The organism is Nocardia sp. IFM 10818 (assembly GCF_054655275.1).
The window spans coordinates 5,049,309-5,271,841 of sequence record NZ_BAAHJH010000001.1; the positions used below are offsets into that span (position 1 = coordinate 5,049,309).

Genomic DNA, 222,533 nt, shown 5'->3' on the forward strand with positions numbered 1-222,533 from the left:
CGGACACGCCGTCCTCGACAGCATCCGCGCGGTGCGCAATGCCCTGCCCGACGAGTTCGGCGACAGTCGATTCGGCATGATCGGCTATTCCGGCGGGGCGATCGCCACCCATGGCGCGGTCAAGCTGATGCCGGAGTACGCGCCCGAACTCGCCGATGTGGTGGTGGGCGCCGCCCTGGGCGGCGTGCCCGCCGATTTCGAGCTGCTGGCCGGGAGCATGAACGGAAATCTCGCGTCGGGGGTGTTCCTGGCCGCCACCTTCGCCATCGGCCGGGAGCGGCCGGAGATCCTGGATCGGATGAACGCGCTCGCGCAATGGATAGCCCTGATCATGAAGGATCAGTGCATCGATGTCTTCGCGCTCACCGGCATCTTCATGGTGCCCATCGATCTCGCCGCCGATTTCCCGAACCCGTTGCACAGCGCACTGGCACAGGACATCTTCCGGGTCACGCGCATGGAGGGGAAGAGATCGCCGGTGCCGCTGTTCATCTACAACGGCGCGCAGGAGTTCTGGATACCGGCCGAGGGGGCGCGGAACTTCTATCGCGAGCAGTGCGCGATGGGCGCGAACGCGGTGTACCGAGATGTGTTCGGCGAGCACGTGATCGCGGCGCTCACCGGCTTTCCGGAGGCCGTGCTGTGGCTGGACGAGCGCTTACGCGGGGTGCCCGCTATCAGCGAATGCTGAAGGCCCCCAACCGATAACGCACCGAATGCGCGGGGCATCGAATGACCCGGCCCCCGCCGTCGCGAGGGCCGCGATCCGCTCGATCACATCGGGTAGAGGTTGTGCTTGCGCGGATTCGGCTTGCGCACAGCGCCTTTGTCGCGCAGCAGGCGCAGGGCCTTGCGGATCTCCAGGCGCGTCGCCGACGGCTCGATGACCGCATCGATGTACCCGCGCTCGGCCGCCGTCCACGGCGTCGCCACGGTCGCGTTGTAGAAGTCGATCATCTGCTGCTTGACCGTCTCGCGCTGCTCCGGCGGCGCCGCGGCCAGCTGCTTGCGGCCCACGATGGAGATCATCGACTCCGCGCCCATGACCGCCAGCCGCGCCGTCGGCCAGGCCAGGCTGACATCGGCGCCCAGCTGCTTGCAGCCCATGACCGCATAGCCGCCGCCGAACGCCTTGCGGGTCACCACGGTCACCACCGGCACCGTGGCCTCGATGAGCGCGCGGAACATGCGGCCGCCGCGCTTGATGACGTGATTGCGCTCCTCGTCCACGCCGGGCAACACGCCCGGGGTGTCGACGACATAGACCAGCGGCACGTGGAACGCATCGCACAGCCGGATGAAGTGCGCCGCCTTGTCCGAGCAGGCCGCGTCCAGCGCGCCGCCCAGGGCCATCGGCTGATTGGCGATCACGCCGACCGGCGCGCCGTCGACCCGGGCGAAACCGGTGATGAGGTTCTGCGCGGTCTTCTCGCTGATCTCGTGGAAGGCGCCGTCGTCGAAGATGCGCAGCAGGATCTCGTGCATGTCGTAGCCGACCTTGTCCGAGTCCGGAATGATCTTGTCCAGCTGGCGATCGGACTCGGTGAGCTCGGGCTCCAGGCCCGGATTGACGATCGGCGGCTGCTCCAGGCAGCTGGTCGGCAGGTAGCTCAGGTAGTTGCGGACCCAGTCGAAGGCGTCCTGCTCGGTCTTGGCGACGTGGTGCACGGTGCCGTTCTGCTCCAGCGCCCGCGCACCGCCCAGTTCCTCGGCGGTGACCTCGGAGCCGGTGACGGCCTTGATGACCTCGGGACCGGTGACGAACATGTACGACTCTTCGGTCGCCACCAGGACATCCATATTGATGGGCCCGTACACCGAGCCCGCCGCGCACTTGCCGAGCATGACGGCCACCATGGGCACGTAGCCGGACAGGTCCTCCTGCAGCTTGCACATGAGCGCGTACCAGGCCAGCGAGGCGACGCCGTCCTGAATGCGGGCGCCGCCGGAGTCGTTGATGCACACCACCGGGCAGGCATTGTTGTAGGCGAAGTCCATGACCGCGCGCACCTTGCGGCCGAACATCTCCGACACCGAGCCGCCGTACACGGTCTGGTCGTGCGAGATCACCACGACCGGGCGGCCGTCGATGGTGCCGCGGCCGGTGACCACGCCGTCGCCGTAGAAGGCATTGGGCACGCCGGGCTGGCGCATGAGCGAGCCCATCTCCACGAAGCTCTTCGGGTCCAGCAGCATGTGCACCCGTTCCCGGGCGCTGGGGATGCCTTTCGCCGCGCGTTTCTGGATGCCGCGCTCACCAGCAGGTTCCTCGGCGATTTCCAGGAGCTTGCGCAGTTCCGCCAGCTTTTCCGCTGTACCCGTCATTACTTCGGTCTTGCCTTTCCGCCTACGAATTGGTGCCGGATCGCGGCCCGACCATGCACGCTACCGTGCACTGCCCACAACGAACCAGTGAACGCCTCGGTAACCTGTGCCGCCCACCACAGTCGAACGCCCGGCACAGACGGAGATACACTGCCGCCCGTGAGCTCACCGATGACTGTGCGCGCAGGGTCGCCCGAGGTGATCCGACCGGACTTGGACACATTCGGCTTCTCCGAGTGGCGGAGAACGGCGATCGTGGGTGCGGTGCTGGGCGGATCGGTCACCCGCAGCGTACTGCGGGGCGGGCTGCGACCGGCCAAACGGCGGCGGGCCGTGGCCGAGGGCGTGGTGGACGGCTTCGAGACGCTGGGCCCGATGTTCGTGAAGCTGGGGCAGCTGATCGCCTCGTCGCCGAAGGCGTTCCCCAAGGAACTGGCCGATGCCTGCCTGCGCTGCCTCGACGACGTGCCGCCGTTCCCGGCGACCGACGCGCGCGCCATTGTCGAGGCCGATCTCGGCAAGCCGATCTCCGAGCTGTTCCGCTCCTTCGACGACGAACCGCTGTCGGCGGCCTCGATCGCGCAGGTGCACGCGTGCGTGCTGGCCGACGGCCGGCCCGCGGTGGTGAAGGTGCAGCGGCCCGAGATCGCGCGGCGCATGATCGTGGACCTGCGCTCGGCCATGAAGCTGGCGCGGGCGCTGGAGAAGCGCTCGGAGAACGCGCGCGTGGCCAATGCCCAGGCGGTGGTGCGCGACCTGTACGAGGCGACCGTGGCCGAGCTCAACTTCCTCATCGAGGCCGACAACCAGTCGCGGGCCCGGCAGAACCTGGTCGCCTTCGGTGACAACACCAATGTCGCCATCCCCGAGGTGTATTGGGAGTACTGCGCGCCCCGGGTGCTGTGCATGGAACGCATGCGCGGCATGCCGCTGGACCGCTTCGACGATATCCGCGACGTGCATCCCGAACCCGAGATGCTCATCCGCCGCCTGGTCAAGGCGTGGATGGAAAGCGTTGCGGTGCACGGCCTCTTCCACGGCGACGTGCACGCCGGCAATCTCTGGCTGCTCGACGACGGCCGCGTCGCCATGCTCGATTTCGGCATTGTCGGCCGAATGGAAACCGAGTGGCGCGAGTTCGTCCGCTCGCTGTTCTACGCCAGCTCCATCGACGGCGATTTCCGCCCCGTCGCCCGCGCCCTGCGCAAGCTCGACCTGGTCTCCGACGACAATGGCGACGACGCCACCATCGGCCGCCAGCTCGCCGTGGCCCTGGGCCCGGTCCTCTCCGGCAGCCTCGACAAACTCGACCTCGGCGTGGTCGCCGCCCGCCTCCTGGAATTCGGCAAACGCCGCGGCGCCTCCGGCCCCGAACAACTCATGCTCATGGGCAAACAACTCGGCTACTTCGAGCGCTATGCCGTCGCTCTGGCCCCCGGCTGGAAACTCGGCAAGGACCTCTACCTCTTCCGCAACATCTTCCCCACCGAGGTAGCCGCCAAACTCACCGAAACCGGCGCCGAACTCCCCGCCGACTAGCCCACGGCCAGCCGTCCGCACGGGCCTCCGTCCGGACGGCCGGATCAGTCCTTCAGTGCTTGTTCACGCAGCCAGGCCAGGGTTTTGGCGAGGATGCGGGAGACGTGCATCTGGGAGATGCCCAGTTCTTCGGCGATCTGGGTTTGGGTTTTGGATTCGAAGAAGCGCATGACCAGGATGTGTTTTTCCCGGTCGGGGAGGTCCGCGATCAGGGGCTTGACGGCGAGAAATTCGTCGACCCGATCGTAGCGGGGTTCCACGCTGCCGAGAACTTCCATGAGGGAGAGCGGGGTGTTCTCGCTGTCGTCGCCGGCCACGGCGTCCAGCGAGGCCATTTGGTAGGCGTTGCCGGCTATGAGGGCCTGGGTCACCTCGACGAGGTCGACGTCCATCTCCTCGGCGATCTCGCGGGCGCGGGGTAGCCGGCCCAGGCGCTGCGCGAGGCGTTCGATGGTGGCGCCGATGCCGAGTTGGATTTCCTTGGTGCGCCGGGGAACTCGCACGGCCCAGGTGTTGTCGCGGAAGTGGCGGCGGACCTCGCCCATGATGGTGGGGACCGCGAAGGAGAGAAAGGAGGAGCCGCGGGTCACGTCGAAGCGGTCGACGGCTTGCACCAGGCCGATATCGGCGACCTGCAGCAGATCCTCGAAACTTTCGCCGCGGCCGGAGAAGCGCCGGGCGATATGGTCGGCCAGCGGCATGCAGCGGCCGATGAGACGTTCGCGCAGGGCCTCGCGCCGCGGATCGGCCGGATCGAGCTCGGCCAATTCCTTGAACAGCGGTTCTATATTGTCGTAACTGTCGCCTCGACTGCGCGAACGCCGGGGCTTGCGCTCATCCGTCATCGCTTTCACCCCGTGTCCGGCTGAATTCGACCACCGTGGGATATCCCCCGGATGCTGGATCGAAGGAGCCGGTGTGCGCGGTCAGCGATTCGGTGAGAGTCTGCAGCACGTGCCAGCCGAATCCGTCCTCGTCCAGCGTTTCACCATCGGCGGCGAGAGCCGTGACACGCACGCGCATCCGCTGTTCGTCGAAGTCGAAATCACAGTCCAGACAACTGCCGGGCACGGCGCCGACAATGAGGGCGGTCGCCACCTCGTCCAGCGCCACCCGCACATCGGTCACCTCGTCGAGCGCGAAATCGGCTATCAGGGCCACTGTTTCGGCCAGAGCGCGCAGCATGGTCAACTGGCCCAGATCAGCCGGTATTCGAATACCGATAGCGCTCGTATCGGTCTTCTCCCGGGACATCCACTCGGTCATGCGCAACTCCGCCAGTCCGTCGCCGAGTCGCGGAGACGGAATACGCCACGCCCGGCCATTGTCCGATCCATTCCTATTTCGCATGTCATTGGTCGCGGTACCCCCGCCGATCACGCCCAAACACGCGTCGGACCAGATTATTACGGCTGCGGCCGCTGATGCACCGTCAGGAGCAGATGATCGAACCGGGTCCGCAGCTCCACCGCCGCACCGCCCATGGCGGTGATCTCGGCGACGAGCTGGCTCGCCAATACCCGCAGTTTGGTATTGGTCTCCTGCGAGCGCCAGGTCAGCACCCGGAACGCCTGCTCGGAGTTGATGCCGTAGACGAGCATGAGCGCGCCCTTGGCCTGTTCGATCACCGCGCGTGCCCGGTACAGCTCGGGTAACGCATCGTCGAGGGTCTCCTGCCGGTGCTCGGCGAGGGTATCGGTCACATCGATGTAGTAGCCGGATGTCCCGACCACTCTGTTCTTCTCGTCAACCATGTGGTCACCCACCACAATGACGTGGCGCACCACTCCGCCTGTGTCGACGATGCGGTGCCGGCTGGAGAACGGTTCGCCGTTCTCCACGGCCCGTGCAAGGGAGGTGGCCACCTGGGCGCGGTCCTCGGGATGCTTGTGCTCGAGAAGCAGTTCCGTGGTGGGGTGCACTGTTCCGGGTGCGTAGCCGTGCATGGCCGCCACTTCGTCGGACCATTCCCACCGCTTGTCGGCGAACCAGAACCGGAAAGCGCCCACACTCTGCGGGCGTCCGGTTCCGATCACCTGCTCCAGCGCGTCGGCATCGCTCGAGGAGAGCTCTCCACCTGTCGTCACCTCACGATTATCCGCTGTCGAAAGGATTTCGAGCAGCGGATCGGTGGGGCCGAGATCGACCCGGCCCCACCCGACCTCTGTCGGCGACTACGCCTCCAACGCATCCTGAACCGACGAGTAGTACTGGAACAACGGCCGCAGGCCCGTCACTTCGAGAACTCGTTCGACTTCCCGGCGGCAGGCGACCACACGCAGATCGACCCCGGCCAGGGCTGCCAGCTCCTTGGCGGAGGCCAGCGCCGAAGCGCTGCCGATGCTCAGGAAGCGGGTCAGGCGCAGGTCGACGACCACGGCCCGGAAACTGGCTGCCACCGCCCGCTCCAGCGCTGCGGAGAATTCCGGTAGGACGGCTGCGTCCAGCTCACCTTCCACACGCACCACGAAGCATGTGGGCTCCCGGCTGCCGACCGGCGGCGGGTGCCGGTCACGGTCACTCGGTTCGGATCCATTCAGGTGAAAGGCGGCGGCGCCGACGCCACGCTGTAGAACGGCAATAGCGGACATGACTAAACCTCTCGAAGAGGGAGTTTCCGGCTTTTGCGCTGGAGTCCGCCGCCGCTGAGGGTCGAACGCCGTGAGAATCGGCAGTACCACGTGCTCCACGCCCACTGTCGCGACGGGACCGTGCGCTAACCGGGTCGGCTGTAGTCTCAACCTGATCACATTGTTCCACGTACCGGCAGATCTGTCACAAACACCACGTAAGACGATGCGACGCTTGGTCTTCGAACCGGCGTACCGGCTCGTTCAGAAGCGCGCGGCGACCGCGATGTCCAATTGCGCGCTGCTGATCTGCCGCCCGGCATTGGACACCGAGGTCACCATGGCGGTTGCGAAGGATCCGCGCCGGTCGAACAGCGTGGCCACGCCCACCGCGATACCTTGTTCGCTCAGATGACCGTCGGCCTCCACGCCGATCTCCGGACCCTCGGGCATACGCGCCAGGGCGAGGGTCATATCGGTATTGATGAATCCGATGCCGGCATCGCCCCAATTGGTCATCATGCTGGTCGCCTCGCCGACCAGGGCGGCGCGCACGAACGGCGACAGCTCCTCCCCCGTCACCACGCGAATCGGGTTCTGCCAGGTGCGTTTCCGGCTGCTGTTGTCATGATCGGTCGGCCGCGGCGACCAGCCCTCGGCGCTGCCGTCGCTGTCGAAGAGCGGCGGCCGCAATTCCGTCCAGGGCGGCGCGACCGCCGGCGACGGCGGCTGCGGTTCGCGATCGCGCCGCCACAGCTGCCCCGGCGGCTGTTCGGAGGGCCGCAGCAGCACCGCCGAGGCGCGCGCGGCCACCGTCCCACCCTGCACGACGCTCACATCGGCGACGCGGATCCGATTCCCGTCGCGCACCCGCACGGTCGGGGTGCTGGTATGCCGGAAGCGCGCCGCGCTGAACATGTCCACGGTCAGCCGCACCGGCACGAATCCCTCGGTGGCGTGCTCGAGTTCGAGCTGCCGCGCCATCAGACCGCACAGCGCGGGCCCGACCACCTGCTCGGACGACCACTGACTGGCCGCGGTCGCCGTCGGCTCGAAACCGCCGTCCACCACATCGAAATACGCCGGCATGTCCGCCACGGTCCACGGCTCCGTTCGGTCCAGGTTGATCGATCCACTGATCCCAGACCTAACACACCGCGAGAACGGGTATCAATATCGGGTCTTGCGAGCGGACGGTGGCATTTCCCACACCCGGGGCTACAGCTGCCCCTTCCCCCAGGTCCAGTCGCTGACGATCGGCAGGTCGACGCCGGTGCGCTCGGCGTGCGCGGAGTTCTCGTCGAGCATGCCGAGCAGCCGGTCGCGCAGCCGGTCGAACCGTCCCGCGACCCGCGGCACGTGTTCCAGAACGGCGATCGCCAACTGGTACCGGTCGATGCCGTTGAGCGCGCACATCTGGAACGGCGTCGTGGTGGTGCCCTTGTCGCGGAACCCGCGGACGTGCAGGCGCTGGTGCCCGGGCCGGCGGTAGGTGAGCTGATGGATCAGCCAGGGGTAGCCGTGGAAGGCGAAGATCACCGGCTTGGTGCCGGTGAAGATTTCGCGGTAGTCCTGGTCCGGCAGGCCGTGCGGGTGCCGGTCGGGCGAGGCCAGGCGGGCCAGATCGACCACATTGACCACCCGCACCGCCAGGTCCGGGGTGAGCTCGCGCAGCAGCGCGGCCGCGGCCAGGGCCTCCTGGGTGGGCACGTCCCCCGCGCAGGCCAGCACCGCGTCGGTGCCGCTGAGCGTGTCGTTGCTCGCCCAGCCCCAGACGCCGAGCCCGCGCGCGCAATGTTCCGCGGCCGCGCGATCGTCCAGGTATTGCAGGGCGGACTGCTTGCCCGCCACCACGGCATTGACCCGCCCGCGCGTGCCCAGGCAGTGCCGGAAGACGTGCAGCAGGCAGTTGGCGTCCGGCGGCAGATACACCCGGCTCACCTCGGGGCGCTTGCTCAGCACGTGATCGATGAACCCGGGATCCTGGTGCGAGGCCCCATTGTGATCCTGCCGCCACACATGCGATGTGATGAGGTAGTTGAGGCTGGGAATGGTTGCCCGCCAGGGGTATTCGGCGGCGCCGACGAGCCATTTGGCGTGCTGCACCACCATGGAGTCGACAATGTGGGCGAACGCCTCGTAGCTGGAGAACACGCCGTGCCGGCCGGTGAGCAGATAGCCTTCCAGCCAGCCCTGGCACAGATGTTCGGACAGCACCTCGAAAACCCGTCCGTCACAGGACAATCGGTCGTCACCGGGCCGGCGTACCTCCTGCCAGCGGCGGCCGGTCGCCTCCAGGATCGGATCCAGGCGGTTGGAGGTGTGCTCGTCGGGGGCGAAGAAGAGTAGATCCTGCGGATTCGCCACCAGCGTGTCACGCAGGAACTTACCCAGAACGCGAGTCGATTCCTCGTGCGTCACAGCGGGTTCGGAGATCGAGAGCGTATATCCGCGCACATCCGGCAGGCGCAGATCGACGCTGTCGCGCCCATGGGCCACCGGATTGGCGCTCATTCGCAGCTCGCCGTCGGGATGCAGGTCGCGCACCCGCGGCACGGGCGCGCCGGAGTCGTCGAAGAGCTCCTCCGGCCGGTATGACCGCAGCCATTTCTCCAGCAGCGCACGGTGTTCCGCATTCTCCCGCACTCCGCTCAACGGCACCTGATGCGACCGCCAGGTGTTCTCGATGGGTACGCCGTCGGCCGCCCGCGGCCCGGTCCAGCCCTTGGGGGTGGACAGGATGATCATCGGCAGCCGCGGCCGCCGCTGTTCGCCCCGGATCTCCGCGATCCGCCGCATGGCATGATCCAGTGCGACCGCGTACTTTTCGTGCACCTCGAACGGTTCGCACCCGGATACCAGCAGCGGCTCCCACCCGTATCCGGTCAGCATGGCGATCAGATCCTCGACCGGGATCCGGGACAGCAGGGTCGGATTGGCGATCTTGTATCCGTTCAGGTGCAGGATCGGCAGCACCGCGCCGTCGGTGCGCGGGTCCAGGAACGACGGGGCGTGCCAGCTGGCGGCCAGCGGACCGGTCTCCGCCTCACCGTCGCCGATCAGGCACGCCACCACCAGTTCCGGGTTGTCCAGCGCCGCGCCGGTGGCGTGCGCCAGCGCATAGCCCAGCTCGCCGCCCTCGTGGATGGAGCCGGGCAGATACGGTGCGGCGTGGCTGGGGACGCCGCCGGGAAAGGAGAACTGCCGGAACAGCTCTCGCATGCCCGCCCGATCGGCGCTCACCTCGGGGTGAAACTCGCTGTAGGCGCCTTCCAGCCAGGCGGCCGCGTTCAAACCGGCGGCGCCGTGCCCGGGTCCGCAGACCAGCAGCACCGGTGTGCCTTCGCGCATGATCACGCGATTGAGGTGGGCGTAGGTGAGGGTGATGCCGGGCACCGTCCCCCAGTGCCCGAGCAGCCGCGCCTTCAGGTGCGCGGGCCGCAGCGGTTCGGTCAGCAGCGGGTTGTCCAGCAGATAGATCTGGCCCGCGGACAGATAGTTGGCGGCGCGCCACCAGGCGTCCAGCGCGCCCAATCCCGGTGCGGCGCCGCGTTCGAAGGCGAGGGCGGAGGTCATGGCCGGCTCCGGGTCTCAGCCGTCGGCGCTCTGCCGCCGCCAGTCGCGGATGGCATCGCGGACGCGGTCGAACAGGGCCAGCGGCGGTCCCGCCACCACATTCGCCAGGGCGGATTCACCGGTCCCGGGATGCGGGCGGGTCGGGGCCACCGACTCGGCGATGCGCACCGCCGTGGCGAGACTGGTGCGCTCGGCCGGTGAGGCGTGCTGCAGCAGCATGCCGAACTCCTCCTTCTCCTCCATCTCGGCGTGCTCGATCACCTGCTCGGCGAACTCGCGGAACTTGCGGTCGAAATCGATGTGCTCCGCGCCGAGGTCGTAGAGCTCGGCCAGCGCCGCCTTGGCCTGCTCCTCTTCCCGCAGCCGGGCGTCGATGACCGCATCGGCGACAGACAGCTGCCGCGAGGCCGGGTGCACCACTTCCTCCTCGGCGCTCTCGTGCACCGCCAGCAGCCGGACGAGATCCTCGAACGGCTCTTGTTTGGCCGCTCCGGGCGAAATGTTCACCTGCTCGATGAGCGAGCGAATCTGATTGTGCTGCGCCATCAATAGTTCGACGACGTCCTGCTCTGGTGCTGTAGACATGGAATTGCTTCCTCCCGCATGGGGTGATTGCCCGGCGAGAGTCTCGCCGGGCAATCCATTGCTCGAGGGGTTGTCAGTCGTCCTGACCCCGCTGATACGCCTTCTGGCGCTGTTCCTGGGTTGCCGCCTCGGCACGTTCCTTCTCGGCCTGAGCCTCTCGCTTGGCAGCATCGCGCTGGCTTTCGGCGCGATCCTGCTGCACGCGACCCTCGTCGCGCAGATCCTCATTTCCGAAAACAGTGCCGGCGGCTTCCTTGGCCTTGCCCTTGGCGCCTTCCACTGTGCCTTCGAAGCCCTCGCGGAAACCGCTCTTCTCGCGCTCGGACAAGAGATTCACCTCCATGGTGTCGGTGTTTTGCCTGACAGTCCGGCGATACCCGGCAGCACCTCCCTGAAACACGCGTGGTCCGAATCTCATTGTGGCCCTAGGGAATCCGACGTTTCGGTACGTTGCTTCCACGGGTGCGCGACCCAGACGAGCACGAACAGCACCGCGAAGCAGACCCCCGCGATCACACCCGCCGTGGCGCCGGCGACCACGTGGAAAATCAGCACCGCCACGCAGATGAGCGCGACCCCGAGCAGCGTCAGGCCCGCAATGGCGAACCGGTGCGCGGCGAGCACCACATCATCGAGACGATGCCGGCGGAACAGAATTCGATGCGCCGATACCGGGCCCACCAGGAATACGGTCGCGCCGATACAGGCCGCGACCGTCACCAGATACAGCACCCGCAGCGCATCGGACAATGTCTCGAAACGCGGCTGGAACGGCAGGATCAACAGGAAACCGGTGAGCAACTGCACTCCGGTCTGTACCACCCGGGTTTCCTGAATCAGGCTGGCCCAATTGCGGTCCAGGCGTTCGGCCTCGGTTTCGTTCCGGGCGTGCGAGCCACCGGGTGCGCCGGGCAGCTCGCCTGTCTTCGGGTTCATACGGCGGCTCTTCCCTTCATACGGTGGCCTTACCCGTGTTTCACCCGGCCATGCCAGGCAATCCGGACCGTATGACGTCATTCTGGATGCACGATTTCCATCCGCCCGCCCGGCCGCCGGCGCAACCGGGCCTGCGCTTCGACACCGTGGTGGTCGGCGGCGGGCTCACCGGTCTGGTGACCGCGCTGCTGCTGGCCGAACAGGGCGCCCAGGTGGCGGTGGTGGAGGCCGTCCGCCTGGGCTCGGTCACCACCGGCAACACCACCGGCAAGGTCAGCCTGTTGCAGGGCACCCGCGCCTCGCACATCCTGCGGCGGCATTCCGAGCCGGTGCTGCGCGACTACGTGCGGGCCAATCTCGACGGCCAGCAGTGGCTGCTGCGCTACTGCGCCGAGCACGATGTCGGCGTCCAGCGCGCACCGGCGCTGACCTTCGCACAGAGCGAAGCGGCGGTGCCGACGCTGCGGGCCGAGCTCGATGCCACCCGGGCGGCCGGGCTGCCCACCCGCTTCGTCGACGATCTGGCGGTCCCGTTCCCGCAATTCGGCGCGGTCCGGCTCGATGATCAGGCGCAGGTGCACGCCATCGAGCTGGTGGCGGCGCTGGCGCGCGATCTGGACGCGCGCGGGGTGCCGATCTTCGAGGGCACCCGGGTGCGCGGGATGCGGCAGTCGGGCGCGGACCGGATCCTGCTGACCTCGCACGGAGATCTCCACGCGCGCACCGTGATTCTCGCGACCGGCACCCCCGTGCTGGACCGCGGCGGCTTCTTCGCCCGGCTCACCGCGCAGCGCTCCTACGCCGCGGTGTTCGAGGTCCCCGGGCCGTTCCCGCGCGAAATGCTCATCAGCGCCGACGAGCCGACCCGCTCGCTGCGGTACGTGCCCTCGCCGCGCGGGGATCTGCTGCTGGTCGGCGGTTACGGCCACGAGGTCGGCCGCGATCACGCCGGGCAGCACGCCGAGGACCTGGTGGCCTGGACCCAGCGCACCTTCCCGGGCGCGCAACCGCTGTTCCAATGGTCCGCGCAGGACTACTACCCGGTGGGCGAGCTGCCGTACGCGGGACCGCTGCTGCCGTGGCAGCACAATGTCTTCGTCGCCACCGGCTACGCCAAGTGGGGCCTGACCAATGCGGTCGCCGCGGCCCATGTCCTCGTCGGCGCGATCATCGGCAAGCAACCGGACTGGGCGCCGGTCTTCGCCACCTGGAACGCCCGCGAGCTCGGCTCCCCCACGGCCTTCCTGCGCACCAATGGCCCGGTGGCACTGCACATGTCGGCCGGATGGCTGGGCTTCGCCGTGCGCGACGCCTTCCGCGGCCCCGGTGCGCCCGCCGAGGGCGAGGGCCGCGTGGAACGGCACGGCCTGGAGCCGACGGCGGTGTGCACGGTCGGCGGCCGCACCCGCGCGGTCTCGGCGGTCTGCCCGCATCTGGGCGGCGTCCTGCGGTGGAACCGCGCCGAGCAGTCCTGGGACTGCCCGCTGCACGGTTCCCGCTTCGGCTACGACGGCACCCTGCTGGAGGGCCCGGCCACGCGCTCGCTGCGGGCCGAACCGGGCAGCGGCACGGCCGATGAACGCGGTTAGGCCATCCGATCACGGGTACGCCTCCAGCATGGTCCGCACCATCGACCGCCTGCTGGACACGCTGACCCGCGTCGTGAACACCCTGCTGGACAATGAGATTCCCTTCGCGGTCGGCGGCGGCTGCGCGGTCTACGCGCGCGGCGGCCCGGCCTCCGACCACGATGTGGACATCTTCATCAAACCCGCCGACGCGCAGCGCGCCCGCGCCGTGCTGGCGCAGGCGGGCCTGCGGCCGGTGGATCCGGCCGAGGACTGGCTGACCAAGGTCTACGACGGCGACACCCTGGTGGACCTGATCTTCCGGCCCAACTACCGCGCCGTCACCGACGATATGCTCGCCCGCGCCGGCTGGCTGCGCATCGGGCCCACCGCGGCGCCGGTCATCAGCGGCACCGACCTCATGGTGGACAAGCTGATGGTGCTCGACCCGCACCGCCTGGACTTCACCCGGCTGCTCGACATCGCGCGCGGACTGCGCGAGCAGGTGGACTGGGCGCAGGTGCGCACCGAGACCGAGATGTCGCCGTACGCGCGGGCCTTTCTGGGCCTGCTCGACGATCTGGGCATCAGCGAGGACAGGAGCGAGGATATGAAACGCGATCCCGCCGAACGAACCGAGGAGATCCTGCCGCAGTATCTGGTGGCCAATCTGCGCCGGGCCTTCGCCGAGGACCCGCGCACCGCCGAGCTCGGTGTGCAGGTGACGATTCGCGGCGATGTGGTGGTGCTCAGCGGCGAGGTCGCCAGCGCCGCGCGGCGCGATCAGCTGGCGGCCATGGTGCGCGAGCACGCCCCGAAACTGCGGGTGCACAACGATGTCCGGGTGGTGGCGCCCGCCGCGCCGGGCAATCGTGAGGAATTGAGCTGAGGCCGCATGGACGTGGAAAGCCCTGTGGCAACTAAAGATACCGACCGGAGAGTCCGGATAGCCGCTGTCGGCGATGTGCACCTGGGGGCCGACGCCGCCGGATCGCTGCGGCCCGCGCTGGCGGAGCTGCCCGGCTGCGCCGATGTGCTGCTGCTGGCCGGGGACCTCACCCGGCACGGCACCCTCGACGAAGCACGGGTGGTGGCCGCGGAATTCAGCGACGTGGGCGTGCCGGTAATCGCCGTATTGGGCAATCACGATCATCACAGCGATGCCGCCGACAAAATATCGGCGGTGCTCACCGAGCACGGCATCACCGTGCTGGAGGGCTCCGCCACCACCATCGCCGTCAATGGGCTGACCCTCGGCGTCGCCGGCACCAAGGGTTTCGGCGGCGGTTTCGCCGGCAAATGCGCGAGCGTTTTCGGCGAACGCCAGATGCGCGAATTCGCCTCGCACACGGTGGACCTGGCGACGTCGCTGTACGACGCCCTGGCGGGCCTGCTCTCGGATGTGACGGTCGCGCTCACCCATTACTCCCCCGTCAGCGACACCCTGCACGGCGAGCCCCGCGAGATCTACCCCTTCCTGGGCTCCTACCTGCTCGGCGAGGCCATCGACGGCTGCGCGGTCGATCTCGCCGTGCACGGCCACGCCCACCACGGCGAGGAACGCGGCACCACACCCGGCGGTATTCGGGTGCGAAATGTGGCACAACCGGTAATACGTTCGGCCTTCGCGGTTTACGAGCTGCATCCCGATTCTTGATTGGCGTGTTCCGGTCCGGGTATTCGACTGTTATCGGCTCCCTCGAATGGGAGCGCTGCGAGACAGGAAAGGACAAGCGATGATGCCTGCCGTGCCACAGAATTCATCCGGCATGCTCGGCTTTCCGCATCGCGATCGGTCCCGCGATTACCAACCCGATTACACCCGAACCACCCGGCCGCACGCCGGCGAGACCATCGAGGATTCCCGCAATTGGCCGGGACTGCTGCTGTCCGCCGCCGGCATCGTGGCCATCGCCCTGACGCTGACCGCGGCCGGCTACGGCTTCGCGGGCTGGGCCGGCCTGGGCACTCTGGCCAGTACGGCGCTGCTCGGCCTCGGCATCTCGCTGATGGTCGCCGAGCACCGGCGGGTCGCCACCGAGCGTGAGCGAACAGCCGACACCGAGCGTGAGCGAACAGCCGACACCGAGCGCAAGCGGGCGTCCGAGGCCGATGGCCGATGACGTACTGCCCCCGGAGGAAGAATCATGAGTACTCGCCGAACTACCGTGCCCGTTCTGCTCGCCGCCGGGCTACTCGGCGCCGCCGCGGCGTGCTCCAACAGCACCGAACCGACCAGTCCTGGAACGACTCTCACCGACGGGACGGCGGTGATCACGACCCCGGGCGGGCCGACGATCTCCCTGAACGCCGCCCGACAACTGTGCGACATGATGCGCCCGGAGATCTCCACCTGGAGTGAGCAGGGACCGCAGCTGGGCAAGGTGGCCTTCAACGGCACCGTGCACAACTGGGCGCTGCGCAACAACGGCATCAATGCCGCCATCCTGCAGGATCGGGCCGTGGTGGACACCGCGACCCTCACCGCATGCCCGGACGTGCGTCAGGAAGCGTTGCAGGTGCTGCGAATCGGCTCTCTGGCCGAGGGCCTGGCCGGGTTCTAGGTGATCGTGATGCGTACTCCCCTCTTCCGCGCCGCGGCGGCCGGCTGCGCCGCCGCGGCGACCGCTCTGTTCCTCACCGCCGGCTGCGGCGAGGCCGAGAAAATCGTCAACAAGGGTGGCGACACCCCGTGCAGTGAATTCGTCGCACAGGACTCCGAAAAGCAGCGCGTAACCGCCCGCAAATTCCTGGAACAGGAGCAGGACTCGACCGCCGAGCCCAGCGCCGACACCGTCGACGCGGCGATCGCCGCGATCACGCTCATGTGTGAAGTGCAGGCCAATCGCGATACGCCGATCAAGAAGGCGGATCTCACCGGGATTTTCGTTCCGAAATAGCATTCCCTAACCTCGTCCGGCGGCCTCGCGGGACCCTGCCGAACATCGTTCGAAGCCCCTCCGCGCAAACTCACAGCATCCCGAAAACCATGCTGTACCTGGGCATTCGAGGTTGCAGATGCACTTGCATCTGCGCGGAGCACGGTCATAGACTCGGGGGGCAAGGCACCATTGGGACAACCAGAGAGCCGTGCGGTGAATCATCGGCGATTCCTCGCCAAGGGTTAGCCGTCGGACTGGCGTCAGGGGCGTTCGAATGAACCAGCCAATCAATCTCAGCCGACTCGGGTTTGCCGACAGAAACCAGCCGGTACAAACCTATTCGCGGGAGACGGCAACCGATTTCGTGATCCGCCAGGTCGAATCCACTGGAGCGGCCACTCGGTACGATTTCGATATCGAAAGAATCGTCACAACCGCACACGCCATGGTCAATGACTGGGATCTGCACACCATGCAGCCGGAGGCGTTCTGGCGAATCGCCTCCAGCTTCATCCGGCAATAGGTAGCGGCCGGAGCCACCGGGGCCGCCGTCAGAGTGCGGCGGCCACCTCGGCGAGCAGTTTCCGGGACCGTTCCGGCGGTTCTGCCTGCACACTCAGCTGATCCATCACCTGGCGGTAGAGCTCCAGATCCTGGCGGCGGTCCAGATACAGGGCACTGGTCAGCTGTTCCAGGTACACGATGTCGGGCAGTTCCGGCTCGGCGAACCGCAGCATGGTGAACGAACTTCCCGCTGCCGCATGGCCTCCCGCCGCATAGGGCAGCACCTGAATGGTGACATTGGGCAGCTGGGACACCTCGATCAAGTACTCGATCTGCGCACGCTGCACGCTTGCCCCACCCACCGGCCGATGCAGTACCGCCTCGTCCAGCACCGCCCAGAAGCTCGGCGCCCCTTGGCGTGTCAGCAGTTCCTGACGCCGCCGGCGCAGCGAAACGCGCCGCTCGCTGTCCTGGTCGTGACCCAGGGCAACGATCGAACGCGCATAGTCGGTGGTCTGGAGCAGACCCGGGACCAGCTGGCCCTCAAAGGTTCTGATCGACTTCGCCGCGTGCTCGAGTCCTAGATAGGTCTCGAACCACTGCGGGAGCAGATCGCTGTAACGATGCCACCAGCCCGGCTGATTGGCCTTGCGTACCAGATCGAGGAAAAGTTCGCGCTCGCCGGGATCCGTGACCTTATAGAGGTCCAGCAGATCCCGGACATCGCGCTCCTTGAATCCGGTACGCCCGAGTTCCAGGCGACTGATCTTGGCATGGGAACCGCGAATGTGTTCACCCGCTTGTTCCCTCGTAATATTGTTTGCTTCCCTCAGTTTCCGTAGCTGCCCGCCCACGGCGATCCGCAGGGCGGTCGGACCACGGTCGATAACGGTGGGATCCACCCGGCCGTGGGGAACGGGTACTGCGATCATGGGGTCCACTCCGATGCTCGGGTTTGCCGGCAGTGGGCCACGACCGCAATGTCAGGTGAACCACCGCGCCGATTGCCAATGCTACCGCTCAGCGCGCGAGGTCGTCGAACTCTCCGCTCTTCGCGCCGCGCAGGAATGCATCGATCTCGGGGCGGGTGTAAACCAACACCGAACCTTGGGGGTCCCGGGAGTTCCGCATGGCCACCAGGCCGTTGGCGAGTTCCGCGACTTCGACGCAGTTACCACTGGGATTGCTGAAAGTGCTCTTGCGCCAAGACAGTTCCGAGCGATCTATCCGGGTTGCTGATGTGTCCGTCATTTCAGACTCCTTGCCAGTACCGCCCGCAGACGGTGGTCCAGTACTTGCAAATGTTCGACCAGATGTACTTACAGTTGCAACCGCAACCTGAACGATAGCACGCGGATAGCTCCGCATCGATCCCCGCAAATGCGCTGACTCTTTGCAACACAACAGGTTTGCGGCGCGTACGCGCACTGTCGGTGCGAAGTTGCGAATGCATTCAGACATTACAGACCGGTAAGTCTGATTACTGGCGATCAGGGTGGGAAACAGCCATCCACCGGGTCAACGCCCGGCGAATCTTATACTGTCACTGGACATATCAGTCGAAACATGCCACGCATACCGTCGTCGAGGAGCTGCGATGTCCGAAACGAACAATCCGCTCATCCGCACCGACATCCCGCACTCCGCGCGGATCTGGAACTACTGGATGGGCGGGAAGGACAATTACGAGATCGACCGCACGATCGGCGATGCCAGCCTCGCCATCGATCCCGATATCGCCACCATGGCGGTGGAGTCGCGCAAGTTCCTGATCCGGGCCGTGCGAATGCTGGCCGGCGAACGCGGTATCCGTCAGTTCCTGGACGTCGGGACGGGTCTGCCCACCATGCAGAACACCCATGAGGTTGCCCACGAACTGGCCCCGGAGTCAAGGGTCGTTTACGTGGATAATGATCCGCTGGTGCTCGCGCATGCCCGCGCTCTGCTCACCAGCGGGAGCGACGAAGGTGTCACCACCTATATACAGCGCGACTTCCACAATCCGGAGGAAATTGTCTCCGATGCCCGGAATGTCCTGGACTTTGCGCGGCCCGTGGCCGTGATGTTCATGGGCGTGCTGGGCCATGCGCACAGCTATTCCGACGCCGTGCGCATCATCCGCACGATCATGGACGCGGTGCCATCGGGCAGCTACCTGGTTTTCTGGGATGGCACCACCGACAGCGACGCCTATGTAAAGCTGTGCCAGGAGTACACCAAGTCCGGCGGGGTGCCCTATGAACCGCGGCCCAAGGAGCAACTCGCGACCGCCTTCGACGGCCTGGAACTGGTCGATCCCGGCTTCGGCCCGATCGTGCACTGGCGAGCGGAGCTGGCCAAGCCCGGCACGCTTCCCGATATCGCGGCCTACGGTGGCGTGGCGCGGAAACCCTGACGCCACAACAACACCGAAACGGGCGAATAGCCTCTCGACACGAGGATTGGACGTGCAGATGCACTTGCATCTGCACGATCTGCACTTCTAAACTCAGTGCACCATCCTCCCCATCGGCCAGAGGCATCCAATGACACAGATGCTCGCCCCTTGTACTGATATCTCCGGTGATTGCGACGTGGACCCCCGCGTTCTCACCTATCGCCAGGCCCGCGCCATCCTGCGCGCCCATGATCAGCATTTCGCCTGCCGGCAGTATCTAGCGGCGGTGGCGTACCTGTCGGCGGACAACGACGTCGACTGATTTCGGATGCCCTTGCGCCACACGGCCGATGGCGGGTACTCCGGATATGGAACTGCCGTCCCGTGGAAGAGCGCCGAGATGTACCTTTCAGCTGCGCACGATCTGATCGCTCAATACGATCTCCTGGCCCAGGTTTTCAATCCGACGCCGGAGACCCCGCCCGTGGCGGACAAGTTGATGCGACTGGTCCGCTACTTCACCTGGTTCGTCCTCTTATCCGGCACCCTGGCCATCATCTACGCCGGTGGCCGCTTCGCTTGGGAGAAGTGGTCCGGTTCGGCGCTTCAAGCGCCCAAACAGGTGGCTGGTGCGCTCGTCGGCGGTGTGATCGCCACGAGCGCCGGCACCATCATGAATGCCGTCATCAGCTGACGGATGTTGTCTGAGACGTCGGCCCGCGGGCCGGACGCCCACCGTCCCGGTGATTCACGCCGTGGCGGCGTGCGGCGCCTGCTCCTCGGCGAGCCCGTCGACGCCGACCAATTCCTCGAAGCGCGCCACTACCTTCTGGTGGTACATGCCGAAGAGATCCTCGAACAGCGCGAGCTGCGCCTGGCTGGGCCCGCCCTCGGATTCCCAGACCGCCACCAGCGCCCGCCACACCAGCACGTGCAGATCCGGTGAGACCGCGAAATAGGCCTGCACCGCCTCGGGGACCTCGAGCACCATCTCGCCGATGGAATTGAGCACGGCGCGCTGCACCGAGTGCTTCAGCTCGGTCAGCAGCTTGCGCAACAGCTCGAGTTCGATGCGCAGCATCCGGTAGGGATCCGGATCCGCGCCGCGCGCAACGATTTCCAGTTCGTCGATGGCGGCCTTGAGTTCGGCCGGGTCGATGCCGCGCTCGCCGCCGGTGTAGGCGAGCAGCGCCTCCAGCGCGATACCGCGCTCCTCGTCCACGATATTGGCGAACATGTCCGCGGCGACCTCCGGCGTCGGCATGGACAGCCGGAAGAGGCGGCGGTACACGTCCACCCCGCCCTCGGCCCGCACATCGCGAATGACGAACCCCTTGCCGCGGTGGGCGTCGACGAAGCCGTAGGACTCCAGCCGGCCCAGAATCAACTGCGCCGTCGCACGATTGAGGTCGAATTCGTCGGCCACCTGTCGGACGGACGGCATCAAACCACCGGGCGCGTATTGCCCGGATGCCACGCGGCGCGCCAATTCATCGGCAACGTCGGCGACGACCGTCCGGTCTCCCATCGTGCACCTCTCTGCTTTTCGTCTACGTCCCAGACAGTGTATGTGCTGATTCGGTCAATCGCACAAGTGTTGTGCGGGTTATCTAGTGCGTCAATAGTTCCGACACAGTGACGAATCGATATCCGCGCGCTTGCAACCCGATGATGATGCGCGGAACGGCCGCCACCGACGCGGCGCCGGACTCGTACATGCCGTGCAGCAGGATGATCGATCCGGGGCGCGCCTGCGCCAGCGTCTCGTCGACGATCTCGTCGGTACCGGCCTGCTTCCCGGAATCGGGCTCCACATCCCACATGACCGTGGTGCGATCGTGCCGGGAGAGATACCACGGCAGGGTGATCAGCTTCTTGCCGAACGGCGGGCGGAAGGTGATCGGTCCCGAATATCCGGTCTTGGCGATTTCGGCGTCCGTGCGCTCGATCTCCGCGCGCACGGTCCCGGGGCCGGTGAAGATCATGCGCTGATGGCTGTAGCTGTGATTGCCGATCTCGTGGCCCGCCCGCGCGATCGCCGCGCCCTGCTCCGGATTGGCCGCCAACTCCTCGCCGATCAGATAGAAGGTGGCGGGGACGCCGCCGTCCGCCAGGGCCTTCAGCAGCAGCGGCGTCTGCGCGGTCGGGCCGTCGTCGAAGGTGAGCGCGACGACCTTGTCGGCGGTGTCCACGCGCGGCACGATGCGTCCGGCGACCTGATAGGTGCGCGAATTCATGAGCACATAGAGCCCGGCCCAGAGCAGGACGAGCACCGCCAGCACGAGCGCGCCCCAGATGAACACCTTGCGTTTCATGTATTTTTCGTTCCTTTCGTACGACCCGACCGCGGTAAGACCGCCGACGGCTCGAAAAGGAATCGGTCTCTACGCGTCATCCCCGCTCGTCCCGGCTCGCCGCAGCTCCCCCGCCCAGCGGTCGGACCATTGCCACAGTGGTTCGAGCGCCAATCCGAGTTGTTTGCCCGAGAGAGTCAGCTCGTAGGACTTGTCCGGCTTCTTGGCTACCACACCCGCGTCCTGCAGGCGCTGCAAACGCACCGACAGCATGCTCGACGAGCAGTTGCCCATGCGGCGGCGCAATTCCAGAAAGCCCAGCGGGCCCGGTTCCAGTTCCCAGATCACGCGCAGCATCCACCGCTGGCCGAGCAGGTCCATGGCGGTGAGCACGGCGGCGTGCGAGTCGTCGGCGCGGCTGTTGGACGGCGGGGGCTGACTTGCGCTTCTCATTTCGAACCAACATAGTGGTTCTAAATCAGAAGCACTCGAGCGGGCTGGAGGTCTGTGGTGGCGGTGACGGATTCCGCGGTGGCGGCGACGGCGGCACGCGGCCGGCGAATCGTATTGGTGACCGGCGCGTCTCGCGGGATCGGCGCCGATACCGCGCGGGTGCTGGCGGCCCGGGGAGACCATGTGGTGATCAACTACCGGGAGAAGCGCAAGCGCGCGGAAACCCTTGCGGCGGGGATCATTACCGCGGGCGGCAGCGCCTCGGTGGCCGGGGCGGACATCTCCGACGCGGACAGCGCCGCCGGGCTGATCGACGGCGTGGTGCGCGAATTCGGACGGCTGGATGTGCTGGTGCTCAATGCCTCCGGCGGGCTGGAGCGCGAGGCCGCGCCGGACTACGCCATGCGGCTCAATCGCGACGCGCAGACCGGGCTGGCCCGGCTGGCGCTGCCGCATATCCCGGCGGGCGGGCGGATCGTGTTCGTCACCAGCCATCAGGCGCACTTCTCCCCCGCCCGGGCGGTGCCCGCGGGCTATGAGCTCATCGCGGCGAGCAAGCGCGCCGGTGAGGATGCGCTGCGCGCCATGATTCCCGAATTCTCCGCGCACGGAATCGATTTCACGGTGGTCTCCGGCGACATGATCGACGGGACCATTATCGTGCGACTGCTGGAGCGCCGCGACCCCGAGGCCGTGACCGCGCGCCGCGATCAGGGCGAGCTGCCGACGGTCGAGGAGTTCGCCACCGCCGTCGCCGACGCCACCACGGTGGCCGGCGAGCCGGGGCATACCGTCTATGTCGGCGGTCAGGACTATCTCGCGGGTGCGAAGATCTGATTCCGCTGGTCACCCCCGGGACCGGCATGACAGCATCGAGGCATGCCGCACTGGGTTCAAGTCCTCCCCGCCTTCCTGCTCGCCTGCCTGGTCCTGGCCGCGATTCCCGGCCCCGCGACCGCGCTGTTCCTGCAGCGTTCGGTGCGCGACGGGCGGACGGCCGGACTGGCGGCGGTCGCCGGCAACGAGATCGGCGTCTTCGGGTGGACCCTCGCCGGTGGCGCCGGATTGTCGGCCCTGCTGGTGGCCAATCAAGTGCTCAACAAGACGGTCCACATCATCGGGGCGCTGGTGCTGATCTGGCTCGGCATCCAGGCCTGGCGCGGCAGCCGCCGCGATGACGGCTTCGGGGCGGCCATGACCTCGGCGCTCCCCCGTGGCCGCACGCCGGGGGCGGCATTCCGCGCCTCGCTCATCTCGATCGCGGCCAACCCGAAGGCAGCCGTGTTCGGATTGACCATCCTGCCGCAGTTCCTACCCGGCGAGGGCCCGGTGCTGGCGACGGTCGTGATTCTCGCGGTGATCCAGCTGGTGATCGACACCGCCTGGTGCGTGGGCATCGTGCTCGCGGCCGACCGGGCCGGGAAGTGGCTGCGGCGCACCGGCATTCGCCAGCGCATCGAGCGTGCACTGGCCGCGGTGCTTGTCGCCCTGGGCTTCGGGCTGGCCGCCGAGGCACGGTAGGCCGACCCGCCCGGCGTCCGGGCGATCACGGCGAGCCGCGCGGAAAGCCGCTGGTTAGCGGCCGTCCAGGTGGGAAACTCCGCGACAAGGAGGTGTTGACCATGGTCGACGACGTCGAGAAGCGCTGGCGCGATCCGCGGTTGTTCCGGCAGGCCGTGAAATACGTGGTCGCCGTGCTGGTGGTGACCGCGGTCGCCGCCGGGCTGGCGGTGGTGTGGGCCTCGTCCCGGCAGGCCTGCCTCGATGCCGAGTCCATGCTGTGCGATACGTCGTCGCGGCTGGTGGTCGGGATGATTCCGGGCGGCATCCTGCTGCTGGACGGGCTCGGGGCGTTCGTGATCACCGTCCGGGAGTGGCGGGCCGGGCACGCGTGGCCCATCTGGCAGGGGGCCGGATGGTTCCTGCTGGTGCTGATGGTGGTGTATCTGTCCGTAGCCGGAGGCGTGTGACCGCGGCCGGAGGCATCTGATCGCGGCCGGAGGCATCTGATCGCGCCGGGGCCGAATGAGCGGCGGGCGGGTCAGACCGGGCAGCGGACGCTGTCGGCGGTCTTGTCGTGCTGATCGAAGGGCGTGCCGCGAATGCCGACGCGGGCCGCGAGGTAGCGGGCCACCTTGGTATTGCGGTCCCACATGGGGTCGATATGGCGGGCGCGGCGCGCCATGCGCAGGCGCGCGCCAGGGAGATGGTCGTCGATGCGGCGCAGGCGCACGGCGGTGGTCGCCGCCAGGCCGGTCAGCGCCGACCACGGCTGGATCGGGACCGACCGCAGCGGGGTATCGGCCAGCAGGGTGCGGACCAGCGGCTCGCTGCTGTAGTACGACAGCGCGCCGAGCAGCGGTGCGGTAGCGGCGATGTGGAGACGACCGGTCAGGGTCGAGTCGGTGAAGCGGCGGGTCGCCGCGCCGGCCATGGTCGCCGTCCACTGCGGCGCCACACCGGCGGTGGCGACCATGTAGTCGGCCATTTCCATGCCCTCGGCGGCCGAGCGCGGAATGAGTTCCTCCGCGACCCCGAAGACGTAGGCGATATAGGACCAGTAGTGCATGACCGCGTCGAGTTGCCCGGTGCCGCACCGGCGGCCGTGCACATGGTCGAAGCACATCGGCGACAGGCCGAAGGTGACGGCCGCGCCCATGGTGGTGGCATTGGAGATGGGGTTGCCGTGCGCGGCGAAGTGCTCGTCGCCGAATCTGCGGCGCAGCATGGCGCGGACCTGGGCGTGCATGAGCCGCACGCGCACGGTGTCGTGGAAGATCGGCGACCGGCGTTCCAGGGCGCGGGGCGCGGTGACACTGCGGAACCACACCGAGGATTCCAGGCCGCGCCGGTAGGGATCCTTGACGAATCGGCCGGTGGCCCCGACCGCCGAGGCCACTTCGGCTCCGACGAAGGTGCCCATGAAGTCCTGTACCCCCATGGCCATCTTCCCGGCGAGGGAGACGTTGATCCACAGCCGGCGGCCGCGCTCCCACAGGTCCGGATCGTACCAAGAAGGCGGATTGTCCAGGCGGGCAAAGAGATTCACCAGCTCCGGCAGCGGCTCGTCCACGCTGTCGATGCCGTGTTCCAGGGCCTGGTTCAGCATGCGGCGTCCGCCCGCGGAGCCGAGCCGGCCGAAGGCGGCGACGAGCTCGTCCATGGGTTCGTCGCCCTGCCACAGGTGGTCGGCCATGAGCCGCGTGCGCGGTGTGTCCACGGGTTCGGGGCGGACGTCGATCCACGGTCCCAGCATGGCCTTGCGCGGCGCGAACCAGAGTTCCGACGCGACCGCGCGCGGGGGCGGCGGGCGCAGCGGCATACCCGGCCGGTAGTAGTAATCGTAGGGATGCCCACCGGTGGCGGGACGGGTTTCGGCGCTCGGAAGCATTGTGCTAGGACCCTGTCAGCTGGCGGAATCGGGTGAGGGCGTCACGGCCGGCATCGGCATGGACGGGGCAGTAGTGCTTGGGATCGTCGCGGTGTTCCGGTGCGGGCCACAGCAATTCGGGCGCTTCCGGCGGCGGCATCCAGTCGGGTCGTTTCCCGGCCACCCGGCGGCGGGCGGCGCGAATGCGCGGGAAGGCGTATTTCACCCCGTCCGGCGTCACCCGGTTGGCCGCCGAGATGGCGCGGCACAGCCGGTCGAATATCCACTGATCGCGCTCGGTCCAGGTGAATCCCATGGTGCGGCGAATGGCCGGATCGCACAGCCCGATGGTCACGAACTTGTAGAACCGGGCGCCGGACGGGCGAAGCACACGCTCCCACACGGGTTTCGGCAGATGGCGCAGTACCGGGAACGGCGGCACCGGGGCCTCGTCGGCGAGATGGAAGATATCCCACGCCGCCTGGGTGGGCTCGAGGGTGTCGCGGCACATATCGCGCCAGTAGCGCCGGAACTCCGGCCAGCTCTGCGGCACCACGCGCATGGGCATGCCGTACATCTCGTACCACTGGTACTGCTCACGCCAGAGTTGTTCGCGCTCTTCGGCGGTGAGCCCGCCCATGAACAGCTCTGCCGTCCGCAGGGTCTCCATGAAGAACACCGCGTGCGCCCAGTAGAAGGTGCCCGGGTCCAGGGCGTGGTATCGGCGGCCCCGGGCGTCGACGCCCTTGATGGTGCGGTGATAGCCCACGATCTCGCGGGCGGTCTCCCGGGCGCGCGGGCCGTCGAACACCACCCCGGTGATCGGATATCCCGAGCGGATGACCCGCTGATAGAACTCGTCCTTGATCTCGGAGTGGAATTCCACGCCCGCGCCCAGGCCCGGATGCATGTTCTGGACCATGCCCATGAACAGTCCGCTCGGGACGAAGTAGAGGGAACCGAAGATCTTCCAGGTCAACGAGTCCGGGCCGAGGGGTCGCGGTTCCGGGCGCGGCTCCCGCACCCGATTCGTCTCGCGCCCCATTGCGCTTTCTGCCACCATGGCCCCAGGCTGACACGAATAATTACTCGCGTTCAATTCGCATTTCTCGATCACAGCGGAACCGACATGCCACCGAAACGACAAGCCCCGAAAACCCCTGGCCAGGCCCGGAGAACGCCCGCCGAGCCGCGCCGCGCACCGCAGCAGGAGCGGTCGCGGGCCATGGTGGCGCGCATTGTGGACGCCGGGCAGGAGGTGCTCATCGCGCACGGCTACGACGGCGCATCGACCAATCGCATTGCCGCGGCGGCGGGTATCAGCCCGGGCTCGCTGTACCAGTACTTCCCGAACAAGGACGCCGTGGTGGCGGCGGTGATCGAGCGCTACACCGGCGAGGTCGCCGACCGGGTTCGCGCGCGCGTGCTGGCCAATCTGGCGAGAAGACCCGAAGTCGCTGTGCCGGAGACCATTTCCGAACTGCTCGACGCGCTCGGGAATCATCGGGAGCTGTTGCGCGCCGTGGTCGAGCAAACACCGCGGCTGTCCACCGGCGCGACCGTGTTCGCATTCGAGCAGCAGATCGGGGAACTGGCGCGGGCGGCGCTGACCATGCGGGCCCGGGAGGTTCCGGCGGAGGTGGATTCCGACGCCGCCGCCTGGATGCTGGTGCGGGCGGTCGAGCATCTGACCATCCGCTATCTGCTCGACGATCCGCCCATAACCCGGGAGCGGTTCCTGGCCGATATCACCCGGCTGGTGCTCAACTATTTCCGCTGAAAGCGGTGCGAGCGGAATGCGAGCAAGTCATCCGACTGGTCACGCGGTCGACGGCACCGGGGCCGCGGGCAGTTTCAGCAGCAGTTCCACCGCGCGTGCCGCGCTCTGGGCCGCGCTCTCCATCGTGGCCGACCAATCCGTGCTGGTCCAATCGCCCGCGAGCACCAGGGTGGGCACCGAGGTGCGCTGTGCGGGCCGCAGTCCGGCGGTGCCGACGACCTGGGAGAAGGTGGCGCGCGGCATCGGAACCACTTGGGCGTGCAGGACTTCGGCGTCCCGGGCCGCCGGGTAGTAGCGGCGCAGCAGGGCCATCTGCTCGGCCACCACCTCATCGTGCGGTTTGTGGATCTGCTCGTAGGCGCCGCTGGTGGTCAGGCAGTACAGCCAACCGTGCTCGGTGGAGCGGCCGTGCATGCGCTGCCGGTCGAAGACCTCGTCGATGACGCCCTGGCCGCCGATGAGCGCCTCGAATTCGCTCTTGGTGCCCAGCGGCCGGTCCAGGTAGAGGTTGGTGCTGACGATCGGCGTATAGCCGAGTTTGTCGGCGGCGGAATAGATTTCGTCGTGTTCGGGCAGCTGGTCCAGGAGTCCGCCGATAGTGGAGTTGGGCACCGCGCACACCACGGCGTCGGCGGGCACCACATCGCCGTCGGCCATGAGCACCCCGGTCACCGCTCCCTCCTCGATCAGGATGCGGCGGGCCACCGCGCGGTGTTCGACCCGAACTCCGTAGCGCCGGAACACTTCTTGCGCGCCGGTGACGAACAGCGTGTCGAGATCCACGGTGGGATAGCCGATGGTGGCGGGCCGCCGATGTTTGATGCCCAAGCGGATTCCGGTGGCCATCACATCGGCGAAGACCTTCGCCGATTCCTGCTGCACCGGTTCGGCGGCAATGCCCAGCGCCAGCCAGTCCCACAGCGCCTCGCGCGCGGTGGCGGGCATGCCCAGGCGCTGAAACCATTGCTCGGTACTGATATCGGCGAGATCGGCGGGCTGGTTGAGGCATTCCCAGCCCATGCGCACGGTGGCCAGCGCGGCGCGGATGCGGTCGGCGGGACTCGCGTCCGGGTGGGCGCCGAACAGGGTGCGCAGGGCCGGTAATCCCTTGGTGCCCATGGTGGTGTGCCGTCCGCCGGGCCAGCGCAGCACGCCCTCGTTCGGGAATTTCACGTACCGGCGGGTGCCGACGCTCTCCAGATAGCGGAACAGGTGGTCGTAGCCGCTGGCGATGACGTGCTGACCGTTGTCGGGCACATCGCGCAGTTTCGGGACCTCCAGCGCGTGGGTGCGCCCGCCGAGGCGGCCGCGCCGTTCCAGCAGGGTGACCTGCTTTCCGGCCTCGGCCAGCCACACCGCGGAGGCCAACCCGGCCAAGCCGCCTCCGATCACCACATACCGACGCGGATCGTTCATGAGCGCTCCCGAGAACCGAAACCTACACCAGGCAAGGTAGTCCCGGCGCGGTGGTTTCGAAGCGGAATGACAACCGCGACAAGGAGGCTGGTCCGCACTGCTGCTGGTGTGCCCATCGGCATCGTGACCTTCCCGCCGCCGGTGCCGCCGGTGCTCGAGGCGATCTCGCGTGCGGAAGCGGCGGGGATCGGCGTGGCCTGGGTGCCGTCCCGGCCGGTGGGGCCGGACGGGCTCGGCGTCGTCACCGCGGCGGCCGCGCGCACCAGCACCATCGCGCTGGGCGGCGGGATCTCGATCACCTATCCCACGCATCCGCTGGCGCGGGCGAACGAGGCGCTGGTCGCGCATCGGGTCGCGGCCGCCGATGGCCCGGTGACCGCTACCCCGCGCGGCGCTGAGCGGCGGGCGCGTTCTGCTCGTGCTTGCGCGCCAGCAGCGGATAGCCCGCGCACACCAGCGCACCCCACACCACTCCGACCACGACCGCCGAGCGGCCCGCTTCGGTGAAGAACAGCAGCACCACGACGAGCGCCAGGAAGGCCAGCGCCAATACGGTGGTCACCGGCGCGCCCGGCAGGCGGTAATCGCTGGCGGGCAGCAGACCGCGCCGCACGCGCGAGCGATACATCACGTGGCAGACCAGGATCATGCCCCACACGAAGATGATGCCGATGGTCGACACGGAGGTGATGTAGGCGAACGCCTTGTCCGGCGAGAAGTAGTTCACCGCCACGCCGATCACCATGACCGCCGCGGACACCGCGATACCGGTGGCCGGAACCGACCGGTTGCTCAGCGCGCCCAGCCGCGCCGGCGCCTCCTCGCGCTGCGCCAGGCTGCGCAGCATGCGGCCGGTGGAGTAGATGCCCGAGTTGCAGGACGACAGGGCCGCGGTCAGCAGCACGAAATTGATGATGCCCGCCGCGCCCGGAATGCCGATCTGCTGGAACACCTCCACGAACGGGCTCTTGCCCGCCTGGAAGTTGCGCCAGTTCGACACCGACATGATGACGAGGAGCGCGCCCACGTAGAACAGGCCGATGCGGAACGGCAGGGTGTTGATGGCCTTGCGCAGGGTCTGCTTGGGGTCGCGGGCCTCGCCCGCGGTGACGCCCACCAGTTCGACGCCGACATAGGCGAACATGACGATCTGCAGCACCAGCAGCGCCTGCCACACGCCGTTCGGGAAGACGCCGCCGTCGTTCCACAGATTGGTGACCGTCGGATCGGCGGCATGCCCGAAGTGGAAGACGAGCACGCCGATGCCGATGACGATCATGAAGAGAATGGCGGTGACCTTGATGGCGGAGAACCAGAACTCGCCCTCGCCGAACAGCTTCACCGACACCAGGTTCGCCACGAACATGATGCTCAGCACCACCAGCGCGGTCACCCACTGCGGGATGTCGAACCAGTACTGCACGTACTTGCCGGCCACGGTGATCTCGGCCATGCAGGTCGCGACCCAGACCGCCCAATAGGTCCACCCCGTGGCGAAGCCTGCGAACCGGCCCAGGAACTCGTTCGCGTATTCGGCGAAGCTGCCGGTGACCGGGCGATAGGTGAGCAGTTCGCCCAGCGCCCGCATGATCACGAAGATGGCCAGGCCGGCCGCCAGGTAGGCGAGGATGAGCGCGGGGCCCGCCTGTTCGATGGCGCCGCCCGCGCCGTAGAACAGACCGGTGCCAATGGCGCCGCCGATGGCGATCATCTGAATGGTGCGCGGCGAGAGTCCGCGCGAGTACCCCTCGTCCCCCACATCGGGTGCGGTGGCCGCCACTTGCCTGTCAGAGGCTGTCAATGGTGTTCCTTCCACATGCGTGCGGCCGCCGCGCCCCGCCATCGTGCGCACGAGAAGCGAACGGCCGCGCCGAGCTTGCCGACGGGTTGCCGAGCTCGGGCCAACGGCGTGTCAGGTTACCGGAGGGGTCGCCCGGGGCACCGCATCAGCGCCGCACTTCGCGCACCGGCGCACCCCCGGGCGGGAGCTGATCATCGGTGCCCTCGATGAGTTCGACACCGGTCACGACCTCGGTCTCGATGCGGATGACGTGGTCGGCGGGCATGGTTATCCAGGGTTCCAGCAACGTCTCGTAGCGCCGCACCTGTTCGCGATCGGTCACCACCCGGGCGACGCCGGTGATGATGACACTCCAGCCACGCCTGGTGTTCTCGTCGAAATCGTCGGCCTCGTAGGCGACCACCTGGCCGTCGCCGCGCAGCAGGCTGGCGCCCAGATGCGCCCGCACCACCACGGCATCGGCTTCGACGATATGGTTCACCGGCCGGATAACCGGAACTCCTCGGCGCGAGAATGCGATTCGACCATATTGCGCGCTCGCCAGCCGCTTCAGTGAATCGGCAGCAGAGAGCTCGCGCAGCTTTCTTTGCCCTTCGCCGCCCATATTTCCGATTGTGATCCATTGCCTCCGAATACGCCAATTGTGTTGCCGCAACGAGGATTCGCCAGGGTCGCCCAGCGGTGCGCCGGCTACCGTCAGCGCACCGGCGGTACCTGCACCTGCGCTGGGGTCTTGTCCGTGCGCAACCCCTTCCAGCTGGGCATGCGCAGGCGTTCGCCGGAGTATTCGCGGAATTCGACGTCGCCGACCAGGATCGGCTCCACCCAGCGCCAGCCCGCGGCCGCGGCCTCCGGCGGCGGCCGGTCGAAAGGACTTGTCGAGACTCCTATTTCGTCGAGCGTGGCGCGAATGGCGCGGCGGGCGGCCTGGGTGAAGCCGGTGCCGACATTGCCGATGTAGACGAAGCGGCCGGAGGAGTCGTAGGCGCCCAGCACCAGCGACCCGAACGTGGCCTGGAATCCGCCCGCACCGGGGGTCCAGCCGGCGACCACCACCTCGGTGTTGTTGCGCAGCGGCGTCTTGATCCAGGTCGGGGAACGCCGGCCCGGCAGGTAGGCCGAGTCGACGCGTTTGGAGACGATGCCCTCCAGCCGGTGCTCGCGGGCGACCACGAGCAACTTTCCGGCATCCACTCCGACCCAGTGCGGCGGCGCGGACAGCGGTGCGGGCAGCGGCAACTCGGCGAGTCGTTCGCGGCGCGCCAGATACGGCTGCGCCATGAGGTCGCGGCCATCCGCGACGAGCAGATCGAAGGCGAACAGCTGCACCGGAACCTCGGCGATCAACTGCTCCCCCGGCCGGGCCACGTGCATGCGCCGCTGCAACCGGCCGAAGGACGGCGCGCCGTCGGGCTCCTGGGCCACGATCTCGCCGTCGAGGATGAGAGAACCGCTGCCCGGCAAGGCTTTCAGGGCGGCGGCGAGCTCCGGGTAGGAGCCGCTCACCTCGCGGCCGGTGCGGCTGTAGAGCCGGCAGGCGGCGGCCTCGCGCACCACGATGACGCGGACGCCGTCCCACTTCATCTCCACCGCCCATCCGGGCCCGTCCGGCGGCGCTCCGCCGACGGCGAGCATGGGCGGCGGGACACCGAGCGGGAATCCGGCCACGGTGGGCCGCTACCCGCGCCGACAATCGGGCAATGGGGACATGCCCCAGAGTTTGCCGATCGATTGCCGTTGTGCGGCTGCGACCCGCCGGACGCGCTGGAGTCGTTACCTGCGCAAACGTGGTCGGCCGACAGGGATGAGTCAGCTGGCGGAGATGCCCTGCTCGCGGATGACGTCGAGGGTCTCACCGTAGGTGAGGCTGGAGTCCACGGTGATGGACTCCGTGGACTGGTCCACGCTCACCCCGTGCACGGCGTCCATGCCGAGCAGCGCCCGCTCGGCCAGATCGGCCTCGGAGGCGAAGTTCGGCAGGTGAAAGGTGTAGGTGCTCATGGCTGGCGCATAGCCGCACCGGCGCGCCCGAAACCCGCAGGCGACCTGCCGGACAACTCGCCGTCCTGCGGGTTTGACGATCGAGCCGGCGGGAATCGCCACAACATGTTCACCATCATCGGGCTCATCGCCCTCCTCGGCGCCGTCACCGTGGGGGTGGCCGGAATCCAGGCCAACAGTGGAGAAGGCCACACGGTCACGAACGGTTTCACGGTGTTCGATCACACCTACACGGGCTCGTCCGGACTGCTGTTCGCCTACGGCATCCTGGTCGGAGCCATCGGTACCTGCGGGCTCATCATGCTGCTCGCGGGATTGTGGACCACGTCTCGGCGTGGTGTTCTCGCCCGCCGCGAACTGCGCCAATCCAAGCGCGAAATGATCGCGGCGCGACGCGAACTGAGCAAGCCGCCACCCGCGGCGAAGAAGCCGGCAGCCCCCGCGGCGGAACCCTCGGGGTCGAAGGCCGTGTGGTCGGTCAACCGGTTCCTGCACAAGCCCGGCAGTAAGCCGCCGGCCCAACCCATCTCGAAATAGGTAGTCCCATGGTCATTTTAGGTTTGATCCTGATCGTCGCCGGCTGGCTGCTCGGCATCTCCATTCTGGTCACCATCGGCATCATCGTGCTGATCGTCGGCATCGCGTTCTGGGTGCTCGGCTACGCCGGCCGTCCTGTCGGCGGCCGACGACATTATTACTAGTACCGATAACCACCCCGCGACCGCCGCGGGCCGCGTCCGATAGCTTGGCACCATGACGGTGACAGTGCTGGTTCCGGATGACGACGGCCTCGCGGCGGTTTCGCACCTGGACGGCGCGCGGGCCCTGCGCTTCACCCTCGGCGAGCCGCTGCCCGCCGGGGCCGATGCGGCCGAAGTGCTGGTGCCCGGCTTCCTGGTCGGGCCGGAGGCGGTCCAGATGGCCTGGCAGCTGCCGAAACTGCGGCTGGTGCAACTGCTGACCGCCGGCGCCGAATCCTGGACCGGCAGGCTGCCCGAGGGCGTCGCGCTGTCCATCGCGCGCGGGGCGCACGGGGCCAGCACCGCGGAGTGGGCCCTCACCGGATTGCTCACCGTGTACCGGGAATTCACCGAATTCGCGGCGGCCCAGCGCGAGCACCGCTGGACCCAGCATCAGACCGACACCCTGCACGGCAAGCGGATCCTCATCGTGGGCGCGGGCAATCTGGCCGAGGAGCTCCAGCGCATGCTCGCCCCCTTCGACACCACGGTCGCGGTGGTCGGCACGCACGCCCGCGAGGGCGTGCACGGCGTGGACGAACTACCCCGGCTGCTGGGCGATTTCGACGCCGTCGTGCTCATGGTGCCGGTCACCTCCGCCACCACCGGCATGGTGGACGCCGCCTTCCTCGCGCACATGACCGACGGCGCCATCCTGGTCAATGCCGCCCGCGGGCCCATCGTGCGAACCGACGCCCTGCTGTCCGAACTCCAGAACCGAAGGCTGCGAGCGGTTCTCGATGTCACCGATCCCGAACCCCTACCCCCCGGCCACCCCCTCTGGGACGCACCCGGTCTGCTCCTCACCCCCCACGTCGGCGGCAGCAGCCGCGGCAGCCGCGAACGCGGCTGGGCCATCGCCACCGCCGAAATCGCCCGCTACCTCGACGGTGCGGCGCCACACAATCTGGTGCACGGCGAATACTGATCTCCCCCACCGGATCTCACCCTACAGCGAGTCCTTCCCGATGGTGCGATCGTTGAGTTCCCGCCATTCCCGATCCCAGCGCGCATTGCGCCGAGCATCCAGCACCGCCCCCGTAATCCACACCGACGCCGCGGCCGCACACCAGCTTTCCACCAAGATCGCCAACCCGGTCCCGATCCCCTCGGCCGCCGCCGCCCCCGGCTTGGCCGGCTCCGTAGCCGGCTCCCCATCCGCCCCCACCCACAGCGCCACGGTGCTCCCGACCTCCTGCGGCCCAGGAATCTCGACAGTGGCAGTCCCACTGCGCCCATCATGATTCCACTCCACCGCGGCCTCATACCGATCCCGATGCGCCCCACTCCGCCCCGGATCCACCAGCAACCGCGGCTCCCCCGTCACCGTCGCCCTGATCTCCACCTTCCCCACATCCTCCACCGCAATCCGATCAGCGGCATTGGTATAACTAACGGTCCCGAACGCCCCCGCCACCGGCACAGCAACAATCACCACAACCACAGCCAAGGCCCGCAATACGATCTCGAACCGATCCGAGACACGCATCAACGGACTGGGATTCCACGGCCGCACCCGCCACAGGCGCACCGCCCAAGCAGACTCAGACACCTGGACCGCCTCTCTCCACGGCGTCCACCGTCACCACGTACATCGCTAGCAGTACCCACTCTGATACGCCTTGAACATAGGAAAAGTCAAGGTCAGCGCATTGCGACACGGCTACGCAGCGGTCAAATTCCACTTGTGCTCCAACGTTGAGGGTCGCAACGACTCCAGGGCCTCCGAATTGTCGACCGCCGGCCGGATGTAAAAGCGTGCCCCGACTGGGATTTGGTCGGTCCGATCATTCAGGCGGTGTCGAAAGCTGCCGAGGAACCCCGGTCGGTTCGACATGATCGTGTGGGGACCAGGAGAAGCGGCAGAAGCCGGCCAAGGAGAAGGACGCCGCGCGGATCCTGACGGGGCGCGGGGTGATGGAGGCTGTGCTGGCGGGGCGGCCCGGGGAGGACGACGTGCTTCCGGCGACACGGTATTCCGACAAGTGGAACCCGGATCCCAAGGTACGGAAGCGATTCGACGACTCAACACCCGGTTCGAGAACGAGGAGATCGAAGGACGTCGCGGCCCGCAGACGTCACGTGCACGGCCGAGTAGTCAGCCGGCCGCGGGCCGCGGCAGAGCTCGAGCATGGCGCTTACGCGATCCCGCTCATATTGTTGGTTCCCTACAAGATTCGGGATAGGAGCGGGATGTCGGAGGTTGTGCACCTGACAGCCGTTGATTCCGCGGGCGCGCTCTGGCCGGTCGTGCTTCGTCTGGGTGAGCCATCGGCGGCGCGGGTGGAGTTGGTGGGTCATGGCACGTTCGGGTCGGTTGAGGATGACTATCTGAGCTGCCTGCTCGCTGTCCGTGAGTATCTGGAAGAGCGGGGTTGGTTGTTGTGCTGCCAGGGCGCGCGACCGGATGTGTGGCCGTCGGGCATGGTGCGGCAATTCGACAATGGCCGGCGAGCATACGTTCTCGACCGTGATCGGCGCGGTGCGGAGTTCGAGGTGGTGGACATCTTCGCTCCCGCACCAGCCGACATGGTCGTGAGTGTGGTGGAGCAGGGCAAGGCGGTGTTCGCGTTCCATGGCTTGCCCTGGCGAGGAGCCGGCAGTGGGTTCCGCAGTATCGCGGGATCGAGGTGGTCGGCCAGGAACACCAGCGGCCATGCGGCTCGTTAGACGCGACGTCCCACTCCGGCCGGTCTCGACCATGATCGCGCTCGCCGGCACCTGCGCGGCGATAGGTGCGGTCGAAATGAGGACAGCGCAATGGCATTCGGACCGAACCAACGCCTGCAGCCGCCGCCACTGCACGCCGACGACCGACACCAACGCAATGGGGCATCGCGCACTCGAACCGACCTGCCGGCAATGGCGGCGACAGAAACGACCACGCGGTTGATACCCCGTTCCAGCCGCGAGTAGCGACACATCTGGTGAGGCGGACGGCGGGCCGGTTCGGGGCGGCGACGTGGATCGGTCAGTGGTGGATGTCGGTGGCGAGTGCCGGCCAGAGGGTGGCGGTCATCTTGTCGGCGAGGCCGCTGCGGGCGGCGGCATCGTCGCCGCGCAGGAACGCGCCGAAGTAGGCGCCGAAGACCATGGTGGCGATGGTGCGGGTGTCGATGCCGGGGCGGACCGCGCCGCGGTCGATCAGGTGGCGCAGGACGTGTTCGACTTGGGAGACGCGGGGTTCGACGGCGCGTTCGACGACATGGGCGAGCAGTTCGGGGACGCGGTCGGCTTCGCTGATGAATCCGCCCTGCAGGACGATGGCGTCGGGGTTGAAGTAGCAGGGGTCGACGCGGCGGATGGCCTCGGTGAAGGCTTCCCGAGGTGTGAGGTCGTCGAACGGGAACTCCGGCGTGGCCGCGGTCTGGGCGCGGAATCCGTAGTCGAGGGCATCGATGACGAGCTCGAGCTTGCCGGGCCAGCGCCGGTAGAGGGTGGGGCGGGTGACCCCGGCATCGGCGGCGATATCGCCCAGCGCCATGCGGGTATAGCCGTCGGTGACCAGGCGGCGCCGGGTGGCGAGGATGATCGCCTCGTCCACGGCCGGATCGCGGGGGCGGCCGCCGCGGGGTCCGGACTTGCGGGCCTGCGGGTGCTCGGTGGATTCGGTGCGCGGCGGTGTCATGGCCTCCCCATTCGATATTGCGTTACACGTCCAGACTGTAACCCTTGTCTTATCGTGCTCAGGCGGTACAGCCGATATCGAGGCGGCAGGCGGGGAACCGCGCGGATTCCGGCGCCGCCGTCGGTGAAGCAGGCGCGTTCGAGGGCTTCGTCCATTGCGGCGTGAGCGGCCGGTCCGCCGTCGCCCCCGGCCCACCATATGAAGCGATGCGCGTCGAAGGTGTTCACCGCCAGGGCCCGGTCCAGCCGCATCACCAGGCCTTCCGCGGCGGCGATCTCGGCTGCGGCGGCGTGCTCGGGTCAGCGGGTGCCCTGGTAAGCCTGCTCGATCACGTCGGTGACCGTGTCGGGGTGGCTGATCATGACCGCGTGCGAGGAATCGACCTCGCTGATGTGGGCGCCGGCGCGTTCGGCCATGAAGCGCTCCAGGCTCGGTGCGATGGCGTGGTCCTTGGTGGCGACGAGCGCCCAGGACGGGAGGGTCTTCCAGGCGGCCGCGGTGGCGGGCTCGCCGAAGGCGTCGGCGGCGACGGGGCGCTGGGAGATCGCCAGGAATGCGGCGGTGGAGGCGTCGACGTCGGCGGCGAAGGCGGTGGCGAACCGAGCCTGATCGAGCCACACTTCGGTGCCGGTGGAGCCGTCGGGACGGGTGTACTGGAAGACCTGTTGCGGCAGCGGCGGCACCGACGCATCCGCGTGCGCCTCGAGCAGCCCGCCCAATGCCTCACCCTCGTCGGGGATGAAAGCCGCTACGTACACAAGGGCTTTCACCTCGGCGACGGCGGCGGCCGCGTTGGTGATGACGGCTCCGGCGTAGGAGTGGCCGACCAGGATCTTCGGGCCCTCGATACCGGCGAGCAGACCCTGCAGGTAGGCGGTGTCGTAGGCGAGGCCACGCAACGGGTTGGGCACCGCGATCACGGGGAAGCCGCGCCGGTGCAGGCGCGCCGAGACCGCGGCCCACCCCGAAGCGTCGGCGAACGCGCCGTGGACCAGCACCACCGTCGGCTTCGGCTGCCCCTCGTCGTCGCGGTCGCGGGCATGTGCGCCGGGGACCAGGGCGTGCAGAGCCGCCTCGATCGAGGCGATGGCGGTGGCGGCGCGACCGGTGTGCTTGCTCATGATTTCTTCTCCTTCTCAACGGGATTCGTGGTTTCGCCCCGCCTGCCGGGCGGGAGAACCTCTCCTTTTCGTTACAGTGAGTGACTGTAACGTAACTACAAGCTTTCGCCAACTCGGATCGTCGGCGGTTGCGTCAGCGCAAGGCCAGGCCGAGGAGGGCGGGGTCGGCGGCGCGGGCGCGCAGCTCCTTCGCCGGGTCCGCGACCAGGCGCCGGGTTCGCATATCGAGCAGGCCGCTGACGCTGGTCACCTCGGCGACGAGGGTTCCGTCGGGCTTGCGCAGAACATGCTCGACACGATGGGTTTTGCCCGATCCCCACACGAACGCGCAGGACACGTCGACCTCGTCCTCACCGCGCAGTTCCGCGTGAAAGCGCAGCGTGGTTTCGAGGTTGACCGGCCCGAGACCGTCGGCCAGCAGACGGTCGGGCGACAGCCCCGCGGCCTGACCGCAGGCGAAGCGGGACTGCTCGGTGTATTGCAGGTAGACCGTGCTGGCCACGTGATGGTTGGTGTCGAGCTCATAGCTGCGAACGGTGAAGCGCATCGTGAACGGAGCGGCACTCACAGGTCGGGTCCTCCGGGATTCATCGGGATTGGTGTCGGAAAGCCAGCCTGCCGCCGCCGCGACACCGGTACCAAGACGCTGATGGCACTGGTGCCGGCAGCACCTGGCAGACGCATCGCGGGATGGCCGATGATGAGGGGCGTGACCGCCCCCTCCTCCCCCCGCCGCACCGAACTGGCCGCGTTCCTGCGCAGCCGTCGCGATCGCCTCTCCCCCACCCAGGTCGGCATCGCGCCCGGACTACGCCGACGCACACCAGGATTGCGACGCGAAGAGGTCGCCGGGCTCGCCGGGGTCTCGATCACCTGGTACACCTGGCTCGAACAGGGACGCCCCATCAATGTCGGCGCCCAAATCCTCGACGCCATCGCCGCCACCCTGCGCCTCGACGCCGCCGAACGCCACCACCTCTACCGCCTGGCCGAGGTCCCGATCCCCGCCGTCGTCACCACCGCCGAAACCATCACCCCCACTCTGCAGGCCATCCTCGACGCCATCACCGAGTACCCGGCCGCGGCGATCAACACCCGCTGGGACCTGCTGGGCTGCAATAGATCCGCGGCCGCACTGTGGCCCCGGCTCACCGCCCCCGGCAGCTCCCGCAACGTCCTGTGGGAACTGTTCACCACCCCCGCGGACCGTCGCTGCTTCGTCAACCGCGACGCCGGCCTGCCCCACATGGTCGCCTCCTTCCGCGCCGACTTCGCCAACCACCTCGACGACCCGGCCTGGACCGACCTGATCCGCGCACTCGCCACCGCGAGTCCGGAATTCACGCGACTGTGGGCCAGCCACGACGTCGCCGCCCCACCGACCCAGACCATGACCTACCGCCACGCCACCGTCGGTGACCTGTCGCTGACCCTGACACGCATGGAACTGCCCGCCACCCCCGAAACCATCATCACCGTCTGGACCCCCGTCGACGACGACAGCCGCCACCGCATGAACCGGCTCCGCACCCACCCCGAAACCCCGGCCCTCGCCCCCACCCGCTGACCAGCACCCCGGACAGCCGCGGGAGTATGGACACGGCCCGCGTGCCGCTCCGCACCGGCGGGAGCCATCGCGGAAGTGAGCGGCCACCACGGGGATCCAGCCACGTACCGGCATCCGGTAGGCATGGGTTGCTGGGCCGGAAAGGGCCGAAAAGGCGCGTGCGCTCAAACCACCTCGCAGAGTGGTCCATCGAATCCGTTTCCAGCCGAATGGAATAGGTCGTTCAGCCGATGTCGGTGAACTTGCTCGGCCGGAGCATGGGAACTGCATTTCCGCTTCCGAAGAAGGATCGATATGAACACTGATGACCGGACCGACCAGGCCGAGCGACTCACCGGCGAAGGCAAGATCTACAGCTGCCGCAGCGGTGAGCTGTTCCTCACGACGATCGACGACAAGGGCAAACGCACCACTGTGTCATTGGGGCGCGGTCCGCACACCGACGGGAACGCCACCATTTCCTGCGTCGGCAATCGCGTCAGGACGGTCATCAACTCCTAGATCTTGCCGTTGGAGATCGCCGAGCGAGGTGATGAGGGGGCACCTGCCCGGCGACCGGACCCGCGATCGACCGGTGGTCGGTCGGGCGCGGGAGTCGTTGAACCACTTCGTGAGATCGCGGCTCGGAGGTGATGCGGAGTGGTTCCGGACCGGACCGGGTAGGGCTACCGGCGGCACCAAGCGGCGCGGGGCGGGCAGACGGTCCAGCCGTTGCCGCCGGGTCGCGGCTTGCGGGTCCACTTCGGCGGCGGGTTGCCGGAGCCGCCGTCGGTGGTCTCGGGGTCGCGCGGGGGGCGTTCGGCGCGGAGTTCACCGATAGGGCCGGCGGGCGCGGCGGTGGCGGTGCCGGAAGCGAGAAGCGGTGCGAGACAAACTGTTGTGGCGAGCACGGCGGCGGCGATACCGGTGCGCACGGGTGTCGGTTGCATGATGTTCCTTCGATCAGGGGGTCGCCTGGATGGCGAGCGGTTCTTGTTCGATCTCCACGCATGAGTGGCGGTGGTATCCGAGGTGACGGCCGAGGTCGGCGAAGAAGCGGTCGACGTCGAGGACCGCCTCGGGCGGGTGGACGCCCGGCGTTCGCGCGGTGCCGTCGATGACCTGGGACATGGCGAGCGCCAAGGGGATTCCGGTGGCGCGGGCCATGTCGTCGGTGAACGCGGGCGCACCCGGTGGCGACTCGTCGCGCCGCGCCGCGGACGCAGCCGGCAGATTGCTCACCCCGGGGCTGGCGTCCATCCCGGCCCGCCCAACACCAGAACTCTCACCTCAACTCCTATCACCCATGCACCTATCGTTTTGAATACGATCAATTCTATCACGATAGTTTAGGCCGGCGCGAGATTCGGCACGGAAGCACCACGAAATGAACCGACGACTCCCCGCAAGCAGTCGGCACGTTCACGCCGAGATCCGAATACGTTGAGGCGTAGGTGAATTCACCGCTGGAACCGGGTCCTGCGGCGTGATGTCGCGGCGACTACCGGGTGCGCGAACCCACGGCAGGAGCCGACCCGTTGATGGCCTCCCGCACGGCTTCGGAGTACACCTGGAAAAGCCGTGGGGATGCGAGCACCTCGAACTTCTCGAGTTCTGCCCAGCATTCCGCCACGACGGCGCGCGCCTGCGCGCCGATCCACGGCCGCGGCAGCAGCTCCGGCGGCAGCAGCGGATCCGGATCCATCGCCCGGGTGAACTCCGCGGCTATCTCGATCTCGATCGTCACGAGTTCGGTGTCGGAGAGCGCGCCGGTTCGCAGTGCACGCAACCGGCTTTCGGCGACCGCGTGCAGTCGCATATGCCCGGCCGCGAGCCGGTCCAGCGGCCACAATCGCGCAGCGAGGGCGTGCGGCGAGTCGAGTTCGCCGATCCGCAGATCCCGCGTCGTCATGGTCGAGATGTATTCACCGACACCGAGTTCGGCGGCCACGGCGGCGATCCGCTCCTCCCAGGCATTCGCGCAGACGTAGAGGCCGCCCTGAACCGCCGCACCACCCAGGTGAACGATGCTGTCGCGCATGGCGTCCCGCGCGGATCGCGCCGTTTCGGGCACCGCGAAGGCCACCAGATGCCACACCCCATCCCACGGCGCCGTCCCGCGATCCTGCGCGAACATGTAGCGGATGAACTCCAGATCGGGTGCGATGGCCGCGCGCGTACGGTCGGACGCGTACAGCACGGCCTTGCGGCCGCGCCCCTCCTGCGTGAACTGTCCCTCGGCGACCAGCCGTTTGATACACAGCCGCACCTGCTGATCACTCATCCCGAGCGTGTTCGCCACCGCGTACAACTCGCCCGCGTCGATCGTGGAGTCCTCGCGGATCATGCTCTCCACGAGCGTGCGCGTCGGAATCTCGACGGCAGCGTCCCGCTCGGCGCCCACACTCACCCCTTCGGATCGATCGCAGCCGGATCAGCAGTTTCTTTCGGTCATCCTACGATCGATTCGCAGACAATCGTTCACGCCCCGTCGCGATGCCCGCGGACGACCGGAGCGAGCGCGCTCAGTGCCGGCGGATCCGGGCGCCGCAATCTCTTTCGATACGGATCGAGGCGCAGGTCGTCACCAGCCGGTGCACACGTTCGAGATCCCGGAAGAAGAGCTCCGGATCGATGATCGCGCCGGCCAGGTGCACGCCGGGCCGCCGAACGGCATCGTCGAGTAGTTGATAGAGACCCAGCGCCAGTGATGTTCCGGTGGCCGTCGCAGTGTCGATCGTCAGCAGGGAGTCCTCGAGCGGTATGGACAGTCGTGCCAGCACAGCCTCTCCACGCTCCGGGTTCGCCCCGGCGGCGACGCCGAAGAACGGCGGCGGCGTTGTCGACGACTCGAAGACGACCGAAGCCGGGGATGCCTGGACGCCACGCATCGAAGAAGTCACCAACCGGCCGTCCTCACGCGATAGGACCGTCCCACCGATCCGCCCCGTCCGCAATGCGTGGGCACCGGTGGAGGCCACGAAAACGTCTCGCACGCAACCCAGCTCACGCGCAGCGGTCAACGCGAGCAGACTGCCGATCCCCAGCCTCGCACCCATCCCGGCGATCGCGCACACACCGGCCGCCCGCGCTTCGACCTCGAGTTCGCCCCTGCGCAGAGTCGATTCCCACTCGTCGCAGGCGTCGAGGTAGTGGGTCCCGGTCTCGATCGCGGCCCGCAGTACCGTGAGACCACATTCGCGATGCGGCCCAACAGTGTCGAGCACAACGTCCGCCGCCCGCAGCGCACCGAGCAGGTGGTCCCGATCGGTGAGCTCCACCCCGTGCGCACAGATGGGCCGGCGGCGGTCGGCGATTCGATCGGCCACACGTTCGGCTGTACCGAGGTCCGGATCCGCGATCACGATCTCAGCGACACCGGGCAAGTCCGCTGCGGTCGACACCGCCGCTTCGCCGGCCGCCGCTCCCCCCAGAACAAGCACCCGCACAACACTCTCCGTTCAGTACGACATCGTCGGATGCGGCCGGCTTTCGCGGCCATGGGCGTTCAGTGAGCCGGCGGGACTTCGCCGAGGCTGCCGTAGACGTCCTTGCCCTGCGCTCGGGCTCGAGCGACCATCTCATCGGCCCCCATCGAAGCCCCGCCGATGCGCAGGACCGCGTCGCATCGGGTCAGCAGTTGCTCGGCGATCGGATGGAAGATCTCCTCGAAAACAGGGTCTCCGAGGTGAGCGCTCCCCGCGATCTCGAGCAGCGGCAGGGCCAGGGCCTCACCGGTGACAGGCAGGTGCCCGGCCCGGAACAGGGCCAGCGCGGCCCGGTTCATCGCGTGAAGGTTTGCGGCGATCCTTGACGGGTCGTCGCCGGTGCCGGACCGGTATGGTCCCGCCACGAGAATCATCAGTGTGCGCGGCTCGGTCGTCATGGGAACCTCCTGGAGGGATAGCGCGATTCGACTTGGCAGATGTGATGGGCCGCGTCCTCGCCGGCGCGGATGGCGCCGTCCATGTATCCGTTCCAGATGCGGGATTGTTCGGCCCCGGCGAAGAGGATTGGGCCGTGCCGGTCTGCGAGGGTGGGTCCGATGCGGGTGATCAGACCCGGCGGCACGGTGGGCATGCAGCCGGCAGTGAACTGCTCCGCACGCCAATCCTGTTCGATGTAGTCGAGCGGGCGTTGCGCTTTGGGTCCGAAATAGCTTGTCAAGCAGTCGATTACCGCGCTGCGGCGAGTTTCCGGGTCGGAGAGTCGGTCCGGCGTCGCGGCGTTCCGGCCGGTGCCGTCGGCGACAAAGGCGGTGAGGATGCCGAGGCGGGCATCCGGTGGCGAATTGTCGACCGTCACCGGCGCCGGGCCCAGGTCGCCGAGAGCCTGGCCGCTGAGGCCCGCGGCGCGCCAGAACGGCCGCGGATAGACGGCGTGCGCCTTCATCCCGGCGTGAGCGCCGATAGCGGCGGTCGCTTCGGCGAGTCCATATGGCAGAGATGGCTGGAACGCGATCGAGCGACGGTCCGCAGGGCTCAACGCAACGATCACGTACCGGGTTGTCACCACCTGCTCGCCGGAGTAGACGGCCGCGCCCTCCGCGGTGGCATCGATACGGGTCACCGGGCGCGCGAGTTCGACGGTGTCGCCGAGATCGGCGGCCATCCGCGCGGCGAGCAGTTGCGATCCGCCGGCGAAGCGCAGTTCCTGTGCGCCGCCGGTCATGTCGAGGAGCCGGTCGAGCCCTCCCGCCGATCGGATGCGGATCAGAACCGAGAGAAGTGAAATGTCCGCGGGGTTGCCGCCGAAGGTCAATCCACTGATCACGTCGAGCAGATGACGGGCGCCGGTGGTGCGCAGCTGCCGGCGCAGGAACTCGTCGAGGGTTCGGCCGTCGAGTTCGGCGGCGCCGTCGGCGGCCCAGGGGCGATCGAGATCGATTCGGCGAGACATCGACTCCAAACGCATCAGCGCTCTGGCCAGGTCCAGCCCGATCAGCGGGAACGGATACGGCACCCCGAATCGGTAGGTGCGCCGCTTGCCGCGGAGAATCATCACCGAACGCCCGAGGTCATAGCTGGCGAATGTCGGAACGCCGAGCTCGCGCCCCAACGCCAGCACTCGATCCTGGCCAGGACCCACCCACTGCCCGCCGCCTTCGACGACGGTGTCGGCGTCGACGCGCTGATTCAGCACACGCCCGCCCACCCGGTTCGCCGCCTCGAACACCGCGATCCGGCGAATCCCGTTCTGCCACAGCCGACGTGCGGCCGCCAAGCCGGACAGGCCGGCGCCGACCACGACGACATCCCGGTCGAAGACCTCATCCATGGCAAGACCGAGGCAACAGCCCTGCGCTGCCGGGCAGACAACCCACACGAGTCCTCCTACGATCGAAAATCAACCGTTCACATTCGATACGATCGAATGTATCATGAACGAACAGATGTTGCGGGAGGAAACGCATGTGGGTTCGCCACACCCCCGATCGACACGGAAACCATTTCGCCGCAAGGAATCTCAACGACCCTGGACACCTCGTCGCCCTGGAAGCGCTGCGCGGCCTCGGCAACCACGCCCGCACGGCACCGGACGCGCCCGTGCCGCACCTCGCGAAATAGCGCACACCCCATGGCATCTCGATGGGTCTTCGCCGAACCGCGTAATACGGAAGTCTTCACGACTCGGAGCATCGTCCTCGGCGAGGATTGGATCGCCTACGTCTTCCATGACGCCGACGACGGCGGATGGCAATTCCTGGGCTCCGACCCCACCGCACCGACCGCCGACGATGTCGTGACGATCCACCTCGCGGAGATGGCCGACCGCGACCGTTCAGTGAGGTCCCTCGCCGACCTGCCGCTCGGCTGGTGCGCCTGGCGCAACGCCCCGTCAGCCTCGTGGCGCCGAGCCCCTCAGACCAAAGGCGGCAGAGCACCGAGTTCATCTGTCTCGCGGTGACGCACGGGTACGCGGTCAGCGTCCAGTGTCGCTCAACGCTGCATTGCCGAAACACCGCTTGCTGGGAGGTCTTTGGGCGGGCGATGCTGAGTGAACATCCGAACAGGCTCGAAAGGCTGTCCATGCGCAAGATCATCGAATCCACCTTCGTCACCACCGACGGAGTTGTCGGCGAGCCACATCAGTGGGGTGCGCCGTACTGGGATGATGAGCACAGCGAGTACGGGACCCGGCTGCTGTTCGCCGCCGATGCGCTGTTGCTCGGCCGCGACACCTACGAGGGATTCGCGCAGGTGTGGCCCACTCGCCCCGCTGAAGATCCCTACACGGCTCGCATCAACGCCATGCCCAAGTACGTCGCGTCCCGCACCCTCGCACAGCAGGACACGACATGGAATGCCACTGTCCTGCAAGGGAATATCGTCGACGCCGTGCGCGCCGTCAAGGCGCAGGACGGTGGTGACATCCTCAAGTTCGGCACCGGCTCGCTGTCACACACACTGCTCGAGGCCAAACTGGTCGATGAATACCACTTCTGGGTCTTCCCGGCCATCGCAGGCGCCGGCGATCGGCTGTTCGACGGCTACGCCGAACTCACCCATCTCCAATTGCTCGGGACGACCGTCTTCAAATCCGGCATCGTCGTGCACCGCCTCGCCCCGCACTGAATGCCGATGAATCGCCGGGCGGTTCGCACCCGGATGGGATCCAGCCCTCGCCCCCTCCGGTCCCGCCCCGTAACGGCCCGGCGGCTAGCTCGGCCGATACGGCAGACTCAGCAACAGTCGATCGAACCGCGCCCGCGTGTCGGCATCAACCGCCGGAAGCCACTCCAGTTGCGCGACCAGCACGACGGCGAACGCCCGTAGGTCGACTCCCGTGGCCTGCGCCCGCCACGCCAGCACCCGTGCCGCCTGCTCGGCCGACACGCCGTAGACGCACATCGTCATGCCCAGGGCCTGCTCGATCACCGCCGCGGACGCCATCGGCTCCGGCAATCCGACGTCCGCGTTCATGCCCCGGCCCTACCCGCCGCAGGCGAGCAGCCGCAACGGCAACCCGGGCAAATGGGCAGAATTCCCGAATTCGAGGGCCGGTCGGCACGATTCCCCGGCTTGTGACCCCAGGAGCGCGCCGACACGGGGGGCGGATAACCTCCGCTGGTGAGGGGAGGACACCTCGGACTGCTTCGCGATTCAGAGCTCGAAGATGAATTCGCTTGCGCTGGCCTGTTTATGGCTTATGCCGGGCGGGAAGGCGGCACCGGGATCCAGTTCGACTGCACTGGTGGTGGGGTTCCAGCGGAAGTAGCAGGAACCGGTGGGGTTGTAGATGTAGGTTTCCTGGTCGCGCACGTAGAGTGCGGTGGTGACCGAGCGGCCGTCCTCGAAGGCGAGGGCGATGGGCAGGAAGTCGGGGTCGTTCTGGGCGAGCCATCGCTCGCTGAGTCCCGGGTCGGCGCCGGCGGTGTTCACCTTCATCGCGTAGGTGCGGTCGGGGCGCGTCGCGTTCACGAAGCGGGCGGCGATGAACCGGGTGCTGCGGTACGTGACAGTGAAGACCGACAGGCCATGGATGGCGCTGATATCGGGCTGATCGGTGTCCCATTCAGCGTAGGCGCCACCGAAGCCGTAGTGCTGCCAGGCCATTACTTTGGCGGTCGCGCCCACTCGGACGGAGAGGAATCTGTCGTTGAGTTGCCCGGGGACTTCCACTACGCCGTCGTTCGTGCTGTAGGGAAAAGAATCCCCCTGAAAATCGCGCTGTGTGAAGAAGATTGCTTCATTGGATTGCGGAGTGGTCATCTCCGTACCTTCCATTGTGACTACCGAGCATTCGGTATCGGAAAGGCGCCCCGGTCGGCGCTGACCGCGCTGACGCTGCCGATTCAGTGTCCGATCGCTGTTCCTCGTCCGGGAGAGTCGAAAGTCCTCGGCCAGCGGGGATCCTGTCCGCTCAGTCGGCTCGGGGCGGCTTCAGCGGTGGGAGCCGATGCAGGACATCGGTCATGCCTTCCAGGGGATGGCCTTGTTGCAGGGTGGTCACGGCTCGGGTGAGTTGGATGCACGCATCGTCGACCGCGCGGCGGGCGTGGTCGCGCTGTGCTGTGAGGGTCGCGTGGAGCAGGGCGGTGAGGGCGACCGAACCGTTGAATGCCTGCAGCACAACCATTTTAGTGGTGAGGTCGAGGTCGGCGAACGCGGGGAGATTGCCGGAGGCCGCGTAGGAGGCGACCGTGGAGGAAATCAAGGCGCACGGTACGGTGCCGGCCAGGTGGAAGCGCAGTCCGGCCCAGATGAGGAAGGGAAAAGCGAGGAACAGCATGTTCGCGGCGACGGCGGTCGCGGCGAGCACGACCGCGAGCGTGCCCGCGAACAGAGCGATGGCCTCGGCGATCCGCAATGGCTCCAGCGTCCGGGGTTTCGCGCCCGAACCCAGGAGCAGGATGAGCGGTGCGACCGTGAGCACGCCCATCGCGTCGCCGGTCCACCAGACGAACCAGGTCGGCAACCAGTGCTCCGGTGACAGCGCACCCGCGACCAGCAAGGTCGTGCTGCCGACTGTTGCACTGACCAGCATTCCGGTGAGTGCGCCGAGGAACACCAATGCCAGCACATCGGTGATCCGGTCGAATCCACGGCGAAATCCGACCCGTCGGAGCAAGAGATACGCCACGAGCGGGGCCGCCGTATTCCCGGCCGCGATCACCAGAATGGCCGGAAGCTGCGGCCCGAGACCGAGGTTGACCGCGAACGCGCCGAGGGTGATACCCGGCCATACCCGCGGGCCCCGTAACAGCAGGCACGCGAGAGCGATTCCGGTCGGCGGCCAGAACGGTGTCACCTGGTGCTCGACCAGCGCCATCCGCAACCCGACTTGCGCGGAGGTGAAGTACGCGACGGCGACGGCGACGATCCACAGCACGAGAACGACGTGGCCGCGAACCCGGCCCACCGGCAGCTGAGGGCGCATCGTCTAGCCCTCCGCGGCGAGCGGGGCCGACCAGCGCAAGGTGGTTCCGCCGCGGACATTCCCGCTGGCATCGAAGTGGCCGCCGCACTCGCGGGCCCGGACGGCCAGGTTGGCCAGTCCGCTGCGGCGGCGGACGGAGGTGTCGAGGCCGACCCCGTCGTCGGCGACCTCGAGGGTGACCTCGTCGGCGACGGTGAGGCCGACGGTGACGGTGCGGGCGGAGGCATGGCGCACCACATTGCTGAGTGCTTCACGCAGAACGACTTCCACGGTCTCGGCGAGCGCGTCGGGCAGGACGGAGATCGGGCCGGAAAGGTGGATCGTGGTGTGCAGGGCGGTCTCGGTGGTCATGTCGGCGACGACGTCGTGCAGGCGGGTGTGGAACGTCGGCGCCCCCGGTCTCGTGTCGTGCAGGTTGAAGATCGTCTGACGGATGTCGTTGACGATGGCCTGGAGATCGTCGATCGTGCGGGTGAGCCGGTCCCGGATGGGCGCGGAGCGGGCGCGCTGGAGAGTGCCCTGCAAGTCCATGCCGGTGGCGAAGAGTCGCTGAATCACCTGGTCGTGCAGGTCGCGGGCAATGCGTTCGCGGTCGGTGAGCACGTCGAGTTCCCGCATTCGCCGCTGATTGTCGGCCAGTTGCCAAGCCATCGCGGCCTGATCGGCGAAGACGGCCATCATCGCGAGCGCGGAGTCGTCGAAGTCGGCCGCATCGGGCGGGCGGAGCACCGCGAGCACGCCGATCACCGAATTGCGGGCGCGCAGTGGCAGCAGCAGCACCGGGCCGAAGCAGGACAGGGCATGTCGCAGCGGGCGATAGGCCAGCCTCTCGACCGTCGCTACGCAACCGGTCCGGAACACCCGGCCGATGTGCGAACCGTCGAGCGGGATGCGCTGCGACAGAAAGGACTCCGCGTTGTGGCCGGAGCCGGCCGCGACGATCAGCTCGCGCACGTCGTCGTCCGGAACATCCGGGTCCTCCGGGAGCGCGATGAACGCGCACGCCGCTCGGGTGAGTGTGAGCGCGCGCTGGGCGACGAGGCTGAGGATCTCCGAGGGTTCTCCGCAACCCAGCAGTTCGGTCGCCGCGTCGCGGGTGGATTCCAGCCAGCGCTGGCGAATTCGTGCATCTCGGTAGAGCCGAGCGTTCTCGATCGCGATGCCCGCGGCCGCCGCCAGAGCGCGGACCACGAGTTCGTCGTCCTCGGTGAACTCCCGGCCGTCGGTCTTCTCGGTCAGGTAGAGGTTGCCGAATACCTCGTCGCGCACCTTCACCGGAACGCCGAGAAAGGTCTTCATCGGCGGATGATTCGCCGGGAAGCCGACCGATGCCGCATGAACCGAAAGGTCGCTCAAGCGAAGCGGTTTCGGCTGCGCGATGAGCAGCCCGAGCACCCCCTCACCGTGCGGCAGCTCGCCGATCAGCTCGCGGGTGCGATCGTCGATGCCCTCGTAGACGAATTCGGCGAGATTGTTGCCCAGCTCGCGTGTCTCACGGACGCCGAGCGCGCCATACCGGGCATCGACCAGTTCGATGGCTGTATGCACGATCGAGCGGAGTGTGTCGTCGAGGTCCAAGCCCGCCGAGATCACCAGCATGGCCTCCAGCAGCCGGTCCATTCGACTCTGCATGCCGGCGAGCTGGCCGATTCGCTCCTGCACTTCACCCAGCAACGCCCGCAAACGCAACTGAGACGGCGCGTCGGCCCAGGGATCATGGCCGCCGCGGGCGCCCGGCTCACGTGGCATGGCCGCCATTGTGCACGGAGCCAGGTCGTGCCGGAGGCGGTATTCAGCGTCATTGACAAGACCGCCGCGTGTCGGTTGCGCCGGTGATGCACCGATCGAGCGCAACAGCGCTCGGGCGTCGATTCGGGCCACGGCGGGACTTTCGGCTCTGTCGACGCCATTCATGCGGTGGTGCTATTGGTGCGCCCACTGCGAGTCACGAGGAAGAACGGGGTAGCGAACGTGAGTACGTGCGAGGGACTGCGAACTTCCCGGGCCCGGACCGAGGTGATCACATGCGGCGCGGTCCCGGCGGCCACGGCGGCGCGAGCGGAGTGGCTGATCGAGCGAGTGCTGCGCCGGCACGATCTCGACGCCGACGCGCGGGTGCGGCTGACCCGGTCGCGGGCGGCGAACGACGAACTCGTCGTGCAGGTGAATCTCGATACTGCTCGCACGCCGATCCGGACGCAGATCAGCGGTCCCACCGGCTTCGCCTTGACCTTCGCCGCGGAGCGGTTGGACCGCCGCATACACCGGATGACGACCGCCGAGGGCCCGCGGAACTGGCCCGATCCCAGTCGCGCTCCGTTGGCCGCGGTCTCTGCCGACCGGCCCGTCGTGCGGCGTAAGGCCGGCTACCCGCTGCCCCGCGACATCGCCGATGCCATCGCCTTGATGGAGGAGATGGACTTCGACGCCTGCCTGTTCACCGACGCGATGGCGGGTGAGGACGCGATGGTGTACTGGTCGGGGCCGCTGGGTGTGCGATTGGTCCGGCAGCGGCGGATGACTGCGCCGAAACAGGCGAAGCTGTTGCGGCTCACCGTGAACCCGCATCCCACGGGCGTTCTCACCGAGCCGCACGCGGTGGCCCGGCTGTGTGGTTACGGGCTGCCGTTCCTGTTCTTCACCGATGCGCACGACGGGCGCGGCCGCCTGCTCTATCGGCGATACGACGGCGACCTCGGGATGGTCGTCGCCTGTGATGGATGAGATCGATCCTGGGCCGACGGCCCACCGGACACGGATTCGGGGGGTAGCCGTACCCGGTAGGCCGCCGTGGCGGGTCGGTACCGTGGCATCCACATCCGGGTGGCGGGCGATACGCGTGAGCGATCCGGGATCGCCGTGCGATCGTCGGCGCCTCCGCGCGACGCGCGGTCGCGGGACGGGGCGCAGGGACCGGACCGATTGGCTCGCTCGTCGATCGAAGTCGCTCGACACGATACGTCCGCAGACCCCTGGTGCGATGTTCCGACTGGCGGTAACCGACGGATTCAGTATGCGCGCGAACGGATTCGCGGTAGTAGGGGCGAGTGACCTCGCCGCTGCGGGACTTTGGTCCTCGAACCGTGGGGACAACACCGCCCAGCCGGGCGGATCCACGATCTCGATTCCGAAGCAGCGGACGCGTCACGATGCGTCACAGTGCGTGTCGGCGCCGCGTCGATTGCGGCGATGTGCCGGTGATCTGCACCTTCTCGATGAGGCCGTCGACAGCGGCGAGTGAGGACCACGGATCGGTGTGGACGAGGCCGGGGTACTGCTCGGACCACGCGACGTAGGCTGCGTCCGGCGCGGACCAACGAACGTGGATGGCATACAGGTGTATTCGCTGGTCACTATCGTCCATCGGTTCCCCTGAGCGATGGGTGCGGGACTGTCGACAATCCATTCTTGCAGAAAAGGGGGCTGGCATAATACTGACAGAAGTCCTTGAACGGCAAGGTCTTTCAGACCTCGGTGTCACGCGCATCCAACCCGGTCGGGGCAGGGACTCAACGATGGTCGACTGTTCGCAGGGTGCTGCGGTGGGTGGCCGCGGAGGTGCCGAACCAGCGGTGGCAGGCGCGAGTGAAGACGCTCTGCTCGCTGTAGCCGAGCAGGGTGGCCAGTTGGCCGAGGGGAATGTCGGTGTCGCGCAGGTAGTGTTCGGCCTCGTCTCGGCGGATTTCGTCGACGAGGGCGGTAAAGGTGGTGCCCTCGACGGTGAGGCGGCGTTGCAGGGTGCGGGGGTGCAGGCACAGGTGGGCGGCGATGAGGTCGCGGTCGACGGTGCCGGTGGGCAGGAGTTTGCGGATGAGGACTCGGACCGGGCCGGTGGTGGTGCCGTCAGCCGGTGGGGTGAGGGTGTCGAGGTAGGCTTCGACGACAGCACGGACGGCGGCGTCGGAGGCCAGCGGACGAGCGAGGTCTTCGGGGCGCAGCAGGAAGCCGCTGAACGGTTGGGCGAAATGTACTGGGCAGCCGAAGTATCGGAGATAGTCGGGCTCGGGTGCCACGGGATCGTGCGGCAGATGAACCGAGACCGGGCTGTAGGCCTGCCCGGCGATGAGCCGGGTCATGCGCAGGGCTACGCCGAGGGCGAGTTCGATCACCTGCCGATGCGGGGGCAGGTGATCGAGGAGAATGCGGTACTCGAAACGCACCAGGGCCTGCCCGTCGGGCTGCTCCAGGGAGGCGGCGATCGCGGGGCTGTAGACGGGCAGGTAGCGGTGTAGCGCCCGGAACGCTTCGCCGGTGGTCGGTGCAGTGCGCGCGGCTGCGGCGAGTGGGCCGAGAATCTCGATGCCCTGCTGTAGTGCCAGCCGCCGACCGAAGTCGAGGGTCCCGGTGGCTGCGGCGGCGGCTTCGATCGCGGTGACGACGGCGCGAAAGCTGAGCAACGACTCGTGGTCACCGACCGCCGCGCGCGGGATCGCCACCGCTTCCAACAGCGCGCCCGGGTCCGCGCCGAGCTCGGCCACCAGCTCCGGATAGCCCTGCAAGGCGGTGCCGCGGATCAGCGCGGTGTCTTCGTGGGTCAAAAAGGCGTCTCCTCGAGTCAAGCCGAGCGGCGTGCACCGCCCACATTATGTAGCTACGCATTCGCCGTCTGTCGAATGCGGAAGCAGGACGCCCGCGCATATGGGGCGGACTGTCGTGACATCCCTGAAATTTCACGCCCGAGCGCAGCGAGTGGCTACGCTCACGAGGAGTTTGCCACCTATTGGCTCACTCGCGCTGTACTCGGCAATACCCTCAACCAGGAGGATGCGGTGGTCAGCAGTTCGAAGTCCCGGCGTGTCCGGGCAGCCATAGCGATGGGTCTGGTGGGCGCGGTCGCCTTGGCCTCGGTCGCTTGTTCGTCGGATTCCTCGACGGATTCCTCGACACCCGGCTCGTCGGCGGCGCCAACGGCCGATGATCTGGCGGCACTGGCCTACACCTACACCTACCCGCTGGTGTCGGTGGAGGTGACGCGACGGCAGTCCACGAACTATCCCGCACCGGATCCATCGATCGGCGCGGCCCCGATGAATCAGCTCGCCCCGCTGCACTTCTTGCCCGACGCGAAGTTCACCGGCGTGGTGCGCCCCAATGTCGACACCCTCTACACGTCGATGTTCTTCGACGTCTCCGCCGAGCCGTTGATCGTCAGCGTGCCCGATATGGGCGGGCGGTATCACCTGTTCCCGATCCTGGACGCGTGGACCAATGTCGACGCCTCCGCCGGACCACGCACCCTCGGTGACGTGCACGGTTACCAGTTCGCCCTGGTCGGGCCGACCTTCCACGGCACGCTGCCCGAGGGCGTGCACGAATACGAGCTGCCGACCGATTCCGGGTGGATGATCGGCCGCATCCAGGTCAACGGCCCCGACGACGTGCCGAACGTGATCGCGCTCCAGAATCAGATGACCGCGATCCCGCTCAGCGCCTACGGCACCGCCTACACCCCGCCGACCAATACCGACCTGCACCCGGACTGGCCCAAGGACCAGGCAGTCGGCAAATACATCCACGACCTGACCCCGCAGCAGTACTGGGATCTGTACTACACCAGCCTGTCCCACACCCAGACCCGCCCGGACGACAAGGCCACGCTCGACCAACTGGCCACGATCGGATGGTCTCCGGACACGAAGCTCGACCTGAGCTCGCTGCCCGAGTCCGAGCGCGCCCGCTGGGAACAGGCGTGGCCGAAGGCGCTGTCGAAGATCGAAGCCGATCTGGGCAACAAGGAGGTCAACGGATGGAAGATCGCACGCAGCGACATCGGTGACTACGGCACCGATTACGCCGCTCGCGCGCTGGTGGCCTACGGCGGACTCGGCGCGAACCTGCCCCAGGACGCCATCTACCCGGCCACCCGCGTGGACGACGAGAACACCCAGCTCATCGCCGACCACGCCTACGTGCTGCACTTCGCCGCCGACCAGATCCCGCCGGTCAAAGGCTTCTGGTCCCTGACCATGTACAACGAGCAGGGCTTCTTCGTCGACAACCCGATCAACCGCTACGCCGTACGCGGCGAACGCCTGGCCAAGAACCCGGACGGATCGGTCGACATCTACATCCAGCGCGAAAACCCCGGCCCGGAAAGGGAATCCAACTGGCTGCCCACTCCGGCCTCGGGCGACTTCAACCTGATGCTGCGCACCTACTGGCCCGACCAGACCATCGTGGACGGCACCTGGAACCCACCCGCTGTCACCCGAACCAACTGAACGCCACAAGCCCCCGGGCAGACACAGCGGGCGAAGGGACAGCGGGGCCGGCTGCCTCATCTCTCGATCGAGCGCAGCCTCCACCAGGTCAGTGCGAGGCCGACGCCCAGCAGACCGCTCATCACGAGGACCGCGGTGGCGTCCCAGCCCCGCCCCAGCCATGGACCGCGCAGGACCGCCCCGGCATAGGTCAGCGGAATGATTTCGCTGAGGCCGGACATTGCGCCGGGCATCACTTCCCGGGGCGGGCCGGCGCCACCGAGCAGCAGAAAAACGAAGAACATCAGAACCCCCAGACCTTGCGCGGCACGGGCGGTCGGCAGCATCACGCCGACGCAGGCTCCCAGCACCGCGAAAGCGACGGTGATCAAGACGAACCCGGCCAGCACGCCGAGCCAATCGTGCGGCAGCGCACCGTGATACCCGACAGTCGACAGCGCGGTCAGCAGGATCGCCCCGACGGCACCGGTCACCACTGCAATGATCACGTGCGCGCCGATCAATGTCGTCGGCGTCAGTGCCGACGCGCGAAACCGGAGCAGTATCCCCCGTTCCCGGTAGCCGGCCAGGTGTACCGGCACCGACAGGACGCCGACCGTCGCGACAACCAAGGCGACATAGGCGGGCGCGTAGAAGTCGACGGCGCCGACCCCTTCGTAGACGTCCGGATTCGGCTGGTTGCCGAACAGGCCGTTGAGGATGTACAGCATGATCAGCGGCAACACGAGCACGAAAACCACCGTGATCGGTTCCCTGCCGAACAGCTTGAGTTCGACCCAGGTGATCTCCCGTAGAGCTCGCATGCGCTCAACTCCTTCGTGCCGCGTCGAGATGTCCGGCGGTGGTGCCGGTCAGCGTCAGATAGGCATCCTCGAGCGAGGGCAGTGCTATTCGGAGGTCGAGGGGTTCCTCGCCGTGGCTCACCAATGCGTGTGCCACCCGGGCGGCCAACGGTCCCGACCCCGTGACTTCGACCCGATCGCGGGAGCGCTGCACCCGGGCGACACCCGCCACCTGCCGCAGATAATCGAGATCATCGGGAGCGCGCGCGGTGAATCGCACTGTGCTGCTGTGAGTTTGGCCAGCCACCAGCTCCGCCGGAGTGCCGGCGGCCACCACTCGCCCAGCCGTCAGCACAACGACCCGATCGCACAAGCGGGCCGCCTCGTCCATGAAATGCGTGACCAGCAGCACCGCGGTACCCCGTTCCCGCACCGCCTCGACCAGCTCCCAGGCCACTCGCCGAGCGGCCGGATCCAATCCGGTGGTCATTTCGTCGAGGATGACCACGCGCGGATCATTGACCAATGCCAGGGCGACGAACAACCGTTGCCGCTGCCCTCCGGACAGGTCCCCGAACGCGGTGGTGCGCCGGGACCGCAGCCCCCACTCGTCCAGCAGCAGTTCCCAGGGCGGCCCGTGCGGGGACAGGGACGAGAACAGTCGCAGCGCCTCCCACACCTTGATTCGATCCGGCAGCGCGGAGTCCTGCAACTGACTGCCGACCAGCCGCCGCACCTTCGCCGGTTCCCGTCTCGGATCGGCGCCGAATATCTCGATCTCGCCTCGATCGGCTCGGCGCAGGCCCAGCACACATTCGACCGTGGTGGTCTTTCCGGAGCCGTTCGGTCCGAGCAGGCCGAGGATCTCGCCCTTGCCGACCTCGAAGGACACATCGTTCACGGCCACCGTGTCGCCGTACTGTTTGCGCAGGCCGCGTACCCGCACCGCGGTACCCATTTCGGTTCACCTCAACCGCGAGAAGCACTGATGTCCCGATATCGAGAGTCGTTCATTCGTCATGCTGCGCACAGGGCCGCGGTACCGCAAAGCCGAGGACCAACGCCCCTTTCCACGGCAAACCCGACGCCGTCGACCTCGAAGCAGGGATTGTTCCGCAATCCACGCGGCGCCCGTGAGTGTGCTTACGCCGTTGCGGAGCGCTCCGACGTATCCTGACTACAGTGGTCAGGAGCGGTTATGGCCTGGTGGAAAGACGATCCGGATCTGGTGCGGTACTACCGCGAGCAGGACCGCAAGTACGCCGAGCGGCGCGCCGAGATCGATATCGCATTGATCCGCGGCCGATCCGACATCGACGCGGTCAACCGCCGGATCACCGCGGCCGAGGATGCCGAACAGGCCCGGTGGCGTGCGCGAAACCGCCGGTTCGCCGAGAACCTCCGTGACTCCGCCGAGCGCACGTTCGACGACTGCGATCATTTCGAGGAGTCGGCCTGCCGACGCTGGGCCGACGGGATCCATCGGATCTTCCGCACAGCAGCCGACGATCACGCCGAAATCCATGCTCTGCTCGACGATTTCCGCGGCGCCGCAGCCGCGCTCCAGCGTGGTCTGCGCGGTATCGCCGACCTGCTGGGCCTGGAGTTGCCGCCGGACGCCGTACCAGTTCGGGCTCCGTTGACCGAACTGCTGCGAGAGTTCGGTCTCCCGGATCTGCGCAGAACGCTGTCCCACCAGCTGGCGACATCCACCATTGATGTGAGCGAATTGCGCTTCCGCATCCTCGCCTGCGCCCATCTGCGCGCACGAACCCGCCATGAGTGGCTGGCCGAACTGCGGCCGCCGCCACACCGTCCGGGCTGGACCATTCCGCCGTGGGCGATCGATGAGTTGCCCACCGACACGGTATTCGACTTGCGCCGACGGGTGGCGCTGGAGGCTCGCCATGCCGCCCTCGACGCCGGTTTGATCACCAGTTCCTTGGAGCTCCTGGCGACCTATGCCCACTGAGCGTTCAATTCGACGTTGTCGAGACTTTCACCCGTTGATCGATCCATGGATCAACCTCCGCGAGGACAACTGATCTTGGCAGCCAGGGTCTTCGGCCACCATTCGGCCGGCAGGTCGCTGCCGCGGTCGCCCGACTTGACGCAGGGCGCTGAGATCCGCGGCTCGGGACGATATCGGTGCCGACATCGCGAGCCATCGAATACGACATCCTGTGCCAATTCGACGAAATACTGTGGGGGACAGCCTATTTGATGACCATTTCGGCGGCTTCTATGCTGGTATGGAAGGAATCTCGACCGTGATGCACGCTCAGAGAAGGGAACCGAGACCATGCAGCGCCCGCGCCAGCGGATCCGACTGTCCTCGATCCAGGTGTCCTGGTCGGAATCCGACGCCGCGTTCGTGGCGCGCTCCGACCAGTTTCCCGGGATCGCCCACAGTGACCCCCATTCGTCGCTGGCAGCGGTCGACGGCCTGCTCGAGACAGTCGAACGCCCCGGCACGGCGAGCGGATGCGGCGGGCAGGGCGGACCGCAATCACTGCGGTCCCGACCCACACCGGCGGGAAATGCGCAATCCCGGTGGGCGCCGCCCGCCGACGAGTAGCAGGCTTCCGACACGGTAATCGTGGTGCTGATTCATGGGTCTCGGTGTGCAGCCGACCGAACACCACACCCTTGTAGGCGCCGGACAGCACCCAGCCAGGCGCTGCGGGTGCGTCTATGGCTCGCCATCCTGTTCACCCCCGGATCGGGCGAGGTCGTGAAGGCAGCCCGTCGACGACGCGCGCACCCGAAGCAGTGCTCCTGACGGCCACCGAACCAATAGAACTCGCAGCAGACCCTTCTCCTCGATCGACGAGGTGATCCGAGCGGCGCTGTGGCCCGAGAGCGATCGGCACGCGGACCTCGCGGCTGTCGCGAAGATAGGTCGATCGGCCGATCCGGGCGTCACCGTGGCGCGCACACCATTGGTTCGTGACGCGATTGCTACGACGAGCACTGGTCGTGCTGGGGTGTGCGGTTATTGCCTTGCTGTGTAACCCTATTGCCGCGCCGGCGCATCCGATGCCGGGCACCAAGGTTCTGCTCGATGTGGGCGAGACGGCGATCGAGGCCGAATTGCTGATACCCGCGGCCAATCTCGCCGAGGCCAGCGGTATCGATGTCAACGTGCGCCCGCGCCTGTCGGCCGAGGACTCCGCTGGACTGGCGCGCTATGTGGGCGACCATCTACGGCCCACCACACCGGACGGTGTGCCGTGGACCGTGCAGATCGGCGACGTGCACCTGAACTACGCGGATCGAACGGCCATCGGCTCGTACAAGGAACTGGTCGTCCAAGCAGTGCTGACCCCGCCGCCGGGGGCCGACATGCGCCGATTCGTCTTGGGCTACGACGCGGTCATCCACAAGGTCAGCACGCACATCGCCCTCGTCGCGGTCCGTCAGGACTGGCGCGCCGGGCAGGTCGACGTCGGCAACGACGCCAGGCAAGTCGGCGTCATCCGCATGGACGCCGAAACTCTCACCGTGCCACCCCTTTCGGTGGATCTCAGCGAGGCCGGCGCGTGGCGGGGATTCGCCGGGATGGTGAAACTCGGCGGCCATCACATCCTCGAAGGCACCGACCACCTCCTGTTTCTGTTCACTCTGCTGCTGCCGGCCGTGCTGATCGCCAAGAACGGCCGCTGGTACCCGGACAATCGCCCGCGCCGCGCGGTGCGCCACATCCTCGCTGTCACAGTCGCATTCACCGCGGGGCACTCCGTCGCGCTGGCGGTCAGCGCGCTGACTCGGCTGGAGATCCCGGCCGTCCCGGTCGAAATACTCATCGCCGCAACAATTCTGGTGGGCGGTGCACACGCCGTCCGACCGCTGTTCCCGGGCCGGGAAGCCGCCGTCGCCGGGACCTTCGGGCTCATCCACGGTATGGCGTTCTCGTTCACGTTGGCCGAACTCGACTTGTCCACCGGCCAATTGGCGCTCAGCCTGCTCGGATTCAACCTCGGCATCGAAGCCGTTCAGCTGCTGCTGGTCGCACTCGCCCTGCCACCGCTGCTGGTACTGGCCGCCACCCGGGCACAGCCGGTCCTCCGCACCGGCGGCGCCCTCCTGGTGATCACCGCAGCCCTCGGCTGGGCCTTCGATCGACTCGGCTTCGCCAACCCGATCGCCCGCGCCGCGGACCAGGCCGGCACCCTGCTGCTCCCGATCATCGTCACCGCAGCCGCTGCCGCCGTCGTGGTGCTGGCTGCCCGGGCACTGCGACGACGGACACCCGCTCGGCAATTGTCGCGTCACGCCGATCCGATCTCGACACCGCGACGCGAAGCGTGAGCCTCGTCGGCGATTGTCGAAATCCGGTGGAGTTCCAGACATTTCGTGCACAACGGTCACGATATCGGGTTCAACCCGGCCGGTACCGGATGCCCCAGCCCTGGTCGATGACCCATCGTTACCACGGGGATCGGTGGCGGTGTGGCGGCCGGGGCCCCGCCGGGCTGTCGTGCCGGGCCGGGTCGCTCTCGCGGGTCAGGGCGAAGGTGGCCACGCCGATATCGCGGACGAGCGCATCGAGATCGTCGGCGATCGCGGTCAGCGCCGCAGCCAGCCCGCCGGCGTCCGGTGGTGAGGTGCCGGCGCGGTCGTAGGCGGCGTGCAGATGATGCAGGCGCAGCCCCAGACCGAAGAGCCGATCGAGCAGTGCCTCGGCGGCGTCGATGAATTCGGCGACGGCGGCGGAGATCTCAGGGGTGAGCGGAGGTCCGGCGAGCTCGGCCTCCGACGGTCGCGAACGGTCCTCGAGCCGCGCTTCGGGACTCGAGGGGAGATCGGACATGGTTCTACGTCGCCTCCTACGCGCCGGGGCGGCCATTGCCCTCGCTGCCACCGCGAAACCGGGTCGGGGGATCGGAGTGCGGGTCGGCGCACAGGTTCAGCGCACCGGTGGAGGCCACCGTCATCGCGCCCCCGTCGCGCACCAGGGTGATCCCCGCCAGGGGTCCGCCAGGCAGCGTCCCGGAGGCGACGTCGACGATGTCGCGCAATGATTCCTCGACATCGCAGGTGGACAACAACAGCGCGGCCAGCTCCGTCAGGCACAGCGCCGGCTCCTCGGCCATCGATGATCACCCCTCGGGTGAACCGTTTTTCTCCCGTTTCCGCACGCACCCCGCACCCTGCGCGACTGCCGGGTCACCGTGCGCCGGGGAATACCGCCCGGTGTCGCCCGGCTGCCGAGCCGATCACTCCGATGGGACCGGCAGCAGCGGTGCATTCACACGCGATGGCATCGTGCTGCTCACTGGTGTTCCACCCGAGCGGGAAGTGAAACACGATTTCACCGAATCCGCGCTATTGATGTGTCCACCACACGTCGTACCGAGAACTTCGACCGCACAGCAGAATTGGCCGTCAACCCCAGCACGGGACCGCCTGCGGCGACGATACTGGAGGGGTGGACGACACGGTGACCACAGGGAAGTCACCATAGCGCTAGGCCCAGGGAGACGGTGAATGTACGAGGTAAGCCTGGAGCAGCGTCAGTTCATGCTCAGCATGGCGGTGAACTCCGAGATCTCTCAGGGCGGCCGAGTAGTCGCACCTTTCGCCTTTCATGTGCCGGTGGTGGCCCTGTGACCTACCGGCATCCGCCGCAGCAGCCCTACCCGTATCCGGTCCAGCCGATTCCGCCGAAGAAGAAGACGCCGGTGTGGGTTTGGGTTGTCGCCGCGTTCGGCGCCCTGTTTTTCATCGGCATTATCGGCAGCGCAGTCGGTGGTGGGGAGAAGGCCACCGGCTCAGCTACCACGTCTCGGGCACCCGCCACCACCCGAACCCCGGCTCTCGCTCTCGTTCCAGCCACTAGTGCGTCCGCACCGGTGCAGGATCTGACCGTCCCCGCGGTGGCAGGCAAGAACGGCGAGAAGACAACGACCAACCGCCCGTCCGTGCCCGCCCAAGCGGTCCAGACAACCGCAGCACGCGACACGACCACAACACCAGCGTTTGCCCCCGGGCAGGCCAGGTCGCCACTCTGCAAAGCCGTTCCGGACCAATATCTGTCCGTGATCAATGCGTCGTTCAATCAATCGACCTACCAGCTCGGCAACCCGTGGTCGATCCAGGACGGCGACCGCTGGTGGATCGGCGGCCACATCATGGACGGCGACCGACGGGTGTCCAGCGCTGATGTGTGGGTGGCCGACGGGCCGCTGCTGGTGTCGTTGTCCGGTGGAGCGCGGCGGAACTCGACCTTGCTCGATGGGCGCGATCTGCTGAGCCTCAGCGCGGGCGACGAAGAAGGCATCGCTGTCCAGAACTGTGTTACTGCGCGGTGAAGCGATAGAAGCGACCCGACCGACCGCGCCGAATCGGCAGGACGATCGCGCTAGTCGGAGAGTTTGGTCGCCATGCCGGGGAGGCGGTCGACCATGGCTACTACGTAGTCGGCGATTAGTTCTATGAGGATTGGGCGTTCGACTTTCAGGCCGCCGTCGAGCCAGACCAGGGTCAGTTCGGCGGCGCCGCCGGTGATGAGTTGGGCCAGGGCGGTTATGGCGGTGTCTTTGCCTTCGGGGATGTCGAGGAGGAGGCGGGTTTGTTCGATGATGAGTTCGGCTACTTCGCGCATGCCGGCGAAGCGGCGGCGCATGAGGGCTTCGCTGCCGTAGGCCTGGGCGAAGGCTATGTTGGCGCGGCGCGGGTCGTCGGTGACGGAGATGATGAGGGCGGCTACGCCCGCTCGGAGTTTTTGTTCGGCGCCGCCGGGGGTGGCGGTCATGGTAAGGCGGGTTTGGGTCAGGGCTTCCTGTTGGACTTCGGTGAGGAGGGCGCCTGCCAGGGCGTCGAGGTCGGGGAAGGATTCGTAGAAGAAGCGGGGGCCCACGCGGGCTTGTTCGCAGACGCCGCGGACGGTGAGGGCGGACAGGCCTTGGGAGCCGACTATGTCCAGGGCGGCGTCGAGGAGGCGGCGGCGGCGTTGTTCCCGGCGTTCGTCGGTGGTGGTTCCGCGATAGGTTCCGCTGAATTCCCGGGTCACTCAGCCAGCTTCGCATAGATGTCCGGAAACGACCATTTACGGAAACCGTTGTTTCCGATACCGTGGGAGGAGGTATCCCGGAGGGCGAACCGATGATGAATCTCCTTGTGCCCAGCGATCTTCCGGTGCGCGGAACGCTGCGGGCCCATCATGTGCGGGCGCTGCTCAATCTGCGGGCGCGCAGCGCGGCGGCGCGGATCTCGCGGGCGTATCCGTCGGCGCCGCGGGCGCTGGCCGAACCGCCCGCGGGGAGTGGATTGCGGCCTGTGATGGGGGATGCCGGGTTGCCGGGTATCGGACATCTGCTGAGTTCGCTCGGGGATTCGCTGGACTTCTCGCGGGAGCGGTTCGAGCGGTTCGGGGCGGTCAGCTGGTTCGGGATCTTCGGGCGGCCGGTGGTCGGGATCGGCAGTCCGGATGCGGCGGAGGTGGTGCTGCTGGATCGCAAGCACGTGTTCTCCGCGCAGCGCGGGTACGAGTACCTCATCGGGCCGTTCTTCCACGGCGGAGTCCTGTTGCGCGACTTCGACGAACACCTGCATCACCGGCGGATCTTGCAGCAGGCGTTCGGGCGGCCGAGCCTCGTCGGATACCTGGATCTCACCACGCCGCATCTGGACACCGGGATGGCCGCCTGGGAGCCGGGCCGCGACTTCCGGCTCTACGACCACGCGAAACAGCTCCTGCTGGAACAGGCCACGGTGGTGTTCGCCGGCGCTCGCCTCGGCCCCGAGGGCACCCGCCTCGGCCATGCCTTCGAGGACGCGGTGCGCGGCGGGCAGGCGATGATCCGCGCGAAGGTGCCCGGCGGCGTCTGGTCGCGCGGCCTGCGCGGGCGGCGCATCCTCGAGGAGTATTTCCGCCGGGAACTGCCCCGCAAGCGCGCCGGCGATGACGCCGACCTGTTCAGCGTGCTGTGCCGGGCCGCGGCCCGCGAGGACGACTTCACCGACGCGGACATCATCTCGCACATGATCTTCGTGATGATGGCCGCGCACGACACCAGCACCATCGCCATCTCCATGCTGGTCTACGAACTGGCCCGCCATCCGGAATGGCAGGAGCGACTGCGCGCCGAATCCCTTGCCCTGGAATCGGATTCCCTCACCTACGACGACCTGGCCCGGCTGCCGAGCCTGGACCTGGCATTCCGCGAGACCCTGCGCCTGCACGCGCCGGTGGGCCAGGAGGTGCGGGAAACCATCGCCGACACCGACATCCTCGGCTACTACATCCCGCGGGGCACGCTGATCATGATCGGCGCCGTCCCCCTCATGCGCAACGAGAACTACTGGTCCGACCCGGATGTCTTCGATCCGGAACGCTTCAATGCCGAACGCCACGAGGACAATTCGCACCGCTACGCCTGGTCGCCCTTCGGCGGCGGTGCGCACAAGTGCATCGGCATGTATTTCGGCGGCATGACCGTCAAGTCGGTGCTGCACCGCATGCTGCGGCACTACCGCTGGTCCGTCTCGCCCGGCTATCGGGTCCCGCTGACCTCCGGCACCGGCCCGCTGCCCGCCGACGGCCTGCCCATCCACCTGGAACGCCGCTAACGCACGTCCCGCGGAATCCCGAGTTCGATATCCAGATAACTCAATTCGGGATCCCGCCGCCGCCCGTTGCGGAACGCCCGGAACACCAGGTCCTGTGGATGCACCACCGCGAACACGTCCCGGAAGGTCGCCACCGTCCGCCGCGGCGCCCCGTGCAGGCACGGGTTGTACCCGGCGCGCGCCACCGGCCCCTCCCAGATGAGCGCGGCCCCGCCCGGCACACTGTGCGGCGCGAAGCTCCAGCCGAGATCGCGCATGCGCCTGTCGAATTCGCCCGCGCCCAGCCCGGCCACATCCCAGCCGCTGGCCTCGTTGAACAGCTGCCGCCCGTGCAGGAACTGCACGAAACACGGGTCCGGCCCCGGATGCGGGGTGCTGAGATTGATCACCCCGTCCCACGGCAGCGTGGTCAGCGCCCACGCCAGCCTATCCTCGAAATCCGCCCAGTCCGAACAGGATACGGGCGCCCCGCGCTCACTCGGCCGATCGGCCGTCAGCCCGAAGGTCCCGGTCTCCGGCACATCCAGACTCCACGCCGCGATGCGCAGCCGGTCCGGATGCATATCCAGCCCCTCGCGCAGCACCGTCACCACCGAGTCCGCCACCCGCTTGCGCGCATCGATTCCGGCGCCCTGCGCCCACCCGGTGCTCCATTCCCGCGCCAGCCCCGGCTGCTCCCGCACCCGCCGCACCGCCTGCCACTGCGGATCCGGTGCGGCCCCATCCGATTCCGCGGGCAGCGGCACCGGATCCCAGATCCCCTCCGGCTGCGCCTTCAGCACCGATAGCAGCGTCTCGGCATCGGCGGCGTCATCCGGCACCGCCAGCACGATCTCCACATCGCTGCCCTGCTGCGCGAAGTGCACATGCCGCCCGATCCCCGCATCGCGCACCTGTATGAACCGCGGGTTCCATTCCAGCCCCGAATCCGCGTTCTCCGCGCCGTCCTCCAGAAAGAACGGCATCCACTGAAGCAGGACATCCCATCCCTGCACACCCATCTACGCCTCCCTCCAGGCAATCGCCAACCTACCGGGCGGTCTTCGGCCCCGCCGGGGTATGGGTATCGGATGGCCACCCCGGCGTGGTAGAACCTGTTCTAGTTTTCGACGAAGGACCAACGCGCATGAACTGGTACACCGGTAATACCGGCTACGACACCGTCCTGACGATCGCCTTCGGGTTCGCGGCGTTCGTGCTGGTGGGCGGGCTGTTCGGGCAGAGCCCGTACGGCCGGTTCGCCACTACCGAGCTGGGGCTCAATCTGAATCCGAAGCTCGGGTGGTGGCTGATGGAGATTCCGGCCACGGTGGTGTTCGCCATCGCGTACCTGAGCGGCCCGAATCGGTTCGAGCCGACATCGCTGGCGCTGGCGGCCATCTGGATTCTGCACTACGGCAACCGCGGCTGGTTCTTCCCCCTCTCGATTCGCCAAGTGCCCGGCAAGACCAGCAGTTTCAATATTTCGGTGCTCGGCATGGGCATGTTCGTGACGGCCGTGCACGGGTATCTCAACGGCGCGCTGTTCAGCCATGACTACCTGGGGCAGTACGGGACCGGGTGGCTGACCGATCCGCGATTCCTCATCGGCCTGGCGGTGTACCTGGGCGGGTTCGCGCTGCTGGTCAACTCCGAGTGGATCGTTCGCAATCTGCGCGACAAGAACAATCCGGGCGCAACGGAATACAAGATCCCGTTCGGCGGCGGCTTCCGATTCGTCACCAGCCCCACCTATCTCGGCGAGCTGGTGGCCTGGGCCGGGTTCGCCATTCTCACCTGGGCGCTGCCCGGCGTGGTCATTTTCCTCATCACCTTCGGCAATCTGGTGCCGCGCGCCTTCGCCACCCACGCCTGGTACCGGGAGAAGTTCGCCGACTACCCGGCGGAGCGGAAAGCCTTGGTGCCGTATGTGATCTAACGGCCCTGCCGCAGCGCCTTGTCGCGATACATGGCGCTGTCCACGGCGTGCATGAGTTCGTCGATGGCCGTCGAGTCCACATCCACCAGCGCGGTGCCGATACTGGCGCCGACGGTGACCGACAATCCGGCCACATCGAACGGTCGCAGCAGCGCCGCCAGGATATCGTCGGCCACGGTGGTCAATTCCTCGTGGTTGGAACAGTTCTCGACCAGCACGATGAATTCGTCGCCGCCCAGCCGGGCCGCCACCGCCTTGCCCGGCAGCACCGCGCGCAGCCGCTGCGCCACGTCACGCAGCACCTGGTCCCCGGCGGTGTGGCCGCGCTGATCGTTGATCTCCTTGAACCCGTCCAGATCCAGATAGCAGACGCCGATGCGCCCGCTGGCCGCGGCGAGCCGGTCGAAGAACAGCAGGCGGTTGGGCAGACCGGTGAGCGAATCGTGGTGCGCGTCGTGCCAGAGCTGATCGGCCAGTTGCTTGCGCTCGGTGACATCGACGGTGACGCCGACCAGGAACCGCGGCCGCCCGTCGCTGTCGCGCACGACGGACATGGACAGGTCGACGACGGCGGTGCCGCCGTCGGGGCGGGTGTGCTCGGTCTCGGTGCGGAAGCTCGCGATCTGCCCGGAGAGCAGGCGCTGGAATTTGTCGAAGGCGTCGCCGATATTGGCCGGGCCCAGAATATCGGCCACCGAACGGCCGGGCATGGCCTCGGCGGGCACGCCCAGGGTCTCGGCCATGGCGCGGTTCACGTCCACCACCCGGCCGGTGCTGATGTCCACCGTGCCGATGCCGACCGAGGCGCCCGCGAAGATCGCCTGGAACCGGGCCTCGGACAGCTGCCGCCGCGCCTCGGCCTCCCGCGCGGCGGTGAGCGCGGCGGCCAGGGTGGTCTCCTGTTCGGCCAGCGCGGCATTGCGCAGGCCGGCGGTGAATTCGGCGGCGAATTCCGCGGCCACCTCGATGGCGCGGTCGCGGACCGGCTCGTAGTCCGGGCAGTCGCGATCGGGGCAGACGGCGCGCACCAGGTCCTTGCAGAGCACCAGCAGTGAGCGATGCACGGCGCGGGAGTCCCGGTAATTGGCCGCGACCAGCGCCGCCGCGGCCTCCCGCGCCACCGAGACGTCCTCGGTGCCCCGCACCGCCGCCATCAAGCGCGCGGTGTACCCCTCCAGCAGTTCTTCCACCTCGGACCTGGTGAGCGTGGGTGCGACCGCGCCGTCGAGCATGCCGGCCCAGCGGATCGCCAGTTCGTGCGCCGTTCCCACCACGACTCCCCTGCCCCGGATCGCCCGCGCCGCTCAGGCTTTCCGGCCGACGCCCGCGAGGCCCAGGGAGCGGCCCGGAGTCTCGTGCTGATCTCGGTCGGATTCGGGTCGCCACTGCGGCAGTTCGACCACGCCGGGCTCGATCAGCTCCCAGCCGTCGAAGAAGCCGGTGATCGCTTCGCGGGAGCGGAAGTGAATGCCGATCTTGTTTTCGTCCGCGGCATTGGCGCCGAGTTTGGCGGCGTCCTCCGGGCGGGTGGCGGAGGTCAGATGCGAGAGGGCGAGGTAGCTGCCCGCGGGCACCGCGGCGCGCACGGCGGCCACCTGCTCACCGGGTTGATCGGCATCGCCGAGCAGGTGCAGGACCGCGATCATGAGCACACCGACCGGTTGGGAGAAATCGATAATGCCGGTGGCCTGGGCCTGATCGAGCAGATCCGCGGGCTTGCGCAGATCCGCCTCGATGGCCGCGGCCCGGTCGTTGTCCAGCAGGATCGCCCGAGCGTGCGCGACGGCCACCGGATCGATATCGGCGTAGAGCACCCGACAGGCGGGATCGATCTCCTGCGCGACCTGGTGCACATTGCCCGCGGTCGGGATGCCCGAACCGATGTCCAGGAATTGCCGCACGCCCGAATCCACCAGGAAGCGCACGGCCCGGCGCAGGAAGGCCCGGTTGCTCAATGCCACCCGCGGCAGGTCCGGTACCAGCATTTTGCCCATCTCGGCGGCTTTGCGGTCGATCTCGAAGTTGTGCGAACCGCCCAGCAGCGCGTCGTACATGCGAGCCGGGCTCGCCTGCGTCATATCCACGCCTTCCGGGGCCCATGCCGGTCTTTCCATGTCGAACCCTCCTGCGATCTCGATCGAAACCCGGCCGGTCGATCCCGTGTTCCCGATCACCCGGACGGTGTAAAGCGAATGTTAGCCCCCGTTCTCGAGAAATCTCGCGTCGGTGCCAATCTCCTTGTGACGTGCGAAGTTCCTTACGCCCCGGTCGCCGGCGCACACGTGCTCTGCGTGATCCCCGGCACGCACACCCCGGTGACGTCCGCCAGCAGCAGCCGCCCGCCCAGCAGCAGCGAGCACACCGCGATCGCACCGAACAGCAGCACCCACAGCAGTCCCGGAATGCGGGTCAGCCGGGCCAGCTGATCGGCGTCGGAATTCGGCTCGTGCCGCCGGTTGCGCTGCAGTTCCAGCACCGGGCGCACCGCGGCGAGCAGCAGGAACCAGGCCGCCAGATAGGCCAGCCCGGCCTGGGTGAGATCGGTGCCGAACCACGACACCGCGAAGACGACGCCGCCGATCACGAACATGCTGAGAACGCCGTAGAGATTGCGCACCTTCACCAGCAGGATGAGCAGCAAGGCGATGGTCAGCCACAGCATGAGCGTGATCCGGTGCGCGCCCAGCAAGGCGGCATAGGCCAGCCCCAGCAGCGCCGGCGCCGGATAGCCGGCCGCGCTGGTGAGAATCATGCCCAGCCCGTAGGGCTTTCCGCTGGAAACGGTGAGTCCGGAAGTGTCGGAATGCAATCGGATGCTGTTGAGCCGCCGCCCGGTGAGCAGCGCCGTGAACGCGTGCCCGCCTTCGTGCGCCAGGGTCACCACATTGCGCAGAATCCGCCAGGTGGGCCGGAACGCCACCAGTAGCAGCGCGATCACGCCGGTTCCGATCACCAATTCCACCGGGGGCGGGGTCTGCGTGGTGGTCAGCCGATCGATGATCGAACTGCCGCGTTCGACGAACTCTGCGGTGTCCATCGCCGAACCTTAGCGAACCGTCGTGTTCCGGGCTGTTCGAGGCGGCGCAGGGCGGACAGGGCGGCATTGTGGCCGCCCATGCCGTGCGCGCCCGCGCCGGGTGGGGTCGACGCCGAGCAGATGAACATGCCGGGGACGCCGGTGTAGTACGGGTCGGGCGCGATACGCGGGCGGGTCAGCAGTTGCGGTGGGGATGCCGCACCGCCTATGACATCGCCGCCGACGAAGTTCGGGTTGGCCGCCGCCAGATCCGTGGTGCTGGTCACCGAGGTCGCGATGATGCGGTCGCGGAATCCGGGGGCGAAGCGCTCGATGTGATCGATGATGGCGCTGGTGGCATCACCGGTGAAGCCGTGCGGCACATGGGCGTAGGCGTATACGGGGTGGAGGTCGCCACGGGAGCGAGCTGGATCGGCGAGGTACTGCTGGCCGAGAATGATGAACGGGCGAGCCGGCATGCGTCCGGCATTGGTATCGCGTTCGGTCGCCACCATATCGGCGAAAGAGCCTGCGACGTGGACGGTTCCGGCGCGGTGGCAACCCTCGTTGGTCCAGGGGATGCCGCCCTCGACGGCCAGGTCCAGCTTGAAGGCCCCCGGACCGTAGGAATAGCGCCGATAGGCGCGCTGAACTCGGTTCGGCATCCGGTCGCCGAGGATGCGGGCGACCGCATGAGGTCCGAGATTGAACAGCGTGAGGTCAGCGGGCGGCAGATCCGCAGCCGACTCGATGCGCACCCCCGTCTCGATACGTCCGCCGAGTGAGATCAGAAGTGACGCCAAGGCATCGGTAATGGCCTGCGAACCACCCTGCGCCACGGGCCAGCCGTAGCGCTGATTCACGGCCACGAACATCATGCCGAGCGCCGCCGAGGTCGGGCGGGTCAAGGGCCGGAAAGAGTGGGCGCAGGCGCCGCCGAAGAGCGCCTTCGCCTCCTCGGTCCGCCACAGCCGGGCGAGCAGCGCCGCCGAGGCCAGTGACGGTATACCCAAGCGCGCCAGGCTGATCGGATGGCGAGGCACATGCGCGGGCGGTTGAAAGATCTCGCCGATGATGTCGTCGATGTTCGAGGAAATCTTGCCGTACAAGCGGTTCCAGCGTTGCTCGTCGACGCCGAACCCCGCCGCGGTCTGCGCGACCGAGCGAACCAGCACTCCCGCCGAACCGCCATCGAGCGGGTGCGCGAGGTCGATCGGGGCATAGCGCCACGTGAGACCATGCTTTTCGAGATCAAGGCCGTGCAGGAACGGCGACGCCGCAGCGAACGGATGAACCGCCGAGCAGTGATCGTGCAGCAGCCCGGGCACGGTGTACTCCCCGCTGCGAGTACCGCCCGCAATGCTGTCGGCCGCCTCCAGCACCGTCACATCGACCCCGCGCTCGGCCAGGGTCACCGCGGCCGCGAGCCCATTGGGCCCCGCGCCCACCACGATCGCGGTAGTCATCGCTCCCCCTCGTCCACTCATCCAGCGTAGCCACCGCCGGGGCGCATCGAACCGTCCGCGCGTGCGTCATCGATTACGTCATCCGGCTCACGCGGCGCCTACTCGACCACGCCTGACGTCGCAGGCATGGGAAGCCACATTCCCGCTCGGAGGCGAGTTCACGAGGTGAAGTTGAACAACCCACTGTTCATCGAGGGCGGGTCTACGTCGACGCCGGCGAGACCGGGATCATCCGCTCGGTCTCAACCCACGCGGGCCCGAAGGTATGCGTAGTCCGCCCTGACCATGGACCCGACCGCCGAGCCACCCACCACCGACGTAACCCCAGCCTGACCTGGACATGCGATCACCGGGAACTGATGGCGGCATCGGCCGAGAAGCCCCCGCCACCAGTTCCCGGTGATCATTTGACCAGGGGTGCGAGCACTCGTCGGACGCGCAGCACACCGGTCAGCATCGGCAGCACGAACTCGCCGTTGGCGGTTTCCGGTGTGCTTGCGAGGAAAGCACGGATTCGGGTGAGCGTGGCCACCCGCACGTAGTCGGACAGGACCAGCACTCCCGCACGCGTCGCAAGGGTCGCGACGAGGGAGTCGGCGGTGCGGCGCTGACCGTGCGCGAACTCGGCCCGCTCGGGCGAGCCGAACCGAGCGTACCCGCAGGCGGGGAAATGGGACGGGCAACTGCTGCAATGAGATTGCCGGTTGCGATGACCATTGTTGCGGGATCTCGGGGGCGCCGGTACGCTGGGCGGCGGATCTAGTTGGTGATCTGCTCAGGCGGTCACCGTGTGGATGTAGGTGAGTAGCTCCCTCCCACACATTCCAAAACCCATTTGGTTGACGTTCTCGGTGTGACGTCGCCGGTCTGGGATCCATCGCAGCCGATGCTGCATTCGCGGCGCTTCGCCGTATCCGAACGACTACATACATCCACTCTGATGAGAGGGAAAACCATGACAGACAACATGATTGATGTGGGTGATGGGCGGGTGCCGGTGACCGGCATCCTCGATATCACCGACAACCACGCGACCGTGCGGGTCGATGGCTATCAGGCCGGCCCGGACGATGTTCACGTGTCCGCTCGGCTCATCCGCGAATGCGGGTTGCGGCGCGGGGACATTGTCACCGGTGTGGCCGGGACCAGGCGGGACGGGGTCAAGCTGGCGCCATTGCTGGCAGTCGAGACCGTCAACGGGTTGACGACCGAGTGGGCGAAGGGGCGCCCGCGGTTCGGCGATCTGGTGCCCATCTATCCGAATGAGCGGCTCCGGCTGGAGAGCGAACCGCATGAACTGACGACTCGGATCGCCGATCTGGTGACGCCGATCGGGAAGGGGCAGCGGGCGCTGGTGGTCGCGCCGCCGAAGGCGGGGAAAACCTCTGTGCTGCAGGCTTTCGCGCACGGGATTGCCAAGAATCACCCGGAGTGCCAGATCATGCTGGTGCTCGTCGGCGAACGGCCCGAGGAGGTCACCGACCTGTCCCGGGGCGTGCCCGCCGATATCGCGGCGGCCACGTTCGATCAGCCGCCGCGGGAGCAGATCGCGGTCGCCGAACTGGCGATCGAGCATGCCAAGCGGCTGGTGGAAATGGGCCGCGACGTGGTGGTGCTGCTCGATTCGCTGACCCGGCTGGCGCGCGCGTACAACATGGCCGCACCTTCCTCCGGGCGAGTGCTGTCCGGCGGCGTGGATGCGGGAGCGCTGGCGCCGCCGAAGAAGTTCCTGGGCGCCGCCCGGAATATGGAGAACGGCGGTTCGCTCACGATTATCGCCAGTGCGCTGGTGGAGACCGGGTCGCTGGCCGACACCGTCATCTTCGAGGAGTACAAGGGCACCGGGAATTGCGAGCTCAAGCTCGATCGGCGGAGTGCGGATCGGCGGCTGTTCCCCGCCGTCGACGTCGCCCAGTCCAGCACGCGCCGGGATGATCTGCTGTTCACCCCGGACGAATTGGCGGCGACCGCGGCCATGCGCCGCACATTGACCGAACGCGATCCGCAGCAAGCCCTCGAACTGCTGCTGACCGGGCTACGTCAGACCCAGACCAATGCCGAGTTCCTGACCCAGATTCGGTCGGCCGGGAACGGCGGACGCGGTACCGCGTGACCGGGGACGGTCCCGCGGGGCCAACACGCCAGGGCTCAGACCGATCGGTATCGGCACGAGGCTGTGGTGGAATCGGGTGCTCGTTCGCGCTCGATGACCGGCATCGCACCGATAGGAGACGAATTGGCCCGGATCGGAATCCGATTGCTCGCGGTGCTGGCGGTGGCCGGGGTGACGGCCTGTTCGGAACCGCCGCAGCGGCCCGAACCCGGTATCGAGCCGGTGACGGTGGGGGCGACCGCCGCGGGCTTGATCCTCGACGGGAAACCTTGGTGGCCTTCGGGCTTCGATGCACCGCAACTGGCGACCAACTTCGCGATCAATTTCGGGTGCGGGGCCGAGGTGGAGCTGGATGCGTATTTCGGGGCGCTGCCGAAGAACGCGTTGACGCGGTTCAATCTGTTTCAGGCCTTCGCGGTGGACAAAACCACCGGGGAACTCAATTTCACCGCGGTCGACGCGGTGTTCCAGGCCGCCGAGCGGCATCGGCAACTGGTGCTGCCGGTGCTGTCCGCACAGGACGGCGGATGCAGTGACGAACGGTTCAAGCAGCGGCAGTGGTACGTGGACGGGTGGAAACGGTTCACGCCGGTGCGGGGGCGAACCGTCATGAGCTATCGGGATTGGGTGCGGACCGCGGTGTCGCGCTGGCACGACAGTCCGGTGCTGGCGGGGTGGGAGTTGATGGGGGAACCGGAGGCGAGCGAGTGCGCGGGCCGCGATTGCACGCTGCGGGCGCGGACCTGTCCGGCGGACGCGGCGCAGGTACTGCGGCGGTTCTTCGACGAGGCGGGCGCGATCGTGCGACAGCTGGATCCGGGACGGTTGATCTTCTCCGGGTTCACCGGTGGCGGGCAGTGCGGGACCGCGGGCGCGGACTACCGGTTCGTCGGCGCCTCGCCGCACGTGGATGTGCTGGACTACCACGACTATTCGAAGGACCCCGCCGCATTGCCCGGCGAAGGGCCCGACGGCCTGGCGGTGCGGTTCCAGCAGGCCCGCGACCTCGGGAAGCCATTGCTGCTGGCGGAGGTCGGCGCGGAGGCCGGGTCGTGCCGCACCGTACAGGCGCGCCGCGACGATATGGCGGTCAAGCTGACCACGGTGCGGGAGGCGGGTGCGGCCGGGGCGCTGTTCTGGGCCTTCGTCCCGGATCCGCGCCCGGACGAGTGCACCCTGGACATCGGCCCGCGCGATCCGCTGTGGACGCTGGTGGCCGAGCGGATCACCGTCGGCCCGTAGCCGCGCCGGTCATTCCGCGCCCAGCACCCGGTAGATCCGCCAGTCGGGCTGCCCCGCACCGGCATTGGGCATCTCGAGCCACAGCGTCGCGATGCCCGCGCCGTTCTCGTAGATGGTCGGATAGCGCCGGTTCACCGCGTCCGAGACGCCGCGACCGGAATTCGGCACGGTGAGAATGTATTTCACGCCGCGTTCGGCGGGCCGGTTGAGCACTCGCACGAAGTCGCGGTCGGAGGGCACCACGAACTGCTCCGGATGCCGCGAGGCCGCCGCGACGGCGAAACCGTAGACGGTGTCCATCAGGACCGCGCCGCGCGGCAGATGCATGGCGTCGAGATAGTCGGCCATGGTGCGCCCGGTGGAGAAGGTGGCGGCAATGCGGCGCTGATCGGCGTTGTAAGCGGAGGCATCGTCGGGGTCAGGGAAGAGCACCTCCTCGAGGGCGTACTCCTGGACCGCCATGGGCTGGCTCGTCATGCCCCACGCGGTCAGCGGCACCGAGGTGACGAGCAGGCACAGCGCACCGGCCATGGCCGCCTCCGGCAACCCGAACACCGGCCGCGAGGCGTGCCGGCCGGGCGGGAAAGCCCGTGCCGGAGCGGCGGTTACGGCATGACGGCCGGGCCTGCGGCTGGGCGGGAACCCGCGTGCGGCGACGATCTGCATGGCCAGCACCGCCGCCAGCGGAACAGCGGCGATGTAGAACCGCAGGAAGGCGAACGTGGAACCGGAGGCGTAGCTGAGCGCCTGGAAGCCGAGCACCGCGCCGAACAGCAGCAACGGCACCAGCACCTGCCCATCGCGCCGCCGCCACGCCAGCGCGGCGACGATCGGTGTCAGCACCGGCAGCGCCGGACCCAGAATCAGCGTCGCACCGAATGAATACTCCGCTGCGGCAAGGAGTTCCGACTCCCCCGCGCCGCCCTCCTGCGCCAGGATCGAGGCATTGCCGTACTGGGAGGTGAACTGCTGGAACGCCTGCCCGGTGATCAGCCAGCTGGTCAGCGCCCAGACGAAGAAGGCGACCGCCCCCGGCGCGCCCACGAGCACCAGATCCATGAGCGCCGCGTGCCTGCGATGCGGCTGCCCCGCGGCGCGCCGATGGGTGACCGCGAACACCAGCGCCCCGGCGGCCACCGCGGGCGCGATCGCGTCGTAGCGGGTCAGATACGCCAGGCCGAAGGCGACGCCGCAGGCGGTGAGATCGTGCACGTCATCGGTGCGCATCCAGCGAATGAGCCGCCGCGCGGCCCAGCACAGGAAGAACAGGAACGGCGCCTCGCTCATGCCGTTGGCGGCGTAGAAGACGATCATGGGGTTGAGCGCGAAGGTCGCGGTCACACCCCAGCTCATCCAGCCGGGCAGGCCGCGGTCGGTGCCGATGCCCAGGATCATGAGCACCGCACCGGCCATGAACAGCGCGGACATGAATGCCCCCGACAATCCCCAATGGGTGATCCACGGAAGCAGCGGCGACACGGCGACGAACGGCAGTTGCGCCAGCGAGGTCAGCGGGGTGAAGACGAAGCCGATGGCCGACAGGTGCGGATCGCGGCTGAACAACGCCGCCTCCGTGGCCTGCACTCGCGCGAGCGCATCGCCCATCACGAATCCGTGTCCCACACTGAGGAATACGGCCGCCAGGCAATAGCACAGCGCGGCGATCAGGAAGACGCACCAGAGCGTCCGGCGCGACGGGCGCCGGATGTCCTCCGCGACCGGCGGATCGACCGGCACGGGCGCACGCACGAGGGTCTCGGTCAACTCGTCGCCTCCGAGGTGTCGGCGGTCGTTCCCAGACCGTGAAAGGTCTTCTCCCAGTACGAGGGATTGCGAATGAGCTGATAGCACCCCTTCACCGAGGCGACGGCCATCATGATCCAGTACAGCGGCGAGAGCAGGCACGCCCAGATCAGGTCCGGGCGATTGTTCTCCCGGCAGGCGATGAGGTTCATGTAGATGGTCGCCGCATTGCCGATGATCAAGGCGATGAGCGAGGGGAAATAGACCACCGACGGGAACAACTGCCCGATCACGCTGGGCTGTCCCAGAATCCACGCGATGGAGATGGACCAGAACACCAGATTCAGGCAGGCGATGACCGGCGTGCCCGCCAGGAACAGGGTGAATCGAATGAAGCTCACCGGCCCGATCGCCCGGTACAGCTGGATGGGGCGGCGCGCGTGCACGAGCCAGGATTGCAGATACCCCTTGTACCAGCGCGACCGCTGCCGCACCCAGTTGATGGGGTCGGGATTGGCCTCCTCCAGGGTGGTGGAGTCGAGCACGCCGGTCGAATAGCCGTGCACCGCAAGCCGGACGCCCAGATCGGCGTCCTCGGTCACGTTGTAGGGATCCCACGCGCCGAGATCCTCGAGAATGGTGCGCTTGAAGTGATTCGAGGTGCCGCCCAAGGGAATCGGCGCCGCACTGCGCATCAGGCCCGGCAGCAGGTAACCGAACCACAGCCCGTAGTCCATGGTGAACCAGGAGGTGAGCAGATTCTGCCGGGCGTTGTGGAAGGAGAGCTTGGCCTGAACACAGGCCGTCGACTCCGGAAGATCGCTGAAAGCCGCCACCACCCTGCGCAATTGCAGCGGATCGGGGATGTCCTCGGCGTCGTAGATGGTGACGATCTCACCGGTGGCCAGGTGCATGCCGTAATTGCACGCCTTGGGTTTGGTGCGCGGCTGCGCCTCGGGCACCAGAACCATTGTCACGTAGTCGATCTCGCCGCCGATACCGGCCCGCCGGGCGGCTTCGATGGTCGGCTCGTCGTCCTCTTCGAGCAGCAGCAGCACTTGCATCTTGTCGCGCGGATAGTTCAGCCCGCCCAGCGCGCCCAGCAGATCCCCGACCACCTCCGGCTCACCGTAGGCGGGCACCAGGATGGTGTAGGCGGGCAGCTGATCATCGGTCAACGCCAGCGCGCGTTCATCGTCCACCGTCATGATGGCGTCGCGCGGCAGACCGCGTTTGAAGATCAGGACCCGGTCGAGCATGCCCGCCAGATACACCAGCGTGCACAGCGCGACCAGTGCCGTGAGGGTCGCCATGGGCGCGAACACCGCGCACCCCACGATGAGCAGCACCACCGCGATCGCCGAATTCCGTTGCCACGGTAGGAAAGCCACCGACGCCGAGGCCATGGGATCGTTCTCCCGCAACCCATGCACCGCGTAGTGCAGCGCTCGCGCCGAGTCCGGATCACGGCTCGCGGTATCGTCGCGCTCGGTATCGCTCATGGCTGCCCGGTCCCCGCCCGCACCATCTCCCGTGCGAGCTCGATGAGCAGCGGCCCGTCCTTGTGGGCGGTATCGGTATCGACCGCGGTGGAATCGGGATCGGAGTCCAGCACCACCGCATTCCCGCGGAAGAAGATGTTCAGCACGCTGTCGAACACATCGAAGGCGACCGGCTTGGGCTGCGGGAACTCGGCGTCGATCAGGTGGTTGTCCGCCGCGATGAGGCTGATCCGCTCGGCGCCGAATTCGTCACGCCAGTTCCAGCTCAGCCACGTCCAGCTCAGCAACCGCTGGTCGTCGAGCACCGTGTTCATGCGGGCAACCACGCCATTACCCAGGTCGACCCAGGTAGCCGGGCTGATGCGGGGCTGGTCGAGTTCGTAGAGCACGAACTCCGGAAGCCGGTCGATATCGAATCCCCGCGGAGCCGAGGTGATGTCGACCATTACCCGGCGGCGCCGGAGTTCCTTGTCCCATTCCGGTTTCCGGTTCTCGGATCGAACGAACTTCCGCGTCAGCTCCGCCTTACTGCCGAAATAGCGTTTGACCCATGGGTATTCGCGATCGGCGAGCAGTGTCCAGCCCGGCGGCACGGTGTGCTGGCGGGCCAGGTTCAGGCCGGGGACGAGCGGGAAGGTGCGGTTGTAGCCCTCGGGGACCGGCAGCAACGCGACGGCCGCCGCGACCACCGCCACCATGGCAACCCCGCCCCGGATCTCATTGGTGGTGAGCGGGCTGATCGGACCGGGAAGGGGTTTGAGCGAACCGCCGCGCCGCACCTGGATGTACATCACCAAGCACATGGCGAAGCACGCGATCAATGACGGAACCGTCTGATAGACGATGAACGACGACCCCGGCCACCACCGCTCGATCACGGCGAGCACCAGCCCGCCGATCACCAATGCCCCTACCCCGCCGATCAGCGCGCGCGTGCGGGTACGGCCCACCCCGATGGCCGCGGCGAAGGCCGCCAACGGCAGCATCGCGATGCCGGCCTGGAGTGCGTCGCCTCCCAGCAGAGCGCGTACCAGTCGGTACGGCACCGGGAAGAATGCCAGGAGCAACAGCCAACTCGGCCAGAATCGCCAGGTCGGGCGCAGCCCGAACACCAGCACCGAGGCGCCGAACAGAAACAGCCAGGCGGCCAGCAGATCCAGGTGCAGCATGTCGTAGAAGTAGCGATAGCGCGGCATCAGCAGCCCCTGTACCGCGGCGGCCGCGCCCAGTAGCAGCCCGCCGACGATCACGTCGGTCTCCCGGTCGTGAATCGGCAACTGCTGACCGCGCCGCAGGATGATGCCGAGCGCGGCCAGCACGGCGAGCGCGATCAAGACGAAGACATAGCCGATGCTGGAGCCCTCGCGAGTCTCCTGGATGAGCCGAAACCAGGTGTCCCAGAATGCGACCGCGGTGGCGACGACGATCAGCGTCAGCCGCAGCGCGATGCGGACCATCGTGCCGCGGGTGTGCTCGCGGGCCGCTGTGCCGGACATGTCAGCTCTTGCGGCGGCGCATCAGCAGCAGGGCGCCGGCCAGCACGGCCAGCAGCGCGACCACCGCGCCCGCGATGGTCAGCGTGCGGGCGAGCGAGATGGACGGCGGCGGTTGCGGTCCGGTGTCGGTCCCGAGCGCGGCGTCCGGGTCGAAGAACTCCGGTTCGCGGTCACCGGCCTGGAACAGCGCGTCACCGTGCAGTTCCTGCCAGCGCTCGAGGTCGGCCTGCAACCAGCCCAGGACGCGGTCCAGATGCCCGGGGGAAGCCGTGGAGGCGGCGACGACCACCGTGCGGCCGCCGCTCCAGGTGGTCTGCACCGCACCCACGGGGACGGTGGGATCGATCCGGACGGTGGCCGAATCGCCCTCGACGCCGTTCGCGGTCAAGGTCTGGTCATCGTTGTTCGGATCCAGTGGCAGCGTAATCGATTTCAGCCCCTGCCCATTCGCGGAGATGAGGACCGCGGGGACCGAGCTGCGCACCGCCTTGTCGAATTCGACGATCTCGGGCCGCAACGGCATGACCGAAAGTCGTTGCAGACCGGTGAGAATGGTGGCCGCACGCACGGTGTCCGCGAAGCCGGGATCGCGCAGGCCGACCTGCACCTGCGGCTGCAAAGCCTGCGGCAGCGCCTCGAAACCGCCCGGAATGGCCGGGGCCGCAGGGCGACTGGTGACCTCGGTGTCCGGGTGCAGGGCGAGCGAGACCGGGCGCTCCAGGCCGCAGCCCTCGGTGACGCCGGTCTGCCGCAGGGTCACGCCGATCGTGGTGAACCGGGTGAGCAGCTTATCGGGAATCGATACCCAGCGATCGATGGTGCCGGACGCGTCGACCGGCCAGCCGTCGATATAGGCGCCGTTTGCCTCCACCACGATCGCGCCGCTCATCATGGATTCCGGCAGCGGGGTGTAGTTGCCCAGCAACCGAATTCGCACATCACGCACCGGATGCCCGATCCGGGACTGGTCGACGCCGAACTCGACCCGCACCCCGCCGATCGAGGTCGCGCTGAGCTGGGTCTGACCGAGTTCGGACAGGGTGACGCTGTCCGGGGACACGATCGGGGCCTGCGGCAGCGAAACCGCCGCCGCGCCTGTGGAAACGGCGATCTTCGACAGATCGCTCACCAGCAGGCGGGTCTGATCCGGCAACGCCTTGGCGTCACCGGTCAGGCGCAGCACCGGTTCCGGGCCGGGATTATCCAAACGCAGTCCGGCATCGGAGGATTCGCGGATCACCACCTGCCGTTCCAGGAACCCGGGCGGATGGTCGGGCGCCCGGCCGTCCGCCCCGAGCCGGCGGATGTCGACCGCCACCGGCTGGCGGCCGTACCGCGCGATCACCGCCGTGCCCAGCGTGAGGGCGGCATTGCTCTCCACGGTGCTGGGCTGATCGGGCAGGTACATGGTCAGCTTGCCGAGCACCGGCGGCAGGAAGTCCGCGACGGTCGTGGGCTGGATCTCCTCGCCGGAGTAGACCACCGAGACGTCGGCGAGGGTCAGCGGTACGCCCCACCAGTCGGTGACGCACCAGCCCGGTTCCGGCACCAGTGACGAAGTCAGGGTGACCGCCACCGCGTTCTGCTTCACCTGCGCACCCGCCAGGGACAGCCGGATGGGGGCGGGCGCGCCGAGCGGCAGATCGATGCGATCCACGAATCGCCCGCCCGAGGAGACCTCGATGGTGCCGCGGGCGACGTGCGGCGGCAGCTGGGCGGTGCCGAGGATCGCGGTGGGCGCGAGGCCCGGCAGGATCGGCAGCACCAGCGAGACCTGATGCTGCCCGCCCGGGAAGGTCAGCGATGTGCCCATGCCCAGCGCCGGCAGGGACAGCGGCACGTCACCCGGGGCCGCGGTCACCGCGGCAGGCAGCACGGCGACCGGTGCGACGGTCACCGCGCAGGCCGCGAGCACGCGGACGGCAGCCGAACGCCAGCGAGACGAGGTCATGCGGCGGATGCTATAGCCAACACGCATGACAAAGCCTGCGACATGCGGGCTGCTGCGTAATCCGGTACGCGGATCAACCCGCCGGCGCCGTCGCCGCGCCGATGTCGGCGGCGCGGATCTCCTCGACCACGAGCTTGGCGGTTTCGGCGCAGGCGGTGGTGCCGCCGGTGGCGTACTCCTTCACGGCGTCGCCGACATTCCAGAGATTGGGAATGGGGGTGGTGTGCGGCAGGTCGTAACCGGCGACGGCGCGCTGCGGCGGCCAGTCGTCGCGGGCCACGGCGATGGACAGGATGCGGGCGCGGTCGAAGCCGGGGATCTCGGCGCGCAGATCCTGGAGTATCAGCGCGGTTTCGGCCTCCGCGTCGAAATCGCCGACCGAGGGTTTGGGGACGCCCACGCCCACATACAGGTGCCAGCCCCGCGGCGCCATCTCCGGGCAGGCGTCGGTGAAATTCGCGACGTAGCACAGCCGCCGGGTGCGGGCGAAGCTCAACAGCCCCGGGGCCGAGATCAGCGGTTCGCGGCTGGCGAAATTCACCGAGATCATGGCGCAGGGCAGATCGCCCTGCAGGACCTTCCCGACGTAATCGGCCGGGAAATGCTCGGGTCCGACCACATCCAGCGTCGCCGACGGGCCGATATCGCTGATCGCGAAAGCACAAGTGACATCGATGGTTTCGCCGTGGCGCTCGATGCGAGCCCCGGTGACGCGGCCGTCCCGGACACACAGCTCGCGCACCTCGCTGTCGAGCCAGACCGCGCCGCCATTGCGCTCCACCACCGCGGCCAGCGACTCCCACAGGCCGATGGTTCCGCGCGGGCAGAACCCGATCCGCTTGAACGCGGACTTGCGGGTGAAATAGGTCAGGAAGACGCGTGCGGGCAGTTCCTCCGAACCGACCGCGAAGACCGTTCCGCACATATTCCGGAATATGCCTTGCACCGCATCATTTTTCGTATACCTGCGCACCCAGTCCGCGGTGGAGATCTCCCGGCTCTCGTCCACGGTGGTCTTCAGCAGCTTGGCCCCTTGACGGATCAGCTGGGACATCAAGAGCCCCCAGCCGCCCCCGGTGACGTCCACATCGCGGCCCGCGATGCGATACAGAATCGGCGGATCCACCGCGCGGACTTCGAATTTCGCGCCGACCTCGGCGAAGGTGTCCTCGGTGACGCCCCCGATCTCGATGGCGGACGCGCCCTTGTTCACGATGAAACCGTCGAGTTCGTCGGTGGAGGCGCGACCACCGACCCGGTCCAGACGTTCGGCCACCAGGGTGCGATAGCCGTGGTGCGACAGCCGCGCGGCGGCGCACAGGCCCCCCGCTCCGGCTCCGACAACCAATGCGTCCCAATTGTTCTCGCTCATGGCGAGGCTCCTCGGAGATGCGCTCAGCCCACGGGGTTCGCCCCGGGCTCAGCGTCGGACATATCGGTAATGCGGTTCCAATTCTCCCGCACTTCCTCGATTGTCGGCACCTCCGGATACAGCACCGGTTTGCCCGCGAACAGCTGTACGCGCTGCACCGTGCCGCCGCCGACGATGAGCACCATGCCGGTGTCCTCGCACTCCTCGCTCAGCAGGAAGCCCACCACGGGAGCCACATGCGCGGGCGGGAGATTCTGCAGCAGATCGGCCGGGGCCTCGGCGGTCATGCGGGTGGCGGCCAGCGGAGCGACGGCATTGACCGTGATGTCGTACTCGCGCCCCTCGATGGCGAGGGTGTTCATGAGGCCGACCAGCCCGAGTTTGGCTGCGCCGTAGTTGGCTTGGCCGAAGGTGCCGTACAGGCCGGTGGTGGAGGTGGCCATGACCACGCGGCCGTAACCCTGCTCCCGGAAGTGGCCCCATGCGGCATGTGTGACGTGGTAGGCGCCGAACAGGTGCACCCGCACCACGGCATCCCAGTTCTCCTCGGTCATCTTGGCGAAGCTGCCGTCGCGCAGGATGCCGGCATTGTTGACGATGCCGTGCACCGCACCGAATTCGGCGAGGGCGGTGGCGACGACCGCGGCCGCGCCCGCGGCGGTGGCGACGCTGTCGTAGTTGGCGACGGCTCTGCCGCCCATGGCCCGGATCTCGCCGACCACGCTGTCGGCCATGGCGGTGCCGGAACCCGTTCCGTCGCGGTTGCTTCCGAGATCGTTGACGACGACGAGGGCGCCTTCGGCGGCCAGCAGCCGCGCGTATTCGCGGCCCAGTCCCCCGCCCGCGCCGGTGACGATGACGACTCGATCGGCTACACCAGGCATGATTCTCCTTGCGGACCTTCGAAACTCCGCATTCCATTCGCCAGGGTCGCGGTCGCCTTTGCCCGCTCGGTTCAACCGTACTCGCGTTATCGATGCAGCTCGACGCCCAATTCAGGGTATGTCCGAGGGCGATCGCAGCGGGGCGTTCGCTCAGCAGCGAACGCCGGTGACGGCAAAGCGCTCCACCTCCTCGATATGCCCGCCGGTGGCGACCGCGATGGTGAGCGTGCCCGGGCACGACGCGCTGAAGTCGATGGTCCCGGACCACGGTGTGTCGGTGCCGCCGGCCGGGATCATGCCGGTCTCACCGATCGGGGCCGGCTGCGCGAGCTGCCGGATCTGGATGTCGAGGCTCTCGTCCACCCCGGTGATGCGGCCGCCGACCGTCACCGGGGAGGTGATCCGGGCGCCGTACTTCGGGGCGGTCAGCGTGAGGGCGCTGTCCTCGGTGCCGACGATCTCCCACGGGGCATCGGCGCCGGCGCCCAGGCGCACCAGATGCAGTTTCGCGGCGGGGAAGGCGTCGCCGCCCGGTTCGGCCGGATCGTCGTAACCGACCGTCACCCAGGCTTGTTCACCCTTGGTCTCCACCTGCACGACGCGGTCGATATTCGCGTAGCCGAGGTAGTCGCGGGCGAAGCCCAGCGCGGTGGCGGCGGGATCGAGATGCCAGGGTTGATGGCCGCCCTCGCGATAGGACTGCTGCCAGGCGGCGGCTCCGGCGGCATCGGCGAAGGGCCAGAGCGGTTGATAGGCGAAGGTGTTCGGCACGGCACCGCCGGGGGTGGTGGTCAGCGGGAGGTCCGAGGCCGTTGCGGGGGCGCCCGGTCCGCTGACGGTGATCGTGGTCGCCGGAGTCGACGGGGCCGAGTCCGTATTGTTGCCGTCGTCCCTGGTCACCACGGCATATCCGAGGGCAGCGACGGCGAGCACCACCGCCGTGGCGGCTGCTCCCAGCGCGAAGGCCGCGGCATTGCGGCGTCCGGGCGGATCCGAATTCTTGTTCATGTTTCAGAATGCCTCGCCCAGGCCCTGTCGCGCTCGTCCGAAAAGCACTGCCGCGCTCGTCCAAGGACTGGCCGGTCGATATGTTGGGGAAGTGACGCCGTTTCTCCACCGGATCCACCCCGAACTCGCGGACTCGCTGCCGCATCTCGCGCTGGGGAAGAGCCCGACGCCGGTGCGGCGGCTGAGCTCGCTCGACAGCGCCGGGGCCGAGCTGTGGGTCAAGGACGACAGCGCGTTCGGCGAGGGCGGCTGGGGCGGGAACAAGGTCCGCAAACTGGAGTGGTTGCTGCCGGACGCGCTGCGGCGCGGGCGGACCACCATCGTGACCGTCGGCGGCCTGGGCACCAATTGGGGTTTGGCGACGGCCCTGTACGGGCGCGAGCAGGGCCTGAAAACCGTGCTGGCGCTGGTGGATCAGCCCGAGGACGAACACGTGCGCGCACAGTTGGAGCGGCTGCGCGCCTCGGGCGCGCGACTGTATTTCACGCATACCAAGGCGCGGACCATCTTGCGCGCGCCGCTGATTCTGGCGCGGCACAGTGCACGGGGACGCCTGCCGTACTTCCTGCCCGCGGGCGGATCCTCGCCGATCGGGGCGCTCGGCTATGTGGAAGCGGCATTGGAGATCGCGGACCAGGTGCGGGCGGGAGAGCTGCCCGAGCCAGCGCATATCGTCACGCCGGTGGGCTCGGGCGGCACGGTGGCCGGGCTGTCGCTGGGACTGCGGCTGGCCGGACTGCCGACGCGGGTGGTCGGGGTGGTCGTGAACGACACCCTGCGCCTGGACGAGCCCGCAGTGAGCAGGCTGGCCGATCGCGCCGCACGGCTGCTGCGGGAGCGGGGCGCCCGACTGCCCGAGAACATCTCCCGCACCGGCAATCTCGAGATCGTGACCGAGTATCTGGGTCCCGGGTACGGTTATCCGACGCCGGAAGCCCTTACGGCGCAGAAACTCTCAGCGGATCTGGAGCATCTGACCCTGGAACCGGTCTACACCGCCAAGGCCATGGCCGCGCTGCTGGATCTGAATGCGCAGGGGCACTTCAGCAATGGGCCGGTGGTGTATCTCAACACCAACGGCCCACGCTGAGCCGAGCCCGGCATCAGGCGCCGGCCGGTGCGGCGAGCGCGGCGGCCAGGAACTCCTCCCAGGTGCGCTCGCCCACCGCGCGGTCCAGGGCGAGGTTGCCGCCCTCCTTGTAGGCGCGCGCCGCCTTGCCCGGGGTCTTCACGGTGATGATCGGCCGGTGCTTGCCGGTGGCGTCGAGGTAGCTGCGCACCAGTTCCTTCATGGTGTAGACCTTGGGCCCGGCGATGTCCGCCACCAGCCCGGCCGGCTCGCCGAGGGTCAGCTCCACCAGTCGCTGGGCGACCTCGGCCGAATCGATGGGCTGGAAACGGAAGTCGAAGGCGGGGACGATCGGCAGCTTGCCCACCGCCGCCACCATGGTGAACAGCAGATCGTGGAACTGGCTGGCGCGCAGCGTGGTCCACGGCAGGCCCGAATTCTCCACCACCAGTTCGGCTTCCCGCTTGGCGGCCATGTACGCCATGAGCGCGCGATCCACCGCGCTCTCCACCGGCACGCGGTCCGCGCCGACGACCGAGATGTACACCAGGTGCGGGCGGGCGCCCGCGGCCCGGATGCCCTCGACCAGGGTGCGCGCCTTGTCGCCGTCGCCCTTGGGGCTGCCCGCCAGGTGCAGGACGGTGTCGGCACCGGCGACCGCGGCCGCGATGCCCTCGCCGGTCGTCAGGTCGCCCGCCACGTATTCGATGCCGTCCGCACCGGTGCGCGCGGTGCGGCTCAGCACTCGCACCCGCACGCCCGCGGCGAGCAGCAGCGGGGTGACGTGCTTGCCCAGGGTGCCCGTTCCACCGGTGACCAGAACCGTCTTCGTCATGATGGCCATCTCCTTCAGCCGAGACCGTGGCGCCTGTTCGCGACGCTCTTGCCCTGATGACGACGCGCCCCGCGCGGGTGTGACACGGTGTGGCCGGGCACACAGCCGGGTGGCGCTCGTACCCTGGGCGCATGTCGGATGCATCGGCGGCCGCCGTCTCTCGAGGCCAGCTCGACCAGCTGCTCGATCTGCTCTCCGGCCGCCGCGTGGCGGTCCTGACCGGTGCGGGCATCTCCACCGACAGCGGTATTCCCGACTACCGCGGGCCGGACACACCGCCGCGCAATCCCATGACCTATCAGCAGTTCGTCGGTGATCCGGTGTTCCGCCAACGCTATTGGGCCCGCAATCACGTCGGCTGGCGCTATATGGATGCCGCTCGCCCCAATCCGGGTCACCGCGCCCTGGCCCGTCTGGAACGCGCCGGGGTGGTCACGGGGCTGATCACGCAGAACGTGGATCTGCTGCACACGAAGGCCGGTCAGCGCTCGGTCATCGACCTGCACGGCGTCTACGCCCGGGTGCGCTGCCTGGGCTGTGACGCCCTGATCTCGCGCATGACCCTGGCCGACCGCCTCGAAGCCGCCAATCCGGGCTTCGCCGAGGCCGCCCGCATCACCGGCCTGGAAGTCGCCCCCGACGCCGACGCCGTCCTCACCGACACCGAGTCCTTCCGCATGGTCGACTGCGCCCGCTGCGGCGGCATGCTCAAGCCCGATATCGTCTACTTCGGCGAAACCGTCCCCAAGGATCGAGTCGCCGACTCCTACGCCCTCGTCGACGCCGCCGACGCCCTGCTCGTGGCCGGCTCCTCCCTCACCGTCATGTCCGGCCTGCGCTTCGCCCGCCACGCCGCCAAAACCGGCCGCCCCGTGGTGATCCTGAACCGCGGCCGCACCCGCGGCGACGAACTGGCCGCACGGACCATCGACGCCGGCTGCTCTCCCGCCCTCACCGCACTCGCCGACGCCCTGGCGCCGGCTCCACCGTCGCCAGATAGTGCGCAACTGGTTCGAGTGTGACCAGCCCGGTCCCCGCACCCGCGAGTTCGCCTGCGGCAGGCAGCAATCGGTCGTGCACGCGCGCCATGAGGTCCCGCTCACCGAGCTCGACGGCTGCCCGCGCGACCAGGCACAGCCGCAGTTCCAGCAGCAGATCCGGCGGCGCGTCCGGTAGCGCGCGCAAGGCTGCCCGGGCCTCCTCGCGGCGGCCCTCCTCCAGCAGGAGCAGCGGCCGCACCCACGGCTCGTGAGGTCCCCAGTCGGTACCCGGCTCCGATCCGATCGGCTGCCCGTGCCGCAACCGCACACAGAGCAGCGCCAGCGGCAGCAGCCCGCGACCGAGCCCGGGCATCGCCGCGAGCGGAACTGCGGCCGCCGCCGACCGATAAGCGGCCTCGGCTTCCGCGCCCGGCATCGACAGGGAATCCCGCATTACCGCATACCAGCGAGTGAAGACCGATACCAGCGGCAGACCGTAGTGGTCGGCCACAGCGTCCACCACTGCGGCGTGCTCATCGGCGGCATCGAAATCCGCTGTGGCGCTGAGGGCTTGCAGCAGAATGAGATGACCGAGGACTTCGAATGTGACCAGACCGTGTGCCCGTGACAAATCCACCAGGTCGGCGCCGATGCGGGCGCGCTCTCCGGCAAGCCCCGCACGGTAGAAGCTCTGCATGTAGCGAGCGTTCAGAGTGAAGGCGAGCAGTGCCGGGTTATCCGCCTGCCGCGCAATCTCTTCGGCCTCCGCAGCAGCGGCCCGCCCCCGTTCTGCGTCGGTCGCACGAAGCTCCAGCGCAATGGTCGTCAGCAACCGGCAACGCAACTCCGAATCGGCATCCGCATCCGCCAATTCCCGCAGCGCGCGTTCCGCAGCATCGACCACGCGCCGCGCCGACTCCGGATCGTCGTGCTCGGTCCACACGGTCGGCACATCGAAGGCCGCGATCACCCGGGCCGTCAGTCTCGAATCACCGAATTCCTCCGCCGCTCCGATGGTTTCCTCCCACCGCTCACGCGCCTCGGCCAAGCGCCCGGTCACCGCCAACGCCCGCACCAGCCCCGTACTGGCCTCCAGCCGATCGCGCACCTCCCCGATCCGCTCATAAGCGGCGACCGCATCGCCCCACCACCGCGCCGCCTCCCGCGGCGCGAACACCCGCTCCGCCGCAAGCGCCGCCAACCGCGCATACTTCGCGGCCCGCGCCGCCGTACCCCGCGTCCCCGCCCGCACGAAATGGTGGGCCAGCACGGCGACATCACTACCGCCCGCCTGCTCCAGCAGCTCCCCGACTGCGCCGTGCCAAGCCGCCCGGCGCGGCCCGGAAATCTCGCCGTACACGACCTCCCGCACCACAACATGCACGAAAGCCACATCGGGGCTGCTGGTTTCACCCAGAAACCCTGCACCCAGCGCGGCTTCCACACCCGCGAGCACTCGCTCCTCGTCACCCGCCAATCGCACCAGCAGTTCCCGATCGAACTCCACTCCGATCACCGAAGCCTGCTGCAGAACCGTCCGGTCCGCCTCCGTCAGCCGCCCGAGCCGATGCCGCACGACATCGCGTACCCCTGCGGGAACCGCCTGCAACGCCGTTTCCCCTTCATCACGGATCAATCGCGCCAGTTCCCTTGTGAAGAAGGGGTTCCCGTCCCCACGCCGATAAATGCCGCGCACCACCCCCGCCCCGATCGCCGCCCCCGCGATCTCGCGGACGATCCCCCCGGTCTCCGCCTCGCTCAACCCGCCCAACGAGATGCGCACCGGTTCCGTTCGCGCCATCCGCGCCAGCGCCGCAACGAGTTCCACCCCTACCTCGGTGCCCCGATACGCACCCACCACCAGCACCGGCCCGGCCACCGGCGCACTCACCAGCTCCGTCACCAACTCGAGCGTTTCCTCCCCCGCCCAATGCAGGTCATCGAACACCAGCAATACCGGCCCACCCCGCGCCACCGAACCCAGGTAATCAACAGCCGCCCGCCGTTCCATGAACCGCGCCACCGCCGGATCACGACCGGCGGCCCCGTCCACCCCGTCCACTCGATCATCACTGCTGCCGAGCACCCTATGGGCCGCCCCATGATCATCCCCGCGTGCTCGCGCCGCCGCCGCGCGACCCGGCATGAGATCGGGCCGCGGCACAACCCCGCCATGATCCGCGCCCGCGAGCTGCTCGCGGATCCGCGTCCAGGGCCAATTCGGCGGCGCACCTCCGTCAGCCGGGCTCGCCCCCCACGCGACCGTCCACCCCCGCCCGGCCAACTCCCCCGACAATTTCCCGACAAGCGCCGTCTTCCCTGCCCCCTCTTCGCCCGCCACGAGCACGATCCGCGAACTCCCCTGCGCAACCGCCTCTTCCGCCGCCCGACGCAGCCCCGCAAGTTCACTCTCTCGCCCGACGAACCCGCCCACCGGCACTGGAGCGCCTTGCCCTGTCGCGGGATGCACAGGAGGGCCCGAATTCCCCTCCGGCCGTGCGTTATCCGAGCCGTTCCGAGAGGAATAGCCCGGCAGGACCGAATTGCCCGACCGCGCCTTACCGCCTTCCGCCGCAGCGGTCCCGGCCGTGCCCACCCGCTCAGCGTCTTCGGGCTCGCCGCGAACGGATTCAACCCCCGCGCCGCCACCGGATGACGCATCGCCGCGGGGCATTGCGGTCGCAGCGGATTCGTCACCCGTAGATAGCTTCCCGCTCGGCGTCGGTGTCGCCGCGGATCCGGCGACCCGACCGGATGACTCGTCCCACCCGTGCTCGGGCGGCGAGGTGGCCGGCGGCGGAGTCAAGTGCGGGGCGTGGGCGAGCACGGCGGCTTCCAGGTCGCGCAGGTGCGGGCTGGGGTCTACCCCCAGCTCGGTGCGGAGGTTGTCGCGGATCGCGCGAAGGGCGGCGAGGGCCTCCGCTTGGCGGCCGGAGCGGTAGAGGGCCAAAGCTTTGGTTTGCCAGGCTTGTTCGCGCAGCGGATTGTCCCGGAGGTGGGAGTCCAGGGCCGCTACCGCCTCGGCGGGGCGGCCCAGTTCGAGGAGGGCTCGGGCACGCTGTTCTATTGCGAGAAGGCACAATTCATCGAGACGCGCGATTTCGCCTCGGGCCCAGTGCTGATCGGCGAACTCGGCATAGGCGGGGCCCTGCCAGAGGGCCAGGGCCGCGTCCAGGTCATGGAGAGCTTCGGCGTAGCGGCCGGTGGTGGAAGCGGTGGTCGCGGTGTGGAGCAGGGATTCGAAGCGGCCCGCGTCGACCTGATTCGAGTCGATGCGGAGAGCGTAGCCGGGGGCGGCGGTGATCAGGGTGCGGGCGGGCCGGCGGGGTGGCCGGTCCGGTTCCAGGGAGCGGCGGAGATCGGCGATGAAGGTTTGGAGGGCGCCGGGCGCGTTGTGGGGTGGACGCTCCCAGAGGTCGTCGATGAGTTGGGTGGTCGGGACCACTCGGCCGTGGGCGATGAGGAGACGGGCCAGGACGGCGCGGTGGCGCGGGCCTTTCAGGGGTACCCGGCCGCGCTCGTCCTCGGCCCGGAGCGGGCCGAGGACGCTGAGGGTCAGCATGGGGACGGATATCCGATCACGGTGATCGACTCTATCGCTGAGTCGCTGCTGATCGATTGCTCAGTGGACCGGACGAGGCTGGTCGTGTCCCTGAGAGCACTTGGAAGGATTCCTATGACCACGCGTATCCCCGGCTTCGACTACCAGCGCGTCACCGTTGCCGACGGTGTGACGCTCAATGTCGCCGTCGCCGGTTCGGGCAGTCCGATCGTCTTGTTGCACGGTTTCCCGCAGACCCATCTGATGTGGCGGCATGTGGCCGCCGATCTAGCGGCCGACCACACTGTGCTGACGCCGGATCTGCGCGGCTACGGTGACAGCGACAAGCCGGTCGCCGTCGACGGCGAGACCTATTCCAAGCGCACCATGGGCAATGACATCGTGGCGCTGGCAAAGGCTTTCGGGTTCGACCGGTTCGCGTTGGCCGGGCACGACCGGGGCGCGCTGGTGGCCATTCGGGCCGGGCTCGACCATCCGGAGGTGATCACGCATCTGGCCAGCCTGGATGGAATGCCCACCATCGAGACCTGGGACGTGCTGCACGGGGTCGATGGCGCGATCGCCTTCCACCTGTACCTCATGGCCCAGCCGGAGGGGCTGCCCGAGCAGCTCATCGCCGGCAGTCCCGACGCGTTCTTCGGGCACTTCCTCGATATCTGGGGGAAGAATCCGCAGGCTGTTCCGGCCGAGGTCCGCGCGGCGTATCTGGCCGCGTCGCGGGAGGCGGTCCCGTCCATCGTGGCCGACTTCCGGGCCTCGGCCAATGCCGATATCGCGCACGATCTGGCGGACCGGGAAGCCGGGAACACACTGCGGATGCCGGTGACCGTGTTGCAACAGGATTGGGGCTCCGCGCTCGGGTTCGATGCCGCGGGTCTCTGGCGGAAGTGGGCTCCGGACCTGGATCACAGACTGCTCACCTGCGGTCACTTCATGGCCGAGGAAGCGCCGACCGATGTTGTGCGCGCCCTCCGCGACCTACTGCGTCGCTGATTCGCTCCGCGTGTTCATCGGTTCCTCGCCCTAGGGACGATGGCGAGCGTGACGAATCCGTTCGTGGCGGGAGCCGTCCCGCTGTTCACTCGCCGAGGCGCAGGACGGTCTCTCATTGTCACGGCGGACGTCGTCGTTCTGCTGATCGCACTGCCGTCGAGTAGCCGACCACGGCCCAGCCGTCTGTCACCGGGCCGGTTCCGGTTGGGCCGCCATAGCGGACAGTTCGCGGTCTACGGCTGCGTCGTGGGCGGCCGCGGCTTCCTCGGCCTTCTTCGGGCTCCAGTAGCCGGACATGAAGAAGACGAAGGGGAGGAAGGCGATTTGGGCTATGAGGCAGATCCACCACCAGGTCTTCCATTGGTCGGCGGAGTCCTCGCGGGCCTGGACTACCTCTTCGCCGTGGGCGGAGAGGTAGTCGCGGTCCTCGGCGGGGATGTTGCTGACCGCTTGAAGTTCGGCGGTGGCCTTGGTGAGCGGTGCGCTCACCTGGGAGGCGACGGCCAGTTCATTGACCGGAACCTGTTGTGCCGCTTGCAGTCGAGCCGCGGCCTGATCGGCGGGGATATTGAATTTCCGCGCGATCTGGCCGATGGCGGTGGCGAGGGCTTCCTGGTCGTTGGGGTTGACGACGACCTTGGTGAGCACGCTGGTGTCGACCGCTTGCAGGGTCGCGAGTTCTTGCGGGAAGCGGGAATTCAGGCTCACGGCGGTCCGGATGTCGGCCTCGGCGGCGCCGCTCAGCTTGGTCAGGGCTGCGACCTGGGCGTCCTGGTCGTTGGGGTTCTCGCCCAGTTTCGCCATGGTCTCGGTACCCACCTTCTGGATGGTGGCGATCTCCGCGTGGTATTTGCTCGAGATCTCTTGCAGCCTGGGCCCGTAGTTCACCAGCGTGCCCGCCGCGGTGACCACGATGAGCAGGCCGAACAGCACGAAGGTGACCACCGTGCGCAGGGTGCCGCCCCATACCGCGAGCCCGACCGCCGTCGCCGCCGGATTGCGTTCCTCGACGGTTTCGGTGAAGCTGGCCATCCAGCAGGAGTACGCGATGCCGGTGCCGATGGCGATGAAGCTCAACACGATTGCGAACGTGTAGTAGTCGGTCCCCGGCCGGTCGGTGTAGCCGAGGAAGATGTACACCCCGATGATGCTCAGCACCGCGCCGAAGATCATGAACGGTTTGCGCACCTTCAGGTAGTCGGAGACGATTCCGGTCAGTACCAGCGCCGCGGCATTGGAGATCCAGTACCAGTTGCCCATGGCATTGGCCTGCGCCGCGGTGAATCCGAAGTTGGTCGCCATGTACACCGGCAGGAACGACACGATGGTGTAGAAGAACGCCAGGAAGATCGAAATGGCGAAGGCCGAGCCGATGATATTGAACTTCAGCATCTGCTTCCACTGATGCCGTTCCAGCGCGGTCACATCCAGCCCGCGCGCCCGCGCCTCCACCAGCGCCTTGTCGCGCAGCGACACCATGATCTGGTCGCGCAGGGCGGGACTGAGCTCGCGCAGCCCGAGCAGCCCGAGAATCGAGATGACCACGCAGATGACGCCGCACAACCGGTAGTGGTACTGCCAATCGGGATGGTCGGCCAGAGTCGCCGAGGAGATCTCGGTGGTCACCAGCGCGCCGAGCACCGGGCCCAACGTCCAGAACCCCATGGCCGAGGCGCGGCCCAGCTGCGGTGAGAAGTCACGCACGATGGCGGGCGTCGCCACCAGCACCGCGCCCTCCACAATGCTGATCAGGCAATAGACCACCAGGAATGCTTCCTTGGTGGTGGTCTGCGGCACCGCGAACAGCGTGAGCAGCGAGACGATGACCGTGCCGTAGGCGACGATATTGGCCCGCCCGTACCGGTCCAGCAGCCCGGCCGCCACCGACGCCGCCGCGCCGAAGGCCGACCCGGCGATGAAGATGCCGACGAAGTACCGGAAGGTCAGGTCGAAGTAGGCGATGAGTTCATTGCCCACCGCGCCGGCGACGAACAGCTGGTAGTACTGGGCGATCGAGACGACCACCACGATGAACAGGTACCAGGACCGCGCCGGAGTCTCCGGATAGTGCGGGAGCTTGCGCCGCCACAGCCCCGTGAGCAGTGTGGGCGCTGCATCGGAGGGACGGACGGCTGCCGAGGTGGAACTCATGATCGAGACGCCTTTCTGCCCACGGCATCTCGCGTGACCGGTAGGCCTACAACGCCACGATCAGCCGGGTGAGAACAGGGTAGCGGTCATGAGTGATTCAGATCACTGCTATCGAAGATCGAAAACTGAGCAGATTGTAACGGTCTCGCTGGGCGGGACTACCCGTTGCCATCCCGGAAGTACAGAATATTGGACCCGTGCTGGGCCAGCGGCCCGGCCTCGGCGGCCTGCCGGATGCCGCTGGCCGGGAGTCCGGTGAGCTTGGCGAACATGGGCGTATTGCCGAAGGCGGCGCGCACCTGGGTCTCGGAGGCGTAGTCCGCGCCGTATTCGGCGAGGGCCTTGAAGTCCAGCGGTGCGAGCGGCTTCTCCAGGGGGATCTGCCCGGCCGGCAGGCCCAGCGCCGCGTAGTGGGTGGCCGAACCGCCTTCGTACCAGCACAGTTCGTAGGACATGTTCTCGGTGGTGGTCACGCTGACCACCGGCCATTCCTGGGAAAGCCGCAGCGCCAGTGGGTGTTTGCCGATCGGGGCGACCTCCCAGTTCAGGCTCTTCACCGAAACCCAGTGCTCGGAGACCTTTTCGACGAGGACCACGTCCTCACCGAGCCGTTCGGCGGTATTGGCCTCGGGATCCGGCGTGCTCCAGTGCTTTTCGTCGACGCCAAGATAGGCCGAACTGGGCACCGGCTCCGCGCCGTCGGCCACGTAGGCGGCGAGCACGGCCGCGCGCACCAGGGTGACGGCATTGCGCGAGGAGCTGCGCACGCACAGCGCGCCGAAGGAGTTGTTGATCTCCACCGGTTTCGACGGCTGATCGGGCATGGCCCCGGCGGCCAGGGGCTTGAGGCCGACGAGGGCCAGCTGCCAGTTGATCTCCTCGATGGTCGAGAGATCGCCGGAGGTCTGATACAGGATCTGCTGCTGCGTCAGATAACCCGCGCGTTCGAGGGTCTGCACCTCGAGTTTGGCCAGCGCCGTGGTGGTCTTGCTGGTGAGCCCCAGATCCTCGATCTTGATCTCGCGCAGCCGCTGCGTCATGGCCGGTGAGGTGACCGCCGCATACCGCTCCCGGTACATGGCGACCGCCTGCTTGCGCTGCCGCCCGACCATGAGGGTGCGCAGCAGCGTATTCAGGCTGGAGAGATACCGATTGGCCTGTTCCGGATCGGCGGCGAACAGCGCGGCGCGAATGCGCACGGCGTCCTCGCTCGCGGCGACGGCGGCCTTGGGATCGAGCCGGATCAGCCATACGCCGCATTTGGCCAGCCCCTGCGCGCACACCGCCGCGGCATTGGGATAGGTGTGCGCCACATGCCGATACGCCTGGCACGCATTGCGAATGGTCGAGGTCGCCAGCTCGCGATGCCCGATGGTGCGCGCCGCCTGCTCGAACAGCCGCAGCGCCTCCTGCACCTCATTGGCGAAGACGGCGTCCACATGCCCGGCGGTCAGCCAGCGCAGCCGCAACAGCACCGCTTCCTGCGCCGGCTCCAGCGCCGAGGGCGACCGATCCCGTTGCGAAGGATCCTCTTTGGTGGCCATGAGCGCCTTGGCGAGCTCACACAATGAGCCGGCCAGCCGCAGCTCCGCCTCGGCCGAACGATCCCGCGCGGCCCCGCGATCCTCCACCACCTGGCGCTCGATGGCGCTGAGATCCATTGCGACCTTCAAACTCCCGCTACACCCGACCACGTCCGGCTCCGATCGACCGTCCGCGTGTTTGCGCCGAGTCTGCCACATAATCGCCGCCCGGGTCACCCATCTGCCGGTATGCCTGGTTTTGCACGGCGCGGCGAGATCAGGCCACACCGGTCCGGTCCCGCACCGCGCCGACCGCCGCGTCGCGCGGCTCGGCGGCGAGAATCTCCTCGAGAATCGAGCGGGCCGCCCGCCGCTCGTCGATCTCCCGGTTCATCCGCTCGAGCTCGGCGCGCAGATCCCGCGCCATCGCATCACAGGTCGGCGCGAGGTACCGCCCGGACTCCACCATGCACGGCAGCACCTCGGCGATGATGCGCGTGGGCAATCCGGCCGCGAGCAGAATGCGAACGCGCCGAACCGATTCCACATCCGATTCGGTGAATTCCCGGTACCCGCTGGCGCGCCGGGCCGGCCGCAGCAGCCCCTGCTCCTCGTAATAGCGCAGCGCGCGCGTGCGCATTCCGGTGCGGCGTGCGAGTTCTCCGATGCGCATGTGATCTCCGCCTCTCATGGTTGACCTTCACGCCGACGTGAGACTCTAGCGTCGTCGGCATGACGGAAAACACAGTGCGGCCCCACGATTCATTCCCCACGCTCCAGGGCCGGAAGGCGGTGGTCACCGGCGGCACGCACGGCATGGGCCGCGCCATAGCGGAAACCTTGCTGGCGGGCGGCGCCGAAGTGTTGCTCACCGGACGGAATGCGGAACGGGTCCAGCGAGCGCGGGCCGAACTGGATTCGCCCGCAGCCCATGTGGTGCGCTCCGACGCGGCCGTGCGCGCCGATATCGACGCCCTGGGCGCGACGGCCGAACAGCGACTCGGGCACATCGACTATCTGTTCGTGAACCACGGCATCGCCGAATTCCAGACTCTGGACGAGGCGACCGAAGACCATTGGGACCGCATCTTCGCCATCAATGCCAAGGGTGCGTTCTTCACCGTGCAGCGCCTGGCCCCGCTGATCCGCGACGGCGGCGGGATCGTGTTCACCACGGTCTCCAACGACCGGATCTTCCCGGGCCTGAGCGCCTACTCGGCGGCCAAGGAGGCCGTGCGCGCGTTCGCCAGGGTCCTGGCCGCCGAATTGCTCCCCCGCGATATCCGCGTCAATGCCGTCGCCCCGGGCTTCATCCTGACCCCGAGCATGGGGGTCGCCGAGCTCACCGAGCAGGAGCGCGCGGAGTTCATCCGCCAAGGCGAGTCCACGACCCCGATGGGGCGGCCCGGCACCATGCGGGAGGTCGCCGACGCGGCGATCTACCTCGCGGCCACGGCGACCTTCACCACCGGTGTCGAGCTCGCGGTGGACGGCGGATTCGCGCAGGGAATCGGAGGTTAGCCGAATCCGTCACAGGAGGGATTCGCCCGGGGCGATTCCGGGTATTCCGCCACAGCGAGCCGTGGAGTCGTACGAAGCCGGGAGGCCGACGATGATGTCGAACGATCGAACAGAATTCCACTCGGCACGCGCCGAGGTGAGCGCTGTACCCAGGAAGCGGACACGGCGGTATCGGTCACCGTCGGGTCATTCCTTCTTCGACGAGCAGGTCGCACGGCTGCGCCAGGAGGCGCTGGCGGCCTTGCGCGAGACCGCTCATCCATAACCGGATCGCTCAGCTGGGCGGACGGGTGTAGCGGAGCTGGTCCGGTTTGGCGGCGTCGTGGGCTTCGCGGCCCGAGAGGTGTTCGGGCACGCCGACCTCCCACCAGGCTCCGGCCTCGGTCCACGCCGACGGCTGGGTGCGGACCACGACCACGGCGGGACGGCGTTCCATGGTGGTGGCGGTGCGCGCGCGGGCATAGGCCTCGCGGAACTGCTTCAGGTCGGTGGCGGTGAACGCCAGGCAGCCCATCGCATAGGCGTGCATGGCGAAGTCCACGCGCGGCGGCGGCGCCGAATGATTGGTGCGGCAGTTGGCGTAGAAGTTGTTGTACGGCGCGGCGCCCTGACCTTCTTGCAGGCGGGCGATGACGGCGTACCCGTCGTTGTCGCAGACCACCGCGACCATGGGATGGCCGGCGAAGGCGGCGGAGAACAGCTCGGAATTGAGCATGAGGTAGGAGCCGTCACCGAGCATGGTGGTCACCAGGCCGTGCGAATGAGCCATGGACGCGCCCCAGGCGCCGGCGAGTTCGTATCCCATGCAGGAGAACCCGTATTCGACATCCATGGTGGGCTGACCGCCGGTCGCGCGCCAGCCGCCGATCAGCTCGCCGGGTAGCCCGCCGGAGGCGGTCATGACGTAGTCGGTGGGTCCGCTGAGCTCGTTGACGACGCCGACGAGCTGGGCATAGGTGGGTGCGCCGATGGTCGGCGCGCGCAGCTTGTCGATATGGGCGTCCCAGTCCGCGCGCACCGCGAGGGAGCGAGTGGTCCATTCGGAGGGCACCACCCAGTCGGTCAGCTGGGGTGCGAGGTCGTCGAGCGTCGCGGCGGCATCGCCGACCACGGCGAGCGCGCCGTGCTTCACGGCGTCGAAGCGCGCGGCATTGATGTGCACGAGCCGGACGTCCGGGGAGAACACCGTCCACGACGCGGTGGTGAAATCCTGCAGTCGGGTGCCGACGGCCAGCACCACATCCGCCTGGGCGGCGAGGGCATTGGCCGAGGCCGCGCCGGTGATGCCGAGCGGTCCGGCGTACAGCGGGTGGTCGTGCGGCACGAGGGTGCGCCCGGCGGTGGTCTCGGTGACCGGAATGCCGTGCCGCTGCGCGAATTCCAGTGCCTTCTCACCCGCTCCCGAGTAACGGACTCCCCCGCCGAGCAGCAGCAGGGGTTGCTGCGCCCGCCGCAGCACCGCCGCCGCCTCGGCGACGCTGTCGCGATCGGGTCGCGGCCGCGGGATCCGGTGCACGACGGGCCAGAACAGCTCCTCGGGAAAGTCGTAGGTCTCGGCCTGCACATCCTGCGGCAGCGCCAGGGTGACCGGCCCGACGTCCGCCGGATCGGTGAGCACCCGCGCCACCTGCGGCAGGGTGGCCAGCAGTTGTTCGGGCCGGGTGATCCGATCGAAGTAGCGGCTCACCGCCCGGAAGGCGTCGTTGACGGTGGCGGTGGGATCGCCGAAATGCTCCACCTGCTGCAGCACCGGATCGGGGGCCCGGCTGACGAAGGTGTCGCCGGGTAGCAGCAGCAGCGGCAGCCGATTGGCATGCGCCACACCGGCGGCCGTCACCATGTTCAGCGCCCCCGGCCCGATGGACGAGGTCGCCACGCCCACTTGCCGCCGGTTGGCGGCCTTGGCCAGGCCGACCGCCGCCAGCGCCATGCCCTCCTCGGTGTGACCGCGCCACACCGGAATCACATCGCGGCGCTCCTCGAGCGCACTGCCCAGTCCCAGCACGTTCCCGTGCCCGAAAATGGCGAAAACCGCGGGGAACAACGGAACTTCGCCCCCGTCGAGGGTCTCCGAGCGCTGGGCCACCAGCCAGGCCACCAAGGCTTGCGCGGTCGTGAGTCTCATAACAATCGTCCTTCATGAGAGGTGACCGGGCAGCGCGGGTCCAGCGGCTCGTCCGCCCAGCGTGATCGCACCCAGCCGTGCGCCGGGTCGTCGCAGAAGGCCATCGACCGCTCGGGCGCGGGACCGGCCAGCACGTTCAGGTAGTACATGGGATATCCGGGAGCGGCAATGCACGGGCCGTGATACCCGTGCGGGATCAGGAACACATCGCCGTCGCGCACCGCGACGTTCTCATCCAGTGTGCCATCGGCGGTATAGGTGCGATGCATTCCGAAACCGCTGGGCGACGGGGTGATTCCGTCCTGCCCGGCGATGCGGAAGTAGTAGATCTCCTCGTTGACGACCTCGCAGTCGCTCGTCTCGTCGTGCTTGTGCGGTGGATAGGAGGACCAGTTGCCGTCGGGAGTGATGAGCTCGCAGGCATTGAGCTTGTCCGCGTGGTCCCACACCCCGGGCACCCCGAAGTTGGTGACCTGCCGCGTGGCCTGCCCGGCGCCCCGCACCTCGACCGGAACCTGCTCGGCGGGACCATATTTCGGAGTCAACCGCCGCGTGCACCGCGCCATGGGCAGCGCGACCTCGATGCCGTCCGAGGTGTGCAACTCCAGATCGGAATCACGTGGCGCATAGGCGAAGTCGGTGACCCGGGTGAAGACCGATTCCCGCCCTTGCAGTTCGAACACCTCGCCGTCGACGCGCACGGTGCACGATCCGGCCAGCGGCAGCACGAACGCCTCGAAATCGCCGGTGCGCACGGTCCGCGTCTCGCCCGCGGCCAGGTGCAGGACGAGCAGCCCGGTGTAGGTCCAGCCCGCCTCCCCCGGGGTGAGCACCACAGGATCGTTTCCGCTGCCGAGCGTTCCGTGCGGCCGGTGCAGCTTGCTCATGCCGATTCCCTCTCCTCGCTCATCTCGCCGCCGCCAGCACGCGCGCGGCGGCGTCGACCGCGCCCGCGACATCACCGTCCGGCGGATACAGCAGGGTGCGGCCGACGACGAGGCCGCGCACCACCTCGTGCCCCAGCGCCGAACCCCAGGAGGCGAGGTCGGCCGCCGGATCGCCGGAGGGCGCGCCGCCGAGCACGAGCACCGGCAGCGTCGTGGCGTCGAGCGCCGAAGTGTCCTGCGGGGCCGGGATTTTCAGCCAGGTGTAGGCGGAGGTGACGCCGAGTCCCGAGGCCACGGTCATGGCCCGTTGCAGGGCGGCGGCGTCCTTGTGCATGACCAGCGCGCCGGTCTCGTCACGCCCGTAGGGCAGCGGTTCGACCATGGCCATCAGGTTGTGCTCGGCCAGTTCGGAGACGGCGCGGGCGCAGGCCTCCAGGGTGGGAATGGTGCCCGGATCCGAATCCACCAGGCGCAGCAGCATTTTGCCGCCGTCGAGCCGGTATTTGACCAGGGATTCCGCATCGTAACCGGTGAAGCGGTCGTCGATCTCCCAGTCCGCCCCGGCCAGCCCGCCCCGGTTCATCGACCCGATGACGATCTTGTCGTGCACGGCGTCGAGCAGCAGCAGTTCCTCCACGATGTCCGGGGACCCGAGCACGCCGTCCACCGCCGGATTGGCCAGCGCGATGAGCAGCCGCTCCAGCAGCGTGCGCCGATCGGCCATGGCGGTGCGGTCCGCGCCCACGCCCAGCGCTCCGCGCGCCGGATGGTCGGCGGCGACCAGGAACAGGGTGCCGTTGTCCGACAGCAGGTTCGGGCGCCGGCGGCGGTCGGCGTACGCACGCTGGATGGCCTCCGGATCGGTGGCGCGGGTGCGCAGCAGCTCGTTCCAGCGGTCGTCGGTCAGGTGCACAGCAGCTCCTCGATTTCGGCGGCGGTGGGCATGGCGTCGGCACAGGCCAGGCGGGAGGCGACCAGGGCGCCGGCGGCATTGGCGAAGGCGGCGATGCGGTGCGGGTCCCAGCCGGCGAGCAGGCCGTGGGCCAGCGCGCCGCCGAAGCCGTCGCCCGCACCGAGCCCGCAGACCACCTCGACCGGGCACGGCGGCACCGTCCAGCGTTCGGCCTCGGTGGCGATGAGCACGCCCTCCGCGCCGCGTTTGACGACCGCCAGCCGCACCCCGCGCGCCAGCAGCCGGTCGGCGGCCTCGTCCGGGTCGGCGGTGCCCACCGCGACCTGGACCTCGGTGCGATTGCCCACCACCACGGTCACGTGGTCGAGCATCCAGCCGATCTCGGCGCGGGCGGTCTCCGCATCCGGCCAGAACATGGGCCGATAGTCGAGGTCGAGCACGGTGTGCCCGCGCCGGGCGCGCCGGCGCAGCACCTCCCGCTGGGTGGTGCGGCCGGGCTCGGCGCTCACGCCGGTCCCGGTCACCCACAGCAGCGGCACGGAATCGACGACATCCCAGGGGATCTCGTCCTCGGTGAGGGTGAGATCCGGTGCGATGGGCGCGCGATAGAACAGCAGCGGCGGATCCGCGGGCGGTTTCAATTCGCAGAACACCACCGGTGTCAGCAGTTCCGGCGCGGTGCCGACATAGTCCGCCGAAACCCCGAACTCCCGCAGGGCCGTTCGCACGAAGTCGCCGAAGCCGTCGGGGCCGACCTTGGTGAGCACCGCCGAGCGGCGGCCCAGCCGGGCCGCCGCCACCGCCACATTGGTGGCCGTGCCACCGAGGAACTTGGCGAAGGTCTCGACCTCGGCCAGCGCTACCCCGCTCTGCTGCGGGTACAGGTCGACCCCGACCCGCCCCACGGTGAGCACGTCCAGCGTCGTCACGGCTGCACCACCCGCTCCAATTCGTGTTGCAACGCTTCGAGTTCGGCCCCGCCGGCCATCTGCCGGGTGAGCTCGGGCAGGTCGATCTCGGACTTCTCGTAGCTGCCGAGCTGGGCGCCGCGTTTGAGCAGCAGGAACCGATCGCCCACCGGATAGGCGTGGTGCGGATTGTGGGTGATGAGCACGACGCCCAGCCCGCGATCCCGGGCCTGCACCACATAGCGCAGCACCACGCCCGCTTGCTTGACACCCAGTGCGGCCGTGGGCTCGTCGAGGATCAGCACCTTCGCCCCGTAGTGCACGGCCCGGGCGATGGCCACGCACTGCCGCTGCCCGCCGGAGAGGGTGCCGACCGGCTGTTCCAGGTCGCGGATCTCGATTCCCATATCCGCCAGGGCTTTTCCGGTGATCTCCTTGGCCTCGCGCCGGTCCAGGAGCTCGATCGGCCCGAACTTGCGGACCGGTTCGGATCCGAGCACGAAATTGCGCCACACGCTCATGAGCGGCACCACGGCCAGATCCTGGTACACGGTGGCGATGCCCTGATCCAAAGCCTCGCGCGGCGAGGAGAACCGCATGGCCGTACCATTGATCTTCAGCTCGCCGCTGTCGTGCTGGTGCACCCCGGCCAGGATCTTGATGAGCGTCGACTTGCCCGCGCCATTGTCACCGAGCACGCAGGTGACCTCGCCGGCCTTCACCACCGTGGACACATCGCGCAGCGCCATGACGCCGCCGTAGGTCTTTCCGATGTCGACGGTTTCGATCAGAGGATCGGCAGTCATCGGCGTACTCTTTCCGCTCGCTTCTTGAATTCGTTGTTGACCAGTACGGCCGACAGCAGCAGCACGCCGAGGAACAGCATGAACCAGTCGCTGTCCCAGCCCGCGAAGACAATGCCCTGCCGGGCCATGCCGAAGATGAGCGCGCCCAGCGCCGCGCCGACCACCGAGCCGAAGCCGCCGGTGAGCAGGCAGCCGCCGATCACCGCGGCGATGATGTACTGGAACTCCAGTCCCACACCCTGATTGGCCTGCACGCTGGAGAAGCGCAGCAGATTGCAGGCGCCCACCACCCAGCCCGCGAAGGCCGTGCCCATGAACAGCAGGATCTTGGTCCGCACGGCCGGGACGCCCACCGCCCGCGCGCTCGGCAGCGAACCGCCGACCGCGAAGGTCCAGTTGCCGAATCGGGTGCGCACCAGAATGAGCGCGGCCAGCGCGGTCAGCACGATCCACCACACCACCGACGCCTGAATGCGGGCGTCGCCGATATTGGTGGTGGAGGCGAACACCCAGCCCGCGGACTCGTAGCCGTCCGCGCTGCGCATGCCCGACACCTGCACGGTGCCCGTAACCAGCCGGGTCACACCGAGATTCAGGCCCTGCAGCGCGAGGAAGGTGCCGAGGGTGACGATGAAGCTCGGCAGCCCGGTCCGCATGACCACCCAGCCGTTGAGCGCGCCGACGGTCAGCGCGAACAGCAGCGAGACACCCAGCGCGAACCACACGTTCCAGCCCGAATGCACCGCCAGCAGGGCCGTGATCAGGGCCGTGGACGCGGTCATGACGCCGGCGGACAGGTCGAATTCGCCGCCGATCATGAGCATGGCGACCGCCACGGCCATGATGCCGAGCGTGGAGGCGTCGTCGAGCCAGTTGGACACGCCCAGCGCGCTGAGGAAGCTGTCGGTGATGAGGGAGAAGAAGACGAACACCGCCAGCGCGCCCAGCAGCGCGCCGAGTTCGGGCCGCACGATCAGCCGGTTCAGCAGCGTCCCTTCCGGCGGCGCGACCGTGGTCTCGGAAGGCTTTGCGAGAAGACTCATTTCAATTCACTCCCGACCGTGATCACCGGGTACCCTGGTCGACCAGGGCGGCGATGGCATCGACATTGCTCTTGTCCACGAAGGCGGGACCCGTCTGCACCGGCCGGCCGCCGCCGACCGTATTGAGGTTCGACTTGTACAGCTTCAGCAGCACTATTGGCAGATAGCCCTGCTCGTACTGCTGCTGATCGACCGCGAACAGCAGGTTCCCGCCCCGGATCGCGGTCACCACATCGCTATTGAGATCGAAGGTGGCGACCGCGGCGTTCGACCGCGACTCCCGCACCGCGTCCACGGCCCGCGCGGCGATCTGCGAATTCAGCGTCAGCACCGCGTCGACGGCGCGATCGGTCTCCAGCGCGCCCTTGATGCGGGCCTGCGCATCGGTCGGGTTGTTGATGTCGACCTGCAACCGCACCACATTCCCGAAACCCTGGGTCGCGCCGTCACAGCGCTCCTCCTGGCCGATATTGCCCGCCTCGTGAATCACGCAGAGCAGCTTGGCCTTTCCCTCGTCCTTCAACCGCTTGCCCGCGGCCTCACCGGCGAGCTTCTCGCTCTGCCCGACATGGCCGATAGCGCCGAAGGCGACGCTCTGTCCCTCACCGGAGTTGATGGTCACCACGGGAATGCCCGCGGCCACCGCCTTTTCGACCGAGGTGCGCAGCGCGTCCGGATTCGCCATGGACACGACCAGGCCGTCGACGCCCTGCGCCACCGCATTGTCGATGAGTTTGGCCTGCTGGCCGGGATCGCCGGAGGAGTTGTACTCCACGCGTACGCCCAGATCCTCCCCGGCTGCCTCCGCACCGTTCTTGACCACATTCCAGAAGGCGTCACCGGCCGAACCGTGTGTCACCACGGCCACCGATTTCAATTCGCCGACATCGACGGGCGCCTTCTGATTCCCGGCCGTATCGGCCCCGGGTCCGCTGCAGGCGGCGAGCAGGGCCGCCGCGGCCAGCCACGGCGTCAGCCGCCGCCACCGCTGCCGGCGCGAGTGTGTGGGTTCGGACATCTTCGTCATCACCTCTTCACTAAATCCGCGCGGAGGCGAGTTCGGAACCGATTCGGGCCAGGTGTCGCAAACTGCGTGTCGTATTGCCGGTCGGCCCGGCCGCGGTCTCCCCCGCGCGCAGCGCCGTGTCCTGCTCGAGCACGTACCAGCCGCGGTATCCGGCCGCGTGCACCGTGCGCACCAGGGCCTCGATGTCCACGTCGCCGTCGCCCAGCGGCACGTACAGCCCGCGCCGCACCGCCTCGCTGTATTCCATTCGGCCGGAACGCACTTCGTCGGCCAGGGCCAGGCGCACATCCTTGAGGTGGATGTGCCCGATGCGGTCGGCGTACTTGCGGGCCAACTCGACCGGATCGGTGCCGCCGATGGCCAGATGCCCGGTGTCCAGGCACAGGTCCAGATCCGAGCCCAGCAGGAAGCGGGCGACCTCGGCTTTGGTCTCGACATGGGTGCCCACGTGCGGGTGCACGGTGGTGCGCAGGCCGTGCTCGGCGGCGATATCGCGCACGGTGGCGGCGGTGTCGAGCAGGGTCCGCCACTCGTGATCGGTGAGCGGTTCGCGCTGGTCGTATCCGTCCGCGCCGGTGGCGGCCGCCACTACGAGCACCTCGGCCCCGGCGGCGGCGAACAGCCGCGCGGTCTCCCGGGCGGTGCGCAGGGCCCGGCCCGGATCGCGATGCAGGGCCAGCGCGAGGAATCCGCCGATGGCGGTGAGGCCGTGCGCGCCGAGCGCGGCCCGTAGTTCGAGCGGATCGCTCGGTAGGTATCCGGGCGGCCCGAATTCGGTCGCGGCAATGCCGAGCCCCGCCATCTCGGCGAGCACGACCTCGGGTTCGAGGACATGCCCCCAGCCGGGAACTTCGCAGACTCCCCAGGAGATCGGCGCGGCGGCAATACGCAGTGGATGCAGCGGTTCGGTCATCGGCACTTCCCAGACCTGTCATAAGCCATCGAATGATGTGCTCTCGCAATTGGAGCGCTCCAACAATGTAACCTGGATCACTGGCGTGTCAAGAGCCCGGCGCACATCGAAAAACAGTGTGTCACCTCGAAAAACATCGAAACGACCAGTAAAGCCCACGAAAATCTATGTCTGGAAAATCTGATTAGAGCGCTCTATTGCCCGCATCTCGCCGAGGCGGTACGGTCCGATCAGACCGACTCGAATCACCCGGAGGAACCATGCCCCGACCGACCATGGAGGATGTGGCCGCCCGCGCGGGCGTCTCGCGTGCTCTCGTCTCGTTGGTCATGCGCAACTCCCCCAAGGTCAGCGATCACCGCCGCCGCGCGGTGCTCCAGGCGGCCGAAGACCTCGGCTACCAACCGCATTTCATGGCCCGCTCGCTGGCCAGCCGCACCTCCAACATTGTCGGCGTCATGGTGTCCGACCTGCGCAACGCCTTCTTCGCCGATGTGGTGGAGGGCATGGACGCCGCCGCGCAGGAGGCGGGGCTGGAACTCATCCTGAATACCGGCTGCCGCAGCGCGAATCGGGAACGGACGGCCCTGGCGAGCCTGCTGGCCTTCCGTCCCGGCGGCATCATCCTGCTGTCGCCGGTGCTGCCCGCGGCCTCCATCCGGGACGCGGCCGCGCGCTGCCCGGTCGTGCTGGTCTCGCGCAGCTCGTCCATCGCGCAGGTGGACACCGTCAACGACGATGGCGAGCTGGGTGCGGCGCTGGCTGTGGATCACCTTGTCGCCCTGGGCCATCGGCGCATCGTGCACCTCGACGGCGGCGCCGCCTTCGCCGCCGGGCAGCGCCGCAAGGGCTATACCGCCGCCATGGTCCGGCACGGCCTGGAACCCATGGTCATCGCCAGCGAGCACACCGACGAGGCCGGGGCGGCGGCGGTGCGCAAGCTGCTGAACATCTTCACTCCCGGCACCTTCCCCACCGCCCTGGTCTGCGGCAACGACTTCAGCGCCGTCGGCGCCATGTCGGCGCTGGGCGAGGCCGGATTGCGTGTCCCCGAGGATGTCTCGGTCGTCGGTTACGACAACACCTCCTTCGCCGCCCTGCGCAATGTCGCGCTGACCACCATCGACCAGCCCCGCACGCGGATCGGGCGGCTGGCGGTGGAGGCGCTCACCGAGCGGCTACGCGAGGAGCGCACCGAACCGGTGCGCAAACGCCTGGAACCCTCGCTGATCGTCCGCGCGACGACCGCGCCACCGCGCGGTTGAACACCCGAATCAACACCGCCACAAGCACTCTCACCACTCAGGAGCCATCATGTCCGTCATTCGTGTTGGCCTCGCCGGAACCGGCCGCATCGGCGCCTCCCACGCCGAGACGCTCAAAGCGCTCTCCGCCGTGGACACGGTGATCGTCGCCGACGCCGACGCCCAGCGCGCCCGCGCCACCGCCGACAAACTCGATATCGAGTTCGCGCCCGATATCGACGCGCTCTTCGCCGCCGACCTCACCGGCCTGGTCATCGCCACCGCCACCGATTCGCATCCCGAGCTGATCACCGCCGCCGTCGCGCGCGGCATCCCGGTGTTCTGCGAAAAGCCCATTGCCGCCGATATTTCCGGCACGCTCGCGGTGGTCGAGCAGGTGGCGGATTCGGCGGTGCCGGTGCAGATCGGTTTCCAGCGCCGCTTCGACGCCGGCTACCGCGCCGCCCGCGCGGCGGTGGCCTCCGGCGAGCTGGGCTGGATCCACACCCTGCGCGCCACCACCCTCGATCCGGCGCCGCCGCCGGCCGAATACATTCCGCGCTCCGGCGGGCTGTTCCGTGATTGCGGCGTCCACGATTTCGACATCATCCGCTGGGTGACCGGTCGCGAGGTGACCGAGGTCTACGCCACCGGCGCCAATCGCGGGGAGCAGTTCTTCGCCGACGCCGGGGACGTGGACACCGCCGCGGTCGTGCTGCGCCTGGATGACGGTGCGCTGGCGACGGTTTCGCTGGGCCGCTACAACGGCGCGGGCTACGACGTGCGCCTGGAGGTCCTGGGGTCCAAGGGCAATGCCATTGTGGGACTCGATGATCGGGCCCCGCTGCATTCGGTCGAGGAGCAGTGGACGCCCTCGTCGCTGCCCGCCTACCCGGGCTTCATGGAGCGCTTCCACGGCGCTTACGTCGAGGAGCTCGCCACCTTCGTGGGCGTGGCCACCGGGCAGATGCAGAACCCGTGCCCTCCCGCGGAAGCCTTGGCGGCGTTCTACATCGCCGAGGCGTGCGAGTTGTCCCGCCGGGAGGGCCGCCCGGTGCGGCTGGCCGAGGTCCGCCGCTAGCTGACCAGCAGGCTCACGGCCAGACCGGTCATGACGAGCGCGATCACCGAATCCAGCACCCGCCAGGCGCGCGGCTCGGCGAAGATCGGAGCCAGCAGGCGCGCGCCGAACCCGAGACCGAAGAACCAGATGATGCTGCCGGCAATGGCTCCCGCGGTCAGGAACCAGCGATCCGGGGTCGCGTAGGTGCTGGCGAAGGAGCCCAGCAGCACCATGGTGTCGAGGTAGGCGTGCGGGTTGAGCCAGGTCACCGCGAGGCAGGTGGCGATGGCCGCGCTCAGGGCGATGGGCGCGCCGCCGCCCGCGGTCAGCGCCGAGGCCGAGAAGGCGCGCTTGGCGGCGAGGAAGGCGTAGCCGAGCAGGAAGGCCGCGCCCGCGTACTTGGCGACGGTGAGCAGCACCGGCGCGTTGTTGACCACGAATCCGAAGCCCGCCACCCCGGCGGTCATGAGGATCACGTCGGAGGCGGCGCAGACCGCGACCACCGGCAGGACATGCTCGCGTCGGATCCCCTGACGCAGGACGAACGCGTTTTGCGCGCCGATCGCCACAATGAGGGAGAGTCCGAAGCCGAGTCCTGAAATGGCCGCCAGGGCCGCCGATGACGTGTTCACCCATCCGAAACTAGGGCAGTCGACCAGGACCAGGCCAGCTAATGTTTTTGATGCACCATTACGATTTCTTAATATGGACCTCCAGCTCGACCAGCTGCGCGCCCTCGACGCCGTCATCAGCGAGGGCACCTTCGATGCCGCCGCGCGCCGGCTCAGCGTCACCCCGTCGGCGATCAGCCAGCGCATCAAGGCCCTCGAGGACGCCGCCGGACGCATTCTGGTGCAGCGCACCAAACCGGTGCAGCCCACCGATTCGGGCCTGACCGTGCTGCGGCTGGCCCGGCAGATCCAGCTGCTCACCGGCGATACCGCCCGGGAGCTGGGTGAAGCCAATCAACCCGCCGATCGCCCGGTCAATATCCCGATCGCGGTCAATGCGGATTCCTTACAGACCTGGGTGCTGCCCGCCCTGGCCCGCGCGGCCGCGGGGGTGAGCTTCGAGATCCATCGCGAGGACGAGGAGCACACCACCCGCTTCCTGCGCGACGGCACCGTCATGGCCGCCATCACCTCCACCGCCGCACCCGTGCAGGGCTGCACCGTGCGCCGCCTGGGCGCTATGCGCTATCGCCCGCTGGCCCATCCCGACTTCGCCCGCACCTGGTTCCCGGACGGCGCGACCGCCAAGGCGTTCGCCGCGGCCCCGGTCATTCTGTTCGACCGCAAGGACGATCTGCAGTTCCGCCTGGTGCGGCACTACACCCGCAAACCCATCGACCCGCCCCGGCACTACATTCCGTCCTCGGCCGGATTCGGCGAGGCCATCCGCCTGGGCCTGGGCTGGGGCATGATGCCGGACATGCAGGTCCGGCCCGGCGATGATCTGGTTCCGGTCGATCCTGCCGTCTTCATCGACGTGCCGCTGTACTGGCAGCAGTGGCGACTGGACTCCCCCGCGCTCACCGCGGTCGCCGACACCATTGCCGAAGCCGCCGCCACCGCACTCCTGTGAGATCGCGACACGGTGCTGCTGTGAGGTTGCGACTCATGGTGATTCGCTCGCGACCCGCACGACCCGATGCCATAGTCGAAGCAATCGCATTGCCCTAGGAAGGAAAATCGTTGTCCCAGATTGTGCGCGGCGTGATCGCACGCTCGAAGAATGCCCCGGTGGAAGTGACCGAGATCGTGATCCCGGATCCCGGACCGGGTGAGGCCGTGGTGGCGGTGCAGGCGTGCGGGGTGTGCCACACCGATCTGCACTACCGCGAGGGCGGTATCAATGACGAATTCCCGTTCCTGCTCGGGCACGAGGCCGCCGGCCTCGTGGAGGCCGTGGGCGAGGGCGTGACCGATGTGGCGGTCGGCGATTTCGTCATCCTGAACTGGCGTGCGGTCTGCGGCACCTGTCGCGCGTGCAAGAAGGGCAAGCCCTGGTACTGCTTCTCGACTTTCAATGCGGCACAGCCGATGACGCTCACCGACGGCACGCCGCTGACGCCGGCGCTGGGCATCGGGGCCTTCGCGGAGAAGACCCTCGTACACGCCGGGCAGTGCACCAAGGTGGATCCCAGCGCCTCGCCCGCCGCGGTGGGCCTGCTGGGCTGCGGGATCATGGCCGGGCTGGGCGCGGCCATCAATACCGGCGGGGTGAGCCGGGGTGACAGCGTGGCCGTGATCGGTTGCGGCGGTGTGGGCAACGCCGCCATCGCGGGCGCCCGGCTGGCGGGCGCCACCACCGTGATCGCGGTCGATATCGATGAGCGGAAGCTGGAGTGGGCCACCGGCTTCGGGGCCACCCACACCGTCAACGCGGCCAAGGACGATGCGGTCGAACGGGTTCAGGAGCTCACCGACGGTTTCGGCGCGGATGTGGTGATCGACGCGGTCGGGCGGCCGGAGACCTGGAAGCAGGCGTTCTACGCGCGCGATCTGGCCGGCACGGTCGTGCTGGTGGGTGTGCCCACGCCGGATATGACGATCGAGATGCCGCTCATCGACTTCTTCTCCCGCGGCGGGTCGCTGAAGTCCTCCTGGTACGGCGACTGCCTGCCCTCGCGCGACTTCCCCTATCTGGTGGAGCTCTACAAACAGGGCCGCCTCGATCTGGATGCCTTTGTCACCGAGACGATTTCGCTCGACGAGGTCGAGGCGTCGTTCACCAAGATGCATCACGGCGAGGTGCTGCGCTCGGTGGTGGTGCTGTAGTGGCGCACATCGATCACACCACCACCTCGGGCACGTTCAGCCTGGACGGGGAGACCTTCGACGTCGACAACAATGTCTGGGTGGTCGGCGACGACCTGGAATGCGTGGTCATCGACGCACCGCACGATCTGCGGGCGATCCTGGATGTCATCGGCACCCGGAAGGTGAAGGCCATCCTGGCCACGCACGCGCACGACGACCACATTCGAATCGCACCCGAATTGGCCCGCGCCACAGGCGCTCCGGTGCTGCTGCATCCGGACGATATGGTCCTGTGGCGACTGACGCATCCGACGGTGAACCCGGACGGTGAGCTGACCGACAAGCAGACCATCGAGGTCGGCGGGACCGTGTTGCAGGTGCTGCACACCCCGGGGCACGCACCGGGCGCGTGCTGCTTCTACTCCGCGGATCTGGGTGCGGTGTTCACCGGGGACACGCTGTTCCACGGCGGCCCCGGGGCGACCGGGCGCTCGCATTCGGACTTCGGGACCATTGTGGACTCGATCGCCGAGCGGCTGTTGTCGCTGCCGCCGGAAACCTTGGTGCACACCGGCCATGGCGATTCCACCACCATCGGCGCGGAGGCGCCGCAGCTCGACGAGTGGCGTAAACGCGGGCACTGAGCGGCAATCCGGCGTCCGGTCGTCCGGCGCGGCTGGTCCGGCACCACGGACCAGCCGCTATCGGCAGGTGTACAGGGTGGCCTCGGCCAATTCCTCGATGACATCGCCGAGTTCGCCCCGAGTGCGGAAGGCCCGCAGCTGGCGGCGCGCGCCATTGCCGCGGATCAGCAGCGCGGTGACGGCCTCGGTGACGAAGTCGAGATCGCCGAGTTCCTCCAGGGCGGGCCGGATCCGGTCGATGAGCCGCGACAGCAGATCCTCGACCGGCAGCGTGCGGCCGTCCAGCGGATCGATGGCCGCCCCGTCGATGCCTTCGTGCGCGGCCTTCCAATAGGCCGCGCGCAGTACGGGTTCGGAGATGGCGGCCGGTTCCGGAACCCGGCACGCGGTCATGACGGCGGCCCGCACCACGGTGGCCATGAGCGCCGATTCCTCCACCGTCGCGGGCACATCGCTGACGCGCACCTCGACGGTCGGGAAGGTGACCGAGGGCCGCACATCCCAGTACACCATCTTGCGATCGAGAATGACGCCCAGGGACAGCATGGATTCCACGGCGGCGTCGAATTCGCGCACGGAGCCGAAATGCGGCGGCGGGCCGGCGCTGGGCCAGCGGCGCCACAGAATATTGCGCCAGCTGGCGTATCCGGTCTCGCCGCCGCGATAGATGGGGGAATTGGCGGTCAGCGCCAGCAGCAGCGGCAGCCACGGGCGCAGGAAGTTGCTCACCCGCAGCGCGACGTCCTTGTCCGGCACGGCCACGTGCACATGGCAGCCGCACAGGCCCTGGTCATTGGCGAGCCGGCCGAAGTTCTCCGCAATGCGGCGATAGCGCGGGGTGCCGGTAATGGTCAGCTCGTCCGGCGCGCTCAGCGGTACCGCGCTGGCGAGCAGCAGGGCATCGTTCTTCTCCGCGCAGATCGCCGCGCCGCGCCGCAGTTCGCGCAGTTCACGCAGCAGATCCGGAGTATTGGTGTGCACCCGGGTGGTGGTCTCCACCTGGCACCGCGTGATTTCCAACTGCAGATCCAGGCCGAAGTCCGCCGCGGTGCGGGCGACATCGACATTCCTGCTCACCGGTACGCCCGTCCGCGGATCCACGAGGAGAAACTCCTCCTCGACACCTACCGTCGGCGGGGCTTCCACCTTACCTGTGTACCTCATACACGCGTCTGAAACACCTGTCGGAGCGGTCTCTCCGGGTTGTCGGTGGGCGGGGTGACAATGCCTGCATGGCATACGACGAGGAACTGGCCGAGCGGATCCGGGATTCGCTGGGGCCGGAGCGGGCCGAGACGGTCGAGAAGAAGATGTTCGGCGGCCTCGGTTTCATGATCGACGGCAATATGGCGGTGGCGGCCAGCGGCAAGGGCGGACTGCTCGTGCGGGTGGGTCCCGAGGCGCACGATGAGCTCGTCCGGCTTGAGGGCGCGAGCGCCATGGTCATGGGCGGGCGCGAGTCGCGCGGCTGGCTGCGCATCGACGACGCGGTCCTGGACGAGGACCGGGTGCTCGACGAATGGGTCGCGCGCGGCGTGGCCGCGGCCCGCAGCGCACCCAAAAAGGGCGCGCCCAAGAAGAAGGCCGCCCGCCGCGGCTGATCACCCACGTTCATTCCCCCTGAGAAGACCACTCGGTTTCCGGGGCATGAGAGACTCGATACGGCGGGTTATCGGGTAGGGGTGGTACGAATGGCGGCTCGGCGGATCGGTTCTCGGGGCAGGACCGCCGATATAGGCGGGAATCCGCCCTCCGGCAAGGTGGTTCGCGCCGCCAGACTGGCCGGGCTGCCGATCGCCTACGCGGGCCGCCGGGCCGCGGGTATGGGCAGACGCGCCCTGGGCCGCCCGGCCGCGGATGTGGATCTGGAGATCCAGCTGCGCACCGCCCAGCACATCTTCGAGGTGCTCGGCGAATTGAAGGGCTGCGCCGCCAAGCTCGGGCAGATCATGGCCGTCTACGAACTCGCGCTGCCGCCGGAGCTGGCCGAACCGTACCGGGCGGCGCTGAGCCGCCTGCACGATGCCGCCCCGCCCATGCTGCCCGCCACCGTGCACGCGGCGCTGGCGGCCTCCCTCGGCGACGATTGGCGCGAGCTGTTCCGCGAATTCGACGACCGCCGTGCCGCGGCGGCCACCATCGGCCAGGTGCATCGCGCGGTCTGGCGCGACGGGCGCGCCGTGGCGGTGAAGGTCATGTATCCGGGTGCGCGCGCGGCGCTGCTCGCCGATCTCGACCAATTGCGCCGGATGTCCACGCTGGCCACGGTTTTCGCGCCGCACGCCGATGTGCGCGCGCTCGCCGAGCAGCTCGCCGAATCCGTGCGCGCGGAACTCGATTTCGCCGCGGAGGCCGAATTCCAGCGCACCTTCGCCGCCGCCTACGCGAATGATCCGGACTTCCGCGTTCCCGAGGTGGTAACCCAGCGGGGCGATGTCCTGGTCACCGAATGGCTGGACGGAATCCCGCTGCAGCGCATCATCGAATCGGGCACGCCGGAGGAACGCAGCCGCACCGGCATGCTGGCCCTGCGCTTCGTGCTGTCCGCGGGTCCGCGCGCGGGTCTCATCTACTGCGACCCGCATCCCGGCAATTTCCGGGTGCTGCCCGACGGCCGCCTGGGCGTGGTCGACTTCGGCGCCTGCGCGCCGTGGCCGCCGCCGGATTTCGAGGCCATGGTCAGCGATCTGGGCGATGCCGTCTTCAATGGCGGTCCGGCGGAACTGGATACCGCCATCCGCCGGCACGGTTTCGCCGACGATCAGGTCAGCTTCGACGCGGCCGTGCTGTCCGATCAGCTGGCCCCCTACGTCGACCTGGTGCGCCTGGAGTCGGCCCGGGTGGATCGGGAGTGGCTGCGCCGCCGCGTCCTGCACACCGTGAATCCGCGATTGTCGAATGTGTGGCGCCAGCTCACCATGCCGGTGTCCTGCACGCCCTTCGCCCGCGCCCTGGTCACACTGCTGGGCCTGCTCTCCCAGCTCGACACCGCGGGTCCCATGCGCGAGGAAATCCTGCGCTGGTCACCGGAACTCAGCGCCGCCTTCACCCGCTACCGAACCCGCGGCCCCGAACCCGCGGCCGCGGACCCGCACGCCCCGGCCGATCTCGCCGCCGCGCGCGAGCGCCGTGCGGCCCGCACGGCCGCGGCGGCACGCCCGCGGCGATTCGGCGTGTCCCGAGGGTGACACGAACGTCGGGTCGGTCACACCGTATGCGGAAAGCGCTATCGGGCCGCAAGGTTCGCGATGCACGGCTCCCCGGCGAGCGCCGCGGCGGCTCCGCGGCGCGGCGTCGATGTCCTTCGATCGGCGAGATGTCCAGCGGCTTCGGTGCGCGGCCGGGTATCGATGGCGGCGGTGCCCGCATCGTCGGATGATCGATAGTTTCCACCACTAGCGCCGTTACCGTTTCGTGACACATTCTGGCCATCTTCGGCCAGGTGCGGTGAAATTGCTCGATTCTCGGCTAGGTTCGTTCCGGGGCACGCAGCACGGCGCGTCCACACGCGTCGCCTGTGTTTGCTCAACCGAGTTGTGCCGAACAAGGAGTGTGGCTTTGACCCCTCGAAGGATGGCGGACGCGGCGGCTACGGCCGCGACGCGGGCGGTGTCGGCCGTGATCACCCCGCGCCCCTGGACAGTTCCCGTACTGGCGACCAGCGCGGTGCTCAGCACCACGGCGATCCTGGTCGCCAGCGCGCCGCATGCGGCGGCCGCACCGGCCTTGATCGGGGTCCACCTATCCTGAGCGATCGGTCAGCAGGCGGCTTCCCGCGTATCCCCCAGTCCGGGAACCCATTTCCCGGCCAGGTCGAGGAATGGCCCCTGCGCGTCGAGCTGTGCGCAGATGCCGACCACGCCGCCGAAAACGCGTGCGAGCATGGCGTATTCGGGATGATCCGCCGGCGCCATCATGGCCCGCGCATTGGTGAGCGAGATGTTCTCCGGATCCAGTGATCGCGCGACCTCCGCCTGCAGCATGGCACGGCTGAAATGAAAGTCGCTGCCGTCGATCTGGGCGACGACGGGCGCGATCCGCCGCCGGATGGGACCCATATCGATGGGCGACCCCGATTTCACGAAGCCCTCCTCCCGCAGCACGGCTTCCAGCGCCGGATAATCCTCGGCGAGCGCGCAGCGCGCCAATCGCCCGACCGCGCGCGGTATTCCGCGCGGCGTCTCCGCGCAGGCCCCGAAGTCGATGACGCCCAGCCGATTGTCCGAGCGCAACTGGAAGTTCCCGGGATGCGGATCGCTGTGCAGGCAGCCCACCCGCGACGGCGAGCAGAGCGCGAATTCCGCGAGCAGCATTCCGGCGCGATCGCGTTCGGCCCGGCTGCCGCCGGCGATGATGCGGGACAGCGGAATACCGTCCATCCATTCCGAGACCAGTACCTTGGGCGCGGCCGCCACCACCCGCGGCACGAAGAACCGCGGATCTCCCGCGAAGGCGCGGGCGAAGCGCCGCTGGAACGCCGCCTCGATGCGATAGTCGAGTTCGTCCTCGGTGCGGGCCAGGAATTCCTCGATGAGCTGGCGCGCATTGGTTCCCGCGAGCAGCGTGTTGAAGGCGCCCGAAACCATGTGCAGCATCTTCAGATCCGCGCGCAGCGACTCCTCGGCCTCGGGATACTGCACCTTGACCGCCACCGCGCGCCCGTCGTGCCAGACCGCCTTGTGCACCTGCCCGATACTGGCGGCGGCAATGGGCTCGTCCGCGAAGTGCGCGAACCGTTTCCGCCAGCCGGTGCCGAGTTGCAGGTCCAGCATGCGATGGGTGTCGGCGACCGGCATGGGCGGCGCTTCCTGCTGCAAGCGAGTCAGCGCCTCGCGGAAGTGATCGGCGAAGCGCGGCGGCACCCCCGCCTCGGCCACGCTCAGCGCCTGCCCGAGCTTCATGGCGCCGCCCTTGAGCTCGCCCAGCACGGCGAAGATCTGGTCGGCCGCATTGTCGAGCATCTCGTCGGTGATGGCGCCGCGTTCCGCGCCGGATATCAGGCTGCGCCCGGTGGCGGCGACGCGCTGGGCCATGAGGGTGGCCGGAATGCTCGCCACTTTGGCCATCCGGGTGATGCCTTTTCTCCTGAGTCCGGCCACGCTGCCGATCCTTTCCCGCGACGCCGCAATTCCAGCCACCCCTGTCCCAGACAGTGTAGGCGAGTTTCCGGATGCGGTCGATCACGCCCAGGTCACCGGGGTTTCGAGCCGAGGGCGAGGGTGGCCTGGACGGCACAGTGGTCCGGGCCGGGCAGTCGCAGCACGGATGCGGTGGCGATGTCCGCGCCGCGCACCAGGATGTGATCGAGGCGCGCGACGGGAAAGACCGCGGGCCAGGTGAATCCGGGGCCGGAGCCCGCATCGGACAGGGCGTGGCGGTAGCCCGGCGCGAAGCCGTCCCAGTGCCGATCGGTGCTCGCGGTATTGAAATCCCCCGCGACCACGACGTGTTCGGCCCGCTCGGCGGTGAGCCGACCGGACAGGGTGGCGAGGCCGCGATTGCGGGCGTCGGTGTCGCCGGGGCGGACCGATGGCAGATGCACGACGTAGACCACGAGATCACCGGCGGGCGTGGCGATATGGGTGCGCAGGCCGCGCTTCCAGCCGACGCCGACATCCGCGGCGGTGGTGTCCGAGGTCGGATAGCGGCTCCAGAGGGCGACGGTGCCGATCTCCTCGCGGTAGGGGTAGGCGGTGTCGAGGATGCGTGTGACCGCCGCGCGGTCGGCACCGCCGAGCTCCTCGACGGCGATGATGTCCGCATCGGTGGCGACGAGAGCCCGACCGGTCGCCGCCGGGGATTCGTTGGCCGCGAAGAGGTTCTGCGAGACGATGCGCACGCCATCCGCCGCCGCGGGGCCGCTCGCGCCGTGGACGGGGGCCCACCAGGCGCCGAAGCTGTACGCCCACACCAGGAGCGGGATCAGGGTGGTGGCCGCCCCGGCCGGGCTGCGGCACAGGAAGGCGATCAGCGCGAGGAGCGGCACGAGGACGACCAGCCACGGGGCGGCGGTGTCCAGTGCGACGCCGAGGCCGCCGATATCGGGGACAGCGGTGTGCCCGAGCAGCAAGAGGGTGAGAAGCGCTGAGGCACCGGAGAATACGAGCAGTCTCCCCCGCCCGGTCCGCGTGGTCGCGCGGACCGGTACGGGCATCCGGTAGTCGTTCACTGGACCGGGCACAACCGTCGCGGTGTGGTGTCGCCCTTCAGGGTGGCGTCCACGCAGCCACCGGGCAGTCCGCTGTAATCGCGGGCGCCGAAGTTGGCGACCACGGTCAGGTCGCCGTCGCCGAAGGTGGTGGTCTGCACCTGATGGTCGTCGGTGAGGTAGCGGAAGTCCGTCATGGGCAACGTACCGGCCGTCTCGTGCAGTGGCGCGAAGAACTGTTGCAGGCGGGCGATTTCCGGGCCCTTCGCGTCGAGGGTGGCGCGGTCGAGAACGAAATTCAGCGGGGTGTTGTTCAGGATCGCGGTGAGCGCGCGCATCGTCTGCTGTTGCGGCAGTTTGTAGTACGACAGTTCCCAGCGGTCCACGTTCACGAGCGAGTCGTGCAGCACGGTTTCGTACAGCGGCACCCGGTAGACCGGATCGAACATGGCTTTCGCGAGATTCGCGGGCAGGTCCACGGGCTGGAAGAAGGTCCTCGGCGCGCGCTGCGGATACCACGCGCCCCAGGTCTCCTTGTCCCGCTGCAGCTTCCAGATGCCGCCGGAGATCGGGGTCTGCGCACCGTGGTTGTAATCGAGCACGGGTGCCGCCCACGCGCCCGCCGATTCCGAGCCGAGCACCTGTGGGCGGTCTGCGAACCAGCGCATGCGGTCCAGCCGGTTGGCGCGGTCCTGCCGCTGATTCATCGGATGGCCGGCGGAGTAGTCGTCGAAGAACTCGCCGGCGGCGTCCACATCCAGGAAGTAGGTGTTCGCGCCATTGGCGCTCATCTGCGCGTAGCGATCCCGGTACAGCTGCGGATCCTGTTTCAGCGCTTCGGAACTCAGGTAGCAGCCCCGGTCGCGGAAGCCCGCCTCCGGGGTCCCGTCGGCCCGCTGCACGCAGCCGTCCGGCCATACCCGTCCCGGCCAGCGTGAGGTCGGATTGTCGGCGGTCGCCGGATCCTGGGCGTTGTCCAGCGAATCATAGGGTCCGGCGAGGTATCCGGCGTCCGCGGCGGCGGTGACCGATTCCTTGGTCATGGGGTGGTCGTCGGCGTCGTAGCCGAGCCACATGCGGCTCAGCCCGAGCTCCTGCATCTTTCGCACCGCCTCGGGCGTGCGGCCGTCGCCGAACAGGTAGGCGTGGAAGGCCCCGAGGAGCTTGCCGGCCTCCGGGTTGCGCGCGATCTTGTCCCGCAGCGGGACGAACTCCCCGTGCCGCAGCAGCCAGGACCGGTAGTCGACGGCCGCCGCGATCGGTGAATCGCCGGTGAGTGCGAAAGTGACGGTGTAGTCGCGTGTGCCGGCCCGTTCGCCGAAGTCGTGGGAGCCGCGGGCCAGCAGCCTGCCGCCTTCGGAGTTCAGGGTGAGGCTGCTGCCGATATCGGTGGGCACGATATAGCTGACGCCGCGCCCGCCGAGCTGATAACCCCAGAACGGCATGGTGAGGCCCGAGGTCAGGCTCAGCGGCTCGCCGACCACACCGGTATCCGGACCGTTCCAGAACGCGTCGCGCACCGGCAGCGACAGGCCCTCCCCGCGCGGGATCTGCACCGCCGTGGCCGTGGCGTCGCCGCCGGTGACCGGCCAGACGAGCGTGCCGTCGCGATCGCTGTCGAGGCTGACCCGCACACGTCCGTCGACGGCGGTCGCGGATACGGTGAGGCCGCGATCGGGATAGGTCCAGGTCGCGGCGTCACCCGCCAGGCGGATGGGTCCGGCGGCCCCGAGCCCGCCGACGGCGGGCCCGGACAGTTCGTAGGTGTGCCCGCCGGCCGTGGCGGTGACCGCCAGCGAGGTGGCGTCCACCCGCGCCGTCCCGTCACCCAACGGAATAACCACCTGGTTGCCATCAATCTGCGGTGTGGCCTGCGGCAGGTCGTGGCCGCAGGCCGACAGCCCGGTGGCCGTCAAGCCCGCAATGGCGATCAGCGCCGGGACCAGATGCCGTCTGCGAAGTCTCATGCCCGCCACGCTGCACGCCCGATATGAAAGTTCGATGAGAAGGGGCAGGTGGCCGCGTCCGTATTATCCGACTGGTGCGGGTATTGGTGGTTGACGACGAAGCGGCGGTGCGCGAGGCCCTGGTGCGCGCCCTCGACAGCGAGGGCTACGAGACCCGCTCCGCCGGGGACGGCGCGACCGCGCTCACCGAGGTTGCCGGATGGCGGCCCGAGGTGGTGGTGCTGGATGTGCTCATGCCGTTCATGGACGGCCTGACCGCCTGCCGCACGCTACGCGGGCGCGGCGACCGCACGCCGATTCTCATGCTCACCGCGCGCGACGCGGTCGCCGATCGCATCGAGGGCCTCGATGCCGGAGCCGACGACTATCTGGTCAAACCATTCGATCTGGACGAGTTGCTGGCGCGGGTGCGCGCCCTGGTGCGCCGCACCTACCCCGAGGACGGGGCGATGCTCTCGGCCGGGGACCTGGTCATGGATACCGCCGCGCACACGGTGCGCCGCGGCGGACGTGAGATCGAGCTCAGCCGAACCGAATTCGCATTGCTGGAGGTCCTGCTGCGCAATGCCGGGCAGGCGCTGCCCCGGGAGACGCTCATCGATCGGGTGTGGGGCCACCAGTCGTCGAACTCGCTGGAGGTCTACATCCGCTATCTGCGCCGTAAGATCGAGGCCGACGGCGGGAAACCGCTCATCCACACCGTGCGCGGGGTGGGCTACCGGCTGGGGCTCGCGTGACCCGGCTGGGCCTGCGCGGCCGGATCATCGGATTCTTCGTGCTCGCCATGGCATTGGCGCTGGCGGGAATGGCCGCCGCCGCGTACTTCGTGGTCGGGCACGAGTTGAACAGCGACCTCGATCTGGGTCTGCGGCGCGAGGCCACCCGCATCGCGCGACAGTATCCGGCCGAACCGGATGTCGCCGCCATCTCCGGGCCGTGCCAGTACCTGGCCGCGCCCACCTGCGTCCAGGTGGTGGCCGCCGACGGCGCCATCCGGTCGGAGAATCTGCCCGGCCAGAATCTGCCGATCGACGCCGAAACCCGGGCGGTGGCAACGGGATCCGCGGACGCCTACTTCAGCGACTTCACCCTCGCCGGCTATCCGATGCGGATGTACACCGCGCCGCTGGCGCCCGGCAGCGCCGTGCAGGTGGCGCAGCGGTCCGACACCGTCGACACCGGTCTGCGCCGCACGGGATTGGCGCTGCTGGCCGCGGCCACCGCCGGAACACTGCTGGCCGCCGTGGCGGGCACCCTGCTGGCCCGGCGCGCGCTGGCGCCGGTGACCGCGCTGACGCGGGCGGCCGAGCGGGTGGCCCGCACCCGGGATCCCAACCAGCACATCGCCGTCAGCGGCTCGGACGAGCTGGCCCGCCTGGCGGTCAGCATCAACACCATGCTCGACGAACTCGACGCGGCGCTGACCGCCGAGCGCGATTCCCGTGCGGCACAACAACGCCTGATCGCCGACGCCTCGCACGAATTGCGCACCCCGCTGACCGCATTGCGCACCAATATCGATCTGCTGCGCCGCGCCGCGCACTTGTCTCCCGCCCAGCTCGACGACACCGTCGCCGCGCTGCGCACGCAGTCGGAGGAACTGTCCGGGCTCGTCACCGATCTCATCGATCTGGCCCGCGCCGACGATCCGGCCGCGCCCCGGGAGACCCTGGAGGATCTGCGCCTGGACACCCTGCTCGCCGACCGGGTCGAGACGGCCCGGAGGCATTGGCCCGCAATCACCTTCGACACGCGACTGGATCCCGTCACCATCGCGGGCGCACCCGCCCGGCTGGCTCGCGCCCTCACCAATCTGCTGGACAATGCGGCCAAGTTCAGCCCGCCCGGCGCCGCGGTGCGGGTCGAACTGACGGGGCGGCGGTTGACCATCCGCGATGCGGGACCGGGCATCTCGCCCGCGGATCTGCCCCATGTCTTCGATCGCTTCTACCGCTCCCCCACCGCGCGGGCGACCGCCGGACACGGCCTCGGCCTCGCCATCGTCGCCCAGGTCGCCGAATTGCACGGCGCGAGTATCACTGTCGAGTCCGAGCCCGGCCGCGGAGCCGAGTTCACGCTGACCTTCCCCGAGTAGGATCGCTCGGCCGGCGGCCCTCGGCGCGGCAATATCCGGATGCGGGTGCGCGCCGATACCGTGACCTGGTGATTCTGCTCGCGATCGGATTGGTGCTGCTGACCGTCTTCGTGGTGCGTTTCCGCCGGGACCGGCGGCGATTGAGCAATGGGGTGTACCTGCTGGCGGGGGCGATGTTCACCGGCATGGGCATTATCGGGACCGATGAGGACAGTTTCCTCGCGACCCTGGCCGCCGTGGTCGTGTTGCTGTCGCCGCTGCTGGTGCTCGCGCTGGCCGGCTTGCTGATGATCAACGGAGTGCAGGTGGTGCGGCGCGAGGGGCTCGGTCTCGCGCATCTGCTGCCCTTGCTGCTGGGAATGACGCTGCTGGTTCCGTACGCGCTCTTCGTGGTGGCGCTGTGGACCGAGAATTTCTGGTTCGCCGTCATTCTGGCGTCGGTGATGCTGGTGCTGAGCTATCTGGGATTTCTGTGCGTGGCATTTCTCATGTACGCGTGGGTGTACACCCGGTTGTCGTATCAGTCCGGTATGGCCGCGATCGTGGTGCACGGCTCCGGTCTGATCGGCGCCCGCGTGCCGCCGCTGCTGGCCAATCGGCTCGATCGGGCCCTGGAGGTCTACCGCGCCGAGGTGGGCGCCGGGCGGCATCCGGTGGTGGTCGCCAGCGGCGGCAAAGGCTCCGACGAGACCGTGTCCGAAGCCGATGCCATGGCGGGGTACCTGCTCGGCAAGGGGCTGCCCGCCGAGGCGATCCTGCGGGAGGACCGTTCCACCACCACGCGCGAGAACCTGCTCTGTACCAGGGATCTGCTGGCCGAACGCGGCATCGGTTCGCGAATGGTGCTGGTGACCAGCAATTTCCATGCCATGCGCACCGCCTTCCTGGCGCGCGACCTCGGTTTGGACGCCGAGGTGGTCGGCGCACCGACCGCCTTCTACTACCTCCCCGGCGCGCTGCTGCGCGAGTTCATCGCGGTGCTCTACGAGAACCGCCGCGTCAATGTCACGGTGTGCGTGGCCCTCGCGGCCCTGCCGCCCCTGCTCGTGGCCCTGGCCCAGCTGCTGCCCGCCGACGCGTGATCGCGGTCGCGCGCACCGGACCGGTCCCGCGATGTGAAACACGGGTGGGCGGTTCGGGCGGTTATCGTGGGGTGGTCACCTGGGGGTCGGCGCGCGGGCCGGAGGTCCGTGCTCAGTGAGGGAGAATATGGCCGTGAGCGACATCAGCAGGGAAAAGTTCAGAGGTTGGGGCGGGGTAGCGGTGGTTGTGGCGCCGGCGGGCGTCATGACGCCCGTTGGCGGCTAGTCCGATGTCGGATCAGGAAGTGCCGGGGGGCGGCGGGTACCGGGTCGATGCGGTGGAGCGGTTGCGCCGGAAGTTGGAGGGCCTGAAGGCCGCCGAGAACGGTGGCGCCGGGGCGGCGGACGGTGCGCCGGAGGTGACGCGGTTGCCGCGGCGGCCGCGGCGGATGACCGATGACGACGGCGAACGAGCGCGGAAGACCTGGCGGTCGGACGAGCCGTCCGTCTACGATCCCGCGCCGACCAGGCCCGTGCAGCGATCGGAATTGCAGCGCGAGACGGGGTGGTGGCCGGCGGAGCCCGCCCGGGCGCAGCACCCGGCCCCGGAGGGTGCGCCCGGGGCGGGCGAACAGGACGCGAGCGTGGTCGATTTCGGGGCCGCGCGGCGGAAACGAGCCGGCGACAATGGTCCGGCGGGCGGTATTCGGCGGGTGGCCAGGCCGCGCCGGATCAGTGCCGGCGATGACAAGGATCGCGACAGCGCAGGCGAGGGTAAGCCCGATTCCGCACGGCCGGATGGGCCGAACTGACCGCGGACCGCTACACCGGTTCCGGAATCCGCGTACCGCCCCGGCCCGCGCGGCCCCGATATTCCTGTGGCGGGCACCCCTTCCAGCGCCGGAAGGCCCGGATGAACGAGGCCGCCTCGGCATAGCCCAGCCGGGCCGCCACCTGCTCGGTGGTCATATCGGTGTGGTCGAGCAGCTCCTCGGACAGCATCTGCCGCACTTCGTCGAGCAGCGCCCGGAAGGAGGTGCCCTCCTCGTTGAGCCGCCGGGACAGGGTGCGCGGGCTCATGAACAGCTCGGCCGCGACCGCGGTCTGATCGGGCACCTCACCGGGCTTGCGCACCAGCAGATCCCGCACCGTCCCGGCGACGCCCGTGCGGGCCTGGCGGCGGGCCAGCAGGTCCCGGCACAGTTGTTCATGGGTGCTGCGCGCCCACTCATTGGCCTGCGGCAGCGGTAGTTCCAGATAGACGCTGTCGAAGGCGGTCACATTGGCGGGCGCGCCGAAGACGGGCTCGACGCCGAACACGCTCCGATAGCGACTGGTGTCCCCCGGCGCGGCGTGCCGGAACGAAACCCGCTGCACGGGTACCTCCGTGGCGTACAGTTCCCGGCCCAGGGTCTGGATGCCCGTCATGACCCGCTCGGTCAGGAACGGCCGCACATCCGCGGGTATCTCGCGATCGTCGAGCACCAGTCGCGCTTCGCCGCGCGATTCCTCGAAGGAGAGCCGGCCGAACGCGAAGGCGAGCCCCACGTACCGCAAGGCCACGTCGACGGAATCGCGCAGGGTGCGGCTGCTGAGCAGCGCCAGCCCCCAGGGCCCGTACAGCGAGACGTGATAGCGGCTGCCGGCCTCCACGCCCAGACCCGGCTCATCGCCGAAGCGGGCGAGCACATTGCGCACCACCGCGATTTCCTGGCGCGCGGTGATCTCGGCGTGCGGGTCGATGACCGTCTCCGGTGTGAGCCCGGTGCCCGCGAGGCAGGCCGCCGCGGGCATCCCCCGTTCCGCGGCGAGTTGCGTCATGACATGAACGCTCGAGGTGTTCCTCGGTAGATCCCAGTCGAACATGTACCCGTGTCCTCATCGACCGACCAACGCTGACCTCGTGATTTCGGCGGAATACCGCAACGCCGGACCACGCGGTGTGGCCGAACTTACACGATTACCGTGCCGAACTGTCACGGACAGACGCGGGCGAAGTCCCCTTCTTCGGAGTGGCGGCTCGACTCGGGCGGCCGAACCCGGCGCCGGATTCACCACTGTCTGAGCCGGACCGGCTCGATTCGGCGGGCCGAATCACCGTGCGATGCTCAGGATTCCGCGAAGAACAGCAGGGTGAACATGGCGAGAATGCGCTCCGGGTCGTAGTGCTCCGGGTCGTCGAGCAGCAAGCGCGAGGCGGTCTGGATCAAGCCCTGCACCAGGCGCACCAGGACGTCGAGATCGACGTGTCGCGCATCGTCCGGATGGTCGGCCAGCCAGTCGCCGAGCAGGCTCCGATACGGGGTGCGCAGCTCGTCGCGGGTCTGCTCGACGCGTTCGCGCAGTACCGGCGGCACACCGTCGATCGGGAAGTACACCAGCCGCCAGGTGGCGGGCATGGCGCGCACCTCGTCGAGGAACTGGCGCAGCGAGGCGGAAACCGCCTCCGGCACGGTGTCTTCGGCCTGCGCCGCGGCCATGGACCGGGCGACGGCCGCCCGCATCCGGGCCGATTCCCGCTCGATGAGCTCGCTGAGCACCTCGTCCCGGCTGCCGAACAGGTCGTACACGACCGGCCTGGTGACATCGCTGCGCTCGGCCACCGCGGCGATCGATACGGCGGCGAAACCGTTCTCCACCACCAGATTCAAGGCCGCGTCGAGCAATTGCTCCCGGCGCTCGGCGGGAGTGAGCCGTTTGGCGTAGCGCCGCCGTGGTTTCGCGGCGCGGCTCGAGGCATTGGGCACCGCGTCAGTCCTTTCCGGCCGGATGCACGGGAATGACGGCCGCCGCCATGGCGCGCCGGGTCAGCCAGCGCAGGGTTTTCCCCACGGCATCGCGGTCCGCACCGTCGTGCACCAGCAGCCGGGCGGCGGTCTCGCTGACGCTGATCGCGCCGTGGCTCACCAATTCGGTGTCGATCTCGCGCTCGCCGAGCGCGGCGGCCACGGTCAGCAGCGCCCGGGTGCGTTCCCGGATCTCGTTGCGCGCCTTCACGATCCGCTCATGGGCCGCCTTCGGCATCCCGTCGCCCGGCATGAGCACCAGCCGCCAGGTCTCCGGGGCCGACCGCACCAGGTCCAGGAAGATGTCGACGGCCCGATCGGCCACCGCCACCGGATCCGCGCCGGGCGGCAGTTCCGGCGTCGCGTCGGCCGCCATCGCCACTACCGCCCGTTCCTCGCGATCGAGCAGTTCGGCGAACAACTCGTCGCGATCGGAGAATTCGGAGTACAGGGCCGGACGCGTCACGCCGGCGGCACGCGCGATGGCGTGCATACTGACCGAGGCGTATCCGTCGCGCACAATGAGCCCCCGCGCGGCGTCGAGAATGCGCTCGCGGCGCTCGGTCACCCACTCCTCCTGTATTCGTCCGACGATTCCGGCTTCCGGGCCGGTGCGGCCAGTTTAATCAAGCAGGCGGCGCACGACGTTCGGCCGCCCGCGGTCCGCCCGGAGCGGCTGTCCGCGCTGCGACGGCGGGGATGGGCCGCGGCCCCTCACGCGAGTTTCAGGTCCCGGCCGATGATTTCGCGCATGATCTCCGAGGTGCCGCCGTACACCCGGGTGATGCGGGCGTCGGCGGCGGCGCGCGCGATCGGGTACTCGCGCATGTAGCCGTACCCGCCGAACAGCTGCTGACAGCGGTCCAGGCAGCGGAACTCCATTTCCGAGGCCCACAGCTTGGCCTTGGCGGCATCAGCGGGCGTGAGCCGCCCGGCATTGAGTTCCAGCACGCATTTGTCGAGGAAGGCTTCCGCCACGGACACCTCCGTCGCCACGTCCGCGAGCACGAACCTGGTGTTCTGGAAGCCGCCGACGGCCTGCCCGAAAGCCTTTCTCTCCCGCACGTATTCGACGGTGGTGCGCAGGGCCGCGCGCGCCCGCGCCAGGCAGGCCACCGCGATCTGCATTCGCTCCTGGGGCAGATTCCCCATCAGGTATTCGAATCCGCGGCCCACCTCGCCGAGCACATTGGTTTTCGGCACCCGGACATCGGTGAAGCTCATTTCGGCGGTGTCCTGTGCACGCAGGCCGAGCTTGTCCAGGTTGCGCCCGCGCTCGAATCCGGCCATCCCCCGCTCGATCACCAGCAGCGTCAGTCCCCGATGCCGCTCCGGCGACGTCCGCACGGCCGTGATCACCAGATCGGCGTTGATCCCATTGGTAATGAAGGTCTTCGCACCGTTCACCACGAAGTGGTCGCCCATATCGACTGCCGCCGTACGTAATCCGGCTACATCCGATCCGGCTCCCGGCTCCGTCATGCCGATCGCCGCGATCAGGGTTCCCGCAACGAACCCCGGCAGCCACCGCCGCCGCTGCTCCGTGGTCGTGAGGTTCACCAGATAGGGCGTGCAAATGTCATTGTGCAGAGCGAAATTCAATCCGACGCCCGCGCAGTCGGCATTCATGAACTCTTCGATGAGGATCTGATTGAACCGGAAGTCCGCGACCCCCAGCCCGCCGTACTCCTGCGGGACCGCGAATCCGAGCAGCCCCAACTCCCCCGCCCGCGCGAACACCGACCGCGGCACGATCCCCGCGTCCTCCCATTCGAGATAGCGCGGCGCCACCTCCTTGTGCACGAATCCCCGCGCCAGCTCGCCGAACGCCACCTGGTCCGGCCCGTAATGCCCACGTTCCATACCCCCATGGTCCGCGATCCCCCGGACCCCGGAGCAGACAATCCCGGCCAGCCTTTGTCGGCCGTATCGCGCAGAATGCTCGGCATGCCAAGCGTTTCCCGGATACTCATACCCACCCAGCTGGTCGATCGGTTCCACCTGGAACTGGAGACCACCGCGACGGTCGAGTCGCGGTTCGAGCATTTCGCCGTGGGCTGCGCACCGGGCGGCGAGATCTACACGGTTTCCCGGGTGACCCGCGGCGCGAAGCCATTCCGGTCGAAGGATCCGACCCGGGCCACCTTCGGAGTGATCACCCGTTATGACGCCGACGGCCTCCCCGTCGCGGCGGCGGTGACGGAGATCGACTCCGATGCGGGTGAGCCGTCACGGTTTCCCGCGCCGTCGGGAGTGACGGACTGCTCCGTGCTCCCGAGCGGCACGGTCGCGCTGGCCGGATACCTCGACGGCACCTACCTGCTGGACGCAGACCTCACCACGGTCCGGGCGGCCTTCACCCAGCCGTACGAGGAGGAGATCCCCGGCGCCCCGTTCGCCACGAGCATCCGGCCCACCCCCGGTGGCCGACTGCTCTGCCTGGTCGCGGAACGCCACGTGTACTACGGCAACTCCGTGCCGAATCTCATTGCCATCACCGATGATCCGCTGACTCCGGCGCAGCGGCCGACACTGCGGGCCATTGCCTCGGCCGACGATCGCGCCGAGCGGCAGACCGAACGCCACGCACGCTCATATCTGATCTTCGACGGCGCGCCCGTCCTCGGCGCGAATCGGCCGGCGCCGACGCTGGCCGCCCTGGTGCCGCGCACCGACGACGAGCGCTTCTGGATGGGAGTGAACCGGCCGCCGCGCGTCTACACCCCGGAACCGCTCGCCGACGACCTGTTCGTGGTACCGGTGTTCGCGCGCGGCCTGCGCAGCGGCGGCAAGGGCCTGCCCTTCGTCTTCGCGCTGATGGACGAGGCCGGGAAGATCCAGGGCCGCCTGGAAGGTATGCATCCGTACCGCCACAGCCCCTACGCCGGTTCCCATCACCGCGTCGCCACCGATCCGCGGCGTGGGCGCGCCTATCACCTCAACAAGAACGGCTTCTGGATCTGGTCGCGCGACGGCGAGCTGCTCGCCATGCTGGACACCACCGTCAAGGAGTTCAAGCCGCTGGCCGCCTTCGAACTGCGGGCCTGCGCACCCAATGGCGACGTGGTGCTCGTTCATCCCAAACAGCATCTGGTGCTGCGGATTCCGATTTCCGACTCCGGGAATCCGGGCCCGGAGGTGGTGGCGGCGCTGACGGACTTCCGCCGCCAGCGCACCGCGGCCAAGAAGGCCTACGGGCCGACCGACTGGCATTGGACCTGGACGCCCGAGCGGTTGCACTACCTCTGAAAACCGCTCGGGCGGGCCATCATTCGCTAGTTCGAGGGCGGGTTCTTCAGCAGATCGTCGGCCACGGCCTTGCCCACGCTGTAGGCATTGTCCAGGGCCAGTTTGAAACCGGCGGTCGAGGTGTCGAGATGCTGGACCACGGTCTGGCCCGGGTGCGGCTGGTCGAAATTGCTGACCGTGCGCAGGCTCAGGTAGCGGTTGAGGTAGCCGTGGGCGTTGAGGGCGGTGGCGACGGCATTGTCCTCCATCTGGGTGGTGCAGTACACGCCCTTGCCCTCGGTGCGCACCTCCATGATGTAGCGGGCCTGATCGGAGGGCACCTTGCCGGAGTAGTAGTCGTCGCCGGTCATGGTGTCGCACTTCATGACCGACGGGACGCGGCCGGCCTGGCCGGGAAACAGCGCGCGTTCGGCGGCGGCCTCGGGGCTGTCGGCCAGCTTGGCCTCGCGGGTCAGCTGGAATGCCCTGTCCACCAAGGATTCATCGAGGTGGTAGGCGTCGGTGTTGTAGTCCTCGACGGGACGGTAGGCGAAGGGCACCTCCGGCGCCTCGGCGGGATCGAGGTGGTTGCCGAGGTCGAAGTCGACGACCCAGTTGGCCCACACCGCCGAGCCGAGGGTGCCCTGATCCGGCGGCGAGCCGGCAATGCCCGCGGTGAGGAAGTAGGCCTTGGAGAAGTCGAACTTGTCGCTGTTGAGGATCGCCATCATGGTGGTGGCGGCATTGGACTTGCCCTGGCCGGTCTCGGCCACGCACAGCCGGTCGGCATTGCAGCGCACCGGCTTGAAGGCGCCGGGGACCTCGACGGTGGTGGGCAGGTCCTCGCGCTGCAGCCACACCTCGTTCTCCGGGTCGAACATGGTGATGACCAGTACCCCGACATCGATCTTGTCGGAGTCGTTCTTCGATCCGCTCGAACATCCGGTGAGCGCCAGAGCGGTCACCCCCAGTGCGGCAGCAAACTTCCAGAGACGGTTGGTCATTGCGACAGAATAGGGGACATATCACCTCATCACGGCACTGGCAGGCCGGTGTGTGGGCGGAGTCTCGGCCCCGAGCCATAACGACTCGGGGCCGAGCACCCCCTCTCCGCTATTCGTTCACGGCGAGGACCGTACCGGCGGCAACCGTCCGGCCACCCTCACGCACGGCGAAGCCGAGACCGGCCTCCAGCGGAACGGGCCGCCCCAGGGTCACCGCCATCTCGACGGTGTCCCCCGGCTGCGCGCGCCCGTCCGGCAGCACCACATCGCCGACCACGTCACCGGTGCGCACGTAGAACTGCGGCCGGTAGCCGGTGGCGATACCGGTGCGCCGCCCGCCCTGGGCCGGGGTGAGCAGATGCACCCGCGCGGTGAACCGGGTGTGCACCGCAATGCTGCCCACCGCCGCGACGACCTGCCCGCGGGTCACCTGCCCGCGCTGCACGCCGCGCAGCAGCAGCGCCACATTGTCCCCCGCCTCCGCCGATTCCATTGTCCGCCCGAAGGTCTCGACACTGGTCACGACGGACTCGAGGCTGTCGCCGTACCCGAGCACGGCGACCCGGTCGCCCACCCGGACCCGGCCGCGCTCCACCGCCCCGGTGACCACGGTCCCGCGCCCGGTAATGGTGAGCACGTTCTCCACCGGCATGAGGAACGGCGCGTCGGTGTAGCGCACCGGCATCGGGATGTACTCGTCGATGGCCTCGAGCAGCCGCAGCACCGCCTGCGACCACTGCTCGTCGCCGTCGAGCGCCCGCAGCCCCGACACCGGCACGACGGGCAGGTTCTCCCCGTCGTAACCCTGCGCGGACAACAGCTCCCGCACTTCCAGCTCGACCAGCTCCAGCAGCTCGCTGTCGGCGGCATCGGCCTTGTTGAGCGCGACCACAATGTGCTCGACCCCGACCTGCCGGGCCAGCAGCACGTGCTCGGAGGTCTGCGGCATCACGCCGTCCAGGGCCGACACCACCAGGATCGCGCCATCGAGCTGTGCGGCCCCCGTGATCATGTTCTTCACGAAGTCCGCGTGCCCCGGCATGTCCACATGCGCGTAATGCCGTGTGGCGGTCTCGTATTCGACGTGCGAGATATTGATGGTGATCCCGCGCGCGATCTCCTCCGGCGCCCGGTCGATCCGATCGAAGGGCACATACGTCCCGCCGCCCCGCTCCGCGAGCACCTTGGTGATGGCGGCGGTCAGCGTCGTCTTCCCGTGATCGACATGCCCCATGGTCCCGATGTTCAGATGCGGCTTGGTACGGACGAAGGCCTGCTTGGCCATGACGAATTCTCCATCTGGGAGTCGTGATTCGAGGGAACCTCAGCAACGAGCGACCTTCCCCGCCTGAGGTCCCGGGACGTCCCGGAGAAGGTCAGCGTCGTGCGCCGTCGAATGCGAGAACCAGGGCAGCGGCCATCGCACCCGCGACTGCGGGCGTTGCGGCGATGGCGTGCGAGAACATGCCGACCAGGTTCCCGCAGAAACCTGGCCGGCGCCACCGAATTTCCGTGGGTGGCGATCGTCAGGCGACCTTCGGAGCCGCGCGGACGCCGATGTAGCAGTAGACGCTGCCGTCCGGGAGCGTGGAGAAGACCACGGGCAGCCACGATTCGGCGGCATTGGCGCGACCGGCGAACACGGTGTCGGTGACCGGCACCAGTTCCATGTGCAGCGGCGGCGCCAATCCGTCCATGCCGTCGACGAATTCGTAGGTCGCGGTGTGGCCCGCGGGGCCGTCCCCGATGGTGATCTTGATACCCGCGCGGCGGTAGATGCCCAGGTAGGGCGCGATGTCGACCCGCGGCGGCTGGGCGGGCGGGGCGAAATCCTCCGGCATGTCGATGCCCGCGAGATCGCGCAGCAGTTCGCTGAACAGGCGGTGATAGATGGGGTGGCCGTGCGTGAAGGGGGTGTCGCCGCCATTGTCGTGGAGCACGATGATCACCCCTGCTTCCGGAGCCACCCGCAGGTAGCTGTGCTGTCCGATGGCCGAGCCGTCGTGCCCGTAGCCGAAGGCGCCGTTCCAGTCGTAGAGCGTCCAGCCCAGACCCCAGGCATCGGAGCTGACCGTCCACTTGTCCGGCACCTCGATCTCGCGCTGCTGCATGGCTGCCACGATCGGCTCGCCGAGCAGCCGAGTGCCGTCGGGCGCGACGCCGCCGTCGAGATGCAGTTTCGCCAGCCGCACAATGTCGGCGGCCGTCGCGCACAATCCCCCGCCGCCGGGAACCTGGGCGCGGGTCAACGGATTCCACGCCGGTGCGACCTCCGGCTGCGCCCCGGCCTGACCCAGATGGCTCATGGCATTCGGGAAGCGCAGCACCTCCTCGGGCAGGGTCACAGTGTGGGTCAGGCCCAGCGGCTCGATCAGCATCTCCCGCAGCGCGGCATCGTAGGTCTGCCCGGTGACCACCTCGATGATGCGGCCCAGAATGATGTAGCCGGACTGGCAGTAGGACACCACGATTCCCGGCGGGCAGTCCTGCCGCAGGTCGGCGCAGGACCGCACGTACTCGGCCACGGCGTCGTCCCCGCGGCCGGTGTCGATGTGATGGTCGCCGGACAGGCCGCTGGTGTGGTTGAGCAGCATGCGGACGGTGATGGTCTTGGTGGCCTCCGGATCGGCCACCCGGAAGTCCGGCAGCACCTCGGCGACCGGCGCGTCCAGGTCGAGCCTGCCCTGATCGACCAGCATCATGATGAGCGTCGCGGTATGGATCTTGGTCACCGAGCCGACCTGGAACACCGCATCGGTGGTGACGGGATTCCCGATGCCGCGGTGCAGCACGCCGCTGGCCAGCTCGTGAATCTCACCGTCGGCGAGCACGGCAAGCGACAGCCCCGGCATGTGGTTCTCCTCGCGCAGCGCGTCCAGCCGCGCCTGCCAGTGAGCGGTATCGAATGTCATTGCGTCATCTCCTTTTTCGATCGGACTGTGTCCAGCTTGCTGGGCCCTACCAGTGGGAACAACGACGAAATCCGATACGGTTCGTCAAGCCACGGGTTCACGATTCGAACGCGAGTTCGGTAGCATGCCCCGGCGAGAACAAGGCGGGAGGGCCGGGGTGGAACTGCGTGATATCGAAATCTTCCTGACGCTGGCCGAGGAACTGCACTTCGGCAGAACCGCGGCGCGGCTGTATGTTTCGGTCACGCGGGTGAGCCAGGCGATCAGGAAGCAGGAACGCGAAGTCGGCGCGAAGCTGTTCGACCGCGACAGCCGCAATGTCACCCTCACCCCGATCGGGGAGCAGTTGCGCGACGACCTGCAACCGGTCTATCTCGGCTTGCGCAATGGCATGGAGCGGGCGCGACAGGCGGCGCGCGGCGTCACGGGCCGGTTGCGCGTCGGAATGATCCCGCACAATGCCCACGATCTGAAACCGATCTGGGATGCCTTCCGCACCGCACACCCGCAGTGGGAGTTACGGATTCAGCACAATCCCTATATCGACGCCTTCGAACCGCTGCGCAATGGCGAGATCGACGCGCTCATCTCCTGGCTTCCGATCGAGGAACCCGACCTCACCGTCGGGCCCCTGGTCTTCACCGAACCCAAGATGCTGATCGTGCCCGTCGATCATCCCCTGGCCGGCCAGGGCCCGGTGTCCATCGAGGTCATCGGCGAGCGGGGTGTTGTCGCGGGCGGCCTGCCGGTCCCCCTGCTCGACTACTGGGTGGATGCCTACACCCCCTTCTACACTCCCAAAGGCCGTGCGGTCGAACGTCATCCGACGCCCAACCGGTCGGTCGACGATATCTTCACCGCCGTCGGCACGGGCGAGGGAATCCACCTCATGAACGCGCACATGCATCGCTATCACCCGCGCCCGGATGTCGTGTTCACACCGCTGAAGGAACGATCGCAGCTGCGCTTCGGCCTGGTCTGGCGTACGAACGCGGAGACCGAACCGGTGCGGGCACTGGCTCGTATCGTCCGCGAGCTCGGCCCGGCCGCACTCTACGAGCCCTGAGCCAGGCCCCTGATCTAGGCCACGGCAACGGGTTCGGTGAGCCGCGCCGGCTTCAACGTCAGGCATAGCGGTGCGGCGAGGAGCAGGACCACCGCTTCGAATCGGTACAGCTCGTGTACTGCTCTCGGAATTGCCGCCGCCGCCATTCCCGAGGAGAAGTTCGCCGCCGGGCTCGGCATGACCTTCACCGTCCGCCAGGTCGGCGGCGCGCTGGGTATCGCGGTGCTGGCCGCCATCATCTCGGCCAATGGCGCCAATCTGCTGGAAACGGCGCAGGCCGGAACAGACGGCCGCGGCCGATCACGTCGGCCAGCCGCCCGGCGGGCGCGAGTCCGGCCGCGAAGGTGACGGTGTAGCCGCTGACGACCCAGGTCAGCACGGATTCCGGGGTGCCGGTGAACGAGCCCGAGATGCTCGGGAAGGCGATGTTCACCACCGAGACGTCGAGGAAGGTGAGGAACGAGGCGGCGCAGACGATGAGCAGGACCGGTGCGGCTCCTATACCAGTGGACGAGATCGTGGCGCGATGTGTCATGGTCCCTCCCCGAAAATCCTTGACAGGGCCTGCGGCCGAGCCGATATTCCACCTTGGGGGACGTGGATCGGTGTGGAATAGTCGGCGGATCAAAACACCGCCTGCTACGCAAAAGCGCTGGTCCGCCCGCTACACTGCCGAACGGGGAGGTCGGTTTGTTTAAGTTCTCGATATTGGGCGAGGTGCGCGGCTGGCGTGCGGACGCACCGCTCGACCTGGGCCCGCCACAGCGCCGGGCCGTGCTGGCGGCCCTGCTGCTGCGCGAGGGCAAGGCCGTGACGGCCGCCGAACTCGTCGAGGGCATCTGGGGTGAGGATCCGGTGCTGCGGGCGGTGCCCGCCCTGCGCACCCATGTGGCCAAGCTGCGCCGCGAACTGGAACCGGAGCGGGCCATGCGGGGGCCGTCCACGCTGCTGGTGTCCGTCGGCGACGGGTATGCGCTGCGCATGCCGCCGGGCAGCACCGATATCGACGAGGTGGAGAGCCGGGTGGCCGCGGCCGCGCTGCGGCGCGACGACGATCCGGCCGCCGCCCGCGCGAACCTCATCGCGGCCCTGGCGTACTGGCAGGGCGCGGCGCTGGGCGGACTGCCGGGACCGTTCGCCGAACGCCAGCGCGCCCGGCTGGAGCAGTGGCGGCTGGCGATCCTGGAGGACCGGCTCGCGCTCGATATCGAAACCGGCCGCAGCGCCGAGGCCGTCACCGAACTGGGCCCGCTCATCGTGGAGCATCCGCTGCGGGAACGCTTCCGCGCCTTGCTCATGACCGCGCTGTATCACTGCGGGCGGCAGGCCGAGGCGCTCGAGGAGTACGCCCGCGCCCGGCGCGCCCTGGTGGACGGGATCGGCGTGGAACCCGGACCGGAGCTCGCCGCCGTGCACACCCGCATCCTGCGCGCCGATCTGCCGCCGGTGCGGCGCCCGGCCCGCGCGACGCCCACCCCGGCCCAATTGCCGCCGGACATCGCCGATTTCACCGGCCGCTCGCGACTGGCCGAGGAGCTCGCCGCCCAGGTCAGCGGTGACGGCAGCGCGGTGGCAATCTCCGCGGTCGGCGGCATGGGCGGCGTCGGCAAGACCACCCTGGCGCTGCACGTGGCGCATCGGGTGCGCGATCGATTCCCGGACGGACAGCTGTATGTGAACCTGCGCGGCGTGGACGCCGAACCGGTCGCGCCCGGTGACGCGCTCAGCGGTTTCCTGCGCTCGCTCGGGGTCGCGGAGGGCGATATTCCCGCCACCGTCGACGACCGGGCCGCGCAGGTGCGAACCCTGGTGAGCGACAAGCGGATTCTCATGGTCCTCGACAATGCCCGCGACAGCGCCCAGGTGCGGCAGCTGCTGCCGGGCACGCCCGGGACCGCCGTCCTGATCACCAGCCGCTCCGCGTTGACCGAACTGCCCGCCGTCCGCCGCACCCGCCTCGACGTCCTGGAGGCCGAGGAGGCGATGACCCTGCTCACCCGCATCCTCGGCGCGGAACGCGTTGCCGCCGAACGGGATGCGGCCTATGCGGTGATCGCGCAGTGCGCGTATCTGCCGCTGGCTGTGCGCATTGTCGGCGCGCGCCTGGCGGTCCGCCCGCAGTGGACCATCGCCGCCCTGGCCGAGCGGCTCGCCGACGAGAGCCGGCGCCTGGATGTGCTGCAAACCGGCGAGCTGACCGTCGAGGCGGCCTTCCACCTCGGCTACGGACAGCTGAATGCCGAGCAGGCCAGGGCTTTTCGCACGCTGGCGCGCGCCGAGGTGCCGGATCTGCCGGTCGATGCCGTGGCCGCGGTGCTCGGCGTCTCCGTGGACCGCGCCGAGTATTTGTGTGAATCCCTGGTGGATCTGAGCCTGCTGGAGACCACCGCGCCCGGCCGGTACCGCTTCCACGATCTGCTGCGCCTGTTCGCCCGCCGGCTGCCCGGCGAGGACGAGACCTTCGTGCTGTCCCGGCTGCTCGACTACTACCTCGCCAGCACCAAGAATCTGCTCTGCGCAATCGATTACAGCAACACCACCAGCCTGCTGGTCCCCACCACCGTGCCCGGCCACCTGTTCACCGGCGGGCCGGATGGGCAGCGCTGGAACGATATCGAGCGCCCGGTGGTCATCGCGCTGCATCGCCAGGCCGCGCGCCTGGGCGGGCAGGTGGTGGCCATGGCCGCCGATCTGGCCTGGGTGATGGCCGAGTTCATCGATGCCGGCATCAATGCCCGCGAACTCGCCGATGCCCTGAAGGCCCTGCTGCACACCGCGATCCGCGAGGACGACTGCGGCAGCATCCGGCGGCTGCGGGTCGCGGTGGGCGCACTGCTGCAGGTCGGGCTCGGCGAGGTGGAGGCGAGCATGGAGCATCTGCAAGCCGTGCCGCCGCCCATCGACGACGCCGGGCGCCGCCTGCAGGTGCTCTCGGAAATCCTGCTCGGCATCGCCGACCGCAGATTGGGCAACACCAAGGATTCGCACCGCCATTACGTCAATGCCATGACGCTCACCCGCGCGCTCGGCGATCTGTCCATGGAGGCCTGGATTCTCGCGCTCGCCACCCGCACCCTGTGCGAATCCGGGCAATACGACGAAGCCATCGCGGTGGCCGATCGCGCCATCGGCCTGGCCCGCGAATCCTCCAATCCGGTCGCCCTCGGCTGGGCCACCCACGAATTGGCCGCCACCCGGTCCCTGCTGGGCGAGCACGGCCGCGCCCTGGAACTCGGCGTGCAGGCCGTGCGCATGGCGCAGCGCAATGGCGTCCGGTTGTGGGAGGGCTGGGCCCGCACCCGCCTGGCGCAGATCCACCTGCGCGCCGGGCACGCCGACGCCGCCGAAGCCGAGGCCACCCACGCCCTGGATCTGTTCACCAAGGCGGCCGATCCCATCGACCGCGCCCGCGCCATGGCCCTGCGCGCCTCCGCCATGACCCTGCGGGCGCAGGCGCTGGCCACCACCAGCGCGCCCGATGCCGTCGCGACCGCCGCTGCCGCCGATCGCGAGTTCGCCGACGCCACCGAGATCTTCCGGCGCGCCGGTCTGCCCGCGCCCACCCTGGACAGCCTGTTCGGGCCCGCGCCCACCCGTCAATAGAGAACGTTTATTCGCTTTTTATTCGCGCCTGCAAGGGTGCTCTCGTCACACCGATGCAGGGAGGTCAGCGGTGCCGACACACACCAGGGGCGGGTCCGCATGTGTGCGCGGGGTCCACATGCGTATCCAGCACGCCCGCACCACCGCCGCCCGCTTCGCGGCCACCACCGGCGAAGCCTGGACCGACGTCACCGACCGCCTCACCCTGGCGCGCGCTCGGACCGTCTGGTGGGCCGGCCGATTCGCCGAGCGCCATCGCGCGGGTGATCGAGCCGCCCCGGCAGCCCCGCTCGCCGCGGCGCCGCCCTTTCGGGCCGCCGGACTCCGGGAGCCGGTCGGCGCCGGGCGATTCCATTAGCGATTCGTTGGCTTGTGCCAAGCGCCCGTCCCGATCCTGGGGACCATGCGGATCACATCAGCCACGGTGGTGGCCATCGCGGCGCTGGCCGTGACCCTGACGGCGTGCGGCGACGCGACGACGCCCGGAGCTCCGGGCGCGCCGAGCGCCACGACCTCGGTCGCGGGCATACCGCCGCGCAATACGCCCATCTCCGCTTCCGGGCTGCGCATCGACGGCACCCAGGGCACGCTCGCCTACGATGTGCTGGTGCCCCAGGTGCAGGGCGGAACCGGCACCGGGCCAAAGGCATTCAACCAGGGCATGCGCGCGCTGCTGCAGTCGCTGATCGACGAGTACGACGACGGCGGCGTCTCGCTCACCGATCCGACCGAGCTCAGCGCTGTCGAGCACATCGGCCGCACCGTGGTCAGCGGCGTGCTGTGGACGAATCTCGACGGCGGCGGCGTGCGGCCCCTCACGATCCTGGGCACGCACGTCACCAATCTCGGGACCGGCCTGGAAATCCAGCTGCCCGAACTGTTCACCGATCAGCAGGCCGGGCTGGACGCCCTGTCCGCTCAGGCCGCGCTGCTGCTGCCGCAATCGCGCACCGGCGCCGACTTCGACGCCGACGGCATCACCCCCATGCTGGAGAACTTCCGCTACTGGACCGCCACGCCCGCGGGCATGCACGTCTATTTCGTCCCCGGCCAGGTGGGGCCGAATGCCATGGGCGTCGTCGACATCACCATCCCTTGGACGGCGCTGAGCACCGTGCTGGATCCCGGCTGGTCCGGCGTTGTCGACAGCTGACGCCGCGCCCGCCGGGGCGCATGGTTAGATAGCCCGCAGTTTCGCCAAGTGTTTGCTGTGCTCCGAACCTGTTGTCCGTGATCGGCAGTGGTGAAGGCGGGCCTGTTGAACGTTCTGCGAGAACACAAGACATTGGTGTCGAATCTCGCTCTGGTGGGTGTGATGCTGGTGGGGGTGACCTACCTGCTGGTGAGCGTGGCGCGGGTGAAGCCGCCCGAGTCGACCTATATGGTGACCGTGCATCTGGCACAGTCCGGCGGGTTGCAGCCGGGCGGCGATGTCACCTGGCGCGGGTATCGCGTAGGGCGGGTGAAGTCCGTCGATCTGATCGACGGCGGGGCCGCCATCGCCGCGGTGGCCGAGATCGATGACAAGTACCGGATTCCGGCCGATACCACCATCGCCGTGGGGGCGTTGTCGGGCGCCGGGGAGCAGTACCTGGACTTCCGGCCCAATACCGATAGCGCGCCGTATCTCGCGGACGGACAGGTCATACGGTTCGATCCGGAGCGGATCAGCACGCCGACGCCGATCTGGAATGCCCTCGAGCATTCCGATGCGCTGTTCGCGCAGATAGATCCGGACAAGCTGGGGGTCATTCTGAATCAGCTCGATATCGCCTTCAGCGGCGGGCCGGACCAGATGCGGGCCCTGGTCGACGGGGTGAGCCTGGCGACGGCGGGGCTGGACGATCTGCTGCCGCAGACCACCAATCTCATCGAGAACCTGCGGCTCATCGCGGATACCACCACCCGTGCGCAACCGGATCTGGGGACGCTGACCGCGAATTCGAGCCTGCTGGCCGGGCAACTCGACGACGCCAATGCCGAGCTGCGGGAAATGCTCGACTCCGCACCGGCCCATCTGCGGGTGGCCGACGAGATCCTGGACCGCAACCAGGACCCCATTCAATCGCTGGTGACCAATATGACCGCCATCGTGAAGGCCGCGCTGCTGCGGACCCCGGCCTTGCGCGCGCTGTTCCCGTCGCTGCTGGTCGGCACCGCCGCCATGGGGGCTCCGGCCCACCACAACGAGTTTCACACCGTGGTGGACGCCTGGCTGCGGCCGTGGTGCGAGTATCCGGTCAAGCCGTCGGCCCACTATGTCGTGCAGGACGGCACCTTGGCACGCTGGAGTTACTGCGATGATCCGCCGCCGGGCCAGCAGATTCGCGGCTCGTCGAACGCACCGCGGCCGGATGTTCCCGACAATGGCGCGAACGCACCCAGCTGGGCCGATCCCCGCGACCGCACCCTGCCGCCCATCCGCTGACCGCGCACCGGCCCGCGGCGCGCCGGTGGACCGCGTTCGCGTGTCGTCGCCGAATGGCGCGAATCTCCGGACACACAGGCCAGAATGATGCCCGGTACCTCCCAACGGTCCAAAGCTCTCCCAACGTGATGTCCCTTCGCCCTGGCGGGTTGACAGGGTGGCGGGCAAGGCTAGAGAGGTCAGAACCGCGATGAGAACACAGCGTTACCTCGGCTTGGCGGCGCGATCCGTGGTCTTTATCGGTATCGCATCCGCCGGATTCGCGGCCGTGCCCGCGCAAGCCGAGCCGTTATGGCCGGGCGGTCCCGATATTCCGGGTCTTCCCGCCATCATTCCGAGCGAGCCGGCTCCGATCACCGCGCCCTGCGGTGAGAAGACCGCCCGGGCCTGCCTCAACCTGGAAACCAATGAGGCATGGCTGCTGGACAACGGCAAGGTCGTCTACGGCCCCACCCCCATCTCGCACGGCATGCCCGGCTACGAAACCCGCCGCGGCCTGTTCGACGTGGACTCCAAGAAGCCGTTCCACTGGAGCACCATGCACCACGCCCCCATGGAGTACGCGATCTTCTTCGACGGGGACATCGCCTTCCACATCGGGCCGATCGACCGCCAGTCGCACGGCTGCATCCGCATGGTGCCCGACGGCGCCCGCGAGTTCTTCAACTACCTGAACCCCGGTGACCTGGTCCAGGTGGTGTAGTAGCCCCGCTCGACCCGAACCCCCTCCCGGCTCCGGCCCGGAGGGGGTTCTCCATATCAATGCAGGTACGACGCGATCAATGCAGGTACGACGCCCCGTTCACATCCAGCACCGCCCCCGAACTCCACTGCGCCTCCGGCGACGCGAGATACCGCACCGCCGCCGCGATCTCCCCCGGCTCGGCCACCCGCCCGAACGGACTCTGCGCCCGCACCGCATCGTTCACCCGCTCCGCCACCCGCTCGGTGGCCACGAACCCCGGTGCGACCGAAGCCACCCCGATCCCGTACGGCGCCAGCGAGGCCGCCAGCGACTGCCCCAACGCATGCACCGCCGCCTTGGTGGCCCCGTACGCCGGATGATCCGGCTCCCCCCGAAACGCCCCCCGCGACCCCACATTCACAATCCGCCCCGCAACCCCCCGCTCGATCATGTGCCGCGCCACCAGATACGACACATTCGCGGTCCCCACCAGATTCACATCCACCGTCTCCCGCCAAACCCGCTGCCACTCTTCATAACCCGTATCAGCCACCGGACTGGGCAAATTCACCGCCGCATTGTTCACCAGCACATGCACCGTCCCCAGCGCCTGCACGGCCGCCCCCACAATGCCTTCCGCCTCCCCCGAAACATCCCCGCCAACCAGCACATGCCCCTCCCCCGGCAACCCGGCCAGCGTCTTCTCTGCCTCCTCCCGCCGCGAAGAGTAATGCACCGCAACCCGATCCCCCAGCTCCGCGAACATCACCGCGATCGCCCGCCCGATCCCCCGCGAAGCCCCCGTAACCAACACACCCCGGCCATCTACCCGTTCACCCATACCCCCACCCTGCCACGAGCCTCCGAGCCCCCGCACCCCCCACCGGCTCCCCCGCGCCGCAGACCCGGCCTGGCAACCGAAAAAGACCCGATCCTTCTGTTCTGGAATATCACGGTGTGCAGATGACCGTCGACAAGGCAGCCGCAACGATACTGAGCATGGCTTGGGCGCTCGCGATCCGATCAGCGCACACGATCGTCTATCTTCCCTTGCGGCACAACGATGCAGAACCGCTTTCGAACTCGAGGCGCACCACCTGCGCAGCCTCGTCGAGGAATGCCCGGCACATGCACGAACAACCGGAAACACACTGCTGCGCTGAAATCTCGGTCTCCGGCCACCCGCAATGGCTGCACGTCGAATACTGCCGACAACACCGAACCGCCAATCCCGCAAACCTCTGAACCACGCCGCCGCCGCCCGGAACCGAGCCTAAGCAAGACTCGATTCCCCCTTCACGTGCACTCGGCTGAGGTCCGCGCGACATCCCACATTCCTGGACAGGTGATCACCGGGAAACTGTGGCGGCATTCGCCGAGTAGCTGCCGCCACCAGTTCCCGGTCGATGCATTTTCAGATCATGCACAGACGAGGATCAGCGATATGGCCCGCACAGCAATGGGATTCGTTCCAGCGGGACAAGTCAGAGGGCGCAGAGTGTCCGATTGAAGATCTAGGATCTGTGCCCATGGGTGAGCCCTCGTTGATCGCGATCGACCACGATGATTATCACGCCGAACACGTGGGCAGGACTGCGGACGGTAGGCAGTTCTTTCTCACCACGCCGTTCGAGCCCGCACACGGGCTGGGTGAAGGCAACGAGTTCGTGGCTCTGTTCCTGTTCGATGCGGGCGGGGCTTTGCTGGAGGCGAGGATCGACGAGTTCGGTCCGCGGGCGAGCATGGATCGCGATCGGCGCCGGGGATTGTACGAACAGCGGCTGCGTGAACTCGGCGAGGTGACGTTCGGCCGGATCGAAGTCGCGCCGTTTCGGCTCGAGCAGTTCGGCACTGTCTTCGGGCTCATCGTCCGCCCCCGGGACGAGGAGGATGAGCCGTGGTGCGTGGAACTTCACCCCGGAAACTACATGGCGTTCACCGAACCGTGGGACAGCGGCGATTACGACACTTGACCTCCGACTCGCGTCTCCGGATGACCGTGGGCGGATCACGATCCGCGTGGAGTGACGAAGCCCACTCGGGACCTCCGTGAATAAGGTGGGGGAATGTTGACCACGTTGGCGGTGGAGAATTACCGGTCGTTGCGGCGTTTGGTGGTGCCGTTGGGGCGGTTGAATGTGGTGACCGGGGCCAATGGGAGCGGGAAGTCGAGTTTGTATCGGGTGCTGCGGTTGCTCGCGGATTTCTCGCGGAATGGGGCGGTGGCGGGGCTGGCCAGGGAAGGCGGGTTGGATTCGACGCTGTGGGCGGGGCCGAACCGTGCGGCGCGAAATGAGCCGGTGGGGTTGCGGGTCGGGTTCGCCGGTGAGGACTTCGGGTACGCGGCCGAGTTGGGTCTGCCGGCTGCCGGGCAGTCGATGTTCGATCGGGATCCGGAAATCAAGGCCGAGGCGGTCTGGGCCGGACCGGTGCTGCGGCCCTCGACCGTGCTCGCCGACCGCGGCGGGCCGGTGGTGCGGCTGCGGGACGAGGGCGACGGCTGGGGTATGGTGCCGCACGCGCTGAAACCGTTCGACAGCATGCTGGCCGAACTGGCCGATCCGCAACGCGCGCCGGATTTGCTGCTGTTGCGTGAGCGCATTCGATCCTGGCGGTTCTACGATCATCTGCGCACCGATGCCGATGCGCCGGCGCGGTCGCCGCAAATCGGTACCCGGACAATGGTTCTGGCATCGGATGGCGCGGATGTCGCGGCGGCGCTGCAGACAATTCGGGAGATCGGTTTCGCCGAGGATCTCGACAAGGCGGTGAACAATGCCTTTCCCGGCAGCAACGTCGAAATCGTGAACCGGGACGGGCGATTCGAATTGTTACTGCATCAGCCCGGACTGATGCGGCCGCTCGGGACGGCGGAGTTGTCGGACGGCACCTTGCGGTATTTGCTGCTGGTCGCGGCGCTGCTGTCGCCCAGGCCGCCCGAATTGCTGGTTTTGAACGAGCCCGAGACCAGCCTCCATCCGGAATTGCTCGCGCCATTGGGTGAGCTCATCGCCACCATGGCGGAGGAGACGCAGGTCGTGGTGGTGACCCATGCGCGGGAATTGCTCGACGTGATGGCCGAGCAGGCGCGCGACCTGCGTTTGATCGAATTGGTGAAAGAGGACGGCGCGACGACCGTGTCCGGTCTGGGGTTCTTGGACGAGCCGCCCTGGTACTGGCCGGAACGTTAGGCCGTCGCCGCGCGGCGGGGAGCCATATTCTGTGGGCGTGAGTGTGGATGCTGTCGGCGAGCCGGGCCCGCTGCCGCGGGGGCGGCACGGGCTGACCAGGGAACAAGTGGTGACGTCCCAGTATCGGCGGTTGTGCACCGCGGTGCTGGAGGCGGTGGGTGAATTGGGGTATGCGGCCACCACGGTGGCGGATATCGTGACCCGCGCGCAGGTGGCGCGCCGCACGTTCTATTCGGTATTCGGCAGTAAGGACGAATGTTTCGCCGCCGCTTATGATCTCGCGGTGGGGACGGCGCTCGATCAGCTGCAGGAAACCGTCACGGGCATGGTGGGGGTGAATTTCGATGAGCGGGTGCGTATTTCGTTCGAGATCTATCTCGCCGTCCTGGCGGCGCAGCCGCGGGCGGCGCGCGCGCTGTATGTCGAAACCCTCGCGGCGGGACCGGGATTGGTTGCGCACCGGGCGCGGGTGCACGATCGATTCGCGGAATACATCATGGCGGTGGCGCGGGTCGGGGTGCGCGACGGGGATCTCGCGGCCGACCCGGATCCGCAGCTGATCGACATGCTGCTCGGCGGCATCGACGACCGGGTGCGGGCCTGCCTGCACGAGCGCGGCGCGGAGAAGCTGCCGGAACTGGCGCCGCTGTTCACCCGGACGGCCATTACGATCGCCCGCACGCCCGCGGAATGACTGTGCTGTCGATCACCACAATCGGTGCGCGGGCAATGACCGGGACGGATTGTCATCTGACACAGGGCCAGTGACACGGGCCACACTCGGCCCCTAGCGTCGCATTCGAATTCGACACCGCAGTCGTTTCGAGTGAGGCATTAGGGAGTTGTTCATGAGGCCGAAGATCCGGGCGCTCGGCAGCGCCGTGTTCGCAACCGCATTGGCCATTACCGTCTCCGGCGGTGCGGCGAATGCCGATACCGGCAGCAGTTCCGGATCGGCGCTGGCGAGCACGGCATCCGACACCGTGGGCGAGGGGCCGGAGATGACGTCCTATCTGGCCGCGTTCGGTTACGGTCTCACGCATCCGGATGCCGCGCCGCCGGGAGCCAATAACTGGAATTGCAAACCGAGCGCCGAACATCCGCGGCCGGTGGTGCTGGTGCACGGCACCTGGTTGAACACCTATGACAGCTTCGCGTATTTGTCGCCGCGAGTAGCACGGGCCGGATTCTGTGTATTCGCCTTCAATCTCGGCCGCGTCGGAATTCTGGACGGCGGCGGCATCGGGCCGGTGCTGCCGGGCCGCTACGGCGTCGGGCGGATGGAGGATTCCGCGCGGCAGCTTGGGCAATTCGTGGATCGGGTGCTGACGACGACGGGAGCGGAAGCGGTCGATGTGATCGCCCATTCGCAGGGCGGGCCGGTGACGAGCCAATACCTGAAATTCGAAGGCGGTCAAGGAAAGATCCAGAAGGTCATCTCCTTCGGGGCCACCAGTCACGGCACCACGCTGATGGGGATGGCCTTGCTGGGGCGGGCGATCACCAACCTGGGCGTGAACATCCTCGGCTTCTACGAACCCATTCTGGGGCAGTCGAATATCCAGCAGGTCGTCGGATCGCCGTTCTACGCCCGGCTCAATGCGGGCGGGGACACCGTTCCCGGGGTCGAATACACCGTGGTCGGCACGCGGCACGACGAGATCTCCAATCCCTACGAGTGGACCTTCCTCCAGCCCGGCCCCGACGCCACCGTGGACAACATCACGCTGCAGCAGGGCTGCGACGAGGACATGTCCGATCACCTGACGATCCTGTACTCGCCGCGCGCGGCCTCGATCGCCTTGCGCGCCTTGGATTCCCAGCAGAATCCGGAGCTCGAATGCACCTTCAATCCCTGGATGATCGGCGGCGGCGGTCAGTTCTGACCGGGCCCGGCAGGAAAGGAACACCATGACGATCGGTGAATCGGTCGAAAGCCTCGGGCCTTCCGGCGGTGACGAGCCGGCCAGAGCTCGCCCCCTGCTGCCCAGCGAGGATCCGTTCTACCATTCCCCGATCGCTCTCGACGGCGTGCGGCCCGGGACCATCCTGCGCTCCCGCAGAGTCCGCCTGGGGCTGTTCGGCATTGTGCCGCAACAGGTGTCGGCATGGCAGCTGCTGTATCGCACCATCGATCTGAACGGCAATCCGGAAGCCGCGGTGACCACCGTCCTGCTGCCCTGGAATGCGGATCCGGCCGTGCCGCGCCCGCTGGTGTCGTTCCAGTGCGCCATCGATGCCGTCGCCCCGAAGTGCCTGCCCTCCTATGCTTTACGTCACCGCGCCCGCCCCCTCGGCGCGATTCCGCAGATCGAGCTGCCGCTCATCGCCAGCGCGCTGGAACGCGGCTGGGCGGTCTCGGTCCCCGATCACGGTGGGCTGCAAGGGCATTTCGGCGCCGCCCGCGAACCCGGCTACCGGGCCCTGGACGCGGTGCGGGCCGCCCTGCGGTTCCGCCCGCTCGGCCTGCACGCGCGCACCCGAATCGGCTTGTGGGGATACTCCGGCGGCGGTCTGGCCACGGCGTGGGCCGCGGAGCTGGCGGGCGCCTACGCCCCGGAACTCGATATCGCCGGAGCGGTGGCGGGCTCCCCCGTCGGTGATCCGGCCGCCGCGTTCGCGCGCTTGAACGGCTCGCCCTTCGCCGGATTCGCCATGGTCTTCACCGCCGGCCTGCGGCGGGCCTATCCGCGACTGGATCACATTCTGCGCGGGCAACTCTCGGCCGATTACCTGGCCTTGCTGGAGCGCGCCGAATCCCTGGCGACCTTCCCGCTGCTGGCCCGGTTCATGGGCCGCAATGCCGACCGGCATCTGCCCGCGGGACTCGACGCATTCCTCGGACATCCCGAGATGCGCGTCATCCTCGATGAGATCCGTCCCGGCGCAGCGGCTCCCGCCATGCCCATGCTGGTGATCCAGGGCGTGCACGACGAGGTGATCGCGGTCGGCGATATCGACGCGCACGTGGCCCGCTACCTCGACCGGGGCGCACACGTCCGCTACCTGCGCGACCGCCTCAGTCTGCATCTCCCGTTGCAGTTCATCGGCACCCCGATCATGGTCGACTGGCTCGCGGGCCGGTTCGAGGACCGCCCGCTGGAACCGGCCGGTACGCACACCGTGTGGTCGGTCGCCCTGCCCGGCCGGATCCTGCTGGAACTGCTGCGATTCACCGCACTGCTGGTGTCGATGCTGTCCGGACGTCCCATTCGGGAACGGCGCGATCGTAGCTCCGGGCAACCAGGGCCGAGCGCAGGTACCACAGGCCTGATGGTTGTGCCGGATCGAAACCCGTGAGCTGACCGATGCGCTTGAGCCGGTAGTCGACGGTATTGGTGTGCACGCCCAGCAGCCGTGCCGTCCGCCGCCGGTTCAGGTCGTTGCCGATATGGCGGCGCAGCGTCTCCAGCAGTTCCGGGTACTCGTCGAGCGGATCCAGCAGGGCGCGCAGATATTCCCGGCCCGGCCCGGGCCGGGTGAGCTGATATTCCATGGCGAGATCATCGAAGCGGTACAGCCCCGGACCGCACTGCAGGCGCTGCACCATATCCAGCAGCTCGTGCGCCCGGTCGGCCGCCTCGGGGATGCGGTCGGTCTCGGCCTGCATAACGGTCGCGGTTATGGAAACCTGTGCGGCCGTGGACAATCGGTCGATGAGCCGGTCGGCGGCCTCCGCCCGGATGCGCGGTTCCGGCAGGGTGGCGGTGGCCCAGGTGGCGGGCAGCAGGATGGTGCCGCCGTCGGTGCCGAGCAGCGACAGCGCCTGTCCCGCACAGCGAGTGGCGAGTTCGGACTGGATGCGCCGCAGCTTGCGCCGCGCCACCACCTCGCCGTCGATGGCGGTATCGGATTCCCCCGGATGCGGCGGAATGCTCACCGCCAGCACATAATACGACTCGTCGATGGTGACGCCGCCGGCCCGCGCCATGGTCGAGGTCGGATGCCCGGCCAGCAGCGCCGAGGTGACGGTATGCACCGCCGTGTGATGTTCGGCCACCACCGCGCGGTGTTCGCGGACATAGGCGACCGCGAAGGCCGAATCGACCACGGCCAGGACCTCCAGCAACCGCCGTGCGGTGACGGCGAGGCGATGGTAGTCCGCCGGGGTGGACTCCTCCACGATCAAATCGAAGCCCATGGTGAAGCCGTCGTGAATGGCGCGGTGAATGGTCCCGATCGGAATGCCCTCGCGCGCCCAGTCCGCGCCCGCGCGTTGCAGCCGTTCGATTTTGGCCGTCACGTCCCGGCCCTCCAGCACCCCGGCCGCGAGTTCCAGACAGGTCCTGGTGACCGCGGTGATATCACCGCGCAGCGCGTCGCCCGGCAGCGTGCCGCAGGTGGCGACGTGTTCGGCGAAGTGGGTGACCAGACGGCCGGACAGCGCCCGAACATCGTGCAGCGGAGTCGAAATCGGCGCCACCGGATGCGCGGTGGCCAGTGCGGCCTCGGTACTTCTCATCATGTCGACCCCTACGAGTTTCAGGGAACGCTGAAGTTCCTACTGGAGCGTAACTGTAATCGGCGGCGCTCCGGGCGGCAATCACGCCGAGAGCCCGGCGCCCCTCGCGGGCGCCGGGCTCTCGATTCGCACCGGGGTTCAGTTCAGCGCGGCGAAGAACTCGCGGATATCGCCGACCAGCAGGTCGGGGACCTCCAGGGCCGGAAAATGGCCGCCGGAGTAGAACTCCGACCAGTGCACGATATTGTGCGCCTTCTCCGCGAACACCCGGACCGCGTAGTCACCGGTGGTGAACACCGCGACGCCGGTGGGCACCGTGCCCCGCTGCGCCGGGACGAACATCGCCGCGTCGTGGAATCGCTCGTAGTAGTAGTCGGCCACACTGCGCGCGGTATCGGTGAGCCAGTAGATCGTGACCGTGGTCAGCATCTTGTCCCGATCGATGGCCTGCTCGGGCAGCTCGTGGGCGGCGTCGGTCCACTCCTTGTACTTCTCGACGATCCAGCCCAGCTGTCCCACCGGGGAATCGGCGAGCAACTGCGCCAGGGTGTTCGGCCGCGAACCCGCGAGTTTCATGTAGGCCGAACCCTCGTCCTGGAATTGCTTCATGGCGCCGAGGCGCTGCTTGTCGGCCTCGGTGAGCGCGGCCATATCGGCCGGATCGCCGGTCGGGAAGGTGACCAGCGCATTGGCGTGCACGCCGAGCACGTGATCGGCATCCACGCGACCCAGTTTCGGGGCGATGAACGCGCCGTGATCGCCGCCCTGCACGCCGTAGCGGTCATAGCCGAGGCGGGCCATGAGCTCGGCCAGGGCGGCGGCGATCCTGCCGTCGTTCCAGCCGGTTTCGGTCAGCGGCCCGGAGAAGCCGTGGCCGGGCAGGGTCGGAATGACCAGGTGGAAGGCCGGGGCCTCGGGCGCGCCGTGGGCGGCCGGATCGGTCAGCGGGCCGATCATGTCCAGGAAGTCGGCCGGGGTGCCCGGCCAGCCGTGCAGGAGCAGCAGCGGGGTGGCGTCGGTGCGCTCCGAACGGATGTGCAGGAAGTGCAGGTTCTGCCCATCGATGGTGGTGGTGAACTGCGGGTGCGCGTTGAGGCGGGCCTCGATGGCGCGCCAATCGAACTTCTCGGCCCAGTAGGCGGTCAGATCACGCAGGTAGGAGGTGGGCACGCCGCGCTCCCAGCCGATGCCCGGAACCTCGTCGATCCAGCGGGTGCGGGTCAGGCGCTGCCGGAGATCGTCCAGGTCGGCCTGCGGGATGTCGATGCGGAAGGGGCGGATTTCCTTGTTGCTCATGACATTTATGATTCCGATAAAGAGGGGGTCGCCACATCACGAGGATTCGTTATTTCGCGCCGTGACTATCGCCTTTACGCGCCGCGCGGCATGATCGCCGAGTGATGAGTTCTCCTGTCAGCAGCACCCTGGTCGGCCGGGCCGGTGACGTGTCCGCGCTCCTGGACGCCCTCGGTGACGCCGGCGAACACACGGTGCTGATCTCCGGGGAAGCCGGTCTCGGCAAATCCCGTCTGGTCGACGAGTTCACCCGGCGGCTGGACCCGAACACCCTGGTCCTGGTCGGCCGGTGCCCGGAACTGGGCACGGACGGCATGGCATTCGCGCCGTTCACCGCGCTCCTGCGCGGCATTGCGCGGCAGCTCGGCGTTGCGGCGCTGGCCGAGCTGCTGCCACCGCGCCCCGCACTCGCGCATTGGCTGCCCGCGCTGGCGGTCCACACCGGCGCGGCCGCGCCCGGCGCGGACCGGATCCGGCTGTTCGGCGAATTCCTCACCGTGCTGGAGCAATTGGCCACGACTCGCCCGCTCGTGCTGGTCCTCGAAGACCTGCACTGGGCCGACGACGCCAGCCGCGACCTGCTGGCCTTCCTCGTCACCAACCTCGCCGACGGCGACGCCCTGCTGGTCGGCACCTACCGCCCCGGCGACGCGGGCCCGCTGCGCGGCCTGCTCGCCGAACTCCGCCGCAACCCGGGCGTGCGCACCCTGGATCTGCGGCCCCTGACCCGCCACGAGGTCGGCCGCCAACTCGCGGCGCTGCTGGGCCGTGAACCCGAATCCACGCTGATCACCCGGGTTTTCGAGCGCAGCGGCGGCAACCCGCTGTTCGTCGAGGCCCTCGGCCTGTCGCCGGAGGAGATCCCGGTCGGGCTGACCGACCTCCTGCTGAGCTTCCAATCCGGTCTGTCGGCCGATGCCCGGGCGGTCCTGCGCGCGGCGACGGTTATCGGCTCGACCGTGCGGCACGAACTGCTGGCCGCGACGGTGGAACTGGCCGCCGACCAGCTGCACACGGCCCTGCGCGAACTGGTCGAGCGGCGCCTGATCCTGCCCACCGACACCGGATACGAGTTCCGCCACGCGCTGATCCGGCAAGCGGGATATGACGACCTGCTCCCCGCAGAGCGAACAGGCTTGCACGCCCGCGTGGTGCGGGCGCTACGCGCGAGCGACCAGACCCTGCCGCAAGGTAACGCGGAACGCCACGCTTCGGAGCTGGCTCATCATGCCGCCGCGGCAGGCGATTTCGAGCAGGCTCTCATCTCCTCCCGGCAAGCCGCAGCGGCAGCCGCGACACACGCGGAACGGCTGCGCCAGCTCGAACGAGTTCACGACTACTGGGACAAGGTCCCGCATGCGGCCGAACTGCTGAGCGCCACGAAATTGGATGTCCTGGAAGGGATTGTCGAGGCAGCCCTCGATAGCGGTGCGACCGAGCGCGGGATCGCCGCGGCAGATGCCGCCCTCGCCCGCCTAGACGACGGTGGTTTCAGCGCGCCCGCCCGTACCGGGGATTCCACGCGGGCACTCGGCACCCCCGCTGGCGTTGGCATTGATCCGGCGCGGGTGGCGCGGCTGTACCGGTGGCGGGCCGGATTGCGCGGCCTGGCCGGTGCTGGGCCCGGGGCTGATCTGGATCGGGCGCTGGAGCTGTTGGCGGGTGAGCCGGCGAGTGCCGAACGGGCCGAAGTGCTGACCCAGGTGGCGATCAGCCGGATATTCAGCGGGGACGACGCGGGCGGCGGCGCGGCTGCCGGGAGTGCGCTGGAGATCGCGCGGGAATTCGGCGCGGCGAAGCTGGTAGCGCGGTGCCATGCGTTCCTGGGGTTGGCCTCCGCCTCCGCCGTGCAGGCCGAGGTCACGGCAGGGCATTTCGCGGCGGCACGGGAGGTCGCCGAATCTCTCGGGGATCCGCAGGTGCTGGTCGAGGTGGCGACCTGGGAGTCGGCGGTGCTGGTGGCGGCGGGGCGGTACCGCGAGGCCATTGCCGTGATTCAGGGCGGACTGCGGGCGGCGCACACCGGATTCCGGTTCACCGAATCGGCGCCGATTCTGCTGGTGAAATGGGCGCAGGCGCTGACGGCGCTGGGACGCTGGGGCGAGGTGCGGGGGTTGGTGGACGAGGCCGATTTCGAGCGGATGCCGTCGTTGAGCCGGGCGGCCTTGCTGTTGACCTACGCGAGAATCGCACTTGCCCAAGGGGATACGAGCACCGCGCGAGCCGACGCGGGTACGGCGGAACAGCTCCTGGGAACATCGGGCTGGGCCGGTGCGTATCGGTTGCAACTGCACTGGTTGCGCGGACTACTGGCCCTCGAACAGGGGAATCCGGACGCGGCCGCGGTACTGCTCACCGACCTCTGCGCCGAGAACTCCACGACCGCACTGTTTTCCGCGTACCCCAGCGAGACATGGCCCTTGGTGGACCTGGCGCAGCGCGTGCCCGGGGCCCCCGCCGAGCTGCGCGGGTTGGCCGCCTCGCTTCCCACGGCCACCGCGGTCGATGCCGCGCACCATGCGGTGTACACCGCCCGCGCCACCGGGTCGGCGGCGCTCTGGGAACGCGCCGCACTGGCGTGGCGGGCACTCGAACAGCCCTACGAGGAGGCCGAGACCCTGCTCGCGGCCGCGGAAGCCCATGTGTCCGAGGGGAATCGGAATGCGGCGACAGCCGCGATGAGAACTGTCGTCGAGTCCGCCGCCAAGCTGGGCGCAGCACCCCTCGCGACGGCTGCCGAACAGATGGCGAAGCGAGCGCGACTTCCGATCGGCGCGGCGACCGAGACACCGGCAGGCAACGCGACCCCGAGTGCACGCCAATCAGACACGGGGCGCCACGGTCTCACTCCTCGTGAGCTCGATGTACTCCGCTTGGTGGCCAAAGGCATGAGCAATCGCGCACTGGCGGCCGAGTTGTTCATCAGCGCGAATACCGCCGGCGTGCATGTCTCGCGCATCCTCACGAAGCTGGGCGTCGCCAGCCGCACCGAAGCCGCAGCATTCGCCCACGCGCACAACCTATTCGAATGAGAACGCTCGGCCACGCGCCCGGTCCGGAGAGAACAACGCGGAGTCGGCACCGCCGAACCAGCGTCGCAGTGCCACTAAACGAGGAAGAGCAAGAACCCGAAGAAGCCCACCCCCACACACAGCGTGACCAGCAACACAACACAGACGAGCACCGCGCACCACATGAGCACCAGCACGGACCGAGCCGTCCGACGCACTGGTGCTCGAACCCCACCCGCTTCTCCAGCGGAACCCCTCGCCGCAACTGCCGACAGCCAACTCTCGATCATGGTGTCGGACAGTAACCACCAACTGTGGCGGCCTGGCGGTCATCGTGTGGAGATCCTGTGTCCGGCCAAGATCCGTTACCGCCGCATCCCGCGGAAGGCCCTGCGGCACAAGAACCTTCGCTACTACCTGCGTCTCATCCAGCTCAGTCGAAGGTGAAGGTCCGGATCGGCCGAACGGTCATAGCGTGAGTTGTCGCCGAGTGCTGCGCAACCACCGACGAAAACGTCTCGATCTGCTCGCAGGACGCGGACACACCACCGACTGCCATCTCCAATGCTCTCTTTCCGAATACATTGCGTTGGCTGAACGGTTGGGATACCGAGGTGCCCTCCACAAGCACATCCGGCAACCTGCCCATCAGATCGGGGTCGAAGAAGTTCTTGACCTCGTTCCACAACAAATCCGTCAACCTGCACACAACCTTCCCGGAACGACTGCGAATCCCCGTTCGAGCAATGACCCTGAATGCGCCAGGACCGGCACACGACCGAATACTCGCTCATGCCGCTTACGGGTCGGCTCGGACCGGTCGATGGCTGGTGATGTGGCCGGTCGGCGCAATACATTGGGGTGCATGGGCGAACGAACTCGAATTCTGCTGTGCTCGACCGTGATCGGTGTTGCGGCGCTGGCGCTGCCGGGGCTTCCGGCTGCGGCCGACGAGCTCTCCAGCGGTCCCGGCGGCTGTGCGGAGGTTCGGGTTGTCAGTGTTCGTGGGACGCTCGAACCGCAGATCGGCAGTTTGCTGTTGACTCCGTTGGCCGAACGGATCGCGCGGGAATCCGTTCGCAGCACCACGGTGACCGAGCTCGAGTATCCCGCCTCGATGGCGCAGGACAGCGCTGTGCGTGGCGTCGAGAATCTGACGGCATTGGTGAATGCGGCTGCGGTCGAATGCCCGGATCAGCGGGTTGTGCTGCTCGGCTACTCTCAGGGCGCCCGCGTTATCGGCAATACGCTGCGCGCACGAACCGCGTTGAGTGACCGGGCCGCCGGGCAGATCGAGGCAATCGCGGTGTTCGGCAGTCCGCTGTTCAACGGGGCGGAGCCGTTCAATCGCGGCAGCTATGACCCCGCGCTGTCGGGCACTGCCGCGCTTCCCGTTGGCGCTCTCGGTGAATTCACCGACCGCGTGCGGTCCTACTGTGCTGCCACCGACCGCGTCTGTCAGGGTGGCGATCCCGCCGCCGGATTCGCGAACGCTTTGAGCCCCGGGCACTTCGCGTACTTCGGCAACGGGTATCGGGAGCAGGCGGCGGCGTTCGTCCACGAGCGACTCCACTCGTGATCGTCCCACTCGCTCCCGGGTCAGGGCCTGGTACGACTCACCGGAACACCGCGCCGCTCGCGAGGTCCGGGGTCACCGTGCGGCTGGTGTTTGCCGAAGGGGTGTGAGCGGCTCGAACGCGCTGGGGCGGTGGCTACTTCGCGGGATTGATGGTGTCGCCGTCCCAGCTGAGGTCCGCGTCCTCGGCGATCTCGAAGGACTCGAAACGATGGTCGGCCAGAACCGCGGCGATCAGGCCGCGGGAGCCGGCGACGATCGTGGAGTCGAAGTCGATCTCGCTGGCCACGACCCATGCGTGGTCGGCGGGCCAGAGTAGTTGGGGCGTCACGCCCGGGAAGTCGGCCGTCCAGCCCAGGCCCGCCGCATACACCCAGGTGGGGTCGGCGAGTTCGGAGAGGGCGGTGTCGAACAAGATGAAGTCGCGTCCTGGCCACCGCAGGAAAGGTCCGGCCACGACCGCGCGTCCGACCTCCGGCGTGACGGCGGCGGCCAGTTCGGCGTCGATTCGAGCGCGCTCGCGCTCGATATCGTGCGGATCGCCGTCGGTGGACACGATCAAGACCGCATCCGCGGAAGTGTTCAGCTCGCCGAATCCGTTCCACACTCCGGCCGTCACCTCTTCCGGCGTCTCGGTGGCGGCGCGCAGGTGGACGGTGAGCGCGGCCAGCAGGCTCGGGTCGAACCACCCCTCGGCGGTCTGGCCGACTGCCCAGCCGTCGCCGAACGACATGGCGGCCTCGGCCTCACCGTCGGTGAGGTTGCGCCACTGGACCAGCGGATGCATCACTCTGCCAGTGCGCGCGGCGACCTCGGCCCACGGCCACATCGCCTCCGCCACGATCGCGGGCCCGCCCCACTCGTCGGTGACCGTGGCGTCGCGGCGGGTCGCCTCGACCGGGTGCAGGATCCGCGCATAAGCCTCGAAGCCGGTACCGGCGATGCCGCCGACTCCGTCCTCGCCGACGCGCGCCAGCAGCCACCCGCCGCGCTCGACATCCGTTGTGATCTCCACCCGGCCAGCCTAGTGAGCAACGCCCGGCGGACAGCTCTGTCGCCGCCTCCGCACCAGCGCGCTCGGAACACTCTCATTCCCACTCGTAGAACGGGATCCGCCCTCATGGCCTACACCTGGCCGCGAGGACGACTCTCGTGCTGATCGACCCGCAGCCACCGCACAGGTCCTGAACGAGCTCTCGGCTATACCGGTGTCCGCCTGAGGCTCACCGGTTTCGGCGAACCATGCTCGCTGATCCCGATCCGCGAACCAACCCCGGCAATTGAGTTTTTCCGCTTCGTCCTTTCGATTACATTTGGTGAAATTTCTGCCCGCCGTGTTAACGAAACACGAGATTCACCAACCAAATCCAACTGGTCGGATCGTGATCGACACAACGGGAGGGCTACCGTACGATCGCCGTACGGGGAGCAGAGCAGCCGGTCGAAACGGGGGAAACGGTGTGAGCAATCGGCTACCGGCGGCCCTCCGCGACGCAGCGGAGTGGGTGCGCCGTTTCGCGCGGACGGCGCCGGGCACAATCGGCGCGGTGGGCGCGGGATTGGCCATTCTGTGTTTGATCGCGGGCCTGGTGAGCGCGAGTCAGCTCAGCGCCAAGATGACCCAGCGCGATACCGTCCTCGCCAATACCGAGCCGCTGGCCAATGCGTCGCAGCGTTTGTACGTGGCCCTGTCGTCGGCCGATGCGGCGGCCTCCTCGGCATTCCTGTCCGGCGGCATCGAATCCGCGGACGTGCGTTCGCGATACCGGCAGGCGCTGGCCGATGCGGCCGCCGCCCTCGCCGAGGCCACCACCGGCGCCTCCGATCAGGAGACGCGGGTCGTGGTGGCGCGCATCTCCGCCGAACTGCCCACCTACACCGGTCTGGTCGAATCGGCCCGCGCCAACAACCGGCAGGGCTTGCCGGTCGGGTCCGCGTACCTGCGGCAGGCCTCGGATCTCATGCAGAATTCCCTGCTGCGCGATGCCGAGCTGCTGGAGCAGAACCGGCTCGCCCACCTGCACGCCGAACAGGACGGTATCGCCTCGCTGCCCTGGCTCAGCGTCACGCTGCTGATCGCGGTGCTACTGGCCTGCGCGCTGGGATCGCTGATGTTGTTGCGCCGCACCAATCGCCGCGTGAATCTCGGCGTGGCCGCGGCCGCCGGCGCGGCGGTGCTGCTGCTGTTGTGGATCGGCGTGGCCACCATTGCCGCGTCCACCGCCATCGACGGCGGCCCGCAGGGCGCGACGGCGCGATTCGAAACCCTGGTCAAGGTCCGCATCCTCGCCCAGCAGGCCCGCACCGAGGAGACCATGCTGCTGGTCACTCGCGGCGATCTCGACGAGAGCGAGGGCCGGTTCGCCACGCGCAGTACCGAATTGCGCGATCATCTGCTTTCCGTGGTCGGCTCGGACGCTCCCGCCACGCAGGCGTACGCGAGCTGGCAGGATGGGCATCGCGAGCAGATCGAGGCCTATCGGGGCAATGACTACCGCGGCGCGGTGGACCAGGCGATCGGCACCGGCGTGGACGACACCGCCACCCGGTTCGCCGCACTGGACGTCGCGCTGCGCGACGAATTGGCCCGCACCCGTGCGGAATTGCGCGACGACGTGGACGCGGCGGGCGATGCGCTCATGCTGAGCCCGCTGGTGGCCCTGGTCCTGCTGGTGGGCGCCGCCGGCGCGGTCGGCGTCGGAGTGTGGCCGCGGTTGAAGGAGTTCCTGTGAGCGCGCGGATTCGGCTGATGGTGCTGGCGGCGGTGGCCGGATTGGCCGCGGCCTGCGGCGGGGAGGCGCCGGAGTCGGCGCCCATGGAGCTGACCGTCACCAATCTGCTGCCGCAGGGCGCCACCGAGATCACCAGTGCGCCCGGCGAACGCGGCGGCCTCACCTGCGACGAGACCGCGAGCCTGCGCCCGGGCGCGCAGCCCCGTCCGGGAACCATGCCGGCCGGATCGACCATGGCGACCATTGTGGCGAACGGCAAACTCCGCGTCGGGGTGGACCAGAATCAGTATCTGTTCGGCTACCGGAATCCGGCCACCGGCCGCATCGAGGGCTTCGATATCGATATCGCCCGCGAGATCGCCCGCGATCTGTTCGGCGATCCGGACAGGATCGAGCTGCATCCCATCCAGTCCGCGGATCGCATTCCGTCACTGGTGAACAATGAAGTCGACATCGTGGTGCAGAACTTCTCGGCGACCTGCGAGCGCCGCCGCGATATCGAGTTCTCCACCACGTATTTCGAGTCGGATCAGCGCATTCTGGTGACCAAGGGCTCCGGTATCGCATCCGCGGCGGATCTGGCCGGCAAACGCGCCTGCGCGGTATTCCGCACCACTACCCTCGACGCGATTTTCGCGCTCCCGCAACGGCCCGCCATCATCGGCATGAACAACTGGCTCGATTGCCTGACCGCCATGCAGCAGGGTTTGGTGGACGCCGTCAGTACCGATCTGCCGATCCTCTACGGCCTGGCCGCGCAGGATCCGAATCTGGAGGTGGTGGGCACCGCGCTGGCCAAGGACCACTACGCGGTCGGCGTACAGCAGCAGGCCAAGGATATGGTGCGCTTCGTCAATGGCGTGCTGGACCGGATCCGCACCGACGGCACCTGGCAGCGGATCTACAACGACCGCCTCAGCGTGCTGGGCCCCGCACCGAATCCACCCGCTCCCCGGTATTTCGAGTGAGCCGGCATGGACGGGAATTCGGGGCACATTCTCACCCTCGCCGAAATCGACCGGGAGATCGAGGCCCGGGAGCGCGATATCGCCGCCATCGCCGCGACGCTGGTCGATCTGGACAAGCATCCCGGGCTGGTGCAGTTGCGCAGTTTCCCGCCGATCGGCGTCACCGAGGAACGCTGGGCTCCGGCGCGGTCGGCGCTGGAATCGATGTGGGAGGACTTCGGGCGGCTGCGCACGATTCTGGATCGGGCGCACGAAATGCGGAAGCGGCGGCGGCTGGACGCCTTGGATCGGGAGGAGTTGACGGGGTTGCTGCGAGGCCGTCCTTTGGAGGTGGCGCGCACTACGATTCCGCTGGCGCAGCGTTCGCTGATGGGCCCGCGGCAGCACGTGGAGTATGTGGGGTTCGCGGAAATGGTGGAGCGCATGCACGCCGCTTTCCCTCCTATCGCCAAGGTGCTCGACGAGGTGGCCACGGTGAATCGCCGCGTCATGTCCGAACTGCAGCCCATGCGAACCGAACTCGAACGGCCGGGCACCGGGATTCCGCAATTGCGCGCGCTCGCGGAGGATATCGACGCGCTCATCCGCCAGTCGGCCATCGATCCGCTCTCCTTGCGGAACGACGAAATCGACCGGCGGATAGCCGAGTTGGCCGCCCGCATGACCGCAGCCGCGACGCTGCGCACGGAATTGTCGGCACTGGCCGCGGATTGGAGCGGCGCCATCGACGGGCTGCGCGCCCGGGTGGAGATATTGCGCCGGACCTATGAGCGCGCCGATCACGCTCGGGTGGAGGTCGAGCGCACGGTGCTGGCCGGTCCGCTCCCCCGCCACGCCGATGACAGCACACTCTTCGGCGCGGAACTGACCGCGCTGCAAGCCAATTCCCCGGCGCCGGCCGCCCTGCTGGATCTGCGGCGGCGGGTCGAGGACGCCCTCGCCGCCGCGCAGCACAACGAGGAACTCGCCCAGGGGCTGCTGGACCGGCGCATGGAACTGCGCGGCCGGCTGTCCGCCTACCGGGCCAAGGCGGCGCGGCTGGGCGTCGGCGAGGATCGCGATGTGCAGGCCACCTACCGGATCGCCGCCGGCCTGCTGACCCGCCAACCCTGCGACCTGGCGGCGGTGACCCGGGCCGTGACCGACTATCGGCAGCTCATCGCGCAACGATCGGGGAGGCGACCATGAACTGCACCGAAACCGCCGGTTGCACCGGAACCATTGCGGCGGACGGATATTGCGACACCTGCGGGGCCAAGGCCACCGCGCCCGATCCCGCGGCGCAGTCGCCGGGAGCATCGGCGGCGCGGTCGCCGGGCAGCGCGGCGGCACGGTCAGCGGGCAGCGCGGCGGCGCAGGCTTCGGGCGCGGCGCAGTCCTCGGCCACCGTGTCGGGGGCGGTGTCGCGGGGCAGTGCGGCCCGCACCACCATTCGGTCGGGGCGGACCGGGCGCGGGGTATCCAGCGGACCCACGCGCGGGCACCTGGGCGCCGGCCTGGTCAAGGTACCGCCGGTGGCTCCGATACACGCGTCGGCCGCCGTGATGGCCGACCCGAAAGTGCCCGAGCACCAGCGCTTCTGCAGCAAGTGCGACCGGCCGGTCGGCCGCAGCCGCGGCGATCAGCCGGGGCGGTCCGAAGGCTTCTGCGGGCACTGCGGGACGCGGTTCTCCTTCGCCCCCAAGCTGTCTCGCGGCGATATGGTCGGGCAGTACGAGGTCCTGGGCGCACTGGCGCACGGCGGACTCGGCTGGCTGTACCTGGCGATCGACCACAAGGTCAGCTCCCGGCCGGTGGTGCTCAAGGGCCTGCTCAACTCCGAGGATCCGGATGCCATGCGGGCGGCGGTGGCGGAGCGGCAATTCCTCGCCGAACTCGATCACCCGAATATCGTCGACATCCACAATTTCGCCGAGGAAATCGGGCCGGACGGACAACCGGTCGGCTACATCGTCATGGAGTACGTCGGCGGCACCTCGCTCAAGCAACTGCTGCGGCGGCGGCGCGAACAGCACGGCGAGTATCTGCCACCGGCGCAGGCCATCGCCTTCATGCTGGAGATGATGCCGGCGCTGGGCTATCTGCACATGCGCGGCCTGGCCTACTGCGATTTCAAGCCCGACAACGTGATGCAGACCGAGGAGCAGCTCAAGCTGATCGACCTCGGCGCGGTCATCCGCATGGACGATCAGCACAGCGCCATCTACGGAACTCCCGGATATCAAGCGCCGGAGATCGCCGAGACCGGGCCGACGGTCGCCTCCGAGGTGTACACCGTCGGCCGCACGCTCGCGGTCCTGATGATGCGGATCCCCATCGAGCACGGCCGGCTGGGACCGCTGCCCGGCCCGGATGCCGAACCGCTGCTGGCCCGGCACGAATCGCTGTACCGATTCCTGGTGCGCGCCACCGATCCCGACCCCGACGCCCGGTTCGGGTCGATGGACGAGATGGCCGATCAGCTCACCGGAGTGCTGCGGGAGGTGCTGGCCGCCGAGGACGGAAACCCCCGCGCCGGGCTGTCCACCCGCTTCGGCCCGCCGCGCGCGGTCTTCGGCGCGGGCGCCGAGCTGCCCGATGATCCCGGCAAAGCCATCGCCGCACTACCGGTTCCGCAGGTCGACCTGACCGACAGCGGCGCCGCCCTGCTGGCCAGCAGCAGCGCGGTCACCCCGGAGGAGCTGGAACGCGAGATCGACGGCATGCGCGCGGTGGCCACCGATTCGCAGGACTCGGTCGAGATCCCGCTGCGATTGATCCGCGCCGCACTGGAATCCGGCGATGCCGGCGAGGCGCTGCGCCGCCTCGACGAGGTGGGCGATGCGCTGGACGGCGACTGGCGATTGACCTGGTTCCGCGGGCAGGCCCGGCTGCTCCAGCGGGATTGGGCCGCCGCGCACGAGGAATTCGACGCGCTGTACACGGCGCTGCCCGGCGAGCACGCGCCGAAGCTCGCCCTGGCCGTGACATCGGAGTTCATGTTGCGCGACGGCCGCGCACCCGATCCGGAGCAGGTGCGCGAACGCGCGGTGCGGTACTACGAGGCGGTGTGGCGCACCGACCGCACCTATCCCGCAGCCGCTTTCGGCGCCGCCCGGCTGCGGCGGACCGCCGGCGATCGCCACGGCGCGGTCGCGGTGCTGGATCAGGTGGACGCGAGTTCGGCGGTGCACACCGAGGCCGGTGTGCTCGCCGTGGACATCCTGCTGGATGTGCAGCGCTCCGGTGAGCTCACCGAGAGCCTGCTGCGCGATGCCGGCCGGCGAATCGGAAACCTCACCATCGATTCCAAACGCCGTGCGGCGCTGGCCCAGATGCACGTGCTGGATGCGGCACTGCAGTGGCTGCGCCTCGGGCGGGTGCCCGCCGAGCAGGCCCCGCTCTTGAATGTGACGCTCGATCAACAAGGGGTGCGAACCGGTTTGGAACGGTGTTATCGGGTTTTGGCCCGGGAGGCGGACGATATGTGGGAGCGCATCGCGCTCGTGGAGCAGGCGAACGCGGTTCGCCCGAGGACCACACTGTGACCGCGCGCTGCCCGGCCTGCGGCACGTTCGCGGCGGAGACCGACAGGTTCTGCGAGGCCTGCGGACGGCAGCTCGGGGGGCGGGTGGCCCTGCCGCCCAATGGGAATGGGCCGTCCGGCGCGGGTGCGGCCCGGCCGGGCGATGACGGGGCGCTGCCGAGCACGACCGTGCAACCCCATACCGGGACGACGCTGTCCTACGACACGCAGCCGCTGATGGTCTGCGAGAACTGCGGTGGGCGGCGATTCACCACCGACGGGTATTGCGATCAGTGCGGGCAGCTGGGGCCGCAGCGCGATCGATTCGAGGCCGATCTGGCGACCGTATCGCTGATCACCGACCGCGGAATCGCGCACGCGCACAATGAGGATGCCGTCGCGGCGGCGATTCTGGCCAGCACCTCCCCCGGCACGCCGCCGACGACCGTGATCGCCGTCTGCGACGGGGTGTCCACCTCCGAGGACCCGCAGGCGGCCTCGGGCGCGGCCGTGCGCTCCGGGGTGGACGCGTGCCTGGCCGCGCTGGTCACCGCCGCGCCCGCCGAGACGAGCGTGCTGGCCGGGCTCAATGCCGCCGCGCAGGCCGTGCGCGATATCGGCACCCCCGACGGCCGATCGCCGTCGTGCACCTACGTCTCGGCCGTGGTGCAGTTCGACAATGCCGGCGGCGCGCACATCACCGTCGCGAATGTCGGTGACAGCCGAGCCTATTGGCTTCAGCCGGGCCCCGACGGCTCCCGTCGCCTCACCGCCGACGATTCCCTGGCGCAGGCGCTCGTCGACAGCGGCGCCATGGACGAGGCCGCGTCCATGAACACCCCGCACGCCCACGTGCTCACCCGCTGGCTCGGCGCGGACGGCCACTCCCAGCCGTGGTCGGCCAGTTGCGTGCGCACCCTGCACACCCGCGAGCCCGGCGTGCTGCTGCTGTGCACCGACGGCCTGTGGAACTACCTGCCCGATGCGACGGCGCTGGCGCGCATAGCGACCGCGTCCGCACCGCTGGCGGCGGCCCGCGCGCTGGTCGATTACGCGCTGCTGGCCGGGGGCAAGGACAACATCACCGTCGCACTCGTTCCGATTTCATTCTCCGCGCCCGAAGGAGACGCACCGTGAGTTCCGCTGTAGACAACGCCATCTCGGTTTTCATCGACCAGAACGAGTACCTGGCGGAGGGGGTGCGTACGGTCGACGCCATCATCACCGTGGAGACGCCCGCCGATATGGTGGTCGCCGCACCGGCCAAGGAACGCGTCGAGATCCTGATCATCGACTGCTCGGGATCCATGGGCAACAACAACAAACTCGAGCACGCGCGCCGGGCGGCCACGGCGGCGCTGGACGTGCTGCCCGACGGCACCCGGTTCACCATCATCGAGGGCACCGATCAGGCCGAGGTGGTCTTCCCGAGGGACAGCGCGACGGCCGTCATGAACAGGCAGAGCCGTTCCGCAGCGCAGCACGCACTGAAAAAGCTGCACGCGCACGGGGGCACGGCCATGGGCACCTGGCTTGGGCTGTCGCGCATGGTCGCCGAACACCATCCGGATGCCATGGTGCACGCGATCCTGCTGACCGACGGCAAGAACGAGCACGAGACCGTCGAGCGGCTGACTGCGGAGATCAAAGCATCCGAGGGGGTCTTCACGTGCGACTGCCGTGGGATCGGAACCGATTGGCATGTTGCGGACCTGCGTGCGATCGCACTAGCGCTGCACGGTACTGCGGATATCGCCACGACACCGGAGGAACTGGCCGCAGAGTTCGCCGCAATGGTGGAAATGTCGATGGCCAAGACGATTCCAGAGCTGACGCTACGAGTCTGGTCTCCGGCCGGGGCCACCGTGCGGTTCATCAAGCAGGTCGCGCCGCAGATCGAGGATTTGACCGGACGCCGTACCGATGTGGCTCCGCTGAACGGTGAGTATCCGCTGGGCGCTTGGGGTGCGGAGGAACGGGACTACCACATTCAGATCGATGTGGAACCCGCCGACGCCGGACGCGAAAAGCTTGCCGCCCGCATCAGCGTGCTCGCCGACGGCGCGATTGTCGGGCAGGGTCTGGTGCGGGCGGTCTGGACCACCGACACCGATCTCTCCGCCCGGATCAGCCGCCGGGTCGCGCACTACACCGGGCAGGCCGAACTCGCCCAGGCCGTGCAGGAGGGACTGGCCGCTCGCAAACAGGGTGATCTGACCACCGCCACAGCCAAATTGCAGCGCGCGGTAGAGCTGGCGAACGAATCCGGAAACGAGGCCACCGCGAAACTGCTGGCCACCGTCGTCGATGTGGACGAGCGCACCGGTACCGCCCGGTTGCGTACCGAGATCGACGATATGGACGAGCGCGCGCTCGATATGCGGTCGGTGCTGACGGCCCGGGTGCGCAAGGAGGACGGTGCGTAATGGCGATCTGTCCCGAGGGACATGATTCAGCGGCGGTCGATTACTGCGATACCTGCGGGCTACCGATCGAAGAAGGCGGAGGCGGCGGGACTCCGGCCGCCGCGGCCGTCGCCCCGGCCTGTCCCGCCTGCGGTGCGCCCTCGGAGAGTCGCTTCTGCGAGAACTGCGGCTGGGATCGTGACCTGGCCGCACCGCCGCCGATCGAACAGAACTCCGGAATCAGTGGTGATACCACGATTGTCGGCGGGGACACGGGCGCGTGGACCGGCATCGGCTCCGGCTCCGGGCCGCTGGTCTGGGTCGCGACCATCAGCGCCGATCGCGACCACTACGAACGGATGATCGCGATGAAAGGCCCGGACAAGGACCGGGTCGAGTTCCCCGATTACTATCCGGATCGCCGAATTCCCTTGAGCGGTCCCACCGTACTGATCGGAAAACGCAGTGCCTCGCAAGGCATCCATCCGGAGATCGACCTATCGATCGCACCCGCCGACATCGCGGTCTCGCGCTCACACGCCATCCTGCACATCAATGACAACACCCTCACCGTCACGGATCTGGGTTCCACGAACGGCACCTGCGTCAACGACAGCTCGAAGCCCATCCCCCGCCACACACCCATGGATCTGCGCCCGGGCGACCGCATTCACGTGGGCGGCTGGACCACCATCACGCTTACCGCCGAACCGCGGTAGCCGAATCCAGCACCCGCCGCGAGCGGGGACCACGGCGAGCGCACCCCGCACCAACAGCAGACCGCCGACCAGGAAGAGCGGCGTGAATCCGGCGAGGCCGACGACCGTGTAGGCGACGAACGGCGCCACGACGTGCGATGCGGCGTTGGCGATATGCAGCACGCCCATATCGCGGGCGGCATCCGTGGGCGACGGTCCCATGCGGCCACGTCGACGGCGTTGCGTCATCACGAGATCGGCGTGCATGCCCCCTTCGGCCGCTGCGCAACCGACGGCTTTCCGGGCTCGCACGCGGCGAGCCCGGAAGTGCGGATCAGCTGATTTCGGTTGTGAGGGGCAGGTTCGCGACCGAAGTGCCGACGTGCAGGGTGAAGGGGCCGGGTTCGACGGCCCAGCCTTTCTCCGTCCAGTGTTCGAACGAGCGGAGTGGCAATTCGATGGTGGCCGTGACGGATTCGCCGGGTGCGGCTTCGACGAGGGCGAAGCCGGACAGCCAGCGGGCCGGTCGGTCGACGGTGCTGTGCGCGCGGGACAGGTAGGCCTGGACGACCTGGCGGCCGGTGCGGTCACCGGTATTGCGGACGGTGACGGTGGCGGTGCGGCCCGAGACCGCGAGGTCCGTCAGCTCCCAGGTGGTGTAGCCGAGGCCGTGGCCGAAGGGGTAGGCCGGGGCCACACCGGAGTTCAACCAGGCGCGGTAGCCGATGTGGATGCCCTCGTCGTAGGGCAGGGTGTTGTCGGGGTTGGGCTTGGTGTTCAGAACCGGAACGTCGGCCATGACCTTGGGCCAGGTGGTGGGCAGGCGGCCGCCGGGTTCGGTTGCGCCGGTGAGCACATCGGCCAGGGCGGCGCCGAATTCCTGGCCGGGGAACCAGGCCAGCAGGACCGCGGCGACGTCGTCGCGCCACGGCATTTCCACGGGGGCTCCGGCATTCACGACCACGACGGTGCGCGGGTTGACGGCGGCGACGGCCGCGACCAGCTCGTTCTGGCGGCCGGGCAGGTCCAGTGTCTTGCGGTCGTAGCCTTCGGATTCGATCTGCTCGGTGGTGCCGACCACGACGACGGCCACATCGGAGCTGCGCGCCAATTCCACCGCGGCGGCGAACTCCTCGTCCGCGGACCGGCGGGGCCGCCCGATGGCGAAGGTGAGCGCCAGGGCGGGCATACCGCCGGCGAGCTCGAGCCGGATGCGGACGTCGACCTCGTCGCCCTCGGCGAGGGTGCGGCTCACGAAGCGCTGCGGCGGGTTGAGCAGCATCTCGACCGGATCGGTGCCGTCTGGCAGCACACTGTCCTCGAGCACCGTGTCGTCGTCGAGCGTCAGGCTCAGGTTGCCGACTCCGGCGAAGCCGATGCGCCATTCCCCGGCGGCATCGGCGCGCAGCCGGCCGGTGATCTCGATGGCCTTGGCCCGCATGGCATTCGGGTTGCCGAAAAGCATGAGGTTGCCCGCGGCGCGATGCTCGGTGGCGAGCACGGCATCACCGTCGAAGTAGCGCAGGCACACGCCTTCGACGCCGGTTTCCGGATCGGTGACCAGGGACAGCGGCACCGGGATCAGGTGCTCGCTCAGGTACACGCCGGGCGTGTAGGTCACCGGCAGTACCGCGGACAGCCCCTCCAGCGGTGAGCTGGTGTGCGACGGGATGACCGTGGCGCTGCCACCGCCGCCGAAGCGGGGTTCGCCCGCGGCCGAGCCGAGCAGGGCCACCCGGGCGGGCGCGCCCAGCGGCAGCGTGCCGTCATTGGCGGCCAGCACCATGGCCTTGGCGGCGGCCTCGCGCACCAGCTGCCGCGCGGTGTCGTCGGTGAAAGCCGGTGTGGCCGCGGGTGTTCCGTTCAACGCCCCGACGCGCTCGGCGAAGCGCAGGATGCGCCGCACCTTGTCGTCGATGGCGGATTCGGGCACCTCACCCTTGCGTACGGCTTCCTCGAGCGCTTCGCCCCACAGCGGCCACGGTCCGGGCATGGCGAGGTCGTTGCCCTTGGCCGCGCCGAGGGTGGAGCGCACCGCGGTCCAGTCCGAGACGACGACGCCGTCGAAGCCCCACTCCCCCTTCAGCGGTTCGTCGAGCAGGTCGTTCTCGGTCATGGTGACGCCGTCGACCGAGTTGTAGGCCGACATGATCATCCACGCCCCGGCCCGCACCGACCGCTCGAACGGATACAGGTACAGCTCGCGCAGCGTGCGCTCGGAGGCGATGACGTCGGCGGTGAAGCGCTCGGTTTCGGAGTCGTTGGCCACGTAGTGCTTCGGGCACGCGCTCACCCCGTGCGACTGCACGGCCCGCACATAGGCGTCGGCGATCTCGGCGGTGAGCATCGGATCCTCGGAATAGCATTCGAAATGCCTTCCGCCGAGCGGAGATCGGTGCAGATTGATGGTCGGTCCGAGCACGGCGTACACATTCTTGCGCCGGGCCTCGGCGGCGATGAGCCCACCGATCGCGGTGATCAGCTCCCGGTCCCAGGTGGCGGCCAGCGCGGTGCCCGAGGGCAGGCTCACCGACGGATCCCGCTCGTCCCACAGTTCGCCGCGCACCCCCGACGGTCCGTCCGAGACCGGCATTTCCGCCAGCCCGATGGTCGGATCGCCCGCGAACCGGAACATGCCGGCCCCGGACACGAGCCGGATCTTGGCGGGCAGGTCGAGCTTGCCGAGCAGATCTTCGATGTGGTCGTTCATGCCGTTTCCTCCCAGAATTTCACCAGGTCCGCGCACACCTGCGCGGGAACGTCCTCGTTCGGCAGGTGCCCGACGCCGTGGTAGACGGCCGTCTCGGCGCCCAGCTGCGCGGCGAAGCCCTCGTGCACGCGGGGCGCCCACAGGTCATTGGTGTCGCCGTAGGCGACCAGGATCGGCACCCCGGCGTCGCGCAGCACGGCCGGATCGGCCACCGGCGGCACCTCCATCACCTTCAGGATGCCGAGGATATTGGCCTTCTTGGTGGCCAGGATGCGATTGTGCAGGAACTCCAGGCGCTCCGGGGCCGGGGCATTTCCCGAGTCGAACATGGCGGTGCTCATCTGCTGCCAGATCGCCTCCTGCCCACCGGCTTCCACGAACTGGGCGACCAGCTGCGGCGGCGGGAACTCGATGTCCTCGATCGAGGAGGGACCGGAGGCGAGCAGAGTGAAGCTGCGCACGCGGTGCGGTACGGCGATGACCACGACGCGCGAGACGTAGCCTCCGAAGGAGTGCCCGACCAGATGGACGGGCTCGTTCGGCGACACCTGGTCCAGGACGCGGATCAGATCGCCGGTGAAGTCGTCCATGGTGTAGCCGGAGATATCGTCCGGGCCGTCGGACTGCCACTGCCCGCGCTGGTCGTAGGCGACGGCGCGATAGCCGTCCTGCGCCAGCAGCGGCAGCATGGCCTCGAAGTCCTCCTTGGACCCGGTGAATCCCGGCACCAGCACGACCGTGCCGCGCACCTCGACCCCCGCGGGCGGCCGCGCCTCCCAGGCCGCGAGTGTTCCGGCTCCGCCGCGCAGCGTCAGCGGGGTGATGGGTGCCTGGCTCATCGGGATCCCTTCCTCGTACGTCCCTGTACGCCTGGCACGAGTGTGCCAGTGGAGCTCCCAGTTTACCGAGTGGTCACTCGGTACTGTTATTCTTTCGTTACCATTGCAGATTTCCGCAGGTCAAGGAGAGCGCACTACTGTCCACAATCATGACGCCGCACCCCCAACGCCGGAGACGGGGCGACGACCGCCGCGAGCAGATCATCGACGAGGCGCTGAAGACCTTCGCCGACAACGGGTACCGCAGCGCCTCCATCGCGGAGATCGCCGAACGCTGCGGGCTCTCCCAACCCGGTCTGCTGCACTACTTTCCGAACAAGGCCGCCCTGCTGTCGGCGGTGCTGGACTACCGCGACCGGCTGGATTACACCCGGCTCGGCTTCGATCAGGACCTGCGCGGCACCGCCCTGCTGGAGCGGCTGATCCAACTGGTCGAGCACAATATGCACGTGCCGGGACTGGTGCGGCTGTTCACCGTGGTCACCAGCGAGGCGGTCACCGCCGACCATCCGGCGCACGAGTGGGTGGTCGGCCGCTACCGGAATTTGCAGGCCCACTTCGTCAAAGCCCTCGAGGCCGGCATCGCCGACGGCGAATTCCGGTCCGATATCGATACCCGGGCCATTGCCCGGCAGATCGTCGCCATGATGGACGGCCTGCAGCTGCAATGGCTGCTCGATCCGGACGGCGTCGATATGGGCGTGCTGTTCCGCGAATTCATCGAGGAGCTCAGCGCGCACATTGCGCGCTGAGCTCCTCGGAAGGCACCGATTACCGCCGGTGAGAGGCGTACCAGGCCAGCAACTCCGGATCGTCGACCGAACTGGGATCCACCACCCGGCCCGGATCGGCCCCTTGCAGAATGCGTTTCAAGGGAACCTCGAGCTTCTTGCCGGTGCGGGTGTGCGGAATCCCGGGGGCTCGCAGGATTTCATCGGGGACGTGCCGGGGCGACACCTCCTCGCGAACCGCGGTCGCGATGCGCCGCTTCAGATCCTCGGTCAGCTCGTGCCCGTCGGCGAGATCGACGAACAGCGGCATCCAATAGTCGCCGTCCTCCCCTTCGATGCCCAGCACCAGGGCCTCGGCGATCTCGGGGAGAGCTTCCACGGCCTGATAGATGTCGGCGCTGCCCATGCGAATGCCATTGCGGTTCAAGGTGGAATCGGAACGGCCGTGCACGATGACGCTGCCGTGACCGGTCAGGGTGATCCAGTCACCGTGCCGCCAGACTCCGGGGAACATGTCGAAATAGGCGTCGCGGTAGCGGGTCCCGTCCGGATCGTTCCAGAAGGCCACGGGCATGGACGGCATCGGCTTGGTGATGACGAGCTCGCCCACCTCACCGCGCACCGGATTGCCCGCACCGTCCCAGGCATCCAGGGCCACACCGAGATACGGGGCGGACAGCTCGCCGGGCCAGACCGGCACCGTCGGTGCGCCGCCGATGAACGCCGAGACCACATCGGTGCCACCGCTGATGGAGGCGACGGGGATGATGTCGCCGACAGTGTCGCGCAGCCACAGCGATGACGTGGCGGGCAGGGCCGAGCCGGTGATGCCGATCAGGCGCAGGGCGGTGAGTTCGTGATCGCGGGCGGGCACCGCGCCCGCCTTCTCACAGGCCAGCACGTAGCCGGGGCTGGTGCCCAGTACGGTGGCCCGGGTGCGGGCGGCCATCTCCCACAGCGCATCCGGGGACGGATGGGCCGGGCTGCCGTCGTAGCAGACGATGGTGGCGCCCACGAGCAGGCCCGCGACCTGGAAGTTCCACATCATCCAGCTGGGGCTGGTGTACCAGAAGAAGGTGTCACCGGGCCCCATATCGGACTGGAGCGCAATGGCTTTCAGGTGCTCCAGCAGCACGCCGCCGTGACCGTGGACGATACCCTTGGGCTTGCCGGTGGTGCCCGAGGAGTAGAGCACCCACAACGGGTGATCGAAAGCCACCGGGGTGGTCTCCAGCACCGCCCGCGAGATCTCCGCGCCGCGAACGTCTTCCGTCCGCTCCAGTGTCGCCTCGTCCCAGTCGAGCGCGCCCGGCACCTCGTGCCCGAGCGCGGACACCGCGACAGTGGCGCGCAGGCTGGGCAGACCCGCGCGCAGCGCCCGGATCTCGGTGCGCTTGTCATGGGCCTTACCGCCGTAGCGGTAGCCGTCGGCGGTGATCAGCACCGCCGGTTCCAGCTGCCCGAGCCGGTCCAGGGCAGCCTTGGCGGTGTAGTCCTGGCCGCACGCGCTCCAGATCGCCCCGAGCGAGGCGGTCGCCAGGAAGGCGATCACCGCCTCGGGGATATTGGGCAGATACCCGACCACCCGATCACCCGGCCGCACACCCAGCTCACGCAACGTACGGGCGAGTGCCGCGGTGCGGGAGAGCATTTCGGTCCAGGACAGCTCCCGCGCGGGCAGCCCCTCGCTCAGCGCGATGATCGCGGGGCGATCCGCGCGCGCCTGCCGGGCGACCTGATCGACATAGTTCAGCGTGACGCCCGGGCACCAGCGCGCACCGGGCATCGAGTCCTCGGCGAGCATGGGCTCGGGTGTCTCGCCGAGCTCGAAGTACTCCCACACCGCACGCCAGAACCCGGCCACGTCGTCGACCGACCACTGCCACAGTTCCCGATAGTCACCGGCCCGCACGCCGTAGCGCTGTGCGGCGAAGCCCGCGAAATCGGTGATGCGGGCCGCGGCGATGTCCTCCGCGTCCGGAACCCATTGCGGTGTATTCGTTTCCGGCGCCGTGGTGTCGAGGCTCATCGGGCGCTCCATCCGCCGTCCATGGTGTAGGACGCACCGGTCACCATGCGGGCGGCATCCGAGGCCAGCCAGGCGACCAGCGAGGCGACCTCCTCCGGTTCGACGAGACGCTGGATGGCATTGTCGGTCAGCATGATCCGCTCCACCACCTCCTGCTCGTCGATGCCGTGCGCCTTGGCCTGGTCGGCGATCTGCTTGTCCACCAGCGGCGTCCGCACATAGCCCGGATTGACGCAGTTGCTGGTCACCCCGTGCGGGCCGCCCTCCAGCGCGGTGACCTTGGACAGTCCCTCCAGCGCGTGCTTGGCGGTCACGTACGCGGATTTGAAGGCCGAAGCCCGAATCCCGTGCACCGACGAGACATTCACGATGCGGCCGTGGCCGCGCTCGTACATGTGCGGCAGAGCCGCGCGAATGAGCAGGAACGGGGCCTCCACCATGAGCGCGAGCATGCCGCGGAACCGCTCGGGCGGGAAATCGGCAATGGGACTGACGTTCTGCACGCCGGCATTGTTGACCAGGATGTCGACCTCGAGCCGGAGCTCCTCCAGCGCCGCGACATCGTGCAGATCCACTTCCCAGGCCTGCCCGCCGATCTCGGCCGCCACCGCCTTGGCCCCGAGGCCGTCGATATCAGCGACGGTGACGGCGACGCCGCGCGCGGCCAGTTCCCGGGCGCAGGCCGCGCCGATACCGCTCGCTCCGCCGGTGACCAGGGCGCTGCGCCCGGCTAGGCCATCGGTTCCGCTCGTCATACCTTCAGTCCCTTTCCCGCCTCCGCGGCAACGGCTTCCGCGTCGGCGCGATCGATTGCCTGCAGATCCATGCCCTTGGTCTCGCGGGCGAACACCACCGCGACCACGGTGATGGCGCACGCGATGGCCAGGTACAGCGCGATGGGCACCGACGAGTCGTAGGTGTCCAGCAGTCGCACCGCGATGATCGGCGCGAGCGATCCGGCGGCAATGGAGGTCACCTGATAGCCGAGGGACACACCGGAATACCGCATCCGGGTCGGGAACATCTCGGCCATGATGGCGGGCTGGCCGGCGTACATGAAACCGTGGAACACCAGGCCGATGATGATGGCGGACAGGATGACGAGGTGCTCGCCGCTGTCCATCATCGGGAAGGCGAAGAAGCCCCAGGTTCCGGTCATCACCGCGCCGATCAGGTACACCGTCCGCCGCCCGAGCCGGTCGCTGAGCCGTCCGGCCAGCGGGATCACCGCGAAATGCACCGCGTGCGCGCCCAGCAGCCACCACAGGATGTGCTTGGTATCGGCCCCGACGTGCACCTTCAGGTAGGTGATGGAGAAGGTGACCATCAGGTAGTAGGAGATGTTCTCGCCGAACCGCAGGCCCATGGCGGTGAAAACGCCACGCGGATAACGCTTCAGCACCTCGACGGCGCTGAACGAGGCCGCCTTCTCCTGCTCGGCCAGCTGCTGGGCGGCGACGAAGATGGGCGCGTCGGTGATCTTGGTGCGAATGTAGTAGCCGACCAGCACGACCACCGCCGACAGCCAGAAGGCCACCCGCCAACCCCAGGACAGGAAGGCCGCGTCCGACAGCGTGGAGGTCAGCGTCAGCAGGACGACGGTCGCGAGCATATTGCCCAGCGGCACCGCAGCCTGCGGCCACGACGACCAGAATGCCCGGCTCCTGCTGGGGCTGTGCTCGGCCACCAGCAGCACCGCGCCGCCCCATTCCCCGCCGACCGCGAAACCCTGGATGAACCGCAGCGCCACCAGCAGCGCCGGCGCCCAATAGCCCACCTGCGCGAAGGTCGGCAGACAGCCCATCAGGAAGGTCGCCGCGCCGACGAGCACCAGGCTCAACTGCAGCAGCTGCTTGCGCCCGTACCTGTCGCCGAAGTGACCGAAGACGATGCCGCCCAGCGGCCGCGCCGCGAAGCCCACCGCATAGGTCACGAACGCCGCCAGGATGGCGTCCAGATCGCTGGTCCCCTTGGCGAAGAACACCTTGTTGAACACCAGCGTGGCCGCCGTGCCGTACAGGAAGAACTCGTACCACTCGACGACGGTCCCCGCCATCGACGCGGCCACCACCCGGCGGAGTCCGGACAGCCCGGCCCCCTCCCGCGGCTCCGATACCCGGACGCTCATGCGCGACTCCTCACACTCGGGCCGCACCACCCCTCATCTGTGATGCGGCCCACAAACTTGATCGCTACAGAGTATTCGTGCACATTGATTTGCCCGCAATGGCCAGATTCGCAGCATGTATCTGCAAATATGCACACATGAGCGTGAGCCCCACCACTCCCCGCCCGAATCCGGACGACCTGCTGGTCCTGCTGGCCGTCGGCCGCTCCGGCCGCTACGTTTCGGCAGCCGAGGAACTGGGCCTCAACCACACCACCATCTCCCGCCGCATCGCCGCGCTCGAGCAGGCCCTGGGCGGCCGGGTGCTCACCCGCGGCGCCGGCGGCTGGGAACTCACCGACCGCGGCCGGGACGCCCTCGCCGCCGCCGAGACCATCGAATCGGCGGTCCGCTCACTGACTTCCGGCTCCGCAGGCGCGACCCTGCTGGAAGGCGTGGTCCGCATGTCGGCCACCGACGGCTTCAGCGCCTATCTCGCCGCACCCGCCGTCGCCACCGTGCAGCGCACCCATCCCAAGATCTCGGTGGAGATCGTCGCCGCCACCCGCCGCGCCTCACCGCAACGCTCCAGCCTCGACATCGAAGTAGTGGTGGGCAAACCGCAGGTCCGCCGGGCCGAGGCCATCGCGCTGGGCGATTACACCCTGGCGTTGTATACCGCCCGGTCCTACCTCGCGACCCACGACGCCCCCACCTCCGTCGCCGATCTGGCGCACCATCCCTTCGTCTACTTCATCGACAGCATGCTCCAGGTCGACGACCTGGACCTGGCATCGTCGTTCGCCATCGCCATGCGCCAATCCATCTCGTCCACAAACGTTTTCGTTCACGTCGAAGCGACCCGCGCCGCCGCCGGGATCGGCCTGCTGCCCTGTTTCATGGCCGACCGGCACCCGGATCTGGTGCGGATCCTGCCCGACCAGGTCGCCATCCGGCTCACCTACTGGCTCGTCACGCGCGCGGAAACGCTGCGCCGCCCGGAGGTCGCCGCCGTCGTCACCGCCCTGCGCGATCAGGTCGCCGCCTGCCGCACACAACTGCTGGGCACGCCGCCGCCCGCCTGATCTCCGACCAAGCAGTTGCTTGTTTTCTCGGATCGGGCTACTAATGGAAGGCCATCAGCAGCGACGAAGGAAGTAGATGAACGACTTCGGCCATCGCCCGGGGGCCGCCTTGGTGCTCGGCGCCAGCGGCGGCCTGGGACGCGCCACCGCGCGGATGCTCCTGCGCCGCGGCAGCCGAGTCGCGCTGAGCTACTTCCGCTCCCCCGAGCCGCTCGAACCACTGCTCGCCGAGGCCGAGGCGCTCGGCCGCACCGCCCGGAGCTGGCAACTCGACCTCTCGGATGCGACCCGGACCGCGGAGGTCACCGCCGCGGCGGCCGCCGCATTCGGCGGCATCCATACTCTCGTCTACGCCGCGGGACCGCACATCCCCATGCGGCATCTGAGCCGAATCACCCCGGGCGACTTCCGATCCCAGGTGCTCGCCGATGCGGTGGGGTTCTTCAACGCGGCTCACGCCGCCATCCCGCATCTGCGCGCCACGGCCGGCAATATCGTCGCCATCACCACCGCGGCCACCACCCGGTTCCCCATCCGCGACGGGCTGTCGAGCTCGCCGAAAGCCGCGGTGGAGGCCCTGATTCGCGGTATCGCCGCCGAAGAGGGCCGCTTCGGCATCCGCGCCAATTGCGTCGGCCCGGGCATGACCATCGACGGCATGGCCGAGCGCCTCATCGCCTCCGGTGAGCTCGACGCGCATGCCCTCGACGTCACCCGGGGCAATATCCCGCTCCGCACCTTCGGCGATGCCGAGGACATCGCCGAGGCCGTCTGCTTCCTGGCCTCCGACCGCGCGGATTTCATCAGCGGGCAGAAGCTCGATGTCGACGGCGGTTACGGCGTGTGAGATCAGTGCACGATGATCTCGTCACCGACGGTAATCGTGCCCGGCGTGGTCACCGCGACCTTGATGCCGAAGGTGACGCCGCCGTCCGGGTCGCGGCGGTAATCGGCAAGGGTGCGTAGGGGTTCGGGCCCGGACCGTTGACCGGTCGGCTGGTCGACAAGGGTCACATTGCACCGGACATCGGGCTTCACCCACCGCAGCCGGGCCTCGCCCAGGGTGAAATCGCGAATGCCGTCCTCGACATAGGGCTCGGCCCATCCGGTCATCACGATATTGGGCCGGAAGCGTTCCATCGGTACAGGATTCGCGCCCTTCTCCAAAATCCTGGCATTCAGATCGTCCAGCGACGAGACCGAAGTCAGGTGCAGCGGAGTGGAATCCGTGAACGTGATATCACCGTGCCGGTCATCCACCGCACGCCGATGCTCCGGCGGCACGCGCACCAGCCGCACCTCCTCCCCGAGCAGATCACTGGCCCACGCGGCGGCCTCATCCCCCTGATCCACCGCGCTGCCCTCCCACACGCCGTGCACGGACACGGTCAGCCGGGGGCCTTCATAGCGCACATCGATTGCGGTGCTGTCGAATTCGTCCGCAGACAGCCTCAGCTTCGCCCCGTCGCTCGCCAGCTCCGGCCGGATCACCGACAGCCGCGGAGTGCTCCGCTGCGTCCGGAACAACCCGTCGGGCCGCACGAACATGAAGGTCCGATCATCGGCCACCCCGGTCGGCACGATCCGGGCAGCGGGCATCGCACTGCCCGCACATCCTTTGATGGGATAACACATCAACGCAGAAACGATCGCCACTCCAGCCACCCTAACCACTCGGCCCCGCTCCCGCTCGAGCGGACCTGCGGCAGGTGATGGTGCAGGCCTGTCCCCCGCATTCGCCTGCACCAGCGCCTGCTTCGCGGGTGGTTACCAGCGTGGTGCGTACGGGCTGGGCGACAGGGCCACAGGGCGCACGGATAGTTCACCCAGCGACGGCGCGTCATAGTGCACGAGGCTGGAGCAGTAGGAGACCCGGCGGCTCAGGTGCCGTTCGGCGATCCGCTCGACGAGTAGCGGAATGAATTCCCGGACCCGGTGGCCGTCGAATTCCCGATGGATGCCACGCACCACCTCGGCGACGACCCGCGATGTCAAGTGCGGGAACCGGATCGCCAATCGGGTGATGAGCTCGTCGATCTGCTGATCTTCCTCGGGTGCCGCCATACCCCAGCCTCGCCTCCAGTACAAACCGCGTGATGCCGGCATCCGAAACGCCCCAGCGGATGCACAGCGAAGTGGACAGCGGTCCGGGCTATCCCACCACCCGGACCGCGCCCCTCGAGTATCAGCTCACGGAGGGAATTTCTGCTCTCGGGAATCCCTTTCTGGCACAGCTTGTCTGCGGAGTAGGCACAGGCTGTCGGAGGCATGCGGAATGTGAATTGCAGGTGATTTTGCAGCTGCAACGACTTCCGCCGACCACTGTAGCGCCTGCCGGAGCCGATGGGGGTTGAAACGCCACGCTACTTCATCGATACCGGCCGTCAGTAACGGAAGTGGCGCAGGATCGGCCCGCACACATGCCATTCGTCGCCGCCGTCGTGCGCCTCGTGGGCGAGGTGGGCGACATACCACAGGACGGTGTCCTGCCCGTCGACGTTCTCCCCGTTGATGTGTTGCCAGAGTTGGTCATCGGTGGAGGTGCCGAGCGCGCCGCGCAGGTCCTCGGCGCCGTGCCAGGCGGTGACGGCGACGTCGCGGGGTGAGAACCAGTCGCTGGTGCCGTCGAATGGTCCCTTGTCGATGAGGAATCCGCGGTTGGTGGACTTGTTCAGCACCGCCCACCGGTTGTCGCCGGCATGGGTGGCGGTGACTTCGGTGGTCTTGGGATGCCAGCCCGGGCCGTAGCCCCAGTCCTGACCGGTCGGCAGGTGCTGGAGGACGAGATTGTTCGCGGCGCCGTCGATATCGAAGTCGAACCGCCAGTACACGTGGTGGCGATGGTTGTACGGGTGTTGCAGTCCGGCGCTGTACATCTGCGGCAGGATGATGCCGTCGTCGCGGAAGATCCAGCGGTTGAGCAGGTGGTAGCGGCCGATGACGTGGTAGCTCTCCACCACCAGGAACCGGTACCCCTCCCCCGGGCTGCCCTCGTAGACGGAGACCGGTCCCTGCATGTTGCCGGTGCTCATCTGATCCTTGTACGGTCCGCCGCCCTGGTCGTATTGCACCCGGATCATGGGCACACTCGCCTTGTACAGCACCGTCTTTCCGCGATAGGCGATATTGCGGAAGGCGATCGCTTCGCTATTGCCGTCGATGATCTCCCACGTGAACGTCCACACCGGCGCCTCCGGCGGCCACGACACGGCGCCCGACGAACTCGCCTGCACCGAGACCCGGCGCGGCGGCATACCCTTCGGGCAGTTTGCCTTCCGGGACCACGCCCGCATCGGCGACCTGCTGGGCACTGAGATCGACGATGGCGTAGGCGGTGGGCACCCGCCGATCCGCCGGGCCGAACCGCAGATCGACCAGGCGATGCCCGTGCCGTGCACTGTGGAAATCCGTTTCCTCGACAATCAATCCGCGTCCGGTGCTCACGTCGATGCCCTGATCCGGCAACCGGCCGTCGCGCCGCACTTCTCAGTCATGAAAGCCTCCCGTACTGAGTTCTGCGCGCGACTGCGCGCACCCCAGATCCTTCGCCCGGCCGCCCCTGCCGTCGTGAGTACTCCCCGACCCCAGTTACGAGACGCCGACCAGCCGCGGCGACGGTGTCAGGTTCAGGCGGCTGACGGCATCGCGCACGTCGGCGGGCCAGATGAACAGCCGGTAGATGGGATCGATATCGAAGTAGTCCTCGGGCCCGACCAGCACCCGCGTCCGCATGTCGACGCAGTACCGTTCCCGCCAGCCGAACGGTTCCGCGGCCGGTTTTCCGTCGACGATGATGGACTTCGCGATGGCGAACAGCCGCTCCACCGAGCGGTACTCGTAGGCGGGCATGGTGGCCGGCTCGCCCCAGATCCCGCGCCCCGCGGCGACCGCCGCGTCGGCGGCGGCGAGGAACAGCGGCAGATCCAGTTCGCCGGGTATGGACGGCACGATCACGAACGGCGCGGCCCACCCCTCCCGCACCATGTCCAGGTTGAACGTCGAGCGCTGCTCGCGAGTCAGCGTCTCCCGTTCGGCCTTCGAATAGTTCGGCGCCACATAGGCCAGCAGCCGGCCATTGGTGTCGAACGGCGCATCCGCGGTACGCACGAACAGCGTCCGCTTGCTCCCATCGGGTCGCGTCAACCGTTGCGCCGCATTCGCTTTCGCGAAGTCCGCCGCCAGGGTCCCCTGCGTGAACTGCAATGTCCCCGCCTTGCCGGTCTCTATCTTGGGCAGCAGATAGTCCGCGAACCGCCGCGACACCGGCACATCGCCCGGCCGCTGCCGAATCCACTCGGCCAGCTGAGCGAACTTCTCGTCCACCCGCTCCGCACCCTGCCGCGAGCCCGCCGTGACCTCCGGTGTGTCGATCGACAGCATCCGCACGGGCATCCGGATGGCAGGAGTATCCCCGTCATGGATATCGATCAATGTCTTGGTATCCAGCGACGGCATACTGACGCCCCGCGGCGCCCAGAAAATTTGCACTGCCTCGAGCATCACAGACCCTCACACTCCGCTGAAACGACAGTCTTCCACCTGTATCGTCCGTCCGAACCTGCTACCACGCACGAGTAGCGCCCTACCCGATTCCCCGCGCGCTCGAGTCGAGTAGTTCGCGCATCCGACCGCATTCTGCTTCCGGTCGCCCGACCATGCCTAAAATCGTTCCGATGGCACGCATTTCGTATGCCGATCCCGATCGGCTCCAGCCGCATCTCCGCACCTGGTTCGACATCCTCCCGCCCGATCCCCGCCTGTTCCTGGCCTTCGCTCGCGCGGAGGGCACCGCGGGCCTGGTCATGGATCTCGCCTTCGCCCTGCACCGCGCCCTGGAACTCCCGGAGCGCCTGGTCGAACTGGTCGCCACCACCGTCACCCGCGTAGAACAGTCGCACTACCTTCGCCAACGCCACATCCCACGCGCGGGCCTGCTCACCGACGCCGAACGCGACGCCATCCTCCACGGCGCGGACGCCCCCACTTTCGACGACCGCGACCACGCCGTCCTCCGCCTGTCCGAGGCGATCTCGGCCGGCCCCCGAGTCGACGACGCCACCTACGCCGCGGCCCGCAAACATCTCTCCGACCGCGAACTCGTCGAACTGATCCAGGTACACGCCTACTACTGGATGGCGGCCCGCACCGCCACCGTCCTCGATATCGACGCCGACGCCTGATCCACGGCCGCTGCGGACTACACCGACCGATCATCGAGGGCTCAGCCACCGGAAGTGAGCGTTTCGAGCATTGATCCGAGCGAATCACGTATTGGAACGCGCATCCGAGCGCCTTAGCGTTGGTGGTGAATCAACTGCTAGGGAAATCGGAGGCCAACCTGTGGCTATTCAGATCGGCGTATTCCTGCCCACCTCGGGACCGCACATCGGCGAATCGGGGGCCGAGGGGGTGCGGGAGAGCGCGCGGGCGGCGGAGGCGGCGGGACTCGAATCCGTGTGGGCCTCGGACCATCTCATCGCAAGTCAGCCCATGCTCGACAGTACGATCGCGCTCGCCACCGCTGCGGCGGTGACCGATCGGATCCGGATCGGATTCGGCGCCATGCTGCTGGCGCTGCGGCCGATCGCGTGGGCGGCCAAGGAGATCGGCACTGTGCAACAGCTGTCGGGCGGCAGGTTGCTGCTGGGTGTCGGCACGGGTAACCCCGCGCACGGCGATATCGGCTGGCGGGCGGCGGGCGTGCCGTTCGAGGAGCGCGGGGCGCGCACCGACAGCGCGCTGGGGGTGCTGCCGGATCTGATCACCGGCAAGCAGGTGGCGCTCGACGACGGCCTCGAGGTCACGCTGTCGCCGGGTTCCTCGGTGCCGCCGATTCTGATCGCGGGTAACGGCGCCCGTGCGCGGCGCCGGGCCGCCGCTCATGGTGACGCCTGGATGCCGATCGATCCCGGGCTCGACCGTCTCCCGGCTCTGCTGGCCGAGTTGCACGACCTCGCGCAGCGATACGAACGGCCGACGCCGGCGGTCACCATCGTCGCACCGGCCTTGTCGGCGGATCCTCGCGAGGCCGCCGCCGAATTGGCCGCCTACGAGGCCGCCGGGGTCGAGCGGGTCATCCTGGCCCCGACCGGCCCGGATTGGCAGCGCGACTACGCCTTCGCCGCAGACGTCCGCGCCTCCCAATAGGGCCGGGCACTGCTCGGTGGTGATTGTCCTGTGCGTGTTTCGCCGCCACCGATTCGGCCGGGGGGTGAGGCCGCCCGGGTTGCGGGCTGGTCGCGGACGGCCTCGATTACCGCATCAGGAGAGGTGCACCGGCAGCGAACTGTGGCCGTTGGAGATGAAGGACGGCACCGTTCCGAGGTCGGCGGGGTCCTTGGCCAGGCGCATTGCCGGGAACCGCTCGAAGAGGGCGGACAGGGCGATTTCGGCTTCGAGGCGGGCGAGGGGCGCGCCGAGGCACAGGTGTGCGCCGTAGCCGAAGGCGAGGTGCGCCTTGACTTCCCGGGCGACGTCGAACTGTTCGGCGGTATCGCCGTGGACCTTGGGGTCGCGGCCCGCGGCGGCGTAGGAGGCCAGGATGGGTTCGCCCGCGGCGATCCGGACGGGACCGGCGTCGGTGTCGATGTCGAGGTCCTCGACGGCGTAGCGCAGCGGCAGGTGCGCGACCGGGGATTCGAAGCGCAGCGTTTCCTCCACCACCTCGGTCCACGACACGGCGCCGGAGATGACCTTCGCGTACTGCTCGGGCTGGGTGAGCAGCAGGAAGATGGCTTGGTCGAGCAGGTTGACGGTGGTTTCGTGACCGGCGCTGATCACCAGCAGCAGGGTGTCGATGAGTTCCTGCTCGGTCAGCGTCGAGCCGTCGTCCTCGTCGCGGTGGGTGATCAGCACACTGGTCATGTCGTCGCCCGGAGTGTCCCTGCGGTAGGTGACGAGTTCGCGCAGGATCCGCTGCATCTCCAGGTAATTGGCCAGCGCCTGCTCGGGTGTGAGGCTGGTGTCGAAGATGCCGTCGACGCAGGTGCGCAAGCCGGCGTGCAGGAACTCGGGCACACCCATGAGCTCGGTGATGACCCCGATCGGCAATGGGTAGCAGTACATTTCACGCAGATCGACCGGCTGGCCGGGCGGGGTTTGCGCGAGCCGGTCAAGGAGTTCCGACGCGATCTCCTGCACGCGCGGCCGCAGCGCCTGCGTCCGGCGGGGCGTGAAGGCGGGCCGCACGAGCTTGCGCAGCCGCGTGTGATCGGCGCCGTACGCGGTGAACATATTGTTCACCGCCACCCAGGTGTAGAGCGGCCAATCCTGACCTATCTCACCGGAAATGAACGCGGGCCAGTGCTGGCGGGCATCCTTCGACACGCGGGGATCACGCAACAGGTTGTGCAGGATCTCCTGATCGGTGACCGCCCAAGCCCGAATCCCGCCGGGCATCTCGACCCTGCTGACCGGTCCGCGCGCGCGAATGCGCGCCGACTCACCCTGAATATCCGTGCCGGTCGGGTCCAGGACCAGCGGCGTGGTGTGCTCCATCGTTTTTCCTCACTCGGTGGTTAAAACGGCAATGGCGGAGATACGGGGAACTTGACGGGCAGCGATTGCAGGGCGCGGTGGAACGGCCCGGGCCGCCACACGAGTTCGGTCCTGTCCACGGCCATGTGCAGCTCCGGGAGCGCGTCGAGAAGGTAATCGATGGCGTCCTGGGCGATCTGGTAGCCGAGGCGCCGGGCCGGGCACTGATGCGGCCCCAGGCTCCACGCCAGATGCGATCGATTTCCCGACTGTGCACGGCGACCGGCTTGGATGGCGGGGTCGGCATTGCATCCGGCCATGCTGATGACCACCGGCTGATGGGCGGGCAGCCACACATCGTCGATCAGCGTGGGCTGGCGCGGGTAGGTGACGCAGTAGTTGGCCAGCGGCGGATTGGCGAACAACACCTCATCGAGCGCGTCACGGGTGGACAGGCTGCCGCCGAGCAGGTCACCGGCGAACCGGTGATCGGTCATCATGAGCAGCAGTGTGTTCGAGATCAGGTGCACCTGCGGCTCACTGCCACCACCGTGCAATGTCACCAGCTGATGGATGAGCTCCTCGGTGCTCAAGTTGCTGTTCTTGATCAGCTCAGAGGTGACGTCCGGCCCCGGATACGCGCGCTTGCGCCGGACATGTTCGTCCAAGGCCTCGGCGAGCATCTTGTTCCCGATGTCCGCGTCACCGGAGGCATCGAAGATCGCCGCCATTCCGGCCCCGACCTGCGCACTGGTATCGGCATCGAACCCGAGCACATAGTCGAGCACACGATAGACCAGCGGATAGATGTACTGGGACAGCAGATCCGCGGACCCCATCGCCCCGGGCCGGCTGTCGCCCTCCGCCCCACTGCAGAAGGCGTTGATCAGCGGCACCGCGATCTGCTCGACAACCGTATGCATCCCGTGCAGGTCAACGGTCCCGAGCGCGGCGACATTCGCCACCCGATACCGATCATGTTCATATCCGCTGCTACGCAACGCATTCGGCCGCCACTCCATCATCGGCAGAATGGGGCACCCCGCGGGTACGGTCGGCTGCCACAGCCGCGGATCGGCCGGAAAATGCTCCGGATCATTGAGAATCCGCACCGCGGTCGCATACCCGAGCACCAGCGTCGCAGGAACCCCCGGCGCGAGATCCACCGGCGCCAGCGACCCATACCGATTCCGCAGCGCCGCATACGCCGCGTGCGGATCCTCAGCAAACTCAGGGGTGTACATCGCGAAGCGCTCGTCGGCACCGGACCGATGCCCGCCCGAAAGCTGTTGCGATGACCAGGTTCCTGGCGGGTACGAGGCAGTCACAGATCTCCCAGAACGTAGGTCTACAGTTGAAATGACAGCTCAGCGCCCGGGTACTTCCATCAGGACCCTCTCGACCACAAGGTGTTTCCAACCCCCGCACGCGAACATCCCAACTCCCGGATCGCCATATCGTCAGTACCCTGACCATATCCCTTGCCCCAGAGCACCTTTCAAGACAACCCCTACCACGCTACCCACTCAGGCCCTACGCCGCAGCACAACCCCCTCCCGGACCGTCAGCAGTCACCCAGCAGACTCCGCCAGTTCACCGGTCACGAGCACCCGACCGGGTGGCCGGCGCCGGGCTCAGCGCTCGAGCGGGCCGTGACCATCACAGACAGGGCAGCGACGATGCGCTCCGAGTCATGGCCACGGTCGGTTGATTCGGCCACAGCCGAATCAACAATCGACCGGCGAGACCGGTACGTACCGTCCTTTCATGCCGAATGTGCAGCTCATCAGCGTCGCAAGTGACAAGATTCCGATGCACAGGGGCCGTATTCGCCGTCGGCCCGACTGTGCCGCCGCTCCTCCCCGCGGCATGCCAGAAATCCCCTTTCACGGACCTTGTGGTCGGCGACTGCATCACCAGGCCCTTCGGCAGTGATAGTCGCTGGGCGAAAGTCGGCCGAGGATGAAGATTGCACGATCGCCGAAAGAACCCTGTGTCCGGAGGCGGCCGGCGATCGAAGATCTCCCGAAAGCTCTTAATAGCAAGAAACTTCCGATGATGCCGTACCTGATAAGAGGCTGGTCCGCACCCATGGGGATGACTGTCAATCAGCAAGCCGCTGTCGCTGTGCCAACATTCTTCTCGGTCACATCGTTCATCGGCGCGTACGCCGTCCACGCCATAGGTTTGAGTAAGGAGCGGGGCTGCGACTACCGGCCCGCCTGCATGGCCGAGGTCGACGCGATCAGGGCTTTTATTCTGCCGCTGGTGATTTCCGGCGTCCTTTGGGCGGTCCTGGCAGTGATACTTACCATGATTCTCACCTCACCCAGCCAATATCGCCAGGAGCGAGAATCTACGGACGAGGAATGGCCCGGCTGAAGACCAGCCTCTTTCAGTGACATCACGTAGCGTGGCATATCTACTTGCGGGAGAGAGGATTCCATGCCGAGGCGGCCATCGGGACAGTAGGTGACGATCCGCATGTCCCCGGATGACCCGTGCAGGTCAAGCCGTGGTGGGAGCGGATCTGGCTCGAATGTGGATGCGTTCGCCTTGGGTGCCGAAGAGGCTGAGGACTTCGACGCTGCCGCGGCCGGTGGAGCCGAACCAATGGGGGTGCTGGGTATCGAATTCGGCGACCTCGCCGGGGCCGAGAATCACGTCGTAGTCGCCGAGGACGAGCCGCAGGCGTCCGCTGAGGACATAGAGCCACTCGTAGCCGGCGTGGGTGCGCGGGAAGGGTTCGGACTCGGTTTCCGGGATGATCAGTTTGTAGGCCTTCGGCTCGCCCTGGGTTCTCGACAGCGAGACGATGACGCGGCCTCCGCTGTGCCGGGGCTCCTGGGGCATGCGCGGATCGACGATGCGGGGCGCGGCGACGATCTCGTCGAGCGGCACCGCGAGAGCGGCCGCGATGGGCAGCAACAGCTCCAGACTCGGCTTGCGCTGGCCGGATTCGAGCCGGGACAGGGTGCTCTTGGAGATGTCGGTGAGCTGACCGAGGTCCGCGAGGGAAAGGTCCTTGCTCTCCCGGAGTTTGCGCAGCCGGACTCCGATCTGGCTGAGGGTGGCGTCGATGGCGGGATGGTTCTGCACCGCTCCAGTACATGCGAGCGTTCCTGTTTCGGCAACGATTCGTTGCCAGAGTGCGGCGCGAATCGCACGCTTCGAACCATGAGTACAACGTCGACACTGCGGACCGGCCGTCCAGGCCGGCTGCTCCCGCCCGGGGTATATCTCCTGGCCTTCAGTTTGTTCGCCATGGGCAGCGCCGAATTTCTGCTCGCCGGGGTGCTGCCCGCGGTGGCCGCCGATATCGATGTCAGCCTGGCCACCGTCGGCGGGCTGATCACCGCGTTCGCGATCGGCGTCGTCCTCGGCGGACCGCCGTTCGCGGTGGTGAGCCTGCACTGGCCGCGGCGGACCGCACTCGTCCTGACCCAGTTGGCATTTGCCGGCAGCGTCGCGGCCGGGCTGATCATCGGAAGCTATTCCGCGCTGCTGGTCACCCGGTTCGTGGCGGGTCTGGCCTACGCGGGATTCTTCGCCGTGGCCGCGGTGACGGCGGTCGGCCTGGTGCCGACCGACCGCGCGGCGCGCGCCTCGGGTGTGGTGATCAGCGGGCTCGGCCTGGCGATGATCCTCGGCGGCCCCGTCGGAACGTTCATCGGCTACCGCACCGGGTGGCAGGGCGGCTTCTGGCTGGTGGTCGTGCTCACCGTGGTGGCCGCCGCCATTGTCGCCGTGGTGATGCCGCCGACGAGCGCCGGGACGGAGCCGAGTATCCAGCGCGAGTTCGCCACCATGCGGCGGCCCCGCCTGTGGCTCGTCTACGCGGCGACGCTGCTGAGCACGGCCGCCTACATGATCACGTTCAACTACCTCGCCGAACTGCTGACCGCGGTGACCGGGATATCGGAGACGTGGCTCGCACCGGTTCTCGTGCTGTTCGGCATCGGCGCGTACATCGGATTGGCGATCGGCGGCCGGATTTCCGACCGGCATCCCCATAGAGCGCTGGTGACCGGGGCGGCGGGAGTCGCCTTGTGTTCCACGCTGATCGCCGTCCTCGCCGGACAGGCCGCTGTGGTGGTTCCCCTCGTCCTGCTGCTCGGCGTCTTCGGATTCGTGCTCAACCCGGCCATCTACGGCCGCGTGTTCGCCATCGCCGCCGATGCGCCCACCCTGGCCGGCGCGACCACGGTGTCCGCCTTCCAGCTGGGTATCAGCCTCGTCCCCGTATTCGCCGGGCTCGCACTGAATTCCGGTGCGCCGATCACCGCGGTCCCGTGGATCGGCGCCGGCCTCGCGCTGCTGACGATCCCGCTCGTCCTGATCGAGCGCAACCGCTCAACCGTCACGACACCCCTTCCGCTGCAAGGAGACCTCGCATGAAGCCGACCACCCGCATTCTCGTCACCGGCGTCGCCGCCACCGCGACCATGGACGCCGTGGCCATTGCCCTCGAAAAAGCCTATGGGACGAAATCACTCGACTATCGTCTGGTGGGCCGATGGCTGGGCCACATGCCGCGCGGCGAGTTCGCGCACGAGTCGATCGTCGCCGCGCCGGAGATTCCCGCCGAGAAGCCGCTCGGGTACGCCGCGCACTATGCGATCGGCATCGGTTTCGCCGCCGCGCTCGATCTCATCTCTCGCGGCCGCCCACCGGCCTTTCCCGTCGGCATGGCCGTCGGACTCGGAACCATCGCCGCCCCTTGGTTGTTCATGCAGCCGGCCTTCGGTATGGGCATCGCTGCATCGAAGACGCCGGATCCCCGCAAAGCGCGGCTCGCCAGCCTCCGCGCCCACGCCACCTACGGTGCCGGGCTCTGGCTCGGCGGAAGGCTCGCCGCCGCCGTGGGAGGACGGCGGGCGCCGTGAAGAACATCGGCAGGAAGATCACGCGGGTCACCGAGTGGGTGTTGTGGACCACCCGCTCGGCGGCCTCGCCGCGCGGCCTGGCCATTCCTGTCGATAATGAGGTAATCGTCAGTGTCGTAGCGGCTTTCACGCTGCACGGTTCATCGCCGATGAGAGTTCGGGCGTGGCAGGACCCCACCCCGCTCACGCCGGGGCAGCGGCACGAGCGATGACGTGAGAACAGCAGATGGTGGGGACGGAGCAGACGATCGAAACCGACCGGCAGGCCACCGACGCTGTGCGCCAACGACTCGACAACCGCTGCCAAGAATCCGAATCTTTTGCGAGTCAACAGATTTGGTGGCCGTTCAGACGGTTCTCATGCTGCGATGGAAGAACTCCGACTGCGACCCGAGGAAGGAGCCGAGACCATGCGGAGCCCGCGCCGACGGATGATCCGGCTCTCGTCGATCCAGGTGCATCGGTCGGAATCCGAGGCCGCGTTCGTGGCACACTCGGACCAGTTCCCCGGCGTCGCCCACAGTGATCCGTACTCGTCGCCGGCGGCGGTGGACGGCCTGCTCGAGGTCGTCGAACGATTCGGCACGGTGACCGGTCCGGCAGGCCCCAGCATCCGCGGTTGAGGTAGCGGCAGCGACGCCGGTGGCCGCTCGACCACGCCGCCGCGTGCGCTGGGGTTGCCCACTAAAAGGCAAGCGGTACCGTCGAATTCGAGCGGAAGCGAGGGAAGCGATGGCACGGCTGGACAACAAGAGCGCGCTGGTCACCGGGGCTGCCTCGGGTATCGGCCGCGCCACCGCGCAAACCCTTGCCCGGCAGGGTGCGCGGGTACTCGCCGTCGATATCGACGAGGCGGGTCTGGCGACCCTGTCCAAGGAGTCCCGACCCGGATTACTCACGCGCCGTATGGATGTCACCGACGCCACCGACACAGGGGCGGCGATCGCCTTCGCGGCCGAGAACCTCGGCGGACTGCACATCGTGTGCAACTGTGCCGCCGTCGTGGAGGAGGCATCGTTCCTCGAAGTGTCCGAACAGAATTGGGCATGCACCCTCGAGGTGAACCTGAGCGGGATCTTCCGCTGCTGCCAGCAGGCGATACCGGTGATGCGTCGCAGCGGCGGGGGTTCCATCGTCAACGTCGGGTCGATCGCCTCGGTGGTCGCGGAGGAGCACCTCGCCGCCTATTGCGCCAGCAAAGGCGGTGTGCTGGCGCTGACCAAGGCCATCGCCCTCGAACATGCCCGCGACGGCATTCGAGCCAACTGCGTGTGCCCGGGCATGGTCGACACCCCGATGGCAAGGCCCTACATCGACCGCGAGGGCGGCATGGACGCCTACCTCGACGGCATTCGCGAATGGCAGCCGCTCGGACTGGGCACACCGGAACAGATCGCCTCCGTCATCGCGTTCGTCGCCTCCGACGACGCCGACTTCATGACCGGTTCGGCGATCATGGCCGACGGCGGCTTCACCGCAATGTAGGGCACCGGCCGGTGTGGAAGCTGTTCCGAAATCGGCCCGCCGTCGAAAGCCGTTCACCGAACCAGACGACATCTCGCCGTGCGGGCTGGAAAGATGGCGGGCGCACGGTTGGAATCCGAACGCCCGGCTGTTCGGGCAATGATCAGCGACTGTGTCCCCGCTGATCGGGAGGGTGTGATGAGCGGCGTCCCCGGCACAGTGATCATGTCCCGCCTGGCCACCGACGACGGTCAGGAAGTCGTGATCGAGGTCGGCCAACCCACCCCGGCCGAGCGTGGCGCGAACTGTGCCTTCCGCATCGACGAACACCGCTTCCACAGCCACGGCACCGACTCGTTGGCCGCCCTGCACGCCGCAGTCACGGAGATCGGGCAGAAACTGGCGCGCGCCAACCGCGACGCCGACCGCGCCCGATTCACCCTTCCTGCCGAGCTCGGCTTCCCGGACCCGACAGACACCGACACCAGCGTCAGCTCCGACCCCGGCTCCGGCACCGCCGTTGGAGCCGGAGTCGGTGAAATCGTCGCCACACGCACGATCGACCACGACGGCCGGCACCACAGCATCACCATCGGCAAGCCGTTCCGGTCACCGGACCATGGACTCGCCCTGTGCCCGTTCCGAGTCGACGACCGGCCACGCGCCGTCGCCGCCGGCTGGGACGGGATGCAAGCATTCCTGAGCGCGATCGGCATGATCGGCAACTGGCTCAACCTCCCCCGCGACTGGCCCGCCACCACCGCTCCCTGACCCGGCCGCCCAGCCCCTCCTACCGAGCCCACCGCGCCAGCCGAGCGGGCCGATAGATTGACGGGCCGATGAACGAGTGCGGGCCACGGGGCCACGGACACGAATAGCGAAGGGTGAATGTATTGGGCGTGGCACGCTATGACTGCTCCGCGGCGGCCGGGCGCGCCGCCGGGCTGATGGAGGCCGCCAAGGCGGTGCGCCGCGGTGAGCTGGTGGTTTTGCCGACCGACACCGTGTACGGCGTCGGCGCCGACGCTTTCGACCCCGCCGCGGTGGCGCGTCTACTGCGTGCCAAGGGCCGCGGCCGCGGGATGCCGTCCCCGGTGCTCGTCGCCGCACCGGAGATCGTGGACGAGCTGGTCACCGACCTGCCCGCGCCCGGCCGGGCGCTGATGGAGGCGTTCTGGCCGGGTGGGCTGACCTTGGTCGTCCGCCAGCGGCCGGGGCTGGGCTGGGATCTCGGGGAGACCCGCGGCACGGTCGCGGTCCGGATGCCCTCACATCCGGTGGCATTGGAGCTGCTCACCGCGACCGGGCCACTGGCCGTCTCGAGCGCCAACCTGACCGGTCAACCATCCCCGCAGAGCTGCGGCGCCGCACAGACCATGCTCGGCGATTCAGTAGCGGTCTACCTCGACGGCGGGCCCACCCCGGCCGCGGTCGCCTCGGCGATCGTGGATCTCACCGGCGCGGTCCCGGTCCTCACTCGGGCGGGTGCGATCAACGCCGAACGCCTGCGCGCGGTGGTCCCGACGCTACGGGATGCTGCCGGCGGATAGCGCCGTTACTCGAGCTCGCCGATATTGCCGATCACCCGGTTCAGCTTGGCCTTGCCATCGGCGAGAGTGTAAGTGACACAGGCGATGGCGCACTCACCGGCGGCGATCCGGTCGGCGATGATCTGCGACCGCTGCCGCAGCAGCTCGGCGGTCTCGGCGACATGGCGGGCCTCGAGGTCGTCGACCGATTCCAGGCCCTCGCGGCGGCCGAGCAGGATCGATGGTGCCACCCGCTCCACCACACTGCGAATGAACCCGCCGGGCACCGCGCCGGTGTCGAGGGCGTCGATCGTCGCCCGCACCGCGCCGCAGCTGTCGTGTCCTAGCACCACGATCAGCGGGGTGTGCAGAACCTGCACGCCGTACTCGATCGATCCGAGCACACTGGCGTCGACCACATGCCCAGCGGTGCGCACGACGAACATGTCCCCGAGGCCCTGATCGAAAATGATCTCTGCCGCCACCCGGGAATCCCCGCACCCGAACAGAATCGCCGACGGGTGCTGCCCCGCGGCCAGTTTCGCCCGATCGGCGGCCCCCTGGTTGGGATGCCGCAGGCGGCCCTCGACGAATCGGTCGTTACCCTCGCGCAACGCCTTCCAGGCGGTAATGGGAGTCAAATCGCTCATGCGCCCTATTCTGTACACCACACCGTCCGCCTCCGGCATCCCGGCGGCGAGTCCTACCGATCCCCCCGCGGGCCGGGCCGCCGGATCCAGCCGTACTCCGGACAGACCACGCCAGCACAACGCCATCGTCACCGCGACCGCCTCGCTTTTCGGAAGCGGCCGCCCCGCGGCCAGCCACTCCTGCGCGCACGACTGCGCGGCCCCTACCAGCCCGACCGCCACCAGCCGGGCCCGGCGAGCCTCCAGCCCCGCATAGGGTGCGATGGCTCCGAAAACCGCGTCGACACAGCGTGTTCGGCCGCGGGCCGCCGTCCACTGCACCGATGGCTCCTCGACCACCTGCGCACCGAACAGCACCGCGGAACACTGCTCGTGAGCGTCTACGAAATCGAAGTAGGCATCCACCGTCGCCGCCACCGCCGACCGCATCCCCCCGGCCCAGCACAGCGCCTCGCGCAGTCCGCCCGCCAGCCGGTCGACCGCGCCCTGTAAGACCGTGAGATACAACTCCAGCTTGCTCGGAAACGACTTGTACAGCACTGGTTTGCTGATACCGACCCGGCCGGCGATCTCCGCCATGCTCGCCTCGTGATACCCGTGCGCGGCGAACACCTCACCCGCGGCGGTCACGACCGCCCGCCGCCGCGCGAGCCTGGCCTCCCGAAACGCTCTGGCCACCGGCCCTCATCTCCTCCGCTGTGGTCGCCGGGCGGCGGGGGCGATCCGGGCCCGCCGACGAATCAGTGCCTCCGCCTTGCGCACGACGCGCCTCCTTGGTTGGGATGTAGGACACCGAGAGGACCACGATATCGCCCAGCGCTCACCGCACCTCGGTGCTGCTCGGCTGATCGGCCCCAACTCCCAAGGCCGCCACTGCACCCCGGCACGAGCGCACCGAACACCAAGCGCCCCTCTGTCGGCGTGCTGTGGCAGGGCACCGGACCGTCGAATTCTGCCGGTGTGGACGCCGCAAGCACGGAAGTGTGGAACAGTGTCCCGAGTCACAGTTTGATAGCGGTTAGCGCAAATTATCAGCAAACTCTTTTCGATCCCTTTGCGATGTCTTTACGATTATCCGCGATCTTCACAGCGTTGTTCTGTCACCAGCTTCGCCCGCCGCTCGCTCTCGATGCCAGTACATGTTGACCGATGAACCGGACCGGCTCAGCCGCTTCGGCGAAGGAGAGATATGTCCACCGACACCGAACAGCTTCCCCGGACGTCGCATCCCGGCCTCGCCGATCGGGTCCGCCACGATCTGCCCGCCTCACTCGTGGTGTTTCTGGTTTCCTTACCGCTGTCCATCGGTATCGCCGTCGCCGCCGGTGCGCCCGTGGCCGCCGGATTGATCGCCGCCGTGGTCGGCGGGGTGGTCGCGGGCGCTGCGGGGGGATCGACACTGCAGGTCAGCGGGCCCACGGCCAGTCTCACCGTGGTGGTGGCGGAGTCCATCAACCAATTCGGTTGGGCTGCCACCTGTTTCATCACCGTGCTGGCGGGCGGGTTGCAGATCCTGTTCGGGTTGGGGCGGATCGCGCGAGCGGCACTGGCCATCGCACCCGTCGTCGTGGCCGCCATGCTCGCGGGTATCGGCGTGGTGATCGCGCTGCAACAGGTCCATGTGCTGATGGGCGAGGATTCGCTGAGCTCGTCGTGGGACAGCATTACCGCGCTGCCACAGCAGCTGCGGTCGGTACGGGCCGGGGATCTGCTGGTGGGCGGGATAGTGATCGTCATTCTGGTCGCTTGGCGGCATCTGCCCAAACCGGTGAAGGCCGTGCCGGGACCGCTGGTGGCGGTGCTGGTGGCGACCCTGCTGGCGATGGTGCTGCCCACGCGCGTGGAGCACATCACGCTCGACGGGTCGCTGCTGCAGGAACTGCGGCTGCCGCAGGTGCCGGACGGGGGCTGGGCGGCGGTGCTGCTCATGGCGGTGACCATCGCGCTCATCGCCAGCGTGGAGACGCTGCTATCGGCCGTCGCGGTGGACCGGATGCGGCAGAATTCTTCGCGGCGAACGGATTTGGATCGGGAACTGATCGGGCAGGGCACGGCCAACATTGTGTCGGGCATGATCGGCGGCTTACCCGTGGCGGCGGTCATCGTCCGCAGCATCACCAATGTGAAGGCGGGGGCGCGGACCAAGGCCTCGACCATGCTGCACGGGGTGTGGATTCTGCTGTTCTCGGTGGCGTTGGTCGGCGTGGTGCAGCAGATTCCCAAGGCGGCGCTGGCCGGACTGCTCATCGTGGTCGGTATCCAGCTGATCAAGCTCGCGCATATCCGCCGCGCGCAGCGCACCGGCGACCTGGTCGTCTACGCGGCCACCGTGATCGTGGTGGTCTTCTGGAATCTCTTGCTGGGCATGCTGGTCGGCCTGGTAGTGGCCTTCGCCATCCTGCTGTGGCGAGTCGTGCGGGTCGTGATCATCGCGGAGTCGCTCGAGGACGGGCGGTGGCGCATCACGATCGACGGCACCTGCACCTTCCTCGCGCTCCCCCGCCTCGTCGCCGAACTGGGGAAGGTGCCCGCGGGCGCGGATAGCACCCTCGAGATGACCGTCGATTTCCTCGACCACGGTGCCCACGACGCCATCCAGGACTGGGTGCAGCAGCACCGATCCGGCGGCGGCACAGTCGAATTCGTGGAGATGGGTTCCGCCCGCATGGCCGATGCCTCCGACGGCCCGCCCGCGCGCGGCCACTTGCGGCACATGCTCGACACAGCGCTCGGGCCGTGGCGACGCACCGCCGCCGACGTCGATCCCATCGTGGCCGGCGTCGCGGCCTACCACCGCAGCCACGCGCATCTCATGCGCCCACACCTGGGCGGGCTGCGTGACGGCCAGGAACCGGATTCACTCTTCGTCACCTGCGCGGATTCGCGCATCGTGCCGAATGTGATCACCAATAGCGGGCCTGGCGACCTGTTCACCGTCCGAAATGTCGGCAATCTGATTCCTGCGCGCGGACGGGACTCCTCGATGGAGGCCGCGCTCATCTATGCCCTGGAGAAGCTCGACGTCCGGTCGGTGGTGGTGTGCGGGCACTCCGGATGCGGTGCCATGGAGGCGCTGTACAACGAGGCGATCACCGGCTCCGGCCTCGACGAATGGCTCGGGCACGCCCGGCCCAGCCTGGACCGCTTCCGGCTCGGCCATCCGGTGGCCGCAGCCGCGGCGGCGGCAGGATTCCAGCCGGTGGACCAGTTGGGCATGGTGAATGTGGCCGTGCAGCTCGAGACCCTGTACGCGCATCCGTTGATCCGGCGCGGTGTGGAGGAACGCGGCGTGGTGCTCTCCGGGCTCTTCTTCGACATCGCGACGGCTCGTGTGGTGGAGGTCATGGCCGACGGCATCGCCGAGATAGATGATGTGGTCCATTCGATCGCGGCCCGATAGGCCTGATCAAGCGCATTCGACGGGTGAGCCCAAAAAGGATTCACATACGTGTTTGCTTTGTGGCACAATTTTTCTCAGGCTTTGCTGAGTCTTTACTTATAGCCTGGCCAGCATCTAGTCCGGTGAGCTGTGAGCAATGCAGTCCACAGTTGCAAATTCGATGCCCGACACATTTCGAGTTCATCCGGATCGCGCGCGATCCGCCTGAAGGAGCGATATGTCCCACGACACCGATTCACCGCCGGGCAGACACGACGACAGGCTCGCCACCTGGCTACGTCACGACCTGCCCGCTTCCATCGTCGTCTTCCTTGTCGCACTGCCGCTTTCGCTCGGCATCGCGGTGGCCTCCGACGCGCCCATCGCGGCCGGGCTCATCGCGGCCGTGGTCGGCGGTGTGGTCGTCGGCCTGCTCGGAGGGTCCCCACTGCAGGTCAGCGGTCCCGCCGCCGGTCTGACCGTGGTGGTCGCCGAGACCATCAACCAATTCGGCTGGAAGACAGCCTGTTTCATCACCGCCGCCGCGGGTGTGCTGCAGATCGTGTTCGGTCTGAGCCGGATCGCCCGCGCCGCCCTGGCCATCGCGCCGGTGGTCGTGCACGCCATGCTGGCCGGTATCGGCATCACCATCGCGCTGCAGCAGCTGCATGTGCTGCTCGGCGGAGCCTCGCACAGCACAGCGCTGCAGAACGTCATCGAGCTGCCCGGCCAGCTGCTGAGCCTCCACGGCGATGATGTCCTCATCGGCGGCGTCGTCATCGCCATCATGCTCGGCTGGAAGTACATGCCCGGGAAAGTGCGGGTCGTCCCGGGCCCGCTCGTCGCCGTTCTGGTGGCGACCGTGCTGTCGCTGATCCTGCCCGGCAATGTCGAGCGCATCGTGCTGAGCGGCTCGCTGTTCGACGCCATCGGCCTGCCCGATGTGCCCAGCGGCAACTGGGGCGCGGTCGCGCTCGCCGTGCTGACCATCGCGCTCATCGCGAGTGTGGAGAGCCTGCTGTGCGCGGTCGCCGTGGACAAGATGCACACCGGTCCGCGTACCAACTTCGACAAGGAACTCGTCGCCCAGGGCGCGGCCAATGTGACCTCCGGTCTGCTCGGCGGTCTGCCCGTCACCGGTGTGATCGTGCGCAGCGCCACCAATGTACAGGCGGGAGCCCGCACCAAGGCATCGGCGTTCCTGCACGGCATTTGGGTGCTGGTGTTCTCGGTCGCGCTGGCCGGACTGGTGCAGCAGATCCCCAAGTCGGCGCTCGCGGGGCTGCTCATCGTGGTCGGTATCCAGCTGGTGAAGCTGGCGCACATCAAGCTCGCACACCGCACCGGCGACCTGCTCGTCTACGTGGTCACGGTGCTCGCCGTGGTGTTCCTCAACCTCCTCGAGGGCGTGCTCATCGGCCTGGCGCTGGCGTTCGCGCTGCTGCTGTGGCGCATCGTGCGCGTGGTGGTGTCGGCCGAGCCCGTGGCAGGGACCGACCGCTGGGTGGTTTCCATCGACGGCACCTGCACCTTCCTGGCGCTGCCCAAGCTGTCCGGCGAACTGAACAAGGTACCCTCCGGGACCGACGTGCTCATCGAGATGGGCGTCGACTTCCTCGACCACGCCGCCTGCGAAGCCATCCACGACTGGGCCCGCCAGCACGAGAACAACGGCGGCACAGTCGAATACGTCGAACTCGGCACCGTCCGCATGGCCAACGCGCTGACCGCTCCGCCAGTGCGCGGCCACGCCCGCGGCCTGCTCGACGACGTACTGCGACCCTGGCGCAAGGACGAGGGCAACCCCATCACCGAGGGCGTGGCCGATTTCCACCGTCGCAACGCCCACGTGGTGCGCCCGCACCTGGACGAGTTGCGCCACGGCCAGAACCCGCACTCGCTCTTTCTGACCTGTGCGGACTCCCGGATCGTGCCCAACGTGATCACCAGCACCGGCCCCGGTGACCTGTTCACCGTGCGCAATGTCGGCAACCTGGTCCCCGCGGGCGGCCGCGACAGCTCTATCGAGGCGGCCCTGAGCTTCGCCCTCGACGAGCTACACGTGGATCACCTTGTGGTGTGCGGGCATTCGTCCTGCGGCGCGATGAATGCCGTCCTGGCCGGTCCGCCCTTCGGCCCCGGCCTCGACGAATGGCTCGTGCACGCTCGCCCCGCCGTGGAAGGGTTCCGGCACGGACACCCCGTGGCCCGGGCCGCCGAAAAAGCCGGCTTCGGCGCGGCCGACCAGCTCAGCATGGTCAATGTGGCCCTGCAACTCGAAACCCTGTACAACCACCCGGTCGTGCGACGCGCCGTGCACGAACGCGGCGTCACGGTCTCCGGCCTCTTCTTCGACATCGGCACCGCCCGCGTCCTGGAGGTCACCGCGGACGGCATCGCCGAAATCTCCGACGCCGACCTAGCCGCCCTGGCGGCGGCCGCCGGTACCCACTGAATCGAGGACGCTCGACGGGCGCGGGCCATCCCCACGGGTGGCCCGCGCTCGGCCGTCCCGGCGACATCGCCGAGTCGTCGCGCATCTGCAGGGTCCGTCTCGTCCCGCTCGACGGCAACGATCACGGCCACCCGTCCGTCACTTCGGCGGCGAGGATCGTTGGAAGGTAACGACTTCGGCCTTCAGGTCCGCAGTCACCCTGACCCCCACAGCTGCCCGAGACCACAGTGACGGAACGGAAGGAGGAGCCTTGCAATGGACGGAACAATCCCTATGGAGATAGCCGAAACCGGCTGGTACACCGCGGACCGCCGCGCGGACGTGATCGCCTACCTGAAGCAGCGGCGAATCGATCCGCCGATGGCATGATGGACGACTCGGTCAACCTGATGCCACTCGGCGTGCAGATCCGCGGCAGTGTCGAAGAACGGAAGCACGCCAAGCGAGGATGAATCGCAGAATCCTCGGGCGCCGGCGCTGCCGGACTGGCAGACACTCCTCGAGCTGGCCGACGCACGTGTCGCTCGGTCAGCAGATCATTACGAGATCTGAGGTGATGTCGTCATTTTCGAGGCATGCACCCGACCCGCATCGGTGAGGATGCCGGCTGCCTCGCGAAAGACGCCGAAGCGGCACGCCAGACGACCCCTGACTCCCCGTCGGGAGGACAACTCGCTGTGCACTGACAATGACCAGGGTGCAACGAATTACGCCACGAGGTGGATGCGGCGGCGTCAGTTTGTTTGGTTCAGTCAACGATCGGGTGCCGAGGCGGTGCTCCGCCTCAGCACCCGGAGTGATTGCAACTGTTACGCGCGCGGCCTTCGCGATCAGGGCAGCGATATCGGCCGGGCGGGACAGCATCGACGCGTAGCTGGTTGGCAGGGCCTGGATCGCCCGGGTCGAGGCAGTTCCGGATACTTCGTTGACAGCGATGGGCGACGGGCCGGCCCGACGGGCCGATCGAGCTGGCCGTCTGCCGAAGCGCCCGGTTTCGGGCCACGCAGTGGGCATACTGCCCTGTGTGGCCCTGACCAGCAGCTCGCCCACATCCCTGCGGCGTTGCTCGCCAGATGTCGCGAATCGGTACAGGTGCTGGACACGGTGTGTTCGTTCACCGCGGTGCCAGACGCCGATCTTCTCGATCTGGATTGGTGGCCTCTCATTTTGGCGCCGACGTGGAAACTGACCGGAGCAGACCCAACGGTATTGGAGGCATTGCGCGATGCCTTCGACGCTGGCGCGGAGGTCAATCCGGCCTATCGGGATCACGCGAATCTCATTTCGGTGAGCTTGTGACCGCCTTGGACCCACTCCAGGTCGCTCGAGTAGCCGCGGCCTTGCGTGCTAGGGGAACTGCTCGCCGAACAGCATGCCCTGCTGCAGGACTTCTACGACAAAGCCGCCCATCGTCGGCTGTCCATCGTGCTCTGGTGGGACTGAGCAGCACACGGAATGCACTCGCTCACCTATCGCGCTGCGGCCGCAGCGAACCGCCCGACCAACGGCAGTTCAGTGCGTTCGGGGCGATGCGACGACACGCCCCGCAGTCGATGCACATACTTGGCGACAGCGCACCGCCGCCGATAATCGTGCGGTGTCCTACTTCGGCATCCACGGATACCAACCGCGCTGGCTCAACGGGCGCGCCGCCATCGAATCCACTCACGGCCAACGGCTGAACCGGCTCGTCGGCAGACCTCTGTCCAAATCCTGGCTTGTCTGGGACCGATCAGAGGATGAGTGGTTCGCCGACTGCCCGGTAGTGCTGGACTTCGACGGTGAACAGGTCGAGATCACTCACCAGAAGTTCGACGAGCTGTCGATCACCTGGAACAGCATCGATCCCCATCGGCAGCGTTCCTGGTCGGACCCCGAGGACAACGACGCACAGATCCACGCCTTCCACCTGTCCTGGCGGTCCGATGCTGTCCCTGCGTTGACCGCCCTCGAAGGCCAACGGCTGCTTGCTGTCGACTTGCTCGAATGGACAAGCCAGCAAGCCGATTTCGCCGCAGGCATGATCGCGGTCAGCTTCGCATTCGCCGATAACCGGATGACCATCAGCAACGGGCTCGACGAGAACAGCCTCGAATTCGGTACCCCACCAGCCGACTACATCCGACACCCCGTCCGCGACTGAGGATCAGGCGGGCTGGCCGGTTCGGTCAGCGCGATCTGCGGCAACTGAGTGCGTTCGCCAACGGGTGGCGTGGCTGAGCCCAGGCCGTGTTGCCCTCGCACGGGATGACATTGCCCACCTGGGATTATTGGGCTCGTGAGGAGTAAGGCGGTATCCCGGCATCTGAAAGGTGGTAGTCACCGGTGATCGTGGGCGATCCGGGCCGGTTTGCTGTCGAGTTCGATCTCGATAACAGCAGGATGTCCGAGCCGGACTTCTTCCGCTGGCTGTGGGGGCGCATCCGCTGGTGGTGTGGTGGCCAGTCGGTCGGCATCTTCGAGCCGCAAGCCCAGCTGATCGATGCCGTCGTCCCCATGCAGTTGCGGCTGCGCCGCATGAGAGGAGGCCAGGGCGAGGAGATGATCGACGAGCCAGCCGAGGTCGCCTTTCGCACGGTGATGGCGGCGCTGTATGAAGACCGCGGACAGACCTTCGAGCAAATGCGCGAGGAGGGCGCCCCACTTGGGTCGGTTCCGGTCGGGCCGCAGGTGTACGAGTTCGATCCGTGGCGGTTGTTCCTGTTCGAGGACGAGACTCGTGGCCGGTTGTTGTGGATGTCGCGTGGTCACTACGAGTTCGATGCCCTGGTACCCGGGGTGCCCCTCCAGGAGGTCTGGCTGAGGGCCGGGGAGTTCGACGAAGTTCAGAAGATGTTCCTCGACGAGATCGCAGCCGCGGAACGCGCGTTCTCCTCACGGGACGGTCAGTGATCCAGAAACGATCAGGCGCAGCCAGTTCACAGCGCCCGGGTTCCCAAACAGGGTTCCGGCAAAGACTGGGCCGATGATGCGCCGAGCTGGGCCAAGGGCAAGGCTCCTTATATCGGAGAGAGCGGAAAGGACTACGCGCGGCGGATGATGGACGAACACTACGGCCCAGGAAACTGGGACAGCAGCCCCAGAGGTACGGGCCCGAACAGCGAATTCAACAAGATCAAGAAGTATGGAGACCGAGCCTGGCAGGAACCACAGCCCCCGAAGGGCGGGAAGTAACAGGAGGAGAAGCCAATGGATCATGTCTACTTGCTGGAGCATTTCTATGAGCTACCGGATGGTTCCGACAAATTACGAACCATCGGTGCGTATTCTACCGAGGCCAACGCGCAGCGTGCGATCGAGCGCATGTCCATGCTGCCGGGATTCCGTGATCGTCCCGAGGATTTCCACTTTTCGCGGTTTCCGCTGGACAAGGATCATTGGACCGAAGAATTCTTCACATCCCGATGAACGCCTAGGAGGCCAATTTCATGGATATCGTGTACCTCGTCAACCACGAGTATGAACTGAACGAGGGCGAAGATGAAATAAAGCTGATCGGCGTGTACTCCTCAGAGGAAAACGCACGGGCAGCGATCGAACGGCTTAGAATCCAGCCTGGATTTCGCGATCTGCCAGAATGCTTCGTCATCCACGCTTACGAGATAGACAAAGATTACTGGACGGAAGGTTATGACCCAACTGGAGAGGACCGGACAGTGTCGTGATTCCGGGTCGGCGCGCCCAGAACGAACCCACCGGTGATGCCGCCGATCCCCTCCGGCCTCTGCCGATCATCCCCAGAAGGTCTCCTGCTGAGTGTCGCCGGGTTAAGACGCCACAGGCCAGAACCCGCCCTCATTACCGGCTGGGACCCTGCTGGTCGCGCTGGTAGGACCGCATGACCTTCGAGGGGGCAGAGCAGCTGTGAGACTGCGGGATTCGAGAAAGGATCCGGGATGGGCAACGGCGGTGAGGATGGCCGATTCGAAGCTGCTGGAACTCGAGGCACCCGAGGACAACATGGTGTATCGCGTTCGTGTGGTCGTGTACAACCGCGTGGATTCCGATGCGGTGGCCGCACGCCGACTGGCCGGTTTGATCGCGGAGTTGGCCGAGCTGGATCCGATCTGGACCGGCCCCTGGAGTACCCGGCTGATGAAGCAGGACGAGCGGGTCCCGGTGTCCCCCGATCCCGCGGGCTTCGAGGAACTGTTCACGATCGCGCGGGCCGACGGCGACTGGACATCGATCTCCGACCAGGTGTACTTCGTTATTTCGACGCCCTACGGGGCGTCGATCGGCGCAGAACCCTTTCTCACCGTCCCCGAAGGCGCACCCCAGCGGTCGGTGTCGTCGGTGACCCAGCTGTCGTTCGATATCCGGCCCAAAGATCAGGCGCTGGCGGAGGCAGGACTGGATTCGCGCGCGACCAGCGGCGCTATCGGGCTGGCGCTGTTCGAGGCCGTGCAGCGTTGGCTGGAACCGGATGCGTTCTTCTATATCCCGTTGCAAGCCGACAAGATCACCTCTGCTGTGGCGGAGCTGATCCGTCCGTTGCGGACGTTCCGAATGATCGACAAGGCGACCAGCGCACGGTTCTCGAAGCTGCCGATCGGCTGGCTGAACCTCTTCGCCACCGACGTCAATCTCGAGACCAACCACTTGCCAGCGTGTGCGGTCATCACAACCGACCCGCGCACCGGCGCTACGATCGTTCGCCTTGGTGACAGTCCGTGGACCGTCACCGACGACGACTATCACGCTCTGCGTGCCGCGGTCGGCCTGCCGCGCCCGGATAAGATCCTCGACACACGATCGATGACCAGTGCTGAACGACGGGCCCTCAAGCCTCCGTACTGGTGACCCAGCCATCATCGCCGATGATCGGGCAGCAGCCACGACCACACCCGTTTCGTGATGGGACCAGCGTGACCGCATCCAGCAGGCTCCGATGGATCGAAGCCGTGAAGAAGATCGGACGCGGTGAGGCCGGAGGTGTCCGTTGCCCAGAGAATGACGATGACTTTCTGGAAGTGACATGGGTTTCCGGACCGGGCGAGGTCGGCGAGTACCGCCTGAGGTGCCCATCATGCGGCGCGGCCATCTTCGTCCGGACAACAAGTAGGCCGGCGGATCTGGAAGGCTGCGGGTCCGCCGGTGAATCCACTGAACTGCCGAATGCCGCGCATCTCGGCCGTCCTGGATCAGGGGCTGATGACTGCTGAGCTTGCTCTTCAACTCGGGCGGGATTCAGTTGCCTGGCCTGCTGGGGGGTTAGCCCGGCTAGGACAGCGGTCGCCGAGTAGGAGGCCCGTCGAGCGTCTCCTGCTATTCGTTGCGCGTGGGCATGTGGGTCAGATACCAGACACGCGCGACTGTCCCTGCCGCAGCGACCGCACCGATGCTGATCCCGAGATATATCCACAACGGGATCAGCTCGAAGACCACAAGCAGGGCCGCCGGAACCATTACCGCAGCAAGGACGATCCAGAGCAGGAGCCACGAAGTGGGTCCGGATCGGCCATACACATCGAACAAACGCAGTTGTCCAAGACGGGAACGCCCTTCAGATCGGACGTGAGCCACCTTGATCACGCTCCACAGCGTCGCAACCGAGGCCAGCACCAGTGCAGCGCCGAGCGCGAGAACCCGAACCGGTGTGTCCATGGCGTACTCCTCTCGCTGATACGGCGAGGTCTGTGCAGGTGACGCTAGGAGAGCGTCTCCTCCACAACTCGCCCGACACGCCGACCCGCACCGCTTACGGGGCGGCTCGCGCCGATCAAGAATCGACGGGCGAACACGTGCACATGACGATGGCCGACGGAGCGGGGCCGATCAGCCCGGCGTCACGCGGGTACCATCACAACCGCAGCGGCCGACATCACCTCAACAGCTACCGTTTCGCTATCGTATGGCGATGGAGTATCTAGTCCCGGCGTCTGATCGACAACGGCTGTTGGATCTGGCCGCTGCCGCAGATATCACCGGGGCCGCCTCACTGATCTTCTGGGATAACTCGTCCTATCCCGCCGATTGGCGTGGGGGTCCGTACATCCCGTTCGACATGCTGCCGCCCCCGGTGGGCATTGTCGTCCTCATGGCCGTGTGCGACCACGAGATTCGCAATGGTGGCTTCGAACAGTTCCTGTACAACCACCCCTCGGAACTGTTCTACCTCCCCGGCACGCTGCGGTTCTTCGGCCGGCCGGAACTGGCCTCCGCCTGCTTGTCGGCAGCGCATCATGCCCACACCACCGCACTGCTCCCGGCCTGGGGCGGCGATCGGCCGGTGCTGACCGGACCGCGGGAAGTCTTCGACGCCTACTTCGCCACCGAACAGGCCGCCCTCGACGAGCATGCCGAGCCGGTGCCACTACGCCAGGTCGACACTATGTACTACAGGGCGGCCGACGACCTCGCCAAGACGATAGGCGAGTTCATTATTCAAAGAATCGACGACTACGCCCAGTCCTGAACGCAACGAACGCCCGCCTGCGCCTGCGTGCTTCGCGTGCCGACCGAACCGGCCAGCCCCGCCACGAAAGGTCAAGGCGCCGCGGGCATCCGGCGTCGGTCGAACGCACCAATTTGCCGATACAGCATCAAGGCGTGGCTGACGTGGGATCGGTTCCGAGATCGATGATCTCGGGTTGTTCCCATGCGAGCACGTTGATGCAGTCCTCGTCGACCACGAAGTACTCCCGAAGCCCCTTACGCTCCCCGGTGACGAAGTAGGGCCGGCGCCGTTCCAGATCCAGCCAACCGCCTCGAAGGACTTCCCACAACCAGCCGTTGGGCTCGCTGTAGGTGTTCCAGAATTCGGTGAGGTCCACCTCGTCCAGGACCCGGAACCCCGCCGGTCGGCGGAACACGACCTTCGCATACGAGAAGCCGGGACCTTGAATCGCGATCGTCAGATCGCCGTCGTAGCGGATATCTCGCACTGCCTTCGATGAGTACCGGCTCGACTCGGGAACCAAGCGACATTCCGGTATGAAGCCGGGACGAGGCTCAGGTTCCCTGCCCTGGCCGGACATGGTTGACATGAGCCGATCATTCCGCAACCTCGGCCCTGCATCTGCGAGCGACTCGTTCCACCCACCACTCGCGGACATGTCGGCCGATCGATGCACGGCAGTCACTACCTCACCGCGTGGATGGCGCCGGTGGGCTTCCCCACCAGTGAATACCGCGGTCGTCCACTCGAAGGCTGTCCCTCGCGGTCCCCAAGGGTTCACCGATGTCGAAGTCCGCGACATCGCGGCCATAGCTGGTCGGATCCGGTTCCGCGGTCAACCGGGGGGAGTACATGCTCGAGAACATGTTGTCGCGAGGGTTGTAGGTCGAGGATCGCAACGCGAGCAGACCAGCGAAATAGGGAGATCGATAGACGACCACGAAGGTCCACTCGTCCTCCACCCAGGCATCCTCGACAGCGATGCGGGAGGCTTCCGTGACGGTGCTGATCATGAGCCGGTTCAGGCATGCGGACACAGCACGCTCGGACCACCGCGGAGATTCGACGGCAGCGAATTCCTCCGCGAGGCGGCGATGGGCATCGGTGATCAATCGTGCCTGAGATCGAGACCGAAGGTTGGGCTCGGGATCCACGCGATCATTATGCTGCCGGAGCGCTCGGCATCGGTGTGCCGCGGTGCTCGGCCCGCCGGGGCGTCGGTGAACACATCTAACGGCCCCTGCCAGGCACGAGATCGCGTCTGCGGGCCCGTCAGCACGACCAGAGTTCTCGATTCACGACCCTAGTGTTTTCTGTTGTCGAGTACTCGAGCACTCCCCGGGGATGTCGGCGGCGGAAGATCAAGTGGCCGCTGCATACTCCTGGGGTGAGTGCGACCAAGTTCGTGGAGATCGACGGCCGAGGGTTCTGGGCTGTGGACGATGCGCTCGATGTGTGGCTCGCCTACCTGGTCGACCAGCTCGGGAACGAGCCACACACCAACGATCCCTGGCTCGCCGACCTCCGCGACCAGTGGCGCCGCGCCTCCGCACTCAACGATCACAGCACCACGATCGACTTCGACACCCGCCAGCACCGAGAGCAGATCCGCGCATGCGCCCGGGCTGCCCGCGACGCCGCGGTGGCGGCCGGTGATGTGAGTGTGGATCGGTTGCGGCGGTGGCTGATCCTGGACGACATCCCGGTCTCGGATGGCTTTGCCCGTCGACCCGACGGCGTCCAGCTCACCCGCATTCTCGAGGTGGCCGACGGATTCATCGCACTCCTGGACGGTCGATTGCCGCCGGACCCGCCGTCGGGCTGGTGGTTCTTCGGGACCGGTGAGGGCATGCGCGAACTCACACGGCGGTGAGACCGACCGCGGCGCAGGACATCCGCTGCTGCCGAGTGCAGCGCGAACCGTCACGGTGTGATGTCGACACCCGCGGAAGACCACACTCGCCAGCTGCCGGAAGGGATGTAGATGGTGATGCTCTGCTGGCCGTGCTCTACATGCACGTCGTCGGCGTGGGGGAATTCGTTGTCGTATTCCAGGATCACGTGGTCGCCTGCTGCGAGCTGGTGCTCATCGCCCTGGATCTCGTAGGTGACGGTGATCGGTTGGTCGCCGGCTTGGATGCGTACCCTCACGATGCGAACCTAGCGACATCGAGGCGCACCGGTTCTCCGCAACGCCACCCGGGTGGGTGGCCCTCTGAACGCACCAGCCGCTGACCGCGCTGTGCCGAGCGGCCATGCCGCACGGCCTCAACCGGTTTTGCCGCACGACGTGATTACGTATCCGGGTGAGCCTGAACGTCTATACCTTCCTGCCCAGCGCGGCCGGCAGCAGCGATGCCGTGGGCGAAATACTCGATACCCCAGAAGGAGTCAGTGACTCCGCGGGCGGCGAAAGCTGGCGCACCAAGGTGTGGGGTTCACCGGCCATGCACTCGCTGGATGCCCGCTTCTTCCCGGTCCTGGCCGACACCTCCAGACCCCGCGCCGACCTCATCGTCATGCCCGACGAGCTCCCCGGACTGCTCCGCGAGTGCCGCATCGTGCGCGAACACCTCACCGAGTTCGTGCCGCCGGAGATGAACGAGGCGGATGCCACCCGACTGACCTACGGGATCTTGGAGACACTGGCGAACATCGAAATCGCAGCGGGCCGAGCCCTGGGAGTCGGCGGCGGTGTACTGATCTGGTAGCCGCTGATCAGTCCTTCACCGGCGACGATCCCACGCTCCTCGAACGGCTCGACCGCCGGGAAGAGAACCCGAGCGCATCGGATCGAACCCATTCCGTTGCTGCCTAGGACTCGGTGCACTCCGCACCTGGTTCGTCCCCAGACAGCGGGCCGACGTCTGTGACCTCGGCTGTCCACCAGTCAGGCTTGCCGGATGCCTCCCAGCGCATGTGGACTTTCCGGCCGTGCGCGAGCTCGGCCCGCTGATGCAACTCGGCCTGTGCTTCCGCAACGGCAGCAGAGGGCGGGATATCAGGCAGGTACCCGTCCATGATGCCGGTGGGGTCGCGAAGGTAGACCGCATACCGCCAGCACTCAGCAGTCCGGTACAGCACGAATCCGATCGGCGTGCCCCAGCGCGATCGACCCGGCAGTCGGCCATCGGTCATGATCGCGACCCTATAGACCGCAGGGAGAACGCCCGGAACTGCCGCGACCTGGACGGTTCGGACCAGCCGGACGTATGCGTTGACATGCCGATGGGTGTACCTGATCGAATCGACCGTCAGGATTTGGGGGTATCGCTGACCTGGACGTCGAAGTCCACCTGGCCAGCGTCGGAGACCGACTTCGCTGTGACCGTCGTGTCATAGGTCGATCCGCCGGAGACCACATCGCAGTGTTGGGTCGCTCCGACCCTGGCCTCCAGCGGACCATGGCAGCTCACCGAGTCGACTGTGGTGTTCGCTTTGCTCTCGACCTGCTTCTCGACTTCAGTTGCCAACACGTTTGGATCGACGCTCTGAGCAGGAGATTGAGGGTTACCGACCTGGACCTCGCAGCTGCACGCGGACAGCGTAGCCAGTGCTGCGGCGACCAGGAGCGCCATGCGGCAATTAGCGGATCGGCGGATGATTTTGTGCGAGGTCACATCAGCCTTTCGTTGGGTTTGGCCGAACGTAGAGCCTGCTGAGATGCGGCGAACCTACTGGACTACATTCCGCTGCCAGCGCCGCCACGCCGCTGTCGTTGACCGGAGAGTTCGATCCACGCCTGGCGCGTTCCGAACATTCGCTCGTGCCGTTGGGCGCATCGAGCGAACCGGCCAGCGCGGGACCTCGGAGGACCAACGGGTATCTGACGCCGAACCCACCCCATGCCGATTATGTGATGCCCGGGTAGGGCCGGCTGATAGTCGAGTCCTATGGTCTGAGGATGGGTCTCGATGCTGGATACCAGGCCATTCCCTACGAGCCGCTGCTGGAACGGGCGATGCACGACCGTGAGGCCGCCGAGGGTGCGATTGTCTTCTTCAACAGCTTGGCGACTGCGGATCTGGCCAACTCTCCGTACCGGGATGATCCCACCTGGCAGGAGTTGGCTCCCGTCGCTCGCCAAATCGTGACGGAGCGGCCCGGCATTCTCGACCGGGCCATGTCTACGCGGGCGTGGGATGCCCTCTTCTGGCTACTTGCCCCGAACCGCCGGGCGAGTGAAGGGCGGAATCCAAACGGGCTGGCCGAGTCCGCAATATTCGGGGCCGAGCCGTTCGCCTCGGGTGCGACTGGGGGGCAAGGGATTACACTCCGGTTTGTCCGCCCGGCGACCGCGCGGACCGTAGCGGACTTTGTGGAGAGCAGTCTGGAGAGCGCCGCGCAGCTGTTCGACGCTGAAGCGATGAACGCCTCCCACGTCTATAAAGGTCCGTGGGATCGCGATGAGCTCCTCGACCTGCTGGCCCAGTATGCCAAGTTCTATCGACTTGCCGCTGACTTGGACGAATGTGTACTGGTAACACTCGACTGAACCGACGGTTCGGTCACACGCTTCCCATAGATATCGACTCATAACCGGCGTCCCATCATGCCGCTACCGTAAAGGTTCATAGGAAATGAGTGACATGCTGAGTTAGAAGATGTTGTATTCGGGGCTGGATGATGTCGTACCTCTTGTTGAGGTGGTCTTCAATGCTAGGCGATTGCATCCGGAGGAGTCGGTGCTCCCTGAGGTACTGAAAGCAATTAGGTTCGTTGCCGACCGAGGACTTATGGACATCGGCACGGTCGATGAAGTTGGCGAATTTCATCGATGCACCGAAGACTTGGATGATCAGCTCGAACGTATCGAAACCGCCTACAACGAAGACCCCCTCGGCGATGGAGAGGGCCGTTGGATGTATATGCGCTGGCTCAGGGATACCCCGCTAGGTGTCATGCAGGCGAACTCGCTGAGCGAGGACCGAATCGCAAGTTTCGACGTCTTCTACTAGAGCCAGTGATGCATGAGTCATCTGCGGCCAAGTGGCTGAGAGACGAAGCCGCGACCACCTCGATAATGACCACTTGGGCGTGAATCAGCTCCTGTCGTTGTTGCGAGGATCCGACTTCGACCTGGATGCAAGGGCAGCGATTACGTCGACTCGAACAATAGCGACTTAGCTGCTCGCGAGCGGTGAAGCCAAACTGGTTCGTTTGCGATGGCCTACACAACTCATGCAGCGGCAGAAGGAGAGCGATCATGGCGCAGGAGTCGTGGCGCGATGAAGAAGGCAGGTGGCACCTCACGCCCGAAGACCGCGCCGCAAGAATCAAACGCGGCAACGAGAGGGGGCGAGCCGCCCAGGCACTGTTGGACGCCCTCACCGACCGACTTCCACAAGAGGTTCTCCGAATACTGCGATCACATCAGCTTGGCGGCGAGTACCCGATACTGTTCAGCAATCTTGCCGCGGCGCTGGTGAACCACGACGTTCCGATCACCAGCGAGGAGCGCGACCTGCTCCGCGAAATGCTCTATTCCATCGAGCCGACGATGCCGGATGCCTACCCCTCGATTCGTGATCGTGATCAGGTGATGGCTTCGCTCAACGTCCTGGAAGCCGATAGCACTGCCGGGCCGTAGCAGCGGATTCTCCGCATCCCCGCTTGTGACACCAGGAAGGAAGTACGGGCGGTAACCCCACCCTGGCAGTCACCTACGAGCCGATCTACCAGGTCTGAACCCTCTTCTACGGAGTCGGCACCATGGTCGTCGGGGAGCCGTCGGAATAGACCGACCTCTCGATCGACCAGGTCCAGCAACTCGAAAGGATGGGAGCATTTGTCCCGGTCATCCCTATCACCGGCTCGAAGCGCACCTGCGCACGAACGCCTCATCACCTGTTCGTGGCGAACTCGACGCCACCGGTTGATCGTCGCACTGCTGGCGGTGACCATCCTGATCCCGACAGCGGGTTGCGTCGCCAGCGACGACGAATCGGCGCCGTCGACGCTGACCCTGCCCAGCGCGCGCCAACGCATCGAGGCCTACCTGACGGACACATTGAACGCGCTACCCGCAGGCGTGCGCCTCACTCTCATTCCAGAAAGGCTCGCCGAAGGCCGATCGGCCGATGAGCTGGTGAAGCCCATGGCCGCGGCCCCCTGCGACGGCGACATGAATGACACCGCCGGCCCGGTGAAGACTCAGGTCGTCTACTACGTGTCCGGCATCCCGGCCGACCATGCGGACCAGTACTTCACTCAGGTGAAAAAGTACTGGGTCAGCCGACTGTGGAACATGACCGAAACAGAGCTCACGGTGCAAGCTATCGCTGCTACTGCAGACGGCTACCAACTCTTCGTCCGCCACGGCAACGCAACCGATGACGGGGTCGGCGACGACGTCCTCATCCTCGGCGGGACATCCCCATGCTTCCTCCGCTCAGCCACCACCACGGCCCCACTACCGACGGTGATCGAACAGCGCTGAGCCCCCACCTGTGAGGATGAAATAGGTCGGATTCGCGATCCCGGCCTCCACGTACAGCAGCAAGCTAGTGCGTTCACTGCTACCGCCGGTCGGCCGGAAGATTACCGAACTCATCTCGAACCTCGAGGGAGGCCCCATTGGCGATCAAGAAGTCGACAACGCTCTGTTGATGAGCCGCGTAGGCATGATGCAGAGGGGTCATACCCATGTCGCCGAGCTGGTTGATGTTCGCCCCAGCACCAAGCATCAGACGGATGACCTCCAGATCGCCCCTATCGGCAGCGATATGCAATAGCCCGTCTCCGCCGGAGTCGAGGTAGGTCATCGGATTGATCGGAGCGAATGGGTCATCACCCTCGTAGTTGGTGAGGTCCGGGTACTTCGATCGGATATCCCGTATCTCGTCGTCCGTCAGACTCATGCTCACACCCCAATCACTCGATCGCATCCTCCTAATGTCCGCGAACCTATGACCTGAACCCCCTGTAGAGGCGTGGACACGCGCATCGGCTACTCGCTGGCCAGGCCCGCACCCGGTTCCGAACACCCAGCCCGAATGTCGCACTATTCGGCAGTGCGTGAATTCCGAGCGTTCTCCGATCGCACCGTGTCAACGAATCCCGGTGCGGTGGTCGGCTGCGGTCGCGGGGCACGGTCCTCGGCGACAGGTCGTGGCCGGGTCTTGCGCCGGACCCACAAGGCGGCTGCGCCGGTCGCAAGGGCCACGGCGATGTAGATCGTGCTCAGCCCGAGACGGTAATACCAGTACGTTGCGGTATCCACAGTGTCCGGGAAATCGCCGCGGGGAAAGACCACGGCCAGCAGGAAGCCGAGCGAGATGTAGGCGAGTACCCATGTCACCGCCCAGCTCAGCGCATTGCGCAGGCCCTCACTCCGTGGTCTCGCCCGGGCGGTACCGCGCCGGTGAATCCACACCGCGGACGCGGCGAACCCGACCGCGAACGACAAGCACCCCGCTACCCACAGCACCCGGGTCCAAGCATCGTCGTCAGGGCTGCGAGACCCGGCGACACCGGCATACACGAAGTACACCGCGTACATGCCGAGCAACACCACCCACACCCACCGCAGCACAGCCCGCACGCGCTCGCGCACAGGCCGCTCATCGGCATCCATTGGACCAGCGTACTCACAGCAACTTTGCGCGCCGTCAAGGCTGGCTACTGGATGACCAGATTCGGGATGATCTCTCGTAGCCTGGCGTCGGAGACGCTCCCCTGCGCCCACCCGATCACGTAGTGGCATTGATAGATCGAGAGCCCGAAAGCCTCTCGCAGGGCGCGGGTAGCTCGAAGCGAGGCCGATCCGAACTCCTCGTGGCGCCCGATCATTTCGTTCAGGACGACCACTGTGTCCGCGGACGAGCGAGCAATCTCGCGCAGTTCGTCTGCCCAGAGCTCAGGTGCCACTCCTGTCCTCCCATCGAGTCGAGCCGCCCACCGTATCGCCCGAGTCCTGGGTCATGGGGTGGGTTGGCCTGCCTGCCACCACAGGCGATCGCATTGGGCGAGGAGGTATTCGCGGACGGTGCCCTCGGATGTCGAACGCGGTACTGGTGCCGGGTCGATGATTTCGTCGGTGAGTAGGTTGCGGACGTGGCCGTCGCGGATGTCGACTCCGTAGAGTTGGGAGGGGAAGACGGCGAAGGGTACGGCGGGGATGTGGGTGATCCGTTCCGCCACGGGAGGTTTCGGTTCGACGGCGACCCCGCCGTACGTTCGAGCCATCAGCAGGCTGTCCCGGAGCTGGTTGTCTTCGAATTCTTGTGTCCGGGTGATGGTTTCGCCCCAGAGCATGCCGTCACGCAGGTCGGCCACGGACAAGATGCGACCGAGACTCCAGGCGCTCATTCCGTTGGTGGTGGCGAGCAGTTCACGGTGCTCGGGATGCAGTGGGCCGGAGAGCTTTTCGTCGAGGGCGTCAAGCTCTTCCTGGGTCGCGCCGGGAAAGAGCCGGGCGCGTTGATCATTGGGTGCGGCGCGGGTGGACAGGTCGGCGAGTTTGGCGACGATGTCGGCCATGGACGGCGGTTCCCGGCGGATGTCGCGGCCCCAGGGGTCGGAGTGCGGTCCGAGTTCGGCGCTGTCGGCCCACCGGGTGAGGGTCTCGAGCTGGCTGGTGAGGAAGGTGTAGAGGTCGGGCCAGATGGAGTCGGTGCCGACGTAGAGTTCGAAGACGTTGCCTGCCCGGCAGCCGGATGCGTCGTGCACGAACTGGTACAGGCACCCGTCGTAGCCGTTGTCGGTGTCGCCGACCGGCTGCCAGTTGTCCGGGTCTTCCTCGACGCCGAGGCCGGCGGCGAAGTACCCCTCGCTGTTCTCGGAAAACACTTTCACGGCGTCACGGGCCGCTTGCCAGCGTGCTCCCGCGCCGATGTCGGCGGTGCCGAGCAGGCTGTAGCCCAGGTAGTAGAGCTCCCATCCGTCGGAGACGGACAGGAATTCGCGGTAGTGCGGGTCCAGTACTCGCCCGAGCCGGGCTTCGGCCGCCTGCAGTTGTTGTTCAGAGGCTCCCTGCCGGGGACGGGTCATGGGACGGTGGAGTTCGTCGTGTTGCGCGAGTCGGCCGCGTTGGACGACGAGGCGGTCGATCAGATCCCGCCACGCGGCCTCGCCCACTGGTTCAGCCATCCCGTACTCCTCCTCCCAGTGACCGTCACCGGTCGTGGCCGATCGTGATCATCCTCGCGTTAGCTCAGTATTCGCCAACTTGGCTCACTTCGGTAAAGTCTGTGACCAGGCTATTTCCGGCCTCGATGGGGTTGCCGGTCGTGTACTCGGCCCGAGTACGAGGAGAATGCGATGCCGTACGCGGTCGTCGGACTGATCACGCTGGCGCTGTGGGTGTTCTGCCTGATCGACATCATCACTGCGCCCGAGGGCGGCATTCGCCACCTGCCGAAGGCGGGGTGGCTGCTGGTCGTCCCCTTCATCCCGACCGTCGGCGCGCTGCTGTGGCTGCTGCTCGGCCGCCCGCTGGACGAATCGCGCAAGCCGCGGTCGACCACCCGGTATACCGAATACGACCGACCCGGCCGATACATCGCCCAGGATCCGGCAGCCGATGAAGAGTTCCTGCGCGGGTTGCGCGAGCGCGCCGAAGCACAGCGCGCCGAGGCGCGGCGACAGGAAGAGGCCAGACAGCGTGAGCAGGATCGCCGCCGCGAGCAGGGCGAACAAGTATGAACGCGGACTCCGCGCCGCGCCGCGCCGCATTCGTCGCGCAGTCACAGCGGATTCTGCTCGCCGTTTCGGGGACTGCGGTCGTGTTGGGTGCGGCGTTCGCGGGCTCGGCCTTGGGAGCCTTGGCGCTGGTGTACGGGATCTGCGGGCTGGTCGGAGGGGCACTGGGCCTCGGGCTGGCGCTGATGGTCGAAGGCAGGAGGATGCACTGTGTCTATCCACCACTGCTCGCCGTGGGGATCGTGACCTACGCGGTGTTCCTCGTCCTGCGCGCAAGCGCGGACGCGGCGAACATCGGTCTCGGCTTCGTCGCGCTGGCCGGAGCGATCCTCGCGCTGCCCGGACTCGCCGGCACCGTCGCCCTTGTCCTCGCCGATCACAGCAACAGGGCCGCCGCATAAGTCCCATCAGTGCATTGCCGCGGCTGTTCGGTATGCCGGAAAACCTGTGGAGAAGGCGTTTTCGCGACACCCTGCAGAGGTCCGTATCCCACCTCGGCTCGACCGCCTCACCGGTGCACGGGGCACGCTTTCCAGTGGCCGTCTTCCTTGATCAGGTCCAGATCCCGCTGTTCGGCCTGGCCGCCTCCGATATCGGCGGTCACCCGGGCAGTCGCGCGGTCTCCATCGATCGAGAAGACGTTGACCTGCAGCACTGGCGGGTTGGAGACGCTGGCATGCTCGCCGTACCAGCTCGCGTACAGGCGTCGGTAGGCCGCGCAGGTGACCTGCGGATATACGGGATCGTCGGTAGTGGTGATCCCGAGAAACCGGCGAGTGGCGGTCTCGATTTCGGCCTTGTCGTCGGCTGCTGCCGACGGTCCGGAGTCGCGGTGAACGGCTGCCGCGCCGATCGCGATGAGTCCGCCGAAGAGCACGACCGCCGCAGCAATCAGGCCGATGATCAGCGGTGTGTTCGTTCGGCGGCCCGATGGTGGCGGTGACTGCGACAGTGGCGGCATCGGTGTGACCGATTGCGGGGTCGTCGGGTAGTACGTCCACCCGTCCACCCGGATGGGTGTGGGCTCACCGTTCGGGTTCATCCGTACCTCCGAATGCTCGGACAGCAGGCCCTTCATATTAGCTAGAGAATAGCCGCATGGCCTTTGCTCACAAGCCACGCCACACTCTGCCGCCGATCGCACGCGGTCCGAAACGGCCACACAGTAGGTGAGCGCTGGAACGGCCGGCACGATCATTCCACGACAATCGTTCCCTGGCAGCCTGCACCTGTGCTGCCGGTGATGGCAGAGGGGGTGATCGAGAAACCGTAGCTGCCGGGCCGATTGGCGATGAATTGCAGAGAGGTCGTTTGGGGCGTGACGGTCATCGGTAGTTGCCGCTGCCACAGGAATTGGGGAATGGTCATCTTGGCGTCGGGGTCGAACTGATTCTGGACCACGATGTCCACCTGGACCGATACATCTCGGGGTACTCGCAGGACGTTGGTGTCACAGCGACCGAAATCGTACGCCAACCGGACCGTGGCCTCCGGCGGCGGCCAGTCCGGCGGCAACGCCTCGGCTGGCGCAGCCGCCATCATGGAACCGGCGATGATGCACATCGCGAGCGACATTCCGGCATTCCGCATAGTCCGCACTCTAGCCCGCTGTCTTCTCGCGAGACCTCTGGACAAAGATCCATTCACAGCCAGCGACGCTAATCGCGCACGAGCGGAATATTGCTCTGCGCCAGGCATTGAGGACAGAAATCGACCAGCGGCACATGCCCTCGACAAAGTGGGCCATAAAGTATCGACCTGACCGAAGTGAGTATCTCGATCATCAGTACAGACTGGGTAGTCTTTCTGAGTGACCGCGCAGTGGCAACTCAACGGCCTCGTCATGCTCTACGCCTACCTGCAGCGCGTCTTCGTCTACGACAAGGCCATCGCCACCATTCCGGGCGCCGATGCGCCTGCTCCGGCACCGATCGCGGATCTACCCGCCCTACTCGACAAGACCAGCGCGGCGATCCGAGACTTCGACACCCGAGCAGGTCTGCCCGACTCCGCCGTGACGGAGTTCGACGCGGTACTCGCCATCGTGGGTGCTGCGGTGTCCGAGCGGACCGCCCACCCGGGTGCGCCAGTGCGCGAACGTTTGGCAGCAGTCGCCGGCGACCGATTCCACGGTCGGCACCTTGTCGAAGGGCTCGTCTATTGGGGCGACCGCTACAACCCCGAGGTCGCCGACCGCTACCGGCAGCAGGTTCTTCCCGCGCGCAACGCAACCAGTACGCTCTCGCGGTTCGTCGCCGCGGCGGCGAACAATGCACTCACCACCAATGACCTTGCCCAGGTGGATATCTGGTATGACGAGGTCGTGCAAGCAGCCGGCAGGCTCGGCCACGATATGGCGCTCACTGCTCGGCTGCTACATGGACACGAGCCCGGCCCTTGAGCGCCAATTCCATATTATCCGCGCTATATTGGGCCAGGGTGACACAAGCACGGATCGGGTCGACGTCGCGGGCCGACAAGCGCACCAATCGGTCGATCCACTGCTGTGCCTGCTCTTCGGTTCCGAAGGTTTCCGATTTCGATGGGCGCGTCTTGGTCACCGGGTCCGTCCATCGCACCCGCGCCCGGAACGGATTGCCCGAGCGGGAGCGTTCGAGTACCTCGATATCGGCCGCCAGCTTGATCCCGATCGGGATCGGCATCGGGTCAGTCATTACGGCCACCCCCGATCGCGAGGCAGACGACTAGGCCGCGGGGACGATATGGCGCGCCTCCAGATATGCCTCGAGATCGCGCTCGGGATACTTGGCGACGCGCTCGGAGATCTGAATGAAGCCCGGCCCCTCGGCCGGCGTGCCGCGGCGCCATCTCCGCAATGTCGAGGCGTCAACGCCGAGTATGCGAGCGACTTCTCCGGTCGTGTACATGCGCTGGCTCAGCAGCGCGAAATCCTGGACCAGATTGTCCATGGCTCACCACCTTCCGGCGGAATCCGATGCTGCGCAGTTCCGCCGCGAACGCCGGGACCCTCCCGGGAATGGGAGATATCCCGAGGGTAGGTCTCACCGAGCGGCGATGGCTACCGTTCAGCAATCCCCATATGGGATGTTGCGAAACTGGTCGAACGGCGATCACTGCGATGCCGGAGAACCGGTTGCCGAGGACCTCGACAACCCTGTTGAATACACCTGTGCCCGACAGTCCCGTTGGTCCTGCGGATGGCGCTGTGGTCCACGATTGGTCTACAAAACGTGACTGGTCAGAGGCGGAAACCGCCTCTGACCTGGTCGGGCTGACAGGATTTGAACCTGCGACCACTTGACCCCCAGTCAAGTGCGCTACCAAGCTGCGCCACAGCCCGTTGCACTCCGCTGCGCTTCGTGCTCGATGAGATTACATCAGGACCCCCCTGTTGGACCAAATCGGCTGGTTCTGTGCGTGTGAGGGGGCTTGCGGGTGGGGGTCGCGGGAGAGGAGGACCGGTGGGGGTTGGGCCGAAGATGCTGGGGCTCAGAGGAATCGTTGTGGGGGCTGCCGGGGTGGGTGGGGGTAGGTTCTGTGGGTTGTCGAGTGAGGGTGTGGAGGTTGAGCGGGTGGATGGGGCGGAGATGGGGATTGCGGGGTATCTGCGGGGGCGGAGGGAGGGGGCGGGGTTGAGTCGGGGGGAGTTGGCGCGGCGGGCGGGGGTTTCGGTGGGGTTGATTCAGAAGATTGAGCAGGGGAGGCGGGCTCCTACGGGGGAGGCGTTGGCGGCGCTGTTTGATGCGTTGGGGGTGCCGGCGGTTTATCGGGAGTATGCGAGCAGTGTTTTGCAGCCTGGGTTGACGCGGGTCGCGGGGGTAGAGGGAGGGCCTGGTCGGGCTGAGTTGGATTTCTTGGAGGGGATGCCGCATCCGGCTGCTTATCAGGTTGCGCCGGCTATGGATTTGGTGGCGGTCAATGGGGCGTTTGCGCGGGCGTTTCCGGGGTTGGGGGGTGGGGGGAATGTTATCGAGTGGTTGTTGTTCGATCCGCGGGCTCGGGTGGTGATCGAGGATTGGGAGCGGGAGGTGCACATCGCGGTGCAGGCGTTCCGGCATATGTCGGCGGGGTATGTGTCGCCTGAGCGGGTCGAGGAGATTATTGGGGTTTGTTCGCGGTCGGCTGATTGGGGGCGGCTGTGGTCGACTGATATCGGGGCGGTGGATTTCGATTGGCGGCCGGTGCGGATTCGGCCGGTGGAGGGCGGGGAATGGACGGCTTTGCATGTTCAGGTGCTCAGGTTCGAGGTGCCGCGGCGGGGGTGGTCGTTGTACTCGATGGTGCCGATTCCTTAGCCGGTGGTTCGCGTGTGCGCTGTGACCCTGGTTCGGGGGTCTGCGGTAGGGGTGGTTGACCGGGTACGGTATGCGGGCGAGGGGCTCGCACCAGGTATTAGCGGGCCCCCTTAGAGCAAGAGGAATGATGAAGAAGCTGTTCTCCGGTGCGGTGTTGACTGCTACGGCCGCGACCCTGCTGGTTTTGCCTGCCGCGCCGGCGCAGGCCGCATCTCCGGTGTGCGACAAGGCTATTGCGATGATCAATGCCGCGGTCGACATGTCGGGCGGGACGTTCGACACGGAGACCCAGCAGAAGCTGGCGGATCGGCTGTCGGGGCTGGCCGTCGTGGCCGTGGGGCCGGAGCGGGACGCTATCACCGCTTATGCGAATGCCTTGGTCGATGAGAACGTCACCGATATGGATGGTGTGACGGCGGAGCTCAATCGCGTCTGCGCCTGAATTCGCTGAGGTATGGCGTCGAATGCCGGAGGGCATTCGGCGCCATACTTCGTTTCAGCACCAGCCGGTGCGTGTGACGATTTCGGCGGCGATATCGGTGGTGGAGCGGTTGTCCGTCCGGATCCGGTGAAGCCAGGTGGGAGCGGCGTGCAGGCGTTGGGCCATGGCGTGGCTGCGGTCCAGGCGGATGTCGAGCGCGCTGCCGATTTCGCGATGCGACAACCGTTGGCGCGCAGTGTCGTCCGTGCAGCAGAGCAGGATGGCGATCACCTTGGGGTCATCGCCTATCGCGGTGGTCGGCGACCGGATGACCGGTTCGAGGACGCCGGCAGATCAGGACAATCCGAGTCGTGTGAGGTGGGCGTCGAGGGCTTCGGCCGCGGCTTCGGGGGTGAGGTGCCCGGCGAGGATGCGGACGGTCATGCCGTCGACGGCGGCGAGCAGGATTTCGGCCTGTTCGGGGGCGGCCGGCACGTCGGCATTGCGGAGCAGGCCGGTCAGGTGCTCCTTCAGCTGGGGCGAGGACGTGGCGGCGGCGAAGGTCGGGGAGACGGCGGCTCGGGCCATGAAGGCGACGGCGACATGGGCTTCCTCGCGGCGTTCGTCGTCCAGCGGAAGCATGTGGAGGAAGAGCGACCTGATACTCGACTCGGCGGATTGATCCGCGCGTAGCCGGGCTTCCACGCGTTCGCTCAGCATGCCGTAGGCGTACAGCAGCATGTCGTCCTTGGTCGCGAAGTAGTGCTGGACGAGGCCCATCGAGACCCCCGCGGCGGTCGCGACCGTGCGCAGGCTGACGCCTTCCAGGCCCTGTGTGCTCACCGTTCGCCACAGCGCCGCGGCGATCTTGCGGCGGCGTTCTTCGTGGTCCACGCGACGTGGAATGCCCCACTCCTCGTTGCAATGCAGTCGCATTGTAAAGGAGTGGGTCATGGAAAGCACTCGGCAACGCCGCGCGTGGGATATCGCCAGCTATGGCTTCGGGCTGGGCGAATTGCTCGGCGCGAACCATCGCCACCTGACCGTGGATGCGCTCGGCCTCTCCCGCTCGCTCAGCGCCATGCCAGCCATGGACACCGCGATCGACAATATTCATCGCGCGCTCAAACCGGGTGGGCTCCTCATGGTTTGGGACGTGAACCCTAAGGGTCCATTCCGCCTGCTGTACCGAACGCTCGCGGGCGCACCGGGAGTCGATGTCTCACAACGGATCCGGCGGCGGTTCGACGACGTCTACATGCTCGACGGCAAGGCCCGGCGCATCGCGTGGCGCTCACCGAGCCCCTGGTTCCTGCTCCTGCTGGCCCGCAAGGCGGGGCGGACCACGCCGCCGACGGCGCGGCCTTCGACGATCAGCCGGTCCCCTGCCGCTGCTCGCATGACCCCGTTCTCCTCGGGCGGTGGCCGATGACTCGTGGTCCTGCTCCATCGTCGCGTCGGGCCCCGGACCGCCGATAGGGCCGGAGGTCCCGGCGGCGATCGACCGGTGCCGGCGTCCGCTCGGTGCGAACTGGGCGCTGTCGGCGTGGGGACGTTGGTCCTCGGCCGGCGGGCAGGACGCCTCTGCCCACCGGTACGGGTCACCGCTCAAGCTGGATCTCCATGGAATATTCGGTACCTCGATGAGGTGATACTCGTGTACGCACGCGACATCCTGACCCGGCCCGTGATGGTCGCTCACCCGGGAACACCTGTCCGCGAGGCGATCTCACTGCTCACCGAGCACGGCTTCGCCGCCCTGCCGGTCGTGGACGACGACGGTCGGGTGACGGGTGTCTTCTCCGAATCCGATGCGCTGGGAGTCGCCTCCCATCTCGACACCGCCATTGTCGGAGCGGTGATGACGAAGCCGGTGGAGGTGATCCACCCCGGCACCGACACCGCCACCATCGCCGCGCGCATGCTCGGCTCCGGGCTGCGCTCACTGCCGGTGGTGGAAGCCGGTCTGCTGGTCGGCATTGTCGCGCGCAGAGACGTGCTGCGCGCCCTCATCCACGACGACGTCACAATCGAGGCGAGAATCCGTGCGCTGCTGGATGATTACGCGGGCAGCCGCCGGCAGTGGTCCCTCGAGGTCGCCGAGGGGGCGGTGACCGTGCGCGGCGCGTTCGCCGATGACACCGAGCAGAAGGTTGTGGCCGCGCTGGCGCGTACGGTCGAGGGCGTGCGCCGGGTGCAACTCGCGGGCGAGGCGGTCGCCCTGCCGGAGCGCTGATCCGGACTGCTACCGAATGGAAATTCGGTTGCGCCGCCCGGGCGGGTCCGGTTGCCTGGAACCCCGTGGCTCACGTGGATGTTTCCGAGGTCGACTACTTCCTTCCGGATGGACGGCAGCTGCTCAGCGGTGTGAGTTTCCGGATCGGCGACGGCGTGAAGGCCGCCCTGATCGGGCCGAACGGGACCGGGAAGACGACCTTGATCAAGATCATCGGCGGCGATCTGGCCGCCGATGAGGGTGCGGTGACGCGGTCCGGATCGCTGGGGGTCATGCGGCAGTTCATCGGGCAGATCGGTGACGAGTCGACGGTGCGGGATCTGCTGTTGTCGGTGGCCGCGCCCGCGGTCCGGGAGGCGGCGCGGGCCCTCGATGCCGCCGAGGACGCGCTGATCGAAAACGATGACGAGGCAACGCAGTTGGCGTACGCGCATGCGCTCACCGGATGGGGTGATGTCGGCGGGTACGAGGTGGAGGCGTTCTGGGACAACGTCACCACGGCCGCGCTGGGCATCGGATTCGATCGCGCCAAGTGGCGGGCGGTGCGCACGCTCAGCGGCGGGGAGCAGAAGCGGGTCGTGCTCGAGGCGTTGTTCGCGGGCCCGGATGAGGTGCTGCTGCTCGACGAGCCGGACAACTATCTGGATGTACCGGGCAAGCAGTGGCTGGAACGCACGATCGCCGCCTCGAACAAGTCGGTATTGTTCGTCAGCCACGATCGGGAGCTGATCGCGAACGCGGCCAATCGCATCGTGACGCTCGAGCCCGGGGTCAGCGGCGCCACGTGCTGGATTCACGGCGGCGGCTTCGCCGGCTATCAGCAGGCCCGCGAGGACCGCACCGCGCGGCTGGCGGAACTGCGCCGGCGCTGGGACGAGGAGCACGCCAAGCTGCGCGCCCTGGTGCTGCGGCTGCGGGAGAAGGCCAAGTTCAACGACGGGATGGCGGCGCGCTACCACGCCGCCCAGACCAGGCTGGCCAAGTTCGAGCAGGCCGGGCCGCCGGAGGCGGTGCCGGTGCGGCAGAACGTGTCGGTGCGACTGCGCGGCGGCCGGACCGGCAAACGGGCATTGGTGTGCACGCGACTGGAGCTCACCGGGTTGATGCGGCCCTTCGACGCCGAGATCTGGTACGGCGATCGCGTTGCGGTGCTGGGAGCCAATGGATCCGGCAAATCCCACTTCCTGCGGCTGCTCGCCAATGGCGGGACCGATCCCGATATCGAGCACCGACCGGTCGTCGACCTCGCGCTCGCCCCGGTCGCGCACACCGGTGTCGCCGCGCTCGGCGCTCGCGTCCGCCCCGGCTATTTCGCCCAGACGCATTCGCGCCCGGACCTGGCCGGCCGCACCCTGCTGGAGATCCTGCACACCGGCACCGAGCACCGCGACGGCATGGGCCGCGAGGCAGCCAGCCGGGTCCTGGACCGCTACGGCCTCGCCCGCGCCGCCGAGCAGCGTTTCGACGACCTCTCCGGCGGGCAGCAGGCCCGCCTGCAGATCCTGTTGCTCGAATTGTCCGGCGTCACAATGCTTCTGCTCGACGAGCCGACCGACAACCTGGACCTGCACTCCGCGGACGCCCTGGAAGAAGGCATCGCCGAATTCGAAGGCACGGTCGTCACCGTCACCCACGACCGCTGGTTCGCCCGCGGCTTCGACCGCTTCCTCGTCTTCGGCTCCGACGGCGTTGTCCACGAAAGCGATACGCCGGTCTGGGACGACGGTGTGCGCAAGCACGAGGCGATCGCGAAGATGGGCCGCTGAAGCCCGTCTCGGGAAGACCTCCGGATCCGGCCGCGACGACCGGGTGCGGCGGCCGAACACGCCGGGGGCGATCTTGGTTGATTCGGGCACGCGTGGGGGGTGGGGTCGCTTAGCGTGGGGCTGTCTACGTCGAGAGAGGTCCTCATGCGTGCCGGGATGCTGAGTGTTGCGGAGCTTGTGCAGCAGGTCGAGGCGGGGATGTTGGACACCGTGCTCGTTGCCATGACCGATATGCAGGGGCGGTTGCAGGGGAAGCGGTGTTCGGCGCGGTATTTCGTGGAGGAGGTGCTGGATCACGCTACCGAGGCGTGCAATTACCTGTTGGCGGTGGATGTGGAGATGACCACCGTCGACGGGTATGCGATGTCCTCGTGGGATACGGGGTACGGGGACTTTGTTCTGCGGCCGGATCTTTCGACCTTGCGGCGGGTGCCGTGGTGGCCGGGGACGGCGCTGGTGTTGTGCGATGTGGAGCAGGTGGAGCCGGAGGGGAAGCCGGTGGTGGCCTCGCCGCGGCAGGTCTTGCGGGCGCAGCTCGAACGACTGGCGGCGCACGGGCTGCGGGCCTATGTCGGGACCGAGTTGGAATTCCTCGTTTTCGACGACAGTTATGAGGCGGCGTTCCAGAGCGGGTATCGGGATTTGCGGCCGGCCAATCAGTACAACGTCGATTACTCGATGTTGGGAACGGCGCGAATCGAGCCCTTGCTGCGGCGGATTCGCAATGAGATGGCGGGGGCGGGGATGTATGTGGAGTCGGCCAAGGGCGAATGCAATCCGGGGCAGCACGAGATCGCGTTCCGGTACGACGAGGCGCTGATCACCTGTGACAACCACAGCGTGTACAAGACCGGGGCCAAGGAGATCGCGGCGCAGGAGGGGCGGAGCATCTCGTTCATGGCGAAATACAATGAGCGGGAGGGGAATTCCTGCCACATTCACATCAGTTTGCGCAACGAGGCGGGTGAGCCCGTCTGCGCGGGAGACGGCGCGGGCGGGGAATCGGAGCTGATGCGGCACTTCGTCGCGGGCCAGCTGGACTGCCTGCGCGAGTTCACCTACCTGTTCGCTCCGAATATCAACTCCTACAAGCGGTTCCAGACGGGCAGCTTCGCGCCGACCGCCGTGGCCTGGGGACGGGACAACCGCACCTGCTCGATGCGGGTGGTGGGGCACGGGGCCTCGCTGCGGCTGGAGAATCGGGTGCCGGGCGCGGATGTGAATCCGTATCTGGCCGTCGCGGGCGCGATTGCGGCGGGCCTGCACGGTATCGAGCAGCGGCTGCCGCTGGAGCCGGAGTTTCACGGCAATGCCTACCGGTCCAACCGGCCGCGGGTGCCGCGTACGCTGCGGGATGCGGCGCAGTTGTTCGGGGAGAGCAAGGTGGCGCAGGCGGCATTCGGGGAGGACGTGGTGCGGCATTATCGGAATGCGGCGCAGGTCGAGATCGACGCCTTCGACGCCGCGGTGACGGATTGGGAGCGGATGCGTGGGTTCGAACGACTCTGAGGGTGCGCGGCGGCCGGTGATCGGGCTGCCCACTTATTCCGAACGGGCCCGGTACATCCACTGGGACACCGACAGCGCGGTACTCCCCCGCACCTATGTGGACATGGTGGAGCGGGCGGGCGGAATTCCGGTATTGCTGCCGCCGACGGGCATCGCGCGCCCGGAACTCGTGCGGCGATTGGACGGGCTGCTGCTCACCGGGGGCGCCGATATCACCCCGGCCCGGTACGGGGCCGAAGCGGACCCCACGACGAAAGTCCGGCCGGACCGCGACGAATTCGAGTTCAGCCTGTTCGAGCTGGCTCATGCGGCCGGTATTCCGGTGCTGGCGGTGTGCCGCGGGCTGCAATTGGTGAATGTCGCGCTGGGCGGGACCCTGGTGCAGCATCTTCCGGATCGGCTGGGCCACACCGACCACTCCCGCGGTCCCGGCGTCTTCGGCGTCACCACCGTGACGACCGCGCCGGACAGCCGGGTCGCCGCGATCATCGGCCCCGAGGTGAAGGCCCACTGTCACCACCATCAGGCGATCGATACCCTCGCGCCCGGTCTGACGGCCTCCGCCCATGCCGCGGACGGCACCATCGAGGCCGTGGAGGCGGACGCCGGCCCGTTCCTGGTGGGTGTGCAGTGGCACCCGGAGGAGGATGCGACCGACTACCGGCTCATGCGGGCACTGGTGGAGCAGGCGGCACGATACGAACAGGAGCGCAACCGGTGACAACGACCGATGTCGTCAACCCCGCGACCGAAAAGGTCGTGGCCACGGTGGAATTGGCCGACCGGGCCGCCACCGACGCCGCCATCGAGCGGGCGCAGCGGGCCCTGCCGGCGTGGCGGGCGCTCGCACCGGGTGACCGGGCCCGGTTGTTGCGGCGCTTCGCCGAGGCCGTCGACGCCGACCTGGAGAATCTGGCCCGGCTCGAGGTGAGCAACGCGGGCCACACCATCGGCAACGCGCGCTGGGAGGCGGGCAATGTCCGCGATGTGCTGCACTACAGCGCCGGACTGCCGGAACGCTTGCTGGGCAGTCAGATTCCGGTCGCGGGCGGGGTGGACATCACCTTCTGCGAACCGCTCGGCGTCGTCGGCATCATCGTGCCGTGGAACTTCCCCATGCCGATCGCGGCCTGGGGCTTCGGGCCCGCCCTCGCCGCCGGGAACACGGTCGTGCTCAAGCCCGCCGAACTCACGCCGCTGACCGCGATCCGGCTCGGCGAGCTGGCCCTGGAAGCGGGCCTGCCGGAACACGTTTTCCAGGTGCTGCCGGGCAAGGGCTCGGTGGTCGGCGCGCGCTTCGTCACCCATCCGGCCGTGCGCAAGGTGGTGTTCACCGGGTCCACCGAGGTGGGCAAGGGGATCATGGCCGGTTGCGCCGAGCAGGTGAAGCGGGTCACGCTCGAATTGGGCGGTAAGAGCGCGAATATCGTGTTCGCCGACGCCGATCTCGAGAAGGCGGCCGCCACCGCGCCCTACGGCGTCTTCGACAATGCCGGGCAGGACTGCTGCGCCCGCTCCCGGATCCTGGTGCAGCGCAGCGTCTTCGACAGGTTCCTTGAACTGCTCGAGTCCGCGGTCCGAGGCGTGCGGGTCGGCGATCCCGCCGATGAGACCACCGAGATGGGCCCGCTCATCTCGGCCGCGCATCGCGACCGGGTCGCCGCATTCCTGGACGGGTCCACCACGGTGGCCTTCACCGGAACCCGCGTGGACGGCCCCGGATTCTGGTTCCCGCCAACCGTTGTCCTGCCCTCCGGCCCGGCGGATCGCATCGTCACCGAGGAGGTCTTCGGCCCGGTGGTGGCCGTCCTGCCCTTCGACGAGGAGGCCGACGCCCTGCGCATCGCCAACGACACCGAATACGGGCTGTCCGGCTCCATCTGGACCTCCGATGTCGGCCGGGCGCTGCGCGTGGCACGGGGCGTCGAGGCCGGGAACCTGTCGGTGAATTCGCATTCCTCCGTGCGGTATTGGACGCCGTTCGGCGGTTTCAAACAGTCCGGCC

The 222,533-nt window shown here is 67.8% G+C and carries 227 protein-coding genes, 1 tRNA gene and 4 pseudogenes (2 of these 232 cut by a window edge); 113 read left to right on the forward strand and 119 right to left on the reverse strand.

The features are described 5' to 3' along the window. Positions 1-691, forward strand: the 3' portion of a protein-coding gene (locus ACYQ5L_RS23385) for a lipase family protein (RefSeq protein ID WP_459963515.1). It extends 653 nt beyond the left edge of the window; only the last 691 of its 1,344 coding nucleotides appear in the window; its start codon lies off the left edge, out of view; the stop codon is at positions 689-691. A gap of 83 nt (positions 692-774) precedes the next feature. On the opposite strand, the gene ACYQ5L_RS23390 is transcribed toward ACYQ5L_RS23385, so the two are convergent. Continuing rightward, positions 775-2,325 carry an acyl-CoA carboxylase subunit beta gene (locus ACYQ5L_RS23390; protein ID WP_459960181.1) on the reverse strand — a complete coding sequence of 517 codons (1,551 nt, stop codon included), beginning with the start codon at positions 2,323-2,325 and terminating at the stop codon, positions 775-777. Positions 2,326-2,496: 171 nt separating this feature from the next. On the opposite strand from ACYQ5L_RS23390, the gene ACYQ5L_RS23395 reads away from it, so the two are divergent. After that, on the forward strand, positions 2,497-3,864 hold the full coding sequence (locus ACYQ5L_RS23395) for an ABC1 kinase family protein (protein WP_459963516.1): 1,368 nt from the start codon (positions 2,497-2,499) through the stop codon (positions 3,862-3,864). A gap of 44 nt (positions 3,865-3,908) precedes the next feature. Here ACYQ5L_RS23395 and ACYQ5L_RS23400 read toward each other — a convergent pair whose 3' ends face one another. The 9 genes from ACYQ5L_RS23400 to ACYQ5L_RS23440 form a co-directional block, all read right to left on the reverse strand. Beyond that, a complete protein-coding gene (locus tag ACYQ5L_RS23400; protein WP_379194508.1) occupies positions 3,909-4,709 on the reverse strand; it encodes an RNA polymerase sigma factor SigF in 801 nt (266 codons plus the stop codon). Further along, positions 4,699-5,130 (reverse strand): ATP-binding protein, encoded by a 432-nt coding sequence (locus ACYQ5L_RS23405; protein WP_459960183.1) that lies wholly within the window; start codon positions 5,128-5,130, stop codon positions 4,699-4,701. Before ACYQ5L_RS23405 ends, ACYQ5L_RS23400 begins: the two co-directional genes overlap by 11 nt. 140 nt (positions 5,131-5,270) lie before the next feature. Next, complete coding sequence (locus ACYQ5L_RS23410; RefSeq protein WP_459960184.1) at positions 5,271-5,951, reverse strand: PAS and ANTAR domain-containing protein; 681 nt, start codon at positions 5,949-5,951, stop codon at positions 5,271-5,273. A gap of 87 nt (positions 5,952-6,038) precedes the next feature. After that, entirely contained in the window at positions 6,039-6,332 is a 294-nt protein-coding gene (locus tag ACYQ5L_RS23415; RefSeq protein ID WP_459960186.1) for an STAS domain-containing protein, read from the reverse strand. 366 nt (positions 6,333-6,698) lie between these two features. After that, positions 6,699-7,523 carry a thioesterase family protein gene (locus ACYQ5L_RS23420; protein ID WP_459963517.1) on the reverse strand — a complete coding sequence of 275 codons (825 nt, stop codon included), beginning with the start codon at positions 7,521-7,523 and terminating at the stop codon, positions 6,699-6,701. 129 nt (positions 7,524-7,652) lie between these two features. Then, on the reverse strand, positions 7,653-10,010 hold the full coding sequence (locus tag ACYQ5L_RS23425) for a phosphoketolase family protein (protein ID WP_459960187.1): 2,358 nt from the start codon (positions 10,008-10,010) through the stop codon (positions 7,653-7,655). 15 nt (positions 10,011-10,025) lie between these two features. Continuing rightward, on the reverse strand, positions 10,026-10,595 hold the full coding sequence (locus ACYQ5L_RS23430) for a hemerythrin domain-containing protein (protein WP_459960189.1): 570 nt from the start codon (positions 10,593-10,595) through the stop codon (positions 10,026-10,028). 73 nt (positions 10,596-10,668) lie between these two features. Next, positions 10,669-10,938 (reverse strand): microaggregate-binding protein 1, encoded by a 270-nt coding sequence (mbp1, locus tag ACYQ5L_RS23435; protein WP_459960191.1) that lies wholly within the window; start codon positions 10,936-10,938, stop codon positions 10,669-10,671. A gap of 71 nt (positions 10,939-11,009) precedes the next feature. Then, the gene (locus tag ACYQ5L_RS23440) at positions 11,010-11,531 is read right to left on the reverse strand and encodes a DUF6328 family protein (protein WP_459960193.1); all 522 of its coding nucleotides are present in this window, start codon (positions 11,529-11,531) and stop codon (positions 11,010-11,012) included. Between the two features lie 71 nt (positions 11,532-11,602). On the opposite strand from ACYQ5L_RS23440, the gene ACYQ5L_RS23445 reads away from it, so the two are divergent. The 7 genes from ACYQ5L_RS23445 (at position 11,603) to ACYQ5L_RS23475 (ending at position 16,504) form a co-directional block, all read left to right on the forward strand. After that, positions 11,603-13,120, forward strand: coding sequence for an FAD-dependent oxidoreductase (locus tag ACYQ5L_RS23445; protein WP_459960195.1), 1,518 nt, complete (start codon positions 11,603-11,605; stop codon positions 13,118-13,120). A gap of 28 nt (positions 13,121-13,148) precedes the next feature. Then, positions 13,149-13,988: a nucleotidyltransferase family protein gene (locus ACYQ5L_RS23450; protein ID WP_459960196.1), complete on the forward strand. Its 840-nt coding sequence runs from the start codon at positions 13,149-13,151 to the stop codon at positions 13,986-13,988. Between the two features lie 24 nt (positions 13,989-14,012). After that, positions 14,013-14,756 carry a metallophosphoesterase family protein gene (locus ACYQ5L_RS23455; RefSeq protein WP_459960198.1) on the forward strand — a complete coding sequence of 248 codons (744 nt, stop codon included), beginning with the start codon at positions 14,013-14,015 and terminating at the stop codon, positions 14,754-14,756. 82 nt (positions 14,757-14,838) lie between these two features. Then, positions 14,839-15,222: a hypothetical protein gene (locus ACYQ5L_RS23460; protein WP_459960199.1), complete on the forward strand. Its 384-nt coding sequence runs from the start codon at positions 14,839-14,841 to the stop codon at positions 15,220-15,222. A gap of 24 nt (positions 15,223-15,246) precedes the next feature. Further along, positions 15,247-15,663 (forward strand): hypothetical protein, encoded by a 417-nt coding sequence (locus ACYQ5L_RS23465; RefSeq protein ID WP_459960201.1) that lies wholly within the window; start codon positions 15,247-15,249, stop codon positions 15,661-15,663. 9 nt (positions 15,664-15,672) lie between these two features. Next, a complete protein-coding gene (locus tag ACYQ5L_RS23470) occupies positions 15,673-15,999 on the forward strand; it encodes a hypothetical protein (protein ID WP_459960203.1) in 327 nt (108 codons plus the stop codon). Between the two features lie 256 nt (positions 16,000-16,255). Then, complete coding sequence (locus ACYQ5L_RS23475; protein WP_379194530.1) at positions 16,256-16,504, forward strand: hypothetical protein; 249 nt, start codon at positions 16,256-16,258, stop codon at positions 16,502-16,504. A 28-nt stretch (positions 16,505-16,532) separates the two neighbouring features. On the opposite strand, the gene ACYQ5L_RS23480 is transcribed toward ACYQ5L_RS23475, so the two are convergent. Both ACYQ5L_RS23480 and ACYQ5L_RS23485 read right to left on the reverse strand, forming a co-directional pair. After that, positions 16,533-17,417: a helix-turn-helix domain-containing protein gene (locus ACYQ5L_RS23480; protein ID WP_379194532.1), complete on the reverse strand. Its 885-nt coding sequence runs from the start codon at positions 17,415-17,417 to the stop codon at positions 16,533-16,535. A gap of 88 nt (positions 17,418-17,505) precedes the next feature. Next, entirely contained in the window at positions 17,506-17,736 is a 231-nt protein-coding gene (locus ACYQ5L_RS23485; protein WP_379194534.1) for a DUF397 domain-containing protein, read from the reverse strand. A 346-nt stretch (positions 17,737-18,082) separates the two neighbouring features. Between ACYQ5L_RS23485 and ACYQ5L_RS23490 the strand changes: the two genes are divergently transcribed. The 3 genes from ACYQ5L_RS23490 to ACYQ5L_RS23500 all read left to right on the forward strand — a co-directional run bounded on the left by ACYQ5L_RS23490 (position 18,083) and on the right by ACYQ5L_RS23500 (position 19,556). Beyond that, positions 18,083-18,880 carry an SAM-dependent methyltransferase gene (locus ACYQ5L_RS23490; protein WP_459960206.1) on the forward strand — a complete coding sequence of 266 codons (798 nt, stop codon included), beginning with the start codon at positions 18,083-18,085 and terminating at the stop codon, positions 18,878-18,880. A 178-nt stretch (positions 18,881-19,058) separates the two neighbouring features. Continuing rightward, entirely contained in the window at positions 19,059-19,184 is a 126-nt protein-coding gene (locus ACYQ5L_RS23495) for a hypothetical protein (protein WP_379194538.1), read from the forward strand. Between the two features lie 78 nt (positions 19,185-19,262). After that, on the forward strand, positions 19,263-19,556 hold the full coding sequence (locus tag ACYQ5L_RS23500) for a hypothetical protein (protein ID WP_459960208.1): 294 nt from the start codon (positions 19,263-19,265) through the stop codon (positions 19,554-19,556). A gap of 54 nt (positions 19,557-19,610) precedes the next feature. On the opposite strand, the gene ACYQ5L_RS23505 is transcribed toward ACYQ5L_RS23500, so the two are convergent. The 3 genes from ACYQ5L_RS23505 to ACYQ5L_RS23515 form a co-directional block, all read right to left on the reverse strand. Continuing rightward, positions 19,611-20,390, reverse strand: a complete 780-nt coding sequence (locus ACYQ5L_RS23505; protein ID WP_459960210.1) for a GntR family transcriptional regulator — start codon at positions 20,388-20,390, stop codon at positions 19,611-19,613. An 82-nt stretch (positions 20,391-20,472) separates the two neighbouring features. Next, positions 20,473-21,177: a polysaccharide deacetylase family protein gene (locus ACYQ5L_RS23510; RefSeq protein ID WP_459960212.1), complete on the reverse strand. Its 705-nt coding sequence runs from the start codon at positions 21,175-21,177 to the stop codon at positions 20,473-20,475. Positions 21,178-21,246: 69 nt separating this feature from the next. Next, on the reverse strand, positions 21,247-21,609 hold the full coding sequence (locus tag ACYQ5L_RS23515; protein ID WP_459960214.1) for a winged helix-turn-helix transcriptional regulator: 363 nt from the start codon (positions 21,607-21,609) through the stop codon (positions 21,247-21,249). A 57-nt stretch (positions 21,610-21,666) separates the two neighbouring features. Between ACYQ5L_RS23515 and ACYQ5L_RS23520 the strand changes: the two genes are divergently transcribed. The 3 genes from ACYQ5L_RS23520 (at position 21,667) to ACYQ5L_RS23530 (ending at position 23,579) form a co-directional block, all read left to right on the forward strand. Beyond that, entirely contained in the window at positions 21,667-22,446 is a 780-nt protein-coding gene (locus ACYQ5L_RS23520) for an SDR family oxidoreductase (RefSeq protein WP_459960215.1), read from the forward strand. Positions 22,447-22,488: 42 nt separating this feature from the next. Then, complete coding sequence (locus ACYQ5L_RS23525) at positions 22,489-23,130, forward strand: LysE family translocator (protein ID WP_459960217.1); 642 nt, start codon at positions 22,489-22,491, stop codon at positions 23,128-23,130. 101 nt (positions 23,131-23,231) lie between these two features. Beyond that, positions 23,232-23,579, forward strand: a complete 348-nt coding sequence (locus tag ACYQ5L_RS23530; protein WP_459960218.1) for a hypothetical protein — start codon at positions 23,232-23,234, stop codon at positions 23,577-23,579. A gap of 71 nt (positions 23,580-23,650) precedes the next feature. Here ACYQ5L_RS23530 and ACYQ5L_RS23535 read toward each other — a convergent pair whose 3' ends face one another. After that, on the reverse strand, positions 23,651-25,000 hold the full coding sequence (locus ACYQ5L_RS23535) for an oxygenase MpaB family protein (protein ID WP_459960220.1): 1,350 nt from the start codon (positions 24,998-25,000) through the stop codon (positions 23,651-23,653). Positions 25,001-25,004: 4 nt separating this feature from the next. Then, complete coding sequence (locus tag ACYQ5L_RS23540) at positions 25,005-26,042, reverse strand: oxygenase MpaB family protein (protein ID WP_459960222.1); 1,038 nt, start codon at positions 26,040-26,042, stop codon at positions 25,005-25,007. A 66-nt stretch (positions 26,043-26,108) separates the two neighbouring features. Between ACYQ5L_RS23540 and ACYQ5L_RS23545 the strand changes: the two genes are divergently transcribed. Further along, complete coding sequence (locus ACYQ5L_RS23545) at positions 26,109-26,759, forward strand: TetR/AcrR family transcriptional regulator (RefSeq protein ID WP_459960224.1); 651 nt, start codon at positions 26,109-26,111, stop codon at positions 26,757-26,759. A gap of 39 nt (positions 26,760-26,798) precedes the next feature. Here ACYQ5L_RS23545 and hpnE read toward each other — a convergent pair whose 3' ends face one another. Continuing rightward, positions 26,799-28,175 carry a hydroxysqualene dehydroxylase HpnE gene (gene hpnE, locus ACYQ5L_RS23550; RefSeq protein ID WP_459960226.1) on the reverse strand — a complete coding sequence of 459 codons (1,377 nt, stop codon included), beginning with the start codon at positions 28,173-28,175 and terminating at the stop codon, positions 26,799-26,801. 66 nt (positions 28,176-28,241) lie between these two features. On the opposite strand from hpnE, the pseudogene ACYQ5L_RS23555 reads away from it, so the two are divergent. After that, positions 28,242-28,466 (forward strand): annotated as a pseudogene (locus tag ACYQ5L_RS23555) (hypothetical protein); the annotation flags it as partial. An 88-nt stretch (positions 28,467-28,554) separates the two neighbouring features. Here ACYQ5L_RS23555 and ACYQ5L_RS23560 read toward each other — a convergent pair. From ACYQ5L_RS23560 to ACYQ5L_RS23575, 4 genes are all read right to left on the reverse strand, one after another. After that, entirely contained in the window at positions 28,555-29,976 is a 1,422-nt protein-coding gene (locus ACYQ5L_RS23560) for an amino acid permease (RefSeq protein ID WP_459960228.1), read from the reverse strand. A gap of 145 nt (positions 29,977-30,121) precedes the next feature. Continuing rightward, positions 30,122-30,580: a pyridoxamine 5'-phosphate oxidase family protein gene (locus ACYQ5L_RS23565; protein ID WP_459960230.1), complete on the reverse strand. Its 459-nt coding sequence runs from the start codon at positions 30,578-30,580 to the stop codon at positions 30,122-30,124. A gap of 92 nt (positions 30,581-30,672) precedes the next feature. Beyond that, positions 30,673-31,611, reverse strand: a complete 939-nt coding sequence (gene ligD / locus ACYQ5L_RS23570; RefSeq protein WP_459963518.1) for a non-homologous end-joining DNA ligase — start codon at positions 31,609-31,611, stop codon at positions 30,673-30,675. Between the two features lie 174 nt (positions 31,612-31,785). Next, positions 31,786-31,977: a hypothetical protein gene (locus tag ACYQ5L_RS23575; protein WP_459960232.1), complete on the reverse strand. Its 192-nt coding sequence runs from the start codon at positions 31,975-31,977 to the stop codon at positions 31,786-31,788. A 105-nt stretch (positions 31,978-32,082) separates the two neighbouring features. Here ACYQ5L_RS23575 and ACYQ5L_RS23580 point away from each other — a divergent pair, with 105 nt between their 5' ends. Genes ACYQ5L_RS23580 through ACYQ5L_RS23590 form a run of 3 tightly spaced genes read left to right on the forward strand, consistent with a single transcriptional unit; the run spans position 32,083 to position 33,645 of the window. Then, positions 32,083-32,514, forward strand: a complete 432-nt coding sequence (locus ACYQ5L_RS23580) for a hypothetical protein (protein WP_459960234.1) — start codon at positions 32,083-32,085, stop codon at positions 32,512-32,514. Between the two features lie 8 nt (positions 32,515-32,522). Further along, positions 32,523-32,678 carry a DUF6131 family protein gene (locus ACYQ5L_RS23585; RefSeq protein ID WP_379194566.1) on the forward strand — a complete coding sequence of 52 codons (156 nt, stop codon included), beginning with the start codon at positions 32,523-32,525 and terminating at the stop codon, positions 32,676-32,678. A gap of 52 nt (positions 32,679-32,730) precedes the next feature. Beyond that, positions 32,731-33,645 carry a 2-hydroxyacid dehydrogenase gene (locus ACYQ5L_RS23590; protein WP_459960236.1) on the forward strand — a complete coding sequence of 305 codons (915 nt, stop codon included), beginning with the start codon at positions 32,731-32,733 and terminating at the stop codon, positions 33,643-33,645. A 21-nt stretch (positions 33,646-33,666) separates the two neighbouring features. Here the strand turns inward: ACYQ5L_RS23590 and ACYQ5L_RS23595 are convergent, their stop codons facing one another. Further along, entirely contained in the window at positions 33,667-34,269 is a 603-nt protein-coding gene (locus tag ACYQ5L_RS23595; protein WP_459960237.1) for an Rv1733c family protein, read from the reverse strand. A gap of 641 nt (positions 34,270-34,910) precedes the next feature. Here ACYQ5L_RS23595 and ACYQ5L_RS23600 point away from each other — a divergent pair. Next, positions 34,911-35,387 (forward strand): hypothetical protein, encoded by a 477-nt coding sequence (locus tag ACYQ5L_RS23600; protein WP_459960239.1) that lies wholly within the window; start codon positions 34,911-34,913, stop codon positions 35,385-35,387. 301 nt (positions 35,388-35,688) lie between these two features. On the opposite strand, the gene ACYQ5L_RS23605 is transcribed toward ACYQ5L_RS23600, so the two are convergent. From ACYQ5L_RS23605 to ACYQ5L_RS23615, 3 genes are all read right to left on the reverse strand, one after another. After that, positions 35,689-36,345: a TetR/AcrR family transcriptional regulator gene (locus ACYQ5L_RS23605; protein WP_459960240.1), complete on the reverse strand. Its 657-nt coding sequence runs from the start codon at positions 36,343-36,345 to the stop codon at positions 35,689-35,691. A 299-nt stretch (positions 36,346-36,644) separates the two neighbouring features. Continuing rightward, on the reverse strand, positions 36,645-37,466 hold the full coding sequence (locus ACYQ5L_RS23610) for an alpha/beta hydrolase (RefSeq protein WP_459960241.1): 822 nt from the start codon (positions 37,464-37,466) through the stop codon (positions 36,645-36,647). Between the two features lie 133 nt (positions 37,467-37,599). Continuing rightward, entirely contained in the window at positions 37,600-38,034 is a 435-nt protein-coding gene (locus tag ACYQ5L_RS23615) for an acyl-CoA thioesterase (RefSeq protein WP_459960242.1), read from the reverse strand. 141 nt (positions 38,035-38,175) lie between these two features. On the opposite strand from ACYQ5L_RS23615, the gene ACYQ5L_RS23620 reads away from it, so the two are divergent. Beyond that, on the forward strand, positions 38,176-39,033 hold the full coding sequence (locus ACYQ5L_RS23620; protein ID WP_459960243.1) for a helix-turn-helix transcriptional regulator: 858 nt from the start codon (positions 38,176-38,178) through the stop codon (positions 39,031-39,033). A 294-nt stretch (positions 39,034-39,327) separates the two neighbouring features. After that, complete coding sequence (locus ACYQ5L_RS23625) at positions 39,328-39,534, forward strand: hypothetical protein (RefSeq protein WP_379194582.1); 207 nt, start codon at positions 39,328-39,330, stop codon at positions 39,532-39,534. A 164-nt stretch (positions 39,535-39,698) separates the two neighbouring features. Here the strand turns inward: ACYQ5L_RS23625 and ACYQ5L_RS23630 are convergent, their stop codons facing one another. The 6 genes and pseudogenes from ACYQ5L_RS23630 to ACYQ5L_RS23655 all read right to left on the reverse strand — a co-directional run bounded on the left by ACYQ5L_RS23630 (position 39,699) and on the right by ACYQ5L_RS23655 (position 44,289). Further along, positions 39,699-39,962, reverse strand: coding sequence for a hypothetical protein (locus tag ACYQ5L_RS23630; RefSeq protein WP_459960244.1), 264 nt, complete (start codon positions 39,960-39,962; stop codon positions 39,699-39,701). A gap of 13 nt (positions 39,963-39,975) precedes the next feature. After that, a pseudogene (locus ACYQ5L_RS23635) lies at positions 39,976-40,182 on the reverse strand (saccharopine dehydrogenase); the annotation flags it as partial. A 331-nt stretch (positions 40,183-40,513) separates the two neighbouring features. After that, positions 40,514-41,359 carry a PaaX family transcriptional regulator C-terminal domain-containing protein gene (locus tag ACYQ5L_RS23640; RefSeq protein WP_459963519.1) on the reverse strand — a complete coding sequence of 282 codons (846 nt, stop codon included), beginning with the start codon at positions 41,357-41,359 and terminating at the stop codon, positions 40,514-40,516. A 178-nt stretch (positions 41,360-41,537) separates the two neighbouring features. Next, positions 41,538-42,461 (reverse strand): saccharopine dehydrogenase NADP-binding domain-containing protein, encoded by a 924-nt coding sequence (locus ACYQ5L_RS23645; RefSeq protein ID WP_459960246.1) that lies wholly within the window; start codon positions 42,459-42,461, stop codon positions 41,538-41,540. A 59-nt stretch (positions 42,462-42,520) separates the two neighbouring features. Then, positions 42,521-42,898, reverse strand: a complete 378-nt coding sequence (locus tag ACYQ5L_RS23650; protein ID WP_459960248.1) for a hypothetical protein — start codon at positions 42,896-42,898, stop codon at positions 42,521-42,523. Beyond that, the gene (locus tag ACYQ5L_RS23655) at positions 42,895-44,289 is read right to left on the reverse strand and encodes a flavin monoamine oxidase family protein (RefSeq protein ID WP_459960250.1); all 1,395 of its coding nucleotides are present in this window, start codon (positions 44,287-44,289) and stop codon (positions 42,895-42,897) included. The genes ACYQ5L_RS23650 and ACYQ5L_RS23655 overlap by 4 nt, the downstream gene beginning before the upstream one ends. A 300-nt stretch (positions 44,290-44,589) precedes the next feature. Here ACYQ5L_RS23655 and ACYQ5L_RS23660 point away from each other — a divergent pair, with 300 nt between their 5' ends. Both ACYQ5L_RS23660 and ACYQ5L_RS23665 read left to right on the forward strand, forming a co-directional pair. Then, the gene (locus ACYQ5L_RS23660; protein ID WP_459960252.1) at positions 44,590-44,919 is read left to right on the forward strand and encodes a hypothetical protein; all 330 of its coding nucleotides are present in this window, start codon (positions 44,590-44,592) and stop codon (positions 44,917-44,919) included. A 122-nt stretch (positions 44,920-45,041) separates the two neighbouring features. Further along, a complete protein-coding gene (locus ACYQ5L_RS23665; RefSeq protein ID WP_459960254.1) occupies positions 45,042-45,587 on the forward strand; it encodes a dihydrofolate reductase family protein in 546 nt (181 codons plus the stop codon). A gap of 84 nt (positions 45,588-45,671) precedes the next feature. Here the strand turns inward: ACYQ5L_RS23665 and ACYQ5L_RS23670 are convergent, their stop codons facing one another. From ACYQ5L_RS23670 to ACYQ5L_RS23685, 4 genes are all read right to left on the reverse strand, one after another. After that, positions 45,672-45,935 (reverse strand): ANTAR domain-containing protein, encoded by a 264-nt coding sequence (locus ACYQ5L_RS23670; RefSeq protein WP_459960256.1) that lies wholly within the window; start codon positions 45,933-45,935, stop codon positions 45,672-45,674. A gap of 180 nt (positions 45,936-46,115) precedes the next feature. Further along, positions 46,116-46,724, reverse strand: a complete 609-nt coding sequence (locus ACYQ5L_RS23675) for a beta/gamma crystallin domain-containing protein (protein WP_459960258.1) — start codon at positions 46,722-46,724, stop codon at positions 46,116-46,118. A gap of 151 nt (positions 46,725-46,875) precedes the next feature. After that, positions 46,876-47,892, reverse strand: a complete 1,017-nt coding sequence (locus tag ACYQ5L_RS23680; RefSeq protein WP_459960260.1) for an MASE1 domain-containing protein — start codon at positions 47,890-47,892, stop codon at positions 46,876-46,878. A gap of 3 nt (positions 47,893-47,895) precedes the next feature. After that, complete coding sequence (locus ACYQ5L_RS23685; RefSeq protein WP_459960262.1) at positions 47,896-49,650, reverse strand: sensor histidine kinase; 1,755 nt, start codon at positions 49,648-49,650, stop codon at positions 47,896-47,898. A 213-nt stretch (positions 49,651-49,863) separates the two neighbouring features. On the opposite strand from ACYQ5L_RS23685, the gene ACYQ5L_RS23690 reads away from it, so the two are divergent. Next, complete coding sequence (locus ACYQ5L_RS23690) at positions 49,864-50,616, forward strand: sigma 54 modulation/S30EA ribosomal C-terminal domain-containing protein (RefSeq protein WP_459960263.1); 753 nt, start codon at positions 49,864-49,866, stop codon at positions 50,614-50,616. A gap of 430 nt (positions 50,617-51,046) precedes the next feature. Here ACYQ5L_RS23690 and ACYQ5L_RS23695 read toward each other — a convergent pair whose 3' ends face one another. Together ACYQ5L_RS23695 and ACYQ5L_RS23700 are read right to left on the reverse strand one after the other, a co-directional pair. Further along, entirely contained in the window at positions 51,047-51,256 is a 210-nt protein-coding gene (locus tag ACYQ5L_RS23695) for a hypothetical protein (protein ID WP_459960265.1), read from the reverse strand. 145 nt (positions 51,257-51,401) lie between these two features. Then, complete coding sequence (locus ACYQ5L_RS23700; protein ID WP_459960266.1) at positions 51,402-52,430, reverse strand: AraC family transcriptional regulator; 1,029 nt, start codon at positions 52,428-52,430, stop codon at positions 51,402-51,404. A gap of 231 nt (positions 52,431-52,661) precedes the next feature. Here ACYQ5L_RS23700 and ACYQ5L_RS23705 point away from each other — a divergent pair, with 231 nt between their 5' ends. Further along, complete coding sequence (locus ACYQ5L_RS23705) at positions 52,662-54,113, forward strand: DUF1254 domain-containing protein (protein ID WP_459960267.1); 1,452 nt, start codon at positions 52,662-52,664, stop codon at positions 54,111-54,113. 56 nt (positions 54,114-54,169) lie between these two features. Here the strand turns inward: ACYQ5L_RS23705 and ACYQ5L_RS23710 are convergent, their stop codons facing one another. Both ACYQ5L_RS23710 and ACYQ5L_RS23715 read right to left on the reverse strand, forming a co-directional pair. After that, the gene (locus tag ACYQ5L_RS23710) at positions 54,170-54,916 is read right to left on the reverse strand and encodes an ABC transporter permease (RefSeq protein ID WP_459960269.1); all 747 of its coding nucleotides are present in this window, start codon (positions 54,914-54,916) and stop codon (positions 54,170-54,172) included. Positions 54,917-54,920: 4 nt separating this feature from the next. Beyond that, positions 54,921-55,853 (reverse strand): ABC transporter ATP-binding protein, encoded by a 933-nt coding sequence (locus ACYQ5L_RS23715; protein ID WP_459960270.1) that lies wholly within the window; start codon positions 55,851-55,853, stop codon positions 54,921-54,923. 240 nt (positions 55,854-56,093) lie between these two features. On the opposite strand from ACYQ5L_RS23715, the gene ACYQ5L_RS23720 reads away from it, so the two are divergent. The 3 genes from ACYQ5L_RS23720 to ACYQ5L_RS23730 all read left to right on the forward strand — a co-directional run bounded on the left by ACYQ5L_RS23720 (position 56,094) and on the right by ACYQ5L_RS23730 (position 59,206). Then, the gene (locus ACYQ5L_RS23720; protein WP_459960272.1) at positions 56,094-56,867 is read left to right on the forward strand and encodes a hypothetical protein; all 774 of its coding nucleotides are present in this window, start codon (positions 56,094-56,096) and stop codon (positions 56,865-56,867) included. 330 nt (positions 56,868-57,197) lie between these two features. Beyond that, entirely contained in the window at positions 57,198-57,473 is a 276-nt protein-coding gene (locus ACYQ5L_RS23725; RefSeq protein ID WP_459960274.1) for a hypothetical protein, read from the forward strand. Positions 57,474-57,844: 371 nt separating this feature from the next. Continuing rightward, the gene (locus ACYQ5L_RS23730; protein ID WP_459960276.1) at positions 57,845-59,206 is read left to right on the forward strand and encodes a HupE/UreJ family protein; all 1,362 of its coding nucleotides are present in this window, start codon (positions 57,845-57,847) and stop codon (positions 59,204-59,206) included. Between the two features lie 118 nt (positions 59,207-59,324). On the opposite strand, the gene ACYQ5L_RS23735 is transcribed toward ACYQ5L_RS23730, so the two are convergent. Together ACYQ5L_RS23735 and ACYQ5L_RS23740 are read right to left on the reverse strand one after the other, a co-directional pair. Further along, positions 59,325-59,708 carry a hypothetical protein gene (locus ACYQ5L_RS23735; RefSeq protein WP_459960278.1) on the reverse strand — a complete coding sequence of 128 codons (384 nt, stop codon included), beginning with the start codon at positions 59,706-59,708 and terminating at the stop codon, positions 59,325-59,327. Positions 59,709-59,724: 16 nt separating this feature from the next. Beyond that, positions 59,725-59,991 carry a hypothetical protein gene (locus tag ACYQ5L_RS23740; protein ID WP_459960280.1) on the reverse strand — a complete coding sequence of 89 codons (267 nt, stop codon included), beginning with the start codon at positions 59,989-59,991 and terminating at the stop codon, positions 59,725-59,727. A 394-nt stretch (positions 59,992-60,385) separates the two neighbouring features. Here ACYQ5L_RS23740 and ACYQ5L_RS23745 point away from each other — a divergent pair, with 394 nt between their 5' ends. Beyond that, on the forward strand, positions 60,386-60,508 hold the full coding sequence (locus tag ACYQ5L_RS23745) for a hypothetical protein (protein ID WP_459960282.1): 123 nt from the start codon (positions 60,386-60,388) through the stop codon (positions 60,506-60,508). Beyond that, a complete protein-coding gene (locus tag ACYQ5L_RS23750; protein ID WP_459960284.1) occupies positions 60,505-61,209 on the forward strand; it encodes a hypothetical protein in 705 nt (234 codons plus the stop codon). The genes ACYQ5L_RS23745 and ACYQ5L_RS23750 overlap by 4 nt, the downstream gene beginning before the upstream one ends. A 50-nt stretch (positions 61,210-61,259) precedes the next feature. On the opposite strand, the gene ACYQ5L_RS23755 is transcribed toward ACYQ5L_RS23750, so the two are convergent. After that, a complete protein-coding gene (locus ACYQ5L_RS23755; RefSeq protein ID WP_459960286.1) occupies positions 61,260-61,910 on the reverse strand; it encodes a TetR/AcrR family transcriptional regulator in 651 nt (216 codons plus the stop codon). A gap of 92 nt (positions 61,911-62,002) precedes the next feature. On the opposite strand from ACYQ5L_RS23755, the gene ACYQ5L_RS23760 reads away from it, so the two are divergent. Then, complete coding sequence (locus ACYQ5L_RS23760; protein ID WP_459960287.1) at positions 62,003-63,469, forward strand: cytochrome P450; 1,467 nt, start codon at positions 62,003-62,005, stop codon at positions 63,467-63,469. On the opposite strand, the gene ACYQ5L_RS23765 is transcribed toward ACYQ5L_RS23760, so the two are convergent. Further along, positions 63,466-64,470, reverse strand: a complete 1,005-nt coding sequence (locus ACYQ5L_RS23765; protein ID WP_459960289.1) for a TY-Chap domain-containing protein — start codon at positions 64,468-64,470, stop codon at positions 63,466-63,468. The two genes, ACYQ5L_RS23760 and ACYQ5L_RS23765, sit on opposite strands and share 4 nt — an antisense overlap. Before the next feature lie 125 nt (positions 64,471-64,595). Here ACYQ5L_RS23765 and ACYQ5L_RS23770 point away from each other — a divergent pair, with 125 nt between their 5' ends. After that, positions 64,596-65,387, forward strand: coding sequence for a phosphatidylethanolamine N-methyltransferase family domain-containing protein (locus ACYQ5L_RS23770; RefSeq protein WP_459960291.1), 792 nt, complete (start codon positions 64,596-64,598; stop codon positions 65,385-65,387). Here ACYQ5L_RS23770 and ACYQ5L_RS23775 read toward each other — a convergent pair. From ACYQ5L_RS23775 to ACYQ5L_RS23795, 5 genes are all read right to left on the reverse strand, one after another. Further along, positions 65,384-66,658, reverse strand: a complete 1,275-nt coding sequence (locus tag ACYQ5L_RS23775) for a diguanylate cyclase domain-containing protein (RefSeq protein WP_459960293.1) — start codon at positions 66,656-66,658, stop codon at positions 65,384-65,386. The genes ACYQ5L_RS23770 and ACYQ5L_RS23775 overlap by 4 nt on opposite strands. Before the next feature lie 33 nt (positions 66,659-66,691). Then, positions 66,692-67,501, reverse strand: a complete 810-nt coding sequence (locus ACYQ5L_RS23780; protein ID WP_459960295.1) for an SAM-dependent methyltransferase — start codon at positions 67,499-67,501, stop codon at positions 66,692-66,694. 143 nt (positions 67,502-67,644) lie between these two features. Beyond that, positions 67,645-68,424: a M50 family metallopeptidase gene (locus tag ACYQ5L_RS23785; protein ID WP_459960297.1), complete on the reverse strand. Its 780-nt coding sequence runs from the start codon at positions 68,422-68,424 to the stop codon at positions 67,645-67,647. Then, positions 68,373-69,869 (reverse strand): phytoene desaturase family protein, encoded by a 1,497-nt coding sequence (locus tag ACYQ5L_RS23790; RefSeq protein WP_459960299.1) that lies wholly within the window; start codon positions 69,867-69,869, stop codon positions 68,373-68,375. The genes ACYQ5L_RS23785 and ACYQ5L_RS23790 overlap by 52 nt, the downstream gene beginning before the upstream one ends. Before the next feature lie 403 nt (positions 69,870-70,272). Then, entirely contained in the window at positions 70,273-70,428 is a 156-nt protein-coding gene (locus ACYQ5L_RS23795) for a hypothetical protein (RefSeq protein ID WP_459960301.1), read from the reverse strand. A gap of 396 nt (positions 70,429-70,824) precedes the next feature. On the opposite strand from ACYQ5L_RS23795, the gene ACYQ5L_RS23800 reads away from it, so the two are divergent. Further along, positions 70,825-71,982, forward strand: a complete 1,158-nt coding sequence (locus tag ACYQ5L_RS23800) for a transcription termination factor Rho, short form (RefSeq protein WP_459960303.1) — start codon at positions 70,825-70,827, stop codon at positions 71,980-71,982. A 93-nt stretch (positions 71,983-72,075) separates the two neighbouring features. Beyond that, positions 72,076-73,224 carry a glycoside hydrolase 5 family protein gene (locus ACYQ5L_RS23805; RefSeq protein ID WP_459960305.1) on the forward strand — a complete coding sequence of 383 codons (1,149 nt, stop codon included), beginning with the start codon at positions 72,076-72,078 and terminating at the stop codon, positions 73,222-73,224. 9 nt (positions 73,225-73,233) lie between these two features. Here the strand turns inward: ACYQ5L_RS23805 and ACYQ5L_RS23810 are convergent, their stop codons facing one another. The 7 genes from ACYQ5L_RS23810 to ACYQ5L_RS23840 all read right to left on the reverse strand — a co-directional run bounded on the left by ACYQ5L_RS23810 (position 73,234) and on the right by ACYQ5L_RS23840 (position 83,180). After that, positions 73,234-74,931 carry an ArnT family glycosyltransferase gene (locus ACYQ5L_RS23810; RefSeq protein ID WP_459963520.1) on the reverse strand — a complete coding sequence of 566 codons (1,698 nt, stop codon included), beginning with the start codon at positions 74,929-74,931 and terminating at the stop codon, positions 73,234-73,236. Positions 74,932-74,984: 53 nt separating this feature from the next. Continuing rightward, positions 74,985-76,469, reverse strand: coding sequence for a glycosyltransferase (locus tag ACYQ5L_RS23815; RefSeq protein ID WP_459960307.1), 1,485 nt, complete (start codon positions 76,467-76,469; stop codon positions 74,985-74,987). Further along, the gene (locus ACYQ5L_RS23820; RefSeq protein WP_459960309.1) at positions 76,466-77,965 is read right to left on the reverse strand and encodes a hypothetical protein; all 1,500 of its coding nucleotides are present in this window, start codon (positions 77,963-77,965) and stop codon (positions 76,466-76,468) included. Before ACYQ5L_RS23820 ends, ACYQ5L_RS23815 begins: the two co-directional genes overlap by 4 nt. A gap of 1 nt (position 77,966) precedes the next feature. Then, a complete protein-coding gene (locus ACYQ5L_RS23825) occupies positions 77,967-79,916 on the reverse strand; it encodes a hypothetical protein (protein WP_459960311.1) in 1,950 nt (649 codons plus the stop codon). Positions 79,917-79,989: 73 nt separating this feature from the next. Continuing rightward, entirely contained in the window at positions 79,990-81,288 is a 1,299-nt protein-coding gene (locus tag ACYQ5L_RS23830) for a phytoene desaturase family protein (RefSeq protein WP_459960313.1), read from the reverse strand. A gap of 23 nt (positions 81,289-81,311) precedes the next feature. Beyond that, positions 81,312-82,172, reverse strand: a complete 861-nt coding sequence (locus ACYQ5L_RS23835; protein WP_459960315.1) for an SDR family NAD(P)-dependent oxidoreductase — start codon at positions 82,170-82,172, stop codon at positions 81,312-81,314. Positions 82,173-82,322: 150 nt separating this feature from the next. After that, positions 82,323-83,180, reverse strand: coding sequence for a hypothetical protein (locus ACYQ5L_RS23840; RefSeq protein WP_459960316.1), 858 nt, complete (start codon positions 83,178-83,180; stop codon positions 82,323-82,325). Positions 83,181-83,271: 91 nt separating this feature from the next. On the opposite strand from ACYQ5L_RS23840, the gene ACYQ5L_RS23845 reads away from it, so the two are divergent. Further along, positions 83,272-84,270, forward strand: a complete 999-nt coding sequence (locus ACYQ5L_RS23845) for a 1-aminocyclopropane-1-carboxylate deaminase/D-cysteine desulfhydrase (RefSeq protein ID WP_459960318.1) — start codon at positions 83,272-83,274, stop codon at positions 84,268-84,270. A 13-nt stretch (positions 84,271-84,283) separates the two neighbouring features. Here the strand turns inward: ACYQ5L_RS23845 and ACYQ5L_RS23850 are convergent, their stop codons facing one another. Next, positions 84,284-85,084, reverse strand: coding sequence for an SDR family oxidoreductase (locus ACYQ5L_RS23850; protein ID WP_459960320.1), 801 nt, complete (start codon positions 85,082-85,084; stop codon positions 84,284-84,286). Positions 85,085-85,215: 131 nt separating this feature from the next. On the opposite strand from ACYQ5L_RS23850, the gene ACYQ5L_RS23855 reads away from it, so the two are divergent. Further along, positions 85,216-86,106: an NAD-dependent protein deacetylase gene (locus ACYQ5L_RS23855; protein ID WP_459960322.1), complete on the forward strand. Its 891-nt coding sequence runs from the start codon at positions 85,216-85,218 to the stop codon at positions 86,104-86,106. Here the strand turns inward: ACYQ5L_RS23855 and ACYQ5L_RS23860 are convergent. Further along, positions 86,036-89,626 (reverse strand): ATP-binding protein, encoded by a 3,591-nt coding sequence (locus tag ACYQ5L_RS23860; RefSeq protein ID WP_459960324.1) that lies wholly within the window; start codon positions 89,624-89,626, stop codon positions 86,036-86,038. The genes ACYQ5L_RS23855 and ACYQ5L_RS23860 overlap by 71 nt on opposite strands. Before the next feature lie 114 nt (positions 89,627-89,740). On the opposite strand from ACYQ5L_RS23860, the gene ACYQ5L_RS23865 reads away from it, so the two are divergent. Continuing rightward, a complete protein-coding gene (locus tag ACYQ5L_RS23865; protein WP_459960326.1) occupies positions 89,741-90,619 on the forward strand; it encodes an alpha/beta fold hydrolase in 879 nt (292 codons plus the stop codon). 186 nt (positions 90,620-90,805) lie between these two features. Here the strand turns inward: ACYQ5L_RS23865 and ACYQ5L_RS23870 are convergent, their stop codons facing one another. From ACYQ5L_RS23870 to ACYQ5L_RS23880, 3 genes are all read right to left on the reverse strand, one after another. Next, positions 90,806-92,770 (reverse strand): MFS transporter, encoded by a 1,965-nt coding sequence (locus ACYQ5L_RS23870; protein WP_459960328.1) that lies wholly within the window; start codon positions 92,768-92,770, stop codon positions 90,806-90,808. 158 nt (positions 92,771-92,928) lie between these two features. Further along, a complete protein-coding gene (locus ACYQ5L_RS23875; RefSeq protein ID WP_459960330.1) occupies positions 92,929-94,431 on the reverse strand; it encodes a hypothetical protein in 1,503 nt (500 codons plus the stop codon). A 139-nt stretch (positions 94,432-94,570) separates the two neighbouring features. Next, positions 94,571-94,966 carry a MerR family transcriptional regulator gene (locus ACYQ5L_RS23880; RefSeq protein ID WP_459960332.1) on the reverse strand — a complete coding sequence of 132 codons (396 nt, stop codon included), beginning with the start codon at positions 94,964-94,966 and terminating at the stop codon, positions 94,571-94,573. A gap of 59 nt (positions 94,967-95,025) precedes the next feature. Between ACYQ5L_RS23880 and ACYQ5L_RS23885 the strand changes: the two genes are divergently transcribed. Next, a complete protein-coding gene (locus ACYQ5L_RS23885; RefSeq protein WP_459960334.1) occupies positions 95,026-95,814 on the forward strand; it encodes an SDR family NAD(P)-dependent oxidoreductase in 789 nt (262 codons plus the stop codon). Between the two features lie 274 nt (positions 95,815-96,088). Here the strand turns inward: ACYQ5L_RS23885 and iolD are convergent, their stop codons facing one another. From iolD to ACYQ5L_RS23925, 8 genes are read right to left on the reverse strand one after another with little or no spacing between them, the layout of a single operon-like run. After that, positions 96,089-97,939: a 3D-(3,5/4)-trihydroxycyclohexane-1,2-dione acylhydrolase (decyclizing) gene (gene iolD, locus ACYQ5L_RS23890; protein ID WP_459960336.1), complete on the reverse strand. Its 1,851-nt coding sequence runs from the start codon at positions 97,937-97,939 to the stop codon at positions 96,089-96,091. Beyond that, a complete protein-coding gene (gene iolB / locus ACYQ5L_RS23895) occupies positions 97,936-98,826 on the reverse strand; it encodes a 5-deoxy-glucuronate isomerase (protein WP_459960338.1) in 891 nt (296 codons plus the stop codon). Before iolB ends, iolD begins: the two co-directional genes overlap by 4 nt. 19 nt (positions 98,827-98,845) lie before the next feature. Further along, the gene (locus ACYQ5L_RS23900) at positions 98,846-99,739 is read right to left on the reverse strand and encodes a Cgl0159 family (beta/alpha)8-fold protein (protein WP_459960340.1); all 894 of its coding nucleotides are present in this window, start codon (positions 99,737-99,739) and stop codon (positions 98,846-98,848) included. Continuing rightward, the gene (gene iolC / locus ACYQ5L_RS23905; RefSeq protein WP_459960341.1) at positions 99,730-100,668 is read right to left on the reverse strand and encodes a 5-dehydro-2-deoxygluconokinase; all 939 of its coding nucleotides are present in this window, start codon (positions 100,666-100,668) and stop codon (positions 99,730-99,732) included. Before iolC ends, ACYQ5L_RS23900 begins: the two co-directional genes overlap by 10 nt. Then, the gene (locus tag ACYQ5L_RS23910) at positions 100,665-101,453 is read right to left on the reverse strand and encodes an ATP-binding cassette domain-containing protein (protein ID WP_459960343.1); all 789 of its coding nucleotides are present in this window, start codon (positions 101,451-101,453) and stop codon (positions 100,665-100,667) included. Before ACYQ5L_RS23910 ends, iolC begins: the two co-directional genes overlap by 4 nt. Next, on the reverse strand, positions 101,450-102,496 hold the full coding sequence (locus ACYQ5L_RS23915; protein WP_459960345.1) for an ABC transporter permease: 1,047 nt from the start codon (positions 102,494-102,496) through the stop codon (positions 101,450-101,452). The genes ACYQ5L_RS23910 and ACYQ5L_RS23915 overlap by 4 nt, the downstream gene beginning before the upstream one ends. A 22-nt stretch (positions 102,497-102,518) precedes the next feature. Next, positions 102,519-103,514, reverse strand: a complete 996-nt coding sequence (locus ACYQ5L_RS23920; protein ID WP_459960347.1) for a sugar ABC transporter substrate-binding protein — start codon at positions 103,512-103,514, stop codon at positions 102,519-102,521. A gap of 19 nt (positions 103,515-103,533) precedes the next feature. Continuing rightward, positions 103,534-104,436: a TIM barrel protein gene (locus ACYQ5L_RS23925; protein ID WP_459960349.1), complete on the reverse strand. Its 903-nt coding sequence runs from the start codon at positions 104,434-104,436 to the stop codon at positions 103,534-103,536. Between the two features lie 260 nt (positions 104,437-104,696). Here ACYQ5L_RS23925 and ACYQ5L_RS23930 point away from each other — a divergent pair, with 260 nt between their 5' ends. Beyond that, positions 104,697-105,701, forward strand: coding sequence for a LacI family DNA-binding transcriptional regulator (locus ACYQ5L_RS23930; protein WP_459960351.1), 1,005 nt, complete (start codon positions 104,697-104,699; stop codon positions 105,699-105,701). A 49-nt stretch (positions 105,702-105,750) separates the two neighbouring features. Further along, positions 105,751-106,761 carry a Gfo/Idh/MocA family protein gene (locus tag ACYQ5L_RS23935; RefSeq protein WP_459960353.1) on the forward strand — a complete coding sequence of 337 codons (1,011 nt, stop codon included), beginning with the start codon at positions 105,751-105,753 and terminating at the stop codon, positions 106,759-106,761. Here ACYQ5L_RS23935 and ACYQ5L_RS23940 read toward each other — a convergent pair. Continuing rightward, complete coding sequence (locus ACYQ5L_RS23940; RefSeq protein ID WP_459960355.1) at positions 106,758-107,375, reverse strand: LysE/ArgO family amino acid transporter; 618 nt, start codon at positions 107,373-107,375, stop codon at positions 106,758-106,760. The genes ACYQ5L_RS23935 and ACYQ5L_RS23940 overlap by 4 nt on opposite strands. Before the next feature lie 73 nt (positions 107,376-107,448). On the opposite strand from ACYQ5L_RS23940, the gene ACYQ5L_RS23945 reads away from it, so the two are divergent. The 3 genes from ACYQ5L_RS23945 to ACYQ5L_RS23955 all read left to right on the forward strand — a co-directional run bounded on the left by ACYQ5L_RS23945 (position 107,449) and on the right by ACYQ5L_RS23955 (position 110,149). Next, positions 107,449-108,327, forward strand: coding sequence for a LysR family transcriptional regulator ArgP (locus tag ACYQ5L_RS23945; RefSeq protein WP_459960357.1), 879 nt, complete (start codon positions 107,449-107,451; stop codon positions 108,325-108,327). 110 nt (positions 108,328-108,437) lie between these two features. Next, positions 108,438-109,523 carry an S-(hydroxymethyl)mycothiol dehydrogenase gene (locus ACYQ5L_RS23950; protein WP_459960359.1) on the forward strand — a complete coding sequence of 362 codons (1,086 nt, stop codon included), beginning with the start codon at positions 108,438-108,440 and terminating at the stop codon, positions 109,521-109,523. Beyond that, entirely contained in the window at positions 109,523-110,149 is a 627-nt protein-coding gene (locus ACYQ5L_RS23955; protein WP_459960361.1) for an MBL fold metallo-hydrolase, read from the forward strand. Before ACYQ5L_RS23950 ends, ACYQ5L_RS23955 begins: the two co-directional genes overlap by 1 nt. Before the next feature lie 57 nt (positions 110,150-110,206). Here ACYQ5L_RS23955 and ACYQ5L_RS23960 read toward each other — a convergent pair whose 3' ends face one another. After that, entirely contained in the window at positions 110,207-111,295 is a 1,089-nt protein-coding gene (locus ACYQ5L_RS23960) for a glutamate--cysteine ligase (protein ID WP_459963521.1), read from the reverse strand. Positions 111,296-111,381: 86 nt separating this feature from the next. Here ACYQ5L_RS23960 and ACYQ5L_RS23965 point away from each other — a divergent pair, with 86 nt between their 5' ends. The 3 genes from ACYQ5L_RS23965 (at position 111,382) to ACYQ5L_RS23975 (ending at position 113,899) form a co-directional block, all read left to right on the forward strand. Next, positions 111,382-111,750, forward strand: a complete 369-nt coding sequence (locus ACYQ5L_RS23965) for a TfoX/Sxy family protein (protein WP_459960363.1) — start codon at positions 111,382-111,384, stop codon at positions 111,748-111,750. 90 nt (positions 111,751-111,840) lie between these two features. Then, positions 111,841-113,337: an ABC1 kinase family protein gene (locus ACYQ5L_RS23970; RefSeq protein WP_459960365.1), complete on the forward strand. Its 1,497-nt coding sequence runs from the start codon at positions 111,841-111,843 to the stop codon at positions 113,335-113,337. 370 nt (positions 113,338-113,707) lie between these two features. Then, the gene (locus tag ACYQ5L_RS23975; RefSeq protein ID WP_379194693.1) at positions 113,708-113,899 is read left to right on the forward strand and encodes a hypothetical protein; all 192 of its coding nucleotides are present in this window, start codon (positions 113,708-113,710) and stop codon (positions 113,897-113,899) included. Between the two features lie 8 nt (positions 113,900-113,907). Here ACYQ5L_RS23975 and ACYQ5L_RS23980 read toward each other — a convergent pair whose 3' ends face one another. The 3 genes from ACYQ5L_RS23980 to ACYQ5L_RS23990 all read right to left on the reverse strand — a co-directional run bounded on the left by ACYQ5L_RS23980 (position 113,908) and on the right by ACYQ5L_RS23990 (position 118,264). Further along, on the reverse strand, positions 113,908-115,248 hold the full coding sequence (locus ACYQ5L_RS23980; RefSeq protein WP_459960367.1) for an ABC1 kinase family protein: 1,341 nt from the start codon (positions 115,246-115,248) through the stop codon (positions 113,908-113,910). Between the two features lie 92 nt (positions 115,249-115,340). Then, positions 115,341-116,303, reverse strand: a complete 963-nt coding sequence (locus ACYQ5L_RS23985) for an endonuclease/exonuclease/phosphatase family protein (protein ID WP_459960369.1) — start codon at positions 116,301-116,303, stop codon at positions 115,341-115,343. Between the two features lie 11 nt (positions 116,304-116,314). After that, positions 116,315-118,264: a glycoside hydrolase gene (locus ACYQ5L_RS23990; protein WP_459960371.1), complete on the reverse strand. Its 1,950-nt coding sequence runs from the start codon at positions 118,262-118,264 to the stop codon at positions 116,315-116,317. Between the two features lie 74 nt (positions 118,265-118,338). On the opposite strand from ACYQ5L_RS23990, the gene ACYQ5L_RS23995 reads away from it, so the two are divergent. The 4 genes from ACYQ5L_RS23995 (at position 118,339) to ACYQ5L_RS24010 (ending at position 122,193) form a co-directional block, all read left to right on the forward strand. Continuing rightward, positions 118,339-119,001, forward strand: a complete 663-nt coding sequence (locus ACYQ5L_RS23995; protein WP_459960373.1) for a response regulator transcription factor — start codon at positions 118,339-118,341, stop codon at positions 118,999-119,001. Beyond that, the gene (locus ACYQ5L_RS24000; RefSeq protein ID WP_459960375.1) at positions 118,998-120,359 is read left to right on the forward strand and encodes a HAMP domain-containing sensor histidine kinase; all 1,362 of its coding nucleotides are present in this window, start codon (positions 118,998-119,000) and stop codon (positions 120,357-120,359) included. The genes ACYQ5L_RS23995 and ACYQ5L_RS24000 overlap by 4 nt, the downstream gene beginning before the upstream one ends. A gap of 68 nt (positions 120,360-120,427) precedes the next feature. Next, the gene (locus ACYQ5L_RS24005) at positions 120,428-121,441 is read left to right on the forward strand and encodes a YdcF family protein (RefSeq protein WP_459960377.1); all 1,014 of its coding nucleotides are present in this window, start codon (positions 120,428-120,430) and stop codon (positions 121,439-121,441) included. 230 nt (positions 121,442-121,671) lie between these two features. Further along, positions 121,672-122,193, forward strand: coding sequence for a hypothetical protein (locus tag ACYQ5L_RS24010; protein ID WP_459960378.1), 522 nt, complete (start codon positions 121,672-121,674; stop codon positions 122,191-122,193). A 10-nt stretch (positions 122,194-122,203) separates the two neighbouring features. Here the strand turns inward: ACYQ5L_RS24010 and ACYQ5L_RS24015 are convergent, their stop codons facing one another. The 4 genes from ACYQ5L_RS24015 to ACYQ5L_RS24030 form a co-directional block, all read right to left on the reverse strand. Next, entirely contained in the window at positions 122,204-123,202 is a 999-nt protein-coding gene (locus ACYQ5L_RS24015) for an AraC family transcriptional regulator (RefSeq protein ID WP_459960380.1), read from the reverse strand. A 287-nt stretch (positions 123,203-123,489) separates the two neighbouring features. Further along, entirely contained in the window at positions 123,490-124,128 is a 639-nt protein-coding gene (locus tag ACYQ5L_RS24020; RefSeq protein ID WP_459960382.1) for a TetR/AcrR family transcriptional regulator, read from the reverse strand. A gap of 4 nt (positions 124,129-124,132) precedes the next feature. Next, complete coding sequence (locus ACYQ5L_RS24025) at positions 124,133-124,735, reverse strand: TetR/AcrR family transcriptional regulator (RefSeq protein ID WP_459960384.1); 603 nt, start codon at positions 124,733-124,735, stop codon at positions 124,133-124,135. A 146-nt stretch (positions 124,736-124,881) separates the two neighbouring features. Further along, entirely contained in the window at positions 124,882-126,030 is a 1,149-nt protein-coding gene (locus tag ACYQ5L_RS24030) for an acyl-CoA dehydrogenase family protein (protein WP_459960386.1), read from the reverse strand. 84 nt (positions 126,031-126,114) lie between these two features. Here ACYQ5L_RS24030 and ACYQ5L_RS24035 point away from each other — a divergent pair, with 84 nt between their 5' ends. Further along, a complete protein-coding gene (locus ACYQ5L_RS24035; protein WP_459960388.1) occupies positions 126,115-127,416 on the forward strand; it encodes a hypothetical protein in 1,302 nt (433 codons plus the stop codon). A gap of 26 nt (positions 127,417-127,442) precedes the next feature. On the opposite strand, the gene ACYQ5L_RS24040 is transcribed toward ACYQ5L_RS24035, so the two are convergent. The 3 genes from ACYQ5L_RS24040 to ACYQ5L_RS24050 form a co-directional block, all read right to left on the reverse strand. Further along, positions 127,443-128,399: a purine-nucleoside phosphorylase gene (locus ACYQ5L_RS24040; protein WP_459960390.1), complete on the reverse strand. Its 957-nt coding sequence runs from the start codon at positions 128,397-128,399 to the stop codon at positions 127,443-127,445. A gap of 109 nt (positions 128,400-128,508) precedes the next feature. Then, positions 128,509-129,684 (reverse strand): elongation factor Tu, encoded by a 1,176-nt coding sequence (tuf, locus tag ACYQ5L_RS24045; protein ID WP_459960392.1) that lies wholly within the window; start codon positions 129,682-129,684, stop codon positions 128,509-128,511. 241 nt (positions 129,685-129,925) lie between these two features. Continuing rightward, positions 129,926-131,311 (reverse strand): serine hydrolase domain-containing protein, encoded by a 1,386-nt coding sequence (locus tag ACYQ5L_RS24050; protein ID WP_459960394.1) that lies wholly within the window; start codon positions 131,309-131,311, stop codon positions 129,926-129,928. A 157-nt stretch (positions 131,312-131,468) separates the two neighbouring features. Here ACYQ5L_RS24050 and ACYQ5L_RS24055 point away from each other — a divergent pair, with 157 nt between their 5' ends. Next, entirely contained in the window at positions 131,469-132,377 is a 909-nt protein-coding gene (locus ACYQ5L_RS24055; RefSeq protein WP_459960396.1) for a LysR family transcriptional regulator, read from the forward strand. Between the two features lie 14 nt (positions 132,378-132,391). Here the strand turns inward: ACYQ5L_RS24055 and ACYQ5L_RS24060 are convergent, their stop codons facing one another. Both ACYQ5L_RS24060 and ACYQ5L_RS24065 read right to left on the reverse strand, forming a co-directional pair. Beyond that, positions 132,392-132,625, reverse strand: coding sequence for a hypothetical protein (locus ACYQ5L_RS24060; protein WP_459960398.1), 234 nt, complete (start codon positions 132,623-132,625; stop codon positions 132,392-132,394). After that, positions 132,613-132,912, reverse strand: a complete 300-nt coding sequence (locus tag ACYQ5L_RS24065; RefSeq protein ID WP_459960400.1) for an MFS transporter — start codon at positions 132,910-132,912, stop codon at positions 132,613-132,615. Before ACYQ5L_RS24065 ends, ACYQ5L_RS24060 begins: the two co-directional genes overlap by 13 nt. Positions 132,913-133,067: 155 nt before the next feature. Here ACYQ5L_RS24065 and ACYQ5L_RS24070 point away from each other — a divergent pair, with 155 nt between their 5' ends. The 5 genes from ACYQ5L_RS24070 (at position 133,068) to ACYQ5L_RS24090 (ending at position 139,111) form a co-directional block, all read left to right on the forward strand. After that, complete coding sequence (locus tag ACYQ5L_RS24070) at positions 133,068-135,980, forward strand: AfsR/SARP family transcriptional regulator (RefSeq protein ID WP_459960402.1); 2,913 nt, start codon at positions 133,068-133,070, stop codon at positions 135,978-135,980. A 118-nt stretch (positions 135,981-136,098) separates the two neighbouring features. Further along, a complete protein-coding gene (locus ACYQ5L_RS24075) occupies positions 136,099-136,338 on the forward strand; it encodes a hypothetical protein (RefSeq protein ID WP_459960403.1) in 240 nt (79 codons plus the stop codon). A gap of 45 nt (positions 136,339-136,383) precedes the next feature. Further along, positions 136,384-137,133: an RsiV family protein gene (locus ACYQ5L_RS24080; protein ID WP_459960405.1), complete on the forward strand. Its 750-nt coding sequence runs from the start codon at positions 136,384-136,386 to the stop codon at positions 137,131-137,133. Between the two features lie 105 nt (positions 137,134-137,238). Beyond that, positions 137,239-138,408, forward strand: coding sequence for an MlaD family protein (locus ACYQ5L_RS24085; protein WP_459960407.1), 1,170 nt, complete (start codon positions 137,239-137,241; stop codon positions 138,406-138,408). A gap of 190 nt (positions 138,409-138,598) precedes the next feature. Further along, entirely contained in the window at positions 138,599-139,111 is a 513-nt protein-coding gene (locus tag ACYQ5L_RS24090) for a L,D-transpeptidase (RefSeq protein WP_459960409.1), read from the forward strand. Between the two features lie 76 nt (positions 139,112-139,187). Here ACYQ5L_RS24090 and ACYQ5L_RS24095 read toward each other — a convergent pair whose 3' ends face one another. Then, on the reverse strand, positions 139,188-139,934 hold the full coding sequence (locus ACYQ5L_RS24095) for an SDR family NAD(P)-dependent oxidoreductase (protein WP_459960411.1): 747 nt from the start codon (positions 139,932-139,934) through the stop codon (positions 139,188-139,190). Positions 139,935-140,056: 122 nt separating this feature from the next. On the opposite strand from ACYQ5L_RS24095, the gene ACYQ5L_RS24100 reads away from it, so the two are divergent. From ACYQ5L_RS24100 to ACYQ5L_RS24125, 6 genes and pseudogenes are all read left to right on the forward strand, one after another. Beyond that, positions 140,057-140,338 (forward strand): hypothetical protein, encoded by a 282-nt coding sequence (locus ACYQ5L_RS24100; protein WP_459960413.1) that lies wholly within the window; start codon positions 140,057-140,059, stop codon positions 140,336-140,338. Between the two features lie 299 nt (positions 140,339-140,637). After that, on the forward strand, positions 140,638-141,066 hold the full coding sequence (locus tag ACYQ5L_RS24105) for a hypothetical protein (protein WP_459960415.1): 429 nt from the start codon (positions 140,638-140,640) through the stop codon (positions 141,064-141,066). Between the two features lie 93 nt (positions 141,067-141,159). Next, on the forward strand, positions 141,160-142,284 hold the full coding sequence (locus ACYQ5L_RS24110) for an AAA family ATPase (protein WP_459960417.1): 1,125 nt from the start codon (positions 141,160-141,162) through the stop codon (positions 142,282-142,284). A 37-nt stretch (positions 142,285-142,321) separates the two neighbouring features. Then, positions 142,322-142,978 carry a TetR/AcrR family transcriptional regulator gene (locus ACYQ5L_RS24115; RefSeq protein ID WP_459960419.1) on the forward strand — a complete coding sequence of 219 codons (657 nt, stop codon included), beginning with the start codon at positions 142,322-142,324 and terminating at the stop codon, positions 142,976-142,978. A 154-nt stretch (positions 142,979-143,132) separates the two neighbouring features. Further along, positions 143,133-144,170, forward strand: a complete 1,038-nt coding sequence (locus ACYQ5L_RS24120; protein WP_459960421.1) for an esterase/lipase family protein — start codon at positions 143,133-143,135, stop codon at positions 144,168-144,170. Positions 144,171-144,195: 25 nt separating this feature from the next. Then, positions 144,196-145,371, forward strand: a pseudogene (locus ACYQ5L_RS24125) (lipase family protein); the annotation flags it as partial. Positions 145,372-145,456: 85 nt separating this feature from the next. On the opposite strand, the gene ACYQ5L_RS24130 reads toward ACYQ5L_RS24125, so the two are convergent. Together ACYQ5L_RS24130 and ACYQ5L_RS24135 are read right to left on the reverse strand one after the other, a co-directional pair. Beyond that, positions 145,457-146,749 carry a PucR family transcriptional regulator gene (locus ACYQ5L_RS24130; RefSeq protein WP_459960423.1) on the reverse strand — a complete coding sequence of 431 codons (1,293 nt, stop codon included), beginning with the start codon at positions 146,747-146,749 and terminating at the stop codon, positions 145,457-145,459. A 135-nt stretch (positions 146,750-146,884) separates the two neighbouring features. Further along, complete coding sequence (locus ACYQ5L_RS24135) at positions 146,885-148,042, reverse strand: epoxide hydrolase family protein (protein ID WP_459960424.1); 1,158 nt, start codon at positions 148,040-148,042, stop codon at positions 146,885-146,887. A gap of 104 nt (positions 148,043-148,146) precedes the next feature. Between ACYQ5L_RS24135 and ACYQ5L_RS24140 the strand changes: the two genes are divergently transcribed. Both ACYQ5L_RS24140 and ACYQ5L_RS24145 read left to right on the forward strand, forming a co-directional pair. After that, positions 148,147-151,074, forward strand: a complete 2,928-nt coding sequence (locus ACYQ5L_RS24140) for a helix-turn-helix transcriptional regulator (RefSeq protein ID WP_459960426.1) — start codon at positions 148,147-148,149, stop codon at positions 151,072-151,074. Between the two features lie 469 nt (positions 151,075-151,543). Continuing rightward, positions 151,544-152,632, forward strand: coding sequence for a cutinase family protein (locus ACYQ5L_RS24145; RefSeq protein ID WP_459960428.1), 1,089 nt, complete (start codon positions 151,544-151,546; stop codon positions 152,630-152,632). A gap of 133 nt (positions 152,633-152,765) precedes the next feature. Here the strand turns inward: ACYQ5L_RS24145 and ACYQ5L_RS24150 are convergent, their stop codons facing one another. After that, the gene (locus ACYQ5L_RS24150) at positions 152,766-153,644 is read right to left on the reverse strand and encodes a hypothetical protein (RefSeq protein ID WP_459960430.1); all 879 of its coding nucleotides are present in this window, start codon (positions 153,642-153,644) and stop codon (positions 152,766-152,768) included. Between the two features lie 445 nt (positions 153,645-154,089). Between ACYQ5L_RS24150 and ACYQ5L_RS24155 the strand changes: the two genes are divergently transcribed. The 7 genes from ACYQ5L_RS24155 to ACYQ5L_RS24185 are packed head-to-tail and all read left to right on the forward strand — an operon-like array spanning position 154,090 to position 162,958. Then, positions 154,090-155,361, forward strand: coding sequence for a hypothetical protein (locus tag ACYQ5L_RS24155; RefSeq protein WP_459960432.1), 1,272 nt, complete (start codon positions 154,090-154,092; stop codon positions 155,359-155,361). Next, positions 155,358-156,329 (forward strand): glutamate ABC transporter substrate-binding protein, encoded by a 972-nt coding sequence (locus ACYQ5L_RS24160; RefSeq protein ID WP_459960434.1) that lies wholly within the window; start codon positions 155,358-155,360, stop codon positions 156,327-156,329. Before ACYQ5L_RS24155 ends, ACYQ5L_RS24160 begins: the two co-directional genes overlap by 4 nt. 6 nt (positions 156,330-156,335) lie before the next feature. Next, positions 156,336-157,517, forward strand: a complete 1,182-nt coding sequence (locus tag ACYQ5L_RS24165) for a hypothetical protein (protein ID WP_459960436.1) — start codon at positions 156,336-156,338, stop codon at positions 157,515-157,517. After that, complete coding sequence (locus ACYQ5L_RS24170) at positions 157,514-159,856, forward strand: serine/threonine-protein kinase (RefSeq protein WP_459960438.1); 2,343 nt, start codon at positions 157,514-157,516, stop codon at positions 159,854-159,856. The genes ACYQ5L_RS24165 and ACYQ5L_RS24170 overlap by 4 nt, the downstream gene beginning before the upstream one ends. Beyond that, the gene (locus ACYQ5L_RS24175) at positions 159,853-160,971 is read left to right on the forward strand and encodes a phosphatase (protein WP_459960440.1); all 1,119 of its coding nucleotides are present in this window, start codon (positions 159,853-159,855) and stop codon (positions 160,969-160,971) included. Before ACYQ5L_RS24170 ends, ACYQ5L_RS24175 begins: the two co-directional genes overlap by 4 nt. Next, entirely contained in the window at positions 160,968-162,260 is a 1,293-nt protein-coding gene (locus tag ACYQ5L_RS24180; RefSeq protein ID WP_459960442.1) for a VWA domain-containing protein, read from the forward strand. Before ACYQ5L_RS24175 ends, ACYQ5L_RS24180 begins: the two co-directional genes overlap by 4 nt. Beyond that, a complete protein-coding gene (locus ACYQ5L_RS24185; protein WP_459960444.1) occupies positions 162,260-162,958 on the forward strand; it encodes an FHA domain-containing protein in 699 nt (232 codons plus the stop codon). The genes ACYQ5L_RS24180 and ACYQ5L_RS24185 overlap by 1 nt, the downstream gene beginning before the upstream one ends. Positions 162,959-163,271: 313 nt before the next feature. Here the strand turns inward: ACYQ5L_RS24185 and ACYQ5L_RS24190 are convergent, their stop codons facing one another. Then, positions 163,272-165,647, reverse strand: coding sequence for a beta-glucosidase (locus tag ACYQ5L_RS24190; protein ID WP_459960446.1), 2,376 nt, complete (start codon positions 165,645-165,647; stop codon positions 163,272-163,274). Next, positions 165,644-166,486 carry an alpha/beta fold hydrolase gene (locus ACYQ5L_RS24195; RefSeq protein WP_459960448.1) on the reverse strand — a complete coding sequence of 281 codons (843 nt, stop codon included), beginning with the start codon at positions 166,484-166,486 and terminating at the stop codon, positions 165,644-165,646. The genes ACYQ5L_RS24190 and ACYQ5L_RS24195 overlap by 4 nt, the downstream gene beginning before the upstream one ends. A 149-nt stretch (positions 166,487-166,635) precedes the next feature. Here ACYQ5L_RS24195 and ACYQ5L_RS24200 point away from each other — a divergent pair, with 149 nt between their 5' ends. Further along, a complete protein-coding gene (locus ACYQ5L_RS24200) occupies positions 166,636-167,238 on the forward strand; it encodes a TetR/AcrR family transcriptional regulator (RefSeq protein ID WP_459960450.1) in 603 nt (200 codons plus the stop codon). A 19-nt stretch (positions 167,239-167,257) separates the two neighbouring features. Here the strand turns inward: ACYQ5L_RS24200 and ACYQ5L_RS24205 are convergent, their stop codons facing one another. Genes ACYQ5L_RS24205 through ACYQ5L_RS24215 form a run of 3 tightly spaced genes read right to left on the reverse strand, consistent with a single transcriptional unit; the run spans position 167,258 to position 171,374 of the window. Then, on the reverse strand, positions 167,258-169,246 hold the full coding sequence (locus tag ACYQ5L_RS24205; RefSeq protein WP_459960452.1) for an acetoacetate--CoA ligase: 1,989 nt from the start codon (positions 169,244-169,246) through the stop codon (positions 167,258-167,260). Beyond that, positions 169,243-170,001, reverse strand: a complete 759-nt coding sequence (locus ACYQ5L_RS24210) for a 3-hydroxybutyrate dehydrogenase (protein ID WP_459960453.1) — start codon at positions 169,999-170,001, stop codon at positions 169,243-169,245. The genes ACYQ5L_RS24205 and ACYQ5L_RS24210 overlap by 4 nt, the downstream gene beginning before the upstream one ends. Beyond that, positions 169,998-171,374 carry an MFS transporter gene (locus ACYQ5L_RS24215; RefSeq protein ID WP_459960454.1) on the reverse strand — a complete coding sequence of 459 codons (1,377 nt, stop codon included), beginning with the start codon at positions 171,372-171,374 and terminating at the stop codon, positions 169,998-170,000. Before ACYQ5L_RS24215 ends, ACYQ5L_RS24210 begins: the two co-directional genes overlap by 4 nt. Positions 171,375-171,511: 137 nt before the next feature. Between ACYQ5L_RS24215 and ACYQ5L_RS24220 the strand changes: the two genes are divergently transcribed. Together ACYQ5L_RS24220 and ACYQ5L_RS24225 are read left to right on the forward strand one after the other, a co-directional pair. After that, positions 171,512-172,438, forward strand: a complete 927-nt coding sequence (locus ACYQ5L_RS24220; protein ID WP_459960456.1) for a LysR family transcriptional regulator — start codon at positions 171,512-171,514, stop codon at positions 172,436-172,438. Positions 172,439-172,514: 76 nt separating this feature from the next. Further along, positions 172,515-173,285: an SDR family NAD(P)-dependent oxidoreductase gene (locus ACYQ5L_RS24225; RefSeq protein ID WP_459960458.1), complete on the forward strand. Its 771-nt coding sequence runs from the start codon at positions 172,515-172,517 to the stop codon at positions 173,283-173,285. A 2-nt stretch (positions 173,286-173,287) separates the two neighbouring features. On the opposite strand, the gene ACYQ5L_RS24230 is transcribed toward ACYQ5L_RS24225, so the two are convergent. From ACYQ5L_RS24230 to ACYQ5L_RS24250, 5 genes are all read right to left on the reverse strand, one after another. Further along, the gene (locus ACYQ5L_RS24230; protein ID WP_459960460.1) at positions 173,288-174,184 is read right to left on the reverse strand and encodes an MOSC domain-containing protein; all 897 of its coding nucleotides are present in this window, start codon (positions 174,182-174,184) and stop codon (positions 173,288-173,290) included. A gap of 21 nt (positions 174,185-174,205) precedes the next feature. Next, positions 174,206-174,502: a three-helix bundle dimerization domain-containing protein gene (locus ACYQ5L_RS24235; RefSeq protein WP_459960462.1), complete on the reverse strand. Its 297-nt coding sequence runs from the start codon at positions 174,500-174,502 to the stop codon at positions 174,206-174,208. 320 nt (positions 174,503-174,822) lie between these two features. Further along, a complete protein-coding gene (locus tag ACYQ5L_RS24240; RefSeq protein ID WP_459960465.1) occupies positions 174,823-175,623 on the reverse strand; it encodes a hypothetical protein in 801 nt (266 codons plus the stop codon). Continuing rightward, on the reverse strand, positions 175,586-175,921 hold the full coding sequence (locus ACYQ5L_RS24245; protein ID WP_459960467.1) for a hypothetical protein: 336 nt from the start codon (positions 175,919-175,921) through the stop codon (positions 175,586-175,588). The genes ACYQ5L_RS24240 and ACYQ5L_RS24245 overlap by 38 nt, the downstream gene beginning before the upstream one ends. Before the next feature lie 105 nt (positions 175,922-176,026). Next, the gene (locus ACYQ5L_RS24250; protein WP_459960469.1) at positions 176,027-176,893 is read right to left on the reverse strand and encodes a thermonuclease family protein; all 867 of its coding nucleotides are present in this window, start codon (positions 176,891-176,893) and stop codon (positions 176,027-176,029) included. A gap of 218 nt (positions 176,894-177,111) precedes the next feature. On the opposite strand from ACYQ5L_RS24250, the gene ACYQ5L_RS24255 reads away from it, so the two are divergent. Continuing rightward, on the forward strand, positions 177,112-177,618 hold the full coding sequence (locus ACYQ5L_RS24255) for a carboxymuconolactone decarboxylase family protein (RefSeq protein WP_459960471.1): 507 nt from the start codon (positions 177,112-177,114) through the stop codon (positions 177,616-177,618). Between the two features lie 160 nt (positions 177,619-177,778). Then, entirely contained in the window at positions 177,779-178,585 is an 807-nt protein-coding gene (locus ACYQ5L_RS24260) for an LLM class flavin-dependent oxidoreductase (RefSeq protein ID WP_459960473.1), read from the forward strand. 114 nt (positions 178,586-178,699) lie between these two features. Here the strand turns inward: ACYQ5L_RS24260 and ACYQ5L_RS24265 are convergent, their stop codons facing one another. Both ACYQ5L_RS24265 and ACYQ5L_RS24270 read right to left on the reverse strand, forming a co-directional pair. Beyond that, positions 178,700-179,935 (reverse strand): cytochrome P450 family protein, encoded by a 1,236-nt coding sequence (locus ACYQ5L_RS24265; protein ID WP_459960475.1) that lies wholly within the window; start codon positions 179,933-179,935, stop codon positions 178,700-178,702. A gap of 20 nt (positions 179,936-179,955) precedes the next feature. Next, positions 179,956-181,158: a cytochrome P450 family protein gene (locus ACYQ5L_RS24270; protein ID WP_459960477.1), complete on the reverse strand. Its 1,203-nt coding sequence runs from the start codon at positions 181,156-181,158 to the stop codon at positions 179,956-179,958. A gap of 718 nt (positions 181,159-181,876) precedes the next feature. Here ACYQ5L_RS24270 and ACYQ5L_RS24275 point away from each other — a divergent pair. Next, complete coding sequence (locus tag ACYQ5L_RS24275) at positions 181,877-182,296, forward strand: hypothetical protein (RefSeq protein WP_459960479.1); 420 nt, start codon at positions 181,877-181,879, stop codon at positions 182,294-182,296. A gap of 126 nt (positions 182,297-182,422) precedes the next feature. Here the strand turns inward: ACYQ5L_RS24275 and ACYQ5L_RS24280 are convergent, their stop codons facing one another. Further along, on the reverse strand, positions 182,423-183,013 hold the full coding sequence (locus tag ACYQ5L_RS24280) for a helix-turn-helix domain-containing protein (RefSeq protein ID WP_459960481.1): 591 nt from the start codon (positions 183,011-183,013) through the stop codon (positions 182,423-182,425). Positions 183,014-183,091: 78 nt separating this feature from the next. Here ACYQ5L_RS24280 and ACYQ5L_RS24285 point away from each other — a divergent pair, with 78 nt between their 5' ends. The 7 genes from ACYQ5L_RS24285 to ACYQ5L_RS24315 all read left to right on the forward strand — a co-directional run bounded on the left by ACYQ5L_RS24285 (position 183,092) and on the right by ACYQ5L_RS24315 (position 187,814). Continuing rightward, a complete protein-coding gene (locus ACYQ5L_RS24285; protein ID WP_459960483.1) occupies positions 183,092-184,312 on the forward strand; it encodes an MFS transporter in 1,221 nt (406 codons plus the stop codon). Beyond that, entirely contained in the window at positions 184,309-184,800 is a 492-nt protein-coding gene (locus ACYQ5L_RS24290) for a DUF2938 family protein (protein WP_459960485.1), read from the forward strand. The genes ACYQ5L_RS24285 and ACYQ5L_RS24290 overlap by 4 nt, the downstream gene beginning before the upstream one ends. Then, positions 184,797-185,012 carry a hypothetical protein gene (locus ACYQ5L_RS24295; RefSeq protein ID WP_459960488.1) on the forward strand — a complete coding sequence of 72 codons (216 nt, stop codon included), beginning with the start codon at positions 184,797-184,799 and terminating at the stop codon, positions 185,010-185,012. Before ACYQ5L_RS24290 ends, ACYQ5L_RS24295 begins: the two co-directional genes overlap by 4 nt. 198 nt (positions 185,013-185,210) lie before the next feature. Next, positions 185,211-185,423, forward strand: coding sequence for a hypothetical protein (locus tag ACYQ5L_RS24300; protein ID WP_459960490.1), 213 nt, complete (start codon positions 185,211-185,213; stop codon positions 185,421-185,423). A 109-nt stretch (positions 185,424-185,532) separates the two neighbouring features. Then, positions 185,533-186,285: an SDR family NAD(P)-dependent oxidoreductase gene (locus ACYQ5L_RS24305; protein ID WP_459960492.1), complete on the forward strand. Its 753-nt coding sequence runs from the start codon at positions 185,533-185,535 to the stop codon at positions 186,283-186,285. Between the two features lie 177 nt (positions 186,286-186,462). Beyond that, positions 186,463-187,035 carry a DUF6968 family protein gene (locus ACYQ5L_RS24310; protein ID WP_459960494.1) on the forward strand — a complete coding sequence of 191 codons (573 nt, stop codon included), beginning with the start codon at positions 186,463-186,465 and terminating at the stop codon, positions 187,033-187,035. Positions 187,036-187,211: 176 nt separating this feature from the next. Continuing rightward, positions 187,212-187,814, forward strand: coding sequence for an L-threonylcarbamoyladenylate synthase (locus ACYQ5L_RS24315; RefSeq protein ID WP_459963522.1), 603 nt, complete (start codon positions 187,212-187,214; stop codon positions 187,812-187,814). A gap of 5 nt (positions 187,815-187,819) precedes the next feature. Here ACYQ5L_RS24315 and ACYQ5L_RS24320 read toward each other — a convergent pair whose 3' ends face one another. Together ACYQ5L_RS24320 and ACYQ5L_RS24325 are read right to left on the reverse strand one after the other, a co-directional pair. Continuing rightward, positions 187,820-188,443, reverse strand: a complete 624-nt coding sequence (locus ACYQ5L_RS24320; protein ID WP_459963523.1) for a carbonic anhydrase — start codon at positions 188,441-188,443, stop codon at positions 187,820-187,822. Between the two features lie 120 nt (positions 188,444-188,563). Further along, positions 188,564-189,121 (reverse strand): annotated as a pseudogene (locus tag ACYQ5L_RS24325) (TetR/AcrR family transcriptional regulator); the annotation flags it as partial. Positions 189,122-189,632: 511 nt separating this feature from the next. Between ACYQ5L_RS24325 and ACYQ5L_RS24330 the strand changes: the two are divergent. From ACYQ5L_RS24330 to ACYQ5L_RS24365, 8 genes are all read left to right on the forward strand, one after another. Then, positions 189,633-191,843, forward strand: a complete 2,211-nt coding sequence (locus tag ACYQ5L_RS24330; protein WP_459960496.1) for a SulP family inorganic anion transporter — start codon at positions 189,633-189,635, stop codon at positions 191,841-191,843. 217 nt (positions 191,844-192,060) lie between these two features. Beyond that, a complete protein-coding gene (locus tag ACYQ5L_RS24335) occupies positions 192,061-194,277 on the forward strand; it encodes a SulP family inorganic anion transporter (RefSeq protein WP_459960498.1) in 2,217 nt (738 codons plus the stop codon). A gap of 1,092 nt (positions 194,278-195,369) precedes the next feature. Further along, positions 195,370-195,576 carry a hypothetical protein gene (locus ACYQ5L_RS24340; protein WP_459960499.1) on the forward strand — a complete coding sequence of 69 codons (207 nt, stop codon included), beginning with the start codon at positions 195,370-195,372 and terminating at the stop codon, positions 195,574-195,576. A gap of 298 nt (positions 195,577-195,874) precedes the next feature. Beyond that, positions 195,875-196,420: a hypothetical protein gene (locus ACYQ5L_RS24345; RefSeq protein WP_459960501.1), complete on the forward strand. Its 546-nt coding sequence runs from the start codon at positions 195,875-195,877 to the stop codon at positions 196,418-196,420. Between the two features lie 182 nt (positions 196,421-196,602). Further along, the gene (locus ACYQ5L_RS24350) at positions 196,603-197,169 is read left to right on the forward strand and encodes an Imm42 family immunity protein (RefSeq protein WP_459960503.1); all 567 of its coding nucleotides are present in this window, start codon (positions 196,603-196,605) and stop codon (positions 197,167-197,169) included. Positions 197,170-197,466: 297 nt separating this feature from the next. Further along, positions 197,467-197,685: a DUF7336 domain-containing protein gene (locus tag ACYQ5L_RS24355; RefSeq protein ID WP_459960505.1), complete on the forward strand. Its 219-nt coding sequence runs from the start codon at positions 197,467-197,469 to the stop codon at positions 197,683-197,685. Positions 197,686-197,705: 20 nt separating this feature from the next. Next, positions 197,706-197,942, forward strand: coding sequence for a DUF7336 domain-containing protein (locus ACYQ5L_RS24360; RefSeq protein ID WP_459960507.1), 237 nt, complete (start codon positions 197,706-197,708; stop codon positions 197,940-197,942). 250 nt (positions 197,943-198,192) lie between these two features. Beyond that, complete coding sequence (locus ACYQ5L_RS24365; RefSeq protein WP_459960509.1) at positions 198,193-199,080, forward strand: hypothetical protein; 888 nt, start codon at positions 198,193-198,195, stop codon at positions 199,078-199,080. A 465-nt stretch (positions 199,081-199,545) separates the two neighbouring features. Here ACYQ5L_RS24365 and ACYQ5L_RS24370 read toward each other — a convergent pair whose 3' ends face one another. Further along, complete coding sequence (locus tag ACYQ5L_RS24370; protein WP_459960511.1) at positions 199,546-199,884, reverse strand: hypothetical protein; 339 nt, start codon at positions 199,882-199,884, stop codon at positions 199,546-199,548. A gap of 253 nt (positions 199,885-200,137) precedes the next feature. On the opposite strand from ACYQ5L_RS24370, the gene ACYQ5L_RS24375 reads away from it, so the two are divergent. Further along, the gene (locus ACYQ5L_RS24375) at positions 200,138-200,695 is read left to right on the forward strand and encodes a DMP19 family protein (RefSeq protein ID WP_459960513.1); all 558 of its coding nucleotides are present in this window, start codon (positions 200,138-200,140) and stop codon (positions 200,693-200,695) included. Positions 200,696-200,822: 127 nt separating this feature from the next. On the opposite strand, the gene ACYQ5L_RS24380 is transcribed toward ACYQ5L_RS24375, so the two are convergent. Together ACYQ5L_RS24380 and ACYQ5L_RS24385 are read right to left on the reverse strand one after the other, a co-directional pair. Continuing rightward, positions 200,823-201,164: a hypothetical protein gene (locus tag ACYQ5L_RS24380; RefSeq protein WP_459960515.1), complete on the reverse strand. Its 342-nt coding sequence runs from the start codon at positions 201,162-201,164 to the stop codon at positions 200,823-200,825. A gap of 202 nt (positions 201,165-201,366) precedes the next feature. Further along, a complete protein-coding gene (locus tag ACYQ5L_RS24385; RefSeq protein ID WP_459960517.1) occupies positions 201,367-201,690 on the reverse strand; it encodes a hypothetical protein in 324 nt (107 codons plus the stop codon). Between the two features lie 374 nt (positions 201,691-202,064). Between ACYQ5L_RS24385 and ACYQ5L_RS24390 the strand changes: the two genes are divergently transcribed. Further along, on the forward strand, positions 202,065-202,550 hold the full coding sequence (locus ACYQ5L_RS24390) for a hypothetical protein (protein WP_459960519.1): 486 nt from the start codon (positions 202,065-202,067) through the stop codon (positions 202,548-202,550). A gap of 50 nt (positions 202,551-202,600) precedes the next feature. Here the strand turns inward: ACYQ5L_RS24390 and ACYQ5L_RS24395 are convergent, their stop codons facing one another. Beyond that, positions 202,601-202,828, reverse strand: a complete 228-nt coding sequence (locus ACYQ5L_RS24395) for a hypothetical protein (RefSeq protein WP_459960521.1) — start codon at positions 202,826-202,828, stop codon at positions 202,601-202,603. A 155-nt stretch (positions 202,829-202,983) separates the two neighbouring features. Here ACYQ5L_RS24395 and ACYQ5L_RS24400 point away from each other — a divergent pair, with 155 nt between their 5' ends. Further along, the gene (locus ACYQ5L_RS24400; protein WP_459960523.1) at positions 202,984-203,388 is read left to right on the forward strand and encodes a hypothetical protein; all 405 of its coding nucleotides are present in this window, start codon (positions 202,984-202,986) and stop codon (positions 203,386-203,388) included. 103 nt (positions 203,389-203,491) lie between these two features. Here ACYQ5L_RS24400 and ACYQ5L_RS24405 read toward each other — a convergent pair whose 3' ends face one another. Together ACYQ5L_RS24405 and ACYQ5L_RS24410 are read right to left on the reverse strand one after the other, a co-directional pair. After that, on the reverse strand, positions 203,492-203,815 hold the full coding sequence (locus ACYQ5L_RS24405) for a hypothetical protein (protein WP_459960525.1): 324 nt from the start codon (positions 203,813-203,815) through the stop codon (positions 203,492-203,494). Between the two features lie 116 nt (positions 203,816-203,931). After that, the gene (locus tag ACYQ5L_RS24410) at positions 203,932-204,297 is read right to left on the reverse strand and encodes a DUF4333 domain-containing protein (RefSeq protein ID WP_459960527.1); all 366 of its coding nucleotides are present in this window, start codon (positions 204,295-204,297) and stop codon (positions 203,932-203,934) included. Positions 204,298-204,581: 284 nt separating this feature from the next. Here ACYQ5L_RS24410 and ACYQ5L_RS24415 point away from each other — a divergent pair, with 284 nt between their 5' ends. The 4 genes from ACYQ5L_RS24415 (at position 204,582) to ACYQ5L_RS24430 (ending at position 207,116) form a co-directional block, all read left to right on the forward strand. Further along, positions 204,582-205,172 (forward strand): DUF1877 family protein, encoded by a 591-nt coding sequence (locus ACYQ5L_RS24415; RefSeq protein ID WP_459960529.1) that lies wholly within the window; start codon positions 204,582-204,584, stop codon positions 205,170-205,172. A gap of 241 nt (positions 205,173-205,413) precedes the next feature. Next, positions 205,414-205,635: a hypothetical protein gene (locus ACYQ5L_RS24420; RefSeq protein ID WP_459960532.1), complete on the forward strand. Its 222-nt coding sequence runs from the start codon at positions 205,414-205,416 to the stop codon at positions 205,633-205,635. A gap of 248 nt (positions 205,636-205,883) precedes the next feature. Beyond that, on the forward strand, positions 205,884-206,267 hold the full coding sequence (locus tag ACYQ5L_RS24425; RefSeq protein WP_459960534.1) for a hypothetical protein: 384 nt from the start codon (positions 205,884-205,886) through the stop codon (positions 206,265-206,267). Positions 206,268-206,552: 285 nt separating this feature from the next. Then, positions 206,553-207,116, forward strand: a complete 564-nt coding sequence (locus ACYQ5L_RS24430) for a hypothetical protein (protein WP_459960536.1) — start codon at positions 206,553-206,555, stop codon at positions 207,114-207,116. A gap of 79 nt (positions 207,117-207,195) precedes the next feature. Here the strand turns inward: ACYQ5L_RS24430 and ACYQ5L_RS24435 are convergent, their stop codons facing one another. From ACYQ5L_RS24435 to ACYQ5L_RS24450, 4 genes are all read right to left on the reverse strand, one after another. Then, complete coding sequence (locus ACYQ5L_RS24435; RefSeq protein ID WP_459960539.1) at positions 207,196-207,537, reverse strand: ankyrin repeat domain-containing protein; 342 nt, start codon at positions 207,535-207,537, stop codon at positions 207,196-207,198. Between the two features lie 143 nt (positions 207,538-207,680). After that, positions 207,681-208,253, reverse strand: coding sequence for a hypothetical protein (locus ACYQ5L_RS24440; protein ID WP_459960541.1), 573 nt, complete (start codon positions 208,251-208,253; stop codon positions 207,681-207,683). 44 nt (positions 208,254-208,297) lie between these two features. Then, on the reverse strand, positions 208,298-208,546 hold the full coding sequence (locus ACYQ5L_RS24445; RefSeq protein ID WP_459960543.1) for a hypothetical protein: 249 nt from the start codon (positions 208,544-208,546) through the stop codon (positions 208,298-208,300). 51 nt (positions 208,547-208,597) lie between these two features. Further along, positions 208,598-209,767, reverse strand: a complete 1,170-nt coding sequence (locus ACYQ5L_RS24450; protein ID WP_459960545.1) for an SMI1/KNR4 family protein — start codon at positions 209,765-209,767, stop codon at positions 208,598-208,600. Positions 209,768-209,938: 171 nt separating this feature from the next. On the opposite strand from ACYQ5L_RS24450, the gene ACYQ5L_RS24455 reads away from it, so the two are divergent. Continuing rightward, a complete protein-coding gene (locus ACYQ5L_RS24455) occupies positions 209,939-210,322 on the forward strand; it encodes a PLDc N-terminal domain-containing protein (protein WP_459960547.1) in 384 nt (127 codons plus the stop codon). Beyond that, positions 210,319-210,720: a hypothetical protein gene (locus ACYQ5L_RS24460; RefSeq protein ID WP_459960549.1), complete on the forward strand. Its 402-nt coding sequence runs from the start codon at positions 210,319-210,321 to the stop codon at positions 210,718-210,720. The genes ACYQ5L_RS24455 and ACYQ5L_RS24460 overlap by 4 nt, the downstream gene beginning before the upstream one ends. 107 nt (positions 210,721-210,827) lie before the next feature. Here ACYQ5L_RS24460 and ACYQ5L_RS24465 read toward each other — a convergent pair whose 3' ends face one another. Next, complete coding sequence (locus ACYQ5L_RS24465; protein WP_459960550.1) at positions 210,828-211,517, reverse strand: Rv0361 family membrane protein; 690 nt, start codon at positions 211,515-211,517, stop codon at positions 210,828-210,830. Then, a complete protein-coding gene (locus ACYQ5L_RS24470; RefSeq protein WP_459960552.1) occupies positions 211,514-211,909 on the reverse strand; it encodes a hypothetical protein in 396 nt (131 codons plus the stop codon). Before ACYQ5L_RS24470 ends, ACYQ5L_RS24465 begins: the two co-directional genes overlap by 4 nt. 220 nt (positions 211,910-212,129) lie before the next feature. Between ACYQ5L_RS24470 and ACYQ5L_RS24475 the strand changes: the two genes are divergently transcribed. Further along, positions 212,130-212,720: a hypothetical protein gene (locus ACYQ5L_RS24475; protein ID WP_459960554.1), complete on the forward strand. Its 591-nt coding sequence runs from the start codon at positions 212,130-212,132 to the stop codon at positions 212,718-212,720. Here the strand turns inward: ACYQ5L_RS24475 and ACYQ5L_RS24480 are convergent. The 3 genes from ACYQ5L_RS24480 to ACYQ5L_RS24490 form a co-directional block, all read right to left on the reverse strand. Further along, positions 212,680-212,982 carry a hypothetical protein gene (locus ACYQ5L_RS24480; RefSeq protein ID WP_459960556.1) on the reverse strand — a complete coding sequence of 101 codons (303 nt, stop codon included), beginning with the start codon at positions 212,980-212,982 and terminating at the stop codon, positions 212,680-212,682. The two genes, ACYQ5L_RS24475 and ACYQ5L_RS24480, sit on opposite strands and share 41 nt — an antisense overlap. Positions 212,983-213,024: 42 nt before the next feature. Then, the gene (locus tag ACYQ5L_RS24485; protein WP_459960558.1) at positions 213,025-213,249 is read right to left on the reverse strand and encodes a helix-turn-helix transcriptional regulator; all 225 of its coding nucleotides are present in this window, start codon (positions 213,247-213,249) and stop codon (positions 213,025-213,027) included. A gap of 315 nt (positions 213,250-213,564) precedes the next feature. Continuing rightward, a tRNA-Pro gene (locus tag ACYQ5L_RS24490) sits at positions 213,565-213,641 on the reverse strand. A 247-nt stretch (positions 213,642-213,888) separates the two neighbouring features. Here ACYQ5L_RS24490 and ACYQ5L_RS24495 point away from each other — a divergent pair. Both ACYQ5L_RS24495 and ACYQ5L_RS24500 read left to right on the forward strand, forming a co-directional pair. Continuing rightward, positions 213,889-214,596: a helix-turn-helix domain-containing protein gene (locus ACYQ5L_RS24495; protein ID WP_459963524.1), complete on the forward strand. Its 708-nt coding sequence runs from the start codon at positions 213,889-213,891 to the stop codon at positions 214,594-214,596. Positions 214,597-214,720: 124 nt separating this feature from the next. Then, positions 214,721-215,038 (forward strand): hypothetical protein, encoded by a 318-nt coding sequence (locus ACYQ5L_RS24500; RefSeq protein ID WP_459960560.1) that lies wholly within the window; start codon positions 214,721-214,723, stop codon positions 215,036-215,038. A gap of 54 nt (positions 215,039-215,092) precedes the next feature. On the opposite strand, the gene ACYQ5L_RS24505 is transcribed toward ACYQ5L_RS24500, so the two are convergent. Together ACYQ5L_RS24505 and ACYQ5L_RS24510 are read right to left on the reverse strand one after the other, a co-directional pair. Continuing rightward, positions 215,093-215,308, reverse strand: coding sequence for a hypothetical protein (locus tag ACYQ5L_RS24505; protein ID WP_459960562.1), 216 nt, complete (start codon positions 215,306-215,308; stop codon positions 215,093-215,095). 63 nt (positions 215,309-215,371) lie between these two features. After that, positions 215,372-215,953, reverse strand: coding sequence for a TetR/AcrR family transcriptional regulator (locus ACYQ5L_RS24510; RefSeq protein ID WP_459960564.1), 582 nt, complete (start codon positions 215,951-215,953; stop codon positions 215,372-215,374). Positions 215,954-215,969: 16 nt separating this feature from the next. Here ACYQ5L_RS24510 and ACYQ5L_RS24515 point away from each other — a divergent pair, with 16 nt between their 5' ends. The 6 genes from ACYQ5L_RS24515 to ACYQ5L_RS24540 all read left to right on the forward strand — a co-directional run. Beyond that, positions 215,970-216,449: a class I SAM-dependent methyltransferase gene (locus ACYQ5L_RS24515; protein ID WP_459960566.1), complete on the forward strand. Its 480-nt coding sequence runs from the start codon at positions 215,970-215,972 to the stop codon at positions 216,447-216,449. A gap of 225 nt (positions 216,450-216,674) precedes the next feature. After that, a complete protein-coding gene (locus tag ACYQ5L_RS24520) occupies positions 216,675-217,253 on the forward strand; it encodes a CBS domain-containing protein (protein WP_459960568.1) in 579 nt (192 codons plus the stop codon). Between the two features lie 65 nt (positions 217,254-217,318). Continuing rightward, complete coding sequence (locus ACYQ5L_RS24525; protein WP_459960570.1) at positions 217,319-219,019, forward strand: ABC-F family ATP-binding cassette domain-containing protein; 1,701 nt, start codon at positions 217,319-217,321, stop codon at positions 219,017-219,019. Between the two features lie 144 nt (positions 219,020-219,163). After that, positions 219,164-220,528, forward strand: a complete 1,365-nt coding sequence (locus ACYQ5L_RS24530) for a glutamine synthetase family protein (protein ID WP_459960572.1) — start codon at positions 219,164-219,166, stop codon at positions 220,526-220,528. Further along, complete coding sequence (locus ACYQ5L_RS24535) at positions 220,509-221,249, forward strand: gamma-glutamyl-gamma-aminobutyrate hydrolase family protein (RefSeq protein WP_459960573.1); 741 nt, start codon at positions 220,509-220,511, stop codon at positions 221,247-221,249. Before ACYQ5L_RS24530 ends, ACYQ5L_RS24535 begins: the two co-directional genes overlap by 20 nt. Further along, positions 221,246-222,533: the 5' portion of an aldehyde dehydrogenase family protein gene (locus tag ACYQ5L_RS24540; protein WP_459960575.1), read on the forward strand. Its footprint extends 74 nt past the window's final position; only the first 1,288 of its 1,362 coding nucleotides appear in the window; it begins with the start codon at positions 221,246-221,248; the stop codon falls past the right edge of the window. Before ACYQ5L_RS24535 ends, ACYQ5L_RS24540 begins: the two co-directional genes overlap by 4 nt.

Excerpts from the sequence above, each read along its gene's own strand:
- ACYQ5L_RS23390 (WP_459960181.1), bottom strand. The coding sequence starts at position 2,325 with ATGACGGGTACAGCGGAAAAGCTGGCGGAACTGCGCAAGCTCCTGGAA.
- tuf (WP_459960392.1), bottom strand. The coding sequence starts at position 129,684 with ATGGCCAAGCAGGCCTTCGTCCGTACCAAGCCGCATCTGAACATCGGG.
- ACYQ5L_RS23820 (WP_459960309.1), bottom strand. The coding sequence starts at position 77,965 with ATGTCCGGCACAGCGGCCCGCGAGCACACCCGCGGCACGATGGTCCGC.
- ACYQ5L_RS23825 (WP_459960311.1), bottom strand. The coding sequence starts at position 79,916 with ATGACCTCGTCTCGCTGGCGTTCGGCTGCCGTCCGCGTGCTCGCGGCC.
- ACYQ5L_RS23720 (WP_459960272.1), top strand. The coding sequence starts at position 56,094 with ATGGCCTGGTGGAAAGACGATCCGGATCTGGTGCGGTACTACCGCGAG.
- ACYQ5L_RS23405 (WP_459960183.1), bottom strand. The coding sequence starts at position 5,130 with ATGACCGAGTGGATGTCCCGGGAGAAGACCGATACGAGCGCTATCGGT.
- ACYQ5L_RS23470 (WP_459960203.1), top strand. The coding sequence starts at position 15,673 with ATGCGTACTCCCCTCTTCCGCGCCGCGGCGGCCGGCTGCGCCGCCGCG.
- ACYQ5L_RS23490 (WP_459960206.1), top strand. The coding sequence starts at position 18,083 with ATGTCCGAAACGAACAATCCGCTCATCCGCACCGACATCCCGCACTCC.
- ACYQ5L_RS23580 (WP_459960234.1), top strand. The coding sequence starts at position 32,083 with ATGTTCACCATCATCGGGCTCATCGCCCTCCTCGGCGCCGTCACCGTG.
- ACYQ5L_RS23860 (WP_459960324.1), bottom strand. The coding sequence starts at position 89,626 with ATGCTGACCCTCAGCGTCCTCGGCCCGCTCCGGGCCGAGGACGAGCGC.
- ACYQ5L_RS23985 (WP_459960369.1), bottom strand. The coding sequence starts at position 116,303 with ATGCCCGTACCGGTCCGCGCGACCACGCGGACCGGGCGGGGGAGACTG.
- ACYQ5L_RS23930 (WP_459960351.1), top strand. The coding sequence starts at position 104,697 with ATGCCCCGACCGACCATGGAGGATGTGGCCGCCCGCGCGGGCGTCTCG.
- ACYQ5L_RS24495 (WP_459963524.1), top strand. The coding sequence starts at position 213,889 with ATGGGGATTGCGGGGTATCTGCGGGGGCGGAGGGAGGGGGCGGGGTTG.
- ACYQ5L_RS24235 (WP_459960462.1), bottom strand. The coding sequence starts at position 174,502 with ATGGCGGCACCCGAGGAAGATCAGCAGATCGACGAGCTCATCACCCGA.
- ACYQ5L_RS23915 (WP_459960345.1), bottom strand. The coding sequence starts at position 102,496 with ATGAGTCTTCTCGCAAAGCCTTCCGAGACCACGGTCGCGCCGCCGGAA.
- ACYQ5L_RS24185 (WP_459960444.1), top strand. The coding sequence starts at position 162,260 with ATGGCGATCTGTCCCGAGGGACATGATTCAGCGGCGGTCGATTACTGC.
- iolD (WP_459960336.1), bottom strand. The coding sequence starts at position 97,939 with ATGAGACTCACGACCGCGCAAGCCTTGGTGGCCTGGCTGGTGGCCCAG.
- ACYQ5L_RS24425 (WP_459960534.1), top strand. The coding sequence starts at position 205,884 with ATGGCGCAGGAGTCGTGGCGCGATGAAGAAGGCAGGTGGCACCTCACG.
- ACYQ5L_RS23870 (WP_459960328.1), bottom strand. The coding sequence starts at position 92,770 with ATGAGTTCCACCTCGGCAGCCGTCCGTCCCTCCGATGCAGCGCCCACA.
- ACYQ5L_RS24270 (WP_459960477.1), bottom strand. The coding sequence starts at position 181,158 with ATGTACACCCCTGAGTTTGCTGAGGATCCGCACGCGGCGTATGCGGCG.
- ACYQ5L_RS23630 (WP_459960244.1), bottom strand. The coding sequence starts at position 39,962 with ATGCAACCGACACCCGTGCGCACCGGTATCGCCGCCGCCGTGCTCGCC.
- ACYQ5L_RS23945 (WP_459960357.1), top strand. The coding sequence starts at position 107,449 with ATGGACCTCCAGCTCGACCAGCTGCGCGCCCTCGACGCCGTCATCAGC.
- ACYQ5L_RS24460 (WP_459960549.1), top strand. The coding sequence starts at position 210,319 with ATGAACGCGGACTCCGCGCCGCGCCGCGCCGCATTCGTCGCGCAGTCA.
- ACYQ5L_RS23785 (WP_459960297.1), bottom strand. The coding sequence starts at position 68,424 with ATGGACACCGCAGAGTTCGTCGAACGCGGCAGTTCGATCATCGATCGG.
- ACYQ5L_RS23600 (WP_459960239.1), top strand. The coding sequence starts at position 34,911 with ATGTCGGAGGTTGTGCACCTGACAGCCGTTGATTCCGCGGGCGCGCTC.
- ACYQ5L_RS23530 (WP_459960218.1), top strand. The coding sequence starts at position 23,232 with ATGGTCGACGACGTCGAGAAGCGCTGGCGCGATCCGCGGTTGTTCCGG.
- ACYQ5L_RS23590 (WP_459960236.1), top strand. The coding sequence starts at position 32,731 with ATGACGGTGACAGTGCTGGTTCCGGATGACGACGGCCTCGCGGCGGTT.
- ACYQ5L_RS24190 (WP_459960446.1), bottom strand. The coding sequence starts at position 165,647 with ATGAACGACCACATCGAAGATCTGCTCGGCAAGCTCGACCTGCCCGCC.
- ACYQ5L_RS23565 (WP_459960230.1), bottom strand. The coding sequence starts at position 30,580 with ATGGGCGGCGAAGGGCAAAGAAAGCTGCGCGAGCTCTCTGCTGCCGAT.
- ACYQ5L_RS23650 (WP_459960248.1), bottom strand. The coding sequence starts at position 42,898 with ATGACGACCGAGCCGCGCACACTGATGATTCTCGTGGCGGGACCATAC.
- ACYQ5L_RS23525 (WP_459960217.1), top strand. The coding sequence starts at position 22,489 with ATGCCGCACTGGGTTCAAGTCCTCCCCGCCTTCCTGCTCGCCTGCCTG.
- ACYQ5L_RS24440 (WP_459960541.1), bottom strand. The coding sequence starts at position 208,253 with ATGGATGCCGATGAGCGGCCTGTGCGCGAGCGCGTGCGGGCTGTGCTG.
- ACYQ5L_RS23640 (WP_459963519.1), bottom strand. The coding sequence starts at position 41,359 with ATGATCCGCGAGGACTCCACGATCGACGCGGGCGAGTTGTACGCGGTG.
- ACYQ5L_RS23395 (WP_459963516.1), top strand. The coding sequence starts at position 2,497 with ATGACTGTGCGCGCAGGGTCGCCCGAGGTGATCCGACCGGACTTGGAC.
- ACYQ5L_RS23695 (WP_459960265.1), bottom strand. The coding sequence starts at position 51,256 with ATGGACGATAGTGACCAGCGAATACACCTGTATGCCATCCACGTTCGT.
- ACYQ5L_RS23625 (WP_379194582.1), top strand. The coding sequence starts at position 39,328 with ATGAACACTGATGACCGGACCGACCAGGCCGAGCGACTCACCGGCGAA.
- ACYQ5L_RS23840 (WP_459960316.1), bottom strand. The coding sequence starts at position 83,180 with ATGAACAAGAATTCGGATCCGCCCGGACGCCGCAATGCCGCGGCCTTC.
- ACYQ5L_RS24300 (WP_459960490.1), top strand. The coding sequence starts at position 185,211 with ATGCGGAGCCCGCGCCGACGGATGATCCGGCTCTCGTCGATCCAGGTG.
- ACYQ5L_RS23925 (WP_459960349.1), bottom strand. The coding sequence starts at position 104,436 with ATGACCGAACCGCTGCATCCACTGCGTATTGCCGCCGCGCCGATCTCC.
- ACYQ5L_RS24040 (WP_459960390.1), bottom strand. The coding sequence starts at position 128,399 with ATGACCAACCGTCTCTGGAAGTTTGCTGCCGCACTGGGGGTGACCGCT.
- ACYQ5L_RS24090 (WP_459960409.1), top strand. The coding sequence starts at position 138,599 with ATGAGAACACAGCGTTACCTCGGCTTGGCGGCGCGATCCGTGGTCTTT.
- ACYQ5L_RS23540 (WP_459960222.1), bottom strand. The coding sequence starts at position 26,042 with ATGGTGGCAGAAAGCGCAATGGGGCGCGAGACGAATCGGGTGCGGGAG.
- ACYQ5L_RS23605 (WP_459960240.1), bottom strand. The coding sequence starts at position 36,345 with ATGACACCGCCGCGCACCGAATCCACCGAGCACCCGCAGGCCCGCAAG.
- ACYQ5L_RS24450 (WP_459960545.1), bottom strand. The coding sequence starts at position 209,767 with ATGGCTGAACCAGTGGGCGAGGCCGCGTGGCGGGATCTGATCGACCGC.
- ACYQ5L_RS23545 (WP_459960224.1), top strand. The coding sequence starts at position 26,109 with ATGCCACCGAAACGACAAGCCCCGAAAACCCCTGGCCAGGCCCGGAGA.
- ACYQ5L_RS23475 (WP_379194530.1), top strand. The coding sequence starts at position 16,256 with ATGAACCAGCCAATCAATCTCAGCCGACTCGGGTTTGCCGACAGAAAC.
- ACYQ5L_RS24305 (WP_459960492.1), top strand. The coding sequence starts at position 185,533 with ATGGCACGGCTGGACAACAAGAGCGCGCTGGTCACCGGGGCTGCCTCG.
- ACYQ5L_RS24095 (WP_459960411.1), bottom strand. The coding sequence starts at position 139,934 with ATGGGTGAACGGGTAGATGGCCGGGGTGTGTTGGTTACGGGGGCTTCG.
- ACYQ5L_RS23965 (WP_459960363.1), top strand. The coding sequence starts at position 111,382 with ATGGCATACGACGAGGAACTGGCCGAGCGGATCCGGGATTCGCTGGGG.
- ACYQ5L_RS24530 (WP_459960572.1), top strand. The coding sequence starts at position 219,164 with ATGCGTGCCGGGATGCTGAGTGTTGCGGAGCTTGTGCAGCAGGTCGAG.
- ACYQ5L_RS23710 (WP_459960269.1), bottom strand. The coding sequence starts at position 54,916 with ATGCGAGCTCTACGGGAGATCACCTGGGTCGAACTCAAGCTGTTCGGC.
- ACYQ5L_RS23440 (WP_459960193.1), bottom strand. The coding sequence starts at position 11,531 with ATGAACCCGAAGACAGGCGAGCTGCCCGGCGCACCCGGTGGCTCGCAC.
- ACYQ5L_RS23740 (WP_459960280.1), bottom strand. The coding sequence starts at position 59,991 with ATGGCCGAGGAGCCGGCGCTGTGCCTGACGGAGCTGGCCGCGCTGTTG.
- ACYQ5L_RS23920 (WP_459960347.1), bottom strand. The coding sequence starts at position 103,514 with ATGTCCGAACCCACACACTCGCGCCGGCAGCGGTGGCGGCGGCTGACG.
- ACYQ5L_RS24320 (WP_459963523.1), bottom strand. The coding sequence starts at position 188,443 with ATGAGCGATTTGACTCCCATTACCGCCTGGAAGGCGTTGCGCGAGGGT.
- ACYQ5L_RS23880 (WP_459960332.1), bottom strand. The coding sequence starts at position 94,966 with ATGCGCATCGGAGAACTCGCACGCCGCACCGGAATGCGCACGCGCGCG.
- ACYQ5L_RS24315 (WP_459963522.1), top strand. The coding sequence starts at position 187,212 with ATGGAGGCCGCCAAGGCGGTGCGCCGCGGTGAGCTGGTGGTTTTGCCG.
- ACYQ5L_RS24195 (WP_459960448.1), bottom strand. The coding sequence starts at position 166,486 with ATGAGCCAGGCACCCATCACCCCGCTGACGCTGCGCGGCGGAGCCGGA.
- ACYQ5L_RS23660 (WP_459960252.1), top strand. The coding sequence starts at position 44,590 with ATGGCATCTCGATGGGTCTTCGCCGAACCGCGTAATACGGAAGTCTTC.
- ACYQ5L_RS24470 (WP_459960552.1), bottom strand. The coding sequence starts at position 211,909 with ATGCGGAATGCCGGAATGTCGCTCGCGATGTGCATCATCGCCGGTTCC.
- ACYQ5L_RS24120 (WP_459960421.1), top strand. The coding sequence starts at position 143,133 with ATGAGGCCGAAGATCCGGGCGCTCGGCAGCGCCGTGTTCGCAACCGCA.
- ACYQ5L_RS23970 (WP_459960365.1), top strand. The coding sequence starts at position 111,841 with ATGGCGGCTCGGCGGATCGGTTCTCGGGGCAGGACCGCCGATATAGGC.
- ACYQ5L_RS23655 (WP_459960250.1), bottom strand. The coding sequence starts at position 44,289 with ATGGATGAGGTCTTCGACCGGGATGTCGTCGTGGTCGGCGCCGGCCTG.
- ACYQ5L_RS23990 (WP_459960371.1), bottom strand. The coding sequence starts at position 118,264 with ATGAGACTTCGCAGACGGCATCTGGTCCCGGCGCTGATCGCCATTGCG.
- ACYQ5L_RS24370 (WP_459960511.1), bottom strand. The coding sequence starts at position 199,884 with ATGGACACACCGGTTCGGGTTCTCGCGCTCGGCGCTGCACTGGTGCTG.
- ACYQ5L_RS23850 (WP_459960320.1), bottom strand. The coding sequence starts at position 85,084 with ATGACGAAGACGGTTCTGGTCACCGGTGGAACGGGCACCCTGGGCAAG.
- ACYQ5L_RS23500 (WP_459960208.1), top strand. The coding sequence starts at position 19,263 with ATGTACCTTTCAGCTGCGCACGATCTGATCGCTCAATACGATCTCCTG.
- ACYQ5L_RS23760 (WP_459960287.1), top strand. The coding sequence starts at position 62,003 with ATGATGAATCTCCTTGTGCCCAGCGATCTTCCGGTGCGCGGAACGCTG.
- ACYQ5L_RS23790 (WP_459960299.1), bottom strand. The coding sequence starts at position 69,869 with ATGACTACCGCGATCGTGGTGGGCGCGGGGCCCAATGGGCTCGCGGCC.
- ACYQ5L_RS24480 (WP_459960556.1), bottom strand. The coding sequence starts at position 212,982 with ATGCCGATCCCGATCGGGATCAAGCTGGCGGCCGATATCGAGGTACTC.
- ACYQ5L_RS23815 (WP_459960307.1), bottom strand. The coding sequence starts at position 76,469 with ATGAGCGATACCGAGCGCGACGATACCGCGAGCCGTGATCCGGACTCG.
- ACYQ5L_RS23770 (WP_459960291.1), top strand. The coding sequence starts at position 64,596 with ATGAACTGGTACACCGGTAATACCGGCTACGACACCGTCCTGACGATC.
- ACYQ5L_RS23585 (WP_379194566.1), top strand. The coding sequence starts at position 32,523 with ATGGTCATTTTAGGTTTGATCCTGATCGTCGCCGGCTGGCTGCTCGGC.
- ACYQ5L_RS24140 (WP_459960426.1), top strand. The coding sequence starts at position 148,147 with ATGAGTTCTCCTGTCAGCAGCACCCTGGTCGGCCGGGCCGGTGACGTG.
- ACYQ5L_RS24010 (WP_459960378.1), top strand. The coding sequence starts at position 121,672 with ATGTCGGATCAGGAAGTGCCGGGGGGCGGCGGGTACCGGGTCGATGCG.
- ACYQ5L_RS24360 (WP_459960507.1), top strand. The coding sequence starts at position 197,706 with ATGGATATCGTGTACCTCGTCAACCACGAGTATGAACTGAACGAGGGC.
- ACYQ5L_RS24200 (WP_459960450.1), top strand. The coding sequence starts at position 166,636 with ATGACGCCGCACCCCCAACGCCGGAGACGGGGCGACGACCGCCGCGAG.
- ACYQ5L_RS23875 (WP_459960330.1), bottom strand. The coding sequence starts at position 94,431 with ATGGATCTCAGCGCCATCGAGCGCCAGGTGGTGGAGGATCGCGGGGCC.
- ACYQ5L_RS23665 (WP_459960254.1), top strand. The coding sequence starts at position 45,042 with ATGCGCAAGATCATCGAATCCACCTTCGTCACCACCGACGGAGTTGTC.
- ACYQ5L_RS24405 (WP_459960525.1), bottom strand. The coding sequence starts at position 203,815 with ATGACCGATGGCCGACTGCCGGGTCGATCGCGCTGGGGCACGCCGATC.
- iolB (WP_459960338.1), bottom strand. The coding sequence starts at position 98,826 with ATGAGCAAGCTGCACCGGCCGCACGGAACGCTCGGCAGCGGAAACGAT.
- ACYQ5L_RS23680 (WP_459960260.1), bottom strand. The coding sequence starts at position 47,892 with ATGCGCCCTCAGCTGCCGGTGGGCCGGGTTCGCGGCCACGTCGTTCTC.
- ACYQ5L_RS24210 (WP_459960453.1), bottom strand. The coding sequence starts at position 170,001 with ATGACGAGCGGAACCGATGGCCTAGCCGGGCGCAGCGCCCTGGTCACC.
- ACYQ5L_RS23910 (WP_459960343.1), bottom strand. The coding sequence starts at position 101,453 with ATGACTGCCGATCCTCTGATCGAAACCGTCGACATCGGAAAGACCTAC.
- ACYQ5L_RS23445 (WP_459960195.1), top strand. The coding sequence starts at position 11,603 with ATGACGTCATTCTGGATGCACGATTTCCATCCGCCCGCCCGGCCGCCG.
- ACYQ5L_RS23610 (WP_459960241.1), bottom strand. The coding sequence starts at position 37,466 with ATGAGCAAGCACACCGGTCGCGCCGCCACCGCCATCGCCTCGATCGAG.
- ACYQ5L_RS24170 (WP_459960438.1), top strand. The coding sequence starts at position 157,514 with ATGAACTGCACCGAAACCGCCGGTTGCACCGGAACCATTGCGGCGGAC.
- ACYQ5L_RS23420 (WP_459963517.1), bottom strand. The coding sequence starts at position 7,523 with ATGCCGGCGTATTTCGATGTGGTGGACGGCGGTTTCGAGCCGACGGCG.
- ACYQ5L_RS24375 (WP_459960513.1), top strand. The coding sequence starts at position 200,138 with ATGGAGTATCTAGTCCCGGCGTCTGATCGACAACGGCTGTTGGATCTG.
- ACYQ5L_RS23765 (WP_459960289.1), bottom strand. The coding sequence starts at position 64,470 with ATGGGTGTGCAGGGATGGGATGTCCTGCTTCAGTGGATGCCGTTCTTT.
- ACYQ5L_RS24215 (WP_459960454.1), bottom strand. The coding sequence starts at position 171,374 with ATGAGCGTCCGGGTATCGGAGCCGCGGGAGGGGGCCGGGCTGTCCGGA.
- ACYQ5L_RS24500 (WP_459960560.1), top strand. The coding sequence starts at position 214,721 with ATGATGAAGAAGCTGTTCTCCGGTGCGGTGTTGACTGCTACGGCCGCG.
- ACYQ5L_RS23735 (WP_459960278.1), bottom strand. The coding sequence starts at position 59,708 with ATGTCCGATCTCCCCTCGAGTCCCGAAGCGCGGCTCGAGGACCGTTCG.
- ACYQ5L_RS23685 (WP_459960262.1), bottom strand. The coding sequence starts at position 49,650 with ATGGCGGCCATGCCACGTGAGCCGGGCGCCCGCGGCGGCCATGATCCC.
- ACYQ5L_RS23505 (WP_459960210.1), bottom strand. The coding sequence starts at position 20,390 with ATGGGAGACCGGACGGTCGTCGCCGACGTTGCCGATGAATTGGCGCGC.
- ACYQ5L_RS24035 (WP_459960388.1), top strand. The coding sequence starts at position 126,115 with ATGCCAAGCGTTTCCCGGATACTCATACCCACCCAGCTGGTCGATCGG.
- ACYQ5L_RS24465 (WP_459960550.1), bottom strand. The coding sequence starts at position 211,517 with ATGATCGTGCCGGCCGTTCCAGCGCTCACCTACTGTGTGGCCGTTTCG.
- ACYQ5L_RS24485 (WP_459960558.1), bottom strand. The coding sequence starts at position 213,249 with ATGGACAATCTGGTCCAGGATTTCGCGCTGCTGAGCCAGCGCATGTAC.
- ACYQ5L_RS24335 (WP_459960498.1), top strand. The coding sequence starts at position 192,061 with ATGTCCCACGACACCGATTCACCGCCGGGCAGACACGACGACAGGCTC.
- ACYQ5L_RS24135 (WP_459960424.1), bottom strand. The coding sequence starts at position 148,042 with ATGAGCAACAAGGAAATCCGCCCCTTCCGCATCGACATCCCGCAGGCC.
- ACYQ5L_RS23515 (WP_459960214.1), bottom strand. The coding sequence starts at position 21,609 with ATGAGAAGCGCAAGTCAGCCCCCGCCGTCCAACAGCCGCGCCGACGAC.
- ACYQ5L_RS24080 (WP_459960405.1), top strand. The coding sequence starts at position 136,384 with ATGCGGATCACATCAGCCACGGTGGTGGCCATCGCGGCGCTGGCCGTG.
- ACYQ5L_RS23885 (WP_459960334.1), top strand. The coding sequence starts at position 95,026 with ATGACGGAAAACACAGTGCGGCCCCACGATTCATTCCCCACGCTCCAG.
- ACYQ5L_RS23855 (WP_459960322.1), top strand. The coding sequence starts at position 85,216 with ATGTCGGATGCATCGGCGGCCGCCGTCTCTCGAGGCCAGCTCGACCAG.
- ACYQ5L_RS24415 (WP_459960529.1), top strand. The coding sequence starts at position 204,582 with ATGGGTCTCGATGCTGGATACCAGGCCATTCCCTACGAGCCGCTGCTG.
- ACYQ5L_RS23465 (WP_459960201.1), top strand. The coding sequence starts at position 15,247 with ATGAGTACTCGCCGAACTACCGTGCCCGTTCTGCTCGCCGCCGGGCTA.
- ACYQ5L_RS23670 (WP_459960256.1), bottom strand. The coding sequence starts at position 45,935 with ATGAACGCGGACGTCGGATTGCCGGAGCCGATGGCGTCCGCGGCGGTG.
- ACYQ5L_RS23430 (WP_459960189.1), bottom strand. The coding sequence starts at position 10,595 with ATGTCTACAGCACCAGAGCAGGACGTCGTCGAACTATTGATGGCGCAG.
- ligD (WP_459963518.1), bottom strand. The coding sequence starts at position 31,611 with ATGCTCGCCGTCGGCGGAGCGCCGCCGGACGGGCCCGGATGGGCGGTG.
- ACYQ5L_RS24385 (WP_459960517.1), bottom strand. The coding sequence starts at position 201,690 with ATGATCAGCACCGTCACGGAAGCCTCCCGCATCGCTGTCGAGGATGCC.
- ACYQ5L_RS23460 (WP_459960199.1), top strand. The coding sequence starts at position 14,839 with ATGCCTGCCGTGCCACAGAATTCATCCGGCATGCTCGGCTTTCCGCAT.
- ACYQ5L_RS24330 (WP_459960496.1), top strand. The coding sequence starts at position 189,633 with ATGTCCACCGACACCGAACAGCTTCCCCGGACGTCGCATCCCGGCCTC.
- ACYQ5L_RS24515 (WP_459960566.1), top strand. The coding sequence starts at position 215,970 with ATGGAAAGCACTCGGCAACGCCGCGCGTGGGATATCGCCAGCTATGGC.
- ACYQ5L_RS24255 (WP_459960471.1), top strand. The coding sequence starts at position 177,112 with ATGGCACGCATTTCGTATGCCGATCCCGATCGGCTCCAGCCGCATCTC.
- ACYQ5L_RS23450 (WP_459960196.1), top strand. The coding sequence starts at position 13,149 with ATGGTCCGCACCATCGACCGCCTGCTGGACACGCTGACCCGCGTCGTG.
- ACYQ5L_RS24510 (WP_459960564.1), bottom strand. The coding sequence starts at position 215,953 with ATGCGACTGCATTGCAACGAGGAGTGGGGCATTCCACGTCGCGTGGAC.
- ACYQ5L_RS24075 (WP_459960403.1), top strand. The coding sequence starts at position 136,099 with ATGCGTATCCAGCACGCCCGCACCACCGCCGCCCGCTTCGCGGCCACC.
- mbp1 (WP_459960191.1), bottom strand. The coding sequence starts at position 10,938 with ATGGAGGTGAATCTCTTGTCCGAGCGCGAGAAGAGCGGTTTCCGCGAG.
- ACYQ5L_RS23535 (WP_459960220.1), bottom strand. The coding sequence starts at position 25,000 with ATGCTTCCGAGCGCCGAAACCCGTCCCGCCACCGGTGGGCATCCCTAC.
- ACYQ5L_RS24455 (WP_459960547.1), top strand. The coding sequence starts at position 209,939 with ATGCCGTACGCGGTCGTCGGACTGATCACGCTGGCGCTGTGGGTGTTC.
- ACYQ5L_RS23780 (WP_459960295.1), bottom strand. The coding sequence starts at position 67,501 with ATGGAAAGACCGGCATGGGCCCCGGAAGGCGTGGATATGACGCAGGCG.
- ACYQ5L_RS24310 (WP_459960494.1), top strand. The coding sequence starts at position 186,463 with ATGAGCGGCGTCCCCGGCACAGTGATCATGTCCCGCCTGGCCACCGAC.
- ACYQ5L_RS23485 (WP_379194534.1), bottom strand. The coding sequence starts at position 17,736 with ATGACGGACACATCAGCAACCCGGATAGATCGCTCGGAACTGTCTTGG.
- ACYQ5L_RS24275 (WP_459960479.1), top strand. The coding sequence starts at position 181,877 with ATGAAGATTGCACGATCGCCGAAAGAACCCTGTGTCCGGAGGCGGCCG.
- hpnE (WP_459960226.1), bottom strand. The coding sequence starts at position 28,175 with ATGAACGATCCGCGTCGGTATGTGGTGATCGGAGGCGGCTTGGCCGGG.
- ACYQ5L_RS24265 (WP_459960475.1), bottom strand. The coding sequence starts at position 179,935 with ATGGAGCACACCACGCCGCTGGTCCTGGACCCGACCGGCACGGATATT.
- ACYQ5L_RS23745 (WP_459960282.1), top strand. The coding sequence starts at position 60,386 with ATGTACGAGGTAAGCCTGGAGCAGCGTCAGTTCATGCTCAGCATGGCG.
- ACYQ5L_RS23480 (WP_379194532.1), bottom strand. The coding sequence starts at position 17,417 with ATGATCGCAGTACCCGTTCCCCACGGCCGGGTGGATCCCACCGTTATC.
- ACYQ5L_RS24355 (WP_459960505.1), top strand. The coding sequence starts at position 197,467 with ATGGATCATGTCTACTTGCTGGAGCATTTCTATGAGCTACCGGATGGT.
- ACYQ5L_RS23425 (WP_459960187.1), bottom strand. The coding sequence starts at position 10,010 with ATGACCTCCGCCCTCGCCTTCGAACGCGGCGCCGCACCGGGATTGGGC.
- ACYQ5L_RS23400 (WP_379194508.1), bottom strand. The coding sequence starts at position 4,709 with ATGACGGATGAGCGCAAGCCCCGGCGTTCGCGCAGTCGAGGCGACAGT.
- ACYQ5L_RS24285 (WP_459960483.1), top strand. The coding sequence starts at position 183,092 with ATGAGTACAACGTCGACACTGCGGACCGGCCGTCCAGGCCGGCTGCTC.
- ACYQ5L_RS23805 (WP_459960305.1), top strand. The coding sequence starts at position 72,076 with ATGACCGGCATCGCACCGATAGGAGACGAATTGGCCCGGATCGGAATC.
- ACYQ5L_RS24420 (WP_459960532.1), top strand. The coding sequence starts at position 205,414 with ATGGACATCGGCACGGTCGATGAAGTTGGCGAATTTCATCGATGCACC.
- ACYQ5L_RS24225 (WP_459960458.1), top strand. The coding sequence starts at position 172,515 with ATGAACGACTTCGGCCATCGCCCGGGGGCCGCCTTGGTGCTCGGCGCC.
- ACYQ5L_RS24220 (WP_459960456.1), top strand. The coding sequence starts at position 171,512 with ATGAGCGTGAGCCCCACCACTCCCCGCCCGAATCCGGACGACCTGCTG.
- ACYQ5L_RS24100 (WP_459960413.1), top strand. The coding sequence starts at position 140,057 with ATGACCGTCGACAAGGCAGCCGCAACGATACTGAGCATGGCTTGGGCG.
- ACYQ5L_RS24130 (WP_459960423.1), bottom strand. The coding sequence starts at position 146,749 with ATGATGAGAAGTACCGAGGCCGCACTGGCCACCGCGCATCCGGTGGCG.
- ACYQ5L_RS24030 (WP_459960386.1), bottom strand. The coding sequence starts at position 126,030 with ATGGAACGTGGGCATTACGGGCCGGACCAGGTGGCGTTCGGCGAGCTG.
- ACYQ5L_RS24435 (WP_459960539.1), bottom strand. The coding sequence starts at position 207,537 with ATGAGTCTGACGGACGACGAGATACGGGATATCCGATCGAAGTACCCG.
- ACYQ5L_RS24110 (WP_459960417.1), top strand. The coding sequence starts at position 141,160 with ATGTTGACCACGTTGGCGGTGGAGAATTACCGGTCGTTGCGGCGTTTG.
- ACYQ5L_RS24250 (WP_459960469.1), bottom strand. The coding sequence starts at position 176,893 with ATGCCGTCGCTGGATACCAAGACATTGATCGATATCCATGACGGGGAT.
- ACYQ5L_RS23575 (WP_459960232.1), bottom strand. The coding sequence starts at position 31,977 with ATGAGCACCTACACCTTTCACCTGCCGAACTTCGCCTCCGAGGCCGAT.
- ACYQ5L_RS23835 (WP_459960315.1), bottom strand. The coding sequence starts at position 82,172 with ATGCCTGGTGTAGCCGATCGAGTCGTCATCGTCACCGGCGCGGGCGGG.
- ACYQ5L_RS24365 (WP_459960509.1), top strand. The coding sequence starts at position 198,193 with ATGGCCGATTCGAAGCTGCTGGAACTCGAGGCACCCGAGGACAACATG.
- ACYQ5L_RS23715 (WP_459960270.1), bottom strand. The coding sequence starts at position 55,853 with ATGGGTACCGCGGTGCGGGTACGCGGCCTGCGCAAACAGTACGGCGAC.
- ACYQ5L_RS24205 (WP_459960452.1), bottom strand. The coding sequence starts at position 169,246 with ATGAGCCTCGACACCACGGCGCCGGAAACGAATACACCGCAATGGGTT.
- ACYQ5L_RS24015 (WP_459960380.1), bottom strand. The coding sequence starts at position 123,202 with ATGACGCAACTCGCCGCGGAACGGGGGATGCCCGCGGCGGCCTGCCTC.
- ACYQ5L_RS23675 (WP_459960258.1), bottom strand. The coding sequence starts at position 46,724 with ATGACCACTCCGCAATCCAATGAAGCAATCTTCTTCACACAGCGCGAT.
- ACYQ5L_RS24165 (WP_459960436.1), top strand. The coding sequence starts at position 156,336 with ATGGACGGGAATTCGGGGCACATTCTCACCCTCGCCGAAATCGACCGG.
- ACYQ5L_RS23935 (WP_459960353.1), top strand. The coding sequence starts at position 105,751 with ATGTCCGTCATTCGTGTTGGCCTCGCCGGAACCGGCCGCATCGGCGCC.
- ACYQ5L_RS23725 (WP_459960274.1), top strand. The coding sequence starts at position 57,198 with ATGCAGCGCCCGCGCCAGCGGATCCGACTGTCCTCGATCCAGGTGTCC.
- ACYQ5L_RS24065 (WP_459960400.1), bottom strand. The coding sequence starts at position 132,912 with ATGACACATCGCGCCACGATCTCGTCCACTGGTATAGGAGCCGCACCG.
- ACYQ5L_RS23510 (WP_459960212.1), bottom strand. The coding sequence starts at position 21,177 with ATGAAACGCAAGGTGTTCATCTGGGGCGCGCTCGTGCTGGCGGTGCTC.
- ACYQ5L_RS24290 (WP_459960485.1), top strand. The coding sequence starts at position 184,309 with ATGAAGCCGACCACCCGCATTCTCGTCACCGGCGTCGCCGCCACCGCG.
- ACYQ5L_RS24050 (WP_459960394.1), bottom strand. The coding sequence starts at position 131,311 with ATGACATTCGATACCGCTCACTGGCAGGCGCGGCTGGACGCGCTGCGC.
- ACYQ5L_RS23830 (WP_459960313.1), bottom strand. The coding sequence starts at position 81,288 with ATGAGCGAGAACAATTGGGACGCATTGGTTGTCGGAGCCGGAGCGGGG.
- ACYQ5L_RS23800 (WP_459960303.1), top strand. The coding sequence starts at position 70,825 with ATGACAGACAACATGATTGATGTGGGTGATGGGCGGGTGCCGGTGACC.
- ACYQ5L_RS23865 (WP_459960326.1), top strand. The coding sequence starts at position 89,741 with ATGACCACGCGTATCCCCGGCTTCGACTACCAGCGCGTCACCGTTGCC.